This is a genomic window from Nocardioides iriomotensis, assembly GCF_004168035.1.
In the GTDB taxonomy this organism is placed as follows: Bacteria; Actinomycetota; Actinomycetes; order Propionibacteriales; family Nocardioidaceae; genus Nocardioides_B; species Nocardioides_B iriomotensis.
The window spans coordinates 1-224,861 of sequence record NZ_SDPU01000001.1 but is presented as its reverse complement, the minus strand read 5'-3'; the positions used below and the strand labels follow the sequence as shown (position 1 = coordinate 224,861).

Genomic DNA, 224,861 nt, shown 5'->3' with positions numbered 1-224,861 from the left:
ACATGGGCGTCGGCGAGGCCGCGCGCGACTCCAAGCTGATCGAGGGTGCGGTCAAGGACCTCACCGCGATCACCGGCCAGAAGCCGCAGGTCACCAAGGCCCGCAAGTCGATCGCGCAGTTCAAGCTGCGCGAGGGCATGCCGATCGGCGCGCACGTGACCCTGCGCGGCGACCGCATGTGGGAGTTCCTGGACCGCCTGCTGGCGCTGGCGCTGCCGCGCATCCGTGACTTCCGCGGTCTCTCCGCGAAGCAGTTCGACGGCCGGGGCAACTACACCTTCGGTCTGACCGAGCAGGTCATGTTCCACGAGATCGACCAGGACCGGGTCGACCGCTCGCGGGGCATGGACATCACGGTCGTGACCACGGCCACGAACGACGACGAGGGTCGCGCGCTGCTCAAGCAGCTCGGCTTCCCGTTCAAGGAGGACTGACCGATGGCGAAGACTGCGCTCAAGGTCAAGGCGGCCCGGACCCCGAAGTTCAAGGTCCGCGGCTACACCCGCTGCCAGCGCTGCGGCCGGCCGAAGGCGGTCTACCGCAAGTTCGGCCTGTGCCGCATTTGCCTGCGCGAGATGGCGCACCGGGGCGAGCTGCCCGGCGTCACCAAGAGCAGCTGGTAACAGCACTCCACCCCTGCACGACCCCCGCATTCGAGTTCAACCGACAACGCTGAAGGTCGCAGCGCCCGTCCAGCACGGGCTCGCGAAACCACGGTGAGAAAGGGCCTCACGGCCATGACGATGACTGACCCGATCGCAGACATGCTGACCCGTCTGCGCAACGCCAACCAGGCGTACCACGACTCGGTGACGATGCCGTACAGCAAGATCAAGGCCGGCGTCGCGGAGATCCTCCAGCAGGAGGGCTACATCACCTCCTGGAAGGTCGAGGACCCGGCTGAGGGCGAGGTGGGCAAGACCCTCCACGTGACCCTCAAGTTCGGCCAGAACCGCGAGCGCTCCATCGCGGGCGTCCGCCGGATCAGCAAGCCCGGCCTGCGCGTCTACGCGAAGCACACCGGGCTCCCGAAGGTGCTCGGCGGCCTCGGCGTCGCGATCATCTCGACGAGCCAGGGTCTGCTGACCGACCGCCAGGCGAACCAGAAGGGCGTGGGTGGGGAAGTCCTCGCCTACGTCTGGTAACCCGCGAGACCAGGGAAGGAAACACACAGCATGTCGCGCATTGGCAAGCTCCCCATCACGGTCCCGTCGGGTGTCGACGTCGCGATCGAGGAGCGTCTGGTGACGGTCAAGGGTCCGAAGGGCACCCTGAGCCACACCGTCGCCGCCCCGATCTCCGTCGGCAAGGGCGAGGACGGCAGCGTCGAGGTCTCGCGTCCGGACGACGAGCGCGAGTCGCGCTCGCTGCACGGCCTGACCCGCACCCTGATCAACAACATGGTGATCGGCGTGACCGACGGCTACGAGAAGAAGCTCGAGATCGTGGGCGTGGGCTACCGCGTCCTGTCGAAGGGCCCCACCCAGCTGGAGTTCCAGCTCGGCTACTCGCACTCGATCACGGTCAACGCCCCCGAGGGCATCACCTTCACGGTCGAGGGCCCCACCAAGCTCGGTGTCCAGGGCATCGACAAGCAGCTGGTCGGCGAGGTCGCCGCGAACATCCGCAAGCTCCGCAAGCCCGAGCCGTACAAGGGCAAGGGCGTCCGCTACGCGGGCGAGCAGATCCGCCGCAAGGTCGGAAAGGCTGGTAAGTGACCATGGCGATCTCCCTCAAGCACAAGAAGCACACGGCCGGCCGCACCGCCTCGCGCCTGCGTCGTCAGGTCCGTGGCCGCAAGACGATCTCCGGCACCGCCGAGCGTCCGCGTCTGGTGGTCACCCGCTCCTCGAAGCACATCAGCGTGCAGGTCGTGGACGACGTGATCGGCAAGACGCTCGCCTCCGCCAGCACCATGGAGGCCGACCTGCGCTCGTTCGACGGTGACAAGTCCGCCAAGGCCCGCAAGGTCGGCGAGCTCGTCGCCGAGCGCGCGAAGGCCGCGGGTGTGACCGCCGCGGTGTTCGACCGAGCCGGCAACCAGTACCACGGGCGGGTCGCCGCCCTGGCCGACGGCGCCCGCGAGGGCGGCCTCGCGTTCTGATCGCGACAACAAGTAGAGGAAGAGGTAGTTCGAAATGAGCGGATCCCAGCGCCGTAGCGGCGGTGGCGAGCGCCGTGGTGGCCGCGACGACCGTCGCGGTGGCCAGGTCGCCGACAAGACCGCCTACATCGAGCGTGTCGTCGCGATCAACCGTGTCGCCAAGGTCGTGAAGGGTGGTCGTCGCTTCAGCTTCACCGCCCTCGTGATCGTCGGTGACGGCGATGGCATGGTCGGCGTGGGCTACGGCAAGGCCAAGGAGGTGCCGGCCGCGATCGCCAAGGGCGTCGAGGAGGCCAAGAAGCACTTCTTCAAGGTCCCCCGTGTCCAGGGCACCATCCCGCACCCCATCCAGGGTGAGAAGGCGGCCGGCGTCGTGCTGCTCCGCCCGGCTGCTCCCGGTACCGGTGTGATCGCCGGTGGCCCGGTGCGCGCCGTGCTGGAGTGCGCCGGCATCCACGACGTCCTGAGCAAGTCGCTCGGCTCGTCGAACCAGATCAACATCGTGCACGCGACCGTCGAGGCGCTGCGCTCGCTCGAGGAGCCCGAGGCCGTCGCGGCCCGCCGTGGCCTCCCCGTCGAGGACGTCGCCCCGGCCGCGCTGCTGAAGGCCCGTGCGGAGGTGTCGTCCTGATGGCGCGTCTCAAGGTCCAGCAGCAGCGGTCCTCGATCGGCTGCAAGCAGAACCAGCGGGACACCCTCCGTTCGCTTGGCCTCAAGCGCATCGGCGACGTCGTCGTCAAGGAGGACCGTCCCGAGATCCGTGGCATGGTCCACACCGTCCGTCACATGGTGACGGTCGAGGAGGTCGACTGACATGACGCTCAAGCTGCACCACCTGCGTCCCGCCCCTGGTGCCAAGACCGCCAAGACCCGCGTGGGTCGCGGTGAGGGCTCGAAGGGCAAGACCGCCGGTCGCGGTACCAAGGGCACCAAGGCCCGCTACCAGGTTCCGGCCGCCTTCGAGGGTGGCCAGATGCCGATCCACATGCGGATGCCGAAGCTCAAGGGCTTCAAGAACCCGTTCAAGGTCGAGTTCCAGGTCGTCAACCTCGACCGGATCAACGACCTCTTCCCCGAGGGCGGCACCGTGGGTGTCGAGGACCTGGTGGCGAAGGGTGCCGTCCGCGACGGCAGCCCCGTCAAGGTGCTCGGCTCCGGTGACCTGTCCGTGGCCGTGCAGGTGAGCGCGCACGCGTTCTCCGCCTCGGCCAAGGAGAAGATCGCCGCCGCCGGCGGCACCGCGACCGAGGTCTGAGCCTCCGGCTCTCCCCGTTTCGCGAACCCAGCATGACCGTGCACAGGGGCTCGAGCCTCGGTCGGCAGGGAGTAATCCCTGACCGCGCCGGGTGCTCGGGCCCCTGTTAGGCTTCCGTGGTCCTGTCCGCAGCAGCGGGGGACCGTCTCCTCGGTGTGGGAGCCCTCAGGGTCCCAGGAATCCGCCGCCGGGGGATTGGACAGGTAGTGATGAAGAGGACGGTGTCACCCCAGTGCTAGGCGCTTTCGCGAACGCGTTCCGCACGCCGGACCTGCGACGCAAGTTGCTGTTCGTGATGTTGATCGTCGTCATCTTCCGGTTCGGGTCCCAGGTCCCCGCGCCCGGCGTCAACGTCGGCAACGTGCAGGCCTGTTTCGCGCAGATCGAGAACGACGGCCTCTACGGCCTGATCAACCTCTTCTCCGGCGGCGCGCTGCTCCAGCTGACCGTGTTCGCGCTCGGGATCATGCCGTACATCACGGCGAGCATCATCCTGCAGCTGCTCGTGGTCGTGATCCCGCGCCTCGAGGCCCTCAAGAAGGAGGGCCAGGCCGGCCAGACCAAGATCACGCAGTACACCCGGTACCTCACGTTGGCGCTGGCGGTGCTGCAGGCGACCGGCATCGTCGCGCTCGCGCGCAGCCGGCAGCTGCTCCAAGGCTGCCCCGACCCGCTCCTCTACAACGAGGACAGCCTGACGACCATGGTCGTCATGGTCATCACGATGACCGCCGGCACCGCCGTCATCATGTGGCTCGGCGAGCTGATCACCGACCGCGGCATCGGCAACGGCATGTCCATCCTGATCTTCACCCAGGTCGTCGCGACCTTCCCCTCGGCCCTGTGGCAGGTCAAGGTCTCGCGCGGCTGGTGGGTGTTCGCCCTGGTGATGGCGATCGGACTCGTGCTGGTGGCGGCCGTCATCTTCATGGAACAGGGGCAGCGCCGGATCCCGGTGCAGTACGCCCGTCGCATGGTGGGCCGCAAGATGTTCGGCGGCTCGTCGACGTACATCCCGCTCAAGGTCAACCAGGCCGGCATCATCCCGGTCATCTTCGCCTCGAGCCTGCTCTACCTGCCGGCGATGGCCGTCCAGTTCGCCGGCCAGAGCCGTTCCGCCTGGGCCGACTTCCTCAACACCTACCTGGTGTCAGGGGACCACCCCCTCTACATGGCGGTGTACTTCGGCCTGATCATCTTCTTCACCTACTTCTACGTCGCGATCACCTTCAACCCTCAGGAAGTCGCGGACAACATGAAGAAGTACGGCGGCTTCATCCCCGGGATCCGGGCGGGAAAGCCGACCGAGGAGTACCTCAACTACGTCCTGTCCCGCATCACGCTGCCGGGCTCGCTGTACCTCGGTCTGATCTCGCTGGTCCCGCTCGTCGCCCTCGTGCTGGTGAACGCGAACCAGAACTTCCCGTTCGGTGGTACCTCCATCCTGATCATGGTGGGTGTCGCGCTCGACACGGTGAAGCAGATCGAGAGCCAGCTCCAGCAGCGCAACTACGAAGGGTTCTTGCGCTGATGCGACTCATCCTGATGGGCCCCCCGGGTGCGGGGAAGGGAACGCAGGCGAAGGTGATCGCCGCCAAGCTGGGCGTGCCCGCCATCTCCACCGGTGACATCTTCCGGGCCAACGTCTCGCAGCAGACGCCGCTCGGCCTCGAGGCCAAGGGCTACATGGACGCGGGCGAGTACGTCCCGGACTCCGTCACCAACGCGATGGTGCGCGACCGGATCAACCAGGACGACGCCCGCGGCGGCTTCCTGCTCGACGGCTACCCGCGCACGGTGGCCCAGGTCGAGGAGCTCGACGCGATGCTGGCCGACCACAAGGCCGCGATCGACGCGGTCGTCGTGCTGACCGTCGACCAGGACGAGATCGTCGCGCGGCTGCTGCGCCGGGCCGAGACCGAGGGTCGCACCGACGACACCGAGGAGGTCATCCGGCGGCGGCAGGACGTCTACGCCGAGCAGACCGCCCCGCTGATCTCGGTGTACGCCGGTCACGGCGTCCTCACGGAGGTCGACGGCATGGGCACCGTCGACGAGGTGAGCGCCCGCGTCTTCCAGGCGCTCGGCGTCACCGGCGCCGCCGCCAGCTGACCGGTCCTGCTGGACGAGTGTCGATGGGCTTCCGTGACCGCGGCGTCGAGATCAAGACGCCCGAGCAGATCGCGCTGATGCGCGAGGCCGGGCTCGTGGTCGGCGAGACGCTCGACCTGGTCCGCCGTACCGTGAAGCCGGGCATGACGACCGGCGCCCTCGACGCGGTCGCGGAGGACCACATCCGCTCGCGCGGAGCCACGCCGTCGTTCCTCGGCTACCACGGGTTCCCGGGCACGCTGTGCGTGTCGGTCAACGACGAGGTCGTCCACGGCATCCCCGGCGACCGGGTGATCAACGACGGCGACGTCGTCAGCATCGACTGCGGCGCGATCGTCCAGGGCTGGCACGGGGACGCCGCGGTGACGGTGCCCGTGGGCGAGGTGCCCGACGAGGTGTGCGAGCTGATCCGGGTGACCGAGGAGGCGATGTGGCGCGGGATCGCCGCGGCTGCCCTCGGCGGCCGGGTCACCGACATCTCCCACGCCGTGGAGAGCTACGTCCGCAGCCAGGGGGACTACGGCATCCTCGAGGAGTACGTCGGGCACGGCATCGGGTCCGCGATGCACCAGCCGCCCAACGTTCCCAACTACGGCCGGCCTGGCCGCGGCCCCAAGCTGGTGCGCGGCCTGGCGCTCGCCGTGGAGCCGATGATCGTGCTCGGCTCGCCCGAGACGACCGTGCTCGACGACGACTGGACGGTCGTCACCGACGACGGCTCGTGGGCCGCCCACAGCGAGAACACCTTCACCCTGACGCCCGACGGGGCCTGGGTGCTGACGGCGCTCGACGGCGGCGAGGCCAAGCTCGCCGAGCTCGGCGTGCCGTTCGGCGGGCGCTGAGAGCCGCCGGGTGTCCGCGTCGTCGCTCGTCGTCGACGCCGCGAACGTGGTGGGCAGCCGCCCGGACGGCTGGTGGCGCGACCGCGCCGGTGCTGCCGCACGGCTCGTGGCGCAGCTGTCCGCGACCGCCGTACCGCACGACGAGGTCGTGGTCGTCCTCGAGGGCGCGGCCCGCGCGGGTGTGCCGGCCGTGGCGGACGGCGTCGTCGTGACGGTCCACGCCACCGGGTCCGGCGACGACACGATCGTGGCCGAGGCTGCCGCGCGCGTCGCCGACGGGCGCGAGATCGCCGTGGTCACCGCCGACCGTGGTCTGCAGGCGCGGGTCGAGGCCGTCGGTGCCTCCGTCGTCCGGCCGTCGTGGCTGCTGGACCGGCTGGCCACCTGACGCCGCGGCCCGGCCGTGCGGAACAACCGGGGCCTCGCCGGCGTTGTGCCGCCCGTGCCCTCGGAACCGCTGACCCTGTCCGTCCTCGACCTCGTCCCGGTCCGCACCGACCAGACGACCGGCGACGCCATCCGCGCGTCGCTGTCCCTGGCGCGCACCGCGGACGCGGCCGGCTACGAGCGCTACTGGGTGGCCGAGCACCACAACATGCCGGCCGTCGCGGCGACCAACCCGCCGGTGCTGATCGCGATGATCGCCGGCGCCACCGGGCGGATCCGGGTCGGTTCCGGCGGCGTCATGCTGCCCAACCACGCGCCGCTCGTGGTCGCCGAGCAGTTCGCGCTGCTCGAGGCCGCCCACCCCGGTCGCATCGACCTCGGCATCGGCCGCGCGCCCGGCACCGACCCGGTCACCCGCTACGTGCTGCGCAGCGGCGCGACCGACGAGGACGTGGTGAACCGGTTCGGCGACTACGTGCAGAACGTGGCCGCGCTGATGGCCCGGGAGGGAGCCGGCCTCGACCTGCGCGGCGAGACGTTCGAGCTGCGCGCCACCCCGCACGCCGTGAGCGTGCCGACGCTGTGGCTGCTCGGCTCGTCCGACTACTCCGCGCGGCTGGCCGCCGAGCTCGGCCTGCCGTACGTCTTCGCGCACCACTTCTCCGGTTCGGGTACGGCGGAGGCGCTCGCCCTCTACCGCGACAGCTTCCGGCCCTCGGCCGACCTGGACGCCCCGCGCACGTTCCTGACCGTCAACGCGGCGGTCGCCGAGACGGCCGAGGAGGCCGAGCGGCTCGCACTGCCGCAGCTCCAGGCGATGATCGCGCTGCGCACCGGGGGAGCGCTCCGCCCGCAGCGGTTGGTCGAGGAAGCCGAGGCCGACCCGGTCCCGGCCGTGCACCAGGGGCTGCAGGCGGCGATGCGCGAGCGCTGGGTGGTCGGTGACCCGAAGCAGGCGGCCGAGCAGCTGCGCGAGCTCGCGGCGGCGTACGGCGTGGGCGAGGTGATGGTGCACCCGGTGGCCGGTGCGCTCACCGGGACGGCGGCGGACGCCTCCCCGGCCCGGGAGGCCACGCTCCGGCTGCTGGGCGAGGCGATCTAGGACAGAACCGGACGAAACCGGCGCCCGGAGCCGTGTGATCGAGGGAGCATAGCGACGATTTCAGGATCGCTTGGTGTTTCCCGTAGACTGGTGCGTCGGCCCAACGTGGGCCTGTTTCGTGGCGCCCAGCGGCTGCCGCAAGCATCCAGGATCACCGGTCTTCCGGTGCCTGGATCGCGCGCGGGAATCGGGCGCCCCGGACGGCTTCACGAGGTCCACCCGCACGGCGCCGGCAGGCGTGGGGCGGGGCGGTTCCCGGGTCGAACGGTAGACAACGTCATCAAACGGAATGTGGAGGACATGCCGAAGAAAGAAGGCGTGATCGAGATCGAGGGCACCGTCGTCGAGGCTCTCCCGAACGCGATGTTCCGGGTCGAGCTGAGCAACGGGCACAAGGTACTCGCCCACATCAGCGGCAAGATGCGCCAGCACTACATCCGGATCCTCCCCGAGGACCGCGTGGTGGTGGAGCTCTCGCCGTACGACCTCACACGAGGTCGCATCGTCTACCGCTACAAGTAACGCCCAGCCGAACGAGAAAGGCCTCCCGTCGTGAAGGTCAACCCGAGCGTCAAGCCGATCTGTGACAAGTGCAAGGTGATCCGTCGCCACGGCCGCGTCATGGTCATCTGCGAGAACCCGCGCCACAAGCAGCGCCAAGGCTGATCGCAGCCCCCGGCCGGTCGAGCCTGTCGAGACCAGCCGGTCACAACTGAAAACCACCTCCGTGATCGCTCCCGGACCCTGTGAGGGGACCGGGTCACCCCCGGGTCGGAGGCCGGGGCCCGCTCGATGAGCACTTCACTCGAGGAGCGGGACGCGACACGACCGACACCTCCGAGAACACTGAAGGGAAACCGCCAGACAATGGCACGCCTCGTTGGTGTTGACCTTCCGCGCGACAAGCGTGTGGAGATCGCACTCACCTACATCTACGGCATCGGCCGTACCCGCGCCCAGCAGCTCCTGGCCTCGACCGGGGTCGACCCCAACATGCGGGTCCACCAGCTGGGCGACGAGGAGCTGGTCAAGCTCCGCGACGAGATCGAAGCGAACTTCAAGATCGAGGGTGACCTCCGTCGCGAGGTCCAGGCTGACATCCGCCGGAAGATCGAGATCGGCAGCTACCAGGGTCGCCGCCACCGCCAGGGCCTCCCGGTCCGCGGTCAGCGCACCAAGACGAACGCCCGTACCCGCAAGGGCCCGAAGCGCACCGTCGCCGGCAAGAAGAAGGCCAAGTGATTCCTGGCTCACGCCGGATCGCTGCCTCCACCGAACTCGACAGACCAGCTACCTCAGGAGACTGACCACCTATGCCTCCCAAGAGCCGTCAGGCTTCCGGCGCCAAGAAGGTGCGCCGCAAGGAGAAGAAGAACGTCGCTCAGGGCGAAGCCCACATCAAGAGCACGTTCAACAACACCATCGTCACGATCACCGACCCGACCGGTGCGGTGATCTCGTGGGCGTCCGCCGGCACCGTCGGCTTCAAGGGCTCCCGCAAGTCCACCCCGTTCGCCGCGCAGATGGCCGCTGAGGCTGCCGGGCGCCGCGCGATGGAGCACGGCATGAAGAAGATCGACGTCTTCGTCAAGGGTCCGGGTTCGGGCCGCGAGACGGCGATCCGGTCCCTGGGCGCGATCGGCCTCGAGGTCGGCACCATCCAGGACGTCACGCCCACGCCCCACAACGGCTGCCGCCCGCCCAAGCGTCGTCGCGTCTGACGCCGGCCACCCAGCGAACTAGGAGACTTGAGAAATGGCCCGCTACACCGGCCCCATGACCAAGAAGTCGCGCCGTCTCGGCGTCGACCTCGTTGGTGGCGACCAGGCGTACGAGCGTCGCCCTTACCCGCCCGGCCAGCACGGCCGCGCCCGGGTGAAGGAGAGCGAGTACCGCAACCAGCTCCAGGAGAAGCAGAAGGCCCGCTTCACCTATGGCGTGCTGGAGAAGCAGTTCCACCGCTACTACGTCGAGGCCGCCCGTCGTCCCGGCAAGACCGGTGACAACCTGCTGCAGCTCCTCGAGTGCCGTCTCGACAACGTGGTCTACCGCGCCGGGTTCGCCCGCACGCGCCGCCACGCCCGTCAGCTCGTCGTGCACGGTCACTTCAAGGTCAACGGCAAGAAGGTCGACATCCCGTCCTTCCAGGTGACCCAGCACGACGTGATCGACGTCCGCGAGAAGTCGCTGGAGATGACCCCGTTCATCGTGGCTCGTGAGACCCACGGCGAGCGCGTCGTCCCGGCATGGATGGAGGCGCTGCCCAACCGCATGCGCGTCCTGATCCACCAGGTCCCGGTGCGTCAGCAGATCGACATCCCGGTCCAGGAGCAGCTCATCGTCGAGTTCTACTCGAAGAAGTAACACCCCGTGACGGGGAGTCCAGGCCTCCGGGCCCGGCCTCCCCGGCACACTCCCTTCCTTTTCACTGCGTTCGAGTCCGTCATATAGCGGGTGGGCTCGGAAAGGAAACAAAGAAGTGCTTATCGCTCAGCGCCCGACCCTGTCGGAAGAGGCCGTCGACGAGTTCCGCTCGCGGTTCGTGATCGAGCCGCTGGAGCCCGGCTTCGGCTACACGCTCGGCAACTCCCTGCGTCGCACCCTGCTCTCCTCGATCCCCGGCGCGTCCGTGACCAGCATCAAGGTCGACGGCGTGCTGCACGAGTTCTCCACCATCGAGGGGGTCAAGGAGGACGTCACCGAGGTCATCCTGAACCTCAAGGACCTCGTCGTCTCCTCCGAGCACGACGAGCCGGTCACCATGTACCTGCGCAAGCAGGGCCCCGGTGCGGTCACCGCCGCCGACATCGCGCCCCCGGCCGGTGTCGAGGTGCACAACCCCGACCTGCACATCGCCACCCTGAACGACAAGGGCAAGCTCGAGATGGAGCTCGTCGTCGAGCGTGGCCGTGGCTACGTCTCCGCCGTGCAGAACAAGGGCGGCGACAACGAGATCGGCCGCATGCCGGTCGACTCGATCTACAGCCCGGTCCTCAAGGTCACCTACAAGGTCGAGGCCACCCGTGTCGAGCAGCGCACGGACTTCGACAAGCTGGTGATCGACGTCGAGACCAAGCCGTCGATCCGTCCCCGCGACGCGATCGCCTCGGCCGGCAAGACCCTCGTCGAGCTCTTCGGCCTGGCCCGTGAGCTCAACGTCGAGGCCGAGGGCATCGACATCGGCCCGTCCCCGGTCGACGAGCAGCTCGCCGCCGACCTGGCGCTGCCGGTCGAGGAGCTCAACCTCACGGTCCGCTCCTACAACTGCCTCAAGCGCGAGGGCATCCACACCGTGGGTGAGCTCATCAGCCGCTCGGAGCAGGACCTGCTCGACATCCGCAACTTCGGCGCCAAGTCGATCGACGAGGTCAAGGCGAAGCTGCACGAGATGGGTCTGTCCCTGAAGGACTCGGCGCCCGGCTTCGACCCGCAGGCCGCCCTCGCGGCGTACGGCGACGACGACGACGACAGCTTCGTCGAGGACGAGCAGTACTGAGTCACGCCGGGACCTGAGGGTCCCGACAGGCTCGACCAACCGAAGAACACCACTACCCGGGTACCTGGTACGGCCCGGGAGGAACGAGTAGACGAAGATGCCTACCCCCAAGAAGGGCGCCCGCCTCGGCGGCAGCCCGGCCCACCAGCGGCTGATCGTCTCGAACCTGGCCACCGCCCTGTTCGAGCACGGCCGGATCACCACCACCGAGGCCAAGGCGCGCGTGCTGCGTCCGGTCGCGGAGAAGCTGATCACCAAGGCCAAGAAGGGCGACCTGCACAACCGTCGCCAGGTGGTGTCGACGATCCGCGACAAGGGTGTCGTGCACACGCTGTTCGAGGACATCGCGCCGCGGTACGCCGAGCGTCCGGGTGGCTACACCCGGATCACCAAGATCGGCCCCCGCAAGGGCGACAACGCCCCGATGGCCGTCATCGAGCTGGTGACCGAGGACTACACGCCGAAGGCGAAGTCCGACAAGCCGGCCAGCAAGACCGCCGCCGCTCCGGCTGCTGCGGACACCGTCGAGGAGACCCCCGCCGCCGAGGCGGAGGAGACCCCGGCCGCCGAGGGCACCGAGACCGAGGTCGTCGAGGCCGAGGCCACCGACGAGGCTCCGGCCGACGAGGCTGCCGCTGACGAGGCTCCGGCCGAGGAGGCCGCGGCCGACGAGGACGAGAACAAGTCCGAGTGACGCCCGCTCGTTGAGTCGAGCACCCACGACCGCACGGCCCGTCCTCCCTCCGGGGAGGGCGGGCCGTCGGCGTTCCGGGTCAGGACCAGGCGCGCTCGACGAGCCGCTGCGTCTCGGGCAGCGTGAGCCCGTCGCGGCGCGCCGCCGCGACGAGTGCGGTGACGACCGTCGAGACCCCCGCACCGGCGGTCGCCCCCGACCGGACGAAGGTGCCGCGCCGGCCCTGGGTCTCGATGACGCCGTCGCCCTCGAGCTCCTTGTAGGCCCGGGCCACCGTGCCGGGCGCGAGGCCGAGGTGGTCGGCGAGGCCGCGGACGGTCGGCAGCTTCGTGCCCGCGGGCAGGGTGCCGTCGGCGGCCTGGCGGGCGAGCTGGGTGCGCAGCTGCTCGAACGGCGGTACGGCGCCGTCGGGGTCGATCCGCAGCTCCGGCGTCGACGCGGTCACAGCTCCGGTCCGGGCTCGAGCCACTGGTGCACCAGCGGCACCACGGACGCGCCCTCGCCGCTGGCCGCCGCGACCCGCTTCATCGAGCCCGCCCGGATGTCACCGGCGGCGAAGATGCCGGGCACGGTGGTGGCGAGGCTCTCGGGCGGCAGGCCGTCGAGCCACGACTCCTTGGGGACGTCGCGGCCGGTGAGCACGAAGCCGCGCTCGTCGCGGGCGATCCGGGGCGGTAGCCAGTCGCAGGTCGGCTCGGCCCCGAGGAGCAGGAACAGGCCGTAGGCGTCGTGCCGCTTCTCCTCGCCGGTCTCGGTGTTCCGGATCGTCAGCCACTCCAGGTGGCCGTCGCCGCCGCCGTCCACGACCTCGCAGCACGCCCGGACCCGGACGCGGGGGTTCCAGGTGATCTCGTCGACGAGGTACTGCGACATCGTCTCGGTGATCGTCGGGCGGCGGACCAGGATCGTGACCGAGGCGGCGAAGCGCGACAGGTGCACCGCGGCCTGGCCGGCGGAGTTGCCGCCGCCGACGACGTACACGTCCTGACCCTCCATCTCGCGGGCGGCGGTCATCGCGGCACCGTAGAAGACGCCCTGCCCGACGAGGTGCTCGAGCGGCTCGACGCGCAGCTTGCGGTAGGAGACCCCGGAGGAGACGACGACCGCGCGGGCCCGGATCCGGCCGCCGTCGGTGACGACCGCGTGCGGGAGGCCGTCGGAGCCCACCTCGAGGCCGGTGACCGGCCAGCCGGTGAAGAAGCGGGCGCCGAACCGGATCGCCTGGTTGCGGGCGCGCTGGGCCAGCCGCATGCCGGAGATGCCGCGGGGGAAGCCGAGGTAGTTGCGGATCATCGACGACGTGCCGGCCTGGCCGCCGACCGCCTCCGCCTCGACCACGACGGTGTCGAGCCCCTCGCTGGCGCCGTACACCGCGGCCGCGAGCCCGGCCGGGCCGCCGCCGACGATCGCGAGGTCGACCACGGTGTCGACGTCGATGTCGCTGGGCGCGCCGTAGATGTTCACGGCGACGTCGTGCACGGAGGTCGCCAGGATCGGGTCGCGACGCATCGACTCCACGACCGGGAAGGTGACCTCGGTGGGGTCGGGGAAGCGGGCGAGCACCTCGGAGCCGACCTGGCTGTCGGGGTGGTGCACGCGGGCCGGCATGCCCATCCGGTCGAGGAAGTCGCGGATCGACAGGGTCAGCCCGTCGAGCACGGGCGTGACGATCCGGACGGTGTCGACCTCGGGGTCGGCGACGGTCGAGCCCCAGTCGGAGAGCAGCTCGGTGACGGCGGTGTGGAACTCCTCGTCGCGCACGCCGCGCGGCATCAGCAGATAGGCGTCGAACTTGCCCTTGGCCATGCCCGCGCGCAGCCGCGGCGCGTCGGTGAGGAAGTTGTCCCAGTGCGCGACGACCAGCCGCCGGGCCGTCGGCACCACGGTGCGCCACAGGTGGAACGCCTCGAGCACGCTGGCGTCGGGCAGCGACGAGTCGGCCACGATCATCGGGACGGGTACGGCGTCCGTGCGGAGCTCGTCGAGCACCGCCTTCGCGTCGCCCATCGTCCGGACCGCCCGGAGCTGGTAGTCGCGGGTGTAGCGGCCGAACTCGTCGAGCAGGAACTCGCTGTGGTGCTCGGACACGACGAGGATCGCGGGCAGGACGCGCGGTTCGGTCACGCGTCGATCCTAGACACCTGTAACGCGGGGTTATGGACGCTCAACAAGGGGCATTCCGCGTGGGCAGCGTCCACGTCGCTGGGGAAGTTCCGATTTGGGAGGATGAGCGCCGTGCGCCTCCGACTCGACCTCGCCTACGACGGCACGGCCTTCCACGGCTGGGCCGCGCAGCCGGGTCTGCGCACCGTGCAGGGCGCCCTGGAGCAGGCGCTCGCCACCGTCCTGCGCGTCCCGGAGGTGCCGGTGACCTGCGCCGGCCGCACCGACACCGGCGTGCACGCGCGCGGCCAGGTGGTGCACCTCGACGTCGAGCCGGACGTGCTGGTCGCGTCCGCCGGCCGCAGCCAGGACCCGCCGGCCGCGGCGTTGGTCCGCCGGCTCAACGGCGTGCTGGACGACGACGTCCGCGTGCACCGGGCCCGCGAGGTGCCGGAGGCGTTCGACGCGCGGTTCGGCGCGGTGTGGCGGCGCTACGCGTACCGGGTCGCCGACACCCCCGCGCTCGTTGACCCGCTGACCCGCACCGCCGTCCTCGCGTGGCCACGGGCGCTCGACCTCGACGCGATGAACGACGCCGCGGCCCGCCTGCTCGGGGAGCACGACTTCGCGGCGTTCTGCAAGAAGCGCGAGGGCGCCACCACGATCCGCACGCTGCTCGACCTGCGCTGGGAGCGCGACCCCGCGGGGCTGGCTGTCGCGACGGTCCGCGCGGACGCGTTCTGCCACAGCATGGTGCGGGCGCTCGTCGGCTGCCTCGTCGCGGTCGGTGAGGGCCGCCGTACGGCGGAGTGGGCGGGCGACGTGCTCGCCGCCGCCGTCCGCGACCCGGGTGTCACCGTGATGCCGGCGCACGGGCTGACGCTCGAGGAGGTCGCCTACCCGGCCGACGGCGCGCTCGCCGCCCAGGCCACCGCCGCCCGCTCGGTGAGGACGCTGTCGTGAGCGCGCCGTCGCCCGAGGTGCTGGCGGCGTACGGCGTCGCCGGCGTCGACCCGGTGCCCCTGGAGGGCGGTCAGGGCGCGAGCTGGCGGGCCGCCGACACGGTGCTCAAGCCGGTCGACAACGCCGCCGGCCACGCGTGGATCTGCGACCTGCTGGACGGCTGGGCCGACGACGAGATCCGGGTCCCGGCGCCCCTGCGCACCGGCGACGGTGGGTGGGAGCACCGGGGGTGGGGCGCCACGCGCTGGCTGCCGGGCACGACCGCCCGGGCCGGTGACGACCCGGACCGGTTCCGCGCGGTGGTCGACGCGTTCCACGCCCGGACCGCACCCCTGCCGCGACCGGGCTTCCTCGACGAGCGCACCGACGCCTGGGCACGGGCCGAGCGCGTGGCGTGGGAGGGCGCCGAGCCGGTCGGCTCCGACGAGGTGGTCGCGCTGGCCCGTCGCGCGATGGCCGCGCTCCGCCCGGTCGACCTGCCGGAGCAGGTGGTCCACGGCGACCTCGGTGGCAACACCCTCTGGCACGACGCGCTGCCGCCGGCGGTCATCGACGTCTCGCCGTACTTCCGGCCGCCGGGCTGGTCGCTCGCCGTCGTCGCGATGGACGCGGTCTGCTGGGAGGGCGCCGACCCGGCACTGCTCGACCGCTGGAGCGACGTCGAGGAGTGGGACCAGCTGCTGCTGCGCGCGGTGGTGTTCCGGATCGCCACCCGCGGCGTCGGCGAGACGCTGGGTTGGCACGCTCCGGGCAGCGACGGCTACGTCGCCCACCGCGGCGCCAGCGTCGACCTGGTGCTCGACCGGATCGGAGCGGCGGCGTGACCGACGAGCACTACTTCTCCGCCGACCCGTCGGTGCCGTTCCGGCGGGTGCCGGTCACCGCGTCCGTCTGGGGCCGCGAGCTGACCCTGACGTCGGGGTCCGGCGTCTTCGCGCAGGGCCGGCTCGACGTGGGCACGGCGGTGCTGTTCCGCGAGACGGATCCGCCGACCCACGGAGCGACCTTCCTCGACCTCGGCTGCGGGTACGGCGTCATCGGGCTCAGCCTGGCGCTGGCGCGTCCGCAGGCGCGGGTGTGGGGCGTCGACGTCAACGAGCGGGCGGTGCTGCTCGCGGACGAGAACGCCCGGGCGCTCGGCGTGGAGGACCGGTTCACGGCGGCCACCCCGGACGCCGTACCGGCGGAGGTGACGTTCGACGAGATCTGGTCGAACCCGCCGATCCGGATCGGCAAGGAGACGCTGCACGCCCTGCTGCTGACGTGGCTGCCGCGGCTCGCGCCGGGTGGGCGGGCGGTGCTGGTGGTCGGCAAGAACCTCGGCGGCGACTCGCTGCAGCGCTGGCTGGGCGAGCAGGGCTGGCCGACCGGGCGCATCGGCAGCGCCAAGGGCTTCCGTGTGCTCGAGGTGCGGCGCGGGTAGGCAGGATGGAGCCATGCACCCGCACGAGCGCACGCCGCGCGTGAGCACGCTCTGGCCGCCGACCGAGGTGCGCACCGTGTGCGAGACCTACCTGTCGATGGTCGACGAGGAGCTACCCGGCCTCGTCGAGGGCCTGTACCTGCACGGTTCGATCGGCTTCGGCGAGTGGTACGCCGGGCGCAGCGACGTCGACTTCGTCGCGGTGACCCACGGGCGCCCGACGGCCCGCGAGGTGGCCCGCCTCGACGTCGTGCACGAGCGGCTGGGGTCGACGTTCCCGAGCCCGTCGTACGACGGCTTCTACGCCACCTGGGCCGACCTGGCCCGGCCGACCGACGACTGTCCGGACGTGCCGTGCATCCTGGCCGGCGAGTTCCAGGAGGCTGGGCGCTTCGACGTGAACCCGGTGACCTGGCACGAGCTGGCCTGGCACGGGCTCACGCTGCGCGGACCGGACCTCGCCGACGTCGACGTGCGGACCGACCTGCCGACGCTGCGCCGGTTCACCCACGACAACCTGTCGAGCTACTGGGAGCCGCACGTCCGCGAGCTGGCCCGGTTCCCCGACGAGGCGGGCCGTCCGGACCTGGTCGCGTGGTTCGCGCTGGGCATCCCGCGTCTGCACCACGTGCTCGCGACCGACCGGCTGACGTCGAAGGACGGGGCCGGCGAGCACGCGCTGGAGGTGTTCGGCGAGGAGTGGCGGATCCTGCTCGCCGAGGCGCTGTCCTACCGCGTGACCGGTGAGCGGATCGGCATGCTCGACGAGTCCGAGCTGTCGCGCCAGAACATCGCCTTCGCGGAGCTGGCCGTGGCGGCAGCCCTGGCGCTCCGGCCCTAGCCGACGTTGGCAGGATGGGCGGCATGACCTACGAAGCCGCCGCCGACCGCTACGACTCGATGGAGTACCGCTTCACCGGTGCCAGCGGGCTCAAGCTCCCCGCGATCAGCCTCGGGCTGTGGCAGAACTTCGGCGACGACCGGCCGGAGGAGACCCAGCGCGCCGTCATCCGGCGCGCCTTCGACCGGGGTGTCACGCACTTCGACCTCGCGAACAACTACGGCCCGCCCTACGGCCGGGCCGAGCTCAACTTCGGGAAGTACCTCGCCGACGACCTCAAGCCCTACCGTGACGAGATCATCGTGTCGACCAAGGCCGGCTACGACATGTGGCCGGGTCCCTACGGCCAGGGTGGCGGCTCGCGGAAGTACGTCCTCGCCTCGCTCGACCAGTCGCTGGAGCGGATGGGTCTCGACTACGTGGACATCTTCTACAGCCACCGGTTCGACCCCGAGACGCCGATCGCGGAGACGATGATGGCGCTCGACCACGCGGTGCGGTCGGGCAAGGCCTTGTACGCCGGGATCTCGTCCTACTCGCCGTCGAGGACCAAGGAGGCCGCGACGATCGCCCGCGAGCTGGGCACGCCGCTGCTCATCCACCAGCCGTCGTACAGCATGCTGAACCGCTGGATCGAGAAGGGCCTGCTCGACGAGTGCGAGGAGCAGGGGATGGGCGTCATCGTCTTCACCGCGCTCGCGCAGGGCCTGCTCACCGACCGCTACCTCGGCGGCGTCCCCGAGGACTCCCGCGCCGCCCGCAGTGACAGCACGCTGCCGCAGGACCACCTCGACGAGGCCACCCTGCGGCACGTCCGCCGGCTCGACGAGATCGCCCGGGAGCGCGGCCAGAAGCTCGCCCAGATGGCCCTGCAGTGGGCGCTGCGCGACAAGCGGGTCACGTCGGCCGTGATCGGGGCGTCCTCGGTCGAGCAGCTCGACACCAACCTCGATGCGCTCGGGGGCCCGCCCCTGACCGACGAGGAGCTGGCCGCGATCGACCAGGACGCGGTCGACGCGGGCATCAACCTCTGGGCGGGCGCGACCGAGGACTGACCCCCGGCTGGGCTCTGGCCCGGTCGGGACTCTTGGTCCATGATCGGGAAATGACGTACGTCTACGACTTCGCCGAGGGCAGCAAGGACCAGAAGGACCTGCTGGGGGGCAAGGGCGCCAACCTGGCCGAGATGACCAACCTGGGGCTGCCCGTCCCGCCCGGCTTCACGATCAGCACCGACGCGTGCCGTGCCTACCTCGCCGAGGGAGCCTCGCCCGCGGGGCTCGCCGACGAGGTGGGTCAGCACCTGGCCCGGCTCGAGGAGCGGATGGGTCGCCGGCTCGGCGACGCGGCCGACCCGTTGCTGGTCTCCGTGCGGTCGGGCGCGAAGTTCTCGATGCCCGGGATGATGGAGACGGTGCTCAACGTCGGACTGAACGACGAGAGCGTGCACGGCCTCGCGGCGGCGGCGGGCGACGAGCGGTTCGCCTTCGACTCCTACCGGCGGCTGCTGCAGATGTTCGGCGGCACCGTGCTGCACATCGACTCCGAGGCCTTCCGCGACGCGCTCGACGACCTCAAGGACGAGCGCGGCGTGAAGAACGACGTCGACCTCGGCGTCGACGACCTCCGCGGTCTGGTCGAGACGTTCAAGGGCATCGTCAGCTCGCACACCGGCCGCGACTTCCCGCAGGACCCGCGCGACCAGCTCGACCTCGCCATGCGCGCGGTGTTCGACTCCTGGAACACCGACCGCGCGGTGCTCTATCGCCGGCAGGAGCGGATCCCCGAGGACCTCGGCACCGCGGTCAACGTGCAGGCGATGGTCTTCGGCAACCGCGGCATGGACTCCGGCTCCGGCGTCGCGTTCACCCGTGACCCGGCGTCGGGCCACCAGGGGGAGTACGGCGACTACCTGCAGAACGCGCAGGGCGAGGACGTCGTGGCCGGCATCAGGAACACCGTCTCGCTGGCGGACTTCGCCGAGGTCGACAAGGCGGCGCACGACGAGCTCCTCGCGATCATGAAGAAGCTCGAGAGCCACTACCACGACATGTGCGACATCGAGTTCACCGTCGAGCACGGCAAGCTCTGGATGCTGCAGACCCGCGTCGGCAAGCGCACGCCCGAGGCGGCATTCCGGATCGCGGTGCACATGGCCGACGAGGGCCTGATCGACATGGACGAGGCACTCCGGCGCGTCACCGGCGACCAGCTCGCCCAGCTGATGTTCCCGCGCTTCGACGAGAACGCCGAGCGCACGCTGCTCGCGAAGGGCATGAACGCCTCGCCCGGCGCCGCGGTCGGCAAGGCGGTCTTCGACTGGGCCACCGCCGTCGAGTGGGTCGAGCGGGGCGAGGACGTGATCCTGGTCCGCAAGGAGACCAGTCCCGACGACCTGCACGGGATGATGGTCGCCAAGGGCATCCTGACCAGCCGCGGCGGCAAGACGTCGCACGCCGCCGTGGTGGCCCGCGGCATGGGCCGCACCTGCGTGTGCGGCGCCGAGGCGCTCGAGGTCGACGCCAAGGCGGGTGAGTTCACCGTGCGCGGTGGCAAGACCGTCCGCGAGGGCGACGTGATCTCGATCGACGGGTCGACCGGTGAGGTGTTCGACGGCGCCGTACCCGTCGCCGACTCGGCCGTCGTGCGCTGGTTCGAGGGCCAGGAGGTCGACGACCCGCTGGTCGAGGCCGTGGCCCGGTTGATGGGGCACGCCGACGGGCGCAGCCGGCTGATCGTCCGGACCAACGCCGACACCGGCGAGGACGCCGCACGGGCCCGTCGCTTCGGCGCCCAGGGCATCGGACTGTGCCGCACCGAGCACATGTTCCTCGGCGAGCGCCGCCAGCTCGTCGAGAACCTCATCGTGGCCGACGACGAGGCCGGCCAGGAGGCCGCGCTGGCCGAGCTGCTGCCGCTGCAGCGCAGCGACTTCATCGAGATCTTCGAGGCGATGGAGGGCCTGCCGGTGACGATCCGGCTGATCGACCCGCCGCTGCACGAGTTCCTCCCCGACCTCACCGAGCTGTCCGTCGCGATGGCCGTCGCCGACACGCGCGGGCACCGCAAGCGGCGGCAGCGCAAGCTGCTCGAGGCGGTCCACCGCCTGCACGAGGCCAACCCGATGCTCGGCCTTCGCGGCGTGCGGCTCGGCATCGTCATCCCCGGGCTGGTCGCGATGCAGGTCCGCGCCGTCCTGGAGGCGGCCGCCGCGCGGATCAAGGCCGGCGGCACGGCCCGGCCGGAGATCATGATCCCGCTGGTCGCGACGGTGCGCGAGCTGGAGCTGGTCAAGCGCACGGTGCGCGAGGTGGCCGCCGAGGTGCAGGCCGAGCTGGGCGTCGAGATCCCGCACCTCGTCGGCACGATGATCGAGCTGCCGCGCGCCGCCCTCACCGCCGGCCACATCGCGGAGTCGGCAGAGTTCTTCTCGTTCGGCACCAACGACCTCACGCAGATGACCTGGGGCTTCTCGCGCGACGACGTCGAGGCCTCGTTCTTCTCGACGTATCTCGAGAAGGGCGTTTTCGCTGTCTCGCCGTTCGAGTCGCTGGACATCGAGGGCGTCGGCACCCTCGTGCGTACGGCGGTCGAGGCGGGCCGGTCGACGCGGCCCGACATCAAGCTCGGCGTGTGCGGGGAGCACGGGGGCGACCCCGACTCCATCCACTTCTTCGACGAGGTGGGCCTCGACTACGTGTCCTGCTCGCCGTTCCGGGTGCCGGTGGCGCGGCTGGAGGCGGGCCGGTCGGCCGCCGCGGGAGGGATCAGCGACTCCGCCTGACGGTCGACGGCGGAGCGGCTCAGAGGAAGTCGAGCGGGTCGAACTCCTCGATGGGGATGATCCGCACGCGCGGAAGTGGGGTGGTGAACGCCTGCGCGTCGTACTCCAGGTCGAGCAGCTCCAGGCCGTCCTCCGCGAGCGGGCCGAAGCCGCTGTTGCGGAACTCGGTGAAGCCGACCACCGCCACGCGGCGCCGGTGGTCCATGAGCGCGGCGAGGTCCTCGACGAAGTCTCCGTCGTTGCTGACCAGCATCACGTCACCGGCACGCTCGCGGAGCGCCTGCATCGTCCGCTGGATCGCGATGTCGACGACCTTGTCGCCGGGCGCCCCCGAGAGCGGGACCGGCCGGTAGCCGATCGACAGCAGCGCCTGCACGAAGCTCATCGGGAGTTCGGCGTTCGCGGCGAGGAAGAACAGCCCGACCGGTTCCTGCCGCCAGCGGTCGCGGGCGAAGTCGAGCAGGCGGTCCCAGCGAGGGCGCTCCTCCGGGCGCGGCCGGCGACCGAGGATCGAGGCGCCGAGGGTCGCGTCGATGTTCTCGCCGTCGACCAGCAGGTACGTCGTCCGGGCTGCCCGCCCATCATCGGCCATGTCCGGACCCTACGCCCGCGCGCGAGAGGCCACCTTCCCACCGACACGCCCGGAGTGTTGGTGGGAAAGTGGCCTCTCGCGCCGTCAGACGCCGGTGAGGGCGGTGTACACCTGGTTGATCGCGAGGGCGACGAAGGCGAGGGCGACGACGAGCAGCGCGATGTTGCTGAACAGCTTGTTGCGCCACTCCTGGGGCGTGCGGTCGGTGTTGAGCAGCCACAACAGGGTCACGGCGAGGAACGGCATGAACAGCGCGCCGAGCACGCCGTAGGCGAGGATCAGGTAGACCGGCTCGCCGGCGAAGATCAGCGCGATCGGCGGCAGCGTGAGCCAGAGGATGTAGGCGCGGTACCACTTGCCGCCGGCCTGCGCGTCCGCGTGGTCCGCGTCCTTGCCCGTCACGTGCGCCATGAAGTCGGCGAACATCAGGCTCACGCCGTGCCACACACCCACGAGCGACGACATCGCGGCGGCCCAGAAGCCGATCAGGAACACGGTGCCGGCGAAGCCGCCGTAGCGGTTCTCGAGCACGTTGGCGAGGTCGAGCATCCCGTCGTCGCCGGTGGCGACCGCGATGTTCGCGGAGTAGAGCAGCTCGGCGCCGACGATTAGGGTGGCGACGACGAACAGGCCGGTGACGGCGTAGGCGACGGTGTTGTCGATCCGCATGACGCGCATGAACGGCGGGGTGTCCCAGCCCTTCTCGCGCAGCCAGTAGCCGTACGCCGCCAGCGTGATCGTGCCGCCGACGCCGCCGGCGAGGCTGAGCACGTAGAGCACGCCGCCGTCGGGCACGACCGGCACCAGGCCGGCGAGCAGGTCGGGCAGGTTGGGGAGCGTGAGCAGTGCGGCGCCGACCATCGAGACGAACATCAGCAGCACCATCAGGCTGAGCACCTTCTCGAACAGCCCGTAGCGCCCGCTCCACACGAGTGCGAGCCCGACGAGGCCGGAGATGATGCCCCACGCCTTCACGCCGAGGAACGGCATCAGCGCGTAGAGCGCCAGGCCGGTGCCGGCCATCGCGGCGGCGCCGTACACGAAGCCCCAGATCACGACGTACGGCCCGAAGTACCAGGTCGTCCAGCGGCCGAGGCTGCGCCAGCCCTCGAAGATCGTGCGGCCGCTGGCGAGGCTGTAGCGGCCGGCGCCCTCGACGAGCACGATCTTCATGACGCAGCCGAGGACGGCGCACCACAGCAGCGCGTAGCCGTAGGTCGAGCCGGCGACGAGGGTCGCGACGAGGTCCGCCGCGCCGACGCCCGTGGCGGCCACCACCAGACCCGGTCCGATCAACCGCCAGCGAGGAGTCCTGGTCTCCTGCTGCTGAGCTTGGGTCTGGCTGGACATGGCTGACCTCCATCGGTCCCCGAGAGCATGAACGTCCGGCACGTTACCGACTGGCGGACGGCGGTCTCGCATCGTGGCCGCGGTCAGGCGGCGGGCGGTAATCGGGGTGCGACGAGCGGTCGTGTCGGCGACACTTTCGGGCGTGGGACACGTGGACGTCGCCGGGGTGCGCTTCGAGCTGCCCGACGGGCGGGTGCTGCTCGACGACGTGTCCTTCCGCGTCGGCGAGGGGGCCAAGGTGGCCCTGGTCGGGGCCAACGGGGCCGGCAAGACGACCCTGCTGCGCATCGTCACCGGCGAGCTGGCGCCGCACGCCGGCGCGGTGACGCGGTCCGGCGGGCTCGGCGTGATGCGGCAGATGGTCACGCACGGCAACGAGGGCAGGACGGTGGCCGACCTGCTGCTGTCTGTGTCGCCGCCGCGGGTGCGTGAGGCCGCCGAGGCTGTCGACGCCTGCGAGCTCGCGCTGATGGAGACCGACGACGAGAAGACCCAGATGCGGTACGCCGCCGCGCTCGCCGAGTGGGCCGACGCGGGCGGCTACGACATCGAGGTGGTCTGGGACGTCTGCACGACGGCGGCGCTGGGCGTGCCCTACGACCGGGCGAAGTACCGCGAGCTCACCACGCTGTCCGGCGGCGAGCAGAAGCGGCTCGTGCTGGAGTTCCTGCTGCGCGGGCCCGACGAGGTGCTCCTGCTCGACGAGCCCGACAACTTCCTCGACGTGCCCGGCAAGACCTGGCTCGAGGACCGGATCAACGAGTCGCCGAAGACGATCCTCTACGTCAGCCACGACCGCGAGCTGCTGAACAACACCGCGACCCGCGTCGTCACCGTCGAGCTCGGGGCCGCCGGCAACACGGTCTGGACGCACCCGGGCGGGTTCGCGTCTTACCACGAGGCCCGGCGGGCCCGCTTCGAGCGCTTCGAGGAGCTCCGCCGCCGCTGGGACGAGGAGCACGCCAAGCTGCGCGCGCAGATGCTGATGTACAAGCAGAAGGCGGCCTACAACTCCGACATGGCCTCGCGCTACCAGGCCGCGCAGACGCGGCTCCGGAAGTTCGAGGAGGCCGGCCCGCCCACCGCACAGCCGCGGGAGCAGCAGGTGAAGATGCGGCTCAAGGGCGGCCGCACCGGCAAGCGCGCCGTGGTCTGCGAGCGGCTCGAGCTGACCGGGCTGATGAAGCCGTTCGACCTCGAGGTCTGGTACGGCGAGCGTGTGGCGGTGCTCGGCTCCAACGGGTCCGGCAAGTCGCACTTCCTGCGGCTGCTGGCCGCCGGTGGCTCCGACCCCGACGTCGAGCACCGGCCGGTGGGGGACGTCCCGGTCAAGCGCGTCGACCACGCCGGCAAGGCCCGGCTCGGCGCGCGCGTGCGCCCGGGCTGGTTCGTGCAGACCCACGAGCACCCCGAGCTGGTCGGCCGCACGCTGCTAGAGATCCTGCACCGCGGCGACGACCACCGGGACGGCATGCCGCGCGAGCAGGCCTCGCGGGCGCTGGACCGCTACGAGCTCGCGCACGCGGCCGAGCAACGGTTCGAGTCGCTGTCCGGCGGCCAGCAGGCGCGGTTCCAGATCCTGCTGCTCGAGCTCAGCGGCGCCACCCTGCTGCTGCTCGACGAGCCGACCGACAACCTCGACGTCGAGTCCGCCGAGGCGCTGGAGGAGGGGCTCGAGGCCTTCGAGGGCACGGTCCTGGCGGTCACCCACGACCGCTGGTTCGCGCGTGGGTTCGACCGGTTCCTCGTCTACGGCGCCGACGGCTCGGTCTACGAGTCCGACGGCCCGGTGTGGGACGAGGGACGGGTCCAGCGGGCCCGCTGAGCGGTCGGCACTCCCGGCGTGACGGAGCGCACCCGCTCGCAGCCGACCAGGACGTCCAGCGGGTCGACGGCGAGGCCGTAGTAGAGCACCCGGTCGCGTCCGGGCCCGCACAGCACGCTGTCGGCCACGCCGTCGGCGGCCAGCTTGACCAGGTCGTTGCCGGCGCCCGCGCGCACGGTGTCGACGCCACGCGTGATGCCGACGAGGTCGGCTCCGGCTCCGCCGACGAGCAGGTCGTCGTCCGCGGGGCCGGTGCTGTCGAACGAGGTCGGCACCCAGTCGGTCAGCGCGTCGGCGTCCCGGCCGCCACGGAGCACGTCGTCGCCTGCGCCGCCGTACGCCATGTCCTTGCCGGCACCGGCCACGACCCGGTCGTTCCCACCGCCGCCGGACACGAAGTCCTTCCCGGCGCGCGTGCGGACCACGTCGTCCCCGGCCCGGGCGAGCACCGTGTCGCCGCGCGCGGTGCCGACGATCTCGTCGGCGCCTGCGGTGCCCTCGAAGTCGTCGGCCCACACCGCCGGGACCGGTGCGAGCAGCACCGTGACGACCGCGGCGACCAGCGCGCGACTCCTGTGCACGGTCCCACCGTGCCGCACGGGCGACGGCGCCGACCAGGCCCGAAGGTCCCCAGGTCGCTGCAACGAACGACCGCGCCAGGCGTGCGGACCACGTAATTTGTTGCAGGTCTTGTCCCGTTGTTGCGGGATTCCCTACGGTGTCGCTCGTCACTCTCCACCTCGGCTCTGGAAGAGGCCCTCGTGCGACGTCCCGCCGTCCTCGTCACCGCTCTCGCCGCACTCGCGGCCCCGCTCGTCGTCACGGTGGGCGGAGCTCCGCCGGCTGCCGCCGACCACACCGACCCCGCCGGCACGGTGACGCTGGTCGGGAGCCTCCAGTCCGAGCTCGGCTGCGCGGGCGACTGGGCGCCGCCCTGCGAGGCCACCCGCCTCGCACCGGCCGGTGACGGCACCTGGAGCGGTGACTTCGAGGTGCCGGCCGGCACCTGGGAGTACAAGGTCGCGGTCGACGGCACCTGGGACGAGAGCCACGGCGGCGGCGCCGACGGCTCGGCGAACATCCCGCTGCACCTCGAGCACCCGGTCACGCTGCGCTTCTCCTACGACGAGCAGAGCCACCGCGTCGCGGTCGCCCCGGCCACGCTGCCGACCGACGAAGTCACTCCCGCCGACCGGGCTCGCGCGGCCGACTCGCTGCGCACCCCGCTGACCCGGGAGAACTTCTACTTCGTCATGGCCGACCGGTTCGCCAACGGCGACCCGAGCAACGACCGCGGCGGCATCACCGGCACGCGGCTGGAGCACGGCTTCGACCCGACCGACAAGGGCTTCTTCCACGGCGGCGACGTCGCCGGGCTGATGAAGAGGCTCGACTACGTCCAGGGCCTCGGCACCACGGCGATCTGGCTGACCCCGTCGTTCCAGAACCGCCCCGTGCAGGGCAGCGGCACCGACGCCTCGGCCGGCTACCACGGCTACTGGGTCACCGACTTCACCAGGATCGACCCGCACTTCGCCACCAACGCCGAGCTGGAGCAGCTCGTCGACGCCGCACACGCGCGCGGCATCAAGGTCTTCTTCGACATCATCACCAACCACACCGCCGACGTCCTCGACTACGGGGAGAAGCAGTACTCCTACGTCAGCAAGGAGACCCGCCCCTACCGCGACGCGAACGGCCAGGCCTTCGACGACGCCGACTACGCCGGCGGGGCCACCTTCCCCGAGCTCGACCCGGCGACGTCGTTCCCGTACACGCCGACGTTCCGCACCGAGGCCGACCGGACCATCAAGACCCCGGCCTGGCTCAACGACCCCACGCTGTACCACAACCGCGGCGACTCGACCTTCGCCGGCGAGTCCTCGACGTACGGCGACTTCGTCGGCCTCGACGACCTCTTCACCGAGCACCCGACGGTCGTCGACGGGATGACCGACATCTACAAGACCTGGGTCGACTTCGGCATCGACGGCTTCCGCATCGACACCGTCAAGCACGTCAACCTGGAGTTCTGGCAGCAGTTCGCGCCGGCCGTGCGCGACGAGGCCAGGCGGATCGGCAACGACGACTTCTTCGCCTTCGGCGAGGTCTACGACGCCGACCCGAGCGCCATGTCCCGCTTCACGACCGAGGGCCGCCTCGACGCCACCCTCGACTTCGGCTTCCAGCAGGCGGGCGTCGGGTTCGCCAAGGGCCGTCCGACGACGAGCCTGCGCGACTTCTACGCCGGCGACGACCACTACACGGACACCGACTCCAACGCCTACGCGTCGCCGACGTTCCTCGGCAACCACGACATGGGCCGGGTCGGGCACTTCCTCCGGCAGGAGGGGTACGGCGCCGACGAGCTGCTCGCCCGCGACGAGCTCGCGCACGCGCTGATGTACCTCACCCGCGGCCAGCCGGTCGTCTACTACGGCGACGAGCAGGGCTTCACCGGCAACGGCGGCGACAAGGACGCGCGGCAGGACATGTTCGCCAGCCAGGTCGCCGACTACAACGACGACGTGCTGGTCGGCACGGAGAAGACGACCGCGACCGACAGCTACGACACGAACCACCCGCTGTACAAGGAGATCCGCGACCTCGCCGCCCTGCGCAAGCGCTACCCGGCACTCGCGGACGGCGCCCAGCTGCACCGCTACGCCAGCGACAAGCGCGGCGTCTACGCGTTCTCCCGGGTCGACCGCACCGAGCGGCGCGAGTACGTCGTCGCCGTCAACAACGACACCAGAGCGCACACCGCGGCCTTCGAGACCCTGATGAAGCAGGGCACGTTCACGCCGGTGTGGCCGGCCTCGAAGCAGACCGCGCGCTCCGACGCCGAGCGCCGGCTCGAGGTGACCGTCCCCGCGCTGTCGGCCGTCGTGCTCCGCGCCAACGGCACGATCGCCGAGCGCGACGAGGCGCCGGCGGCGTACTTCCGCACCCCGTCGGCCGGCGGCACCGTCGGCGGCGACCAGGAGGTCGGCGTCGCGGTCCCGGAGGGCGGCTTCAACCAGGTCACGCTCGCGTACCGCCTCGCCGGTGCGGGGTCGTGGACCACCCTCGGCACCGACGACAACGCGCCGTACCGCGTCTTCCAGGACGTGTCCGGCCTCCCCAAGGGCACTCTGGTCGAGTACCGCGCCGTGCTGAAGGACAGCAGCGGCAACCTCTCCGCGACCGCCACCTACGCGACCGTCGGCGACCCCGCCCCGGGCGGCGGTGACACCGGCGACGGCGGCGGGCCGGTCACCCAGCCGGGCGCCGTGTCCATGCCCGGTTCGCACAACTCCGAGATCGGCTGCCCCGGCGACTGGCAGCCCGACTGCGACCAGGCCCAGATGGTGCTGACGTCCGGCGACCCCGTGTGGCGGCAGACCGTCAACCTGCCCGCGGGCTCCTACGAGTACAAGGCCGCGATCGACAAGTCGTGGGACGAGAACTACGGCGCCGGTGGCACGCCCGGCGGCGGCAACATCCCGCTCGACCTGGCTGCCGCCCGCGACGTGACGTTCTTCTACGACCACGGCAGCCACTACGTCACCACCGACGCGGAGGGCCCGATCGTCACCGCGGCCGGCTCGTTCCAGGACGAGCTCGGCTGCCCCGGCGACTGGTCGCCCGGCTGCATGGCCGCCTGGCTGAAGGATCCGGACGGGGACGGTACGTTCACGCACAGGACCACCGGCATCCCGGCCGGCAGCTACGAGGTCAAGGCCGCGCACGGGCTGAGCTGGGACGAGAACTACGGAGCGGGGGGCGCGCGCGATGGCGGCAACATCGGCTTCACCGTCCCGTCCGACGGCACCGCGGTGGTGTTCTCCTACGACCTCGCGACCCACGTGCTCACCGTGACCACCCGCGCCGCCGGCGCGACGCCGGACCTCACCAAGGCCAAGGCCCAGTGGCTGCGCGACGACCTGGTCGCCTGGGACGTGCCGACGCCGAAGCCCGGCAGCCGCCACCGCCTGTACTCCTCGCCCGACGGCACGCTCGAGGTCGACGCCGAGGCCGTCACCGGCGGCACCTCGGTCCCGCTCACCTACGACCCCGCGGGTCTGCCGGCAGACGTGCTCGCCGACTTCCCGCACCTCGCCGGCTACGAGGCCTTCCGGCTCTCGAGGGACGCCGTGCGGCGAGCGGGAGAGCTGCTCCGCGGCCAGCTGGCGGTCGCGTCGTACGACGACCTCGGCGGGCTCACCGACGCCACGGGTGTGCAGGTCCCCGGCGTGCTCGACGACCTGTACGGCGACGCGGCCGCCGGTCGTACGCTCGGCGCGAGCTGGTCGAAGGGCCGGCCGAGCCTCGCCGTCTGGGCGCCCACGGCGCAGCGCGTCGACCTGCTGCTGGAGCGGCCGGGCGTCGCCGAGCGGCGGGTGCCGATGCGACGGGGCGACGACGGCTCCTGGACCGTCACGGGCGAGCCGTCGTGGACCGGCGCCCGCTACACCTACGAGGTCCGCGTCTTCGCGCCGACCACCGGCAAGGTCGAGACCAACCGCGTCACCGACCCGTACTCCGTCGCGCTGACCACCAACTCGACCCGCTCGGTGCTCGCCGACCTCGACGACCCCGCGCTGACACCCGCCGGCTGGTCACAGGTGCAGGCGCCGACGATCGCACGGCCCGTCGACCGCAGTGTCTACGAGCTGCACGTGCGCGACTTCTCCATCGGCGACGCGACCGTGCCGGCCGCGGAGCGCGGCACCTTCGCGGCGTTCACCCACCGCGACTCCGCCGGCATGCGCCACCTGCGTGAGCTGGCCGGGGCCGGCCTCAACACCGTGCACCTGCTACCGGTCTTCGACATCGCGACCATCGAGGAGCGCCGCTCGGCGCAGAAGACCCCGGCGTGCGACCTGCCGTCGTTCGCCCCCGACTCCGACAAGCAGCAGGCCTGCGTCGACGCGGTCCGCGGTGAGGACGGGTTCAACTGGGGCTACGACCCGTACCACTACACGACGCCGGAGGGCTCCTACGCGACCGACCCCGAGGGCGCGGGCCGCACCAAGGAGCTCCGCTCGATGGTCGCGGCGCTCAACCGCGCGGGCCTCCAGGTCGTCATGGACGTCGTCTACAACCACACCGCCCAGTCCGGCCAGGGCGCCAGGTCGGTGCTCGACAGGATCGTGCCGGGCTACTACCACCGCCTCGACGCCACCGGCGGGGTCGAGCACTCCACGTGCTGCGAGAACACCGCGACCGAGCACCGCATGATGGAGAAGCTGATGATCGACTCCGTGCTCACCTGGGCGCGCGAGTACAAGGTCAACGGCTTCCGCTTCGACCTGATGGGCCACCACACTCGGGACAACATGGTGCGGCTGCGGCGGGCCCTCGACCGGCTCACGCTCGAGCGCGACGGCGTGGACGGCCGCGGCATCTACCTGTACGGCGAGGGCTGGAACTTCGGCGAGGTCGCCGACGACGCGCGTTTCGAGCAGGCCCGCCAGGGCAACCTCGGCGGCACCGGCATCGGGACCTTCTCCGACCGGCTGCGCGACGCCGTCCGGGGCGGCGGCCCGTTCGACGACAACCCGCGCGTGCAGGGCTTCGCGTCCGGCCTGTTCACCGACCCCAACGGCGACGCCGTCAACGGCACCGCTGCCGAGCAGCGCACGGAGCTGCTGCACGCGGAGGACCTGGTCAAGCTCGGCCTGGCCGGCAACCTCGCGGACTTCACGTTCACGAGCAGCCAGACCGGCGAGCCCGTGGCCGGAAAGGACGTCGACTACGACGGGCACCCGGCCGGGTACGCCGTCCAGCCCGACGAGACGATCACCTACGTCGACGCGCACGACAACGAGACGATCTTCGACACGCTGACGATGAAGCTGCCGACGGCCACGTCGATGGACGACCGGGTCCGGATGAACACCGTCGCGCTGGCGACCACGGCGTTCTCGCAGGGCGTGTCGTTCTGGCACGCCGGCGCCGACATCCTGCGGTCGAAGTCGCTGGACCGGAACTCCTACGACTCCGGCGACTGGTTCAACCGGGTCGACTGGACGCGGCGGGAGAGCACGTTCGGCTCCGGGCTGCCGCTCGAGGGTGACAACGGCAGCAAGTGGACCTTCATGAGGCCGCTGCTGGCCGACCCCGCGCTGCGACCGACGGCGGCCGCGATGGACGCCGCGCACGCGGCCGCCCTCGACCTGCTGCGGATCCGGTCGTCGTCACGGCTGTTCCGGCTCGGCGACGCCGCCGCGATCCAGCAGAAGGTGTCGTTCCCCGCGGCCGACCCCGGCGTGGTCGCGATGCTGCTCGACGACACCCAGGGCACCGCGGTCGACCCGGCCCGGGACGGCGTGCTCGTGGTCTTCAACGCGTCACCGGACGCGACCACGGTCGCCGACGTCGGCGCCGGGTGGCGGCTGCACGGGGTGCAGCAGCGCGGCGCCGACGCCGTCGTGCGTCAGTCGGAGGTAGCCGGCGACGAGGTGACCGTGCCCGGACGGACGGTCGCGGTCTTCGTGCGCTGAGCGGGGATCTTCGGGAGCGCGGTGACGACCGTGCCCTTGTCGACGGCGGCGGCCGCACGGCGGGCGGCGAGGAGGCGAGCGGCGCGGCGACGCCGGCGAAGCCGGTCGTGGCGCTGCGGCGACACCTGCATCGACACCCACGTCGCGAGCGGGTGGGGAGTGATCGGTGGCATGCGGGGGAGGAGCCGCCCGGCCGCGCGGTGATACCCGGCCTACGCCTGCTGGTCTGGTCAGTGCGGGCGTGACCAGCTGTAACGCGGGGTTATGGACGCTTCACAAGGCGCATGCGCCTAGGGAACCGTCCCTCCACCTGGGGAAGTGCCCCAGGGGGAGCTAGACGGGGAGGCCGCGGGCGCGCAGGTCGTCGCGCAGGTGGCCGGTGTCGGTGAACCGGATCGCGTCCATCCCGGCGTCGGCCGCGGCGGCCACGTTGTGCGGCCCGTCGTCGACGAAGACGCACTCCTCCAGCGGCCGGCCGACGCGCTCGCGCAGCACCTCGAAGATCGCCGGGTCGGGCTTCGCGACGCCCTCGGCCCCGGAGACGACGACGTCGTCGAACAGGGCGAGGAACTCGTAGCGCTCCCGGGCCAGGGGGAAGGTCTCGGCCGACCAGTTGGTGAGCGCGAAGACCGGGACGCCCGCCTCGTGCAGGTCGCGCAGGATCGCGACGGTGTCGTCGACCGTCCCGGTGAGGGAGTGCTCGAAGTGCGGCCGGTAGCCGCGGACGTGCTCGGCCCAGTGCGGGTGTGAGGCGGCGACCTCCTCCTCACCCTGCTCGAATGGGCGGCCGGCGTCCTGGGCGGCGTTCCAGGCGCCGAAGTCGAAGTCGTCGGCGGCCAGGATCCGGTCGGCCTCGTCGTCGCCGACCGCCGCGGCGAGCGCGGGCCGGGGGTCCCAGCGGATGAGCACGTTGCCGAGGTCGAAGACGACCGCGGAGGGCGCGCTCATCGGACGGTACGGACCTTCTCGCAGCCGATCACCTTCACGCCGCGGTGCGAGCCGTGGAACGTCAGCCGGTCTCGACCTTCGGCGCAGTGGATCTCCATGCCCGGCTTCGCCCGACGCACGATCACGTGGTCGCGGTTGCGGCCGGCGTCGATGAAGTCGTTGCCTCCGGCGTGCAGGACGTCGTTGCCCTCGTTGGCCGAGAGGTGGTCCCGGCCGCCGCCGCCGCGCAGGACGTCGTCGCCGGGCCCGCCGTACAGCGCGTCGCGTCCCGACCCGCCGTACAGGCGGTCGTGGCCGGGGAAGGCGTGCAGCAGGTCGTCACCGGCCTTGGCCCGCAGCACGTCGGCGGAGTCCTTGCCGTCGAGGTGGTCGTTGCCGGCGGTGCCCTCGACGACACGGGCCGCGGCCGGGCCCGCCGTCACCACCAGGGTGGCGACGACGAGACCCAGCACGCGGCCGGTGCGCCGACGGCGCGCGGCCGTCACTGCTTCCAGCGCTCGGCGGCCGGAACGAAGTCCAGCCCCCGGTCGCCGGTGTAGATCTGCTTCGGACGGGCGATCTTCTGCTCCTTGTCCTGCACGAGCTCCAGCCACTGCGCGAGCCAGCCGGGGGTGCGGCCGATCGCGAACAGGACGGTGAACATCTCGGGCGGGAACTGGAAGGCCTCGTAGATCAGGCCGCTGTAGAAGTCGACGTTGGGGTAGAGCTTGCGCTTGACGAAGTACTCGTCCTCCAGCGCGATCTTCTCCAGCTCCTTGGCGATCTCGAGGAGCGGGTTGACCCCGGTGACCTCGAAGACGTCGTCGCAGGCCTTCTTGATGATGGTGGCGCGCGGGTCGAAGTTCTTGTAGACCCGGTGGCCGAAGCCCATCAGCCGCTCGTTGCCGTTCTTCACGCCCTCGATGAAGGCGGGGATGTTCTCCTTGGAGCCGATCCGGCGGAGCATCCGCAGCACGGCCTCGTTGGCGCCGCCGTGCAGCGGGCCGTAGAGCGCCCCGATGCCGGCTGCGACCGCCGAGTAGGGGTCGACCTGCGAGGAGCCGACCGACCGGACCGCGTTGGTCGAGCAGTTCTGCTCGTGGTCGGCGTGCAGGATGAACAGCACGTCGAGGGCCTTGACCAGGCGCTCGTCGGCCTCGAACTTCTTCTCGCTCATCTTGAAGAGCATCGCGAGGAAGTTCTCGGTGTAGCTGAGCTCGTTGTCCGGGTAGACGTACGGCTTGCCCTGCGCGTTGCGGAACGCCCAGGCGCCCAGCGTCGGCATCTTCGCGATCATGCGGACGATCTGCATGTGCCGGTTGTCGGCGTCGGAGATGTTGCGCGACTCGGGGTAGAACGTCGACAGCGCGCCGACCGAGGCCATCAGGATGCCCATCGGGTGGGCGTCGTAGCGGAAGCCCTCCATGAAGCCCTTGACGTTCTCGTGCACGAACGTGTGGTACGTGATCTCGTGCTCCCACGCGTCGTACTCCGCCTTGGACGGCAGGTGACCGTGGACCAGGAGGTAGGCGACCTCCAGGAAGTTGGAGTGCTCGGCGAGCTGCTCGATCGGGTACCCGCGGTACTCCAGGATCCCCTTCTCGCCGTCGATGTAGGTCACCGACGACCGACAGGACGCCGTGTTGACGAACCCAGGGTCGTAGACGGCGAGGCCGGGGTTCTCCTCGTCGGTGCGGATCTTCCCGACGTCGGCGGCCTTGATGGTGCCGTCGACGATCGGTACGTCGTACTCCTGGCCGGTCCGGTTGTCCCGGATCGTGAGGCTCTGGCCGCCGGACGCGCCTTCGGCGGCACCGGTGTCGGTGCCGGAGGCTGTCGCCGTGGTGTCGGACACGAGGGCTCCTCGCTTCTTCGATGACCCGGCCGGTCCGCGCGTATCAGGGGTGCGTGCGCCTGCCGGGTGGCTGGTCGTCGATCGGGTCCCGATCGACGGGCGGTGGTCTGCGAATCACAGGGAACTTCGCTGCTAATTTATGCCCGCGTTCCCAGGAACGTGAAACGAGGGGTCCACGGGTTGGTGGCGTGCGTCACGTCCGGCCCGTCCCCGGCAGCCGCTCCGCTCGTGCCCGGGGGCCGTCACTTTGACCTGGGGCTCGGGCCGCCGGTATTCTCGACGGTCGCGGCTGCTCCCGTGTCCTTCCCTGGTGTCCACCGGGGTCCCGGCACGTGCGGGGCGCCCGCCGCAAGACCGACAAACCGATCTCGATCGATAGGCAATGACCGTGCGTACGTACAGCCCGAAGCCCGCGGACATCCAGCGCCAGTGGCACGTCATCGACGCCACCGACGTGGTGCTCGGACGCCTCGCCGTCCAGACCGCGACCCTGCTTCGCGGCAAGCACAAGCCGACGTTCGCCCCGCACGTCGACGGCGGCGACTTCGTCATCATCGTCAACGCCGACAAGGTCGCGCTGTCCGGTGACAAGAAGACCACCAAGCTGGCCTACCGCCACTCCGGCTACCCGGGCGGCCTGTCGGCCACCCCCTTCGGCGAGCTGCTCGACAAGGACCCGCGCCGGGCGATCGAGAAGGCGGTCTGGGGCATGCTCCCCAAGAACCGTCTCGGCCGGCAGATGCTGAAGAAGCTCAAGGTCTACGCGGGCCCCAACCACCCGCACCAGGCCCAGAAGGCCCAGCCGTTCGAGATCACCCAGGTCTCGCAGTAATCGCGCCCCGCGCAGCCCGAGAAACCCAGCGCAACACTGAGGACGAGAATCACCGTGACTGAAACCACCACCGAGGTCGAGGAGACCTACGAGGTCGACGAGCAGGGCGTGGCCTACAGCTCGGAGAGCGCTCCGAGCGAGGACGCCCCGGCGCGCCCGGCGACGATCGCCCCCGCGCAGGCCACCGGCCGCCGCAAGGAGGCCGTCGCCCGCGTCCGCCTCGTGCCCGGCACCGGCCAGTGGACCGTCAACGGCCGCGCGCTCGACTCCTACTTCCCGAACAAGCTGCACCAGCAGGTCGTCAACGAGCCGTTCGTGACGACCGACCTGGTCGGCCGGTTCGACGTCATCGCCCGCATCCACGGCGGCGGCATCACCGGCCAGGCCGGTGCGCTGCGCCTCGGTGTCGCCCGCGCGCTCAACGCCGTGGACGTCGAGGCCAACCGCCCGTCGCTGAAGAAGGCCGGCCTGCTGACCCGCGACCCGCGCGTCATCGAGCGCAAGAAGGCCGGTCTCAAGAAGGCCCGCAAGGCGCCGCAGTACAGCAAGCGCTGATCGCGCTCGCTGCCCGGCATCACGACATGGGTCGCATCTTCGGGACCGATGGTGTCCGTGGTGTCGCCAACGGCGAGCTGACCGCCGAGCTCACGCTCGACCTCTCGGTCGCCGCCGCGCACGTCCTCGCCGAGGCCGGTGCCTTCCGTCACGCGGACGGGCACCGGCCTCGTGCCGTGGTCGGCCGCGACACCCGGATCTCAGGTCAGTTCCTCGAGGCGGCGGTCGTCGCCGGCCTCGCCTCCGCCGGCGTGGACGTGCTGCTGCTCGGGGTCGTCCCGACCCCCGGCGTCGCCTACCTCACCGCCGCGCTCGACGCCGACCTCGGCGTGATGATCTCGGCCAGCCACAACCCGATGCCCGACAACGGCATCAAGTTCCTCGCCCGTGGTGGCGTGAAGCTCGACGACGCCATCGAGCTGGCCATCGAGGAGCGGCTCCGCGAGCCGTGGGACCGGCCGACCGGCGGGGCCGTCGGCCGAGTCGAGGAGTACGCCGCCGCGGTCGACGACTACGCCCGGCACCTCGTCTCCACGCTGACCCGTCCGCTCACGCGCACCGCCGACGGCCGCCCGATCCGGGTCGTGCTCGACTGCGCCCACGGGGCCGCCTCCCAGGCCGGACCGCTCGCGCTGAGCGACGCCGGCGCCGAGGTCATCGCGATCAACGACAGCCCCGACGGGCTCAACATCAACGACGGCTGCGGCTCGACCCACCTCGAGCGCGTGCAGGCGGCGGTGCTCGAGCACGGCGCCGACGTGGGCTTCGCCCTCGACGGGGACGCCGACCGCTGCCTCGCGGTCGACCACGCGGGCACCGTCGTCGACGGCGACCAGCTGCTCGCCGTGCTCGCCCTCGCGATGCGCGACGCCGGGACGCTGGCCAACAACACCGTCGTCGCGACGGTGATGAGCAACCTCGGCTTCGTCAACGCGATGAAGTCCCACGGCATCGGCGTCCGCCAGACCAAGGTCGGCGACCGCTACGTCCTCGAGGCGATGAACGCCGTCGGCTACACGCTCGGCGGCGAGCAGTCCGGGCACGTGATCATGCGGCACCACGCCACCACCGGCGACGGCCTGCTCACCGCTCTGCACGTCCTGGCCCGGATGGCCGAGACCGAGCGCGGGCTCGGCGAGCTCGCCGGCGTGATGACCCGGCTGCCGCAGGTCCTCGTCAACGTCGACGGCGTCGACAAGTCCCGCACCGACGAGGACCACCTCGTCGCGGCGGCGGTCGCCGAGGCCGAGGCCGAGCTGGGCGAGACCGGCCGGATCCTGCTGCGTCCCTCGGGCACCGAGCCGCTGGTGCGGGTGATGGTCGAGGCCGGCACCTCCGAGCAGGCCCGCACGGTCGCGGAGCGGCTCGCCGCCGTGGTCCGCGCCCGCCTCGCGCTCTGACCGGGCCGTCCCGGCTTCCGGGTCACGGTTTGGCCGAATTCGGGTGCGGTCACCCCGTCGCCCTCCTACCCTGAGCCGGTGGAGATCCGGGAGATCGACCGGTCCGACGAGGACCAGCTGCGGCAGTTCTGGCTCGTGGGCAAGCAGGCGGAGGACGCCTACCGCCCCTACGACTTCTACGCACCGTTCGAGAGCGCGCGGCCGGCGTACGTCGAGGGTGGCCGCCCCGGCTGGCGCAATCACATGCTCGGGGCGTTCGACGGTGACCGCATGGTCGGTCGCACCTACCTCAACCTCCCGACGCTGGACAACACGCACCTGTGCTTCATCGACCTCCAGGTGCACCCCGACCACCAGCGCAAGGGCATCGGCACCGCGCTTGTCGACGCGGCCCTCGGCGCGGCCAAGGCGGAGGGCCGCCGTACCGTGATCGCGGAAGCCTACGTCCCGTCCGGTTCCGACGGCCCCGCGCTGGCGTTCTCGCGCGCGACCGGCTTCACCGAGGCGATCGACGAGGGCATCAAGGTCGTGGACCTCGCCGAGACCGAACCGACGTGGGAGATGCTGGCCCACGAGGCGGCCGCGCGCAGCGACGGCTACACGCTCGTGGCCTGGGACGACGCGGTTCCCCCCGAGCTTCTCGCGGAGTTCTGCCGGCTCAACGAGGCGTTCAACGACGAGGCGCCCAGCGGCGAGCTCGAGCTCGAGGCGGAGGTCTGGGACGAGCAGCGCGTCCGCGACGGCGAGGCCCAGAACCGCCGGGTCGGCCGGCACGTGTTCGCGGTCGCCGCGCTGGCCCCGGACGGGACGATGGCCGGCCTCACCGAGGCGATGGTCAGCGACCACGCCCCGACCCGCGGCTTCCAGAGCGGCACCCTCGTGCTGCCCGAGCACCGCGGCCACGCGCTCGGGCTGGCCATGAAGGTCGCCAACCACCAGGCGATCCGCGCGGCGTTCCCGCAGTGCCAGATCCTGATGACCGGCAACGCGGGCGTGAACGCCGCGATGAACGCCGTCAACGAGCGGCTCGGCTACCGCGAGGTCGAGCGCTGCGTCGAGGTGCAGCGGGAGGTCTAGCCTTCGGGTCGGACCCAGCGCGCGGCGCCCCACAGCATCCCGCCGCACGGCTGCAGGAACCGGACCTCGACCAGGCGCAGGCCCTCGGCGTCGTACTCCGCGCGGTCGACGGCCAGGGTGGCGTCGTCGCTGGCGCAGCCGGTGTAGAACGCGCTGAGCTCCACCCCGGCCTCCAGCGGGTTGCGCTGGTTGGGCGAGCTGACGTCCTCGTAGAGCGCCGGCACGAACTGGTCGGTGCCGTCGGGGGTGACGGCGGTGAGCTCGTAGCGGCCGAGGTACTCGTCTGTCTCGAACATCATCTGAAAGGTGCGCGGCTCGGTGCTGGTGAGCGACGAGCGTGTGGCGGTCTGCGGCGTGACCAGCCGGGTCTCGCCGTGGGCGAGGCCGTTGTCGGCCTCGGTCTCGAAGTAGAGGTACGGGCCGGTGGCGGGTACGGCGCCCGCCGGCGGGTGCCACGCGAGGTCGGCGGGGTCGCCCGGCGGCGGAGGCTGCGAGGGGGCGTCGCGGTCCCAGCGCAGGTACACGTGCAGAGGCGGCGCGTCGGGCGTCTCGCAGCGCTGCTCGAGCCGGACCTCGAGGTAGGCGAGGTTGCCGGCGGCGTCGTAGTCGGCACGGTCGACGGCGAACCAGCCGTAGAGCCAGTTGCAGCCGCGGTTCTCGCCGTTGACGTCCATCGCCGGTACGAGAACGGGAACCGGGTCACGTCGCGCCACACGCCCGGCTCGATGCGTTCCGCGCCGGGGTCGGTCCACAGCGACACGTCGTAGCTGACGTCGCCGCGGGCGGTGATCGTGACCCAGTTCCAGACGTCGGTGTCGGGGTCCCCGGGCACGGGGAGCTTGGTGAACCCGGCGTTGCTGGAGTCGAACGTCAGGGTCTGCCCCTGCGTGACGTAGTCGCGCGGTGTGCCGGCGACGTGGAGCACCGAGCCGGGCCGGCTGCGCACCTCGGCGGGCGGCTGCCAGGTCGTGTCCCAGCTGCTCGCGTCGTCGTTGGGCAGGTAGATCTCACCGCGCGGGTCGGCGAGGGTGACCCAGGACTCGACGTCGAGGATCTCGACGTCCCAGCGCTCGTCGAACTCCTGGCGGGTGTCGCCGACGACGCTGACCGGGACCAGGACGCCCGGCGCTCCGCGGTTGATCGACACGATCGTCGGCGACGTCGGCGTCACGTCGGCGCCGCTCTCGTCGTCGGTGCGGTTGCCGCGTCCCCAGCTCCAGCGGAACGAGAGCCGCTGCGAGGCGTTCGGCACGTGCACGGCAGGGACGGTGACCGGCGCCGACCCCGTGTCGGGCTCGGTCAGCTGCAGGCTGCCGAAGGAGAGGCCCGGGACCGCGTCGCGGACCGTGACGCGTCCGGTGTCGTCCACGACGGTCGCAGGCCCGGACACCAGGGTGACCCGCAGGGTCGCGGACTCCTCGGCCTCCGTGGCTGCGTCCCCGCGCACCGTCGTCGGCACGTCCGTCACCTGCTGGCCGGCCCGGACGGTCGCCGTACCGGAGCCGAGCGTGAGGTCGGCGGGCCCGGCGCTGTCGGCCACGAGGTCCCAGCGGAGCCGGACGTCACCGGAGGCCGGCCGGTCCAGGACCACCGGGACCCGGACGGCGAGGGACGAGCCGTCGGCGGGCTCGGGCACGGCCAGGTCGGCGACGCTGACCTCGGACGTGCCGGTCGGCGGCGGGGCCGGTGCGGGCTTCCTCGGCCCCGCGGTGGCGGGGACGCCGAGGCCCCCGACGAGCCCGGTCGTCAGGACGACCAGGGCAGAGACGAGCAGGATGCGGACCCGAGCGCGCATGGTGACTCCCCCGATGATGGTGGACCGACCCTAGGCCCGCGGTGCCCGTGCGACAAGAGGCCGCCGGCGCCCGATAACCGGAGGCGTCCGCGGCCGGTGGCACCTACGCTTCCGCCGTGGAGATCACCCCGCTGGACCCGCACGACGACGCCGCCCTCGCGTCGTTCCACGCCGCCTACCTCGCCGCCGACACGTTCGAGCGTCCGCACGCGGCGCCGTGGCAGCTCGTCGAGATGCGGGCCGACCTCACCAAGCCGTGCACGGGCGAGTCGTTCCAACCGTGCGTCGGAACCGTGGACGGTGCGGTCGTCGCGGCCGGCATGCTCGTGCTGCCGCTGAAGGACAACAAGGACCTGTCGATCGTGCGGCTGTGGGTACCGCCGCAGCACCGCGGCAGGGGCTACGGCTCGACCATGCTGGACCACCTGGTCGCGGAGTCGGAGCGCGCGGGTCGGCACCAGCTCGTCGCCGAGGCGCACGTCCCGTACGACGCCCCGGAGGACGGCCGCGGTCACGCCGACACCGACTTCGCCTACGCACGTGGCTGGTCGTTCGACATGTGCGACATCGTGCGGGTGCTGCCGCTCCCGCTCGAGGACGGCCTGCTCGACCGGCTCGGTGCGGACGCGGCGCCGTACCACCGGGACTACGAGCTGCGGCAGTTCCAGGGGCGCGTGCCCGACGACCTCGTCGACGCGTTCGGCGAGCTGGTCGGCTCGCTCATGGTCGAGGCGCCGTCGGGGGAGGTGGCGCTCGAGCGGGAGGTGCTCGACGCCGAGCGGATTCGCGCCGACGAGGCGGTGATGGAGGCGGCCGGACGGGTGAAGTACACGACGGTCGCTCTCGACGGCGACGGGACACCGGTGGCGTACACCGAGCTCGTGGTGCCGCACAACGACCCGGGCGCGGTCTTCCAGTGGGGCACGCTCGTCGCGCCCGAGCACCGGGGCCACCGGCTCGGGATGGCCACCAAGGTGGTCAACCTGCGCTGGGTGCTCGCGGAGGCGCCGGAGCGCGACCGGGTCTACACCATGAACGCCGAGGTCAACGACGCCATGATCGGGATCAACGAGATGCTGGGCTTCCGGGCCGTCGAGCGGCACGTGAGCCTGCACCGGAAGCTCGGCTGAACCACGCCTCCAGCGCCTCCGGCAGGATCACGCTGCTGTCGTAGCGCACGTCCTCCGGGTGGGCGGCCACGAGACCGCCGTACGGCGCGAGCTCGAGGTCCGAGCCGGTCACGGAGTAGCGGCGGTCGTCGTCGAGCGGCTCACCGCCGACGAGGAGCTCCCCGTCGCGCTCGTCCACCCCGACCGTCTGCAGCCGGCCGAACGGCCGGAAGCGGAAGGTGCGCGGCGCGTGCGCGGCGTACTCCTCGCTCCAGCCGCGCCGCAGCATCGCGCGCAGCTCGGCCCCGGTCAGGGTGCCCGTCGCGGGGTTGCCCGGCGAGCTCGTCGTCGCCCAGACGTCCCGTCGCCGGACGGCGCCGCCCGGCAGCCCGTCGGTGCAGTGCGCCGCGATGAGGACGCCGACCTCGGCGGGGAACCGGTCGAGCAGCGCGGTCAGCACTACCTCCGCCGCGTGGCTGCGCCCGTCACCGTCGTGCGGCGCCTCCTCGTCGAGGTGCCCGAGCGGCTCGTCGAGCCACGCCTCGAGGTCGGCCTCAGCGCGCTCGGTCTCGGCCAGGACGGCGGGGTCGGCCGGGGCGTCCTCCGCGACCGGCTCGACGGTCATGTCGACGACCTGGACGGGCCGCTCGGCGGTCCGGTCGACCTCGAGCACGACCCGGCCGAGGTGCTCGCCGAAGCAGCCCGCCTGGGCGATCGGCACGCCCTCGTCGCGGTCCCCGTCGAGCAGCAGGTGGTGGGTGTGCCCGCCGACGATCAGGTCGATCGTGCCGCGCAGCGCCCAGCTGATCGCCCGGTCGGCGTGCACGCCGGTGTGGCTGAGCAGGACGACGACGTCGGCGCCCTCGGCGCGCAGCCGCAGCGCCTCCTCGCGTACGGCGGTCACCCGCCCGCGCTCGCGCAGGCCGAGGGTGTCGTACTGGAAGTAGTAGTCCGTGACGCCGACGACCCCGACCCGCACGTCGCCGGCGTCGAGCAGCCGGCCGCGCGCCGTGCCCTCGAGCACCCGGCCGTCGTCCGTCTCGACGTCGCACACCAGCGGCGGCGACCCGAGCGCGGCGGCGTAGCGGGGCAGCACGGCCGGCCCGTAGCGCAGCAGCCCGCCGTTGCCGACGACGGCCGCGTCGACGCCGGCGGCCTTGAGCAGCCGCCAGCCGGCCACGCCGTACGTCATCGCGGAGAGCCGGACCGAGGTGTCCTCGACGTCGCCGCCGTCGAGGAGCAGCACCGGGTGCGGCGCCGCGTCACGGACCTGCCGCGCCCGCGCGCTCAGCCGCGCCAGCGCCCCGAAGCGGGCGTGCACGTCGTTCCAGTGCAGGATCTCGACCCGAGCCACGACGGACAGCCTAGGCGGCTCAGAACGCGCCCGCGCGGGCGCCACGGTGGACCCGCGACCACACCGCCCGCTGCACCCACAGCGTGGCGGTGCCGGCGACGAGCATGCCGAGGACGTTGACGCCGAGCTGGACGGCCGCCCCGCCGACCTCGGACCACACCCCGGTGCCCAGGCAGAGCGCGATCGTGCCGACCGCCGGGACGGTGGTGACCGAGATGAAGACGCCGACGAGCGGACCCGACTTGGACGCGGTGAGCGACAGCACGCCGGCGATCCCGGCGAGCAGCGCGATGACGAACGACCACGCGTCGGGCTTGATGATGAACTCCGTGAGCTCGCCCGTGGCGGCGTCCTGGGCGCTCACCAGGCCGCTGACGTAGCCGATCCACCAGAGGGGCGTGGCGATCGCGATCGCGATCGCGAACCCGAGGACGAGCGTGCGCACCGCGGCGGGCAGGAGCGCGAGGCGGGGGCGCGCCAGCGCCAGGCAGATCGCCGCGACGGGGGAGAACTCCGGGCCGACGACCATCGCGCCGACGATCAGGATCGGCTGGTCGAGCAGCCGTCCCGCCCCGGCGATCAAGGTGGCCAGCACGAGGAACGACAGGTAGGACCAGGTGAGGCGGGAGTCCTTGCGGACGCGGTTCTCGACGATGTCCCAGACGATCCCGTCGTCGGGCTCGCCCGGGGCGGCCTCCTCGGCCGCCGCCGTGGCGTCGGAGAAGAGCGTGCCGGGCTCGGACAGCATGATCGAGCCGTCGTGGTGCAGGTCCAGCGCGCGCAGCGCCGCGACCACCGGGTTGGCGCCTTCGCGGGCGACGTCGGCCAGCACCAGCGCGCCCGGCGGCTTGCGGTAGCCGTCGGGGAAGACCGCGACGTTGGTGACCGTGTCGTCGCCGGTGAGCAGGGCGACGACGCGGTCGAGGCGGCCGTCCGGCACGCGCAGCTGGAGGTGCAGCACGCGGGCAGTCTGCTACAGCCGGCGCTTGAACGTCGGCACGACCGCCACGGGCGCGAACCCCAGCCGGTCGTTGATCGCCACCATCCAGGCGTTGACCTCGGCGTTGGTGGTGACGATGCGCTTGGAGGAGGGCTGCTCGCGCTGGAAGCTGCGGAGGTTGGCGACCTTGACCGCGGCGCCGAGCCGGTGCCCGCGGTGGTCGGGGTGCACGAGCGTGCCCCACTGGTGCGCCTCGTCGTCGCCCGCGGCGGTGCCGAGGTCGCTGTGCGCGACGACGACGCCGTCCTTGAGGGCGAGGGCGGAGTACCGCGTGCGTCCCATCGCCTCGATCACCTCGTCCTGCTCGCGGAGGGACTCCGGTGTCGACCGCCCGGCCTCCACGTCGATGTCGCCCATCGGCGCCTCCAGCATGAAGAGGTTGCCGAGGTCGGCGTAGGACTGGAGCAGCTCGTCGGGGAGGGGGCCGACGTAGGTGCGGACCTCGTAGCCCTCGGACTTCTCGCGCACCTCGCGGTCGATCTCGTCGAGCAGCTCCTCGGCGACCGGCAGCTCCAGGTTGCGCTGGATCTCGGTGTTGGCGACCGTGAAGCCGTGGGCGACGGCCCAGGCGACGATCGGCGACGAGTCGCGCTCCTCGAACGGGACGCCCGCGCCGCCGAGCAGCTGGGTGCGGCCCTCGGGTCCGGCCGCCGCGATGATGCCGTCCAGCACGAAAGCCCCGATGCTGCGACCGCGCCGCTCCGGCTCGACCGCGATGAACGTCCATGCGGTGTCGAGGTTGTCGAGGTCCGACAGCATCATGAAGCCGGCCCCGACCATCTCGTCGCCGTCGTGCGCCGCGACGGAGACCATGCGCCGCTCCTTGGACGGCTTGCGCACCATGGCCGCGAACTCGTCGTGGGTCCACATCGGGTTCCACGGGCGGCCGTCCTCCTTCTCGGCGCGCCACAGGATCTCGTGGAAGCGCCGGACGGCGGCGTCGTCGGACGGGTCGAGGGCTCGGATCTCCATGGCGCCATCCAACAAGGCGCCGCCCCGGCGCGCGACCGGTTTCCGGTCAGAGCTTGCGGAGGCGCACGAACCGCACGGAGTGGTCAGCCGCCTTGCGCAGCACGAGCGTCGCGCGGCTGCGGGTGGGCTGGACGTTCTGCTTGAGGTTGGGCCCGTTGATGGTGTCCCAGATGCGGTGCGCCTCGGCGACCGCCTCGTCGGTGGACAGACCGCCGTACTTCGCGAAGTAGGACGCCGGGTTGCGGAAGGCCGTCTCCCGCAGCCGCAGGAACCGCTCGACGTACCAGCGCCGGATGTCGTCGGTGGCGGCGTCGACGTACACCGAGAAGTCGAAGAAGTCGCTCAGCGCCAGGCCGGTGCGGCCGTCCTCGCGCACCCGCGCGGGCTGGAGCACGTTGAGGCCCTCGATGATGACGATGTCCGGGCGCTTGACCACGACCTTCTCGTCGGGGAGGACGTCGTAGACGAGGTGGGAGTACGTCGGCGCCTCCACCTCGTCCTTGCCGGACTTGATGTCCATCACGAACCGGAGCAGCGCCTTGCGGTCGTAGGACTCGGGGAAGCCCTTGCGGCCGAGCAAGCCGCGGCGCTCGAGCTCGGCGTTGGGGTAGAGGAAGCCGTCGGTGGTGACCAGCGCGACCGAGGGGTGCTCCGGCCAGTGCGCGAGCATCTGCTGCAGCACGCGGGCGGTGGTCGACTTGCCGACCGCGACCGATCCGGCGAGGCCGATGACGAACGGCGTGCGCGGCGGCTGCTCGCGGCCGAGGAACTCCTCCTGCGCCCGGTGCAGCGTGCCCGCGCTCTCGACGTACAGGCTGAGCAGCCGGGACAGCGGCAGGTAGACCTGCTGCACCTCGTCGAGGTCGAGCTCGTCGCCGAGCCCGCGGACCCGGTCGATCTCGTCGGCCGTGAGCGGACTGCCCCAGGTCTCGCGCGCCTTGCCGAGCTCGGCCCACGTCGCGCGGTCGACCTCGACGTACGGGCCGGACTCGCGCCCGCCCTCGGGCCCCGGTCCGGAAGACATGTCCGGCATTCTGCCGCCTCCCGCCACGGCCACCGCCCGGGGTCCCGGCCGGCCACGGCCCCCGTAGAATCGCGCCCATGTGCGGAATCGTCGGGTACGTCGGACCCAAGCAGGCCGAGAGCGTCGTCGTGGAGGGCCTGCGCAGGCTGGAGTACCGCGGCTACGACTCCGCCGGCGTGGCCCTCGTCGTCGACGGCACGATCGCCTCTGAGAAACGCGCCGGCAAGATCGCGAACCTCGACAAGGCACTGGCCGACACGCCCCTGCCCGAGGCCACCACCGGCATCGGGCACACCCGCTGGGCCACCCACGGCGCCCCCAACGACCAGAACGCCCACCCGCACCTCGGCCAGGACGGCCGGGTCGCGCTGGTGCACAACGGCATCATCGAGAACTTCGCCGCCCTGCGCGCCGAGCTCGAGGCGGCCGGCCACGAGCTGCGCTCCGAGACCGACACCGAGATCGCGGCCCACCTGCTCGAGGCGGCCGTGGCCGGCGGTGACGACCTGACCACCGCGATGCAGTCCGTGTGCCGCCGGCTGGAGGGGGCGTTCACCCTCGTCGCGGTCGACGCCCAGGACCCGGACCGCGTGGTCGCGGCCCGCCGCAACTCGCCGCTGGTCGTGGGCGTCGGTGAGGGCGAAAACTTCCTCGCCTCCGACGTGGCCGCGTTCATCGAGCACACCCGCGAGGCGCTCGAGCTCGGCCAGGACCAGGTCGTCACGATCACCCGCGAGGGCGTGGGCGTCACCGACTTCGACGGCAACGAGGCGCAGGCCACGCCGTACCACGTCGACTGGGACCTCTCGGCTGCCGAGAAGGACGGCTACGACTGGTTCATGCGCAAGGAGATCCACGAGCAGCCGCGGGCGATCGCCGACTCGATGCTCGGCCGCCACGACGAGGCGGGGCGACTCCAGCTCGACGAGATCCGGATCAGCGAGGACGAGCTCCGCGACGTCGACAAGATCATCATCGTCGCGTGCGGCACGGCGTTCTACGCCGGTCTGGTGGCGAAGTACGCCATCGAGCACTGGACCCGCATCCCGTGCGAGGTGGAGCTCGCCCACGAGTTCCGGTACCGCGACCCGATCCTCACCCGCGACACCCTGGTCGTCGCGATCAGCCAGTCCGGCGAGACCGCCGACACCCTGATGGCGATCCGGCACGCGCGCGAGCAGCGCTCCAAGGTGCTCGCGATCTGCAACACGAACGGGTCGACGATCCCGCGCGAGAGCGACGCGGTGATCTACACCCACGCCGGCCCCGAGATCGGCGTCGCGTCGACCAAGGGCTTCATGACCCAGCTCGTCGCGTGCTACCTGCTCGCGCTGTACCTCGCGCAGGTGCGCGGCACCCGTTACGGCGACGAGATCGCCTCGGTGGTCCACGAGCTCGAGAAGATGCCCGCGCACGTGCAGCGCATGCTCGACGAGGCGTCGGTCGTCAACGAGCTGGCCGCGGAGCTCTCCGAGGCCGGGTCGGTGCTCTTCCTGGGCCGGCACGCCGGCTTCCCCGTCGCGCTCGAGGGCGCGCTGAAGCTCAAGGAGCTCGCCTACATCCACGCCGAGGGCTTCGCCGCCGGCGAGCTCAAGCACGGCCCGATCGCGCTCGTCGAGGACCAGCTCCCGGTGATCTGCGTCGTGCCGCCCCGGGGCCGCGACTTCCTGCACGACAAGATGGTCAGCGGCATCCAGGAGGTCCGCGCGCGCGGCGCCCGCACGATCGTGCTCGCCGAGGAGGACGACGACGTGGTGGCGCCGTACGCCGACGTGCTGATCAAGCTGCCCAAGGTGCCGACGTTGCTGCAGCCGATGGTCGCGACGGTGCCGCTGCAGCTGTTCGCCTGCGAGCTCGCGACGGTCAAGGGCCACGACGTCGACCAGCCGCGCAACCTCGCCAAGTCCGTCACCGTCGAGTGAGCCGCGGGGCGGTCCGGTGATCATCGGCGTCGGCATCGACGTGGTCGACATCGACCGCTTCGCCGAGTCGCTCGAGCGCACCCCGGCGCTGCGCGAGCGGCTGTTCACGCCGACCGAGCGGGAGCGCTCGCCGGCCTCGCTCGCGGCGCGCTTCGCGGCCAAGGAGGCGCTGGCCAAGGCGCTCGGCGCGCCGACCGGCATGGCCTGGCTCGACGCCGAGATCGTCAACGAGTCGACCGGCCGCCCGCTGCTGGAGATCCGGGGCTCGGTGCGGGCACGGTTCGACGAGGTCGGGGCGCGCAGCATCCACGTGTCGCTCTCCCACGACGCCGGGATCGCCTCGGCCGTGGTGGTGCTGGAGTCGTAGCCGTCAGGACTCGTCGACGGGGCGGATCTCCACGACGGGGTGCGCGTTGACGAGCACCGCGGCGGCCTCCAGGAGCGCGTCGTAGTCGTCGCAGGTGACGATGAAGAAGCCGGACAGCTGCTCGACGCTCTCCGCGAAGGGACCGTCCGTGACCATCGCCTGCGACGTCGGTCCGCGCGTGATCGTCCGGGCCTTGCTGCTGTGCGCGAGGCCGGCGCCACCCGTCACGGCGCCGCCGCGTGCCGCCAGCAGCTTCGCGAACTCGTGGTCGATGTCGAACGTGGCCTGGTGGTCGGCCTCGGTGCCGGCCTCCCACTCCGCCTCGTTGTCGGCAGGGAACATGACGACGTACTCGGGCACAGCACTTCCTCTCGGTCGCGGTCTGACACCACGGTGACGGTCGGAGCCCTCGGACTTCGACATTTCTCGGCAAAGTCGACGCGCGTCGACCCGCCGGCGGCCCCACCGCGACGTGCCGCGCCGGGTTCTGTGGTGTGGTGGCGTCATGAGCAGGCAGGCGTGGCGGGACTTCCTCGCGGCAGGCGGGGTCGAGGACTGGGTGGTGCTGCACGGTGGGGCCACGGCGGCGTACGACGTGGGCTCGCTCGCCGAGGCGAGTGCCCTGGCGGCTGAGATCTCCGCAGTACCCGGGCTGGACGGTTCAGGTGCCCTGCTGACGCTTGCCGATCGCCGTCTGACCGTGCGGCTGACACGCGGCATCGGGTTCCTGGAGCCGCACCACGTCGAGATGGCGCAGGCAATCTCCGAGGTCGCTCGTCGCCGCGGGGCCGTCGCCGACCGTGGTGCCGTGCAGGAGGTCCAGCTGGCGGTGGCCGCCAGGCCCGGCGACCTGGACGTCGCCTTCTGGCGGGCCGTCCTGGGCTACGACACCTTGGCCGACGACAACGGCATCGACCCGCTCGGGCACGGGTCCACGGTCTGGATGCAGGACCTCGACCCGGCGAAACCGTTGCGGCACGCGATGCACGTCGACGTGTCGGTGGCTCGCGAGCACGCCGTTCGACGCCTCGAGGCTGCCCTCGCAGCCGGCGGCCGCGTGGTTGAGGACTCCGAGGCGCCGGCGTGGTGGGTCCTCTCCGACCGCGCCGGCAACCGGGTCTGCATCGCCTCCTGGCCGGACGGTGCGGAGAGCGTGTCGGGTGACCCCAGCGACTGAGGGCGCTCGATGACATCGGTATGGCGCAAACACAGTTCATGGTTCGAAACCATCGACAGCGAGGAGACCGCGAGAGCGCGCCGCTTCGCTGGCTCTCCGGCTTTCCTTGTGGACGGCGTTGATCTGTTCGAGGGCGGGACGACAGGTGGCTCTCTGGCTTGTCGGGTCTACCCGACACCAGAAGGTCCACGGAACGTGCCCGCGTTGCGAGACCTTCGAAAGGCTCTCAAGGAGCAGGCAGCCCGGGCGGCGAGTATCTGACCATGGATACGCCGCTCGCCATGGAATCTGGCCACCCCGACCCACCGCCGGGGCAGTGCTGGTGCTGTGGGTCGATCGACGACCCGGACCGGATGATCCATCTTGGCAACCATCCAGAGGTGGCGATGTGCCGCCCGTGTGCCCGCTGGGCGGCCAAGGAAGCATGGGAGATCGAGGACCGCGACAGGACCGGGGTTCTGGTTAGCCTGCGCGATCGGTTCCGCCGTCTCCGGAGGGGCGTGATCGACCGCAACTGGCACCGTCACCCGGTGTTCGGGCGGCCACTGCGCTGGCTTGGCAATCGCTTGCCGTAGCCCGTCACCGGTTGCTCGGCTCGAGGGTGAGCTGGGTCCGATGGAAGTCGTAGTGCTGGGTGCCGTAGTGGTACACGTCGGCCACGGTCATGCGGTCCGCGAAGAAAGGGTCCCACCGGACCGGAAAGTGCATCTGCCTCCCTAGGGATTCGTCGCTCTCGGCGTCGAGACGGCGATGAAGTTGGTTCACGGTTCGGTCGAGGAGCCGGGTCAGACGGGCACCCCTGAACACGAGAGCGCCGCCGCAACCGCCGAGGTAGTTGATCACGTGGAAGGGACGCGTACCGGCGTTCAGCGCCGCCGCGAACCGGCGGCTGTACGCATCGGGGAGCCTCCCGAACAGGCGAACGCCGGGCAGCAACCGCCGAACGATGAGGTAGCCGAAGACCATGTGCCACAACATCTGGCCGTTCGTCCATCGGGTCCCGTCGGTGGCGCGGCGTAGCCCCACGGCCGTCGCCTGCTCGATAAGTTGGTGGAGATCGAGTCGGACGCGCTCCAACTCTTCGTGAATCGGCTCCCGGTCGAACCTCTGCGACACCCGCACAGTGTCGCATCGGAGGCCGCTGGCTCCGTGGTCGAAACAACCGCTCAGGCCGAAGGTCGGATGGCGGCCCAGCGTCCGCTCATGCCGCAGATAGTGAAGCTCGGACTCTGCCGATGAGCGGATGTCACAGGGACGGGACGGCGGGCAATCCTCGGCTCACTCGCTCAACTTCGGGAACTGCCGATGACATGGATCAAACGAGGCGGAGCAGCTCCGTGACAAGTTCCTCCCGGAGGCTGTCGTGCTCCACCCCCAAAGCGGTGGCCGGGTCGGACCAACGGTCGGCGTCGTACTGCCCGACCGGCCCGTCCGCGAACTCGCCCTCCCAGGAGTAGCGCGGCCAGACGTGGGCGTGCAGGAACGCGTCATGGTTGCCCTGGATCTCCAGGTTGATGCGCCGGAAATCCGCGGCGCGCCGCCCGCAGACGTTCTCGACCGCCTCGGCGAGCCGTTCCGCGCCGGCCAGGAACGCGAGGCGCCGCTCCCGGGGAAGGTCGGTGAGCCGGTCCGCTCCCGGGTCGTCGCTGATGAACACGCAGTAGCCCGGCAGGAACTGCACGTCGCCGATCACCGCGAAGCCGGCGTCGAGCCGAGCCAGCACTGTGGGGTTCTCGCCGCGCAGCGCGGAGCCCACGCGGTCACGCTTCCAGTCCTCTGTCTCAGTCACGGGAGAGGATCCTGCCAGGGAGGCGTCGGGCCCCGACATCCGGCTTGAAGAGCGCCCGGAGCTCGTCGCAGCCACGAACGCTGACGGTCGGCACTGCGGCAGATCGCCTGGGCCGCTGGTTACCGGATCTGCCGCGTTCCGCGCGGTTCCTCAGGGCGGTGAGTCATGCTGCCAGCGCGGCTGGCCGGCGGACTGGTCCCCGGGACAGGTGGCGCAGCGTGGTGGCGATGCACGCGACCTGGAGCCAGCCGGTCGCCGACGTGGTGGTGTTCTCGAACGACTTCGCCAGGCGGCGGGAGCGTCCAAGGCGGCCGTGGGCCACCTCGACCCGCCAGGCGTGCCGGATGGGCCGGAACACCGGCTGCTTGTCGTCCCACCCGACTCGGCGGACCTCGAGGTCGTGGTCTCGGCCCAGTGCGCGAGCGGCGGCCGCGGTGACCCCACGATCCACCAAGACGAGCTCGAGCCGGTCAGTGACGCCCTGCCGGGTCAGGTGCTTCAACATCAACTCGCTGGCCCGGTTCTCGTGGGTCGATGCGGGCACGACCAGCGCGCCCACCGGGAGGCCGGTCACGTCGACTGCGACGACACGCTTGGCGCCCTTGGTGCGGCCGTAGGGACCACCTCGGTCGTGGAAGGTGAATCCGCCGTTGGAGCAGCGACGCAACTGTGACCAGACCCGAGTCCATGGTCCGAACGACTCCGGGAGGTAGCGCCACTGGCAACCGGTCTGGGCGATGTACAACATCGCGTCCACCACGGTGCGCAGGTCATCGGCGTGCTTGCGGCCACGCTTGCCCGGCGCGTTGAACACCGGCTCCATCAGGTCCCACTGGTCATCGGTCAGGTCACTTGCGTACGACATGCCTCGCACGGTGACCATCGGCTCCGTCCGTGCAACAGGGACACACGCAGGAAGGGGCGCGGTGATCAGGGGTCGGAGACGACGAGGAGATGGCCGGCGTGTCTGCCTGACGGTCGATCGGGAGGCGTCACGTCGATGGTGCCGGTGCGGTCCCGGAGGAATCCCAGTCCGTGCGGGCTGGTCCACAGGTAGCTGCCGCGCTCGAGCACCGTGTAGCGCCAGGCGGTGTGGGTCTTGAGCCGGTGGTGCCGGCGGCAGAGCCTCGCGATGTTGCACGAGCAGGTGGGTCCGCCCTCGGCATGCGGTACGACGTGGTCGCAGTCGGTGCCATGGTGGCCGCGGGCGGGGCGGGTGCACCACGGGAACACGCAGGTGCCGTCGACGTGGGTGGCCTGTTCGGCGAGCCGGTCGGGGGTCTCGTAGGCGGTGCTACTGATGTGCTCGTCGAGGTCGAGCACTGGCCGGACGGTGATGGTGGTGCCGGGGGTGCCGCACCAGGTGCGGACCTGGTCGGCGTCGACGAAGGAACGGGTGTTGTCCACCCGCGCGAGGTGAGTGCCGCCCTGCCCGTTGAGGGCGTCGGGGGTGACGTGCACATGCAGCACGACCTCGCGACCGGGGACCGGCAACTCCAGCGTCGGGTCGGTACCGCGGGCGAGCTCGCCGAGCGCGTGCGCGCGGCGGACGTCGAGCGAGTCCGTGCAGCCCAGGTCGGCCAGCCGAGCCGCGCCGTCGGTCAGGGCGGCGTCGAGGTCGAGCCCGTCGGCGAGGTCGAGGTCGCCCTCGACGTGCACGGTGCCGTCGTAGCCGACCTGGTCGGTGTGCACCGTGACGTGCCGACCGTCGGCCGCGGCGCGGCGGCGGGCGTCGGCGAGGTCGGGCTCGAACCGGACCAGCGCCTCCTCGACCAGCCGGTCCAGCTGGGCGAGCCCGACCCGGTGGGCGAACGGCGCGACGTGCCGGTCCACGAACGCCGCCCCCTCCCGGGACAGGACGATCGTCGCGCGGGCGACCCGCCGGGCCCGCCAGGCGGGCAGCTCACCGGCACGGACCCGTGACCACGTCTGCGGTAGCCGATGCGCGAGCTCGACCGCCTCGGCGAGCAACGACCGGCCGGCGTCGGTCGAGATCCGCAGGGCCGCTGCGAGCTCCGCGACGCAGAACTCGTCCACCTGAGGGGTCCCGGGTCCGGCCAGGAGAACTGGCCGGTCGATCGAGTGCATCGCCGCCCAGTCCACCGCCAGCGCCAGGATCCGTGCTTCCTCACGATCGGCGACCTCACGGGAGGCGCGGACCGCAGCCAGCACCGCGGCGGGGGAGTCCGCCTGCTCGGGTGCCGGGTGCGCTGCCATGACTCATTCGACCATCGAGAACCGACAGTTTTCGGACGCCGTTCTCCCTGTCCACAAGGGTTCAGCCGATGAGTTCGCGGCGGTCGACGGGTCGGTCCTGACGAGCGACCCATCCATCCGTTGGGTCCTGGGACAGAAGGAGTGGAGATGGCATCCGTACGCACGCATCTGTGGTTCGGGAACGACAAGGCGGTCGAGGCGGCGCACTTCTACGCCGAGCACATCCCCGACTCGTCCGTGACGCGAGTGACCACAGCCCGCACCGACCCCGACAACCCCGTCGCAGAGGTCGTGGAGTTCACCGTCGGGGGACACGAGGTCATCGGTCTCAGCGCGGGGCCGGATCTCCAGCTCGACGAGGCGTTCTCGTTCTACCTCCGGGTCGACGGGCAGGACGAGGTCGACCACTACTGGGCGACGCTCACCGCGGACGGCGGTGAGCCCGGCGCCTGCGGCTGGTGCAAGGACAAGTACGGCGTCTCGTGGCAGGTCATCCCGCGCGAGCTCGAGGAGCTGTCCGGCGACTACTCGACCGCGGCCAACCAGCGCGTGTGCCAGGCGATGCTGAAGATGGGCAAGATCGACGTCGGCGCGCTGCAGGCGGCGTACGACGGCGACTAGACGACGCCAGGAACCGACGCGACGAACGCCGTCATCGACTCGCCGGGGGAGACCCGCCGCACCTGCGGATCGGCGAACCCGGCCTCGCGCAGCTGCCCGGCCAGCTCCTCGGCCACCGGCAGCTGCATCGCGCCCTCCTGCGCCCGCAGGAGCAGGTCGAAGTGCCGGCTGAACGCGTTGTCCTCGAGCACGGTGGTCACCACGACGACGGTGCCGCCCGGCGCGAGCACGTCGTGGACCAGCCGAAGGAGCGCGGGTCGTTCGTCGACGGGCAGGTAGTAGACGACGTTCGCCAGGAGCGCGACGTCGAACCCGGACCGCCCCGCCAGCCGCTCGCGCGCCTCGCCGACGAGCACCTCCGAGCGTTGTGCCAGACCTTGGTCGGTGAGGTTCCGCTCGGCCAGGGCGGCCGCCGCGGGGTCGAGCTCGAGGCCGGTGCCGGTCGCGTCCGGGGCTGCGTGCAGCATCGTGGACAGCAGCATCCCGGCCCCGCAGCCCACGTCGAGCACCGAGCGTGTCGGCCGGGACTCCACCACGCCGCGCAGGAGCGACTCCACCAGCGGCTGCATGAACCGCGACAGGTCGGCGATCGCCGGTGCGCGCCGGGTCACGTCGTCGCGTGCGCTGCCGCCGCCGAGCTGTCCGCCGAGGTCGCGGTACAGCCCCGTGTGGAAGTCGCTGAAGGCGGAGTACGTCGCGCGCACCACCGGGTCGGAGCGCACGACCGTGCCGCGTCGGGTGAGGCGCAGACGGTCGCCGGACCGTGTCACAAGACCGCCGGCCTCCAGCGTGGCGACGAACGCGCGGGCCAGGTCGACGTCGACGAACCCGTGCCGCTCGCCGAGCTCCTCGACCGTCCGCGGGGTCTCCAGCGTGTCGAGCACGCCGAGGTCGACCGCGGCTGCGGTCATCGCGAGCCGGATCGCGGCCTGTCCATCGCGCAACGCCCGCACGCGGGTCCGGATGTCCCCCGCGCGGACGACCTTGGCCATCGCACGCACGTCCATGGCGACACGGTAGGGACGCTCTAGCCTGAGGTCCATGCGTGACGCGCACACGGTCGAGCAGGTGCGAGCGGCCGAGGCCGCCCTGATGGCCCGGCTGCCCGAGGGCGCGCTGATGCAGCAGGCCGCCACCGGCCTGTCGACGGCCGTCGCTGACCTCCTCGGCCGCGTGTACGGCGCCCGGGTGCTCCTGCTGGTCGGCTCGGGCGACAACGGCGGCGACGCGCTGTGGGCCGGCGCTCGCCTCGCGCGGCGGGGCGCCGCGGTCTCGGCCCGGCTGCTCAGCCCGGACAAGACGCACCCCGCCGGCCTCGCCGCGCTGCGGGCGGCCGGAGGTCGCGTGGTCGAGGACGACGTGGCCGCGCTGGCGACCCGGCCGGACCTCGCTGTCGACGGGATCGTCGGCATCGGAGGCCGCGGCGGCCTGCGCCCGGACGCCGCGGCGCTCGTGGCCGCGCTCGCCGACGCCGACGTACCGGTCGTGGCCGTCGACGTGCCGAGCGGCGTCGACGTCGACACCGGCCGGCTCGACGGGCCGCACGTCGAGGCGCTGGCGACCGTCACGTTCGGGACGCACAAGGTCGCGCACCTGGTCGACCCGGCCGCGCGCGCCGCCGGCACGGTGCACGTCGTCGACCTCGGACTCGACCTGCCCCGCGCGGACGTCACCGCGCTGCAGGCCGACGACGTGGCCGCGCTGCTACCCGTGCCCGAGCCGGCGGCGCACAAGTACACCCGCGGCCTCGTCGGCGTCCGCGCCGGCTCCGAGCAGTACCCCGGCGCCGCCGTGCTCTGCGTCGCCGGCGCCGGCACGGGCTTCGCCGGCATGGTGCGCTACGTCGGCGCCGCGGCCGACGAGGTCCGGGCGGCCCACCCCGAGGTCGTCGTCGGCGTGGGCCAGGTGCAGGCGTGGGTCGTCGGGTCCGGCGGGGGAGACGACGCCGCGGAGGCCGTGCGCGAGGCCGCGGCGGACGGCGTACCGCTGGTGCTGGACGCCGACGCCCTGCAGCACCTCGACGCCGCCGGGTCGGGGGAACGGCTGCTCACCCCGCACGCCGGCGAGCTCGCCCGCCTGCTCGGCGTCGAGCGCGAGGAGGTCGAGACCGACCAGCTCGGGTTCGCGCGACGGGCTGCCGAGGAGACCGGTGCGGTCGTGCTGCTCAAGGGGCGGCACACGCTGGTGGCCGCGCCCGACGGGCGGGTGCGGGCCACGACCGTGGGCCCGCCGTGGCTGGCGACGGCCGGGGCGGGCGACGTGCTCGCCGGGCTGTGCGGCTCGCTGCTGGCGGCCGGGCTGGACGCGTTCGACGCCGGTTCGGTGGGGTCGTGGCTGCATGGTGCCGCCGCCGCGCACGCGAGCGGAGGCGGACCGATCCGGGCGCGCGACGTGGCGGCCGCACTGCCCACGGTGTGTCGCGCCCTGCTCGGCTGAACGGCCGGGCTGAGACACTGGGACCGCCATGACCAGCCCCGAGCACCACGGTCGCGCCGAGGTCGTCGTCGACGTCGCCGCGATCCGGCACAACGTCGCGACGCTCAAGCGCGCCGTCGGTGAACCGCGGATGATGACCGTGGTCAAGGCCGACGGCTACGGGCACGGCATCGTCGAGTCCGCGCGGGCCGCCCGCGAGGGTGGCGCCGACTGGCTCGGTGTGGCCGTCATGGAGGAGGCGCTGGCGCTGCGCGCGGCGGGCGACACCGGACCGATCCTGACCTGGCTGACCGTCCCGGGCGAGCGCTACGAGGCCTGCCTGGAGGCCGGCGTCGACGTGACCGCCTACACCGTCGCCGAGCTCGACGCGATCGCGATGACCGCCCGCGACATCGGTGTCCCCGCGCGCGTCCAGCTCAAGGTCGACACCGGCCTCTCACGAGGCGGCTCGACGCTCGATCTGTGGCCCGGCCTGGTCGAGGCCGCAGCCGCCGCCGAGGAGTCCGGGGCGGTCCGGGTCACCGGCGTCTGGTCGCACTTCGCCTGCTCCGACGAGCCGAAGCACCCCGCCAACGACGAGCAGGAGCAGGCGTTCCTCGCCGCGCTGCAGACCGTCGAGGCCGTCGGCATCGAGCCCGAGGTGGTGCATCTCGCCAACTCGGCGGCGGCGCTGCTGCGCCCCTCGTCCCGCTTCGACCTCGTCCGCTGCGGCATCGCGTCGTACGGCCTCACCCCGGCGCCCGACGAGGCGAGCTCGGACGACCTCGGCCTGGTGCCCGCGATGACCGTGCGAGGACGGCTCGCGCTGGTCAAGCGCGTCCGCGCGGGCTCCGGCGTCTCGTACGGCCACACCTACGTCACCGCGCGCGACACCACCGTCGGCGTGGTGCCGATGGGGTACGGCGACGGCGTCCCGCGGCACGCCTCCTCCCGCGCCGAGGTGCTCGTGGCCGGCCTCCGCCGTCCCGTTCTCGGCCGGGTGTGCATGGACCAGATCGTCGTCGACCTCGGCGACGACGACGTCGCGACGGGCGACGAGGTGGTCCTCGTCGGCGACGGCCGCGACGGCGCACCCACCGCGCAGGACTGGGCCGACGCGTGCGGCACGATCAGCTACGAGATCGTCACGCGCATGGGCGCACGCCAGCCGGGAAGGATGCCCCGGGTGCACATCGACAGCGACCGCACCGACGACGACCGGGAGGACACCGCGTGAGGAAGCGACGCCTGCTGGGGCTCGCCGGAGCCGGCCTGGCCGCCGCCGCGGCCGCGGTGACCACCGGGGTCGTCGTCGAGCGACGTGTCGTGCGGGCCCGCAAGGCCGGCGCGACCGGCGCCGACGAGCTCGGCGGCCTGCGCGGCAACGTCCGCCGGATCGAGGTCGACGGCGACGTCGAGCTGTACGCCGAGGTCGACGAGATCGCGCCGTACGCCGACCAGGCCGCGGGCGGCACGCACCTGCCCGACGAGGCGACGCTGGTGTTCGTCCACGGCTACGCGCTGAACCTCGACTGCTGGCACTTCCAGCGCGCGGCGTTCCGGGGCAAGCGCCGCATGGTGTTCTACGACCAGCGCTCGCACGGCCGCTCCGACCGGTCGCACCGCGACGACGCCACGATCGACCAGCTCGGCCGCGACCTGCTCACCGTGCTCGACGAGCTCGTGCCCACGGGTCCCGTCGTGCTCGTCGGCCACTCGATGGGCGGCATGACGATCATGGCGCTCGCCGAGCAGCACCCCGAGATGTTCGGCGACCGCGTCGTCGGTACGGCGCTCATCTCGACGACCGCCGGCGGGCTGCGGCCGCACCGGATCATCAGCACCTACATCCCCGACTCCGTGGGCAGCCTGGTCGGGCCGCGGCTGATCGCCGGTCTCGCCCGGGCGCCCCAGCTCGTCGACAGGGCGCGCCGCAGCGGCTCCAACATCGGCTTCCTGGTGACCGACACCTTCGCCTTCGGCGACGACGTCCCCGCCTCCTACGTGGAGTTCGTCGACAACATGCTGGGCGGCACGCCGTTCGAGGTGCTGGCGGAGTTCTTCCCCAACTTCGAGAAGCTCGACAAGTACGCCGTGCTGACGCCGCTCGCGCGGATCCCGACGACGATCCTGTGCGGCACCAAGGACCTCCTCACGTCCGTCGGGCACAGCCGCAAGATGGCCAAGCAGGTCCCGAGTGCACGGCTCGTCGAGGCGACGGGCGCCGGTCACATGGTGATCCTCGAGCGCGCCGACAAGGTCAACGCCGCCCTCCAGGACCTCCTCGACGAGGCCGAGACACAGGCAGGACGCAAGGCATCGTGATGAATGTGCAGACCGTCGGCCCCGAGGCGGCCGACGACGTCGTCGCCGTGATCCACGCCGGGTTCGGCGCGCGCGAGGTGCTCGACCCGCCGTCGTCCGCACCCGACGAGACGGTCGAGTCGGTCGCGACCGCGCTCGCCGACCACGGTGGGCTGCTCGTCACCTCCGAGCTCGGACCGGTCGGCGCGCTGCTCTTCGACCCGCTCGACGACGAGCACCACCTGCTCGGCCTGCGCCGCGTCGCCGTCCACCCCGACGCGCAGGGCCGCGGGGTCGCCCGCGCCCTGGTGCGGCACGCCGAGCGGTTCGCCGCCGAGCACGGCTACGCCGCGACCCGCGTGCTCGCCCGCGCCGAGCTGCCGCGCACGCTGCGGTTCTGGCACCACCTCGGGTACGTCGAGGCCGAGCGCGACCACCCCCTGGTCACGCTGGTCAAGGTGCTGCCGGTGACCGTCGAGACCCGCTCGCCCGACGAGGCCCGCTGCCTCGGCGAGCGGCTTGCCGAGACGCTGCGGCCCGGCGACCTGGTGATCCTCAGCGGCGACCTCGGCGCCGGCAAGACGACGTTCACCCAGGGCGTCGGCGTCGGCCTCGGGGTGCGCGGCGACGTCACCTCGCCGACCTTTGTCATCTCCCGGGTGCACCCGTCGCTCGACGACGGGCCGCCTCTGGTGCACGTCGACGCATACCGCCTCGGCGGCCCTTCGACAGGCTCAGGAACCCGGCTCGACGAGCTCGACGACCTCGACCTCGACGCCTCGCTCGACGAGGCGGTCACGGTGGTCGAGTGGGGCGAGGGCGTCGCCGAAGGCCTGGCCGACACGCGCCTCGAGGTCCGGATCACCCGGGGCCGCGGCGACGACGTCGAGGACGCCCGCACCGTGACGTTCGTGCCGGTCGGCGCCCGCTGGGCCGGCGCCGGGCTCGCGCACCTCCTCACCGGCGCGCTCGCGTAACCTCGTCCGCGTGCTGCTCGCGTTCGACACCGCCACCCCCGCCGTCACGGTGGCCCTGCACGACGGCGAGCGTGTGGTCGCGTCGTCCACGACCGTCGACGCGATGCGCCACGGCGAGCTTCTCGCCCCCGCGATCCAGGCCGTCCTCGACGAGACCTGGGTGCCGCGCCAGGACGTGACGGCGATCGCCGTCGGCGTCGGGCCGGGGCCGTTCACCGGGCTGCGCGTCGGCCTGGTCACCGCGCGCACGCTGGCGGCCGTGCTCGACATCCCGGTGTACGGCGTCTGCACGCTCGACGTGCTCGCCGCCCAGGCGGTCGACCAGGGCACGGTCGACGGGCCGTTCCTGGTCGCGACCGACGCCCGCCGCAAGGAGGTCTACTGGGCGTCGTACGACGAGGAGGGGCGGCGCCTCGACGGGCCGCACGTCTCCCGCCCGGGCGACGTCGCGACCGACGGACCCGTGGTCGGACGGGGCGCACTGCTCTACCCCGACGCCTTCCCGCGGGCCGTCGCGCCGGAGCACCCCGACGCGCGCTGGCTCGCGCAGGTCGTCACCGACGAGCGCGCCGAGCTGCTCGATCCCGAGCCCTTGTACCTGCGCCGGCCCGACGCCGCGACCCCTGGGAAGCCCAAGAAGGTCTCGTGACCGCCCCGGCGCCGAGGCCCGCGACCGCCGACGACGTCGCCGCGGTCGCGGAGCTCGACCGGCACCTGTTCGGCCCGGACGGCTGGACCGACGGCCAGGTCGCCGAGGAGCTCACCGGCCCGCACCGGGCGGCGTGGGTCGTCGAGGCCGGGCCGGCCGTGGTCGGCTACGCCGTCACCCGGACCGTCGGCGACGTCAGCGACCTCCAGCGGATCGCCGTACGTCCCGACCACCGGCGTGCCGGCCTCGCCCACGCCCTCCTGGCTGTTGCTCTCTCGCGCGCTGCCGCCGACGGAGCGGGACGCGTGCTGCTCGAGGTCAGTGCCGACAACGACGGTGCCCTGGCCTTCTACGGGGCCGAGGGGTTCGCCGAGATCGACCGGCGTCGGCGCTACTACCGGGACGGCAGCGACGCGGTCGTGCTCGCGCGCGACACGGCGCCACCCTTGCTCGGCTGATCCCGCCGGCACGCGATAACCTGCGGACTCCTCTCCGTCGAGAGCACGGCGCGAGGCAGCACGTTCCAGGAAGAACCCACCCGTGCCTCCTGTCGACCCTCTTGCCCTCGAGCTTGCCCGGATGGTGGAGGAGCTGCTCGCGCACGAGCAGCCTGAGCCCGTCCTGCAGGACGTCGTCAACCGGGCCCGCACCCTCCTGAGCGGGGCTCACCACGTCAGCGTGATGGCGCACGACGGGCGGGGCAACGGCTTCGCCAGCCTCGCCGCGAGTGACGATCTGGCCGGCCGCTGCGACACGCTCATGGCGGACCTCGACGAGGGGCCCGGCGTGCTCGACCACGACCCGGAGCCGGTGCACCGCTCGGGCGACCTGGCCGCGGACGGCCGCTGGCCGCGCTGGTCGGCCGCCGCGCACGACCTCGGGATCCGGTCGGTGCTGAGCATCCGGCTCGTCGGTCAGGGCAAGCACCTCGGCAGCCTCAACCTGTACAGCGAGGACGCGTTCGCGTTCGGCGACGATGACGACATCGAGCTCGCGGTGCTCTTCGCCGGGCACGCCGCCGCCGCTCTCGGCGCCGTCACCGAGATCAGCGGGCTGCGGGCGGCCCTCGAGTCGCGCCACGTCATCGGCGTCGCCCAGGGCATCCTGATGGAGCGCTACCACCTCGGCGTCAACGGCGCCTTCGAGGTCCTCAAGCGCTTCTCGAGCGTGCACAACCTCAAGCTGCGCGACGTCGCCACGGAGCTCGTCGACACGGGCGCGATGCCTGGGGCCGACGAGCCGCCGCTGTCGATGACATAGCCCGTTCGGGCCATCCGAACCACCCGGACGGACCACTAACCAGACGGCGTCCGCCTCGTTGGTCCCGGTGGACGAGAACGGGAGGTCTCGACGTGAACGACGCGCTCGACGTGACGCTGCAGGACGACGAGCTGGTGGAGGAGATCGCACTGACGGCCGAGCTCATGGCCGCCGCGGTCGACGTGCCCGCGGAGCACCTGTGCCAGGACCGGATCGATGCGATCCTCCTGGGCGAGACACAATGACCGGGTGACCCCGCCGACCGAGCAGCCCCTGGTCCTCGGCATCGAGACGTCCTGCGACGAGACCGGTGTCGGCATCGTCCGCGGCCACACTCTCCTGGCCGACGCCGTCGCGTCCTCGGTGGACGAGCACGCCCGCTTCGGCGGGGTGGTGCCCGAGGTCGCCTCGCGGGCGCACCTCGAGGCGATGGTGCCGACGATCGAGCGGGCCTGCGAGACCGCGGGCATCGGCATGCACGACGTCGACGCGGTCGCCGTCACCAGCGGCCCCGGGCTCGCCGGCGCCCTGCTCGTCGGGGTCGCCGCGGCCAAGGCGCTGGCGATCGGCCTCGGCAAGCCGCTGTACGGCGTCAACCACCTCGCCGCGCACGTCGCCGTCGACCAGCTCGAGCACGGCCCGCTGCCTGAGCCGTGCATCGCGATGCTGGTCAGCGGCGGGCACTCGTCGCTGCTGCGCGTCAGCGACGTGACGACGGACGTCGTACCCATGGGGCAGACGATCGACGACGCCGCCGGTGAGGCCTTCGACAAGGTCGCCCGGCTGCTCGGCCTGCCCTTCCCCGGCGGGCCGCACATCGACCGCGAGGCGCGGTCGGGGTCCTCGGTGGCGATCGACTTCCCGCGCGGCCTGACCTCCCGGCGCGACCTGGAGCGGCACCGCTTCGACTTCTCCTTCTCCGGTCTCAAGACGGCCGTCGCGCGCTGGGTCGAGGCGCGCGAGGCGTCGGGGGAGCCGGTCCCGGTGGCCGACGTCGCGGCGTCCTTCCAGGAGGCGGTCTGCGACGTGCTGACCCGCAAGGCCATCGACGCGGCCGCCGCCGACGGGATCCAGGACATCCTCATCGGCGGCGGCGTGGCCGCCAACTCCCGGCTCCGGGGGATGGCCGAGGAGCGGGCGGCCGCTCGCGGGATCCGGGTGCGCGTGCCGCGGCCCGGGCTGTGCACCGACAACGGTGCGATGGTGGCGGCGCTGGGCTCGGAGCTGGTGAGCCGCGGGCGTCAGCCGTCGATGCTGGACCTGCCCGCGGACTCCTCCATGCCCGTCACGCTCGTCACGGCGTGACGACCGCCGACTACGGGGTGTACTGGAACCTCCACGGTGACGAGTCGTCGTAGCCCTCGCGCGAGGCGTCGAGCGCCTTCTCCACCGTGCCGTCCGGCCGCATCCGGACCAGGAACCAGGCGCCGTCCTGCATGACCGGCGCCAGCACCGTCGAGCGCGACTCCCAGATCGCGTCCTGCATGAACGCCCGGTCCTCCGTCTGGAACTCCGCGACCACCTCGCCGGTCTCCGCGTCGAGGATCGTGACGCCCTTGCCGCCGAGGCCGTCCGACTCCGGGTCGACGCCGAGGACGTACTTCCCGTCGGGACTGAACCGGCCGAGCCGGTAGTCGCAGGTGTCCCACACCACCGTGTCGGACACGGCCTTCACGACGGCGAAGCAGTACTCGTTCTTGCCGTAGTCGACCGTGGTCAACCCGGACACCACACCGGTCACGTCGTTGGCGCCGCGGACGTCCATGAGCGAGGTCAGCTCGCGCGGCTCGCTGGTCCAGTCCGTGACGTACGGCGTCTGGGTGGCGCCCTGGTTGGTGCTCACCGTGAGGTTGTAGGCGACCGTCTCGGGTCCCACGAAGCCGGCCAGCTGCATGTCGCCACGCATCGCGACGACGTTGCTGGTGTAGCCGTTCTCCGGGTTCGCCCCCGACCGGGGCCAGAGCGCGAGGTCGACTGCTCCGCCGGCGCCCACTGCGCTCACCCAGGTCGCCAGGCGCTCGCCGTCGCTCGAGATCGCCCCGCTCATGCCGGTGTACGGCCCCTGGTCGGTGAGGTTGCCCTCGCCGTCGATGAAGTCCGTGATGCCGTCGGGACCGTAGAAGCCCATCACGCCGTCGGCGTACGGCAGCAGGTAGGAGTACTGCTTCGGCAGCTCCACCTGCGGCCCGTCGGGCCGGTGCAGCGTGGTGCCGGTCGCGTAGAGGATCGCCGGGTCCTCGCCGCGTGGCGCCTTGGCCGCGTCGATCTCCACCGGCCCCTGGGGCGTGGGGGTGACCGGGCCGGTCGGCTCGGTGGTCGTCGTCGGCTGGTCGGCGGGCAGCGGGCGCTGGCCGTTGTCGACGCCGCCCAGGTTGATCCCCATCGGCACCGCCACGGCCAGCGCGACCGCGGCGACCGCGATGCCGCTCGCGGCGCGGCGCCGGCGCCGGATGCCGCGGGCGCGACCCTTGACGTCCTCGAACGCCACGTGGGTGCCGGTCATGTCCTCGGACCGCGCGCGCAGGGCGCGCGTCAGGTCGTCGGTCTGGTGGTTGCTCATCGCTCCTCCTCCCGGTCGGAGGCCGACCGGTCAGCAGGTGCCCGGTCCTGGGCGAGCACGGGGTTGTCGTGGACCCGCGACCGCATCGCGGCGAGGGCCCGGCTGGCCTGGGACTTCACCGTGCCGACGGAGATGCCGAGCGTCTCGGCGATCTCCGCCTCGGAGAGGTCCTCGTAGTAGCGCAGGACGATCACGGCACGCTGCTTGCGCGGCAGCGTCTGCACGAACTCCCACAGCGCGTCGCGCTGCCCGTCGTCGTGCCGGTCGGTGACCGTCTGGTGGTCCGGAAGGGTGTCGGTGGCCAGCTCGCGCTTCTTCCACGCGCGCCGCCACAGGGAGTTGTGCTCGTTGACGATGATCCGGCGGACGTAGCCGTCGATCATCTGCCGGTCGTGCACCTTGTCCCACGACAGGTACAGCTTGGCGAGGGCCGTCTGCACGAGGTCCTCGGCCGTGTGCCGGTCGCCGCTGATCAGGTACGCCGTCCGGAGCAGGCTCGGCTGCCGAGCGGCCATGTACGCCTCGAACTCGGCATCCTTCTCGTGCTGTGCCTGCGCCTTCACGCGCGCTCCGACCCCCGGCTCGACTGCGAGCTGCATCTGTTCACCATCCTTCCGTGCTTCTCGACACCAGGACGCGATTCCCGCCCAGGAGGTTGCATCCGCGTGTCGGGACGCCGTACGGCGGCTGGCTAGGGTGGCGGCGAGTCGTCCGCAGGTCGTTCCGCACCCGAGGAGGTCGCATGCAGCAGGTCCGTGGCGTGGTCGCGCGGGGCAAGGGTCAGCCGGTGTCGTTGGAGACCGTGCTGGTGCCGGACCCGGGGCCGGGGGAGGCCGTGGTGCAGGTGCAGGCCTGCGGGGTCTGCCACACCGACCTGCACTACCGCGAGGGCGGGATCAACGACGACTTCCCGTTCCTGCTCGGCCACGAGGCCGCCGGAGTCGTGGAGTCGGTCGGCGAGGGTGTCACCGACGTCGCGCCGGGTGACTTCGTGGTGCTCAACTGGCGCGCGGTGTGCGGCAGCTGTCGCGCCTGCCTGCGCGGCGAGCCGTGGTACTGCTTCGCGACCTTCAACGCGACCCAGAAGATGACCCTGGAGGACGGCACCGAGCTGTCCCCGGCCCTGGGCATCGGCGCGTTCATCGAGAAGACGCTCGTGCACGCCGGCCAGTGCACCAAGGTCGACGCGTCGGCCCGCGCGGCCGCGGTCGGGCTGCTCGGCTGTGGCGTGATGGCCGGCCTGGGTGCGGCGATCAACACCGGTGGCGTGGGTCGGGGCCAGTCGGTCGCGGTGATCGGCTGCGGCGGCGTCGGTGCGGCCGCGGTCGCGGGTGCCCGGCTGTCCGGTGCGGCGAGGATCATCGGTGTCGACATCGACGACCGCAAGCTCGAGACCGCGCGCAAGATGGGCGCCACCCACACCGTCAACAGCAAGGAGACCGATCCGGTCGCCGCGATCCAGGAGCTCACCGGCGGGCACGGAGCCGATGTGGTGATCGACGCGGTCGGCCGGCCCGAGACGTGGCGGCAGGCGTTCTACGCCCGCGACCTGGCCGGCACGGTGGTGCTGGTCGGCGTGCCCACCCCGGACATGAAGATCCCGGACATCCCGCTGCTCGACGTGTTCGGCCGGGGCGGGTCGCTGAAGTCCAGCTGGTACGGCGACTGCCTGCCCTCGCGCGACTTCCCGATGCTGGTGGACCTCTACCAGCAGGGCCGGCTCGACCTCGACGCGTTCGTCACCGAGGAGATCGGCATCGGCGACGTGGAGGCGGCGTTCGCGCGGATGCACCACGGCGACGTGCTGCGCTCGGTGGTGATCCTCTGATGACGGGCGGGCCGGCCCGCGTCGACCACGGTGTCACCAGCGGCACCTTCAGCCTGGACGGCGAGACCTTCGACGTCGACAACAACGTCTGGGTGGTCGGCGACGACGAGGAGTGCGTGGTCATCGACGCGCCGCACGACGTCGACGCGATCCTGGCCGTCGTCGGGAATCGCAAGGTCAAGGCGATCCTGCTGACCCACGCCCACGACGACCACGTCCGGGTGGCCCCGGGCCTGCGCGAGCGGGTGACCGCGCCGATCCTGCTGCACCCCGACGACCGGCCGCTGTGGGAGCTCACCCACACCGACGAGCTCTGGGACGTCGACCTGCACGACGGCTGGACGATCGAGGTCGCGGGCACCACCCTGCAGGCGATCCACACCCCCGGCCACGCCCCGGGCGCGGTGTGCTTCCTCGCGCCGGACCTCGGCTGCGTGTTCACCGGCGACACGCTGTTCAACGGCGGTCCGGGGGCGACCGGCCGCTCCTACTCCGACCGGCCCACCCTGGTGGCCAGCATCCGGTCGCGGCTGCTCGACCTGCCCGACGACACCGTCGTGCACACTGGCCACGGCGACGACACCACCATCGGCGCGGAGCGGGACGGTGTCCTCGCCGAGGAGGGCTGACGTCGGTGTGGCGCGGTCAGCGGGAGGGTAGGGATCACGAGTGACCGCGACGTACCGTCTCCAGCTCCACGCCGGCTTCACGTTCGCCGACGCCGAGCGCGTCGTGCCCTACGTGTCCCGGCTGGGCGTCACGCACCTCTACCTCTCGCCGGTGCTCCAGGCGACGGCCGGCTCGATGCACGGGTACGACGTGGTCGACCACGGCCGGGTCAACGAGGAGCTCGGCGGCCAGGCCGGCCTCGAGCGGCTCGCCGCGACCGCCCGCGAGCACGGTCTGGGCCTCGTCGTCGACGTGGTGCCCAACCACATGGCGCTCGCCGCGCCGCTGTACCTCAACGGCCCGCTCTGGCACGTCCTCGCCGAGGGCCCCGGCTCGCCGTACGCCACCTGGTTCGACGTCGACTGGGACGCTCTCGACGGGAAGCTCGGGCTGCCGCTGCTCTGGGACACGCTCGAGGCGACGTTCGAGGCGGGGCGGCTGGTGCTCGCCGAGCACGACGGCCGGCAGGTGCTGCGGCACGAGGACCACGTGTTCCCGGTGGCCGAGGGCACCGAGGGCGACGACGTCCGCGAGGTGCTCGCGCGGCAGCACTACGTCCTGGCGGGCTGGCGCGAGAAGGACCGCGTCCTCAACTACCGCCGCTTCTTCGACATCGAGGGCCTCGTCGGCGTGCGCGTCGAGGACCCCGACGTCTTCGAGGCCACCCACCGCGTGCTGCTCGACCTCAACCACCGCGGCGTGCTCGAGGGGTTCCGGATCGACCACCCCGACGGCCTGGCCGACCCGGAGGGCTACCTGCGCGCGCTCCGCCGGGCGTCGCGCGTCGGCACCGCGGTCTGGGTCGAGAAGATCCTGGAGCCCAGCGAGCACCTGCCCACGGGCTGGATGTGCGACGGCACCACCGGCTACGACGCGCTCCGCGCGATCACCGCGGCCCTCGTCGACCCGACCACGGCGTCCCTGCTGGAGGAGTCCTGGCGCGGCGTCGGCGGCGCGGCCGATTTCGAGGCCGTCGTCGAGGAGGCCAAGCGCGAGGTCGTCGGCAGCGTGCTGGTCCCCGAGCGCGACCGGCTGGTACGGCGCGCCGCGGAGTTCGCCGACGGCGTCGACACCGGCCGGCTCACCGACGCCGTCACCGAGCTGCTCGTCGCCGCCGACGTCTACCGCGCCTACGCCCGCCCCGGCCGTCCGGCCGAGGGGGAGGCCGTGGAGGTGCTCCGGCACGCCCGCGACCGCGCGGCCGCGGCCCGGCCCGACCTGTCTGACGTGCTCGACCGGCTGCTCGACGTGGCGGCCAAGCCGTCCCCGTCCGCTCCCGCGGAGTGCGACTTCGCGACCCGGCTGCAGCAGACCTGGGGACCGGTGATGGCGAAGTCTGTGGAGGACACCGCCTTCTACCGCTGGCACCTGCTCACCGCACTCAACGAGGTCGGCGGCGACCCGACCCTCGTCGGCACGGCTGGGCCCGAGCTGTTGCACCTGTGGGCCACGGAGCAGCAGTCCCGCTGGCCGCTCGGCATGACCACGCTCTCCACCCACGACACCAAGCGCAGCGAGGACGTCCGGGCCCGGCTGCTCGCGCTCGCCGGCGACGCTGAGTCGTGGGCGCTGTGCACCGAGGCCTTCGCCGAGGCGGCCGAGGAGCAGGGCGTCGACGCCGTCACCGCGCACCTGCTCTGGCAGACGCTCGCCGGGGTCGGTGACATCAGCGGCGACCGGCTCACGACGTACCTCACCAAGGCCGTGCGCGAGGCCAAGCAGCACACCGCCTGGATCGACGGCGACCCCGACTACGAGCAGCGCGTGCTCGCCCTCGGCGAGGAGGCCCGCACCCAGGGGCGGCTGCGGGCCCTCGTCGACACCGCGCTCGACCACAACCGCGGGGCGGTCCGCGCGCTCGTGCTCGGGCAGAAGCTGCTGCAGCTCACGGTCCCGGGCGTGCCCGACACCTACCAGGGCTGCGAGCTGGTGAACCTCGCGCTGGTCGACCCCGACAACCGGCACGCCGTCGACTACGACGCCCGCGAGCGCCGCCTCGACGCGCTCCGCGGCGAGGACGCGCGGCCCGCCGACCTCGATGACGAGAAGCTCCTGCTGACGCACCGCACCCTGCTGCTGCGCAAGGAGCTGCGGCACTGCTTCGGCGACACCGGGTCCTACCACCCGGTGGTGTCGTCGACCCGGCACGCCGTCGGGTTCACCCGCGGCGAGGAGGTCGCCGTCCTGGTCACCCGCGCCCCGGCGCGGCTGGAGGCCGGCGGTGGCTGGGGCGACCACGCCGTCACGCTGCCGGCCGGGCTGTGGCGCGACGAGCTCACCGAGACCCTCCACGAGGGCGGCGCCGTGCGCTGCGACGAGGCGTTCGCGACGATGCCGGTCGCGCTGCTGCGGCGCGTGCACATCTGATGGCCGCGCGCACCGTCCGGGTCTGGGCGCCCCGTGCCACGCGGGTCGACCTCGTCGCGGACAACGTCACGACGCCGATGAGCCGCGAGGGTGACGACTTCGTCGCGACCGTCGACGCGGCCGACGGCGACAGCTACGGCTTCTCGCTCGACGGCGGCGAGGTGCTGCCCGACCCCCGCGGCCTGCGGATGCCCGACGGCCACGACGGCCGCTCCGCGTTCTTCGACCCGGCTGCGTTCGCGTGGAGCGACGCCGACTGGCCCGGCTCGCCGCTCGAGGGCGCGGTCGTCTACGAGCTCCACGTCGGCACGTTCACCCCCGAGGGCACGCTCGACGCCGCCGCCGCGCGCCTCGACCACCTCGTCGACCTCGGCGTCACCGTCGTCGAGCTGCTCCCGCTCGCCCCGTTCCCGGGCGCCCACGGCTGGGGGTACGACGGGATCGCGCCGTACGCCGTGCACGAGCCGTACGGCGGTCCCGCCGCCCTGCAGCGGTTCGTCGACGCCGCCCACGCGCGCGGTCTCGGGGTGTGCCTCGACGTGGTCTACAACCACCTCGGCCCGGACGGGAACCGGCTGTCCGAGTTCGGCCCGTACCTCACCGACGCCCACGCCACGCCCTGGGGCGACGCGGTCAACCTCGACGCGCCGGGCTGCGACCCGGTGCGGCGCTGGGTGCTCGACAACGCGCGCCAGTGGTTCACGGACTTCCACGTCGACGGCCTGCGCCTCGACGCCGTGCACGAGCTGCACGACAGCAGCGCGCTGCACCTGCTGGAGGAGCTGGCCCGCGAGACCGACGAGCTGGCCGCCGCGCTCGGCCGGCCGCTCTGGCTGGTCGCCGAGTCCGACCGCAACGACCCCGGCACCGTCACCCCGCGCGGCCACGGCCAGCAGGTCGCGGGTCTCGGCGTGCACGGGCAGTGGTCCGACGACGTGCACCACGCGCTGCACGTCGCGCTCACCGGCGAGCACCAGGGCTACTACGCCGACTTCGCCGACCCCGCCGCGCTCGGGCAGGTGCTCGGCCGCAGCCCGTTCTTCCACGCCGGCACATGGTCGACGTTCCGCGGCCGGGTGCACGGGCGCCCCGTCGACCCCGCCGTACCCGGGTGGCGCTTCGTCGCCTCGCTGCAGACCCACGACCAGGTCGGCAACCGCGCCGTCGGCGACCGGCTCTCCGCCGCGCTCACGCCCGACCGGCTCGCCTGCGGTGCGGCGCTGCTGCTCACCGCGCCGTGGACGCCGATGCTGTTCATGGGCGAGGAGTGGGGCGCGGCGACGCCCTGGATGTTCTTCACCGACCACACCGACTCCGACATCGCCGAGGCGACCCGGCGTGGCCGCAAGGCCGAGTTCGGCTCGCACGGCTGGGACGAGGCCGACGTCCCCGACCCGCAGGACCCGGCGACGTTCGAACGGTCCCGCCTCGACTGGTCCGAGCCCGCCCGCGAGCCGCACGCGCGGCTGCTGCGCTGGTACCGCGACCTGATCGCGCTCCGCCGCGCCACCCCCGACCTGCACGCCGCCGACCTCGCCGCCGCCGACGTCGCCTGGGACCAGCGCACCGGCCGGCTCGCGTCGCGCCGCAGCGACCACGTCGTGCTGGTGAACCTCGGATCAGAGCCCTGGACGTACGACGGCGTCAGCGACGTCCTGCTCGCCTGGGAGCCGGGGCTCACGGTCGACGCCGGCGCGCTCGTCGTCCCGCCGCAGAGCGCCGTCGTCGCACGCGGTCTCACCTGACAGGGTGACGGACATGGACCCCGCACGCGCCGCCCGCGCGACCTCCTTCGGTGCCTGGGCGGACGAGTACCACCGCTGGCGGCCCACCTACTCCGACGCCGCCGTCGACTGGCTGCTGCCGCCGGGCGCCACGCGGGTCGCCGAGCTCGGTGCCGGCACCGGGAAGCTGACCGACCGTCTCGTCGAGCGGGGGCTCGACCTCGACGTGATCGAGCCGGACGGCCGGATGCTCGCGCTGGTCGCCGAGCGTCACCCGGAGGTGCGCGTGCACGAGGCGGACGCCGCGCGCCTGCCCCTCGAGGACGCGTCCGTCGACGCGGTCGTCGTGGCGGACGCGTGGCACTGGTTTCCCAAGACGGAGGCGATCGCCGAGGTGGCGCGCGTGCTGCGTCCCGGCGGCTGGCTGGGGGTCGTGTGGAACGTCCCGGCCCCGACCGAGGACTGGCACTGGCGCGCGCTCCGGCTCGACCCGGCGCTGCACGTGCCCGGCGACGGCGACCACGACCCGCTCGAGCGGCTGGACGTGCAGACGGGTCGTGCCGAGAAGCAGCACTTCCGATGGGACTGGCACCTCACCCCGGCCGAGTGGCGCGGGTTGGAGTCCACGATCTCGCACATCGCGCTGCTCCCCGAGGACGAGCTCGAGCCGGCGCTGGACGAGATCGAGCAGCTCGTCGCGGACGCCTGCCGGGCGGCCGGGACGGACGCCGTACCGCTGGCGCACGACGCGCTCTGCGTGCGCTGGTACCCGGAGGCGTAACCTCTCCCGCCAGACGGGCGGCACGGGGAGGCGACATGGCCCTCAAGCGCAGGATGGCGAGCACGGGGAACCGGATCGGCGCGTGGTTCTACCGCCGCTTCGACGGCCGCCTGTCGAGCGGCCCGGGCACGACGGTGCTCCTCATCACCTCGCCCGGGCGGCGCAGCGGCGTGCCTCGGTCGACCTGCGTGCGCTACCTCGACGTCCCCGGCGGCTACCTCGTCTGGGGTACGGGCGCCGGCGCGCCGCGCGACCCGGACTGGTTCCGCAACCTCCGGGCCAGCGAGGAGGCGGAGGTGCAGGTGCGCAGCCGGACCTTCCGCGTTCGCCGGCGCGAGCTCGTGGGCGAGGAGCGTGACCGGGCGTGGCAGGACGTGGTGCTGGCGCGGGTGCCGGGTGTCGCACGGTACGAGCGGAAGGCCGGCCGCACGATCCCGGTCGCGGTGCTCACCCCGACGGGGCAGGATGCGCCGACTCGGCGGGCTTGAGAGGGCAAGACGCGCCGACTCGCGGGCTAGGGGTGGACGAGGGCGGTGGTGCACTCCACGTGGCGCAGCCCGCAGGACTCGTAGGCAGCGACGGCGCCGGTGTTGGACGCCGGGGTCGCGACCTTGATCGCGCTCGCGCCGGCACGGGCCAGGGCGGCCATGACGCCGAGGTTCGCGCGGGTGCCGTAGCCCTGGCGGCGGTGGTCGGCGTGCGTGCCGACCGGTTCGAGGATCGCGCAGCGGCCCGGGCCGGCGAACCAGCCGGTGGCGGCGGCCGCGGCCTGACCGTCCGGGGTCCAGGTGACCATCTCGAAGCGGCCGTCGTACGTCGGGCCGGTCGTCATCCGGTGCCACAGCTCGGGCCGGAACGTCGAGCCGGGCGCGAAGGCCGACCGCTGCACCGCCACCCGGGCCTCGACCTCCGCCTCCCCGTCGACCGGCCTCGTGTCCGGGTCGACGCGGCCCGCGTCCTCGTCGGTGAGCTCGCGGTAGAGCAGCACCCACGGGTCGGGGTCGACGGTCCAGCCGCGGCCCAGCAGCAGCCGGCGTACGGCGGAGCCGCCGAGCGCGTCGACATACCGGAAGCCCTCGAAGAACACCGCCAGCGCCTCCGCGACCTCGTCGTCCCGGTCCAGGTCCGGGTCGACGGCCGTCCGCACGACCTCGCCCTCCGCCAAGCCCACGGCGACCGGCCGGCCGTCGCGCTCCCAGAGCACCAGGGTGTCGTCGACCCCGTCGTCGGCCAGCCGCAGGTGCCAGCCGATGTCGCCCGAGTGCAGCTGGTCGAGGAGCGGTGCCTGACCCGTCCAGGCGTCGAGCGGCTGCACGAGCTCCGGTGCGAGGGTGCGCCCGCCGCGGCGCAGCGTGATCGTCATGACAGCACACGCTAGGGACGGACTTCGCGAGTCCCAACCGATTTGTTCGGGTCGCACGCACACTGGCATCGTGCGGTCGATGCGTTCCCGGGGAGCACTGTCGGCGGCGGTGGCCGCCCTGCTCCTCCTGCCCGCGTGCACCCGCGCCGACGACGGCGACCAGGCGGTGCTCACCGCCGAGGCCCTCGCCGACCAGTCCGGTCCCCGGGCCTGGGCCGCCGCGCCCGCCGCCGGCGACCAGGACCGCGAGGAGCCGCTGCCGATCCGCACCGGCTGGGGGCCGACTGCCGACGAGATCGAGCGTGCCCGGGCCCTCGTCGCCGACCTGTCCCTGAAGGAGCGGGCCGGCCAGGTGATCGTGGCGCGCTACCGCGGCACCACCGCCCCGACCCGTCTGGTCAACGGCCTGCACCTGGGCGGCGTCGTCGTGTTCAGCGACAACATCAGCAGCAACGACCAGATCCGTGGCGAGAACCGCGCCCTCCAGCGGTCCGCGAAGGCCGCCGGCCGGCGCTTCCCGGTGACGATCTCCGTCGACCAGGAGGGCGGCCTCGTCGAGCGGGTCACCGGGGGCACCCGCTTCCCGGCGTTCATGACGGCCGGCGCGGCGGCCGACCCGGGCCTCACGCGGGCGGCCGCGGCGGCGTCTGGGGCGGAGCTCGCCGGCCTGGGCTTCACGACCGACTTCGCGCCCGACGCCGACGTCACGGTCGGCGCGGCCGACGCCGCGATCGGCAGCCGCTCGGCATCATCCCGGCCGCAGGTCGTCGCCGAGCACGTGGTCGCGTCCGCCCGCGGCTACACGTCGCGCGGCGTCGTACCGGTCCTCAAGCACTTCCCGGGCCACGGCGGCCTCACGACCGACAGCCACCTCGCGCTGCCGGTGCAGCGGCGGACGGCCGCCGAGCTCGAGCGCACCGACTACGTGCCGTTCCGCGCCGGCATCGACGCCGGCCTGCCCGCGGTGATGGTCGGCCATGTCGACGTCCGCTCGGTCGACCCCGGCATGCCCTCCTCGCTCTCCACGAAGGTCATCACCGGCCAGCTCCGCGACCGGCTGGGGTTCGAGGGGCTCGTCGTCACCGACGCGCTCGACATGAACGCCGTCGCCGACCGCTTCGGCTCCGCCCGGGCCGCCGTCCGCGCCCTCGCCGCCGGCGCCGACGTGCTGCTGATGCCGCCGTCGCCGCGCGAGGCCCGCGACGGCATCGTCCAGGCCGTGAGGTCCGGACGGCTGTCCTCGGAGCGGCTGGTCCAGGCCGCCACCCGCCAGGTCGCGCTGCTGCTGCACCAGAAGGCCCGGGGCACGAAGCCGAAGCCGCCCGGCTCCGGCCGCGCCGTCTCCGCCCGCTGGTCCGCCGCCGCCGTGACCTCGGTCGCCGGCCCGTGCAGCGGACGGCTCGTGGGCCGCACGGTCCGGCTGACGGGCGACCCGACCGACGTCGCCCGGCTGCGTCCCTACCTGACCGGTGCCGGCGTCACGATCGCGACGGCGAAGCCGAAGAAGAAGGCGAAGTGGCCCGCCACGGTCGTCCGCCTCCTCGGGTACGGCGACCCGGCCGGGCCGGGCGACGTGGTCGTGGCGCTCGACCGGCCGTACGTCCTGGGCGCCAGCAGGGCTCGGGTCAAGCTCGCGACCTACGGCACCACGCCGGGCGCGCTGTCCGCGCTGACCGGCGTGCTGCTCGGCAGGCAGCCCGCCCCGGGACACCTGCCCGTGCCGGTCGGCGGGGTCGGCCGAACCGGCTGCTGAGCTCAGAGGTCGTAGCGCAGCACCAGCTCGTAGCCGTCGTCGCTGTGCCCGGAGATCTCCAGCTCGCCCTCGCCGCGCAGCGACTCCAGGCCGCCGGTGCCCAGCCCGGGGACGACCTCCAGGTTGGCCCGCACCGAGCCGGCGTCCTGCCACCCGGTCGCCCGCAGCACGAACGACCCGTCGTGCCCGTCGACGCTCCCGGTGACGTGCTCGAACCCGACGAACGGCGCGCCCTCCGGCTTGTACGCGATGAACGACGTCGCCACCGACGTGCCCTCGATGTCGCCGGTGTAGGAGTAGCCGCAGCGGGCGTTGGTCCAGCCGCGGCGCGGGTAGTAGGCCTCGCCCGAGGTCGTCCCGGCCTCCTCGCCGTCGAGGTCGACGACGACGTCCTCGTCCCACGAGGCGACCGTGAAGCGGGCCTTGGCAGTGCGTGTGTAGGTCATGGCGTGGACGCTACGGATGCGCAGACGGCGCGGGCTTGAAGGAACGCGACATACCCTGCGGGCATGGCCAGCGTCGCCGTCCAGCCGTCGGACGAGCCGCCCGTCGGCAGGCCCGACGCGATCGTGCGGCCGACCGAGGCCGCCCGGCACGTCGACGTGCAGCGGGTCCCCGCCGGGGAGCGGTGGGCGGGGCTCGTGGACTACCACTGGTACGTCGGGTGGGACCTCGCCGCCCCGCACACGCAGCAGGTCGTGCCGCAGCCGCGCGTGCACGTCGCCGCCGAGCACGGCCGGCTGCTGGTGCACGGCCTCACCCGGCAGCCGTTCGAGCGCCGGCTGGTCGGCCGCGGGCACACCCTCGGCGCCGCCTTCCACCCCGGCGCGTTCCGCCCGCTGCTCCGCGGCCCGGTCAGCGCGCTCGCCGACCGCGTCGTACCGGCGGCGGAGGTGCTGGGCGTCGACGACCGTCCGGCGGCCGCAGTGGTCCTCGACACCGACGACGTGGCCGCGATGGTCGTCGCGCTGGAGGGCTACCTCGACGCGGTGGGCGTCGAGCCCGACCCCACGGTCGAGCGGGTCCGCGACCTGGTCGCGGAGGTCGAGCGCGACCGTGGCCTGACCCGCGCGGAGGACCTGGCCGGCCGGGCGGCGATGAGCCTGCGGTCGCTGCAGCGGCTGTTCGGGGAGTACGTCGGGATCGGCCCGAAGTGGGTGATCGCCCGCTGCAGGATCCTCGACGCGGCCGCCGTCGCGCACCGCGGCGAGCCGGTCGACTGGGCCGCGCTCGCCGTCGAGCTCGGCTTCGCCGACCAGGCTCACCTGACCCGCGCGTTCACCGCCGTGGTCGGCACGCCGCCCGAGACCTACCGCAAGGAGGCCTGAGCCGTGGACCACGACGACGTGCGGACGCTCGCGCTCGGCCTCGACGGCACGGAGGAGCGCGACCACCACGGCTTCCCGTCGTTCCGGACGACGCGGCGGATCTTCGCGACCCTGCCCGACGAGACGCACCTGCGCCTGATGCTGCCCGAGGCGGAGATCCGCGCTGCCGTCGCTGAGTGGCCGGGCTGGGCCGAGGAGCAGTGGTGGGGCACGCGCCTGGCCGCGGTCCGGGTCGACCTCACCGCGTGCGACGCGGACGTGGTCGCGGAGCTGCTCCAGGACGCCTGGCGGGAGAACCGCTAGCGATGGAGCGAGCCTTGGTCCTCGGTGGTGGTGGGTCCGCCGGCAACGCCTGGCTGATCGGTGTCCTCGCCGGTCTGCTCGATGCCGGGCTGGACGTCACCGACGCGGACCTGCTCGTCGGGACCTCCGCGGGGGCGACCGCCGCTGCCCAGGTCACCGCTGCGAGCCCGGCGGCGCTGTACGCCGAGGTGGTCACCGCCCCGGTGCCGCCACCGCGCCCGGGCCGGCCGTCCGTCGACCACCAGGAGCGGACCGCGCGCGTCATCGCCGCCTCCGAGGACCCGGCCGACATGCGGCGCAGGCTGGGCGCGGCGGCGCTCGCGCTGGACGCGGCCGGGGCGTGGTCGGCGCGCTGGCGCTCGATCGTCGCGGCCCGGCTCCCCAGCCAGGAGTGGCCGCAGCGCGACCTGCGGGTCACCGCGGTCGACGCCCGGACCGGCGATCCGGTCGTGCTCGACCGGCACAGCGGGGTCGCGCTCGTGGACGCGGTCGCCGCGAGCACGTCCAGCGGGGCGCCGTACGCCGTGGGGGAGGCGCGGTACCTCGACGGCGGATACCGGCGCAACGAGAACGCCGACCTGGCGACCGGGTGCGCGCGGGTGCTCGTGCTGTCCCCGCTCGGCGGGCGGACCCGCACCCCGCTGGCGTGGGGCCAGCACCTCGCCGCGCAGGTCGACGAGCTCCGGGCCGGCGGCAGCCGGGTCGAGACCGTCCTGCCGGACGACGACGCCCTCGCCGCGTTCGGCGACAACCTCATGGACCCGTCGACGCGGGCGCCCGCGGCTCGAGCCGGCCACGCCCAGGGACGTGCGCTGGCCGGACCGCTCGCCGAGCTCTGGCGCTGACGCGCTCGGTCAGAACGGCCGGACCAGCAGGGTCGTCCCCTCGCCGGCGACCCGGGTCATCACCAGCGTCGCCTCGTCGTCGCCGACCAGCGCGAGCCGCCTGCGCAGCTCCTCGGGGACGACGTCGACGCCGCGCTTCTTGATCGTGACCCGGCCGATGCCCCGCTCGCGCAGGGCGGCCTTGAGCTGCTTCTCCTTGAACGGCAGCTCGGCGAGCACCTCGTACGAACGTGCGAACGGCGTCGTGAACGCGTCGTCACTGGTGACGTAGGCGATGTGCGGGTCGACCAGCCCGCCCTTCACACCGGCGGCGACCGCGGTGACCAGGCCGGCCCGGATCACCGCGCCGTCGGGCTCGTAGAGGAACCGTCCGACCCCGCGCAGGCCCTGCTCGCCCGGGTCGTCCTCGTCGGTCAGCGTCGCCAGGCCGCTGGGCCGGATCACCGTCGCGCGACGGCGCACGGTCGCCAGCGCGGGCGACCACAGCGACGCCTCCTTGACGTCGCCCTCGTCGCTGACGAACTCCGCCTCCACGCCGTCCGGCACCAGGTCGTGGGGGATGCCCGGCGCAACCTTCACGCACGACGGCCGGTGCAGCAGCGCCTCGGCGAACGACCACGGGGGCGACCAGCCGTCGACGTCGAACACACGCCCTGCCGACGTACGGCGGGCCGGGTCGGCGAACACGACGCCGAAGCCGGAGGTGTCCAGACCCTCGGCGTCGGCGACCTGCACGGCGCCGCCGAGGCCGAGCGCGTCGAGGTTCGCCCGGGCCACCTCGACCCGCAGCTCGTCGCGGTCGATGCCGGCCGCCGTGAGACCGGCCCGCGCGAAGGCCACCAGGTCGCCGCCGATCCCGCAGCCGAGGTCGAGGACCGAGCCGGGGTCGGCGAGCGCCACCCGCGCGGCGCGGTGCTGGGCGACCCGGAGCCGGGTGGCCTGCTCGAGCCCGTCGGGCGTGAAGTACATCCGGGCCGCGTCCGCGCCGAGCTTGGCCGTGGCCCGCCGCCGCAGCTCGACCTGGGTGAGGGCCGCGGAGGCGACCGCCGCCTCGACGTCGGGCTCCTTGCGCAGGAGCGTGACGGTGCGCAGCGCGTCGCCCCCGGTCGCGTCGTACACCTCGGCCGCGCGCGCGAGGAGAGCCTCTCCCGCCGGCGTCAGCAGGGCACGGAACGCGGCGAGGTCCATGCGGGCCATCCTGCCAGTGCCCGGTGTCCACGAGTGGGGCTGGCACTCGACTTGACCGAGTGCTAACCGGGGCATAGATTCGCGTTAGCACTCTCCCTGTGAGGGTGCCAGATCTGGGCTCAGGTGCGACCCCCGCGACGGCGCTCGTGGGCCCTTCAACCAGCCTTCTGAGAGATCAAACGGGAAAGTGGAGGTCGACACCGTGTCGGTCAACATCAAGCCGCTCGAGGACCGGATCGTCGTGAAGCCCCTCGACGCCGAGCAGACCACGGCTTCCGGCCTGGTCATTCCGGACACCGCCAAGGAGAAGCCCCAGGAGGGCGAGGTCCTCGCGATCGGTCCGGGTCGCATCGACGACAACGGCAACCGCGTCCCGCTCGACGTGAACGTCGGCGACAAGGTCATCTACAGCAAGTACGGCGGCACCGAGGTCAAGTACTCCGGCGAGGAGTACCTCATCCTCTCCGCCCGCGACGTCCTCGCGGTCATCGCCTGATCCAGGCACCCGCACGTGAATCAGCCCCGGCTGGCCTGACAGATCGGGCCGGACGGGGCTGACTCGCTCTTCCGGGTGGTCGCGCCCGTCGAGACCACTCACGCACACGACAGAGAAGGAGCATCGACGAGATGCCGAAGATCCTGGAGTTCGACGAGGACGCCCGCCGTTCTCTCGAGCGCGGCGTGGACCACCTCGCCAACGCGGTCAAGGTGACGCTCGGCCCCAAGGGCCGCTACGTCGTCCTCGACAAGAAGTGGGGCGCCCCCACCATCACCAACGACGGCGTGACCGTCGCCCGTGAGGTGGAGCTCGACGACCCGTTCGAGAACCTCGGCGCGCAGCTCGCCAAGGAGGTCGCCACCAAGACCAACGACGTCGCCGGTGACGGTACGACGACCGCGACCGTGCTCGCGCAGGCGATGGTCCACCAGGGCCTGCGCGCCGTCGCGGCGGGCGCCAACCCGATGAGCCTCAAGCGCGGCATGGACAAGGCCGTCGAGGCGGTCGGCCAGGCGCTGCGCGACGCCGCCCGCGACGTCGACGACAAGGCCGACATGGCCGCGGTCGCCACGGTGTCCTCCCGCGACAGCCACATCGGCGAGCTGCTCGCCGAGGCGTTCGACAAGGTCGGCAAGGACGGTGTCATCACCGTCGAGGAGTCCAACACCATGGGCACCGAGCTCGACTTCACCGAGGGCATGCAGTTCGACAAGGGCTACATCTCGCCGTACTTCGTGACCGACGCGGAGAGCATGGAGGCCGTCCTCGACGACCCCTACATCCTCATCCACCAGGGCAAGATCGGCGCGATCGCCGACCTGCTCCCGCTGCTGGAGAAGGTCATCCAGGCCGGCAAGCCGCTGTTCATCCTGGCCGAGGACGTCGAGGGCGAGGCCCTGTCGACCCTGGTCGTGAACAAGATCCGCGGCACCTTCAACGCCGCCGCCGTCAAGGCGCCCGCGTTCGGTGACCGTCGCAAGGCCATGCTGCAGGACATCGCCACCCTCACCGGTGGCCAGGTCGTGTCCCCCGAGGTCGGCCTCAAGCTCGACCAGGTCGGTCTCGACGTGCTGGGCCAGGCCCGCCGCGTCGTGATCACCAAGGACAACACCACGATCGTCGAGGGCGCGGGCGACGCGACCGAGGTCGAGGGTCGCGTCAACCAGATCAAGGCGGAGATCGAGAACACCGACTCCGACTGGGACCGCGAGAAGCTCCAGGAGCGCCTCGCCAAGCTGGCCGGCGGCGTCTGCGTCGTCAAGGTCGGCGCGGCCACGGAGGTCGAGCTCAAGGAGAAGAAGCACCGCATCGAGGACGCCGTCTCCGCGACGCGCGCCGCGATCGAGGAGGGCATCATCGCCGGCGGTGGCTCGGCGCTGGTCCACGCGGTGTCGGTCCTGGCCGACGGCCTCGGTCTCGAGGGCGACGAGGCGACGGGCGTCAAGATCGTCGTCAAGGCCGCCGACGAGCCGCTGCGCTGGATCGCCGAGAACGGTGGCGAGAACGGCTACGTCGTCGTCGCCAAGGTCCGCGAGGGCAAGGTCGGCGAGGGCTACAACGCCGCCACCGGTGAGTACGGCGACCTGGTCGCCCAGGGCGTCCTCGACCCGGTCAAGGTGACCCGCTCCGCGCTGGTCAACGCGTCCTCCATCGCGGGCATGCTGCTGACGACCGAGACCCTGGTCGTCGACAAGCCCGAGGAGGAGGAGCCGGCCGCCGCGGCCGGTCACGGCCACGGTCACGGTCACTGACCGAGCGCGCTCCCACCTGAGCACCACCAGATACCGATATCGGTAGCCGAGGAGTGACCCATGGGTCACTCCCGAGCTACCGATATCGGTATTTCTGCGTCCGGGCCGATGAGTTGCGGGCGCCGCGCGGGTCAACACGAGGAAGCCCCCTGCACCCGCACCGCGAGGAGCCCCCGTGACGACGTCCGCGCCGCGCATGATGTTCGTGAACCTGCCCGTGTCCGACCTGGAGAGGTCCCGGGCCTACTTCGGTGAGCTCGGCTTCGCGTTCAACGACGTCTTCAGCGACAGCAACGCCGCCTCGCTGGTGATCAACGAGCAGGCGATCGTGATGCTGCTGGCCCGCCCGTTCTTCAGCACGTTCGTCAGCAAACCCGTCGCCGACGACTCCTGCGTCGAGGTCGCCGTGGCGCTCTCGGCGGACTCGCGCGACGAGGTGGACGCCCTGGTCGACAAGGCGCTCGCGCTCGGTGGGTCGCCGGTCCGCGAGCCGCAGGACGAGGGCTTCATGTACGGCCGCAGCTTCTACGACCTCGACGGCCACCTCTGGGAGCTGATCTGGATGGACCCGGCCGCGGTCGCCTGAGCACCACTGACCCGGGGCCAGAGTTCCGGCGCCAGAGTTTTCACGGGCGCAACACGGCCGCAGCACCCCCGGAACACCTCCTCGGCACGCTGGAGCTCCAGGATCGGCACCCGTCGGTCAGAGCACCTCGAGGAGGACCCCATGTTGTGGCGCGTCCGCACCACCCTGGCCGACCGACCCGGCTCGCTCGCCGTGCTGGCGCGCCGCTGCGGCGAGCAGTCGGTGAACATCCTCGGGCTGCAGATCTTCCCAGGCGTGGACGGCGTGACCGACGAGCTCGTGCTGCGGTCGCCCGACGGTTGGGCCCTCGAGGACGTGGCCGCGCTCGTCGAGTCCGCCGGCGGCGCGCACGTCTCCGTGGGCGCGTGCACCGAGCACGCCCTGGTCGACGGCCCCACCCGCTTCCTGCACGTGCTGCGCGACGTCGTGCGCGGAGGCCTGTCGCCCGACGCGGCGCTGGCCGGCCTGCTCGAAACGACCCCCTTGACCGCCACCGAGCACGCGCGTGCCGCGGCGTTCGCCGAGGTGGTCGACGAGCTCCGCGAGCGCGGCCTGGTCGTCCCGCCACAGGACGACGTGCCCGAAGCCGCGCCGGTCACCGGCGACGTGCTCGTCCGGAAGGCGTCGTACGCCGACACCGCCGGGCTGATGGCCATGCACGGCCGGTGCTCGCACGACACCGTGTTCCGCCACTACGGCGCCCCGCTGGCCCGGCTCGACCTGCGCCTCGCGCGCCGGATGCTGGTCGGCGAGGGCACCGCGCTGGTCGCGGTCGCGGGCGGCGACGTCGTCGGGTTCGCCACCGTCGCGCCGGTCGAGGACGGTCGAGCCGAGGTGTCCCTGCTCGTCGAGGACCGCTGGCAGCGCCGCGGCATCGGCACCCGGCTGCTCGGGGCGGCCACCCGGCAGGCCGCCGAGGACGGCGCCGAGGACGTCGTGATGCGCGGTCCCGCCGAGAGCCCGGCGGCGATCGCGCTGGTGTTCGGGTCGGGCCTCCGGGCCCGGGTCAAGCTCTCCGGCGACGAGCTCGTGGTGACGATCTCGACGCGCGGGCTGACCGCCGTACCCGAGGAGCGGGCTGTGAGCGGCGCCACGGTCATGCCGCTGCGTCCCACGCCCGCCTGAGCCGCCCTGGGGCGAGGGGACGGGCCACGTAGACTGGGCGCCTGCCGCCCCTCGTCCCCGGAAGGCCTCATGACCGCTTCGATCGAGCCCGGCACCGCGGCCGGCGTCCCCGACAAGTTCGCCGCCCTCGGTCTGACCTACGACGACGTCCTGCTGCTGCCCGGCGAGACCGACGTGGTGCCCAGCGAGGTCGACACGGCGACCCGGCTCACGCGTGAGCTGTCGCTGCGGATCCCGCTGGTCTCCAGCGCGATGGACACCGTCACCGAGTCGCGGATGGCGATCGCGATGGCCCGCCAGGGCGGCATCGGCGTGCTGCACCGCAACCTCTCGATCGAGGACCAGGCCTACCAGGTCGACCTGGTGAAGCGGACCCAGACCGGCATGATCTCCAACCCGGTCACGATCGGTCCCAAGGCGACGCTCGAGGAGCTCGACGAGATCTGCGGCGAGTACCGCGTGTCCGGCCTCCCCGTCATCGACGAGGACCGCACCCTCCTCGGCATCATCACCAACCGCGACCTGCGGTTCGTGCCGGTCGCCGAGTGGGGCAGCCGGCTCGTCGGCGACGTCATGACGCCGATGCCGCTGATCACCGGCCACGAGGGCATCCAGCGCGAGGAGGCCACCCAGCTTCTCCGCCAGCACAAGCGCGAGCGGCTGCCGATCGTCGACGACGCCGGCAAGCTCGTCGGCCTCATCACGGTCAAGGACTTCGTCAAGGGCGAGCAGTTCCCGCACGCGTCGTACGACGACCACGGGCGCCTGCTCGTCGCGGCCGCGATCGGCTACTTCGGCGACGCCTGGGAGCGCGCCACGACCCTGGTCGAGGCCGGCGTCGACGTGCTGGTGCCCGACGTCGCCAACGGCCACGCGCGGCTGATGCTCGACATGATCCGTCGGCTCAAGAGCGACCCCGCCACCAAGCACGTCCAGGTCATCGGCGGCAACGTCGCCACCCGGGCCGGCGCGCAGGCGCTCGTCGACGCGGGCGCCGACGCGGTCAAGGTCGGGGTCGGTCCCGGCTCGATCTGCACCACCCGCGTCGTCGCGGGCGTCGGTGTCCCGCAGATCACCGCGGTCTACGAAGCCTCGCTCGCCACCAAGCCGGCCGGCGTCCCGGTCATCGCCGACGGCGGCCTGCAGTACTCCGGCGACATCGCCAAGGCCCTCGTCGCCGGCGCCGACACGGTCATGCTCGGCTCGCTGCTCGCCGGCTGCGAGGAGAGCCCGGGCGACCTGATCTTCGTCAACGGCAAGCAGTTCAAGACCTACCGCGGCATGGGCTCGCTCGGCGCGATGGCCTCGCGCGGCAAGAAGTCGTTCTCCAAGGACCGCTACTTCCAGGCCGACGTGCAGAGCGACGACAAGATCGTCCCCGAGGGCATCGAGGGCCAGGTCGCCTACCGCGGCCCGCTGTCCGCGGTCGCCCACCAGCTGGTCGGCGGCCTGCACCAGTCGATGTTCTACGTCGGCGCGCGGACCATCCCCGAGCTGCAGGAGCGCGGCCGGTTCGTCCGGATCACGTCGGCGGGCCTGAAGGAGAGCCACCCGCACGACATCCAGATGACCGTCGAGGCGCCCAACTACAGCCCGGGCCGCTGAGGCTCGACGAGGGCGAGGCGCTCGCCGCTGCACGTGACCTCGCCGCCCGGCCGGGGCTCGCCCTGCTCGGCATCGCCGGGCAGCCGGGCGCGGGCAAGTCCACGCTCGCCGAGCGGGTGGTCGCCGCCGTGCCCGGGGCGGTGCTGGTCGGCATGGACGGCTTCCACCTGGCGCACGCGACGCTGACCGCGCTCGGCCGGGTGGACCGGAAGGGCGCGCCGGACACGTTCGACGCCTTAGGCTACGTCGCGCTGCTGCGCCGGATCCGTGGCCTCGACGGGCTCGACCACCCGGAGGTGGTCTGGGCGCCGCACTTCGACCGCGGCATCGAGGACGCGATCGCCGGCGCCGTCGCGGTGGCCGCCGACGTGCCGCTGGTCGTGACGGAGGGGAACTACCTGCTGGTCGACGAGCCGCCGTGGCGCGACGTGGTGGGGCTGCTCGACGCGTGCTGGTACGTCGACCTCGACGAGGACGTCCGCCGTACCCGCCTCCAGGCCCGGCACGAGCGCTACGGCCGCACCCGCGAGGAGGCCCGCGCGCGCACGTGGGGGAGCGACGAGCGCAACGCGGCCCTGGTCTCGGCGAGCCGGAGCCGCGCGACCGCGGTCATCGACGGCAAATAGACTGCCGCCCATGGTCGAGATCGAGATCGGTCGCGCGAAGCGCGGACGCCGCGCGTACTCCTTCGACGACGTCGCCATCGTGCCCTCCCGGCGCACGCGCGACCCCGAGGAGGTCTCGGTCGCCTGGCAGATCGACGCCTACCGCTTCGAGCTGCCGATCCTCGCGGCGCCGATGGACTCGGTGATGTCGCCCCAGACCGCGGTCGCGTTCGGCAAGGCCGGCGGCCTCGGCGTGCTCGACCTCGAAGGCCTCTGGACCCGGTACGACGACCCGTCCGAGCTGCTCGCGGAGGTCGCCGGGCTGCACGGCGCCCAGGCCACCCAGCGGCTCCAGGAGATCTACGCCGAGCCGATCAAGCCCGAGCTGATCACCGCCCGGCTGCGGGAGATGCGCGAGTCCGGCGTGACCGTCGCGGGCTCGCTGTCGCCGCAGCGCACCAAGGAGTACTTCAAGACCGTCGTCGACGCCGGCGTCGACATGTTCGTCATCCGCGGCACGACCGTCTCCGCCGAGCACGTGTCCGGCCAGGCCGAGCCGCTGAACCTCAAGGAGTTCATCTACGAGCTCGACGTGCCGGTGATCGTCGGCGGCTGCGCGACCTACCAGGCCGCGCTGCACCTGATGCGCACCGGCGCCGCGGGCGTGCTCGTCGGCTTCGGCGGCGGCGCCGCCCACACCACCCGCACGGTGCTCGGCGTCGCGGTGCCGATGGCCAGCGCCGTCGCCGACGTCGCGGCCGCGCGCCGCGACTACCTCGACGAGTCCGGCGGCCGCTACGTGCACGTGATCGCCGACGGCTCGATCGGCAAGTCCGGCGACGTCTCCAAGGCGGTCGCCTGCGGCGCCGACGCAGTGATGATCGGCTCGCCCCTCGCGCGGGCGTCCGAGGCGCCGGGCCGGGGCTACCACTGGGGCTCGGAGGCCTGGCACGCCGACCTCCCGCGCGGCGAGCGCATCGAGATCGGCACGGTCGGCTCGCTGGAGGAGATCCTGTTCGGCCCCTCCCGGGTCGCCGACGGCACGATGAACTTCGTCGGCGCGCTGCGCCGCGCGATGGCGACCACCGGCTACACGGAGCTCAAGGAGTTCCAGCGGGTCGAGGTCGTCGTCCAGTAGTCGTCGGCCTGCACGGTCGGGCGCCCCCGGCGCTCATCGCGTGCCGTACGCAGCCCGGCACAGCCCGAGCAGCGCGTCCAGGCCCGGCGGCGGCTCGTCCGCCCACCACACCACGCGCACCGTGATCGACGGCGCGTCGGACAGCGGCCGGAACTCCACACCGCGCCGCGGGTGCTGCGCCGCAGTCGCCTCGGACGAGACGCCGGCGCACCGCCCGGCGGCGATCAGCGTCAGCCACTCGTCGACGCTCGTCGTGTCGCGGAACCCCGGCGCCGCGTCGGCCGGCCACAGCGCGGCCGACGTCGTGCCGGTCGCCGCGTCGACCGCGATCGTCTCGCCGACCAGGTCGGCGAGCACCAGCGACCCCCGGTCGGCGAGCGCATGGTCGGAGGCCAGCGCGGCGACCCGGCCCTCGACCCCGACCTCGGCCGACGCGAGGCGCGGGTCGTCGACCGGCACGCGCACGATCGACACGTCGCAGCGGCCCTCGACCAGCCCGGCGGACGGCGTGTTGGCGTGCACCAGCTCGAGGTCGGCGCCGCGGTCCCGCGACCAGGCGCGCTGCACCCCGACGGTGTGCTCGCCGAGGGCGGCCCAGGCGTAGCCGACCACGAGCCGGCCGTCGTCGGCCTCGGCGGACTCGGCGAGCCGGTCGAGCGCGGCCAGCACCCGGCGGGCGTGCGCGAGGACGCGGTCCCCGGTCGGTGTCAGCGCGACGTGGCGGGTCGACCGGGCCAGCAGCCGGTGCCCGACCACGGCCTCCAGGCGCTGCACCGACCGAGACACCGAGGCCTGCGAGGTGCGCAACGCGATCGCCGCGTCGGTGAACGTGCCCTCGTCGACGACCGCGACCAGCGCGCGCAGGTGGCGGGTGTCGACATCCATACGCGAAGCGTATCGACGTCGCGACGACAGCATTTCTCCGCGACCACGGGCCGGTCCCACACTCGTCGGCATGGCCCTGACCGAGACCGCGACCGCACCGCTCGCGCCACCGGCTCCGCCCGTCGCGGCACCCGGCCGCCGCACGGTGCGCGGCCTGCTCACGCTCGTCGTCAGCGGGGCCAGCAACCAGGTGGGCGCGGCGATCGGGGCGCACGCGTTCCCGGCGATCGGCCCGCCCGGCGTCGTCGCGGTCCGTCAGCTCGTCGCGGCCGCCGTGCTGCTGCCGACCGTGCGGCCGCCGGTCCGGCGCTACACCTGGGCGCAGTGGTGGCCGGTGCTGCTGCTCGGGCTCGTGTACGGCGGGATGAACCTCGGCCTCTACACCGCCGTCGACCGGATCGGCCTCGGTCTCGCGGTCACGCTGGAGTTCCTCGGCCCGTTGGCCGTCGCGCTCGCCGGGTCCCGCCGGTGGGTCGACCTGCTGTGCGCCGTCGCCGCCGGCATCGGCGTTTACCTGCTGGTGCTGCCCGGCTCGTCGACCGACCTGCTCGGCGTGGGCGCCGGGTTGCTGGCCGCGTGCTGCTGGGCGTCGTACATCCTGCTGAACCGGACCGCCGGTCGCCGGCTCCCCGGGCTCCAGGCGACAGCGGTCGCGAGCGGCGTCGCCACGCTGACCTTCCTGCCGGTTCTCGGCTACCTCGCGGTGACCGGTGCGTTCACCCCGGCCGCCCTGGCGTTCGCGGCGTGCGCGGGGCTGATGAGCTCGGTCGTGCCCTACGCCCTCGACCTCACCGCCCTGCGCACGGTGCCGGCGCGGTTCTTCGGGGTCTTCATGTCGATCCACCCGGTGCTCGCCGCGCTGGCCGGGCTGCTCATCCTCGGCGAGGTGCTCGCCGTGCACGAGGTCGCCGGCATCGGCGTCGTGGTCGCCGCGAACGTGGTCGCGGTCGCGTCACTCCCGCGGCGGTAGCGCCCGCGGCCCTACGGTGAGCGGGTGCCCCGCGAGCTGCCGGTCCTCTACGAGGACGTGACCGACCGGACCGACGTACCCGACCCCGCCCACCTCGACGTGGTCGCCGGCTACCAGGCGATCGGCTACCGGCAGGTGGCGCGCATCCTCGGGTCGGCCCGGGGCGGGATCGACGCGTTCATCCGGGACTACTCCGACGAGCACCGGGACGCGCTGCGCGTCGGGCTCTCCCTTCCGTCCGTGCTCCTGCTGAGTGCGGATGACCTGGTGCTGGTCCAGGTCGCCTGGTTCTACGGCTTCCCGGCCGTCATCGCCTCGACCGGGATGGCCGACGGCAGCCTGGTCGAGACGCACCGTCGCTGGGACGACGTACCGCCGTGGCCCAAGCGGGCGGAGCGGGTACGGCGGAGGGCGCGGCTCGACGGTGAGATGCGCCGCCCCGAGTCGCGGGGCCGGAGCATCCACGTGGTCGAGGGCGACGACCCCGCTTCGCTCGACGCGGCGCACCGGGGCCACGTGTCCCGGGCGAGGTCGACCCCCGTGCCGTCGGTGTCGAGCCCGGCCGAGCTGGTCCGGGAGGTCGAGCACCGGTTCCGTGGGTCGGTGGTGAGCGCGGACCGGTTCGTGCTGGTGCAGAAGCTGGCCGGCGCGCTCGTCACGGCCGTGGGCGCGATCGTCCTGCTGGCGCTGCTGGCGACCCAGCCCTGGCCGGCTGTCGTCGCCGGCGCCGTCGTCGTCGCGCTGCTCACCGTGCTGCTGCTGCCGCGGATGTACTTCTGGATCCTCTACGCGCAGTGGTACCGGCCGCGGTACCGCGCCCGTTCGGGGTGAATCACACCGTCCTTCCCAGACGAGTCGCTGCTTCGGCGGGAAGACGAACAGCCGCCCGGCGGGGGCTTACCCCGCGGGCGGCTGCACGCTCGTGCTCACCGGCCCGTCAGCCGCCTCTCGGCGAGTGGCCGCTCGCAGCGGCAGATGGTGAGGCCCGGGGGCATGATCCGGACCGGCTGCGGTGCACAACCAGGGGTCCCGGGGAGTTATTCCGGGCCCCCGCCGGTGGCTCAGCGACGTCGCGGGACGTGCAGGTGGGTCGGTAGCGCGGACACCGCGAGGCCGACGGACGCGATCACGGCGGCGGCGACCGAGACCCCGTGCTGACCTGCGGCGACGCCTCCGGCGGCCGTCAGCGCGAGCGCGAGCGACAGCAGGGCCGGGACGGGTGCGGGCTTGCTCGTCGCGCGGATCCGGCCGCGCCGCTCCTCGTCGCCGAGCGCCACGAGAGCGAGCAGCACCTGAGGGATGATCGCTCCGGCCATCACGACGTACGGCCACACGTGGGTGTCCAACCCGGCACGGTGCGCCATCAGCGCAGCGACGGACACCACCACGGCGGCGGCGACCTGACGGGCGGCGTACTCCACGAGGACGGGGCGGGTGGGCCGCGTCGCGGCGCGGTCACGGACCGTTGGCGTCATGTGTTCCTCCCCTGAGGTGCCCGTCCATGGTCCGTCAGGCACCCGGCCCCGTGTGGCGGAACGGCGAGATCGGCCCGGGGATCACTCAGCAGGTGAGACGAAACCGCTCTCGTACGCCGCGATCACGGCCTGGGTCCGGTCCCGCGCCCCGACCTTGACCAGCACGCGGGAGAGGTGCGTCTTGACCGTCTCGGCGCTGAGGAACAGCCGCTCGGCGATCTCGGCGTTGGAGAGCCCGGCCGCGACGAGCCGGAGCACGTCGACCTCGCGGGCGGTGAGCTGGGGGAGCGCGGCCGCACCACGGGCGGCCGCCGCCGGCTGGTGGTCCGCGATGAGCCGGCGGGTCAGGTCGGGCAGCACCAGCGACGTGCCGGACGCGACGACGCGGACGCCGTGCACCAGCTCCTCCGGCTTGGCCCGTTTGAGCAGGAAGCCGCTGGCGCCCGCCCGGAGCGCCCGGTAGAGGTAGTCCTGGTCCTCGAACGTCGTCAGCACGAGCACCCGCGGCCGGCCGTCGGCACCCCCGGCCCCGTGAGCCCCGTCGGCCCCGTCGGTCTTGGCGTCGCGGTCGCCGACGAGACGGCCGGTCGCCTCGACGCCGTCCATGTCGGGCATCCGGACGTCCATGATCACCACGTCGGGGTCGGTCTCGGCCACCACGTCGAGCGCCTCGCGGCCGGTGCCTGCCTGGCCGACCACGGTGAGGTCCCGCTCGGCCTCGAAGATCAGGCTGAGCCCCGACCGGACCAGCACGTCGTCGTCGACCACCACGAGGCGGGTGGGCGCCTGCGTCGCGTCAGCCATCCAGCCCCCGCACCGGGATCGTCGCGCGCAGCTCGAAGCCGCCCTGCTCGGTCGGACCCGCGTCGACGCGCCCGCCGGCCGCGGCGACCCGTTCGCGCAGCCCGGTCACGCCCCGCCCCCCGCCCGGGCCGGGCCGCGGCTCGCTGCGCGTGGGTGGCCCGTTGCGCACCCGGACGACGGCGTCGCCGGCCTCGCGCCGTACGTCGACGACCGTGGGCGGCGTACCCGCGTGCCGCAGCACGTTGGTCGTCCCCTCCTGGATGACGCGGTAGGCGAGCCGGCTCACCGGCAGCGGTACGTCGGCGTGGCCGAGGTCGAGCGACACCGACAGCGGCAGGCCGCCGTCGCGCAGCCCGGCGACCAGACCGGTCACGTCGCGCAGGTCGGGGGCCGGCAGGTCGGCGACGGTCACGTCCACGCGCCGGTCGTCGAGCACGGCCAGCGCGCGGTCGAGCTCGGCCAGGGCGGCCCGCGTGTTGTCCTCGATGTGCTCGAGCGCCTGCCGCGCGAACGCCGGGTCGACCGGTGCGTCCGGCCGGTCCGGGTCGGGGGTCAGCGTGCGGCGGGCGGCACCGGCCTGGAGCAGGCTCGCGGTCAGGTTGTGGCCGATGGTGTCGTGCAGGTCGCGGGCCACGCTGTTGCGGCCGGCGAGCCGCTGCGAGGTCTGCCGCAGCTCCTCGATCCGCTCCTGCGGGGCGACGCCCAGCATCGTCGGCGCGACCGCGGTGACCACGAGCACCGCCACGTCGACGACCCGCACGGCGACGACCCAGACCACGACGGTGCCGAGCGCGAGCACGATCCCGTCGAGGACGGTCGAGGTGCTGGAGCCGAGCAGCGTCGCCGTCGCGAACGCGGTGCTGAACGCGGCGGCGAACACCGCGGCCGCCATCAGCAGCCGGACGCCCAGCCAGGCCAGCGTCCACCACGTGCTGGCCGACGACAGCAGCGTGCGCAGCCGGGTGACCACGCCGGGCAGGTGCCGCACTCGGAGCCCGTCCTGCACCTCGACGTGCAGCATCCGGCGGGTCAGCGCCCGCTCCGGGCCGCCCAGGGCGCGGGCCAGCATGATCACCGCGAGGAACAGCAGCAGGCCGACGCCCTGGACCGCCGTCACCATCGCGAGCACGAGCATCGCGAACAGCGCGGCGTACACGACACCCAGCGGAACGCTCACGGCGGCGTACAGCAGCCGCGTCCTCAGTCCCTCCCGCCTCGGCAGCGCGATGCCGCGCAGCGTGCGCAGGAACGACGTCGGCCGCTCCGGAGGCATCGCGAGGGTGGGCTGGTCCGGCACGCCACGATGATCGCAGGTGGCGGGCGTTCGGCGGGTCCCCCGCGAGGGTGGACCCGGACCCCTCGGTCGGGGGAGCAGGAGACCGCGCCCGGGTGACGCGCCGGCGCCGGCGCGCCCGCGAGGCTCGACGACATGGACCACACCAGCAGCGGGATCAGCGTCCGCGGACTCACCAAGAGGTACGGCGAGGTGCTCGCCGTCGACCACCTGACGTTCGACGTGGAGCCGGGCAAGGTCACCGGCTTCCTGGGTCCCAACGGGGCCGGCAAGTCCACCACGATGCGCATGATGCTCGGCCTCGACAAGCCCACGGAGGGGTCCGTGCTCGTCAACGGCCGTCGGTTCGCCGAGGTCGAGGAGCCGCTGCGACACGTCGGCGCGCTGCTCGACGCGACGTCGGCGCACCCCGGCCGCACCGGCCGCAACCACCTGCGGGTCGCCGCGCGTACCAACGGGATCCCGCTCGACCGGGTCGAGGAGGTCATCGACCAGGTGGGCCTCGGGGCGGCGGCGAAACGGCGGATCAAGGGGTACTCGCTCGGCATGCGGCAGCGGCTCGGGATCGCCGCGGCGCTGCTCGGAGACCCGGAGGTGCTGCTGTTCGACGAGCCCGTCAACGGGCTCGACCTCGACGGCGTCCGCTGGATCCGCGACCTGCTGCGCGGCCTCGCCGCCGAGGGCCGGACCGTGCTGGTGTCGAGCCACCTGATGAGCGAGATGCAGCAGACCGCCGACCGGCTCGTGATCATCGGCCGCGGCCGGCTCATCGCCGACGCGTCGGTCGACGAGGTGCTGCTCGGCCTCGGCCGGCGGCACGTCCGGGTGCGGGTGCCCGACCCCGACCTGCTGGCGCAGGCCCTCGGCGCACGCGGCGTCACCACGCACCGGGTCGGCGCCGACGAGCTGCAGGTCGACGGCTGCCCGGCCGAGTCCGTCGGCGAGGCCGCGCACCGGCTCGGCCTGCCCGTGCACCACCTCGCCGAGGTCGACCAGTCCCTCGAGCACGCCTACCTCGAGCTCACCGCCTCGGCCGTCCAGTACCACGGCCACACCCCCGAAGGAGCCCTCACATGAGCACCGCCGTCCTCACCCGGACCGTCCACGCGGAGTGGCTGCGGCTGCGGACCGTCCGCGCGTCGTGGTGGTTCCTCGCCGCCGGGGTGGTCAGCATGCTCGGCATCGCGACGATCGCCGGCCTCGAGGAGCGCGCGGAGTCCGGAGGTCCCGCCGCGTCCGCCTGGCTCGCCGCGGTGATCACCACGATGCCCGGCCAGTTCGCGTTCTACGGCCTGGTCCTGCTCGCCGTGACCGCCGACTACTCCAGCGGCGGCATCATCCCCACGCTGCAGTGGACACCCCGTCGGATGGTGCTGTTCGTCGCCCGCACCCTGGTGCCGGTCGTCGTCGCGACGGCGGCCGCGGTGCTGCTCGCCCTGGCCGCGACCACGCTCGTGTGGGCGATGGTCCCGGAGTTCACGATGCCGTGGGGCGAGGCCGACGTCCTCGGCACGGTGGCCCTGGTGGTCGGCTCCGGGTGCCTGCTGAGCGTCGGCCTCGGCTTCCTGTTCCGCAGCACCGCCGGCGGCCTGGTCACGGTCTTCCTGGTGATGCTCGTGCTGCCGCTGATCCTGCCGCAGTTCGGCTACGACTGGATGCTCGACATCGCGCAGGTGCTGCCCGGGTACGGCGCGGCGTACCTGCTGTTCGGCGAGGACATGGGGATCACGACGACCTGGGCGGTCACGGTGCTCGCGGCCTGGGGCGTGGGCGCGCTGGCGCTCGGCGCCGCGCGGCTGGTCACCCAGGACGCGGACAACTGAGATTCCGTCAGCCGGCGACGACCGGGTTGAGCAGCCCACCGATCCCGGGGATGCGGCACTCGGCCACGTCCCCGGGACGGATGTGGATCGCGCCGGGGGTGCCCGTCGAGATCACGTCGCCGGGGAACAGCGGCATCACCGCGCTGTGGAACGCGACCAGGAACGCCGGGCTGTAGCGCATGTGCGCGACGGTGTTGGTGCGGGTCTCGGAGCCGTTGACGACGGTCGACACCTCGACGTCGGCGAGGTCGCCGAACCGGTCGAGCACCTCGGCCATCGGGACGATCTCGGGGCCGAACGAGAAGAAGCCGGGGAAGTTCTTCGACCGGGTCAGGAAGCGCGGGTTGCGCTGGAGGATGTCCTCGGCGGTCTGGTCGAGGATCGTGGTCACGCCGAAGACGTGGTCGAGGGCGTCCTCCTCCGACACGTTGCGGCACTCGCGCCCGATCACCAGGCCGAGCTCGCCCTCGGCGGTGGTGCGCTTGCTCTGCGGCGGGATCGGGATCGCGTCGCCGGCGCCGATGATCGTGTGGTCGCCCTTGATGAACGACGCCGGCTCGTCGGGCACGCTCTCGCTCAGGTCGGCGGCGTGGTCGACGTAGTTGAGGCCGATGCCCCAGATCTTGCGCGGCCGCCGGTACGGCGCGGTGAACCGGATGTCCGCGGCGGGCGTGAACGCGGCGTCGTCGGCCTTCGCGGCCAGGGTGGCGAGCTCGTCGTACCGGCCGTCCTCGAGAAGCGCGAGCAGCGTCGGCGGGGCGTCGTCGGTGAGCGCGGCCAGCGGCACGACGCCGCGGTCGGGGTCGACGAGGACCGGGACGTCGCTGCCGTGGCGGTCGATGGTGGCGAGGTGCACGGGGTCTCCTGGGGGATCGGGGGAGCGGAGGTCAGTAGCCGGCGACGAGGCCGCCGTCGACGCGGACCTGCTCGCCGGTGACGAACGCGGCGGGCTCGCCGGCGAGGAACGCGACGACGGCGCCGAACTCCGCGGGCCGGCCGTAGCGGCCGGCCGGGATGGTGCCCTCCGACGACGTGCGCGCCTCCTCGCGGGTGCGTCCGGTGCGCTCGGCGGCGGCCTGGTCGAGCTGGGCGACGCGGTCGGTGTCGATCCGGCCGGGCAGCACCATGTTGACGGTGACCCCGTCCTTGGCGACGGCGCCCGCGAGCGTCTTGAGGTACGCCGCCAGCGCGGCGCGGCCGACGTTGGAGGCGGTGAGCGTCGGGATCGGCTGCTGCACGCCGCTCGAGCCGATCGCGACGATACGGCCCCAGTCGGCCTCGCGCATCGCGGGCAGCAGCTCCGTGACGAGGGCGACGTGCTGCTTCAGGAGCAGGTCGACCGCGGCCTGCGCGGTGTCGGCGTCGAACGCGTCGGCGGTGCCGGGCGGCGGCCCGCCGCCGTTGAGCACCAGCACGTCGACCCGGCCGAACGCCTCGCGCGCGGCCGCGGCGATGCGCTGCGGCGCGCCGGGCTCGGTGAGGTCGGCGACGACACCGGCCGCGGAGGGCAGCGCCGCGACGAGCTCGTCGACCATCTCCCGGCGGCGTCCGACGACGACCACGTGGGCGCCCTCGGCGGCGAGCGCCTCGGCGGACGCGCGGCCGAGGCCGGCGGTCGAGCCGAGGACGAGGGCGACCTTGCCGATCAGGCCGAGTTCCATGCGATCTCCTTGTCTGGCAGGGGAAGCCGGGCGAGGTGGGCGTCGAGCACGGGCAGCAGCGGCGGGGGCAGCGTCGCGGCCGGCGGCCGCACCAGTCCCGTCGCCAGCACACCACGGCGGCGCAGGATCTCCTTGCGCAGCGCCAGGCCGATCTGCAGCTGGCCCTCGAAGTTCGCCAGCGGGAGCCACGGCGCCCACGCCTCGGCGACGGCGTCGAACCCGCCGGCGTCGTACGCGTCGAGCGCGGCCCGGAGGCCCTCGGGGTGGCTCATCCCGGTCATCGCGCCGGCCGCGCCGCACGCGAGCTCGTCGACCAGCCCGACGCCACCGAGGCCGCCGAACACCGGCGCGCCGACGGCCGCGGTCAGGGCGGCGATCGACGGCGGGGTCGGCGCCGACTCGGCCTTGACCGCGGCGACGAACGGCGCGCAGCGGCGCGCCACGTCGACCAGCGCGTCGGTCGCGACGCGCACGTTGGACACGGCGGGGTAGTCCTGCAGGACGACCGGCAGCCCGGTGGCCTCGTGGACCGCGGTGAGGTGGTCGACGACGACGTCGGCGCGGGGACTGTTGACCTGCACCATCAGCGCGACGGGCGTCCGGGTCGCGGCGTCGAGGCAGTCCCGGGCCTGGTCGACCACCACCGCGGTGGTCCGCCCGGACATGCCGAGCACGACAGGTCCGTCGTACGACGAGGTGACGGTGCGGACCACGGCGCGCTGCTCCTCGCGGGAGAGCGCGTCGGCCTCGCCGAACACGCCCAGGGCCACGACACCCTGCGCGGAGACCGACCGGGCGAGCTCGAGCTGGCGCGCCAGCGAGGCGTGGTCGAGTGCGAGGTCGTCGTCGAACGGCGACGCGAGCACGACCCACAGGCCGCGAGACAGGTGTGTCACCTCGCGCCCGCTTCCGACGTGCGGCCGAGCATCGCGTCGACGAGGTGCTCGGCGATCGCGAGGCTGGACGTGGCAGCCGGGGAGGGCGCGTTGCGCAAGGCGGTGACGGCACCCTGCGTGCTGATCAGGAAGTCGTCGACCAGCGAGCCGTCGGGCTGCAGCGTCTGGGCGCGGATGCCGCTGGGACCGGCCACGACGTCCTCGGTGCGCAGCTCGGGCACGTAGCGCCGGGCGGCCGCGACGAACCGGCGCTTGCTCAGCGAGCCGGCCATCTCGGCCGCGCCGGTGCGCCAGTGCTGCCGGGCGAACCTCCGGAAGCCGGAGTAGGCCGCGATCTCGCGCAGGTCCCTGGCGGACACCGTGCCCCACGTGTAGCCCTCGCGGGCCAGCGCCAGCACGGCGTTGGGGCCGACCATCACCTCGCCGTCGACCCGCGGGGTCATGTGCACGCCCAGGAAGGGGTAGCGGGGGTCCGGCACCGGGTAGATGAGCCCGTTCACGAGATCGCGCCGGTCGGGACGGAGCAGGTAGTACTCGCCGCGGAACGGCACGACCTTCGGCTCCGGGTCGTCGCCGGCCTGGGCGGCGGTGTGGTCGGCGTGCAGGCCGGTGCACAGGACGACGCGGTCGAAGCGCTCCTCCCGCACGCCGCGGGCGGTGCGGCCGCGCAGCCAGACGCCGCCGGGTTCCTGGCGGATGCCGACGAGCTCGGTGCCGAGGTGCACGCTGCCGCCGTCGGCGACGACGAGGTCGGCGAGCCTGCGGGTGACGCCGGGGAAGTCGACGATCGCGGTGGTGGGGGAGTGCAGCCCCGCGACACCCTGCACGTGCGGCTCGATCTCGCGCAGCTCCGCACCGGTCAGCCGGCGCACGCCCGGCACGCCGTTGGCGCGGGCCTTCTCCTCGATCGCGCCGAGCCGGCTCTCCTCCACCTCGTCCAGCGCCACGAGCACCTTGCCGCACTCGTCGTACCGGATGCCGTGCCCCTGGCAGAACTCCTTCAGCATGCCGACGCCCTTGCGGCACAGAGTCGCCTTCAGTGAGCCGGGCTGGTAGTAGAGGCCGGCGTGCACGACGCCGCTGTTGCGGCCGGTCTGGTGCGCGGCGAGCCGGTCCTCCTTCTCCCACAGCGTCACGGTGCCGTCGGGGTCGACCTCCTGGAGGCGGCGCGCGACGGCGGCGCCGAGGATGCCGCCGCCGACCACGGCGTACGACGAGGTCATCGAGCCTCCTCCTGCTGGTCCAGCCACGGGGCCTCCCACCTCTGCCACTCCGCCGGTTCGTGCTCGCCGAGCAGCGGCGGTGGCACGGTCGACGCCGCGGTGGTGCCGTCGTAGCGCAGCGCCCCACCGGGGACGGCGACGTCTCCCAGTGTGGCGTGCGCGAGGTGGTGGACGAGACCGAGGTGGTGCACCTGCTCCCAGTCGTACACCTCGGGCATGGTCCGGATCCGGCCGGCGGGGATGCCCGCGTCGACGAGCTCGGCGATGACGTCGTCGGCCTTGCGGTCGGCGAGCAGCGCCTCGAGCTCGGCCTGCAGCTCCGCGACCCTGGCCACGCGCAGCGCGTTGGTCGCGACGTCGGGCCGGTCGTGCGGGATGCCGACGACCGCGGCGAACCGGCGCCACAGCGCCTCGGAGCCGACCGCGATGACGAGGCTGGAGTCGGCGCAGCGGAAGGTGCCGTACGGCGCGATCGAGGGGTGCCGGTTGCCGGTGCGGACGGGGTCGACGCCGGCGGTCAGCCAGCCCGCGCCCTGGAACGCGTGCACGGCCGTCACCGCGGCGAGCAGGCTGGTCTCGACGGCGCGGCCGGCGCCGGTGCGCTCGCGCTCGTGGAGCGCGGACATCACGCCGAAGGCGCCGAACATGCCGGCGAGGAGGTCGGCGATCGGCAGTCCGACGCGGGTGGGCTCGCCGTCGGCGGGGCCGGTCAGGCTCATCAGCCCAGCCTCGGCCTGCACGATCTGGTCGAAGCCCGGCCGGGCGCCGTCGGGACCGCCCGCGCCGAATCCGGTGATCGACAGCGTCACCAGCCGCGGGTTGGCGGCGCGGAGGTCCGCCGGGTCGAGACCGAGCCGGGCGAGCAGCCCGGGCCGGTAGTTCTCGACCAGCACGTCGGCGCTCGCGCAGAGGGCGCGGAGCCGGTCCGCGCCCTCCTGGCTCTTGAGGTCCAGCCGGACCGAGCGCTTGCCCCGGTTGGCCGAGAGGAAGTACGCCGACTCGCGCTGCTCGTCGTCCGGCGCCCCGGTGAACGGCAGCCAGCCGCGGCTGTCGTCGCCGGTCGGTGGCTCGACCTTGAGCACGTCGGCGCCGACGTCGGCGAGCATCATCGTCGCGTAGGGCCCGGCCAGCGCCCGGCTGAGGTCGACGACCCGCACCCCGGCGAGCGACTGGTGACTCATGCAGAACCCACCTTGTCGTGCTCGCGGTCCTCGCCGGCGTTCGCGTCGACGTCGGTGTCGTCGCGGCGCTTCCGGCCGACGCGGGCCATCGCGGTCGACGACGCCTTCTTGATGCCCTTGCCGGCCAACGGCAGGGCGAGCATCACGACCATCGCGGCGAGCAGCACCTGCGAGGTGCCGCGCTCGAGGAAGATGTCGAAGCTGCCGCCGGAGATGATCAGCGTCTGCCGCAGCGACTCCTCGGCCATCGGGCCGAGCACGAGGGCGATCACCAGGGCGGCCGGGTTGAGGCCGAAGCGGCGCATGAAGAAGCCCAGCACGCCGCAGGCGAGCATGATGCCGACCTCGATGATGCTGCCGTTGACGGTGAACGTGCCGAGCACGCAGACCACGATGATGACCGGCCCGAGCACCCGGAACGGCACGCGGGCGATGCTGGCGAACGCCGGGATGCAGAAGATGTTGACCAGCAGCAGCATCACGTTGCCGAGGTACATGCTGGCGATCAGGCCCCAGGCGAACTCCGGGTTCTGCTCCATCAGCAGGGGACCGGGCTGCAGGCCCCACATCATGAAGCCGCCGATGAGGACCGCGGTCGAGGCCGAGCCCGGGATGCCGAGGGTCAGCAGCGGCACCATCGCGCCGGACGACGCCGCGTTGTTGGCGGCCTCCGGACCGGCGAGCCCCGCCATCGCCCCCTTGCCGAACTTCTCGGGGGTCCTGGAGACCGACTTCTCGAGGTTGTACGACATCAGGGAGGCCACTGTCGCGCCGGCACCGGGGGTGGCGCCGACGAAGAAGCCGAGCAGCGAGCCGCGGGCGATCGGGCCGGCCGACTCCTTGTAGTCCTTCTTGTTCGGCCAGAAGCCGCGCGAGCGGGCGGAGACGTTGAAGTAGCCGAGCTTCTCCAGGTGGCCGCCGCGCCAGAGGGTGTGCAGGATCTCGCCGACGCCGAACAGGCCGATGGCGACCGGGATGAAGTCGATGCCGTTGATCAGCTCGACCGACCCGAAGGTGTAGCGCTGCTGGCCGGTGCCGATGTCGATGCCGACGGTGGCGATGGCGAAGCCGATCAGGGCGGAGAGCGCGCCGAGCAGGCGGTTGCCGCCGATGATGACGACCAGCGTGAGCAGGCCGAGCACGACCACGAGGAACAGCTCGGGCGGGCCGAACGTCGCGGCCACGGACGCGGTCACCGGGGCGGCGACGCTGATCAGGATCGCGCCGACGGTGCCGGCGACGAACGAGCCGACCGCGGCCATCACCAGCGCCGGCCCGGCCCGTCCGGCCTTCGCGAGCGGGTACCCGTCGAAGGTGCTCGCGACGGTGGCCGACTCGCCGGGGGTGTTGATCAGGACGGACGTGATCGTGCCGCCGTACATCGCGCCGTAGTAGACCGCTGCGAGCATCACCACCGCGCCGGTGGGGTCCATGGTGAAGGTCAGCGGCAGCAGGATCGCCAGGCCGGCGCTGGGGCCGAGGCCCGGCATCACGCCGACGATCATGCCGAGCATCACGCCGGCGAGGAGCAGCAGCATGTTCCCCGGCGTGAGCACGGCCATGATGCCGGCTGCCAGGTTGTCGAACACGTCCATGAGATCGGGTTCCCGTCGTCAGGGGTCGGGTCAGAACCGGGGCAGGACGCCCTCGGGGAGGCCCGCGTTGAGCAGGGTCTGGAAGAGCAGGTACAGCGCCAGCGGCAGCCCGAGTGCCACGGCGATGTTGAGGAGCAGGTGCTGCCGGTTGAGCAGGAAGAGCATCGCCAGCAGGAAGACCGCCGACGACACGATCGCGCCGAGGCTCACGAGCGTGACCAGGAAGACCAGCGACGCCAGGACCATCAGGGCGAGCAGCCTGGGGTGCTTGCCGAGGTCGGCGTCGCCCACCTCGTCCTCGAGTGCGACCACCTCGTCCTCGGCGGCCGGCGCCCGCACCGCGGCCACCAGCGACCACAGCGTGAGGGCCAGGCCGGTGATCCCGACGATGCGCGGGAAGAAGCCGGGGCCGATCCGGCCGGCCGCCGTACGCCACTCGAGGGCGAACGCCATCTCGGTGTAGACGGCCAGGACCACCAGCAGCGCGGTCAGGAAGACCGTCTTGGGGCGCACCCACCCGGGAGCCCGGCCCGTGGACCGGGCTCCCGTCGTGGCGTTGGCGTGCACTGCGGTCACAGCGCGCCCAGCTCGGTCAGCTGCTCCTCGAACGACGACTGGGTGTCGTCGAGGTAGGCCGTGAAGTCCTCGCCCCACTTCTCGTCCTTGAGCAGGTAGTTCTCGTCGAGGTAGTCCTGCCACTCGGGCGTGGTGACGACCTCCTTCATGGTGTCGATCCACCACTGCTGCGCCTCCTCGGGCGCGTCCGGCGGGAGGATGAGGCCCCGGGGCATCGACGGGATGTCGGAGATGCCCTCCTCCTCGGCGGTCGGCACGTCGGCGAGCGCGTCGAGCCGCTCGGGACCGGTGAAGAGCAGCGCGTTCATCTGGCCGCCCTCGATCTGGCCCATGATCGAGCCGGGGTTGGAGATCATCGCGTCGATCGCGCCGGAGAGGAGCGACGTCTGCATCTGGCCCTCCTCGTTGTAGGGCACGTAGTCGATCTTGTAGCCGTTGGCGTCGGCGACCATCTGCTGGACGATGTAGTCCACGTTGACGGTGCCGATGCCGCCGACCGCGACCGTGCCCTTCGACTTGGCGTACTCCACCCACTCGTCGTACGTCGACCACTCGCCGTCACCTGCGGTCATGAGCAGGGCGTAGTCGGCCGCCATGAGCCCGACCGGCGTGAAGTCGGTCGGCTCCCAGCCGGTGTCGGCCTGGAGCGGGGTGGTGATGAACGAGCCGGACGTGGTCGAGATGCCGTAGCCGGTGCCGGACTGGCCGAAGAGGTAGCCCCAGCCGGTCGCGCCCGAGCCGCCCTCCTTGTTCTCCACCACGATGTTCTCGGGGTAGAGGTCGTTCTTCTGCAGGATGTCGACCATGGTGCGGGCCATGATGTCGTTGCCGCCGCCGGGACCGAACGCGATCGTCCAGTCCATGTCCTCCGACGGGTAGTCACCTCCGGCGCTGGTCCCGTCGGCACCTCCGCCGCACGCGCTCAGCGTCAGCACCATGCCGGACACCGCCGCGGCGGCGGCCGTCCACTTGCGATTCATCGTGTTCCTCCTGGTTGGGTGGCGCGTCCGCAGGGGACGGGGGCGCCGGTCGGACTGGTCGATCGGGTGTCGCTGCTCATCCGGCGTCGAGCCGGTGCCACGAGCCAGTGCCGAGGGCGGTGAGCTTGCCGTCGGCGTCGGTCATGCGGGACTCGAGGTGGACGATCCGGCGGCCGGCCCGGACGAGGCGACCGGTGCACGTCGCGTCGCCGGTCAGCGGCCGGAAGAACCGCATCTGCATCTCGATGGTCACGGCGGCCGAGAGGTACTTCTTGCAGAGGTGACCCATCGAGATGTCGAGCGCCGTCGTGACGATTCCGCCGTGCACGGATCCCTGCGGGTTGCAGAGGTGCGCGCCGTAAGGAAGGACGACGGTGCAGGTCTGCTCCGCGTCGTCGTAGCTGATCCCCAGCTGCAGGAACCGGCTGAGGAAGAACGAGCCGAACTCCCACGCGGGGTCCGCCGCCGCGCTGCGCGCGAGGGCGGCCAGCGCGTCGGGGTCGACCCGGGCCGCCGGGCGGTCGAGCGCCGGCTGGTCGAGCTTGTCGAGACCACCCGTCGTCATGACCACGTGAACCTCGGCGAGCGCTTCTCCATGAAGGCGCGGACACCCTCGGCGAAGTCCTCGGTGTCGAACGACGAGTTGCGCAGGTCGGTGGTCGCGTCGTCGTCCACGACCTGGCCGGCCACGACCTTGTCGACCATCTGCTTGCCGGCGCGCACGCTGAGCTGCGCGCGGGTGCAGACGGTCTCGGCGAAGTCGTAGGTCAGCTTCTCGAGATCGTCCGGCTCGACGACCTCGTCGAACAGGCCGAGCTCGTAGGCCCGCGCGGCGGGGATCTGCAGACCGCTCATGAGCACCCACTTGGCGCGGGACGGGCCGACCAGGTCGACCATGCGCTTGGTGGACTCGAGGCTGTAGACCAGGCCGAGCTTGGCCGGGGTGATCGCGAACTTCGCGCGGGTGTCGGCGAAGCGGAGGTCGCAGGCGAGCGCGAGGCCGGCGCCGCCGCCGATGCAGTAGCCGTGGATCATCGCGATGGTCGGCTTGCGGACGCCCTCCAGCGCGTGCTCGGCCGCGGCGACCTTCTCGTTGTAGGCCTTGGCCTTCACCGCGTCGCTGCGCTCGGCCTCGAACTCGGTGATGTCGGCGCCGGAGGCGAACGACTTCTCGCCGGCGCCGCGCAGCACGACGACCTTGACGCCGCTGTCGTTGTCGAGGTCGCGGAGCACGTCGGGGAGGTCGCGGTACGTCGCCACGTTGAGCGCGTTGTGGCTCTCGGGACGGTTGAGGATCAGGGTCGCGACCTCGCCGCGACGCTCCACCACGAGGTGGTCGGACATGCTCAGCTCTCCTGCCGGTCGGGGTGGGCGTCGAAGACGACCTCGTCGGTGAACAGTGCCGCGATCTCGTCGTCGCCGAGGCCGGTCTCACGCAGCACCTCGGCGGTGTGCTGGCCGAGCCAGGGGGCCGGGCCACGGACGGCGAAGTCGAGCCCGCTGAACTTCGTCGGCGGGCCGATGGTCCGCATCTCGCCGATGATCGGGTGGTCGAGCTCGGCGACCATGTCCCGGGCGATGACGTGCGGGTCGCTCAGCGTCTCGTCGAACGTGAGGACCGGGCCGCAGGGGACGCCGGCCTCGTCGACGCGCTTGATCCACTCGTCGGTCGTGCGGGTGGTGGTGATCGCCTCGATCTCCCGCTCGAGCTCCTCGATGTTGGACATCCGGTCGGGGAGGGACGCGAACCGCGGGTCGGTCTCCCACTCCGGCCTCTCCAGCGCCGTGAGCAGCCGGAGCCAGAGCCGGTCGTTGGCGGCGCCGATCGTCACGTAGCCGTCGCTGGTGCGATAGGCCTGGTACGGCGTGGACCGGCGGTGCCGGGTGCCGGTCGGCTGCGGGACCTCGCCGGCGCCGAAGTACGCGCCGGACTCCCAGACCGCCCATGCCAGGCCGGCGTCGACGAGGGAGATGTCCATGTATTGGCCCTCGCCGGTGGCCCGGCGCTGCATCTCGGCGGCCATGATCGAGTAGATGGCGGTGGCGCCGGCGGCGATGTCGTTGATCGCGATGCCGACCTTGGCCGGGCGGCCGCCGGGCTCGCCGGTCATCCGCAGGAAGCCGACCATGCCCTGGGCCATGATGTCGAAGCCGGGGCGGTCCCGGTACGGGCCGGTCTGGCCGAAGCCGCTGATCGAGCAGTAGAGGATGTCCTCGCGGACCGCCGTGAGGTCGTCGTACCCGATGCCGAGGCGCTTCGCGACGCCCGGCCGGAAGTTCTCGATGACCAGGTCCGCGTCGGCGGCCATCCGCCGGAACACCGCGAGCCCCTGCTCGGTCTTGAGGTCGAGGGACACCGACCGCTTGCTGCGGTTGGGCATCGCGAAGGGGTAGCTCTCCCCGTCGATCTTCGGCGCCAGCCGCCGCGAGTCGTCGCCGGTGTGCGGCTGCTCGATCTTGATGACGTCGGCGCCGAGCTCGGCGAGAACCATCGTGCAGTAGGGCCCGGAGAGGAAGCGGGTGAGGTCGAGGACGCGGAAACCGGCGAGCGGGAGGGCTGGACTTCCGCTTCCTGCTTCCCGTATCGTGGGATTGCTTACCGTCATGCGGGAACTGTGTCAGACGACACAGAGGCGGTCAAGGGTTCGGATCCGGAAATTCACGACTGGTGCAGACTTCTCTGCGTGGCGAAGGGTGGAGCGGTGTCCCCAGCAACCGACGGGCGCGGCGGCGTGCAGTCGATCGACCGCGCGGTCGCGATACTGCGCTGCTTCGACGCCCACCACTCCTCGCTCGGGATCAGCGAGATCGCCCGGATGACCGGGCTGTCCACGAGCACGACGCACCGGCTGCTGGCGTCGATGACGAGCAACCGGCTGCTGGCCCAGTCGCCGGACCGGAGGTACCGACCGGGACCGCTGCTCGTGCAGCTCGGCCGGTCGGGTGCCGTGCCCTCGACGCTGCAGGGCGCGGCCCGGCCGTTCATGATCGCGCTGCGCGACGAGGTCGACGAGACGGTCGGGCTGCACGAGCTGCTCGCGACCGGCGAGCGCGCGGTGGTCGACCAGGTGGAGAGCCGCCAGGAGCTGCGCCGGCACTACACCGACATCGGCGTGCCCATCCAGCTCGTGCACGGCGCGCCCGGCAAAGCGATCCTGTCGACGCTGCCGTGGGCGCAGCAGGTGCGCGCCCTCGAGCAGGAGATCGCCGCCATCACCGACCGCACGGTGACCGACCCGGTCGTGCTCGCCGCGGAGCTGGCGGTGGCGCGGAAGCGAGGCTGGGCCGGCTCCGACGCCGAGCGCACGCCGGGCATCCGGGCCCTGGCCGCGCCGGTCTTCGACCACACCGGGAAGGCGGTGGGGGCGCTCGGCCTCTCGGTGCCGACCGTCCGGATGGACGATGCGCGCGCCGGCGAGCTCGGCGCACGGGCGCGCGACGTCGCCTGGGAGGTCTCCGAGGCGCTCGGTGCCACCCGCGAGGCCGTCGACCGCCAGCTCGCGCTCGCCGAACCGTCCGAGGAGGACGCACGATGAACGCTCCCGCTCGGCTGCGCGTCGCCGCTGGGCAGGCGACGTCCGTGCCGCGCGACGTCGCGGCCAACGTCGCCACCGCCTGCTCGCTCGTCACGACCGCCGCCGACCAGGGCGCGCGCGTCGTGGTGCTGCCCGAGCTGTTCCTCACCGGCTACGCGGCGGAGGAGTGGCGGCACGACGACTCCCTGGCCCTCGACGCTTCGACAGGCTCAGGAGGGCCCGACGAGCGGCTCCGGCCGCTGGCCGACCTCGCGCGGGAGCGCGGCGTGACGGTGGTGGCCAGCGCGGCCGTCCGCCGGGCGCTCGACGCATCCACCCTGTCGGCGGTCGTGCTCACCCCGGACGGGGAGGTGCGGGCGCCGTACGACAAGCAACACCTGTGCGGCCTCGAGGAGCAGGGCTTCTTCACCGCCGGCGACCACGGCGCGACCATCGTCGTCGACGGCTGGGAGCTCGGCCTCGGCATCTGCTACGACGGCTCGTTCCCCGAGCACGCGGCGTCCGCGGCAGCGGCCGGTGCGACGGCGTACCTCACGCCGGCCGCGTTCTTCACCGGCTCCGACCACCGCCGCGACCTCTACTACGCCGCCCGCGCCATCGACAACGGCATCTACGTGGTCTTCGCCGGGCTGACCGGCACCTGCGGCGCGTCGTCGTTCAGCGGCGGCAGCGCGGTCTACGACCCCGAGGGCCGGGCCGTCGCGCGCACCGGCGCGGACGACCCGGCGGTCGTCGTGGCGGACCTCGACATCGCCGAGGTCCGCCGCGTGCAGGACGAGGTCAACACGGTCGCGCGCGACCGCCGGGACAGCCTCGGCCACCGGGAGCGGCTCGAGGTCGGCCGGGCCGGCTAGGCAGCGGCCGGCTCGGAGACCCGCGCCGAGGCGGGCTGCAGCAGCGCCGCGACGCCGAACCACGCCGCGGCCCAGGCCACGGTGCCGACGCCGTCGCCGAGCGCGACCATGCCGACGGTCCCCGCGGCCAGGCAGAGACCGGCGAACCGCGGCGTCAGGCGCCGCCGCAGGTCGAGGACCGCGAGCACGAGGTAGCCGGCCAGCACCAGGAGCAGGCCGAGCATGAACACGGGTCCGAGCACGTCGTGCGCCGCGACCAGCGTGGCCGTCGCGGCGACAGCGACCAGCCCGCACCCCGCGGCCGGCACCCGCCAGGCGACCCGCCTGCCCCGTCCGGTGGCGGCCCGGGAGAGCAGCCAGAGGGCGAGCGCGGCGGACCAGAGCGCGGCGGCGAAGAGCGCCTCGAGGGCGTAGTCGAGCGGACCGGCGAACGGCTGGGCCTGGACGTGCGGGACGTCGATCGCGGCGGTGGCGGCGAACAGGGTGCCGGCGACGAGGGCCGCCGGACGAGCGGTGAGCTGCATGGTGACTCCATCGGTGGGGCCGGCGGTTCCGGCCGTCGACGGAAAGGTAGGCACCGGCAGCACCCCGGGTCGTCGGCCCGCGGCCCGAACCCGACGTACGACCGTGGTCCGACGCCACGGGCCCCCTGCGGCCCTAGGGTGGCGCCACCATGGACCGCAACCGCCTGCCGCAGCGCCTACCTCTGGGCCAGCTGCTCGACGCCGTCGTCGCCGCGGCGTTCTGCGTCGTGGGACTGGTCGAGGTCCTCGGCCAGCCGCTGGCCGAGGACGTCGTCGAGGGCCCCGTCGCCCTCAACGTCGTCACGGTGCTGCTCGGGACGCTGCCGCTGGCCGTCCGCCGCCGTGCGCCGTTGGGCGTCTCCCTCGTCCTGTACGGCGTGCTCGCCGGACGGGCGCTCGTGGCCGACCCGCTCGAGCTCTACGCCACCTACCTCGCGCTGCTCGTCGCGACGTACACGGTCGCCTCCTACGCGCCCCTGCGCGACGCGCTGCTGTCGGCGGCCGTCTCGGTGCTGGCCCTCGCCGTCGCCGTCGTGCAGGGGAGCGGGACCGACGCGGCCCCGGACCCGGTCGCGTCGCTCGTGCTGTTCGGCACCGTGTGGCTGGTCGGCCGCGTCGTCGGCGTCCGCAACGAGCGGGCGGCGGCGCTGCTGCACGCGCGTGACGAGCACGCGGCTGAGGCCGTGGCGGCCGAGCGCGCCCGCATCGCGCGCGAGATGCACGACGTCGTGTCGCACAGCCTGGCGGCGATCGTGATGCAGTCGAGCGGGGCGCGCAACGTCCTCGACCGCGACCCGGACCGGGTGCGCGACAGCCTCGGCGCGATCGAGCGCTCCGCCCGCCAGGGCCTCGAGGAGATGCGCCGGCTCCTCGGGCTGCTGGGCGAGGAGGACGACGGCTCGCTGCAGCCGCAGCCGGGACTGGCGCGGCTCGACGACCTGGTCGCCGACGTGCGCGCGACCGGCCCGGACGTCACCCTCCAGGTGCACGGCGAGCTGAGCGACCTGCCGCCGGCCGTCGACGTGTCCGCCTACCGTGTGCTCCAGGAGGCGCTCACCAACGTGATGAAGCACGCGCGCGCCGCGCACGTCCGCGTCGACGTCCGCCGGCTCGGCGACTGCCTCGAGCTCGAGGTCGTGGACGACGGCACCGCGGAGCCGGACGAGCTCGGGGCCCTGGCCGGGTCCGGGCGGGGGCTCGTCGGCATGCGCGAGCGCGTCCGGGTGCTGGGTGGCTCGGTCGAGACGGGTTCGCGGGAGCCGGGGCCCGGCTTCCGCGTCGCGGCGAGGATCCCGGTGTGACCGGGCCGGCTGAGTCGCCTGTGTCGGTCGTGCTCGTCGACGACCAGGACCTCGTCCGCGCCGGGCTGGACATGATGCTCGCCGGGCTCGACGACGTTGCCGTCGTCGGGCAGGCGGCCGACGGTCTCGAGGCCGTGCGTGTCGTGGAGGAGAAGCGGCCCGACGTCGTGCTCATGGACCTGCGGATGCCCGGTATCGACGGCATCGAGGCGACCCGGCGGATCCGGGCCGCGGCGGTGGACGAGCTGCCGCGGGTCGTGATCCTGACGACCTTCGACCTCGACGAGTACGTCTTCGCCGCGTTCAAGGCCGGGGCCAGCGGTTTCCTGCTCAAGGACGCGCCCCGCGAGCGCATCCTCGAGGCGGTCCGTCGGGCCGCCGACGGCGACGCGCTGGTCGCCCCGTCGGTCACGCGGCGGCTCATCGAGCACTTCGTGAGCCCGCAGCCGCCGCGCGCCGTACCCGTGCCGGGCCTGGACGAGCTCACGCCGCGCGAGGCCGAGGTGCTCGAGCTGATCGGGCGAGGGCTGTCCAACCGGGAGCTGGCCGACCGGCTCGTGGTGAGCGAGAAGACCGTGAAGACGCACGTCGGCCGGATCCTCGCCAAGCTCGGCCTGCGGGACCGCGTCCAGGCGGTGATCCTCGCCTACGAGGCCGGCATCGTCCGCCCCGGTGACGCAGCCGACGGCTAGCCTCGGCACATGAGCTCCCCGGTCGCGCTGAGCCCGTCCGCCCGCGACGCCGCGCTCGCGGCGATGGAGTCAGAGGAGCTCGACGTCCTCGTGGTCGGCGGCGGCGTGGTCGGCACCGGCACCGCGCTCGACGCGGTCACCCGCGGTCTGACGACCGGCCTGCTGGAGCAGCGCGACTTCGCCTCCGGCACCTCGTCACGGTCGAGCAAGCTGATCCACGGCGGGCTGCGCTACCTCGAGATGCTGGACTTCGGTCTGGTGCGGGAGGCCTTGCAGGAAAGGGGTCTGCTGCTCACCCGGCTCGCCCCGCACCTCGTCCGGCCGGTGCCGTTCCTCTACCCGCTCACCCACCGCGGCTGGGAGCGGCCCTACGTCGGCGCCGGTCTCACGCTCTACGACGGCATGGCGATCGTCGGCCGCTACGACAACGGGCTGCCCCGCCACCGGCACCTCACCCGCCGCGGGGTCGCCCGCGTGGCGCCCGACATCCGCACCGACGGGATCACGGGTGCGCTGCAGTACTGGGACGCCCAGGTCGACGACGCCCGGCTGGTCGTGACCATCGCCCGCACGGCCGCGACGTACGGCGCGCACGTGGCGAGCCGGGTCAAGGTGGTCGGCTTCCTGCGCGAGGGCGAGCGCGTCACCGGCGCCCGCGCCGTCGACCTCGAGACCGGTCGCGAGCTGTCCGTCCGCGCTCGCGTCGTCGTCAACGCCGCCGGTGTGTGGACGGACGAGATCCAGGAGCTCGTCGGAGGTCGTGGGGCGCTCAATGTCCAAGCCAGCAAGGGGATCCACCTCGTCGTGCCGCGCGACAGGATCCGCTCCGAGAGCGGAATCATCATGCGGACCGAGACGTCGGTGCTCTTCGTCATCCCGTGGGGCCGGCACTGGATCATCGGCACGACCGACACCCCGTGGGACCTCGACAAGGCGCACCCGGCCGCGTCCCGCACCGACATCGACTACCTGCTCGCCCAGGCCAACCGGCTGCTGAAGGAGCCGCTCGGCCACGAGGACGTCGAGGGCGTGTACGCCGGCCTCCGCCCGCTGCTGACCGGCGAGTCCGAGCCGACCAGCCGCATCTCGCGCGAGCACACCGTCGTGACACCGGTGCCCGGGCTGGTGATCATCGCCGGCGGCAAGCTGACGACGTACCGCGTCATGGGTGTCGACGCGGTCGACGCCGCCGCGCACTCGTTGGGCGGGACCGTGCCCGACTCGATCACCGACCGGGTGCCCCTGGTCGGTGCCGACGGCTGGGAGACGCGCACGAACCAACGTGCCCGGCTCGCCCGCGAGTCCGGCCTGCACCGGGCGCGGATCGACCACCTCCTCGGCTGCTACGGCGGGATGGTCGACGAGGTGCTCGCACTGGTCGCCGAGCGGCCGGAGCTCGCGGCGCCCCTCGACGGTGCCGAGGACCACTTGCGGGCCGAAGTCGTCTACGCCGTGACCCACGAGGGCGCGCGGCACCTCGACGACGTGCTCACCCGCCGCACGCGGATCTCCATCGAGACGTTCGACCGCGGCGTCAAGGCCGCGCGGCCGGCCGCGGTGCTGATGGCCGATGCGCTCGGCTGGGACGGCGCCCGGCTCGACGACGAGGTGGACCACTACCTCCGCAGGGTCGAGGCCGAGCGGCAGAGCCAGCGGACCGGCACCGACCGCGAGGCCGACGAGGCGCGGGTGAGCGCGCCCGACATCGTCTGAGGAACGAAATCCGTCCGGAAATCGGCCGGGTCACTTTCCGACGCGCCGCACCACCCGTTCGGGCCATGTCGCCCTCGGTGTCAATGGCACCACCGCCGTCATCTCGGCGGGATCCGTGGCCGGGTGACTTCCGGTGAACCTGAGGATTCCCAACAGATCGTGACAGTCACACGGGGGATGTCGCGTCGGGCCTCTCGTTGGTTCCATGAGCGCTCGGAGGACTGCTCCGACATGTCCGACGCGTGGCCGACACCGTCGGGGGATGAAGACGGACCGGATACGAGCGAGGGCGGGCGATCATGGGCGCGACGACGCGGCTGACCAGGCGGACGAGAGCAGGCGTGGCGGCGGTGGCCGCCCTGGTGACCGCGGCGGCGGGACTGGTGGTGACGGCTGCGCCGGTGACGGCGGCGGCACCGACCGTGGTCTCGCTGACCTTCAACGACGGGCTGAGCTCCCAGTACCGCAACGCAGCGCCCCTCCTCGAGCAGAACGGCCTGGACGGCACGTTCTACGTCGCGAGCAACTGGGTGAAGACGTTCGACTCCAACTACATGCGGTTCTACGAGCTCGACGAGCTCTACCGCCAGGGCAACGAGATCGGGGGCATGGGCAAGGACCACCAGGACCTCACCGCGACCTACGACACCGACGCGACCGCCGACCTCGCCTACAAGACCGACCAGGTGTGTGGTGACTTCCAGCAGCTCACGGCCTGGGGCTACCACCCCGCGAGCTTCAGCTACCCGTTCGGGGTGAGCAACGCCCAGGCGCAGCAGATCGTGCAGAGCTGCGGCTACCTGACCGGGCGCATGCCAGGTGGCCTGGCCGCCACCGGCCCCGACTATGCCGAGTCGGTGCCGCCGGCCCAGCCCATGGCCCTGCGCACGGCCAACCTGCCGGGCGGTGCGATCACGCTGCAGTCGCTGCAGGACGCCGTCACCGCGGCCGGGGCGAACGGCGGCGGCTGGCTGCCGTTCGCGTTCAACCGCGTGTGCAGCCAGGCCGAGTCCGGCTACAGCACCTGCATGGGGACCCCGCAGGCGATCGACCGGGACGTCTTCTCGTCCTTCCTGGTGTGGCTGAAGAGCCAGGAGGCGGAGGGCGTCACGGTGAGGACCGTCGGCGAGGTGATGGGTGCGCCGCACCCCACGCTGGAGCAGCGGCCGTTCGTCGTCAGCCTGACGTTCGACGACGGGCTGCGCTCGCAGTACAACCTGCGCCAGATCTTCGCCCGGCACAACGCGCACGGCACGTTCTACATCAACTCCGGCGCCGTCGACGCCGGCGAGCCCGGCGTCATGACGTGGCCGCAGATCCACGACCTGGCCAACGCCGGTCACGACATCGGCGGTCACACCAGCGAGCACGTCGACCTGCTGGCCTCGAACACGACCTTCGACTTCAAGTGGCACCAGACCTGTGACGACCGGGCTCGCCTGCTCGAGCAGGGCTTCAACGCGGTGAGCTTCGCGTTCCCCTTCGGTTCGATGAACGACGACACCTCCGCCCTGGCGCGAGCCTGCGGCTACCAGTCCGCCCGCAAGGCGGGCACGGTGACGTCCGACGGCCCGATCTTCTCCGAGACCATCCCGCCGACCGAGAACCCGTGGGCGATCCGCATCCTCGGCACCAACTACAACGGTGCCGTCACGCTCGAGGCACTGCAGCTCGCGGTCAACCAGGCGAGGGCGCACGGCGGCAGCTGGCTGCCCACGCTGTTCCACGAGATCTGCTACGCCGGGCAGCCCGGCTTCAGCAGCTGCATGGACGGCTACCGGCCGATCTCCGACACCACGATCGACCAGTTCCTCACCTGGCTGGAGACCTTGTCCGGACAGAACGTCAGCGTGAAGACGATCACCGACGTGATCGGCGGCGGCCAGACCGCGCCCCGCGTGGCGGTGAGCGGGCCGGCCGCCGGTGCGACCGTGAACGCGGCGCAGCCGGTCCTGAGCGGCACGGCCACCGGCAGCAGCTCGGTGTCGGTCTCGGTCTACGACGGGCCGTACTCGATGGGGACGCCGCTGGCCACCCTCACCGCCCCGGTCACCAACGGGTCGTGGTCGGTGCAGCCGGCTTCCCCGCTGCCCAGCGGCACCTACACGGTGCAGGTGGCGCAGAACTCCGGCACCGTCGGTACCAGCGTGCCGCGGACGTTCATCGTCAACGCGTCGGGCCCCGCCGACACCACGGCACCCGCGCCGACCGTGACGAGCCCGACCTCCGGCAGCACGGTGCGCACGCCCACGCCCACCCTCGCGGGCGCGGCCGGCACGGCCGCCGGCGACGACACCGCCGTGACGGTGCGCGTGTACTCCGGATCGACCGCTGCGGGCACGCCCGCGCAGACCACCACCGTCCCGGTGGGCGCCGGTGGGACGTGGTCCACGTCCGCCAACGCGCTGGCCGACGGTCCGTGGACCGTCACGGTGACCCAGGGTGATGCCGCAGGCAACCTCGCGACGAGCCCCGCCACGACGTTCAACATCGACACGACAGTGGTCGACAGCACTCCACCGGTGGTCGCGGTCACCGCGCCTGCCTCGGGTGCCACGGTGACCACCAGCACCCCGACCGTCTCCGGGACGGGTGGTACGGCGGCCGGTGACACGAACCAGGTCACCCTCCGCATCTCCCCCTCCAGCCCGGCCCAGGGCGAGGTGCAGAACCTCCAGGCCACGGTCGGCACCGACGGGTCGTGGACCGCGACTCCTGCCGCCCTCGCGGACGGCACGTGGACGGTGCAGGCCACCCAGGTCGACGCCGCCGGGAACATCGGGACGAGCACCGCCGTCACCTTCACGGTGAACACGCAACCGGCCGACACGACGGCGCCGGCGGTGACGATCACCAGCCCGGTCACGGGAAGCAGCATCTCGTCCACCTCGCTCACGGCCTCCGGCGCTGCCGGGACGCAGCAGGGGGACGCGGCGACCGTGACCCTGGACGTGTTCGCCGGGTCCGCCGCCACCGGCACGCCGGTGCGGACGACGACGGCGGCCGTCACCTCGGGCAGCTGGACGACGACGCTGACCGGCCTGGCCGCCGGCACCTACACGCTGCGGGCCCGGCAGTCCGACGCGGCCGGCAACGTCGGAACGAGCGGGCTGGTCACCGTCACGATGTCGGCACCGCCCCGGATCACCGGCGTGAACCCGGCCAACCTCGGCCAAGGGGCGAGCGCCGTCACCGTGCGGGTCAACGGCAGTGGCTTCCTCGCAGGGGCCACCGTCGCCATCGGTGGCACCGGGGTCACCTCGACCGTCACCGCGCGTACGGCGACCAGGGTCACCCTCTCGGTCTCGGTCGCAGGGGACGCGCCGACCGGGGCACGCAGCGTCACGGTGACGAACCCCAACGGCTCGACCGTCACCTGTGCCACGTGTCTGACGATCGTGGCGGGCCCGACACTCACGTCGGTCTCACCGGCCACGATCCGCCGCGGGCGCGACACGACGGTGACGCTCACGGGCACGGGGTTCACCAACCAGACCGACGTCACCGTCTCGGGCGCCGGTGTGACGGTCCGGAGCACCACCCGGCTCAGCGCCACGCGGATGACCGCCGTCCTGAGGGTCACCGCCGGGGCGGCGCTGACGACGCGATCGGTGACCGTGACGCAAGGCAACAACTTCGGCAGCTTCACCCTGGCCAACGGAGTGACCGTCGTGACCTGACGGCCACTCCCGGGAGCTCCGACCGTGAGCCGGGCCCGTGACCAGGACGCGCGAGCGTCCGGCGGTCACGGGCCCGGCCTAATGTTGCGAGAAATAGCGTCGCAAAATAGGTGTCAAGTCAGCCCGAATGAATTCTCGGGGAATACGGGGAATTCCTCTATGACGATAATTCCGTGGATGCGGTCACGGGCGACAAAACCGGCCAAGTCGGACGATCGCCGCGGGTGGTAAAGAGCCACCTACCCCATCCGGCGTAGGGGTTTGACGCCCAGCGGGTCATCGGTCGAATAAGGCGACTTCGTCATTTCCCAGACGCATTACTAATGGTGGGATGAAGCCTCCGAAAGAATTCATGCATCGGGTGCTGCCGGGCACGACTCCTCGCAGCATCCACACCTCCTGGGTGAGAGAGTGGATGGGGGAAACCTGTCGTGTCAGCTTCTGTGGGATTGCGCGTCGGAGTCGCCGGCTGCGGCTACTGGGGTTCGAAGCACGTACGAGCGCTCCGGGCGCTGGACTCGGTCGAGACGGTCACGGTGATCGACCCCAGCCCGGACCGCCACACGGCCCTGGAGCGGCACTTCCCGGGGCTCGGCCGGGCCGCCCAGCTCACGGAGGCGCTCCCCGACATCGACGCCCTGGTGATCGCCACCCCGCCGAGCACCCACGCGAGGCTCGCGCTCGAGGCGATCGCCGCCGGCAAGCACGTGCTCGTCGAGAAGCCCCTGGCGACCACGGCAGCGGACGCCCGGGCGATGGTCGACGCGGCCCAGGCGCAGGGCGTCGTCCTGATGGTCGGACACACCTTCGAGTACCACTCGGCCGTCTGGAGCCTCCGCGACATGGTGCGCAAGGGCGTGCTCGGCCGCCTGTACTACCTGCACACCGCCCGGCTCAACCTCGGTCTCTACCAGCACGACGTCAACGTCATCTTCGACCTCGCCCCGCACGACATCTCCATCCTCAACTACGTGCTGGGCGGCGAGCCGACGGCGGTCGAGTGCTGGGCGTCCCGGCACGCGCACAAGAGGCTCGAGGACGTCGCCTACCTCCGGCTCTACTACGAGGACCCCGACGTCGTCGCCAACGTGCACGTGAGCTGGCTCGACCCCTGCAAGGTCCGGCGGGTCACGATGGTCGGCAGCGAGAAGATGGTGGTGTTCGACGACCTGGCCGCCGACGAGCGCGTGCGCGTCCACGACAAGGGCGTCGCCCAGACCCAGACCGAGGGCGACCTGACACAGCCGCCCATGTCCTACCGCTACGGCGACGTCGTGGCGCCCTACCTGGTCGTCAACGAGCCCCTCTCCCTCGAGGACGAGCACTTCGTCGACTGCGCCCTGACCGGCATGCGGCCGACCACCGACGGGCAGAACGGCCTCGCCGTGGTCGAGGTGCTGGAGGCGGCGCAGCTGTCGTCCCAGCTCCGCCGGGCGGTGCAGCTCTCCGAGGTGCGCGAAGGCGCCCTGCCGCCGGCGGAGACCGCCATTCCGCGGCAGACGGTGCCCACCGCCATCGAGCGGGTCCGATGAGCCGGGCGGGGGCCGCGGCGTCGCTCGACGCCATCCCCTTCCTCGACCTGTCCGGGACCACGCAGGCCGTCCGGGACGAGGTGCTCGCGCGCTGGAACGGCCTGCTCGACGTCAACGCGTTCGTCGGCGGGGAGGCCGTGCAGCGCTTCGAGGACGCGTGGGCGGCGTACTGCGACCGGCGCTACGCCATCGGCATGGCCAACGGGACCGACGCGCTGCACCTGTCGATGCGGGCGCTCGGGATCGGTCCGGGCGACGAGGTCGTCGTCCCGGCCAACACGTTCGTCGCGACCGCGGAGGCGGTCGTCCTCGCCGGTGCCCAGCCGGCCTTTGCGGACGTCGACCCGGACACCCTCCTGCTCACCCCCGAGACCCTGGCCGCCGCGGTGACCCCCCGCACCCGAGCGGTCGCGGTGGTGCACCTCTACGGCCAGATGCCCGACATGGACGCGCTGTGCCGGACGGCCGACGAGCTCGACCTCCTCGTGATCGAGGACATGGCCCAGGCCCAGGGAGCCGCCTGGCGCGGCCGCCGGGCGGGTTCCTTCGGCGCGGCCGGGTGCACCAGCTTCTACCCCGGCAAGAACCTCGGTGCCTTCGGTGACGCCGGTGCCGTGGTGACCGACGACCCGGAGCTGGCCCAGACGCTGCGGGCACTGCGCGACCACGGCCGTGCCGGCGGCACGGCCCACCACGACCACGCCTACGTGGGCACGAACAGCCGCCTCGACGCCCTGCAGGCCGTCGTGCTCGAGGCGAAGCTGTCGCGGCTCGACGACTGGAACACCCGACGTCGCGATGTCGCGGCGGTCTACCACGAGCTCCTGGACCGCACGGTCGTCCGGCCCGTCTCCGAGCTGGAGGGCAGCCGCGGTGTCTATCACCTCGCCGTGGTCCGCGTCCACGACCGCGACCGGGTCAGGTCGGAGCTCGCCGAGCTCGGGATCGGGACCGGCATCCACTACGCGACGCCCTGCCACCTGATGTCGCCGTACCGCCACCTGACCGACCGGCCCCTCCCGACGGTCGAGGCCGACGCCGCGCAGCTGCTGTCGCTGCCGATGTCGCCGTTCCTGTCCGTCGAGGACGCCGAGCGGGTCGCCAAGACCGTCAACGAGGTCGCCGCGCGGGACCTGCGATGACCATCGGGATCGAGGTCGGCCCGGGCCTGAACGCCGACCAGGACGTGCTCATCGGCTACCACGTGGCGCGCGACGTCGACCAGCACCTGACCCTCGGCGGCGGTGCCAACCTGCGCAGCGGCACGGTGATCTACGTCGGCAGCGAGATCGGCGAGCGGTTCGAGACCGGGCACCACGTGATCGTCCGCGAGCAGTGCCGCATCGGTGACGACGTCTCGCTGTGGAGCAACACGGTGGTGGACTACGGCTGCCGGCTCGGGTCGCGGGTCAAGATCCACAGCAACTGCTACGTCGCGCAGCACACCGAGATCGACGACGACGCCTTCCTGGCCCCGGGCGTGACGCTGGCCAACGACCTGTACCCCGGTCAGGCCGACTCGGCGCGGCTGATGTCCGGGCCCCGCATCGGCGCCGGGGCGCAGCTCGGCGTCAACGTCACCGTGCTGCCGTTCGTCCGCATCGGCGAGGGCACCCTGGTCGGTGCGGGCTCCGTCGTCACGCGAGACCTGCCGGCGGGCGTGGTCGCCTACGGCAATCCCGCCACGATCCACGGCGAGGTCTCCCACCTCGCCGACGTCGCCGGACGGGTCCAGGAGGACGCGACGTCGTTCTCCCGGTACCGGTTCGTCAATGGTTCCCTGGGGAGGTCCGGATGAGCACGGACCAAGCCCGGGAGGTGGCAGCCCCCCGCCACCGAGGCCGCCTCCGTCCGTCCCCCCGTGGGCGTGAGGCGGCCGTCCGGGGGCTCGACCTCCTGATCGCCTGCGGCGTGCTGTTCCTCGCCGCGCCGCTGATCGTCGGCGTGTACCTCCTCGTGGTGCTCTCCAGCCGCGGAGGTGGCTGGTTCCGGCAGGTGCGCGTCGGGGCGCGGCGGCAGGAGTTCGTGATGTACAAGTTCCGGACGATGCGGCGCGACTCCGACCCGGCGATCCACGCGGAGTACGTGACCCGGTTGCTGCGCGGCGAGGTGGAGCCGGAGGGCGGGCTCTACAAGCTCTCCGACGACCCCCGCGTCACCCGGGTCGGCGCCTTCCTGCGGCGGACCAGCCTCGACGAGCTCCCGCAGCTCTTCAACGTGCTGAGGGGTGAGATGTCGATCGTCGGGCCGCGCCCCTGCCTGCCCGGCGAGATGGTCGAGTTCCCGCCCTGGGCGTCCCCCCGCTTCGACGTACGGCCCGGTCTGACCGGGCTGTGGCAGGTGAGCGGCCGCAACCGCCTGACCATGACCGAAGGGCTCCGGCTCGACGTGGACTACGTCGCGCATCGCACGTTGCTGCTGTACCTCGTGATCCTGCTCCGCACCCTCCCGGCGGTGCTCGAACGCGGAGCACGCTGATGACTGCCACGAGGGAGGAGTTCTCGGGCACTGCCCGCGACTCCCTCGTGGCCGGTGTGGGGACGGCGGTCAGCCGGCTCACCGGGGTGGCGCGGGTCGTGATGGTCGGCGGCGTGCTGGGCCCCACCACGTTCGGCGACACGTTCCAGCTGACCAACTCGCTGCCCAACCTCGTCTACTACGGGTTCCTCGCCGGGTCGCTGTTCGCCTCGCTGCTCGTGCCAGCCCTGGTCCGGCACGTCGACGCGGGAGACCCGGACCGGACGGCGCGGGTCAGCGGCGGCTTCCTCGGGTTCTCCTGGCTGGCGATGCTGGTCCTGGTCCCGGTCGTCGTCCTCGTGATCCCGACGGCCATCGGGCTGCTCGCGCCCGGCGGCGAGGCCGCGGTGGCCACGCAGACCGACCAGGCCCGGCTGCTGCTCCTGCTGATGTGCCCGCAGGTGTTCCTCTACGCGCTGTCCGGCGCCTCGGCATCCGTCCTCAACGCCCACCGTCGGTTCGCCCTGGCCGCACTCGCCCCCGCTGTCGAGAACGTCGGGATGATCGCGATGCTGGCGGCCACGTGGCTGGTCTACGGCTCGGTCGCCGAGCAGGGCGGCCAGCCCACCGGTGTGCTGGTGCTGCTCGGACTCGGCTCGACCACCGCGGTCGCGGCCAACGCCGCGCTGGCGTGGGCGGGAGCCCGTTCCTCGGGGGTGACGGTGCGGCCACGGGCCGGGTGGCGCGACCCCGAGGTGATGTCGGTCGTGCGACGCGCCGTCCGCGCCGTGGTGCAGGCAGGTCTTCTCGCCCTCCAGATGCTGGTCCTGCTGCTGCTCGCCGGACGTGCCGCGGGAGGCACCGTCGCGCTCCAGATGGTCTTCAACTTCTACTCCCTCCCCATCGAGCTCGTCGCCACGCCGGTGGGGCTCGCGCTCATCCCGCGGCTGTCCCGGATGCACCGGGCCCGGCAGGCGCGGGACTTCCGCGAGACCTACCTCGAGGGACTCGACCTCGCGCTGTTCCTGGCCGTCCCGGCCGCGATCGGCTACGTCCTGCTGGCGGGACCGGTCGCCCACTCGATCGCCGTCGGCGCGATGGCCTCGGCCGCCGGGGTCGGCATGATGGCCGGCGCGCTCGCGACGATCGCCCCGGGCATCGTCGGCCAGACCGCGTTCTACATCTCGATGCAGGCCGCCTACGCCCGGCAGGACACGCGCACCCCCCTGGTGTCCATGAGCATCCAGACCGCCGTGTGCCTCTCCCTGGCGCTGGCCACGCTCGCCGTACCGGGGGAGCAGGCGGTGCGCCTCCTGGGTGCGGCGTACGCCGCCGGAGCGCTCGTCGGCGGCCTGCACCTGACCCGCGCCATGATCCGCCGGAGCGAGCTGCCCGCGCGCCGGCTGGCGCCGCTCGCGCTGCGGCTGTCCGTGGGCGCGCTGGCGATGGCCCTCCCCGTGCTCGTCGTCGCGGAGGTGCTGGTCGCGAACGTGGGCGGCCGGGCCGGGTGGCTCCTGTCGCTGGTGCTCGGCACCCTCGTCGGCGCGGTCGTGTTCCTGGGGGTGCAGCTCGTGATGCGCTCACCGGAGCTGGCCGCCCTGCGCCACGGCGTCCGGGGCAAGGCCTCCCGGCAGGTGCTGACCGAGGAGGTCGTGCAGTGAGCGGCTATCTCGAGAGCAGGCGCGCACCGGTGACGCCGGCCGCCGCCCTCGTCGTCGTGACCGCGTTCGCAGCCGTCGCCCTGGGGGTGGTCGTCGCCCGGATCCCGGTGATGGCGGCCGGGGCGGTCGCCGCGGTGGCGCTCGGAGCCCTCATCTGGGTACGTCCCGCCACCGCCGCGCTCCTCGTCATCGGTGTCACCCCGCTCGTCGCCGGCATCGACCGCGACCGTCTGGTCCCCGGGCTCCGGCCGAACGAGGCCGTGGTGGTGTTCGTCGCCGGCGTCCTGGCGCTGCGCGCGGTGGCGATGATGCCGCTCGGACACCGCCTCACGCTGCGGCTGAGCAAGGTCGAGTGGACCTTGGTGGCGATGGCCGTGTGCGCGTCGTTCGTGCCCCTCGCCTTCATGTACGTCCGGGGTCGGCACCCGACGGGGGACGACTTCAGCCACGCGCTGGTGCTGTGGAAGTTCCTCGTCGGCTACGCCGTCGTCCGCGCGTCGGTCACCACCCAGTCCCAGGTCCGGTGGGCGCTCGTCACGTCCGTGGTGACGGCGGCGGTGGTCGCGGTCATCGGCATCCTCCAGGCGCTCGACCTCCTCGGCGTGCGCGAGCTGCTCCGGCCGCTGTACACGCCGTTCGGGTACGACGCCGCGCTCGAGCAGCCGCGCGGTGGCTCCACGATCGGCCTTCCGGCGGCGACGGCCGACCTGCTGGTGATGAACCTCGCGGTGGTCGCCGGCCTCTGGTGGAAGGCGCGTCGGCACCCGGTGCTGCTCCTCGGGGCCGGCGGTGTCTTCGTGCTCGGGACGTTCGCCGCCGCGGAGTTCTCCAGTGCACTCGGGCTCGTCGTCGGCGTCGTCTGCGTGGCGGCCGCCCTGCGCCGCCTCGACCTGTTGAAGTACGCGCCCGTCGGTGGGGCCATCGGCCTGCTGGCGGTCTGGCCCGTGGTCGAGCACCGGCTTGCCGGCTTCCAGACCGTGCACGGCCTGCCGGTGAGCTGGACGACGCGGCTCACGAACCTGCAGACCTACTTCTGGCCCGAGCTGCTGTCCGGGAACAACCTGCTGCTGGGCGTCCGGCCGGCGGCCCGGGTCGAGGTGGCGAGCGAGGGCCTCGGGTACGTCTGGATCGAGAGCGGTTACACGTGGCTCCTGTGGGGCGGTGGCCTGCCGCTGTTCGCGTCGTACGTCGTCTTCCTGGTCGTCAGCCTGCGCTGGCTGTGGCGCCGCATCGGTGGGCTCCCGTCGTGGAGCTCCGTGGCAGCGCTCGGCGCGTTCACCGGCATCGCCGTCGGTGCCGTGCTGATGAACTTCGACCCGCACCTGACCTACCGCGCTGCCGCGGACTGCCTGTTCTCCCTGCTGGCCCTCGCCGCGGTGGCGGGAGCAGCGAACGGGCCGTCGCCTCCCGACACCGGGGCCGAGCCGGCCCGCACCGACATCGCCAACCGTCGCACCACAGGGGAAAGACCATGAACGACACAGCAATGAACCGAAGTCCGGTCAGCGGCGTGCTTCGCACGTTCCTCTGGCCGATCCTGGCCGTGGCCGTGCTGACGAGCCTCACGGCCGGCTGGGTCCTCGCGTCCCAGCCGCCGGAGTACGTCTCGTCGGGCGCTGTCCTGGTCGGCCCCGACAACGCGGAGAGCGGTGCGCCGATCCTTCCGCAGATGGGGACCGAGCGGGAGGTCGCCCTGTCCGCCGAGGTGGCCGAGCGGGCCGCATCGTCGCTGAACATGTCGACGTCCGCGGCCAGTGCGGGCCTGGACATCACGGTCCCGGTGGACGCCCAGGTCCTCGACTTCGTCTACACCGCGTCGACGCCCGTCGCGGCCCGCGCGGGTGCGGAGGCGTTCGCGCAGGCCTACGTCGAGTACCGCAACCTCGACCTGAAGAACCCGGTGGCGCAGGTGATCACCGAGCCGGTCCTGCCCTCCGCGCCGTCGCCTCCCAACTACGCCGTCGTGGTGGTGCTCGCTCTCATGGTCGGTCTGGCCCTCGGCTTCGCGGCCGCCTTCCTCTGGGACATGCTCCGCGGTCACCTGCGCGGGCCTGCCGACACCGCCCGGGTCACGGGCGCCGAGGTCCTCCTGTCGGTCCCCGCGCGGGCGAAGGTCCAGGCGCCGCTCGAGCACGGACCAGGTGGGTTCGGCCACCTCGCGGCCCGGCTCAGCAACCTCATCGGTCAGCGGAGCAAGAACGTCACGCTCATGGTCACCTCGCCGCGACGCGGTGCCGGCGCGACCACCGTCGCGACCAACCTCGCGGTGGCGCTGGCCGACGTCGGACGGGACGTGGTGCTCGTGTCGGGCAACCAGCGACGGCCCGACCTGCACCGGGTCCTGGGCCTCGAGCGGGCTCCGGGCGTGGTCGAGGTGCTGCACGGCGAGAGCAGCCTGATCTCCGCGGTCCAGTTCACGTCCCACCCCAACCTGCGCGTGCTGGCGGCGGGAACCTCGTCGGGCATGTCCCGGGTGGACATCGACGACTACCTGGCGGTCGTCAAGCGGCTGGCCGCGAAGGCTGTCGTCGTCATCGACGCGGCACCGGTGCTCGAGCTGCCCGACACGATGCTGGTGGGCAACGCCTGCGACCTCACCGTCCTCGTCGTCGACGCCCGAGCAAGCAGCCGCAAGGACGCCGCGCTGGCCGCCGACACGTTGCGCGGCCTTCCCGGAAGCCTGGTCGGCGTCGTGGCCAACCGCCCGCGGCTGCCGCGCCGGCGGGCCGCGTCACGACCGGATGCCGGAGCCGGGCCTCCGGACTCCGACCCGTCGGTCGTGCCCGCCGAGCCGGTGGAGCCCGTGACGCCCACCGCCGAGCGGGGCGCCGCGCGGAATGCGTCCTGAGCTGAGGCGACCGGCCGGCCGCCCTCGTGGACGTCACGTCCGCGGGCGGACCGGCCGGAAGGTCGTGCTGGTACTGCTCACCGTCACCCTGCTGGCGGCGGCACCCCTGGGCCTGATGATCTCGGACGGCGACGAGGGCCCGGCTCCCGGGCACCGGCCGCCCCCCGAGGCGGGGTACTTCCAGCTCGTGCCGGCCGGGTCGTGGGCGCAGCTGCCCGACGACCCCACCTGCGAGGCCCGGGTGCACCGCTCGACGTGGGAGCCCCGTCCCGACAACAGTGCCCCGAACCGCACCGTGCCGGACCAGGACGCGGTCCGCGCGGCGTTGGCGAGCCGTCCGCGCAGCGGGGAGGCGGAGGGCTACGACCCGCGCTTCGACAGCTGGCTCCTGGCGCGGGTGACCGGGCGCCACACCGGCACCACCGACGAGAACATCCAGTGGGCGGCGTGCAAGTGGGGGCTACCGGACAACCTCCTCCGGGCGATCGCCGTACGGGAGTCGACGTGGTACCAGGGCGAGCAGTACCCCGCGGGCCGGTGCGTGCCCACCCTCGGCTGCGGGGACATGGTGGAGGACGCCGACGCCGCGACCCGGGTCTACTGCCGCGGCCTCAGCCGCTTCGGGCACGACTACCAGGCGGACCAGGGCGTGGGTGTCTGCCCCAAGACGTTCTCCATCACCGGGGTGATGGCGTGGCAGGACCCCCGCTGGGGGGTCATGGACGGCAACCAGAACGGCACGTTCCCGTTCAGCCGTGACTCGACGGCGTTCGCGCTCGACTACCTGGGCTCGTTCCTCCGCGGCTGCTACGAGGGCTGGGTCCCCTGGCTGGCCACCACGGGTGACGGCAGCTACGCGGCCGGGGACCTCGATGGCTGCGTCGGTGCCTGGTACGCCGGGGAGTGGCGCTCGCCACCGGCCCTCGAGTACCTCGGACTGGTCGAGCAGGCGGAGGAGGACCACACCTGGCTCAGCGTCGAGTTCGGGCTGCACGACCCGCCGTGCTCACCGACCTACGGGTGTCCCGTGGGGCCGGGCCGGGCTGACTGAGCCGTCGGCGGGACCCACCGCCCGGACGTACTCCGGGGACTGCCGCTCCCAGCTCAGCCAGTCGCGCACGCGCTCCCGGCCAGCCCGACCGAGCATCTCCCGTCGACCCGGGTCGTCCAGCAGGGCGACCAGGGCCCGCGCCAGGGCGACCTCGTCGCCCGCGGGGACCAGCGCGCCGGCCCCCTCGGTGATGGCTCGGGTCTCGGGCAGGTCGAACGACACCACGGGCAGGCCGCAACCCATGTACTCCATCGCCTTGACCGGGGAGACCTCTTCCTGGAGGGAGGTGTCGAGACCCAGGTCCGCGGTGACGAGGTGCGCGAACACCTCCTGCTCGGGCAGCCAGTCGGTGAAGTGCACCCAGCGGTCGAGCCCCAGCTCGGTGGCCTGCCGGCGGAGGTCGTCGAGGCACTCGCCGTCGCCGAGGATCGCGAACCCGCAGTCGGTGCGGCCCATCGCGTGCACGACGTGGTCGGCCACCCGCAGCACGAGATCGACCCGGTCCTGGGGCCCCATCTTCCCGGCCCAGCAGACCAGGTGCCGGTGGCCGCGACGCAGGGCGTCGTCGGGGACCGCCCGCTCGGCGCGGGCGTGCACGGGTCCGTTGCGGACGACCGAGACCTGGGACGGGTCGGCACCCGCCTCCACCAGACGCCTCCGGAGGTGCTCGTTGACGGTGACGGTGTGGTGGGCTACCCGCTGCGTACGGCGCTCCAGCCAGCGCAGCGCGGCGTCGAGGACGGCCGGAGGACGGCCGTCGTACCGCGAGGCGAGCAGCTCCGGCATCAGGTCGCGCTGGTCGACCACCACGCGCGCGCCTGCGAGGCGCAGCAGCCACGCCAGGGGGAAGTAGACGTCGGGCGGCTGGCAGAGCTGGAGCACGTCGATCCGCCCGCGGGCGCGAAGCCGGGCCAGGTGCACGGCCGCCCAGCCGAAGGAGACGAGGTACTCGACCGCGAACCCCGCCGCGCCGCGCGGTTCGGGCGGCTCCGGGTACTCCAGCAGGCGGATCTCCGCTCGTCCCCGGTAGCGGCTGTTGTCGGGGGACCGCCGGGTCACGACGGAGACCCGGAAGCCGGCCGTCGTGAGGTCGTCGATCTGCTTGCGCAGCCGGGTGTCGACGCCGGCGGCGACGTTCTCGACGACGACGGCGACGTGCCAGTCCCGCCGGCGCGCGGTGCGGCGACGTGCGGGACCGACGAGCCCGGCCACCTCAGCCCGCCCGGGTCCCGTGCGGTACGGCCGAGGAGGCCGGGTCGCCGAGCAGGCGGACGCCGGCACGACCGGCGGCCGGTCCCCGGACCGTCCAGCCGTCGCCGTCCCTCCGCACGTCCGAGGCGGCGCGCTCCCGCCACCAGCGGGCCGCGTCGCGCGCGAGCGGCTGCCACATGGTCGTGTCGCCGGCCACCTCCTCGAGCAGCGCACGCCACTCGCGCGCCATGTGGGGGTTGCGCGCGTAGTCGGGGTGCGCCAGCACCAGCGCCAGGCCGCCGCGCTCTCGCAGCGCCCCGACCTTCCGCCGCCAGGTGCCGGCGTCGGTCTCGCGGAGGATCTCGAAGAGGGTGTGGTCCTGCGGGACCGTGATGGGCAGCTCGACGAGGTCGTCGATGAAGAACGGCAGGTAGGTGCAGCAGCCACCCGGCTGCGGCTCGTAGGGGTCGGTGTCGGTGTACGACGCGTCGTACTCGAAGCCGAGGAGGGGCATCAGCGACCAGGCCCGCTGCGTCGCCGGCGACCGGAAGCCGACGGCTCCCCAGGCCGCCGCGTTGCGGCGGATCGCCGGGAGCCGGCGCATCAGGTGCCGGCGCGAGGCCAGGTCGCGGCCGTCGTGGCGGAGGCCGTGCACGCCCACCTCGCATCCGTCGGCCTCCGTCCGCTGCACGAGCGCGGCGTCCACGTCGTACCGCTCCGGGACGAAGTTCCACGAGGACCGGTAGCCCAGCCGACGCTCGTCTCCGCGCAGCAGCTCCATGTCGTCGACCCCCTGCTGGGTCTCCACGTCGTGGGTGAGCACGAGGGCCCACGAGCAGCCGTCCGGCCAGGTGTCGATCGCGGGCACCTGCTCGCCGGCGAGCCCGGCCAGCAGGTCGAAGAGCCAGTCGTACATCCGGTGCAGGCCGTCCTCGACGGGCCAGGCCGGGAACGCCGCGCCGTCCTGCTGCTGGTGCCGGGCCAGGGTGCGGCGCATCCGCAGCTGCAGCGACCGCGGCATCAGGGGGCGCGCGGCGTAGTAGCCCTTGAGCGCGACCTTGCGTGCCGCCCGCACAGCCTTGGCCCGCGTGCCCAGCGCCGTGTACCGCTCGGACCACAGGCAGCGCATCACCTCGCCGGGGTCGAAGGGCAGCCAGACGTTCCCGTCGCGGTCCTGCCACACCGATGCGACCGGCGCACCCGCGCGGTCGTGGAGGTGCTCGACGGGCCGCCACTCACCGGTGGGCATCACCGCACGCGGAGCCTGCTGCGCCACGTGACCCGCCAGGGTCGACCCGGCGACCCGGAACAGGCCCGCCCACGCGTGACGGTCCGGGGTCACCGGCCAGTACAGGCTCGGTCCGCCGGCCGTCGCGTGCAGCCGGCCCCAGCCGGGCGGCAGGGACGGCCCGGCCGCCGCGCCCACCGTGTACGGGACCCGGAAGTAGTCGAGGAGCGCGAACGGCGCGGATGACTCGAACACGGGGTCGACCTCCAGGCGGGACGCGGTCACAGCCCGCGTCGGACGGCGAGATAGGGGAGCAGGGCGATCTCGTAGAGCCCCGGCAGCGGGTCGCGCCACGAGAACACCGCCTCCGTGTCGGCCCGCCGCAGGGACCTCAGGTACGGCCGCACGCGCAGCTGCCCGGCCCGGGCGTCCCGGACGGCGTTGGGCAGGTCGGTGAGCAGCCGCACCCAGTGCACCCCCGGCCGGGCGTGCGCCCGCTCGACGGGCAGCCCGAGCTGCTCGCGGAACAGGAGGTACGGGAAGTCGACCCCCGCCGCCGCGCCGAGCGAGTGGTAGCCCCAGGTCCGGGCGTTGACGTCGAGCAGCTTGGGGACGCCGTCCCTCGGGTCGCGCTTGTACTCGAGCTCGACGAGCCCGTGGTAGCCGATGGCGCGGAGGAAGCGCACCGACGGCTCGCGCAGCTCCGGCAGGTCGACGGTCTCGACGAAGGTGCTCGCGCGCCCGAAGTCGGAGGGGTGCTGCCGGCGGCGTACGACGGTCATCTCGGCGACCGACTCGCCGCCGGTGAACAACGCGCAGTACGCCACCTGGCGGTCCCCGCCGCCGGGAACGAGCTCCTGGATGATGATCTCGCCCGGACCCGTGATCGCGGCGGCCCGACGGTAGGCGTCGAGGAGCTCCTGCCGGGTGTCCACGCGCCAGGCCTTCGCCCGGGTCTCGTAGAAGAAGTGCTCCTTGATGGCGGGCTTGAGCACGACCGGCGACGTCAGGTCCACCGCGTCGAGCTCGGCCTCCGAGGTCGGGAACCAGCAGCGCGGCACGGCGACGCCCAGCGACTCGGCGACCTGGTAGGTCTGTCGCTTGTCCCACGCGGCCTCCACCGACGCGAGCGGGGGCGTGGACACCGACAGCCGCGTCGCCAGCAGGTCGCGGTTCGCCGCCACCGCCGCGACGGTCTCCTCGCGGGTCGGGTAGAGCACCCAGCCGTCGAGCTTCAGGCGGGTGGTCACGTCGAGCAGCGCGTCGACCGTGCCGGTCTCGGTGCGCAGGTCCTTCACCCGCTCCACGCGGTTCACGTACCGCGACACCCGCGCGACGGAGCGCTCGTCGTCGACCACCACGACGGGGATGCCGCGCCTGCCCAGGCTGCGTGCGATCCCCAGACCCTGGTAGTCGCCCCCGACGACGAGCGCGCCCACGCCCGGCGGTCCGGTCCGCGCCGTCCCGCGTCCGCTGGTCTGGGTGGTGGTCACAGGTCGTCGGCGACCGGCGATGGCACGGTGAAGGTGCTCGCACCGGCGGCCGCTCGTCGGTCGACGATGCTGCGGGTCAGGGACGACGCGCCGTACCAGCCGCCGGCGACGAACCGCATGATCGGCCCGAAGCTCCAGGCTGCCGGGGCGCCCAGGAAGTGCAGCCCGGGCACGCTGGACTCCATGCCGCGGCGCAGCACGGGGTAGCCGTCGACGTGCTTGATCCGGCTCACCAGCTCCGGCGACAGGAACGGGTACTTCGAGACGTCGACCCGGTAGCCGGTGCCGAACAGCACGTGGTCGACCGTGCGGGACGTGCCGTCGTCGAGCCGGACCGTGACCTTGTCGCCGCTGCCGTCGGCGGCGGTGATCCTCCGGCCGAGGTGCAGCGGCACGTCGACGAGGCGGGGCTGCAGCCACGCCGCCCCGGCCGGGCGGATGGCGCGGTAGGCCATCGGCTTCTGCGCCGCGCGGGGGAACCGGCGGAACAGGTCCGGGACAGCGACGATCCGCGAGAGCCCCATCGGGCCGACATCGGTCGGGGCGTAGACGAAGGGGGTCAGCTTGGGACCCAGCATTCGGTGGTACTTGCCGCCGTGCAGCCAGTTGATGTGGTCGGCGCGCGCCACGACCTCGACGGAGACCCCGGCCTCGTGCATGAGGGCGGCCGACTCGAGCGCGCTCTGCCCGGCGCCGACGACGAGGACCTCCTGGTCCTTGAACCGGCTCAGGTCGTCGTGGTCGGCCGTGTGCGAGACCAGCTCGCGCGGGAGGTGGGCGGCCACCTCCGGACGGTTCGTGAACGGTGCGATGCCGGCGGCGACGGCCACGGTGCGGGCCGCCATCCGCTCGCCGTCGGCCAGCGTGATCGAGAACCCGGCACCGTTCTGGTCGATGCGGGTGATCCGCCTCCGGTCGACGTCGGGGGCCGCACGTCCCTGCACCCACATGCCGTAGTCGACGAAGGCGTCCAGCGGGACCGGCAGGTGCAGGTCCGTGCCCGTGCTCTCGCAATAGCTCGTGAGGGAGAGCGGGCCGTCGTGCTCGGCGATGCTGGTGGCGGTCCAGTTCGACCGGAGCAGCATCCCCTTCGGCATCGCTTTCCAGAAGTCCAAGGGCTCGCCGAACGTGTGGACCTCCGCGCCTGCCCGGGCGAGGTGGGCGGTTGCTGCGAGCCCGTGCGGGCCCGCTCCGATAACGGCGACCTGTGCTTCTTCCACGGTCTCCCCCTTTCACTCCGCGATAATCGCGATGTCGACGTCTGGGTCAGTATGTTCACGACTTTCCATCGTGGTCACCCGTCGCGCTGATAATGGTCCGGGAATTGACCTCATCGGATGGGCGTCCTGGCTCAAGTGAGCCAGAACCCCTTGCAATATTGACGATTCGTGCGATTCGATCAGGCCGTCGCGCGAGTGGTTCGGGGCAGATGTCCGTTTCCTCGGAAATCCTCGAAAGATATCCGACCAGGTTTTTTACCAATTCCGGGATTACACGCGATTACGCCGATTGGCGGATATGCACGGACCGCCCGTTCGGGTTAGACAAGTGCTTGAGGGGAGCCCCTGCCGGCGCTCGTCCAACACGTCCGCCATGGTGCAAGGGGTTGTAGATGGAGCACGACGACACTGAGGCCCTCCTCAAGCCGGCGCAGGTAGCAGCGCTGTTCGACGTCGATCCCAAGACGGTCTCGTCCTGGGGGGATGCGGGGAAGCTCACCGTGATCAGGACCCTGGGTGGTCACCGGAGGTTCCGGAAGGCGGAGGTCCTCGCGCTGCGCAACGGCATCGCCGTCGCCGAGCGGGAGGCTCAGGACCTGTAGGCGCCGAGCAGGCCCGCCGACGCGCGGGTCTCGATTCTGCGGGTTTGTGCAGTTGCACAAACTACGGGTGGCTCTGACCGGCGTGTCCGGGCGAGGCTGGAACCCGCTGGGCAGCTCGGGGCCCGGCACGCACCCGGGCCGACGTCCCTGCTGACAGGCTCGGACACGGGAAGCACATGACACGGGCGCCGCCCGCCGGAGTCGATCCGGCGGGCGGCGCCCGTCTGTGTCGTGTCGGTGCTGGGTCAGCGGCCGGCGCGGCTCGCGCGACCCCGCCCCCGCGCGGTCCGGCGGGCGGCGCGTGCGGCGGCCGGTGAGGCCAGGCCGCGGACGGCGCGCCGACGGTCGCGGATCTGGCTCGTCGCGAGGTCGAGCATGAGCAGGGGGGCCTGTCCGGAGGACATGACGGCGACTTCTTTCTTGCTGGTCAGAGGCGGATTCATGGTGTCTTTGCGACATTTCGAGTGTACCGGGTGCGTAATTGCCAATCGGCCGAAGTGGCGGTTACCTGGGGGTGATCTGCCCCACCCCGCGAGCAGCCCGGTCCGGACGGCTGGTTACCGGGGGGTAGCCAGCGAGACGGCGGTCACATACTCTCGGTATATGAGTGACCAGCACCTCGGGACCTCGGACCTGCGCGACCCGGACACCGACCCCACCGCGGCCTACGCCCTCGAGCCCGGCTACGTCCGGTCGCTCACCGACGGCGTGCTCGCCACGACGGGCCGCACCGAGCCGACGTACGCCCCCGTCAACGGCCAGCCGCTCGGCATGGTGCCGCAGAGCAGCACCGGCGACGTGGCCGAGGCGTTCGAGCGGGCCCGCCGCGCCCAACGGGCGTGGGCGCGCACGTCGCTCGCCGAGCGCAGCGCGATCCTGCTGCGGCTGCACGACCTCGTCCTGGACCGGCAGGCCGAGATCATGGACCTGATCTGCTGGGAGTCCGGCAAGGCCCGCAAGCACGCCTTCGACGAGCCGCTGCACATCGCGCTGACCGCCCGCTACTACGCCCGCACCGGGGAGGAGCACCTCGCGACCCAGCGTGTCCCGGGCCTGGTCCCGGGCCTCACCCGGGTCGACGTCAACCGGGTCCCCAAGGGCGTCGTCGGCATCATCTCGCCCTGGAACTATCCCTTCACGCTCGCGCTCTGCGACGGCATCCCCGCCCTGATGGCCGGCAACGCCGTCGTCGCGAAGCCCGACTCCCAGACCATGCTGACGGCGCTGCTCGGCAAGCGCCTGCTGGAGGACGCGGGGTTCCCGCGCGACCTCTGGCAGGTGGTGGCCGGCCCCGGCGGTGAGATCGGTACGGCGATCGTCGAACGCGCCGACTACGTCTGCTTCACCGGCTCCACGGCGACCGGCCGGATCATCGCGCAGAAGTGCGCCGACCGACTGATCGGCTGCTCGCTCGAGCTCGGCGGCAAGAACCCCATCCTGGTGCTGCGCGACGCCGACCTCGACCGGGCCGCCGAGGGCGCGGTCCGGGCCAGCTTCTCCAACGCCGGTCAGCTCTGCGTCTCGACCGAGCGGATGTTCGTCGCCGACCAGGTCTACGACCGGTTCGTGGAGAAGCTCGTCGCGCGCACGCAGGCGATGCGGCTCGAGCCCGGCATCGACTGGGGCAGCGACATGGGGTCGCTGACCAGCCGGCAGCAGCTCGAGACCGTCACCGCGCACGTCGAGGACGCCCGGGCCCAGGGCGCCCGCGTGCTCACCGGCGGGCGCGCCCGGCCGGACCTCGGGCCGTTCTACTACGAGCCCACGATCCTCGAGGGCGTCACGCCGGAGATGACCTGCTTCGGGACCGAGACGTTCGGACCGGTCGTCTCGCTCTACCGGTTCGGCGACGAGGCCGACGCGGTCGCCCGCGCCAACGCCGGCGACTACGGCCTCAACGCCTCGATCTACACGCGCGACACCGCCCGCGGCCGTGTCCTCGCCCGCGAGGTCAAGTGCGGCACGGTGAACATCAACGAGGCGTTCGGCGCCACGTTCGCCAGCATCGCCTCGCCGATGGGCGGCATGCGCGAGTCCGGTCTCGGCCGGCGGCAAGGCGCCGAGGGGATCCACCGCTACACCGAGGCGCAGTCGGTCGCGACGCAGCGGCTGGTGCGGCTCTCGCCGATGCTCGGGATGAGCGACGAGACGTTCGCCAAGGTGATGACCGCCAACCTGCGCCTGCTCAACAAGCTCGGCTGGAAGTGACCGCCCCGATGACGTCCACGACCGACGAGACCTTCGACTTCGACGTCCTGGTCGTCGGCTCCGGGTTCGGCGGCTCCGTCACCGCGCTGCGGCTCACCGAGAAGGGCTACCGCGTCGGCGTGCTCGAGGCCGGCGCCCGGTTCGACGACAAGGACTTCGCCGCGACGTCGTTCGACACCAGGAAGTTCCTCTTCCGGCCCGAGCTCGGCTGCTACGGCATCCAGCGCATCGACGCGCTCAGGGACTGCATGATCGTGTCCGGCGCGGGCGTCGGCGGCGGCTCGCTCGTCTACGCCAACACCCTCTACGAACCGCTCGACGCGTTCTACCGCGACCCGCAGTGGAGCCACATCACCGACTGGCGCGACGAGCTCGCCCCCTACTACGACCAGGCCAAGCGGATGCTCGGCGTCGTCGAGAACCCCCTCCGCACGCCCGCCGACGAGGTGATGGAGAAGGTCGCGACCGACATGGGCGTGGGCGACACGTTCCACCCGACCCCGGTCGGCGTGTTCTTCGGCGGACCCGGCCAGGACGACCCCGACCGGGCCCAACCCGACCCGTTCTTCGGTGGCGCCGGACCGGCGCGCAACCCCTGCCGCGCGTGCGGCGAGTGCATGACCGGCTGCCGGCACAACGCCAAGAACACCCTGGTGAAGAACTACCTCTACCTCGCCGAGGAGAACGGCGCCGTCGTCCTCCCGCTCACCACCGTCACCCGGGTCAGCCCCCGCTCGGGCGGCGGCTACGACGTGCAGGTCCGGTTCACCAAGGCCAAGCTGCGCCGCCGCGCGGCCGCCCGCACCCTGACCGCCGAGCACGTCGTGCTCTCGGCCAGCGCGCTCGGCACCCAGCGGCTGCTGCACCGGATGCGTGACGAGGGGCACCTGCCTGCGCTGTCGCCGCGCCTGGGCCACCTCTCGCGCACCAACTCGGAGTCGATCCTCGGCGCGATCGCGCCCGACACGTCGGTCGACTACAGCGAGGGCGTCGCGATCACTTCCAGCTTCCACCCGGACCCCGACACCCACATCGAGCCGGTCCGCTACGGCCGCGGCAGCAACCTCATGTCGCTGCTGCAGACCGTGCTCACCGACGGCGACGGCCCCGTCCCGCGCTGGCGCACGTGGCTCGCGGAGATGTGGAAGGAGAAGGCGAACGTCCTCGACCTCTACGACATGCGGCACTGGTCCGAGCGCACCGTCATCGCCCTGGTGATGCAGAGCCTCGACAACTCGATCACGACGTACACCCGGAAGGTGCCGTTCTCGAAGCGTCGCTACCTCACCTCGCGGCAGGGCCACGGCGTGCCCAACCCGACCTGGATCCCGGCGGGCAACGAGGCGGTACGGCGGATGGCGGCGATCGTCGGCGGCCGACCCGGCGGGTCGATCGGCGAGCCGTTCAACCGGCCGCTGACCGCCCACTTCCTCGGCGGCTGCACGATCGGCCTGGACGCCGAGTCCGGCGTGATCGACCCCTACCAGCGGGTGCACCACTACCCGGGGCTGCACGTCGTCGACGGCTCGGCGGTGAGCGCCAACCTCGGCGTGAACCCCTCCCTGACGATCACCGCCCAGGCCGAGCGCGCGATGGCGTTCTGGCCGAACAAGGGGGAGGCCGACCCGCGCCCCGGGCCCGGCTCGCCGTACCAGCGGCTCGCGCCGGTCCCGCCGGCCCACCCGGTCGTGCCCGCCGACGCGCCGGGCGCCCTGCGGCTCCCGATCGTCCAGGTCTCCTGAGCGCTGAGCGCCGAGCCGGCGCCGTCCCCGCACCCCCGAGCCGGGCGGGGACGGGCGCCGGAAGCAGTCAGGGCCCGACCGGGGAGGGAGGGTGGTCGGGCCCTGATAAGTCCGCAGCTGCACGGACATGGTGAGATCCGGCCTGGGAGGGAGCTGATGCCACCGGACCTCTGCACCTACCAACGACCCCGGTCCAGGGGGGTTACGGCGTCCGATGAAGAATTTTCCGGGCGATACGATCGGGGCTCCAGCCGCCGTCCGTACGGCCCCGCGAGGCCCAAGAAAGGCTGCCCGTGACCACCGACCACGACCTGGTCCTCGTCGTCGACTTCGGGGCGCAGTACGCCCAGCTCATCGCCCGCCGCGTGCGCGAGGCCCGGGTGTACTCCGAGATCGTCCCGCACACCATGCCGGTCGCCGAGATGCTCGCCCGCAACCCGAAGGCGATCGTCCTGTCCGGCGGCCCCTCGTCGGTCTACGAGCCCGGCGCGCCGAACGTCGACGCCGCCGTCTTCGAGGCCGGCGTGCCGGTGTTCGGGATGTGCTACGGCTTCCAGGCGATGGCGCTGAACCTCGGGGGAGAGGTACGCCGCACCGGCCGCTCGGAGTACGGACGCACGCCCGTCACGGTCTCCGCCCCGGGCACGCTGCTCGCCGAGGTCCCGGCCGAGCACAAGGTCTGGATGAGCCACGGCGACAGCGTCGTCGCGGCCCCGCCCGGCTGGGACGTGCTGGCCAGCACAGCCTCGACACCGGTCGCGGCGTTCGAGAACCTCGAGCTCAAGATGGCCGGCGTGCAGTGGCACCCCGAGGTCATGCACACGGAGCACGGCCAGGCCGTCCTCGAGCACTTCCTGCACCACATCGCCGGCTGCCGCCCGACCTGGACGATGGTCAACATCGTCGAGGAGCAGGTCGCGCGGATCCGCGACCAGATCGGCGACCGCCGCGCGATCTGCGGCCTCTCCGGCGGTGTCGACTCCGCGGTGGCCGCGGCGCTCGTGCAGCGCGCGATCGGTGACCGGCTCACCTGCGTCTTCGTCGACCACGGCCTGCTCCGCAAGGGCGAGGCCGAACAGGTCGAGCGCGACTTCGTCGCCGCCACCGGCGTCTCCCTGCACGTCGTCGACGCCCAGAAGCGGTTCCTCGACGCGCTCTCCGGGGTCAGCGACCCGGAGGCGAAGCGCAAGATCATCGGCCGCGAGTTCATCAGGGTCTTCGAGGCCGCCGAGGCCGAGATCGTCGGGGACGCCGCAGCGCACGGCGAGAAGGTCCAGTTCCTCGTCCAGGGCACGCTCTACCCCGACGTGGTCGAGTCCGGCGGCGGCGCGGGCACCTCCAACATCAAGTCGCACCACAATGTCGGCGGCCTGCCCGAGGACCTCGAGTTCGAGCTCGTCGAGCCGCTGCGCACGCTGTTCAAGGACGAGGTCCGCCTCGTCGGCGAGCAGCTCGGTCTCCCGGCCGAGATCGTCTGGCGCCACCCGTTCCCCGGCCCGGGCCTTGGCATCCGGATCATCGGCGAGGTCACCCACGACCGCCTGGAGATCCTGCGCGAGGCCGACGCCATCGCGCGCGAGGAGCTCACCCGCGCCGGCCTCGACCGCGACATCTGGCAGTTCCCGGTCGTGCTGCTCGCCGACGTACGCTCCGTCGGCGTGCAGGGCGACGGACGCACCTACGGCCACCCCGTCGTGCTGCGGCCGGTGACCTCCGAGGACGCCATGACCGCCGACTGGGCCCGGCTGCCCTACGACGTGCTCGAGACGATCTCCACCCGGATCACCAACGAGGTCCGTGAGGTCAACCGGGTGACCGTCGACATCACGAGCAAGCCCCCCGGCACCATCGAGTGGGAGTAGCCCACCCCGGAACCTCGCGAGTCGGCGCATCTTGCCCTCTCAAACCGGGCGAGTCAGCGCATCCTGGCCCATTCTGACCACTCCGAGATCGGGGCGCGACTAGCGGATCTGGTCCGAAAAGGTCATGTGTCGCGGACGGGACCGACCTAGGCTCGGTCGGGTCCCCAACCCCGAACCCCTGAGGAAATCGTGCGCGCTCTCCGTCCCCTCGACCTCGTGGTCGCGTGGGGGGTGCGTTCGCAGGACGGGTCGCGGCGCAACGCCCAGCGCGCCGCCATCGCCAACGCGAAGGCCCGCCGCGAACGAGAGACGGTCGACAGCTTCCTGGCCACGCTGGAACGGCCGCGGATCCCGACCCAGCGTCACCACCCGGCCCGTCCGTGACCGTGGGACGATGCCCGGCGTGGCCCGTCACGTCCGGTTCGTCCTCGTCCTCCTGATTGCCCCCCTTCTCGTCCCGTTCGCTCCCGCCTCGGGCGCGCCGGTGCTGTTCGACCCCGACGCCGACGTCGACTACCAGCTCTCCGGCGGGTACGACGTCGCCGCCGGCATCGTCGTGCGCGACCGCACCGACGAGCCGGCACCGGGCGCCTACAACCTCTGCTACGTCAACGCGTTCCAGACCCAGCCCGGCGCGCTGTCCTGGTGGCGGCGTGAGCATCCCGGCCTGCTGCTGCGCGAGCGCGGCCGCCTGGTCCGCGACCCGGGCTGGCCCGACGAGGCGCTGCTCGACACGCGGACGGCGGCGAAGCGGACCCGCATCGCCGCGGTGCTCGACCGCTGGGTCGCCGGCTGTGCGCGCGACGGCTTCGACGCGGTCGAGCCGGACAACCTCGACTCCTTCACGCGCTCGGAAGGCCTGCTGAGGCGCCGGCAGAACCTCGCGCTCGCCACGCTGGTCGTGCGTGCGGGCCACCGGCACGGCCTTGCCGTGGCGCAGAAGAACCTCGCCGAGCTGCCGGCGGCCACGGCCCGGGCGGTCGGCTTCGACCTGGCCGTCGCCGAGGACTGCCAGGTCTACGACGAGTGCGGCCGCTACCGAGCCGCCTACGGTCGCGCCGTCCTCGAGGTCGAGTACGCCGACGACGGCCGGGCCGCGTTCCGTGAGGCCTGCGCGCTGCGTGGCCCTGTCTGGCCGATCGTCCTTCGCGACCGCGACCTGCGGCTCCCCGACCAGAAGGGCTACCGCCGTGACGCCTGCTGACACCGCCGTCCGGAGCGCGCTGCCGGAGGGCTACGTCATCCGCGAGCTGCGCATCGACGACGCCGCCGCGCTCGCCGCGGCGTACGACCGCAACCGGGCGCACCTCGACCGCTGGGACCCGGTCCGCCCGCCGGAGTACTACACCACCGACGGTCAGCGGGAGGCACTCGCCCGCCAGCTCAGCCTCGTCGAGGGCGGGCTGCTGGCTGCCTGGGTGATCACGCACGGGGACGACGTCGTCGGCCGGGTCAACATCAACAACATCGTCCGCGGCGTGCTGCAGAGCGGGTCGGTCGGCTACTGGGTCGACCAGCAGCACACCCGCCGCGGCCTGGCGTCGGCGGCGGTCGAGCACGCCTGTGCCCAGGCGCTGGCGATGGGCCTGCACCGCGTCGACGCCGGCACGATGATCGCCAACGTCGCGTCGCAGAAGGTGTTGCTGGGCGCGGGCTTCGAGCAGTACGGCACCGCGCCGGGGTTCCTGTTCATCGCCGGCGACTGGCAGGACCACCACCTCTACCAGCGGCTCCTGCACGACGAACCTCTGCCGGCCCACGTGTGAAGCCGCCGCGGGCACCCGTGCTGCTCCAGGTGCCCGCGGCGGGGAGGTTACCCAAGGGGGTCTTCCACCGAGTGCCCGATTCCTGGCCGATCAGGCATCGTGACGCGGGCGGCGCTCACCGGGGGACGAGGTCGTTGACGTACTCCTCGACGTTCGTGTACCCGTCACCATCACGGTCGTCCGCGCTGTCGTCGGTGCCGGGGTCGAGGTCGTGCGCCGTCTCCCACGTGTCCGGCATGCCGTCGGAGTCCTCGTCGGCCGGCGGCTCCTCAGCGGGGAGGTCCGGCCAGCCGCCGACCTCGGACACGTCGTTGATCATCCCGCCACGCTCGTCGTGCACGTCGTCGATCATCTGCGCGTCGACCGGGTCGAGGTAGGGGACCCTGGCGCCGGCACCCATCAGGACGTCCTCGAGCGCCTGCTCCGCGTCTGTCGTGGAGACAGCGGGCAGGTCCAGCGGAGCGGCTTCCACGATGAGGCCGCGGTCCTCGGGCGAGACCAGGTCGGTCTGCGGGCCGTCGGCGCTTCCGTGCGGTCCGACGTTGCCCCTGAGGTGCAGGTGCCACTCGCCTGCCTCCTCGATCGGGTAGGCGTCGATCTCGTACCGGTCGGGGTCGCTGTCGGGGCCCGCCTTGAAGTAGTTGCCCACGATCTCCACCTGGGGCGGACCGTACGGGTTCGAGGTCTGGAGCGCGGAGTCGCCGTAGTTGAAGATCACGTTGTTGACGACCTGGATGCGTCCGGGGCTGGTCACCTGCGGGTTGCGGGCGGTGTTGTGGACGAACAGGTTGTGGTGGACGCTGATGTCCTCGGTCGCGTCACCGCTGACCAGCAGACCCTTGCTGTGCTCCCCGTCGGAGTGGGTGGACTCGCGCAGGCCCTGGGCGATGATGTTCCAGGAGAAGGTGATGTCGTGGGCGTTGTCCCAGATGCTCGCGTTCTCGTCCACCGCCCAGCTGAACGAGTTGTGGTCGATGATCACGTCGTGGCCGTCGTCCCGCCAGATGTTGATGCCGTCAAGGTTGTCGCCCTCGACGGAGGTCGGTGCCCCCGTGCGGAACCGCATGAAGCGGATGACCACGTCGTGGGTGCTGACGTCGACGAGCCCGCTGGCGTTGTCGTCGGCGGCCTTGAGGGTGATGCCGCCGCCGGGCGCGGTCTGGCCGGCCACGGTGAGGTACGGGTCGTCGATCACGATCTGCTCGCGGACGTCGATGGTGCCCGACACCGCGAACACCACGACCCGCTTGCCCGATGCCTCCAGGGCTTCGCGGAGGCTGCCTGGACCGGAGTCGTCGAGGTTCGTGACCGTGAGGACCTGACCGCCTCGTCCGCCCGGTGTCGCGCACCCGAACCCTTCGGCGCCGGGGAAGGCCGGCAGCCTCCCGCCACACGCCTTCGCGGGGGCCGCGGCGTCCGTGCCGCTGCCGGCGGTGTCCTCCCTGGCACCTCCGTCGGAGGTACAGCCCGCCAGGACGAGGGCCGCACAGGCCGACCCGGCCGCCGCGCGGATCAGCCGGTGGCTTCGGTCGTCCCCCAGTGCCATGGCCCCCCGCTCCCGCCGACCAATGAAGGGCCGACTCGTCGAGCCTACGAGGGCTCAGCCCGCGCGCATCGCCCGAAGAGCGTAGCGGCGCGGGCCCGTCGACGCTCGACAGCGCCGTCGGCCTCGCGACCACCCCGGTCGAGTGGTGACGACTGGTTCGGTCGGGGCAACCCGGGACAGACGCTGGTCAGAGCCCGAGCGAGCGTCCGATGATCTCCTTCTGGATCTCCGTCGTGCCGCCGTAGATCGTCTGGATCCGGCTGTCGACGAACGCGCGGGCGACCGGGTACTCGTTCATGTAGCCGTAGCCGCCGTGCAGCTGGACCGCCCGGTCGGCCAGCTTGTTCTGCAGCTCGGTCGTCCACCACTTCGCCATCGCGGCCATCGAGGGGTCGAGCTTGCCCTCGTTGTGCAGCCGCACGCAGTCGTCGACGAACACCCGGGCGATACGGGCCTCGGTCGCCATCTCGGCGACGAGGAACCGGTTGTGCTGGAACTTCCCGATCGGGCGGCCGAACGCCTCGCGCTCCTTGGCGTAGGAGAGGCACATGTCGAGGATCGCCTCGCAGGCCGCGGCCGCGATGCACGCGATCGAGAGCCGCTCCTGCGGCAGGTTCACCATCAGCGAGATGAAGCCGGAGCCCTCCTCGCCGAGGCGGTTCGCCTTGGGCACGACGACGTCGTCGAAGAACAGCTCGGCGGTGTCCTGCGCCTTGAGCCCCATCTTGTCGAGGTTGCGCCCGCGCTCGAACCCCTCCATGCCGCGCTCGACGACGAGCAGGCTGATGCCCTTGTGCCCCTCACGCGCGTCGGGGGAGTCGGTGCGCGCGACCACGATCACGAGGTCGGCCAGGATGCCGTTGCTGATGAAGGTCTTGGCGCCGTTGAGCACGTAGTGGTCGCCCTTGTCGACCGCGTTCGTCCGGATGCCCTGCAGGTCGCTGCCGGCGCCGGGCTCGGTCATCGCGATCGCGGTGACGGTCTCGCCGCTGACGCAGCCGGGGAGCCAGCGCTGCTTCTGCTCGTCGGTGCCGAGGCCGGTGAGGTACGGGACGATGATGTCGGTGTGGACGGGGAAGCCCGGTCCGTTGGCGCCGGCCTTGGTGAGCTCCTCGGCCATCACCATGTTGTAGCGGAAGTCGCGCACCCCCGGGCCGCCGTACTCCTCGGGGACGTCGAAGCAGAGCAGCCCCTGCGCACCGGCCTTCGTCCAGAGCTCGCGCGGCACGATGCCGTCCTGCTCCCACTGGGCGTGGTGGGGGAGCACCTCCTTCTCGACGAACGTGCGCACGGTCTGGCGGAACGCCTCGTGCTCCCCGGTCAGCAGCGGTCGCTCGAGACCACTCATCAGGACACCCACTCCTTCAGCTGTCGGATCGTCGCCGCCGGGTCGTCGGTCGCCGGCATCACCTGCAGGTTGGTCACGCCGGACTCGCGGAACGCCTCGATCCGCTCCTTGACGTAGCCCTCGGGCCCGACGAGGTTGCACATCTCCAGCAGCTCGAGCGGTACGACGGACTCCGCGTCGCGCTTGTTGCCACCGAGGTACAGCTCCTGGATCTCCTCGGCCTCCTTCTCGTAGCCGTACTGGCGGCACAGGGTGTTGTAGAAGTTCTTGCCCCGCGCGCCCATGCCCCCGATGTAGAGCGCGAACATCGGCCGGGCGAAGTCGAGCATCCCCTTCACGTCGTCGCCGATCGCGACCATGCCGCCGGCCACCACCTCCAGCGGCGCGAGGTCGTCGGGCCGCTTGGCGGTCCCGGTGCGCAGCGACGCGCCCCAGACCGACTCGGCCATCTCGGGGGCGTACATGAACGGCAGCCAGCCGTCGGCGTACTCCGCCGTCCCGGCGACGTTCTTCTCGCCCAGCGCCGCGACGTAGATCGGGATGGACGAGCGCTCCGGCTTCGTCAGCATCTTCAGCGGCTTGCCGAGCCCGAGCCCCTGGTCGCTCGGCAGTGGCAGGTCGAACACCTTGCCGTGGAAGTCGATCGTCTCGCGGCGGATCGCGCGGCGCACGATCTCGACGACCTCGCGGGTGCGGGTCAGCGGCTTGTCGTAGGGCAGCCCGTGCCAGCCCTCGATCACCTGCGGGCCGGACGCGCCGAGCCCGAGGATCGCGCGGCCGCCGCTGACGTTGTCGAGGCCGGCGGCGGTCTGCGCGAGGGCACCCGGCGTGCGCGAGTAGATGTTGAGGATCGCCGATCCGATCTCGACCGTCTCGGTCCGCGCGGCGAGGTAGCCCATGAGCGTCGGCGAGTCGAATCCGTAGGCTTCGGCCACCCACACGGTGTCCAGCCCGGCCTGCTCCCAGGAGGAGACCTGGTCGGCCGCCTCGCGGGGGTTGCCGGCGTACATCAGCATGGTCGAGAGCTTCATCACTGTCCTCTACTGGCCCTGGTAACCGTGACACCAACACTGTCATGATCGCGAACGAGCGGCCCGCCTGCAAGGACCGCCGAGGAGGAGTCCCGTGAGCACACCCCGCATCGCCGTCGTCGGCGGCACCGGCCCGCAGGGCAAGGGTCTGGCCTACCGCTTCGCCCGGCACGGGTACGGCGTAGTGCTCGGCTCCCGTGTGGCGGACCGCGCCGACGAGGCGGCCGCCGCGATCCGGGAGCGGCTGCCTGAGGCCGACGTGACCGGCGCGGCCAACGCAGACGCCGCGGCGCAGGCCGGGCTGGTGCTGCTCGCCGTGCCCTACGACGGGCACGACGAGCTGGTCGCCTCACTGGCCGACGCGCTGGCCGGCAAGGTCGTGGTGTCGTGCGTGAACCCGCTCGGCTTCGACAAGCAGGGGCCCTACGGTCTCCCGCTCGAGCGGTCGGCCGCCGAGTCCGCCGCCACGCTCGTGCCCACCGCACGGGTGGTGGGCGCGTTCCACCACGTCTCGGCGGTGACGCTGTGGGGCGAGGCGGACTACCTCGACCACGAGGACGTCCTGGTCTGCGGCGACGACGTCGACGCCAAGCAGCAGGTCATCGAGCTCGCTCGCACGGTCACCGGTCGCGACGGCGTGGACGCCGGGCGGCTGCGCCTGGCCCGTCAGCTCGAACCGCTGACGGCGGTGCTGATCTCGGTCAACAAGCGCTACAAGACCCGCTCGGGGGTCGCGATCTCCGGCCTCGACCACTGAGCACGCCACGGAGCGGATCGCCGGGCAGCGGGTGAACAACCCCCGGACGCGACGAACGGCCGCTGGCGTCTCGGGTCACCAGCGGCCGTTCATGTACAAGTGAACACGACGACTCAAGGGGCTGTCCCGGGAATGCGCGGAAAGTCCCCGAAGTCACCTCACGCGGGCCCTGCTGGTCCATACCGGTTGCGGCGGCCCAGGCCGCCGGCCGCGGGTCAGCTCGACGGGCAGCCGGCACTCGCGTCGAGCGTCGTGCCGTCCGCGCGAGACCGGCCGAGGTTCCAGGCGATCACGTCCCCGTCCTCGGTGCCCGGCACGAGCACGCAGTGCCGGACGTCGGCGGGCAGCTGCTCCAGCGCGGGTACGGCGTCCGCCGAGAGCGTGGCGAGGTAGTCCCAGTCGATCTTGCCGGTCTCGAGGTACCGCTCCACGTTGCGCTCGGCGACGTACCCGTCCGGGTTCAGCAGTGCCAGCCCGAGCAGCGCCGCCGCCCCGGTCAGCACCGCCGCGCGCGGCAGCCACCAGCCGTCGAGCCGGATGCCGGCCACCAGCACCAGCAGCACGACCAGGCCGAGCCAGCCCTCGAACACCGACACCAGCACCCGCAGCTCGGTGAAGCCGTAGGCCTCCTCGTAGACGTGCATCCGGTACAGCGCGGACGCCACGACCACCAGCGTCAGCAGCCCGAGCAGGCCGAGCGCGACCCGCAGCAACAGACGCTCGCGCGCCGTGCCGCGTGGCGCCTTGCGAGCGGCGGCAGCGGCGACGCCGAGCGTCAGCAGGGTGGCGACGGTGAGCTGGCCGAACCCCTGGTGGACGTACTCCGCATAGGTGAGGCCGGTCGTCTCCTGCAGGTAGGCGTGGCCGCCGAACATGGCCGCCGCCTGCGCCAGCACGAAGCCGACGTACAGCGCGACCACCAGCCCGACCGGCACCAGCCACTCGAACGTCCGGCCCACCGGCGTGGCCTCGCCGGGGTGCAGCCGCTCGACGCGCGGCGGGTTGAGCGCGACGTACGCCGCGGCCAGCGTGATGCCTCCGACCACCACCAGCAGGAACCCGCGCAGCACGAGGGTGTCGACGGTCAGGTCCGGCACCACCGCGTCCGCCCAGCGCGCGAAGACCGCGTCGGCCGAGGCGAAGAGCGCGCCGAACACTGTCACCGCGGCCACCGACAGCACGACGGTGCGCAGCACCGGCCACAGCGAGCCCAGCCGGCCGACGCCCTTGACCGTCCGGCCCAGCCACGGCATCCCGCGCACCGCGGCGAGCGGTGGCGCGAACGCCGACGCGAAGATCCCGGGCACCGAGCGCGCGTCGACCAGCGCGACGCAGCCGAGCGCCCCGGCGGCCAGCAGGCAGAGCACCGCGATCCAGGCGGCGTCGCGGACGGCGAACATCGACGCCAGCGGTACGGCGAGCGCGAACGACGCGACGAGGTACGGGCGGGTCGGCGCCGGCCCGAACGCCACGGTGCCCATCGCGAGCATCACGGCCACGAAGCCGATGCCCGGCTCGCGCTCCGGGATCACCAGCGCGGCCAGCAGCCCGACGGCGAGCGCGGCACCCACGACACCCGGGCGGGCCGGCACACCGGTGTCGGGCCAGAGGTCGCCGAACACGTCGACGGACGGGACGGTCGCGGCCGGCGGTTGACCCGGGGCGGGGACGGCAGGCGTGGCGGGAGTGCTCATGCTGTGACCTCCTGGGTCAGCGGGATGCGAGCGCGGATCAGGCAGCCGCGAGGCCGGTCGACGACCTCGATCGAGCCGCTGTGCAGGTCGGTGACCCACCGGGCGATGGCCAGCCCGAGGCCGGTCCCGCTCTCGGCGGAGGAGTCACCGGTCGTGAAGCGTTCGAAGACCTGCTCGCGCTCCTCGGGAGCGATCCCGGGGCCCTGGTCGGCGACCTCGAGGATCATGCCGCCGTTGCCGCGGTAGGCCCTCGCGCGAACGGTTCCGCCGACCGGCGAGTGCCGACCGGCGTTGTCGAGCAGGTTGGCGAGCAGCTGGTGCAGCCGGGCCCGGTCGGCCACGACGACCAGGTCGAACGGGTCGACCTCGACGGCGTACCGCACCGGGTGCTCGGCCAGCCGCGCCTCCTTCACCGCGTCCTGGAGGAACGGCCGCACCGCCAGCCGCGACGGGTTGAGCTGCGAGAGCCCGGCGTCGAGCCGGGACAGGTCGAGCAGGTCGGTGACGAGCCGGCCGAGCCGCTCGGTCTGGGTGAGTGCGACCTGCAGCCGCTCGGCGTCCGGGCGTACCACGCCGTCGACGAGGTTCTCCAGCAGCGCCCGCAGCGCCGACACGGGGGTGCGCAGCTCGTGGGAGACGTTGGCCACCAGGTCCCGGCGCTGCCGGTCGACCAGGGCGAGGTCGGCCGCCATCGCGTTGAACGTGCGGGCGAGCTCGCCGACCTCGTCCTGCGACGTCGCGGTGACCTGCTGGCTGTAGTCGCCGGTCGCCATCCGTCGCGCGGCCGCGGTCATCTCGCGCAACGGCGAGGTCATGCCACGCGCCAGCACCTGCGTGACGGCCAGGGCGACGACGACGGCCACCGGCACGGTGACCCACGGGCTGACGCCACGCTCGGTCGCGACCACCGACACCACCGCTGTCAGGGCCACGGTGACCGCGATCAGCAGGCCGAGCTTGGTGCGGATCGAGTGGAGCCGGTCGAGTGGTCTCATCGCGGGGTGCCTCCGTCGTGCGCGCCCTCGAGGGCGTATCCCACACCATGCACCGTCCGGACGCGGTCGGCACCGATCTTCGCGCGGAGGCTGCGGACGTGGCTGTCGACCGTCCGCGTCCCGCCCCGGGCGGCGGCCGGGTCGGCCCAGCCCCACACGTCGCGCAGCAGCTCCTCGCGCGACAGCACGGTGCCCGGCTGCACGGCCAGGCAGGTGAGCAGGTCGAACTCCGTCGGCGTCAGGTGTACGTCGTCCGCGCCCACGCGCACGCGCCGCCCGGACCGGTCGACCACCAGGTCGCCCACGGTCAGGTGGCCGTCGCCGTGGTCTCCCCGGGCGAGCTCGGCGGCACGCTCGACGCGGCGGAGCAGCACGCGCACCCGGGCGACGAGCTCGCGCATCGAGAACGGCTTGGTGAGGTAGTCGTCGGCGCCGACCCCGAGCCCGACCAGCACGTCGGTCTCGTCGTCGCGGGCGGTCAGCATGATCACCGGCACCGGCCGCTCGGCCTGCACGCGACGGCACACCTCGTGCCCGTCCAGGCCCGGCAGCATCACGTCGAGCACGACGAGGTCCGGCGACCAGCTGGCGGCCTCGGCGACCCCCGTGGTGCCGTCGTACGCCTGCCGCACGTCGAAACCCTCGGCTACCAGCCGGTCCGCGACCGCCTGGTTGATGACCTGCTCGTCCTCGACGACCAGCACCTTCGTTGTCCCCACACCAGGAGGTTAAGTGGCGCTACGACCGCAAAGCCCACGAACGCCGTGTGGAAAGTGTGAAGGTCCTGTCGAGAAGCCAACAGGTCTGGGGTGAGGAACGCGGGGCAGGGGCCAGCACGTTCCCCTCTAGGCCTGCCAGCTCTTCCACAGTGCTGCGTACGAGCCCTCGCGCTCCACGAGCTCGTCGTGCGACCCGAGCTCGGTGATCACGCCGTCCTCGACGACGGCCACCCGGTCGGCGTCGTGGGCGCTGAACAGCCGGTGGGCGATCGCGATCACCGTGCGGCCCTCCAGCACCGCGGCGAGCGAGCGCTCGAGGTGCCGGGCCGCCCGCGGGTCGATCAGCGAGGTCGCCTCGTCCAGCACGAGCGTGTGCGGGTCGGCGAGCACCAGGCGGGCGAGCGCGAGCTGCTGCGCCTGCGGCGGCGACAGTGCGCGTCCGCCCGAGCCCACGACCGTGTCGAGCCCCTCGGGCAGCTCCTCGACCCACTCACGCGCGTCGACGGCGTCGAGCGCACGCAGCAGCACCTCGTCGTCGATCTCGGCGTCCTCGGGCAGCGCCAGCGCCAGGTTGTCGCGCAGCGTGCCGACGAACACGTGGTGCTCCTGCGTCACCAGCGCGACATGACCGCGGAGGTCGGTGAGCGGCAGCTCGGTCAGGCCCACGCCGCCGACGGTCACCGACCCGGTGCGCGGTGGGTGGATGCCCGCAAGCAGCCGGCCGAGCGTCGACTTGCCGGCGCCGGAGGGGCCGACCATCGCGATCCGCTCGCCGACACCGACGTCGAGGTCGACGCCGTGCAGCACGTCGCGGCCGTCGACGTACGAGAACCGCACGTCCTCGGCGTCGATCCGCTCGTCCTGAGGCTCCCGGCCGGTCGCGACCCGGTCGTCCGGCACCTGCGCGACGCCGAGCAGGCGCGCGAGCGAGGCCGCGCCCACCTGCAGCTCGTCGAGGATGCTGACGATCCGGTCGACCGGGTCGATCAGCATCTGCACGTAGAGCGTCGCCGCGGTCACGTCACCCAGCGACACCGAGCCCTGCGTGTAGAGCCAGCCACCGAACAGCAGCGTCGCCACGGTCGGGATCAGGTAGGCGACCTCGACCGAGGGGAAGAACACCGTGCGCAGGAACAGGGTGTACCTCTCCGCGTGGTAGGACCCCGAGATGTCGCGGTCGATCCGCGCACGCCGCGCCGGCCCCAGCCCGAGCGCCTCGACCGTGCGGGCGCCCTCGACCGTCTCGGTGAGCGAGGCGTTCATGACGGAGTACGACGCGGACTCGCGGAGGTAGCCGTCTTTGGCGCGGGCGAGGTACCAGCGCAGACCCACCACCAGCGGTGGCACGCCCAGCAGGCAGGGGATCGCGACCCACCAGCCGACCAGCAGCGCGGCGGCGAACGTCAGCACGGCCGTGATCACCGCGATCAGCCACTCGGGCAGCGCCCAGCGCACCGACCAGCCGAGCTGCTCGACGTCGCGCGACGTGCGGGTCAGCAGGTCGCCCGACCCGGCGGACTCGACCGTGCCGACGGGCAGCGCGAGGGTGTTCTCGACGAAGTCTTCGCGCAGCTCGGCGAGCACCCGCTCGCCGGTCACGAACGACAGGTAGCGGGCGTAGCGGGTGAGCACGGTCTGCAGCAGCAGGAACCCGGCCAGCAGCAGCACGGTCCGGTCGACCGCGGCGACCGTGGTGCCCTTCTCGACCGACTCGACGAGGTCACCCAGCAGGCGGGGCGCGGCCAGTGCGGCCAGGGCAGCGGCGACGTGCAGCGCCGCCGAGCCCCAGACCATGCGTGGGTAGCGCTTCGCCAGCGAGACGACGTAGCGGCCGACGTGACGCCCCTCGGCGACGGGCAGGACCGTCTGGCTCATGCCTCGACCTCCTCGACGTCCTCGACCTCGCGGGTGACGACGGCGCGGTAGCCGGGCTCGTCACGGAGCAGGTCGCGGTGGGTGCCGACGGCGACGACGTGGCCGTCGACCAGGAACGCCACCTGGTCGACCCGGTCGAGCAGCAGCGGGCTCGTGGTCGTGACGACCGTGGTGCGGCCGGCGCGGTGGGCGACGAGACGGTCGGCGATCCGGGCCTCGGTGTGGGCGTCGACCGCCGACGTCGGCTCGACGAGCACGAGGATCTCGGGGTCGGCCGCGAGCACGCGGGCGAGCACCAGCCGCTGGCGCTGGCCGCCGGAGAACGACCGGCCGCGCTCGGCCACCGGGGTGTCGAGACCGTCGGTGACCGCGGCGAGCACGTCCTCGGCCGACGCGGTGCCGAGCGCGGCGAGCAGGTCGGCGTCGCTGCGCCCGCGCAGGTCGAGCGACTCGCGCAGCGAGCCGGAGAACAGGGTGCTGCCGGTGTCGGACACGACGATCCGGCGTCGGACGACGGCGCGCGGGAGCCCGCTGAGCGGCACGTCGCCCCAGCGCACCTCACCGGGGGCGTAGTGGCCGAGCCGGTCCGCGACCAGGGCGGTCTCGTCGGGCTTCTCCGAGACGAGCGCGGTGACGAGACCGTGCCGCACGTGCAGCCCGCTCTCGATGTCGACGAGGTCGGCGGTGGTCGACGGCTCGGGGTAGGCCTGGTCGGGCTCCCCGACCTCGGGCTCCAGGTCGAGCACGCGCACGACGCGACGCGCGGCGACGAACGCCCGGATCCACTTGTTGGCGAACTCGGTCGACGTGCGCAGCGGGATCATGAGGAAGGCGGCGTAGCCGTAGAACGCCACCAGCTCACCCGGCGAGATGCGCTGCTGCACCGCGAAGCGCGCGCCGATCCACACGACGATCACGACGAACACGCCGGGCAGCAGCACCTGGAGCGCGTCGAGCAACGACTGCAGCCGGCCGACCTGGACGCCGGCCTCGCGGACCTTCTGCGAGTCGCGGACGTAGCGCTCGTGGAACACCCGCTCGCCGCCGATGCCGCGCAGGATGCGCAGGCCGCTGACGATGTCGGTCGCGAGGTTGGAGAGCTGCCCCATCATCTCGCGCTGCGCCATGTTGCGGCGCTGCAGCGGCTTGAGCAGGGGACCGACGAGCAGCAGCAGGACGGGGACGCCGACCAGCACGACGAGCCCGAGCGTCACCGAGGTGTCGAGCAGGATCACGGCGACGACGAGGAACGACACGACGGCGCCGGCCGCGCGTGCGGTCACGTCCATCGCGTTGCCGAGGTGGGCCAGGTCGCTGGTGCCGATCGCGACGACCTCACCGGTGGCGACGCGCTTGGGCAGCGTCGCGCCGAGGTGGGTGGCGTGGCGCGCGACGAGCTGCACCGTGCGGTAGGCCGCCGTCAGCCAGTTGGTCACCGCGAACCGGTGCCGCATGATGCCCGAGGCCGCCTGCAGGATGCCGATGCCGAGCATGGCGGCGGTCCACTGCAGCAGCCCCGACGTGTCGCGCGCGGCGATGCCGTCGTCGATCGCGTGCCCGATCACCGCAGGCATCACGGCCTGGCAGACCATCCAGACGACGCCGAACACCATGCCCATCAGCAGGGTGCGCCACTGCCCCTTCATCAGCCAGAGCAGGAACTTCCCCGGGGACCGGTGGTCCGGGGTCCCGGGGTCGTCGAGAGGGAGGTGGCGCACCCCTCAAACGGTAGGCAGCGGCACCGACAGCCGCACCCGAATTATCCCCTGCGTCCCCAGCCCCCGCGGGCGACGTGGCGCGACTCACGGTCTCGCACTCTTCACCCTGCCGACGCCGGTACGTCGGGGCGCGGACACCGGCGACCGCGTTGATGGTGCGCATGTCACGACTCGGGAAGATCCTCACGCAGGGAGCCGTCCTCATGGCCGCCGTCCTGACCACCTCCACCGTCCTCGCGCCGGCCGGCAGCGCCGCGCCCGGCCACGCCTCCGGCACGCCCGGCGTCGCGCCGCGCATGACCGAGCCGCTGGTGATCGCGCACCGCGGCGCGTCCGGCTACCGTCCCGAGCACACGCTCGCGGCCTACCGGCTCGCCATCCAGATGGGCGCCGACTACATCGAGCCCGACCTCGTCTCCACCAAGGACGGCGTGCTCGTCGCGCGTCACGAGAACGAGATCGGCGGCACGACCGACGTCGCCGAGCACCCCGAGTTCGCCGACCGCCGCACGACGAAGACGATCGACGGTCGCCCGGTCACCGGCTGGTTCACCGAGGACTTCACCCTCGACGAGCTGCGCACCCTGCGCGCCAAGGAGCGGCTTCCGCAGGTGCGGCCGGGCAACACCCGCTACGACGGCCGGTTCCAGGTCCCGACCTTCGACGAGGTGCTGCGGCTCGCGAGGGAGGAGAGCAAGCGCCGCGGCACGACCATCGGCGTCTACCCGGAGACCAAGCACCCGACGTACTTCGACTCGATCGGCCTCTCCCTCGAGGAGCCCCTGCTCCGGTCGCTGCGCGCGGCCAACCTCGACAAGGCGAAGTCCCCGGTGATCATCCAGTCGTTCGAGACCGCGAACCTCAAGGACCTCGCCACCCGCACGAAGGTCACGCTCGCCCAGCTCGTCGACGTGAGCGGCGCGCCCTACGACACCGTCGCCGCCGGCGACCCGACGCCGTACTCCGAGCTCGTCACCGCCGAGGGGCTGCGCGAGATCGCGACGTACGCCGACGGCCTCGGCGCGCACAAGGACTGGGTCCTGCCGCGTGACGCCACCGGCGCGACGACCGGCCAAAGCGCCGTCGTCGACGACGCGCACGCCGCCGGCCTGGTCGTGCACGTGTGGACGATGCGCGACGAGAACCAGTTCATGGCGACCGACTTCCGCCGCGGCACGGACCCGAACGCGAAGGGCGACGCGCGCGCCGAGATCCACGCGTTCCTCGACGCCGGGGTGGACGGGGTGTTCTCGGACTTCGCCGACACCGCGGTCGACGCGCGCGACTTGTGGCTGGCCGAGCGGGCCGGACGGGCCGGCTGAGCCCGACTCCCCGGACGCGGCGGACCCCCGAGCCTCAGGGTGGCTCGGGGGTCCGTCGGTGTCCGCGGTGTCTGCAGGCTGCGGGTCACTCCTTGGGCATCAGCACCCAGGCGACGATGTACGCGACCACGAGGGTGCCGAAGCTGAACAGCGCTCCGATCGCGACGAGCAGCCTGATCAGGTTGGCGTCGACGCCGGTGTACTGCGCGATACCGCCGCACACGCCGCCCAGCCAGGCGTCGTCGTCGCTGCGGACGAGCCGCTTCGGGCTGTTGTAGGGCTGGTGGATCGGCTGGCTCATCGGTCGTTCTCCTTGTTCTCGTCCGAGGTGTCGATGGGGGTGGTGTCGGTGGCGATGACGGTGGTCTTCTCGGCCTCGTTCAGCTTCCGGTCGAGGTCGCTGGTGTAGTCGGGGCGCAGCGGCTCCTCGTACGGCGTCTCGACGTACTCGCTGCGGAGCTCCGGCTGCGGCCTGCGGCCGCGGACGCCCTTGGCCATCGCGGCGACCAGGCCGACGCCGCCGGCGACGACGAGTGCCATCGGGAACAGCCAGGTCATGTCCTCGGGGTCGATGAGGCCGGTCTGGTTGAGCGCCCAGGAGCCGGCGATCCCGAGGAACACCAGGCCCACGACCAGGTGGGTCACGCTGAGGGGATGGGTCTTGGTGCTCATGCCGCTGCCTCCTGGTGGACGTCGATGCGGCCGGCGGCCAGCTCGATGTCGATGGTCATGTCGGGGACGTCGACGCCCCCGTCGATCTGGTCGGTGAGTTGCGGGCTGTTGCCGTTGCGCTCGTTGTCGCCGACCGCGATGTCACCGCCGAGGCTGATGCTGCTGTCGACGTTCACGTCGACGCCGTCGGGGACGATCACGAGGATCTCGCCGAACCCGGCCTGGATGTCGAGGTCGCGGCCGTCGAGAGCCTGCAGGTTGTCGATCTCGGTGAGGTCGACCACCATGCTGCCGACGCTCATGCGGTACTCGCTCGGCAGGGCCGCGGCGCTCTGCGGCCGCTCGACGCGGTCGGTGCGCTGGTCCCAGCCGTACTCCTCGCCGGCGCTGCTCACCGCGAGGGCGAGGGCCGCGACGATGCCGAGGAAGATCAGGCCGCCGGGGCGTCCGACGAACGCGCCGACCAGGAGCATCGCGCCGACGATCGTCAGGGCGACGGCCGGGTAGGCCGAGTCGACGGGCGAGCCGCCGAGCGCGTCGTACAGGCCGAGCGCGCCGAGGCCGACAGCGACGAGGGCGAGGGTGATGCCGAACAGCTTGGGGCCGCGGTCCTTCCTGGACGGCTTCGCCTGGTACGGCGGGGGAGTGGGCGCCCACGAGCCGGTGCCGTACGGCGGGGCCGGCGGGACCTGGCCCGGGGTGCTCTCCTCGGCCGGGCGCTCGCTGGTCGTGTCACCGACCCAGCCGAGCGCGGTCGTGCCCGTGGTGCCGGGAGCGTCGTAGCTCGCCGCGTCGGGCTGGTCGGCCTGCGGCCAGCCGACGCCGGTGCTCGTCGGAGCCGCGGGTGTGGTGGCGCCCGGCGCGGCGGGCGTCTTGGGCCGGTCCTTGTTGATCAGGAACAGCACCACCACCAGCGCGATGATCGCGAGCGGCCACGGGAAGCCGAAGCCGCCCCAGGAGTCGCCGAGCACGAGCAGCACGCCGATGACGCCGGCGACGACCAGGGCGGTCGTGCGGGTGGACGGGCTGGTGCTGATCGCGGCCTCGTCGGAGCCGTCCTCCGGGACGAGCAACCAGGCGGCGCCGTACAGCAGGAGGCCGGCGCCACCGAAGAAGACCAGCACGACGAACAGCACGCGCAGGATGGTGGGGTCGATGTTGAGGTGGCGGCCCAGGCCGCCAGCGACACCGGCGATCTTGCGGTCGGTGGTGCTGCGGCGGAGCCGGTCGAAGTCGCGCAGGGCGTCCCGGTCGAACCCGGTCGAGCCGGGCTGGGTCTCCTGCTGCGGAGGGGTCTCGGTCATGGCATCAATGCTGGTCCTCCGCGCGGCCCGCCACCATCGGGGAAGGCCCTGAAAGAAGAGGGTCCAACGACTCGGGGGATCAGGGTCGGGTCAGGGTCGGCACTCATGGTTCCGGCCCGCGCGCTGTGTGACGATTGATCCACGATGAGCACCACTGCGTCCGCCTCCACCGATCCGAGCGGGTTCCCGCCGCCGTCGCCGCCCCCGTCCGCCGTTCCCGGCGACGAGCGGCTGACCCGGCCGACCCGGCGTGCTCGCAGGTCCCGGGACGACCGCATCCTGGCCGGCGTGGCCGGCGGGCTGGCGCAGCACCTCGGGCTCGACCCGATGCACGTGCGGATCGCGTTCGTGCTGGCCTGCGCCCTCGGCGGGCTCGGCCTCGTCTTCTACGCCGGCCTCTGGATGATCCTGCCGGCCGACCCGCACCTCGACGAGTCCGCGCCCGGGCTCGAGGCCGCCACCCGGCAGGGCAAGCGGCAGGGTCGCGCTTCCCGGCTGAGCGACGCCGGGCCCCTGGTGGCGATCGGCGTGTTCGGGCTCGGCATCGTGATCCTGGCCCAGGGGATGTTCGGCGGGTCGCTGCTGTTCTGGCCGGTCCTCCTCGGCGTCGTCGGGCTCGGCGTGCTGTGGTGGCAGGCCGACGAGGCCCAGCGCGAGCGCTGGATCGACAGCACCGGCCGGATCGACCTGTGGCGTGCCGTCGTCGGCTCGGGGGGTGCCGCCGCCTGGGTGCGGCTCGCCGTCGGTGTCGCGCTCCTCGTGTCGGCGCTCGTGCTGTTCGCCGTGCAGACGGGGCAGATGGGTGTCGCCCGCGACGTCGTGCTCGCCGGCGTGCTCGGCGTCGTCGGCCTCGCGCTGATGGTCGGGCCGTGGCTGTTCCGGCTCTCGGGCGACCTGTCCGAGGAGCGCTCGGCACGGGTGCGCTCGCAGGAGCGCGCGGACATGGCCGCGCACCTGCACGACTCCGTGCTGCAGACCCTCGCGCTGATCCAGAAGCACGCCGACGACGGGCGCACCGTCGCCAAGCTCGCCCGGGCCCAGGAGCGCGACCTGCGCAGCTGGCTGTACGGCGAGGACGCCCACCCCGAGACGTCCGTCGCCGCCGCGCTGCGGGCCGCCGCGGCCGAGGTGGAGGACGCGTTCGGCGTGCCGGTCGAGGTGGTCACCGTCGGTGACGTGGCCGTCGACGAGGCCCGCCGCCCGCTCGTGCTCGCCGCCCGCGAGGCGATGGTCAACGCCGCCAAGCACTCCGGCGCCGACAAGGTCGACGTGTTCGCCGAGTGCGACGAAAGCCGCCTCGAGGTGTTCGTCCGCGACCGCGGTCAGGGCTTCGACCCGGACGCCGTACCCCAGGACCGGATGGGCGTCCGCAACAGCATCCAGGACCGGATGGCCCGGCACGGCGGTACGGCGGTCCTCCGCACGGCCCCCGGCGAGGGCACCGAGGTCCGGCTCGCCATGACCCGCAAGCCCACCGCACCCCCCGAGCAGAAGCAGGAAGAGGACGCCCGATGACCGCCCACGCCGCACCCTCGTCGTCACCAGGCACCCGGCGCAGCGTCGTCGTGGTCGACGACCACGCGATGTTCCGCCGCGGCGTGCGCGCCGAGATCGAGGGCGCGGTGGACGTGCTCGCCGAGGCCGAGGACGTCGACCAAGCCGTCGACGCCGTGCTCCGGCTGAAGCCCGAGGTCGTCCTGCTCGACGTGCACCTGCCCGGCGGCGGCGGAGGCGAGGTGATGCGCCGGGTCGCCAACCGGGTCCCCGAGACGCGGTTCCTCGCGCTGTCGGTCTCCGACGCGGCCGAGGACGTGATCGGCACGATCCGCGCCGGCGCGCGCGGCTACGTCACGAAGACCATCACCGGCCCCGAGCTCGTCGCCGCGATCGGTCGGGTGGCCGAGGGCGACGCGGTGTTCTCGCCGCGGCTGGCCGGCTTCGTGCTCGACGCCTTCGCCGGCTCGATCGCGGTCGCCCAGGTCGACGAGGATCTCGACCGGCTCACCGACCGCGAGCGCGAGGTGATGCGGCTGATCGCGCGCGGCTACGCCTACAAGGAGGTCGCCTCCGAGCTGTTCATCTCGGTGAAGACCGTCGAGACCCACGTGTCGAGCGTGCTGCGCAAGCTGCAGCTCTCGTCGCGCCACGAGCTGACCCGCTGGGCCAGCGACCGCCGCCTGCTCTGACAGGATCACGGGGTGGACGAACGCGAACGGCGCATCGCGCTGCTGATCGACGCCGACAACGCCCCTGCCGCGAAGATCGACGTGATCCTCGCCGAGGTGGCCCGCCACGGCGCGGCCAACGTGCGGCGGGCCTACGGCAACTGGGCCAGCCCCGGCCTCAAGTCGTGGGAGGCCGTGCTCCACGAGTACGCCATCCGCCCCGTCCAGCAGTACGCCTACAGCAAGGGCAAGAACGCCTCCGACATGGCGATGGTCATCGACGGGATGGACCTGCTCTACGCCGGGAAGCTCGACGCCTTCGCGATCGTCTCGAGCGACGCCGACTTCACGCCTCTGGTGATGCGGATCCTCACTGAGGGGCTGAAGGTGTACGGCTACGGCGAGAAGAAGACACCGCAGCCCTTCGTCAACGCCTGCTCACAGTTCACCTACGTCGAAGGTCTCGGCGAGCAGCCCGAGACCACGGACTCGACCGCCGTCAGGACGCCCACCAAGAAGCTGCGTGGAGACGCGCGGCTCGTGCAGATGCTTCGGAACGCCGTGGAGGGGGCGGCCGGTGACGACGGCTGGGCGCACCTGAGCGCGGTGCGGAACCAGATCGGCAACCAGGCGTCGCTCGACCCGCGCAACTTCGGGTACCGCAAGCTCAGCGACCTGATCGAGGCGATCGACATGTTCGACGTACGCCGTCAGGACAAGGTCGTCCTGGTGCGGGACAAGCGCCGCGCCTGACCGCCCGCTACGGGATCGGGTCGACCTCGTCGTGGTCGCCGATGCACGAGGCCAGCGTGGACAGGTGGAACCGGCCGTCACCGAGCCAGTGCTCCAGCGCTGTGAGGTGGCTGGTGTAGTGGCCGACGGCGTACTCCGCCGTCATGCCGATCCCACCGTGCAGCTGGATCGCCTCCTGACCGATGTGCCGGCTCGCCTTGCTCACCTGCAGCGAGGCACGCGCGGCGGCGTCGGCGATCTCCTCAGGGCTGCCGGCGATCGACACGAGCGTCGCCCAGAGGGTGAGGCTGCGGGCGAGCTCGAGCGAGACGTACATGTCAGCCGCGCGGAACGTCAGCGCCTGGAACGTGTTGAGAGTGACGCCGAACTGCTTCCTGCTGGTGAGGTACGACGTCGTTGCGCCGAGCTGGAACGACATCGCGCCCAGCGCCTGGTGGCACGCGGCGATCCGCGTCCGGTCGAGCGCGGTGGCGATCGTCGCGGTCGCGTCGCCGCCGTCGCCCAGCGGCGTCGCGGCAGTGCCGGAGAAGGTGACCCGGGCCGCGCGCGAGCCGTCGTGCACGGCGTAGCCGGAGCGCTCGGTGCCGGCCGGGTCGACCAGGAACAGCCCGGTGCCTCCGGACGGCAGCGCGGCCGACACGACGAGCACGTCGGCGCGGGCACCGTGCGGCACCGGTTCCTTGACGCCGTCGAGCGCCCAGCCGTCGCCGGACGACGTGGCCGTCACGGCGGTCGCCGTGGGCGACCAGCGCCCGCCGGGCTCGAGGTGCGCGAACGCCACGACCGACTCGCCCTCGGCGAGCGGACCCAGGACGGCGGCCTTCTGCTCGTCGGAGCCGGCCGCCTCGACCAGACCGCCGGCCAGCACGACCGTCGCGAGGAACGGCTCGGGCGCGAGGACGCGGCCGACCTCCTCGGCGACGAGCGAGACCTCGACGGGTCCGGCGCCCATGCCGCCGCTCTCCTCGGCGAACGGCAGGCCCAGCACGCCCAGCTCGGCCAGTCGACGCCAGGTCGAATCGTCGAAGCCGGGGTCGGCGTCCACCGCCTTGCGCCGCTGCTCGAAGTCGCCGTAGGCCTTGCCCAGCAACGCCTTGACGCTGTCGCGCAGCGCCTCCTGCTCGTCGTCGTACTCGAAGTTCATGCGGTCCTCACAGTCCCAGGATCGTGCGGGCGATGATCTGACGCTGCACCTCGTTGGAGCCGCCGTAGATGGAGGCCTTGCGGAGGTTGAGGTACGCCGGCGTGGCCACCCGGGCCCAGTCGTCGACGTCGCTCTCGTCGGCGGTCGCGCCCGACGCCAGCGACGCCGGACCGGCGATGTCGACGACGAGCTCGCTGACCGCCTGCTGCAGCACCGTGCCCTTGAGCTTGAGCACCGACGAGGCCGGGTGCGGCTTGCCGTCGGCGGAGTGCGCGACGACGCGGAGCGCGGTGAGCTCGAGCGCGAGCAGGTCGTTCTCGAGGTCGGCGAACTGCGCCGCGACCAGCGGGTCGTCCAGCACGCCGCCCGCGCGCGCCCACTCCTTCGCCTGCGCCAGCACGCGCTTGGTCTGGCCGACCGGCGCGACGCCGACGCGCTCGTTGCCGAGCAGGAACTTCGCGTAGTCCCAGCCCTTGTTCTCCTCACCGACGAGGTTCGCGGCGGGGACGCGGACGTCCTCGAACCACACCTCGTTGACCTCGTGCCCGCCGTCGATCAGCTGGATCGGCCGGACGGTGACGCCGGGCGAGGTCATGTCGACGAGCAGGAACGAGATGCCCTGTTGCTTCTTCGGGGCGTCGGGGTCGGTGCGCACCAGGCAGAAGATCCAGTCGCCGTGCTGCCCGAGCGTGGTCCAGGTCTTCTGTCCGTTGACCACCCACTCGTCGCCCTGGCGGACGGCGGTGGTGCGCAGCGACGCGAGGTCGGAGCCGGCGTCCGGCTCGGAGAAGCCCTGCGACCACCAGATGTCGAGGTTGGCGGTCGGCGGCAGGAAGCGCTCCTTCTGCTCCTGCGACCCGAACGTCGCGATGACCGGACCGACCATGGAGGCGTTGAACGCCAGCGGGATCGGCACGCACGCCCGCTGCATCTCCTCGTGCCAGATGTGCCGCTGCAGCGGCGTCCAGTCGCGACCGCCCCACTCCACCGTCCAGCCCGGCACCGCGAGCCCGGCGGCGTTGAGGATCCGTTGGCTCCGGACGATGTCGTCCTTGGACAGCTCGCGCCGCGACGCGACCGCGTCCCGGATCTCCTGCGGCACCTGCGTGGTGAAGAACGTCCGCATCTCCTCGCGGAACGCGGCGTCCTCCGCGGACAGCTCCAGCCTCATCGGGCCTCCTGGTCGGTCGGGTCCTGGCCGAGTGTCGTCGATTGTATGGAACGTGTTCCAGTACGGCGAGGCGAGGCGGGTGAGCGGCCGGCGGCGCGCACCCTGACGCCGTTCGACGCGCGGGCGTACCGTCACCTACATGCGTGGCTCATACGGTGACGACATGGCTGACCCGCACGTGATCGTGCTGGTGGGAGCGACGGGGGACCTGGCCAAGCGCAAGCTCCTCCCCGGGCTGCTCCACCTCTTCAAGGCCGGGCTCGCCCGGGACACCCGCATCGTCGGCACGGCGCTCGACGACATCACCCAGGACGAGTTCCTCGAGATCGCGCGCAAGGCGTGCCAGGTCGACAACGACCCTTCGGCCGGCTCGGGGAAGCGGCCGAAGGTGACCGACGAGGAGTGGAGCGAGTTCGCGCGCCGGCTGAGCTACGTGCCGACGGGCAAGGGGCCGCAAGGACTCGCCGAGATGGTCGAGCGCGCCGTGAAGGAGCTGCGCGACGAGGTCGACGGCGAGATGGTCCGCTACCTGCACTACCTGAGCGTGCCGCCCAAGGCCGCGCTCGCCGCCGTACAGACCCTCGGGGAGGCGGGGCTCGTCGAGCGCGCCCGGATCGTCATGGAGAAGCCGTTCGGCACCGACTACGAGTCGGCGGTCGACCTGAACCGTCAGCTGCACGAGGTCTTCGCCGAGGAGCAGATCTTCAGGATCGACCACTTCCTCGGCAAGGAGGCGGCCCAGAACATCCTGGCGTTCCGGTTCGCCAACGGTCTCTTCGAGCCGATCTGGAACCGCAACCACATCGACCACGTGCAGGTCGACGTGCCCGAGACGCTCGGCCTCGAGGGGCGCGAGGCGTTCTACGAGCAGACCGGCGCCTACAAGGACATGGTCGTCACGCACCTGTTCCAGGTGATGGCGTTCATGGCGATGGAGCCGCCCACCTCGCTCGCGCCGGGCCCGATCGGCGAGGAGAAGAACAAGGTGTTCCGCTCGATGCGTCCGGTCGAGCCGCACAACGTCGTTCGCGGCCAGTTCGCCGGCTACCGCGACCGCGACCTCGTCTCCCGCGCTTCCGACACCGAGACGTTCATCGCGCTGAAGGCCGAGATCGACAACTGGCGCTGGGCGGGCGTGCCGTTCTTCCTGCGCACCGGCAAGAAGCTGGCCGAGGGCGCGCGCATCATCTCGATCGCGTTCAAGGAGCCGCCCCGCACGATGTTCCCGTCCGGATCGGGTGTCGGCGGGCAGGGGCCCGACCACCTCACCTTCGACCTCGCCGACTCGTCGAAGATGTCGCTGTCGTTCTACGGCAAGCGCCCCGGACCCGGCATGAAGCTCGACAAGCTCAGCATGCAGTTCGCGCTGCACGAGTCCGACTACGCCGGAGCGGGCCTGGAGGCCTACGAGCGCCTCATCCACGACGCCATGCGCGGCGACCACACGCTGTTCACCAAGGCCGAGGGCATCGAGTGCCTGTGGCAGATGTCCCGCCCCCTGCTCGCCGACCCACCGCCCGTGCGGATCTACCAGCCCGGCACGTGGGGGCCGAACTCCATCCACCAGCTCATCGCCCCCAACGCGTGGCGGCTGCCCTTCGAGCGGACGTGGCGCGACCCCAACGCGACGGGCGTCTGACGCCCGGCCGGGCACCGCATGTCGGGGGCACCGCCCTGCCCGATGTTTTCGATACCGGGTGACCGGGCAAACCCTGCGCATGTCCAGCAACGTCGAGACCTCGGCCGACCAACGCTCCTCAGGACCCAAGCTCGCCCGCAACATGACCGCGGGCCTTCTCTTCTTCTACGTCCTCGGGGACGTCCTCGGATCCGGCATCTACGCCCTGATCGGCGTCGTCGCCGGCCAGGTCGGCGGGGCGTTCTGGACGGCGTTCGCCCTCGGTGTCGGCGTCGCCCTGATCACCGGCCTGGCGTACGCCGAGCTGGTGACCCGCTACCCGGTGGCCGCCGGCGCCGCGCTCTACATCTCCAAGGCCTTCAAGAACGACTTCTTCACCTTCGTCGTGACGTTCTGCATGCTCGCCGCGATCGTGACGGCCTCCGGCGCCCTCGCGCTGACGTTCGGCGGTGAGTACTTCAAGGAGTTCCTCGACTGGCCGACGCTGCTGGTCGCGATCGGCTTCGTCGCGGTGCTGTCGCTGATCAACTACCGCGGCATCTCCGAGACCGCCAAGACCAACGCTGTCATGACGTTCATCGAGCTGACCGGTCTGCTGATCGTGATCGCCACCGGCATCGCGGTCATCTTCACCGGCGAGGCTCGCTACAGCCAGGTCGTCGACTTCAAGGGCGAGGGCAGCATCGTGCTCGCGATCCTCGGCGGTGCGGCGCTGTCGTTCTTCGCGATGACCGGGTTCGAGAATGCCGCCAACGTGGCCGAGGAGACCAAGAACGCCCCCAAGGTGTTCCCCAAGGCGCTGCTCGGCGGCATGGCGCTCGCCGGCCTGCTCTACGTCCTGGTCGCGATCTCCACCTCGCTGGTGGCGCCGTACGACAAGGTGGCCGGCTCCGAGGGAGCGCTGCTCGAGGTCGTGCGCGAGGGTCCGTTCCCGATCCCGCTGTGGTTCTTCGCCGCGATCGCGCTCATCGCCGTCACCAACACCTGCCTGGTCACGATGGTGACCCAGTCGCGGATCCTCTACGGCATGGCCCAGGAGGGCGCGGTGCCGGAGGTGTTCGCCAAGGTGCACCCCAAGCGGCACACGCCGTGGGTCGGCATCGCGTTCACGTTCGTGATGGTCGTCGGCGTGCTGCTCGCCGCCGGCGCCGAGGTGGAGACGCTCGCCGCCGCGTCGGTGGTGTTCCTGCTGTTCATCTACGGGCTGGTGATCATCGCCTGCCTCAAGCTGCGCCGCGACGAGAACTCCGAGAAGGCGTCGTTCCGGGCGCCCACCGCGCTGCTGTACGCCGGCATCGTCGGCAACGCCGGCCTGCTCGTCTACACGGTCCTGGACGACCCGAGCCTGCTGCTCTACTGCGGCGGACTCCTGGCTGTCGGCCTCGTGCTCTGGGCCGCCAACCACGTCCACGGGCGTCGCAAGGCGGCCAAGACCGCCGCCTGAGGCGCCTAGGCTCTGCGGTGTGACCTGCCTGGCCTGGCTGCTCGCCGTCCTGACGTTCAGCGTCCCGACGGCGAGCTGCCCGGTCCCGCAGGCCGACCCGCCGCACCTCACCGAGTGGCGGATCGGCGCGAAGACCCTGCCGACCCGGCCCGACGGGTTCGGCGTCGTACGGCGGACACCGCCCGAGCTGCGCACCCGGAGGATGGCGACGGTCGACGCGCTGCCGCCCCCGCCTGACGCCCGGTTCCGCTCGTCGGTCCAGCGGATCACTCCGGCCGTCCGGGACCGGATGGGCACGTCGTGGGAGCGCGGCTGCCCGGTGCCGCTGCGCGCCCTGCGCTACCTGCAGGTGGTGTTCCACGGGTTCGACGAGCGGCCGCACACCGGCGAGCTCATCGTCCGCAAGGGCCATGCCCGCAACGTCGCCGGGGTCTTCCGGCAGCTCTACCGGGCCCGCTTCCCGATCGAGCAGATGACGCTGCCGACGAGCTCGCGGCGCGACCCGACGCCCAGCGGCGACGGCAACGGCACCGGCGCGATGGTGTGCCGGGCCACGACCGGAGGCTCGTCGTACTCCGCCCACGCCTACGGCCTCGCGATCGACCTCAACCCGTTCCAGAACCCCTACGAGAAGGACGGCCTGGTCATCCCCGAGCGCGCCCGCTCCTACCTCGACCGCTCGTGGCACCGGCCCGGGATGATCCGCCGCGGGGGGCTCGTCGTGCGCGCGTTCGCCCGGATCGGTTGGTCGTGGGGCGGCGACTGGCGGACGCTCAAGGACTACCAGCACTTCAGCGCGACCGGACGCTGACGGGCCGCCCTTCCTGTCCGCGCCGCGACGTAGGGTGGCGTCCGAGATGAGTGCGCTGTTCCCGATCCCGCAGGCCCCGACGCCGGTCGACGAGTCCCGCGACCCCGACCGGCCCGACGAGCAGCCCGCCCGCCGCCGCGGACCGTCGCCCGAGGAGCTGCTCGCGGGGCTCAACGAGCCGCAGCGCGCCGCGGTCGTGCACGCCGGCCCGCCGCTGCTGGTCGTCGCCGGTGCCGGCTCCGGCAAGACCCGCGTGCTCACCCGTCGCATCGCCTGGCTGATCTCCGAACGCAAGGCGCACCCCGGCTCGATCCTCGCGATCACCTTCACCAACAAGGCCGCCGCCGAGATGCGCGAGCGGGTCGAGGACCTCGTCGGCCGGCGGGCACGGATCATGTGGGTCTCGACGTTCCACTCGGCTTGCGTGCGGATCCTGCGCAAGGAGATCGACAAGTTCGGCTACAAGTCGTCGTTCTCGATCTACGACGCCGCCGACTCCAAGCGACTCATGACGCTGGTGCTCAAGGAGCTCGACCTCGACCCCAAGCGCTACCAGCCCCGGGCGGTGCTCAACTGGGTCAGCAACCAGAAGAACGAGCTCGTCGACCACGAGGACGCCACCAAGGAGGCCCGCAACCACCTGGAGGAGACCTACGCCGCGGCGTACACGCTCTACCAGCAGAAGCTCCGCGCGGCCAACGCCCTCGACTTCGACGACCTGATCATGACGACGGTGCACCTGTTCCAGGCGTTCCCCGACGTCCGGGAGAACTACCGCCGCCGGTTCCGGCACGTGCTCGTCGACGAGTACCAGGACACCAACCACGCCCAGTACTCCCTCGTCCGCGAGCTGTGCGCGCACGACGTCGGCCGGCCGGTGGCGGCGGGTGGCGCCGACCCCGACGCGCCCGATGGCGACGGCGGCATCGAGCCGTCGGAGCTGATGGTCGTCGGCGACGCCGACCAGTCGATCTATGCCTTCCGCGGCGCGAGCATCCGCAACATCCTCCAGTTCGAGGAGGACTTCCCCGACGCGACGACGATCCTGCTGGAGCAGAACTACCGCTCCACCCAGACGATCCTCGAGGCGGCCAACGCCGTGATCAGCCGCAACAAGGGCCGCAAGGCCAAGAACCTCTGGTCCGACGCGGGCGAGGGCGAGCGGATCGTCGGGTACGTCGCCGACGACGAGCACGACGAGGCGCGGTTTGTCTCCGAGCAGATCGACAAGCTGGTCGACGACACCGCCGTGGAACCGATGGACGTCGCGGTCTTCTACCGCACCAACGCCCAGTCCCGTGTGTTCGAGGAGGTGTTCATCCGCACCGGCCAGCCCTACAAGGTCGTCGGCGGGGTGCGCTTCTACGAACGCCGCGAGGTGCGCGACGCGCTCGCCTACCTCCGGATGCTGGTCAACCCGGCCGACGAGATCTCGCTGCGCCGAGTGCTCAACACGCCCAAGCGCGGCATCGGTGAGCGGGCCGAGGCCTGCGTCGACGCGCTCGCGCAGCGCGACGGGCTGACCTTCTGGGAGGCGCTCCAGCGGGCCGAGGACGCGCCCGGCATCGCCACCCGCTCGCTGGGCGCGGTCCGCGGCTTCGTCGAGATGGTCCAGGAGCTGCAGTCGATGGTCGACGCGGGGGAGCGGGCCGACGTCGTCCTCGAGGCCGTGCTGACCCGCAGCGGGTACCTCGCCGAGCTCGAGGCCAGCGACGACCCGCAGGACGAGACCCGCGTCGAGAACCTCGCCGAGCTCGTCGCCGTCGCCCGCGAGTTCGCCGACGAGCCGGTGCTCGGCCCCTCCGCCGACCCCGCCGACGCGGCCGGGCCGGACGCACCGACCCCGGGGCTGGGCGACTTCCTCGAGCGGGTCGCTCTGGTCGCCGACAGCGACCAGATCCCCGACGCCGACGAGAGCGGCGGCGTGGTCACGCTGATGACGCTGCACACCGCCAAGGGCCTGGAGTTCCCGGTCGTCTTCCTCACCGGCATGGAGGACGGCGTCTTCCCGCACCAGCGCGCGCTCGGCGACCAGCCCGAGCTCGAGGAGGAGCGGCGTCTCGCGTACGTCGGGGTGACCCGCGCGCAGCAGCGGCTCTACGTCTCGCGCGCGGTCGTCCGGTCGGCCTGGGGCGCCCCGTCGCACAACCCGGCGTCGCGGTTCCTCGACGAGCTCCCGGTCGACCTCGTCGACTGGCAGCGCACCGAGGCCGCCCAGACGTCCTGGAACCGGCCCGTGGCGGCCTTCCCCGGTGCTGGTTCCCGGGGCACCCAGCCCGTGCGGCGCTTCGGCACCGCGGCCGCGAGGGCCGACGCCGACGCCCGCGGCAAGACCCGCGAGATTCCGAGCCTGGAGCCCGGCGACCGCGTCGTGCACGACAGCTTCGGGATGGGCACGGTCGTCACGATGGAGGGCGTCGGTGACAAGGCGGTCGCCTCGATCGACTTCGGTTCCCAGGGCGTCAAGCGGCTGCTGATGCGCTACGCCCCGGTCGAGAAGCTCTGACGCTCCTCGCGGCCTCCTGGCGCAGCGTCAGGGGGTGACGCCGTGCACGGCGAGCGTGCTCAGCGGGTCGACCGGGTCACCGCCGCCCGGCCGGACCTCGAGGTGGAGGTGCGGGCCGGTGGTGTTGCCGGTCGTGCCGATCGCGCCGATGGCCTGGCCCGGCTCGACGGTCTGGCCGACGGAGACGTTCATCGAGGACTGGTGGCAGTACCAGAGCTCGGTGCCGTCCTCGAGCGTGACGACCGTCTTGTTGCCGTAGGAGCCGTCGTAGCCGGCGGAGGTCACGGTGCCGGCCGCGATGTTGTAGATCGTCGTGCCGTAGGGCGCGGAGAAGTCCTCACCGGTGTGGCAGTTGGACCAGAGGTAGGAGCACTGCCCGTAGTTGTAGCTGACCCGGTAGCTGCCGGACGGCAGGGCGAACTGCCACGCGTTGCGGGCGATCACCTTGGCGTGCTTCTCGGCGCTCGCGGCGAGCGCGGCCAGGGCGGCGTCGCGCTCCTTGGCCTGGTCCTCGGCCGCGGCGAGCAGCTCGGCGTCGGCGGCGTCCTTCAGCGCCTCACGCTCGCTGTCGCGGCTGACCGCGCGCTTGCGACCGCTGACCGCGTCGCTGGACCCGATGCTGGTGGCGGCGTTGAGCACGCTGGCCTGCGAGGCGAACTTCTGGAACTCGTCGGGGGTGCTGGCGCTTTGTTGGCTCACCGTGGCACCGACGGCCGCGAAGGCGAGGGCGGCAGCGCCGACCAGCGTCGGGGCCGAGGGGAGCGCGGGGAACAGGCTCTTGCGCCCGCCGGTGTGGTTGCCGCGCGCAACGGGCTGCACCGTGGCCCGGGCGGACTCACGGGCGGCCTCACGGGCGGCCTGGGCCTCGGCCTTGCGGACAGCCTCGGCGCGCGCGGCCTCACGGGCGGCGCGCTGCTGCGCCTCGCGCTGCGCCGAACGCTCGGCGTCACGGGCGGCGGCGCGGTCGTGGCGCGTCGGCTTGGCCGCGCGGCGCTTGCCGGGGCCCGACGTGGCGGTCGCGGACTGGACAGGCGACGTGGCGGCCACGGGAGCCGCCACGTTTACGGAAGTAGCAGTCGTGGTACCCGAAGGTGCGTCGGTCGACCGCTCTGCAACCGAGATCGTCGAGGTCGTCGGGTTCGACTCCTCGGCCCGCGCCCCCGCGCGAGCTGTGTCGCTCCGGCGAGAGGGCGCACGCCTCTCAGCACGGTGATTCGCCACAGGTGAATCCTTGTCGTCGGGGGCACGCGAGCATGAACAATAACGGAACAGTCACGACATGTCCCACTAGGGTCCTACCTGTCTGTGGGCCGGCTCACTCGCCGCCGTCCGCGGCCCGCTCCAGATCCCCCGGAACCTCGTGGCAGACGTGCCCCATCTCACGGCGGGCGAAACAGGGCCGGCCTGGTGACGTCCGGCACGCCCGGACTAGGGTGCCGCACAGTCGGCTCCGAACCAAGGGCCGGCCCGTCGTCCAGGGAAGTGCAGGTGCAGGTCATGGTGGCTCCGATCCGGATCGTGGTGGCGAAGCCGGGCCTTGACGGGCACGACCGCGGCGCCAAGGTGATCGCCCGCGCCCTGCGCGACGCGGGCCACGAGGTCATCTACACGGGCCTCCACCAGACTCCCGAGCAGATCGTCGAGACCGCGATCCAGGAGGACGCCGACGTGATCGGCCTGTCCGTCCTGTCCGGTGCGCACATGACGCTGTTCAAGAAGCTCATCGAGCTGCTCGACGAGCGCGACGCCCGCGACATCGTCGTGATCGGCGGAGGGATCATCCCGGAGGCCGACATCCCGCTGCTCAAGGAGCTCGGTGTCGCCCAGGTGTTCACGCCGGGCGCGACGACGACCGAGATCGTCGCCTGGGTCCGCGACCACGTGCAGGACGGCTCCGCGGTCGAGGCCTGAGCCTGCCGCGGTACGACGCTCAGCCGGCCGCCGCGAACTGCGCGGCCACCCGCCGTACCTCCTCGGCGAGCGCCGGCGGCGACTCGACCTCGAACGGCGCACCGACGGCGGCCAGCACCATCACCGGCCACCCGAGGTCGTCGACGCTCATCCGGAGCCGCGAGGTGCCGTCGTCGAGCGGCTCGACCCGGCCCCAGCCGCGCACGACCTGGGCGACCGAGGAGGCGGAGGTGTGCACCAGCACCGCCACCTCGTGCTTCTGCGGGACCGACCGGATGCCGGCCTGCACGAACGACGCCGGGTCGCCGGTGTGCGGTGCCGGGAGGTCGCGCTGCCGGAACTTCACGCCGGTCGCCTCGGGGTCGCTCAGCCGGTCGACGCGGAACGACCGCCAGTCGTGCCGGGTGAGGTCGTAGGCGACGAGGTACCAGCGCCGCCCGAGCGAGACGAGCTTCTGCGGCTCGACGTGGCGCTGCATCCTCTCGCCCTCGCGCGGGGTGTAGTCGAACCGGACCCGCTCGTCGTCGCGGCAGGCCATCGCCAGCGTGGTCAGCACCCCGGCGTCGAACGACGGGCCGCCGGAGAACCCGACGGGCACGGTCGCGTCCTGCAGCGCGTCGACCCGGCGGCGCAGCCGCGGCGGCATCACCTGCACGAGCTTGCCGAGCGCGCGCACGGACGTCTCGGCGATGCCCTCGACCATGCCGCCCGCCGCGCCGCGCAGACCGACCGCGATCGCCACCGCCTCGTCGTCGTCGAGGAGCAGCGGCGGGAGGGCGGCGCCGGCCTGGAGCTGGTAGCCGCCCGCCGTACCGCGCACGGCGTCGACGGGGTAGCCGAGCTCGCGCAGCCGGTCGACGTCGCGGCGCAGCGTGCGCTCGCTGACCTCGAGCCGCTCCGCCAGCTCGCCGCCGGACCAGAAGCGGTGGGTCTGGAGCAGCGACAGCAGCTGGAGCATCCGGGCGCTGGAACCTGACATGCCCTCGAGAATAGGTCGCCTTCAGGACAGAAACTGACCTAAAGGCTCCGTAGCGTCCTGGGCATGACCGCACAGACGACGCAGCACATGATCGAGACCCACGGCCTGACCAAGGCCTTCACGGCCCGCAAGCGGACGGTCGAGGCCGTGCGCGGCCTCGACCTCACGGTCGCGCCGGGCGAGCTGGTCGCCCTGCTCGGGCCCAACGGCGCCGGCAAGTCGACGACCCTGCGGATGCTCACGACCCTCATCGCGCCGACCTCGGGCACCGCGCGCGTCGCCGGGTACGACGTCGCGACGCAGCCGCAGCAGGTGCGGCGCGCGATCGGCTACATCGGCCAGGGCAACGGCGCCGGGCACAACCAGCGCGGCCGCGACGAGCTGGTCAGCCACGGCCTCGCCTACGGCATGAGCAAGGCGTCCGCGCGCTCGCGGGCCGACGAGCTGGTCGACTCGCTCGACCTGACCCAGGTCGCCGACCGCAAGGTCTCCTCGTTGTCCGGCGGCCAGCGCCGCCGGCTCGACATCGCGATGGGCCTGATCCACGCGCCCGCCCTGCTGTTCCTCGACGAGCCGTCGACCGGGCTGGACCCGCAGAACCGGGCCAACCTCCAGGAGCACGTCGTGGCGCTCCGCGAGCGCTACGGCACGACGGTCGTGCTGACCACGCACTACCTCGACGAGGCCGACTCGCTCGCCGAGCGTGTCGTCGTGATCGACCACGGGCGGCTCGTCGCCGACGACACCCCGGCCCGGCTCAAGGCCGACCACGCCGGCGACCGGATCACGCTTGCCTTCGACGAGGTCGTCGACGCCGCCAACGCCGCCGCCCGGATCGTCCGCGGCCACGGCGACGCCGAGGTGGAGCACGCCGAGCGGGAGGTCGTCGTACGCGTCGCGTCCGGGGCTCGCCTCGCGCCCGCGATGCTCGTCGACCTGCAGGACGCGGGGCTTCCGGCCCGGTCCGTCGAGGTCGCGCGACCGACCCTCGACGACGTCTTCCTCAACCTCACCGGCCGCAGCCTCCGTGAGGGCCACACGGCCGACCAGCCCGCCACCGACCAGCTCGACCCGATCGGAGTCTCCGCATGAGCACCGCCACCCTGACCCCCACGCTCACCGCGCCGAGCAACCTCGCGCGCGACACCGCCATCGTGTTCGGCCGCGAGCTCCGCCCGGTGCTGCGCGACCCGTTCTCGGTCGTGTTCTCGATGATCCAGCCGCTGGTGTTCCTCGGCCTGTTCGCCCCGCTGCTCGGCAACGTGCCGGGCCTCTCCGGCGGCGCGCTGCAGTGGTTCGTGCCCGGCATCGTGGTGATGTCGTGCCTGTTCGGCGCCTCGATGACCGGCTCCAACCTGCTTTTCGAGATGCAGACCGGCTCCCACGAACGCACGCTCGTCACGCCGATGCGGCGGTCCGCGCTGCTGATGGGCCGGGCGCTGAAGGAGATCGTGCCGGTGCTGGTGCAGGCGGTCATCGTGATCGCGGTCGTCGTGCCGTTCTCGTTCGAGCTGCACGTCGCCGGGACGGTCGTCGGCCTGCTGATGCTGTCGGTGTTCTGCGTCGGGCTCGGATCGCTGTCCTACGCGCTGGCGCTCGCCGCGAAGGGCGCGGACTGGATCTTCTGGACGGTGCAGCAGACCTTCCTGTTCCCGATCCTGCTGCTCGCCGGGATGCTGCTGCCGGTCGACTCCGCACCGGGCTGGCTGCAGACCGCGTCGAGGCTCAACCCGCTGACGTACGTCGTCGACGCCGAGCGGGCGCTGTTCGCCGGCAGCTTCGACGGATCGACCGTCGCCGCCGGGTTCGTTGCCGCCGCCTTCGTCTGCGCGCTCGGGCTGCTGGTCGGCGGCCGGGCGATGCGCGCCGCCGACTGACCCCTGTCGGTTTCCCACCAGATGGTGGTAACCCGTCGCATCCGGGCCGAAGTTTCGGCCCGGATGCGCAAGTTTCCCACCGGATGGTGGGAAACCGACGCCGTCAGAACACCAGGTCGCCGGTGAGGGGGAGCCGCAGCACGCTCGGCTCCTCCTTGCTGGTGGTCACGGTCACCGGCTGCACCAGGGCGTTGTCGGCGTAGGCCCAGTCGCTCGCGGCGAGCACCACCTGGATCCGGTGGCCCTTCCGCACCCGGTGCACGATGCCCGGCAGCTCCACCCGGACCGGCTCCGTCACGTCGCCCACGCGCACCGGAGAGACGAGCCGGTTCTTCAGCGTCGGGGTGCCGTCGGGAGCGAGGTCGTACACCTTGGCGAAGAGGATCAGCTGACCGCCCGGCCCGCCAGCCTGGGACTGCGCGGCGACCGGGGCGTCGAGGTGCAGGGTGAGCCGCGGGCTGCCGACGATCGAGGCGCCCTTCGCGAGCGGGGCGCTGGTGAACGCCGCGAAGGTGCCGGGCGCGTCGGAGACCGGGTTGTTCACCTGGCCGCCCTCGAGGCCGGAGGTCTCCGAGTACGACGTCGGCGCGCCGGGCGCGTTGGCGTAGGACGCCGACCCGGCCTCGACGGCGTCGGCCGTAGGTGTCAGGCCGTCCTTGCCGGAGAGGTAGAGCGAGGCGGACATCGGCGTGCGGAACCGGCGCTTCTCGGCGTACGCCTTCTCGACCGCGGTACCGGCCGCAGCCGGGGAGGTGTCGTAGCGGACCCAGTCGCGGAAGTACGCGAACCGCGGGCCGACCGGGGCGTCCTCGTCGCCGCGGACGTGGTGGTCCATCCAGGCGAGGAACCGGCGGCCGAGGTAGGAGTCGCGCAGCGACGGCGCGTCGAAGTCGAGCTCGCCCGGCGCGGGGGTGCTGCCCGAGTGGCCCCACGACTGCCACACCATCCGCGCCTCGGTGCCCTGGCGGCGGAGACCCTTGAAGGTCGCGACCGCCTCCTGGAGGTTGAACAGGGTGTCCTTCTGTCCCTGCACGAGCAGGGTCGAGACGTTGATCCGGGACAGGTACGACGCCACGGAGGAGCGGGCCGCGATCGCGCTCATGTCGGCGTCGGGGTAGCCGAGCGTGTTCAGCTTCAGCGCCGTCGGGCAGACCTCGTCGGCGAAGTTGGGGCAGCCGACGTTGCGGCCCGGGTCGACCTGCGCGTCGTCGACGCCGTCGATGATCCCGCCGGCGAAGAAGAGGTCGACCCACTGCTTCTTGGCGACGCCCGGCGTGCGGGTGTCGACGCTGCGGCCGGTGGCGACCTGGTCGGCGTTGTTGGGTGCGAGGGAGTACTCCAGGTCGTTCCACGTGATGATCGGGATCAGCGCGTCGACGCGCGGGTCCTGCATCGCGACGGCGTACTGGATCTGTCCGCCGTAGGAGCCGCCGATCATGCCGACCTTCGGGTCGCCCTTCCGCTCGCGCGCGACGTAGTCGACGCGGCCGGCGGCGCCGGTGTCCTCGTCGGTGAACGAGCGCGCGCCGGCGAGCACGTCGAGGACCTGCGATCCGGCCTTGCCGTCCCAGGCCGGGTCGTCGAGCCGGATCTTGCACTCCGACCCGCCGAAGCCGAGGCCGGAGTAGGAGAGCACGACGTACCCCTCTTGGGCGAAGCCCTGGCCGATCGCGGTCTGGTTGCCGTCGTCCTTGCTGCCGCCGAAGCCGTGCGTGGTGAGGATCGCCGGCTTGCGGTGCCGCGCGCTCGCGCCGTCGGGCGTGTAGAGGTCGGCGGTCACCGCGCACGGCTGGTCGCCGTTCGGCCCGACCAGCGTGTCGACGGTGATGTGCCGGACGGAGTAGCCGGGGGTGTCGTCGGCGGTGGCGGGGGTGCCCGGCCCGAGCAGGGCGAGGCCGGCGGTGGCGGTCAGCCCGGCGGTGAGGGCGGCGGTACGGCGGCGGGTCATGCAGGGGACAACGAGCCGGTCCGCCGGAAGGCTACGCGCCGGTAGCTCCGGCGGTCCGATCCACGTGCCCGGCGACGAGGGCGGCGACCCGGTCCGGGTGGGTGCGCGCGACCCAGTGGCCGGCGTCGACCTCGACCACGCGGACGTCGGAGGCGATCCGGTCGAGGTCGTCGAGGAGCACGTCGGTGAGGTACGCGTCGCGGGTCGGCCGCACCACCTGCACCGGGACGTCGGTGCGCCAGTGCCGGACGTCGCGCCGCAGGCCCGCGGGGAAGTTGGCGCGGTAGAGCCGCACGCCGCGGGCGGCGTTCCGGCGCAGCTCGGCGCCCCAGTGGCCGCGGCCGAGTCCCTCCTTGGCCGCGATGACCCGGGCGAGCGGCCGGTGCCCCAGCCACCAGACCAGCTCGGGCAGCAGGGGCAGGAGGAAGAGGTAGACGTACCAGGAGTGCGCGAGCTGCCGGAGCAGCCGGAGCCGGCGGCCGCGCGGGTGCTGCGCGACCCAGGCGCTGTGCGCCAGCGACGGCCCGCTGATCGAGGTGAACGACGCCAGCCGGCCGCGCAGCCCGGGGTGCTCGTCCGCGACGCCGACCGCGTCCCACAGCTGTACCGAGCCCCAGTCGTGACCGACCAGGTGCACCGGCCGGCGGGCCGGTCCGGCCGGGCTCACCGCGTCGAGCACCGCGGCCAGGTCGTCGACGAGCCGGTCGGTGCGGTACTCGCGCAGCCCGTCGGGGGCGTCGCTGTCCCCGGCGCCCCGGACGTCGTACGTCACGACGTGGAGGCGGTCGGTCGGCAGGGCGGCGACCACGAGGTCCCACATGTCCTGCTGGTCGGGGTAGCCGTGCACGAGCACGACGGTGGGCCGGTCCGGCCCGGCGGCGGAGTGCTCGCGGACGGCGATCCGGACGCCTCCCGAGTCGACGATGCGCATCACGGCTGCCTCCTACCCAGGCCGCACCTCGCCGTACCGGGGGTACGACGTGTGTGACCAGGGTGACGTGGAGGTGACCGGCCTCACGGGTCTAGGGTCGGCAGAGGCGCCTCTGTCGTCTGACGGCCGTGCGCCCGGACAGCTCCGACATCGAGAAGGACGGGTAGATCCCTGTGGACCTGATGGAGTACCAGGCGAAGGAGCTCTTCGCCAAGCATGACGTGCCGGTGACGCTCGGCATCGTGGCGAACACGCCCGCCGAGGCGCGCGCGGCGGCCGAGCAGCTCGGCACCGTCGTGGTGAAGGCCCAGGTGAAGGCGGGTGGCCGCGGCAAGGCCGGCGGCGTCAAGCTCGCCAAGACGCCCGACGAGGCCGAGCAGCACGCGGCCGCGATCCTCGGCATGGAGATCAAGGGCCTCACCGTCAACCGGGTCCTCATCGCGCCCGCCGCGAGCATCGAGGAGGAGTACTACTTCTCGTTCCTGCTCGACCGTGCGCAGCGGCAGTACCTCTGCATCGCCAGCGTCGAGGGCGGCGTCGAGATCGAGGAGGTCGCCAAGACCAACCCCGACGCCGTGAAGAAGATCGACATCGACCCGGGCTCCGGCGTCGACGAGGAGAAGGCCCGCGCGATCGTCGCGGAGGCGAAGTTCCCCGAGGCGCTCGTGGAGCAGGCCGTGCAGACGGTGCTCGCGCTCTGGAAGGTCTTCGTCGAGGAGGACGCCACCCTCGTCGAGGTCAACCCGCTGGCCCGCCTGGCCGGTGACAAGCTCGAGGCGCTCGACGGCAAGGTCTCGCTCGACGAGAACGCCGACTTCCGCCACGAGGACCACGCCGCCTTCGTCATCCGTGACGAGGAGGACCCGCTGGAGTCGCAGGCCAAGGACAAGGGCCTCAACTACGTCAAGCTCGACGGCGAGGTCGGCATCATCGGCAACGGCGCGGGCCTGGTCATGTCCACGCTCGACGTCGTGGCCTACGCCGGCGAGAAGCACGGCGGCGTCAAGCCGGCCAACTTCCTCGACATCGGTGGCGGCGCCAACGCCCAGGTGATGGCCGACGGCCTGCACGTGATCCTCGGCGACGCCCAGGTCAAGAGCGTGTTCGTGAACGTCTTCGGTGGCATCACCGCGTGCGACGAGGTGGCCAACGGCATCAAGGGCGCGCTGGAGATCCTCGGCGACGAGGCCACCAAGCCGCTCGTCGTACGCCTCGACGGCAACAACGTGGCCGAGGGCCGCCGGATCCTGGACGAGCTGGCGCACCCGCTGGTCACCCAGGTCGACACCATGGACGGCGCGGCCGACAAGGCCGCCGAGCTCGCGAACGCGTAAGGGACAGGGACGAAGAGATGTCTATCTACCTCAACAAGGACTCCAAGATCATTGTCCAGGGCATGACGGGCGGGATGGGCTCCAAGCACACCACCCTCATGCTCGACGCGGGCTCCAACATCGTGGGCGGCGTCAACGCCCGCAAGGCCGGTACGTCGGTCGAGCTCGGCGGCAAGGAGCTGCCGGTGTTCGGCAGCGTCAAGGAGGCCATGTCCGAGACCGGCGCCGACGTGTCGGTCGTGTTCGTGCCGCCGGCGTTCACCAAGGACGCCTGCATCGAGGCCATCGACGCCGGCATCGGCCTGCTCGTGGTGATCACCGAGGGCGTGCCGGTGCAGGACACCGCCGAGGTGTGGTCCTACCTGCAGGGCAAGGACACCCGGATGATCGGCCCCAACTGCCCGGGCATCATCACCCCGGAGGAGTCGCTCGCCGGCATCACCCCGCACACCATCGCGGGCAAGGGCCCGGTCGGCCTGGTGTCGAAGTCCGGCACGCTGACCTACCAGATGATGTACGAGCTGCGGGACTACGGCTTCTCGACCGCGATCGGCATCGGCGGTGACCCGGTCATCGGCACCACCCACATCGACGCCCTCGCGGCGTTCGAGGCCGACCCGGAGACCAAGGCGATCGTGATGATCGGCGAGATCGGCGGCGACGCCGAGGAGCGCGCGGCGGCGTACATCAAGGACAACGTCACCAAGCCCGTCGTCGGGTACGTCGCCGGCTTCACCGCGCCGGAAGGCAAGACCATGGGCCACGCCGGCGCGATCGTGTCCGGCTCGTCCGGCACCGCGCAGGCCAAGAAGGAGGCCCTCGAGGCCGTCGGCGTGAAGGTCGGCAAGACGCCGTCCGAGACAGCCGCGCTGATGCGCGAGGTGCTGCAGAACCTCTAGTCCGGCTGGTCGAGCTTGTCGAGACCAGTGATCTCGACAAGCTCGATCACCCGACGGATGCGAGCGCGGTGGCGAAGTCGGTCGTGCCGGCGTGCAGCTTCACCGTCGCCAGGTCGTCGGCGCGGGTGGTGCCGCGGTTGACGATCACGACCGGGACACCGAGCTTCGCGGCGTGCCGGACGAACCGGAAGCCCGACATGACGGTCAGCGACGAGCCGAGCACGAGCAGGGCGCCGTCGCAGGCGGGGAGCGCGTCGACGGCGGCGTAGCAGCGCTCGACGCGGGGCTTGGGGACGTTCTCGCCGAAGAACACGACGTCCGGCTTGAGCACGCCGCCGCAGTCGTCGCAGCCGGGGACCACGAAGCCCGCCGTCTCCTCCAGGTCGACGTCGCCGTCGGGCCGGGAGGCGACGTCGGCGTGCGCGGCCGACCAGCCGGGGTTGAGCGCGTCGAGCCGGGCGGCCAGCGCGCGCCGCGAGCTGGTGGTGCGGCAGCCCAGGCAGATCACGTCGGCGACCCGGCCGTGCAGTGCGCACAGGTTGCGTGAGCCGGCGGACTCGTGCAGGCCGTCGACGTTCTGGGTGATCGTCAGGGTGAGCCGGCCGCGGGTCTCGAGCGCGGCGACGGCGTCGTGGCCGGCGTTGGGCGTCGCCCGGCCCATCCGGCTCCAGCCCAGGTGTGAGCGCGCCCAGTAGCGGCGCTGCGCGTCCGGACCGGCCGCGAACTCCTGGTAGGTCATCGGGGTCCTGCTGGGAGAGCCCGGTCCGCGGTAGTCGGGGATGCCCGAGTCGGTGCTCATGCCGGCGCCGGTGAGCACCAGCAGGGGCCGGTCGGCGAGCACGTCGAGCGCGGACGCGAACCGGTCGGCCGTCGCTTCCGGGGTGGCAGGGATCGCCGTGGTCACGCCCACCAGGGTACGGACCCGCCCCACTCGGGAATTTCGTCACGGATGTTGTGCGATTTTGCTCGAAAACGTGGTGCGGCCGCGCGCGTCCGCCTAGCGTTCCCCCATGCGCTGGGACTGGATCCCCCTGTCGGCGTCCGCCCTGGTCGTCGGGGTCATGGCGCTCGCCTTCGGCGCGCTCCTGAACCCGGTCCCCGCGGACGGTGACTCCGCCCAGACCGTCGCGACCGTGGCGATGGCCGGCGGCCGCTGGCTCGGCATGGCGGTGATGTACTTCCTCGCCTCGGTCACGCTGACCCTCGGTCTTCCGGCGGTCCTGTCGCTCTTCCACGTGCGCGCCCGCGCGCTCGGCGTGATCGCCGTGTCCGTGCTGTCGATCGGCTTCATCGGCACGTCCGGCTACGCCATGCTGCTGGTGTTCTTCCGCGCGCTCGTCCGCGAGCAGGCGATCCGCGCCGGCACCCTCGACACGGTCACCGAGGACGTCGGGCTCGGGATCTTCCTCTTCGGCTGGTTGGCGGCGTTCTACGCCGGCCTGACCCTGCTCGCGCTGGCGCTCTTCGTCGCCCGCCGTACGCCGGTGTGGGTACCGCTGCTGGTGCTGCTCTTCGTCGCTCTGTTCCCGGTGATCGACAAGCTGGGCCGGGTCGGTCAGGTCGCGCAGGTGGTGGCGCTGGCCTTCGCGTTCACCGGGATCGCCATGGCGGCGGTGCACGATGCTTCGGGCCGGGCACGGGCGGTCGAAGTGGCACGAAGCGGTAGCGCCCCAGTCTTCTGACCTCCACCCGGCGGTCCGGGCCGAGGGTGGCCACCGTCAGGCGCCCGGCGACGGGCACCACCAGCACGCCGTCGTCCGCGAGCTGGGCGACCAGCGCGTCGGGCAGCTCGCTCGCCTCGGCCGAGACCAGCACCCGGTCGTACGGCGCCCGCGCCGGCCAGCCGAGGGCGTCCGGGAGCGCCTGCTCGACCCGGACGTGGTCGGGGTCGAGGCCGAGCGGCTCGAGGTTCGCGCGGCCGAACGCCACCAGCTCGGGCACCACCTCCACGCCGGTGACGTCGCCGTCCGGGCCGACGAGGTGGGCCAGCAGTGCGGTCGTCCAGGCCGACCCGCAGCCGACGTCGAGCACCCGTTGACCCGGTCGTACGTCGAGGTGCTCCAGGCAGTGCCGGACCGTCGTCGGCTGGCTGTTGGTCTGGTCGTGCCCGATCGGCAGCGGCTGGTCGAGGCCGGCGAACGGCCGCTGCCCGGGCGGGAGGAACCACTCGCGACGCACGGTCGCGAGCGCCTCGGAGACCGGGTCAGGAGCCGTAGCGCAGCTCCGCGCGGGCGCGCGCCTTGGCCGCCTCGACCTCGCGGTCCTTGGGCGGTGCGCTGGTCACCAGCCGGTCGAGCAGCCGCCGCGTCGTCTCGGTCACCTCGCGGACGGCCTCGTCGAACGCTTCCTGGTTGGCCTGCGAGGGTCGGGTCGAGCCGCTCACCTTGCGGACGTACTGCAGCGCGGCCGCGTGCACCTCGTCCCGGGTCGCAGGAGGCTCGAAGTTGTGCAGGACGCGGATGTTTCGGCACATGCCGTCAACCTACGCCCGCGTCCTCCGGCGCCCCAGCATCAGCGCCCTCAGCCCAGCTCGAGCAGCCGCACCCGGTGGTCGCCGCGCCGCACCATCGCGACCCGGCCGTCACCGAGCGGCAGTGCCCGCAGGTCGCCGGCGCTCCAGCGGCCGGCTTCCCAGGAGCCGACCCGGCGCAGCGTGCCCGCGCGGCCGACGTGCAGCGCGACGAGACGGGTGCCGCCCCGGCCCCAGCTCTCGACGCCGGCCAGGACGAGCCGCTGGTCGGGGAGGTAGGTGAACGCCCGCGTCTCCCACGCTGCGGCGAACCGGTCGGAGAGCCCCAGCCGGACACTGCCGGCACGCCGGACCCGGGTCAGGTCGGACAGGTCGAACACCGCCGCCTGGCCGCCGAGGCTGCGGCCGCGCCGGTCCGCGTGCTCGCCGAGGCCGAGCAGGAGGCCGTCGCCGAGCGGGTGGAGGTACGACGAGAAGCCCGGGATCTTCAGCGCGCCGAGCCGGCGCGGGGCGGTGGGGTCGGCCAGGTCGAGCGTGTAGAGCGGGTCGACCTGGCGGAACGTCACGACGACGGCGAGGTCACCGAGCCAGCGCACGGACCGGATCTGCTCGCGCGGCCCGAGACCGTCGAGGCGGCCGGCGACCTCGAGCCGACCGTCCCGCTCGGCCAGGGTGAGCACGGCGTTCTCGCGCGGCAGCCAGCCGCGGCCCAGCGCGGTGGCCACGCGCAGCACCCCGTCGTGCTCGCTGAACGACCACCGGTCGCGCACCGTGCCGGGCACCCGGCCGCTGGCGACGTACCGGGTGCCGGTGCCGTCGAGCGCGAACGCGTGCACCTGCGTGGTGGGCGGGTCGTCGACCTCGCCGGCACCACCGCCGCGGAGCACGACGTCATCCCACCACTGCCCGTCGAGCGTGCCGACGTACAGCCGCTGCGCGGAGGAGTACGCCAGGTCGCCCTCGGCCAGGATGCCGGTGGCGGTGAGGCCGCGCGGGTCGCTCGCCGCGAAGGTCAGCACGCTGAGCGTGCCGAAGCCGGCCGACGCTCCGGGGTGCAGCACCGCCGCGCAGTCGAGCAGCGGGTGCCGGCCGCGGCCGTCGCCCTGCCGGAGACCCGGCAGCCAGGTCTCGACCGGCGTGGCACGCACGACCGCCCGGTTGTGCCGCAGGGCCTCGCGGGGCGTCCGGGTCCGGCTCGGCCGCACGAAGTCGAGCTCGGGCAGGCCGGTGGCGACCACGACGCGGGTCGTGCCGTCGCCGTACTCGCGGGCCTCGACCAGGCTGCCGTCCACGCGCTGGTGGCTGAGCACGACCGGGTGCGCCGGGTCGGTGACGTCCACCCGGGTGACGTGGGTGCGGTCGCCCACCTCGCCGACCTCGCCACCCTCGGTGGCCAGGGCGAGCACGGTCGAGCCGACGAGCAGCAGCTCGGGGTCGGTGGTCCCGTTGCCGGGCAGCCGGGTGCGCGACAGCTCGCGCGGCCGGGCGCCGCTCACGTCGACCACGACGAGCCGCCGGCCGAGCGTGCGCACCAGCAGCGAGCCGTCCGTCTTGGCGACGTCGGGCTCGTCGACCCCTGTCTCCTGCACGTTGGTGCCGGTGCCGCTGTTGCCCACGGCCTCGGCGGCCGCCGCGCCGCGCACCGCCGTGTCGTACGCGACGATCGGGACGTTCCAGCCCCACGGCCCGACCCGCGGCAGCGCCGCGGCGACGTACCACTGGCGCAACGCCATGCAGTCCGCGAACCCGCTCAGGCCGGGGGACTGCGCCACGGACCCGACCGGCGCGGTCGGTAACGAGAGGAGCGGGAGGGCGGTCAGCGCGAGGGCAACGCGGACGGGGAGGTTCACCCGGGTGGGACGCCCTCGGACCCGGTGCGGTTCCCCCATGGCCGGCTGGCAGAGTGTCGGCATGCCTCCGGAGGACCGCAGCGACCGCCCGTACGACCTGGTGCTGTTCGGCGCCACCGGCTTCACCGGCGGGCTGACCGCCGAGTACCTCGCCGGCCACGCTCCCGACGGTTGCCGCTGGGCGCTGGCCGGGCGCAACCAGGCCAAGCTCGAGGCGGTCCGCGATCGGCTGGCCGCGATCGACCCGAAGCTCGCCGAGCTGCCGCTGCTGCACGCCGACGCCGGCGACCCCGCGTCACTTGCGGACGTCGCCGGGCAGACCCGCGTGGTCGTCACCACCGTCGGCCCGTACGTCGAGCACGGCGCGGGCCTGGTCGCGGCCTGTGCCGAGGCGGGCACCGACTACGCCGACCTGACCGGCGAGCCGGAGTTCATCGACACGATGTACGTGCGCCACCACGCCCGCGCCGTCGAGACGGGTGCCCGGATCGTGCACGCTTGCGGGTTCGACTCGGTGCCGCACGACCTCGGCGCACTGTTCACCGTCAAGCAGCTGCCCGAGGGCGTCCCGGTGGCGATGAAGGGCATGCTGCGCACCAACGCGGCGATCTCGGGCGGCACCTTCGCCTCCGCCCTCGGTGCCTTCTCCCGGGCCGGCCAGATGAAGAAGGCGCTCGCCGAGCGGCGCAAGGTCGAGCCGCGCCCGCACGTGGACGCCGGGCGGCGGGTCCGCACCGTCGCGAAGCGACCGCACCACGACAAGGACACCGGCTACTGGCTGGTGCCGCTGCCGACCATCGACCCGTTCGTCGTCAAGCGGTCGGCCGCCGCCCTGGAGCGGTACGGCCCCGACTTCAGCTACGCCCACTACGCCGCGGCGAAGCGGCTGCCGACCGTGGTCGGCGGGATCGGCGCCGTGGGTCTGCTCGCCGCTGCCGCGCAGGTGCCGCCCCTGCGGCGCCAGCTCCTCAAGCGGGTCCCGCAGGGCACCGGGCCCAGCGAGGAGAAGCGTGCCCGTTCCTCGTTCACGATGCGGTTCGTCGCCGAGGGCGGTGGCAGCACGGTGCGGACGTCGGTGTCCGGCGGGGACCCGGGCTACACCGAGACCGCGAAGATGCTCGGCGAGTCCGCCCTGTGTCTCGCGTTCGACGACAACCCGCCGACCGCCGGGCAGGTCACCACCGCGGTCGCGATGGGGGAGCGGCTGACCGACCGCCTGGTGGCCGCGGGGCTGCGGTTCGAGGTGCTCTGACCGGTCGGGTTCCCCCGCGCCCTGGCCCGTCGAGGCCATGGCCCCGGTTCCATCCGGACCATTCCCGCTCTTTCCGGCCAATCCGGCCACGGCTGCCCCTAGCGTCGGTCAGGTCCTTCCGCGACCTGGGGAGAAGCGGCTCGTGCCGGCACAGCATCTGGACCTCGACCGACTACTGCAGGCAGCCAAGCTGCCGGCCGTGGCCGCGGTCGCGCTCACCCTCGCGCTGACCGCCTCGGCGTCCGCGAACGACGCCGCCGAGCAGGCCGCGGCCGAGTCGGCCGCGTCGGTCGTGGTGCAGCCGCACCGCGAGGTCCGCTTCGACCCGGTGCAGCCGCAGCCCGTCGAGCGGTCCACGATCCTGGTCGCCACCAAGGACCGGCACAAGAAGGTGCGGATCGACAGCCCGCGCGGAGGGCACGTGTTCACCGCGAGCCAGCTCGCCTCGCACGACCTGCCGCAGGCGGCTCTGTCGGCGTACCAGGACGCGGCGGCGACCCTGGCGAGCACCGACCCCGGCTGCCACCTGCCCTGGACACTCCTCGCGGGCATCGGCCGGGTCGAGTCTGACCACGGCCGGTACGGCGGGTCGGTGCTGGCCACCGACGGCGTCTCCCGCCCGGAGATCATCGGTGTCGCGCTGAACGGCAAGGGCCCGGTCGCCGCGATCCACGACACCGACGGCGGCCGGCTCGACGGCGACGACACCTGGGACCGCGCGGTCGGCCCCATGCAGTTCATCCCGAGCACGTGGGCCTGGGCCGGGCGCGACGGCGACGGCGACGGTCGGATGAACCCGCACGACCTCGACGACGCCGCGCTCGCCGCGGGCGACTACCTGTGCTCCGGCACGGACCTGCGCGACAGCGACGCCATGGACGCCGCGATCCTGCGCTACAACCCGTCGGACTACTACGTCGCGCTCGTCCGTGCCTTCGAGGCGGGCTACCGCACCGGCATCTTCGTCCTCCCGTCGCCCGACGCCCCTGCCGACCACGACAAGCCCCGGAAGAAGCACCACCACAAGGACCGGGACGGCGACGGCAAGGGTGGCACCCGGCCGAAGCGCGGTGACGGCCCGAAGAAGCAGGACGACCCGTCGCCGTCGCCGAAGCCGTCGCCCACGCCCACGCCGAAGCCCAAGCCCAAGGCGGACCCCGCGCCCGCCCCCAAGCCGGCTCCCGCGCCGCCGGGCCAGCCCGCGCCGCAGCCGGCTGCGCCCGCACCGCAGCCGTCCGAGCCCTCGCCGCCGCGGAGCGAGTCGCCCTCGCCGGACCCCTCGCCGACCCCTACGCCGACCGTCGAGACCTACAGCGGCACGCTCGCGAGCTGCGGCGCCACTGCCTGGTGCCTCGACGAGAGACGCCTCGACCTCGGGCCCGACTCCGCGCTCGGGCAGGACGCCGCGGCCGACTACGACGGCGACGGCACGCCCGAGACCCTCGACCAGGAGCTCACGGGGCTCGCCGGCGGATCGGTGGCCGTGCGCGCGCTCCTCAGCGACGGGGTGCTCGTCGTCCGCGAGCTGGCCGGGAAGACCTTCCCGCGCTGACGCCGGCCGCCATGTCCTAGCGTGGCGGTGATGTCCACGCGCACGCTCGGGACCGCGGTCTCCCTGCCGTTCCTGCCTGCCCTGGGCTTCGTGCTGGTCTGGTCGTCGGGCTACATCGCCGGGCCGTACGGCGTCACCGCGATGGAGCCGCTCGCGCTCGTCGGGTGGCGGTTCGTCCTCGCCACCGTCATCGTCGCGACCCTGGCCCGGCTGCTGCGCGGCCCGCTCCGGGTGGACCGCGGCACGGCCCTGCGGATCTCGGGCGTCGGCTTCGTGATGAACGGGCTGCAGTTCGGGGCCATGTACCTCGCCTTCGCCGCCGGGCTGGGCGCCACCATGGGTGCGCTGCTGCACTCGCTCAGCCCGGTGCTCACCGCTGCCATCGCCGCCGCCCTGATGGGCGAGCGGCTCACCCGCGTCCAGCTGCTCGGCTTCGTGGTCGGCGTCGCCGGCGTGCTGATCGTGCTCGGACCCGACGTCGACCAGGCCGGCGGCGCCGTCGGCCTGGGCTTCGCCGTGGTCGGCGTGCTCTCGCTGAGCCTCGGCACCATCGGGCAGCGGTGGATCGGCCACGGGCCGGACCCGCTGTGGTCGGCCGCGATCCAGTTCGCCGTGTCGGGCCCGCCGCTGCTGATCCTGGCCGCGGTGGTGGAGGGTGGCGACCCCGTCCACGACTGGTCCCGCGCGCTCGGCGTGCTGGCGTACCTGGCGGTCGTGAACTCGATCGTCGGCCTCGTCCTGCTCGGCGTGCTCGTGCGACATGGCGGCGCCGGCGCCGGGTCGAGCGTGTTCTTCCTGTCGCCTCCGGTCACCGCCGTGATGGCCTGGCTCGTGCTCGGCGAGACCCTGACGCCGCGCGAGGGGATCGGGCTCGTCGTGGCCGTGCTCGGGGTCGCCGCGGCCACGCGCGGAGCGGCCGCCGTACCGGAGGAACCGGCCACCTGACAAGCCAGAGCCCTGGTGCAAGATGACCGACATGTCCAGGCTCCGGGCGGGCACGCTCCTGCACAACGACGCGGGCACGCCGTACGTCGTGGAGCGGCTGCTCAGCGAGGGCGGCTTCGGGCAGACCTACTTCGGCCACCGGCTCACGCCGTCCGGCCGGCCGGGACGCGAGGTGGCCATCAAGGTCTGCCGCAGCCTCGACGACTGGCACGGCGAGGCGTACTTCGGTCGGCTGCTCGCCGGCGACGAGCGCGTCGTCGACCTGCTGGACGTCTTCGTCGACGCGACCGGCCGTGGCTCCCGGCAGCGCCGGAGGCACGTCCTGGTGTTCGAGTACATGGCGGACGGGACCGTCTGGGACGCGGTCGAGGACGGCGGCCTGGTCTGGTCGGAGGCCAAGGTGAGGCGGGAGATCCGCGCGCTGCTCTCCGTTCTGCAGCGGATGCACGCGGTGTGGCTGCTGCACCGCGACATCAAGCCGGACAACGTGTTCCTGCGCGACGGCCGGCTGGTGCTCGGCGACTTCGGCATCTCCAAGCTGGTGCTCGACACCAGCCCGTCACCCGTCTCGCGGCTGCAGGGCGACTTCGCGCCGGGCAACGTCACCGCCGGGTCGGTGTGGGGTCCGCACGACGACATCTACCAGGTCGGCCTGCTCGCGGGGACGCTGCTGTCCGGCGAGGTCTGGTGGAACCAGTCCGTGTCGATCGGCTCGATCGCCGCGCTCGAGTGCAGCGACGCGTTCAAGAGCTGGATCTGGCACGCCACCGGCGCGAAGTCCAAGCGCTACCTCGACGCGTTCGACGCCGTCCACGCCCTGTCGGCGCTGCGGCAGATCGACATGCGTCCCGGCCGGCCGCCGCGGTCGCTGCGCGGGCAGTGCATCGTGTTCAGCGGCCGGCTCGAGGACCTGCCGCGCACGGAGGCGACCGCCCGGGCCCGGAAGGCGGGCGCCCGGGTGCAGAGCCGCGTCACCGACTCCACCACCGTCGTCGTGACCGGGAGCATGCGCGCGGGCGGGGTCGGTGCCGCGGAGGGGATCAAGCTGTTCGGCGTGCGCGAGCGGATCCGCACCGGTCAGCCGATCGTGCTGATCGACCAGCAGCAGTTCGAGCGGCTGGCGCGGCGCCGTTGAGTGAGGAGTAACCGCGCGGGGAACCACTCGTTGAGCATCTCGACCGTTCCCGAACCGAAGGCGACCCGCCATGCCGCTCCCGCACCGCACCGTGTCCGGACTGCTCGCGGCCGTGGCGGCCACGGGTCTCGCGCTGCTCCCGGCCTCTCCGGCCGCAGCGCACGGCGAGGACGTCGGCGACCTACCGACCAACACGCGGGGGCTGCAGGTCGCGACGGACGGTGAGGGGGAGGCGATGAGGCACGTCGCCAACCTCCAGTACGACGACAGCGGCGAGGCGCAGAACGGCTCGGACATCGAGTTCGTCAAGGTCGGCCGCAAGGAGTACGCCCTCGCCGGCACCCTGCGCGGCGGCATGCAGATCGTCGACATCACGCGGCCCGAGCAGCCGCACGTCGCCGCGGTCTACGACTGCGCCGTCAGCCAGGGCGACATCCAGGTGTGGCGTCACGGCCGCCGGATCCTGGCCAGCTACACCGCGGACGGCACGTTCGGCGCCGAGGGAGCGGCGTCGCAGTGCGGTCGCGACCTCCACCTCGACCCGTCGGCGTCCGGCACGGTCATCGTCGACATCACGACCCCGACCCGGCCCCGGACCGTGTCCTACCTGTACGTGCCGCGCGGCTCGCACAACATGACGATCCACCCGAGCGGCGACTACCTCTACAACTCCAACTCGGACCTGCTCACCAGCACGCAGCCGACCATCACGATCTACGACGTCTCCCAGCCGGCCGAGCCGAAGAAGGTCCGCGACTTCGCGATCCCCTTCGTGCCGCTCTCGCTGGGCTCCGAGTCGCACGACATCACCTTCAACGAGTCCGGCACCCGCGCCTACTCCGCGGCGCTGTCCCAGACGCTCGTGCTCGACACCGAGGACCCGGCGAACCCGACGATCGTGTCCCAGATCCTCGACCCGGCGATCAACGTCGCTCACCAGGCCGACCCCGTCACCCTCGCCCGTGCGGACGGGACGGAGCGCGAGGTCCTCGTCGTCACCGACGAGCGGGCCGGCGCCGCGGCGAGCGCCGAGTGCCCGGGCGGCGGGCTGCACCTCTACGACATCACCGGTGCCAAGGAGGCGTCGCCCGAGAAGATCGGCACGTGGTTCATCCCCGCGGTCCAGCCGCAGGACGGCTCGACCTGCACGTCACACGTGCTGCGCATGTACCCGGACCAGAAGCTGCTCACGATCGCCTGGTACTCCCAGGGCGTCCGGGTCCTCGACCTGTCCGGTCTCGCGGACTTCGCGGGCTCGCCGGTGGCCGTCGGTCTCGGTGACGGGGTCGGGATCAGGGAGGTCGGTCACTACGTCCTCCCCGACTCCGACACCTGGTCGTTCAAGACCAACAAGATCGAGCGGGACGGCTCGTTCTACGGCTACGGCAACGACCTGGTGCGCGGGTTCGACGTCTACGAGTACACGGGCGAGACCGTCGGCGACGTGCCGCCGCTGCTCCCCGTCGACCTGCAGGTCGACGTCGAGCCGCTCAGGAGCATCGACATCATGGGAAGCCTCGCCGTCGCAGGTCCGGTCCTGCTGCTCGCCGGGTGGCTCCGTCGGCGGGCCCGCCCCTCGGCCGGCTGACCGTCAGGTCGCGTCGACGAGGTCGAGGCAGAACCGCGCGACGGCGGCGCGCTCGGCGGCCAGCGCCGCGAGCGCGTCGGGCACCTGACCGAGGTCGAGCTCCTCGAACGGCAGTGCGGAGACACCGTTGAACAGGTACGTCATCAGCGCGTGCCCGCGGCGCACCGTCGCCTCCCCGACGTCGCTGCCCTCGGCGCGCAGGCCCTCGACGTACGCCGGCACGATCGCCGCCTCCGTCTCGGCCAGCCGCGCGCTGGGCCGGCGGCCGATGACGACGTCGCCGACGAGCAGCTGGCCCAGGTCGAAGCCGACCGGCAGCGCGTTCCAGAGCCCGTAGTCGATCAGCACGAACCCGTCGGGGTCGAGCGGGGTGACCAGCAGGTTGTTGGGGCAGGCGTCGCCGTGGGTGGCCGCCGGGGGGAGCGCGTCGGCCTCGTCGGCCCACTCAGCGAGGTGGTCGAGCGAGGCGAGCACCCGCTCCCGAAGCTCCGGGTCCCAGGTCGCCGCGATCGCCGGGTGCTGCCACACGTCGGAGCGCAGTGCCGGGACCACCTGGTTCGCGAGCCGGCCCTCGACGTAGTCGCGCACCCGGAACGGGAAGTCGCCGACCAGCGCGAGCGGCGCGACGTCGCGGCTCGCGGCCATCCGGCCGAGCAGCCGGGCGGCCCGGCGGTAGCGGTCGAGGTCCCACGTCGCGGTGACGGCCGGCACCGCCTCGAGCCAGAGCGCGTAGGAGCGGTCGTCGATCTCGTGCACGTCGTACGCCGTCGGCATGCGGAGGCCCGGCGGCAGCCGGTCGGCCAGGTCGGAGCGGTAGGCGGCGCCCTCGGTGCGGAACGGGAAGCTGCTCGCGGCGAACTCGCGGAGCTCCTCGGGCACGTACTGGAAGACCGGTGAGCGCTCCCACGCCTGCACCGCCTTGACGAAGAACGCGAACGAGGCCTCTCCGTCCCCGGTGTCGGCGGTCCCGCGCACCCACCAGCGGCCGGCGGTCGTGATCGCCGGGATGTCGTAGGCGACCTCCTCGACGTCGCAGGTCAGCTCGCCGAGCCGTTCGGGGGAGGTGTCGAGCTGGTGGGCGACCATCGCGCGCAGGTGCTCGTCGCTGACGTCGGCGCCGCCCAGGAGGGACCGGTCGGCCATGGCTGCCTCGATTCGCCTGGTCCGCCGAGATCGGAAAGTTGCTTGACGACCAGATGACTGTAAAGTTGCTTTATGAGTTTCGTCAAGGGGATCGCCGAGGACGAGAAGCACGTCCTGATGCTCCTCGGCACCCTCATCGAGGAGGTACGCGACGCGTTCGCCGGCGAGGACTGGCAGGGGCTGCGGCAGTCACACTTCCGGGTGATCACCCTGGTTCCCGACGAGGGCATCAGCGTCACCGACCTCGCCGAGCGGGTCCGGATGACCAAGCAGGGTTGCGGCCAGTTCGTCACCCAGCTCGTCGAGTCCGGGCACCTGGTCACGGTGGCGGACCCTGCGGACCGGCGGCTCCGGGTCGTGCGACGTACCCCGCTCGGCACCCGCACGGTGCGCAAGGTCGCGCGGCGAGTGGCACGCGTGGAGGACCGGTGGCGGGCGGAGGTGGGGGAGCGTCGCTACCGGACGTTCCGCGCCGTGCTGGACGAGCTGGCCACCCGCGAGGCGTGACCGCCTGCGCGGGTCCGCCGCCGGGGTGGGCGAGGATGCGTCCGTGCTGATGCGTCGTACCGCCTCCGTCGCGGGGCTCGTGGCTGTCGCCGTGCTGGTCGGCGGGGTCTTCCAGGTGCTGCTGTGGCGCTGGGACCTCGGCGCGATCTCAGTGGTGGCGACGTCGCAGTTCACCTGGGTGCTGCTCGCGTTCGGGGCCGGCTGGGCCTGGGCGGGTGGCCACATCGGCCGGGGGGCCGCAGCCGGAGCGCTGACCGGACTGGTGCTGATCGTCAGCTACTACGGGATGCAGTGGCTGGTCGACGGGCGCCACGCGGCCGTTGCCCAGCTCTCGGACAGCGGCGGTCTCGCCTGGACCGTGGCTGCCGTCGGCGGCGGGGCCTTGATGGGACTGCTCGGCGGCCTGGCGAGTGCGGACGCCCGGGAACGATCGGGGCCCAAGGCGCTCGGGATCGTGACCGCGGCGCTGGTCGTCGGAGCCGGTCCGACCCTGTGGCTGCTGGTCACCGGTGGCGATCTCCCGGCGCGGGGTGTGCTTCCTGCCGCGGTGGTGTTCGCGGTCGTGGGCACGACGCTGCTCGTGCACGCGGTGCGCTCGTGCGGCGTCCGGGCGTGCCTGCGGGGCCTCGCGGGAGCGTTGGTTCTCGCCGGCGTCGCGCTGGGCGGCCTGTGGTGGCTGCAGGTGTCCGGGCTGCTCTACGTGACGTTCTGACCCGGCCGCAGCCACGCCGTCCACCGCTCGATCGCCACGAACCCCATCGACGCGTACAGCGGGCGCCCGTCGTCGCTGGCGACCAGCATCGCCGGCAGGTCCGGGTCGGCCGTCGTCGCGGCCCACGTGACGGCCGCGCCCGCACCGCGACCTCGCGCGGCGGGCAGCGCGGCGACGTACTCGACCAGCGTGGCGCGCGCGTGCAGGTGTGCGCAGGCGACCGCGGCCGGCGCGCCGTCGACGTACGCCACCCACACCCGCGTGCGGTGGGCGAGCAGCGGCTCGCCGAGCACCGAGCCGCGCACGAGGGGCTGGAGGTCGGGCATCGGGTAGCCCTCGACCAGCACGCGCTCCGCCACCGCGAGGCCGTCGGCGTCGGTGACCTCGCGCAGCTCGACGCCGGCCGGCAGCGGACGGTCGGACCGGTGGCTCGGCGCGGGGAAGCGCACCATCAGTGGCGGGTGCCCGATCAGCTCGAGCCCGTGCGGTCGGAGGTCGGGGGTGGGGAACGGGCTGACCAGGAAGTACGGCGCCGGCGGCGCGACCACCTCGTCGACCTCGGCGAGCAGGGCCCGGAGATCCTCGCGGGGCGGCTGGAGGAGCACGACCGGGTTGCTGAGCGCGCCCCGGTCGGCGATGCAGGCGGCCGCCCACCGCGGGGTGGTCCGGTGCGGGCGGCCGAGCGCCGCGCCCACGGTCACCGCCCAGGACGCGTGGACCAGGGCGGCCTGCCGGACCAGGGTGTCGTCGTCGGGAGTGTCGGGATCCCAGCCGTCGGTCAGGTGCTCCTCGGGATCCGGCAGGATCTCGCGTCCCGGGTCGGCCATCAGACCTCTCCCGCCATCAGACCTCTCCCTTCGCCCGCCGCCCGTGCCGCCCGGCCGTCAGGGGAGGACCTTCTTGCCCTTCCCGAGCACCGTCACGCCGCCGTCGCTCACCACGAAGCCGCGGCGCTTGTCCTCGCCGTGGTCGACGCCGATCAATGCCCCGTCGGGGACGACGACGTTCTTGTCGAGGATCGCGTTGCGGACGACCGCGCCGCGCCCGATCCGCACGCCGTCCAGCAGCACGCTGCGCTGCACGTAGGCGCCGTCGCCGACGAACACCTGCGTGCCGATCACGGAGGTCTCCACCGACGCCGCCGACACGATCGAGCCCGCGCACACGATCGAGTCGCGCACGCTCGCGCCCTGGCTGAACTTCGCGCCGGGCAGCTGGGAGTTGGACGTGAAGATCGGCCAACTGGTGTTGTACAGGTTGAAGATCGGCACCGTCGACACCAGGTCCAGGTGCGCGTCGTGGTAGCTGTCGAGCGTCCCGACGTCGCGCCAGTAGTCCCGGTCCCGCTCGGTCGCGCCGGGCACGGCGTTGCGCTTGAAGTCGTAGACCGCCGCGCGGCCCTGCTCGACCATCATCGGGATGATGTCGCCACCCATGTCGTGCCGGCTGGTGGGGTTGGCGGCGTCCTTCTCCAGCGCCTCGACGAGCGCGTCGGCGGTGAAGACGTAGTTGCCCATCGACGCGTAGGACTCCTCGGGCGAGTCGACCAGCCCCGGCGGGTCGGCCGGCTTCTCCAGGAACTCGTCGATCCCGATCCCGTCGTCGGCCGTCTTGATCACGCCGAACTGCCAGGCGTCCTTGCGCGGCACCCGGATGCCGGCCACCGTCGCGCCCGCCCCGGACGCGATGTGCGCGTCGACCATCTGGGAGGCGTCCATCCGGTACACGTGGTCGGCGCCGAACACCACGATGTACTCCGGCTTGGCGTCGATGATGAGGTTCATCGACTGGTAGATCGCGTCGGCGCTGCCGAGGTACCAGTTGGGGCCGCGGCGCTGCTGTGCCGGCACCGGCGCGACGTAGTTGCCGAGCAGGCTGCTCAGCCGCCAGGTCATCGAGATGTGCCGGTCGAGGGAGTGCGACTTGTACTGCGTCAGCACGGCGACGTTGAGGTAGCCGGCGTTGACGAGGTTCGACAGCGCGAAGTCGATCAGCCGGTAGGAGCCGCCGAACGGCACCGCCGGCTTCGCGCGGTCCTCGGTCAGCGGCATCAGCCGCTTCCCTTCCCCTCCGGCCAGGACGATTGCGAGGACGCGAGCCATGAACAGCACCCTAGGGGCTGAGCAGTCCCCTGTCCTCTGTCACTTTGATCGGGGCGGCTACGGCGGGGTGACCAGGTCCCGGAGCGCCCGGTCCACGCTGCGTGCGGAAGCCCACACCGGCCGAAAATCGGTCGCTGCCCGCGCGGACCCCACCTAGGCTTCTCCGTGCCATGCAAGACTTCCCGCCCCGCGTCCGCACCTTCGTCTCGGGCGACGGAAGTCCCGCCGAGGCCGATCCCGACACGCGCTCTCCCGGCGCCTTCCTGCGCTGGATGCTGGCGCGGCAGTGGAAGGTGATCGCCTGCTCCACGCTGTCGTCGCTGCTGTGGTTCCTGCCGATGACGCTCGGCCCGTGGATCTTCGGCAAGGCCGTCGACCAAGGCATCCTCGGCGGCTCCGAGCCGGCGCTGTGGGCCTGGGCCGGGCTGATGATGGCCGTGGTCGCGGTGGGCGGCGTGTTCGGCGTCGTGTTCCACACCTTCGTCGTCCGCACCTGGCTGATCGCGCTCTACGGCACCACCGAGATGGTCACCCGCAAGATCGCGCAGATGGGCCACGTCCTGCCGCGCCGGTCGCCGACCGGCGAGGTGCTGAGCGTGGCCTCCAGCGACGCCGACGAGTTCGGCGCGATGACCGAGATCGTCGCGCGGTGCCTCGCCCAGCTCGTGTCCTACCTGACCGTCGCCGCCATCGTGCTCTCCATCTCGCCCCTGCTCGGCGTCGTCGTGCTCGTCGCCGCGCCGGTGCTCGTCGGCGCCGCGCTGCCGCTGCTCCGCCCGCTGCACCGACGCCAGCAGGTGGAGCGCAGCCGCAACTCCGACCTGACCTCGATGGCCGCCGACATCGTGGCCGGCCTGCGCATCCTGCGCGGCATCGGCGGCGAGCGGACGTTCGGCCGCAACTACGCCCGGCAGTCGCAGCTCGCCCGCGAGGCCGGCACCTCCTCGGGGATCTGGCAGGCCGCGGTCGAGGCCGTCGGCGTGCTGTTCTCCGGCGTCTTCCTGGTCAGCCTGCTCTGGCTGGGCTCGCAGCAGGTGACCGCCGGCGAGCTCACGGTCGGCCAGCTGGTGAGCTTCCTCGGCTACGGCCTGTTCATGGTCGGCCCGATCCGCAGCTTCTTCGAGCTCGCCCAGAAGACCACCCGCGCGCTGGTCAGCGCCCGCCGGGCGATCTCGATCTTCGAGCAGCAGCCGCCCTGGCGCGAACGTGCCGCAGCACTGTCGCTCGACGGTACGTCGGAGCTCGTCGACGACGTCAGCGGCTTCGTCGCGCGGCCCGGTCTGCTGACCGTCGTGGTCAGCGCCGTGCCCGAGCAGAGCGCGGCGCTCGCCGACCGCTTGGGCCGTTACCTCGCCACCGACACCGACCCGGTCGCCGCCGACGACGAGGAGCACGCGAAGGGCCGCGCCGCCCGCCGCGCCCGCGCCGAGCGTGCCCGCCGCCGCGCGCTGATCGCCGCGCAGGACGAGGAGCTCGCCGGCCGCGACTGGGGCGTCCGGCTCGGCGGCGTCGACCTCGCCGACGCCCGCCTCGACGACGTGCGCCGCACGATCCTGGTCAGCGACACCGGCAGCCAGCTGTTCGCCGGCACTCTCCAGCAGGCCATCGACCCGCACGGGCGGCTCACCCGCGAGCAGGCCGAGCGCGCGCTGCGGGTGGCCAACGCCGAGGACGTGTACGACGCCCTCCCCGAAGGCTGGCAGGGGGAGCTGGAGGAGCGCGGACGCGGCCTGTCCGGCGGCCAGCGCCAGCGCGTCGTCCTCGCCCGCGCCCTCGCCGCCGAGGCCCCGGTGCTCGTGCTGGTCGAGCCGACCTCCGCCGTCGACGCGCACACCGAGGCCCGCATCGCCGAGCGGGTCAGCGAGCTGCGGCACGGCCGCACCACCGTGGTCACCACGGTGTCGCCGCTGTGGCTGCACCACGCCGACCACGTCGTGCTGCTGCACGACGGCACCGTCGTCGCCGAGGGTGCGCACGCCGACCTGCTCCACGACAACCCCGACTACCGCCACCTCGTCGCCCGCGGGCTCGACGAGGTCACCGTCGAGGAGGCGGGCCGATGACCACCGACCTGCTCGCCACCTCCGCCGACACCTGGCGCGACCACGGGGACGAGCCGCCGGCGATCCCGCCCGCGCTCGAGCCCCCGGTCGACGCCACCTGGCGGGAGCGCTGGCACGCGCTCTGGCAACGGCACGACCTGCGCCGGGTGCGCGCCGAGGAGAACTACACCGCCTCGCGCAGCGCCGCCCGCGGCTGGCCGGTCGCCGGCAACCGCGCCGTGCTCGCGTTCTTCCGCGAGCTGCTGCTCACCCGGCGCGGCCGGTTCGCCGCCCTGGTCGTGCTCAACGCGCTCGCGGCCGGCGCCGCCCTCGTCGTCCCGCGCCTGCTCGGCGACCTCGTCAACCGCACCGTCGACGCGAAGGGTGGCGTGCCCGACGGAGTCGGCACCGTCGCGCTCCTCGTGGTCGGCGTGGTGTGCGCCCACTCGCTGCTGACCTTCCTCGCCCAGCGCACCTCCACGCTGTTCGGCCAGGACCTGCTGGCCAGCGCCCGCGAGCACATCGTCCGCACGATCCTCGCGCTGCCGCTGGGACGCGTGGAGAGCGCCAGCACCGGCGACCTGGTCACCCGGGTCACCCGGGACGTCGGCACGATGAGCCGGTCCGTGCAGTACGGCCTGCCGATGGCGATCATCTCGCTGCTCACCGTCGTGCTGTCGATCCTCGCGATGCTGCTCAACTCCGTGGTGCTCGCGCTGCCCGCCCTCGCGACGTTCGCGACGGCTCTCTGGGCGGTCCGCGGCTACCTGCGGCGTGCGCCCAAGGGCTACATCAACGAGGGCGCGACGTACTCCCGCATCAACACCACCCTGACCGAGACCGTCGAGGGCGCCCGCACCTCCGAGTCGCTGCGCCTCTCCGACCGCCGCGTGGCCGCCGGCTCCGACGACATCGCCGTCTCGGCGCAGGCCGAGCGCTACGGCATGACGCTGCGCAACCTGCTGTTCGTGGTGCTGAACTTCGCCTTCCAGTCGCCGCGCGTCATCACCCTGCTCGTCGGTGCCTACGCCTACACCCAGGGCTGGGTGAACCTCGGCCAGATCACCACCGCCGTGCTGTACGTCGAGGCGCTCGGAGACCCGCTCGACCGGCTGATCGGCGAGGTCGACCGGCTCCAGGTCGGCGCCGCGTCCACCGCCCGGCTGCTCGGCATCGCCGAGGTGCCGCCGGACCGCGAGCCCGGCGACACCCGTCCCGACGGCGTCGAGCTCGTCGGCCGCGACCTGCGCTTCGCCTACCGCGCCGACCACGACGTGCTGCACGGTGTCGACCTGCACCTCGAGGTGGGGGAGCGGCTCGCGATCGTCGGCCCGAGCGGCTCGGGCAAGTCCACGCTCGGCCGGCTGCTGTCGGGCATCAACCGGCCGCGCACCGGCTCCGCCAGCGTCGGCGGCGTCGAGCTCGTCGACCTGCCGCTCGAGGTGCTGCGCACCGAGGTCGCGCTGGTCACCCAGGAGCACCACCTGTTCATCGGCACGATCCGCGACAACATCGTCCTCGCCCGCGAGGACTCCGACGACGCCGCCGTGCGGGCCGCCCTGCGCGCCGTCGGCTCGCTGGGCTGGGTCGAGCGCCTGCCCGACGGCCTGGACACGATGATCGGGTCCGGTCAGCAGAGCCTGACCCCAGCGCAGGCGCAGCAGATCGCGCTGGCCCGGCTGATCGTGGCCGACCCGCACACGCTCGTGCTCGACGAGGCGACCTCGCTGATCGACCCGCGCACCGCCCGCACGCTGGAGGGCTCGATGAACGCCCTGCTCGACGGCCGCACCGTCGTGGCCATCGCGCACCGGCTGCACACCGCCCACGACGCCGACCGGATCGCGGTCGTGATCGACGGCCGGATCGTCGAGCTCGGCAGCCATCACGAGCTCGTCGAGCGCGACGGGGAGTACGCCGCCCTCTGGCGGGCGTGGACGAGCTGAGCCCGGTCGACTCCCTCGCCGGAGGTGGCTAGCCTCCGAGCATGAAGGTGTCGGTGCTGACCCGCGAGTACCCCCCGGACGTCTACGGCGGCGCCGGCGTCCACGTCGACTTCCTCGTCCGCGAGCTCAAGCAGCTCGTCGACGTCGACGTGCAGTGCATGGGCGAGCCGCGCGAGGGCGCGACCGCGCACTCCGAAGACGACCCGCGGCTGGCGGGCGCCAACGCCGCGCTGCGGGTGCTCTCGACCGACCTCACCATGACCGCCGCGGTGTCGTCGGCCGACGTCGTGCACTCCCACACCTGGTACGCCGCCATGGCCGGCCACTGGGCCAAGCTGCTGTACGACGTCCCGCACGTCGTCACGGCGCACTCGCTCGAGCCGCAGCGGCCGTGGAAGGCCGAGCAGCTCGGCGGCGGCTACCGGCTCTCGTCGTGGGCCGAGCGCACCGCGATGGAGGGCGCCGACGCCGTGGTCGCGGTGAGCCGGGGCATGCGCGAGGACGTGCTCGCGTCGTACCCCGCCATAGACCCGGCCCGGGTGCACGTCATCTCCAACGGCATCGACGCCGACTTCTACCGGCCCGACCCGGGCACCGACGTGCTGGAGCGGATCGGGGTGGACCTCGGCCGGCCCTACGTCTCGTTCGTCGGCCGGATCACCCGGCAGAAGGGCGTGCCGCACCTGCTGCGCGCGGGCCTGCACCTCGACCCGGCCGTGCAGATGGTGCTGCTCGCGGGTGCCGCCGACACGCCGGAGCTCAAGGCCGAGACCGACGCCGCGATCGACGACCTGCGGGCCGACCGCGACGGCATCTTCGTGGTCTCGGACATGCTGCCGCGCGAGGAGGTCCGGCAGGTGCTGACCCACGCGCTCGCGTTCTGCTGCCCGTCGGTCTACGAGCCGCTCGGCATCGTCAACCTCGAGGCGATGGCCTGCGAGACCGCCGTCGTCGCGAGCGCGGTCGGCGGCATCCCCGAGGTCGTGGACGACGGCAGCACCGGCCTGCTCGTCGACTACACCCCCGACGACGCGTCCGGCTTCGAGCAGCGCTTCGCGGACGCGGTCAACCGGCTCGCCGCCGACCCCGACGAGGCCCGCCGGATGGGGCTCGCCGGACGCGCCCGCGCCGTCGAGCAGTTCGGCTGGGACGCCGTCGCGGCCCGGACGGTGGAGCTGTACCGCTCGCTCCGCTGAGCGCCAGGCCACACGCACTTCGGGGCATTTGTCCGATTCGGGGGTCAAGGCGGCGGCCCGCGACGTCGATACCCTCCCTGGTACAGGTCCACCCGCCTGCACCACCCGTGGCCAGGGAGGGCCTGTTCCATGCTGCACCGTTCGATCCGCCGAGCCGCGGTCCTGGCGACCGGCGCCGTCCTGCTGACGCTCGTCGGGGGCGCCGCCACCGCCGCGCTGCCGCACCACAAGCTCGGACGCGTCGCCACCGCCGCCGCCAAGCCGGCCACCACCCCGATCTCGCCGAAGCCGGTGCCCGGGGCCACCCAGCAGCTCGGCCTCGCGATGGAGGGCGCGCCCTGGGACCTGTCCGGCGTCGACGCCCTGGCCGGGCAGATCGGCCGCCGTCCCGACCTCGTGATGTGGTACGCCGCCTGGTCCGACCGCGCCGCGTTCCCGGCCGACCGGGCCGCTGCCGTGGCCGCGAGCGGAGCCACGCCGGTCGTCACCTGGGAGCCGTGGAACCCGGCCGACGGCGTCGACCAGCCGACGTACGCCCTCGACCGGATCACCGCGGGCCGGCACGACAGCTACATCACCTCCTGGGCCAGGCAGGTCAAGAGCTGGGGCAAGCCGCTCGTGCTCCGCTGGGGCCACGAGATGAACGGCAGCTGGTACCCGTGGTCGGCCCAGGCCAACGGCAACACCCCGGCCGACTACGTGGCCGCGTTCCGGCACGTGCGCGGCATCTTCGACAAGGTCGGCGCGACCAACGTCGCCTGGTCCTGGTCGCCCAACGTGCCCTACCCGGGCTCGGTGCCGCTGGACCAGGTGTTCCCCGGCAACGCCCACGTCGACCGGGTCGCGCTCGACGGCTACAACTGGTCGACGCTGCAGACCGGCACGTCGTGGCAGTCGTTCTGGCAGGTCTTCTCCGCGGGCGTCACCCAGGTGCAGGCGATCACCGGCAAGCCGATCTTCGTCGGCGAGACCGCGAGCACCGAGGTCGGCGGCGACAAGGCGGCCTGGATCCGTGACATGTTCGCCACGCTCGACGCGCACCCGGAGATCCGCGGCTTCACGTGGTTCCACTTCGACAAGGAGACCGACTGGCGCATCACCAGCAGCGCCGCGGCCCTCGACGCCTTCCGAGCGGGACTCGCCACGTACTGAGCCGGTCCGGGAATGCCCGGCTTGGTTGAATGACGCCATGCCCAGGCTCCGCGCCGGCCTGCTCGCCCTCGGGACCGCCCTCGGGACCGCCCTCGTGCTCACGCTCGCGTCGTGCAGTGCGTCCCCGGACGATGCGGCGGCCCCTTCCTCGGACCCGTCGACCGGAGGGACCACCTCGTCCGACGACGGCGGCGGCGGTGACGTCAGCACCTGCGAGGTGCGGCGACCGCTCGGTCCCGACTCCGGGGCCTGGCTGGGCGTCAGCCTCGACTGGGACCACGACACCCCCGCCAAGTACGCCGCCCGGCTCGGCGAGCACCCGGCCGCCGTGGTGTCCTCGGCGTCGATGCCGCTCACCGACGCCGACGTGGACAACGTCGACGGGGCGGCCCGGCTCGCCGCGGAGCAGGGCGCGGTCCTGCTGCTCACGCTCGAGCCCAACGACGGGCTGCGGGCCGTCGACTCCGCAGCGGTCGACGCCCTCGTGAAGGCGCTGCAGGACTGGAACGCCGCCGGGGCGCCGGTGGTCGTCCGGTTCGGCCCGGACATGAACGGCTCCTGGTACCCCTGGGGCCAGCAGCCGAAGCGGTTCAAGCGGGCCTTCCGCGCGGTCGCCGACGCGGTGCACGCCGACGTGCCGGGCAGCGCGACGATGTGGGCGCCCGCCTACGGCGGCGGCTACCCCTTCGTCGGTGGGCAGTACGAAGCCATCCCCGGCGGCCGGGCCGCGGTCAGCCTGGACCGCGACCTCGTCGGCGACCTCGGCCCCGAGGACGACCCCTACGCGCCGTACTACCCCGGCGACGAGGCCGTCGACTGGGTCGGGATGTCGTTGTTCCACTGGGGGACCGTCTACCCCTGGGGCGAGAACGAGCCGCCCGCGCGCGGCAAGCTCGTCGCGCAGCTGCGCGGCCGGTACGCCGCCGGCGGCGTCGACGAGCGCCGTACCCCGGACTTCTACCGGCTCTACGGCGAGCGCCGCGGCAAGCCGGTCGCGCTGGTGGAGACGGCCGCGCTCTACGCGCCCGGCAACGAGGGCGCCACCGAGACCCGGGTCAAGTCCGGGTGGATCCGGCAGGTGCTCGCGCCCGACCTGCTCGACCGGCTCCCGCAGCTCAAGCTCGTCGACTGGTTCGAGTGGAACCGGTACGAGCAGGAGATCGGCGGCCGCGTCGACTGGACGGCCACGCGGCGGCCCGCCGTGCGGCAGACCTACCGCGACGCGCTGCCCGGCTGGGCGGTGTTCGGCGACCCCGACGCCCCGCGCTGCTGACGCCGGGAGGTCGCGGGACCCGGCTCAGGCGTCGGCGCGGTGCGTCGACCGGTCGTCGCGCTGGCGGGGCACCGAACGGCGCGCGGCGCGCACCTCCTCCTGGTGCACGAAGATCTCCTCGAGCGGCGAGAACGACTCGGCGTACTCCTCGTCGTTCCACAGCGCGACCGGCCGCTCCCGGCGGACCTGCTCGGGGACCGGCGGCGGCTTGCGGAGCTCCTCCATCGGGGGAGCGGTCTCGGCGAGCGCCGGGTCGGTGGTGACCGTGATCGTCACCCGCGGCCACCAGCGGGACCGGTCCTCCCGGTCGGTCACCACGGGGTGGTCGAGGGCCTCCTGCGCGAACTGCCAGGCGGCATCGAACGTCGGACCGGTGATGCGCCAGGTCGGCGCATGGCCGGACATCTCTATGCGTCGTGGAATCGCCTCGAAGACGTCCACGATGCCTTGCCCGAGCGGCATGGGTGTTCTCCCTGCTGTTCAAGCCCCCGAAGGCGACCACCTTAGGTCATGACCGGGCGCGGTCGGCAGTCCCGGTTCCGCGTGTCAGGACCCGGCGAGCAGCAGCGGCGGCCGGCCGAACGTGCTGCCCGGCACCGGCGGCAGACCGAGCAGGCCGGTCACCGCGTTGGCCACCTCGCCGTTGCGCACCGGCTGGGTCCCGGCGTACGACGTGCGCGCCCGGCCGGGGTCGGCGCGCCGCCCGTCGTTGAGCGCGTAGAGGTCCGCGCCCCGGGCGACGCCGGCACCCCAGGCGACGAAGGGCACCCGGTAGTCGGCCCGCCTGGTCGGGTCGTCGTGGCCAGGCCCCTTGCCGCCGTGGTCGGCGGTCAGCAGCACGGTCGTCCTGGCCCGCAGCTCCGGGTCGCTGCGCACGGCGTCGAGGACGCGGCCGACCTGGCGGTCGGCCGCGGTCACCGCCGCGAGGTACGCCGGCGACATGAACCCGTCCTCGTGGCCCGCGGCGTCCGGCTCGGCGAGGTGCAGGAACGTGAACGCGTCCGGGCGGCGCTGCAGGCGCTTCACCAGACGGCCCACGTTGTCGGCCTCGTCGTCGACGACGTACCGGTCGATCTTGTCGCGACCGTCGTCCGCGCCGGTCTCGTCGGCGGCGCCGTGGGCGGCGTCCCAGGACCGGTCGAGGAAGTCGAACTTGTCCTTCGACGCATAGAACGCCGTGCCCAGGCCGTTGTCGTGCACGACGTCGAAGACGCCCGCGACGTAGCCCTCGGCGACGGCCGGCAGGATGCTGCCGTTGTCCTCGTTGAACGTGACGTGGTGCCCGTCGGGGCCGCCGACCGGCCGCCCGGTCAGCATCCCGGTGTGGTTCGGCAGCGTGCGCGTGATCTCCCGCTCGGTCCGGGCGTTGAGGGTGCCGGCGCCGCGGGCGAGCATGCGGTGGATCGCGGGCGTGCCCTCCGCCCCGAGGCGCGTGATCGCGGTGGGGTTCAGCCCGTCGACCGAGATCGCGACGACGATGGCGGCCGGCGTCGCGGCTCGCGCGCGAGGCGGGTCGGGCTCCGCGGACGCGCCGCACCCGGCGAGGGCGACGGCGCCGGCCAGCAGCAGCGGGGTCAGGCGCATCGCACCAGTCTCGCACCGCCGGGGCGGTAGGTTCGTCCGCCGTGACGACCACGCGCCCCGACCCGCCGATGACCGCCGACGAGCGGACGTCGTTGCGCGGCTGGCTCGACTACCACCGCGCCACGCTCGCCTGGAAGTGCGACGGGCTCGACGACGACGAACTGCGCCGCCGGTCGATGCCGCCGTCGACGCTGTCGCTGCTCGGACTGGTGCGGCACATGGCGGAGGTGGAGCGGCACTGGTTCCGCCGCGTGGTGGCGGGCGAGACGGTCCGGCACGTGTGGTCGGAGGAGTGGGACTTCCAGGCCGCGTACGACGCGAGCGGCGGCACCCGCGAGGAGGCCTTCGCGGCCTGGCGGACCGAGGTCGAGCAGGCGCGCCGGATCGAGGCCGCGGTGCCGTCGCTCGACACCACGTTCGCCGTACCGGCGTGGGAGGCGGATGCCTCGCTGCGCACGATCCTGCTGCACCTCGTGCACGAGTACGCGCGCCACAAGGGCACGCCGACCTGCTCCGCGAGGGCGTCGACGGGGTCGTCGGCGCCTGAGCTACTTCTGCTCCCGCTCGGTGGTCTTCTCGCGGACGACCGTGTGGGTCGGCTTGGTCGGGTCGTGCGGCTGCTCCTCGACCCGGGTCGTCTCCTCCTCGTGCACGCGGCCGCGCCGCGCGTGCACGATCACCGCGACACCGGCCAGCATGAGGATCACGCCGACGGTCTGGATGTCGATGCCGGGGAGCTCCTTGCGCATCGCGAACGCGAAGATCGCGCCGATGATCAGCAGTGCCACTCCAGGGCCCACGTCTCGCGCGCTTCCTGTGCCGGGTCCGAGCCGCCGCTCGCTGACGGTCACCACCGTGCCCACTGGGGCAGGTGTGAAACAACCCCTCACGCTCGCTTTACGAGTCGGAATTCTTTGCCGTCGCACCCGTTTGCAAGCCGTCGCCGGGTGGCAACCATGGTGCTACTCCCAGTCTCTGTCCGCCCGAGGTCGACCGATGAACGACATGCTCCTGATCGCGTTGATGCTCCTGCTCGTCGTCGCCGCCGTCCGGGTCGCGGTGCCCCGCCGTGAGGTGCACACGCCGCTCCCGCGCCTGGTCAACATGAGCGACGACTCCTTCCGCATCACCGACGGGCGGGGTCGGGTCGTCGCCGTCGTGCCGCCCTCGCCGTACCAGGCGGGCACCGACCACACGCCGGTCGGCGAGCACGTCGTCGTCCGCAAGCGCGTGTCCGGCGAGGCGGTGCCGGTCGAGGACATCCCCGTCGTGCCCGGCGTCAGCTACCTCGTCTCGGCGCCCGTCGCGCGCGCCGCCGGCCGGCCCGACTTCCTCACCGACGCCGACCACTTCTCCGCCTGACGCTCCGCACCAGGTTTTACCGAACGGCTGATGTGCGTCGTGTGACCCCGTCCGACGATGGGTAGGGATCAACGCACCGGGTCCGGTCACGGCGAGCGAGCGAGGTGCGCATGGGACAGTCCGGCACCGCTCGCGTCGGGGGAGTCGCCGCCGAGGTCGCCGTCGTCATGGGCGTGATCGTCGCCGCGGTCTGGTGCATCACCTACCTCCCCGGGTACGACGAGATCGCGCCGTCCTGGGCCACGGCCCCCGAGCGCACGGTCGTCGTCGCCAAGGAGGACACGCTCGCGGTCAGCGCCGCGCGCCCGATCGTGATGGACGAGATCGAGGAGGCCTGCGAGCACGTGCCGTTCTGGGTGCGACCGGTCGTGGCCAAGCCGGTGTCCGTCCTGGTGATCCTGACCCGCGCCGGAGTCCGCGAGACCGAGGCGCGGCTGTCGTGCGACACGGGCTACCTGCTGAGGATCCGCAGCATCGCGCCGGGCGCCGCCGTCGCGGCCTGACGCCGTCCGCTCAGGTCGCCGCGCCCGCGGTGACCCGCGCCGCCCAGTGCACGACGAGGTCGACCACGGCCGGGTCGAGCGGACGCCGTACCTCCTCCTTGTAGCGCTTCAGCGACGGCGTGCCGTCCTGGCGGCGCAGGGTGTGCGTCACGTCCGGCAGCAGGTGTGCCTCGGCGCGCGGACCGACGAGCTCGGCGATGCGGTGCACGTCCTCGGGCGGCGACTGCAGGTCCTTGGCCCCGGTCACCGCCAGGACCGGGACGTCGGTGCGGCGCAGGTCTGCGACCACGTCGTGGGAGAGGAACTCGCGGAACCACCGGGCGTTGAGCCGGGCGCCCCCGATCCGCGCGACGTCCGTGGTGGTGCGCTCGATCTTGTCGTGGTTCCTCGACACCTTCGCGGCGAGGTCGATGCGCAGGAGGCGCAGCAGCCCGCGGACGGGGGCAGGCAGGGTGGGCAGGATCGCCTGGGTCTGCCAGCGCAGCACGTCGCGCCCGGTCCGGGCGACGCCGGACAGCAGGCCGACCCCGGCGAGCGGGACGCCCCGGGCCGCGACCATGCCGGCCAGGATCGCGCCCTCGCTGTGCCCGACGACCAGCACGGCGTCGTCGCGCACCTCGGGCCGTGCCCGCAGCGTCTCGACCGCGGCGGCGACGTCGTCCGCGTTGTCCTCCAGGCCGGCCGTCCGCCAGTCGAGGTCGGTCTGCCCGACGCCGCGCTTGTCGAAGCGCAGTGAGGCGGCGCCGGCCGCCTGGAGCGCGGCCGCCAGCTGCCGGGAGACGCCGAACCGGATCCGCTTGTGGTCCGAGTCCCGGTCGAGCGGGCCCGACCCCGAGACGAGCACGACGCCGGGGAACGGGCCTGCGCCGTCGGGCAGCTCCAGCGTGGCGCCCAGTGGCCCGGCGGGGCCGGGAACCTCGAGGTCGACGGTGGTCATGCGGGGTGTCCGGTCCCGAGCCGGCCGGCCAGGTCGGCCGCGTCGTGCGTCCCGAGGACCAGGCGGTCGAACCGCTGCCCGGTGAGCTCGACGACGAGCGCCGGCTGGCCGCGGCGGACCGAGACCAGCGTGCGGCCGTGCCCGCGCCAGGTGCCGACGAGCCACCGGCCGGGCAGGCCGAGACCCGGGGCGCGGAGCCCCTGGACGGCGTGCAGCCCGACGTCCTCGACCCGCGCGGCCGTCACCGACCCGAGCGGGAAGGACCGGTCCCGGACGAGGCCCAGCACCTTCTCGGTGCGGGTGAACCGGACGGACAGGCGGTCCTCGTGGAGGGAGATCGTGGTCATGACAGCATTCTATTCTCATCACTGAGAACATTGTCAATTGAGATAACATCGCCCCATGGCGAGCGCCGACCTGCTGCTGCACCCCGTCCGGCTCCGGATCGTGCAGTGCCTCCTCGGGGACCGGTCGCGCACCACCGGCGAGCTGCGCGCGGACCTGCCGGACGTGGCTCCGGCCACGCTCTACCGGCACGTCGCGACCCTGCACGACGCTGGGCTGCTGCAGGTCGTCGACGAGCGCCGGGTGCGCGGCGCGACCGAGCGGACCTACCGGCTGCGGGACCCCGCGCGGGTGGTCGGGCCCGCGGAGGCGGCGTCGATGAGCGTCGACGAGCACCGGCAGGCGTTCACCGCGTTCGTCGCGGGCCTCCTGGGCGACTTCGACCGGTACCTCGACTCCGGTGACGTCGACCTCGCCCGGGACCTGGTCGGCTACCGCCAGGCCGCCCTCCACCTCAGTGACGACGAGATGCGACAGCTCCTCGACGACCTGGTCGCGGTGGTGCGGCCGCTGCTGGACAACCGGCCCTCGGAGCGGCGCACCCGGCGGATGTTCACGACGGTGCTGATGCCCGGCCGGTGACGCCGGGTCGATGGCGACTACGCGAGGGAGAGGAAGAGCTTCTCCATCTTCTTCGCGTCGACGCTGTCGATGCCGTCGCCGGAGGTGAGGCACTCGCGCAGCCCGGTGGCGACGATGGCGAAGCCGGCGCGGTCCAGGGCTCGCGAGACCGCGGCGAGCTGGGTGACGACGTCCTCGCAGTCGCGACCTTCCTCGAGCATGCGCAGCACGCCGGCCAGCTGCCCCTGGGCGCGCTTGATGCGGTTGATGACCGGGCCCAGGTCGGCCGGGTTGAGCTCCATGACTGGTCTCCAGGGGAGGTGGGTGGTGGGAAGGCGACGGTTGGAACTATACCCCCGGGGGTGTTACCGTCGCTCTAGTGCTGATACCCCCCTGGGTATCGCCTCGTCACCGGAGTCGGAGACCGCCATGCACCTGACCGTCATCCCGATCGAGACCCCGACGCTGGGCGACCGCAGCTACCTCGTCCACGACGGCGGGGTCGCGTTCGTCGTCGACCCGCAGCGCGACATCGACCGGGTCCTCGACCTGCTCGACCGCGACGGCGTACGGCTGACCCACGTCTTCGAGACGCACATCCACAACGACTACGTCACCGGCGGGCACGCACTCGCCCGGACCACCGGTGCCGCGTACCTGGTCAACGCCGCCGACGACGTCTCGTTCGACCGGACGCCCGTGCGCGACGGGGAGACGGTGCGCGTCGGTGACCGGATGGCCGTCACCGCCCTGGCGACACCGGGCCACACCTTCACCCACCTGTCCTATGCGCTGCGCGACACGGCGACCGGGCGCGACGTCGGTGTGTTCTCCGGCGGCAGCCTGCTGTTCGGCGCCACCGGGCGCCCGGACCTGCTCGGCGCCGCGCACACCCACGAGCTCGTGCACCTGCAGCACGCCTCCGCGCACCGCCTCGCCGGCACGCTGCCCGACGACGCCGCGGTGTACCCGACCCACGGCTTCGGGTCGTTCTGCTCGGCCACCCAGTCCGACGCCGACGCCTCGACGATCGGTCGCGAGAAGGAGAGCAACCCGGTCCTCACCCAGGACGAGGAGACGTACGTCAAGGAGCTGCTCGACGGGCTCGGCGCCTACCCCGCCTACTACGCCCACATGGCTCCGGCCAACGCCGCCGGACCGTCGGCACCCGACCTGTCCCCGCCGGTCACCGCCGACGCCACCGAGCTGCGCCGTCGCATCGAGGCCGGCGAGTGGGTCGTCGACCTGCGCAACCGGACCGCCTTCGCGGCCGGCCACGTGCCGGGGACGCTGAGCTTCGGGCTGGACGGCGGGTTCGCCACCTACCTGGGCTGGCTGATCGGCTGGGGCACCCCGCTGACCCTGCTGGGTGAGACCGCCGCCGACGTCGCCCGGGCGCAGCGCGAGCTGGTCCGCATCGGCATCGACCGACCGGCCGCCGCCGCGACCGGGGGGCCCGCCGACTGGTCCGACCGCGACCTCGCGTCGTTCCCCACGGCCACCTTCGCCGACCTCGCCGCCGTGCGTCGGCACAGGGCCGTCACCGTCCTCGACGTGCGTCGCACCGACGAGCACGAGTCCGCCCGCATCCAGGGCGCGCTCAACATCCCCGTCCACGAGCTGCCGCACCGTCTCGACGAGGTGCCGGGCACCGAGGTCTGGGTGCACTGCGCCGGCGGCTACCGCGCCTCCGTCGCCGCGTCCTTCCTGTCCGCGGCCGGGCACACGCTGGTCGCGATCGACGACACCTTCGACAACGCCCGCGAGGTCGACCTGCACCTCGTCGGTCCCGAGGCATGACCGTCGTCGTCGCGCTCGTGGCCGGCCTCGGCATCGGGCTCGCCCTCGGCGCGCTCGGGGGTGGCGGGTCGATCCTCGCCGTACCGGTGCTCGTCTACCTTCTCGGCCAGGACGCGGCCCAGGCCACCACCGGCTCCCTCGTCGTCGTCGGTACGACGTCCGCGGTCTCCGCCTACGCCGCCTGGCGCGCCGAGAGGGTGCTGCCCGCCCGGGGCGCCGTGCTCGGGATCGTCGCGACCGGAGGCGCGGCCGCCGGTGCCGTCGCCTCGTCGCGGGTGCCCGAGCCGGTGCTGCTGGCGTCGTTCGCGGCCGTGGTCGCGGTGGTCGCCACCGTCATGACCGTCCGCCAGGTGAGGCACGCTCGCCGCACCCGCGCCGGGCTCGGCGTCGCCAGCGGCAGCGGCCCGGACCGGCCGCGGTTCGACGACCCGATCGTCTCGTTCAGCCCGACGTTCATGTGCCGGTGCCCGCGCGCCGTGAAGGTGCTCGTCACCGCCACCGTCGTGGGCCTGCTCACCGGCTTCCTGGGTGTCGGCGGCGGCTTCCTCGTTGTGCCCGCCCTCGTTCTCGCGCTCGGGCTCCCGATCCGCTACGCCGCCGGGACGTCCCTGGTCGTCATCACGATCACCTCCGCGGCGGCCCTGGCCGTCCGCGCCGGCACCGGACCCGCGCCCGACTGGATCCTCGTCGCCCTGCTCACCGCGGCCGCCGTGGCCGGAGGCCGGCTCGGCAGCCGCGTCGCCGACGCCGTGCCGAGCGCCCGCCTGCAGACGGCGTTCACCCTGCTCCTGGTGGCGGTCGGTGCCGGCACGGCGTGGCAGGCGATCCCCGTCCTGACCTGATCACCATCACCATCACCATCACCCACCGAGGAGAACCCATGTGCCGACGCACCACCTGCAGGACCTGCGGCAGGACCACCTGGGCCGGCTGCGGCCAGCACGTCGACCAGGTGCTGGCCGGCGTCCCCGCTTCCGAGCGCTGCAGCGGTCACGACGCCGAGCGCGCCGACGGCGGCCCGCGCTGGCTCGACCGGCTGCTCGGGCGCGCGCGGGCCTGACTACGACGCGGGCAGCCGGAGCGCCACCACCACGCCCGCGGCGCAGGCGACGGCGGCCGCGACGGGTTGCAGCACGGACACCGTGAACCCCGCGACGAGGAACACCACCAGCGCCACGCCGTACGTCCAGCCGGCGAACCGGAGTGCGGGCGTGGTCCGCGCCAGCGCCCTGCCGAGGAGCAGCGCCCCGGAGACGAACGTCAGCGCGCCGAGGGCGAACGCCGTCAGCAAGGGGGCTCCGTAGACCTGGTCGTAGAGGCTCTCGGCGCCGGGCATCCCGTCGAGGAAGGCACGCCCGATCGCGGGCTGCGCGTAGGCAGCGGCCGCGAAGATGCTCGTGAACAGGACGTTGCCGACGATCGTCAGCGCCGTGGCGACGAGCGCCGTACCGGACGCGGGCCCGGGCAGCATGAGCACCAGCGCGCAGACCACGCCCACCAGGCCGAGCCCGGCCCCGAGGATGCTGAGGCCGACGTGGCTGACCACGAACACGTCCGTGGTCACGTAGCGCGACCAGGCCGCGAAGTCCTCGCTGTGGTCGGGCTCGTGGGTCAGCGTGCTGAGTGCGAGGCAGAAGGCGTACGCCGGCAGCAGCCACACGCCCGCGGTCGCCAGTCGCAGGTGTCGCTCGGTGGCTTGCAGCGTGGTCATCACCTCGACGGTATGACGCGGTGACGGCCGACGACATGCCCCGATGCGACCAGCCGTGGACACGCGTCGGGACCATCGGCCGCCCTCCGATAAAGTGACGCCCAGCGAAGGGGAGTAGCCCCCAACAGTGGAGTCGACACACTGACCGTTCCCGCCCGGAGTCCCGGGACGAGTCCGGTCCGGCTCCACCGGCCCACACCGGCGGTCGCGGAAGCGGTCGCACGTGGGCGGGCGAGACCTTCGACCGGCACGACGTGGACCCACACCATCACGTGCCCGGTCGAGGGCATGCTCCAGCGCCGCTCGGGACCGGGCGGAACAGGAGAACCCCCTCATGACCGCACTGCTGGTCTCCACCGGCGTCATCTTCCTCGCCGAGCTCGGCGACAAGTCCCAGCTGATGGCGATGACCTTCGCCACCCGCTTCCGGGCCCGCACCGTCCTGGCCGGGATCACGGTGGCGACGGCCATCGTCCACCTGGTCTCCGTCGCCCTGGGCTCGGTCATCGGCGACGCGGTCCCCACCGACGTGATCGCGATCGTCGCCGGCATCGCGTTCCTCGCCTTCGCTGCCTGGACCCTGCGCGGCGACGCCCTGACCGAGGACGAGCAGAAGAAGGCGGCGCGGGCGAGCGGATCCGCCCTCCTCGCCGTCGGCACCGCCTTCTTCCTGGCCGAGCTCGGTGACAAGACGATGCTCGCCACGATCACGCTGGCGACCGACTACGGCTGGTTCGGCACCTGGATCGGCAGCACCGTCGGCATGGTGCTCGCCGACGCCCTGGCGATCCTTGTCGGCCTGTGGCTCGGCCGGCAGCTGCCGGAGAGGCTGGTGAAGTACCTGGCCGCCGGCGCGTTCACGGTGTTCGGGGTGCTGCTCGTCGTGGAGGGGGCCACCAGCCTGCTCGGGTGACGTCAGTCGAGGATCTCCCCGAGCACCTGCGTGGCGCCACGCCGGTGCTCGGGGACGGTCCACAGGACGCGTCCCTCGGGCGTTGGCCCGCCCATGGACCACTGCGACACGTCGTCGCTGAGGCGCAGGAACCGGTCGGTCCTGAGGTCGTACACGTAGGTGCCGGCCCGTCCGCGTTGGTACGACGTGACGGTCACGACGCCGTCGGTGCCGGCCAGACCACCATCGATCCTGTCGTCCTGCACGGTGACGACCTGGTCGCCGTCGGTGCTGAGCACCTGCACGCGGTCGTCGCGGACGCCGTCGGCGTAGGTGCCGCAGTACTGCCCCATCACGATGCGTTCGTGGGTCGCGCCGAAGGAGAGCAGGTTGCACTTCTCGCCGGTCTGCGGGTCGAACGACCGGGTGTCCCCGGTGGCGAGGTCGCGCACGTGCACGTCCCCGGCGTCGCCGTTCGTGGAGTCGGTCCACACCATGCTCGTGTCCGTGAACGCCATGCTTCCGAGGGTGAGTCCCTCGTCCCGGACGTCGGCGGTGTCGGTGAGCGACACCGACCACAGGTCGTAGGTGTCGCCCGGCGCGTCGGCGTCGTCCGCCTCGCCGTCCGGCCCGGTCGGCCAGCCGCCCTCGGGTGGCCGGCCCTGTGTCGCGGGCACGCGGACGTAGAGGCGACCGTCCGGGCCGAGCGCCTGGGTGCCCGGCCGGTCGACATCGGGCAGGTCCGGCCACTCCAGCCTCGACCACGTCTGCGACTCGCGGTCGAGGACGAGTGCGAAGAGCCGCGCCCCGGCGAAGGGGTCGGCGCCGTCGCTGGCCTCCGCGAAGCGCAGCCCGGTGAGCACGAGCCGCTCCGCTCCGAGGTCGACCGGCCACAGCTGCTCGCCGCCGGGTGCGGGTGGGTCGGGCAGCCAGGTCTTTTCGCTTGTGGCCGGGTCCATCAGCGCGTACCGCGCCTGCGGCAGGTCCGCGCGCGGCCCGTCGCGGAACAGGATCTGCCCGTCGTCGGTGACGCCGTCGAGGTACTGGCCGTTGTCGGCCTCGAGGTCGTCGTTGGTGTGCGACGCCAGCACGCGGTAGTCCTCGCCGGCAACGGCGTCCGCCGCGTCGGCCAGGTGCAGGGTCGGTGCGTCCGGGGTGGGGACGCCGGCCGCGCCCAGGTCGGGGGGAGCGGGCCACACCAGCGTGGCGAGGCCGATGACGGCGGCGCTCGCCAGTGCGGCGCCCCCCACGGCCGAGAGGCGGCGGCGCCGTACCCGCCGGCGACCTGTCGCGAGGACCACGGAGAGGTCGACGGGGTCCTGCGGCGCGGACGCGACGTTGTCGCGGAGCAGCTCGCGCAGCTCGTTCACCATGACGACGCTCCTTCGGTCACGAGCCCGCCGAGGGGCGAGCCGTCGAACACGGACCGGAGCGAGGCCAGCGCGCGTGACGTCTGGCTCTTGACCGTGCCCTCGCTGCACCCGAGAGCCTCCGCCACCTGCGCGACGCTGAGGTCCTCGAAGTAGCGCAGCACCACGCACGCGCGCTGGCGTGGTGGCAGCGCGGTCAGCGCCGTCATCAGCGCGGCGCGCGCGGAGACGTCCTCGGCGACGTCCTGCTCGGACGACCGCTCGACCGTGACCTCGCTGACGACCTCCGTGCTCGACCGGCGCCGGGCGTGGTCGATCAGGGCGCTGACCACGGCCCGGCGGGCGTAGGCGTACTCGCCGCCTGACCGGGTCAGCCGCGGCCACGCGACGTACACCCGGATCAGACCCTCCTGCACGTGGTCCGAGGCCAGGTCCCAGTCGCCGCACATCAGGTACGCCGTCCGGCGCAACCGGGCACTCGCCGCTTGCGCGAACTCGACGAACGCCGCCTCGTCGCGCATCAGTCACCCCGCTCCATGCCCAGTCAACGAGTCGAGACGCGCAGGAGGTTGCATCTCGTCGGGGTCATCATGCCGCCCGGCGTGCTCGGTGGGGCCGGGCTCGGACCAGCCACGCACGGCTGCGCCGCAGGAGGTCACGGCATGACCCTCTAGGCTCACGCCGTGCGAGTGGCGGCGGAGACGGAGGCACCCTCTCGGTTCGACGAGCTCTTCGCGGAGGCGGCGCCGCTGATCACCAGGCAGCTGCACCGGTGCGAGGGACCGCTCCAGCCCGACGGCAGGTGGCCGGCCTCGTTCATCCTGTCGCCGCCGGAGCCAATCTCGGCACTGATGAGCGCATGGATGGGACAGGCCCTCGAGCACGCCGGCCCGGGTCACCTGCAGACGGGCGCCCGGGGGAGCGCGCACCTCACCGTGCGGGCACTCGAGCCACGGCAACCGGACCGCGCGCCGACCGACGACGTGGCGATCGGGTGGGGGCGGGTCCTGCGGGAGGTCTGCGCCCGGACCGCCCCGCTCCGCCTGCGCTTCACGGGTGTCACCCTCACCCCGGGCACGGTGATGGCGCAGGTCGAAGCCGAGGACGATGCCGCGTGGAGCTTCATGGAGGATCTCGCCGACTCCCTCGGCGACCTCGGCTGGTACGAGGCGCAGTGGCCACCGCGTGACATCTGGTACGTCAACCTGGTCCACTTCGCCGGCCCGATCGCACAGCCTGAGTCACTCGTGACCTGGGTGTCGGAGCACCGCCGCGTCGACCCCGTCCCCTTCGTCGTGAGGACCGTCGAGCTGGTCGGGTTCACGATGGCCGACCGAGGTCGCCGGGCGATCATCCCCACCACGTGGGCCACGGAGCACTTCACGGCGACGTGAGCGACAACGGCCGGGGTGACCGGGTTCGTGACCCTGACAGCCTGGAGAGCAACCGCGTGGAGCCGCGGTGCTGCGGCTCGAGCAGGAAGGTGAAGTGCGCGCCCAGGCTTCATCCCTCGGCGATGGTCCCGGGTCCATCGTCCGCAGGGCCGCCTAGGCTGGGCTCCCGATGAGACGACTGACGGCCACCGCGGCGGACGGCTTCCGGCTCTCCGTCCAAGTCAGCGGACTCGCGGCCGGTCCGACCCTGCTCCTGCTGGCAGGCCAGGCCAACTCGCACCGATGGTGGAGCTCGCTCCGCGAGGACTTCGAGGACGTCTTCCGCGTCGTGACCTTCGACCAGCGCGGCACCGGTGAGAGCAGAGGGGACGTCACCGACTGGTCGACCGAGCTCTTCGCCGACGACGCCCGCGACGTACTGACCGCCGTCGGCGCCGTGTCCGCAACGGTGTACGGCACGTCCATGGGAGGGCGTGTCGCCCAGGTCCTCGCGGCGGCGCATCCCGCGGTGGTCGACCGACTGGTGCTGGCGTGCACCTCACCCGGCGGGCCGCACGCCCAGGAACGCGACGCCCAGGTCCGCCGCTCCCTCGGCGACCCCGATCCCGGCCGCAGGCGTGCGGCTCTGCAACGGCTCTTCTACACCGACCAGTGGCCGCACCCGCCCGAGCACAGCCACCTCTTCGGAGACCCGACGATGAGCAAGCAGGAGCAACGCGCGCACCTCCGTGCCAGCTCGCGCCACGACGCCTGGGACAGGCTGGCCCAGATCGAGGCACCGACCCTCGTGCTCCACGGCACCGACGACCTGATGGCCCCGGTCGCCAACGCGCATCTGCTCGCGCAGCGCATCCGCTCTGCGCGCCTCCACCTCGTGGAGGGTGGCCGCCACGGCTTCTTCGAGGAGCACCGCTCCCAGGTGGTCCCGCTCATCCGCACGTTCCTGTCCTGAGGGGTTGACCATGAGGCGACCGACACTGTTCCTGACGGTGGGGCTTCCGAGCACCGGGAAGACCACTGCTGCGCGGCGCATCGAGGTCGAGCAGAGAGCACTTCGTCTGACGAAGGACGAGTGGGTGAAGGCGCTCTACGGGAACGAGAACCCACCCTCGGCCCAGGACGTGATCGAGGGGCGACTCATCCAGATCGGGCTTCGCGCCCTCGAGCTCGGCAACAACGTCGTGATCGACTACGGCCTGTGGAGTCGGGACGAGCGCTCCGCCCTCCGGCAGGCAGCGGCAGACCTCGGCGCGAGGGCGGAGCTCCGCTACTTCGAGCTCACCCCGGCCGAGCAGCGAAGACGACTCGATCAGCGCCAGGCCGAGGCGCCACACACGACGTGGCCCATCTCCGACGAGGAGCTCGCCGCTTGGTCTGACAGCATCGACGTCCCGACGCCAGATGAGCTCGACGGCAGCGAGCCCATCGACGAGCCACCGACGGGATTCGCGACCTGGGACGCGTGGCGCGAGCATCGCTGGCCGCCGTCGGTCTCCGCGGACCCGCAGATTGCGGAGGGCGGGACGTAGCCGATCCGCGTCCGTCAGGCGGCCGTCGAAGGGACCCGACCCCCCGGCACGTCCATGGAGGCACCGTGTCACATGCCGACAGCCCCGTCGGTCCTCTCGCGCAACAGGTCGAGATGACCGCAGTGCCGCGCCGTCTCCTGGATCATGTGGATCATCGCGTAGCGCAGCGTGAAGTCCATGCCCTCTCCGCGGGCGGCATCGTCGAGTCGCGCACCGGCCACCGCGCGTCGTGACCTCGCGCACTCCTCGACGTAGTCGGCCACGACCGTCGCGAGCGTGTCGCCGTGCTCGATCCGGAAGTTGCTGTGCAGGTCGTCGTCGGTCCACGGCCAGGGCACGTCGAGGTCCGCGAAGTCGATGCTGAACCAGAACCGCTCGGTCCCGGCGAGGTGCTTGACCACGGTGGCCGGTGTCAGCGTGGACGGCGAGACAGCCGCGGTGAACGCCTGAGCGTCGGTCAGACCGGCCACCTTGTTGACCACCGTTGCGCGGTAGAAGTCGAGCATGCTCTCCAGCATCGCTCTCTCGGAGCCGACCTGGATCGGTCGTGAACGCTCGATCGGCGGCACGTGGCTCATGGCGTCAGCCTAGGTTCCACCCGGGTCGGTTCAGGCGTCCTTCACGGCTCTGGTCAGGGCGTCACGTCGGGGAGCGGAAGCGTTCTCGAGACGGTGATGCTCTGCCGCGTGGTGACGTACCCGAGGTGCTCGTTGAGGCGCAGCATCTGCTCGTTGCGGACCTGTGTCCACGTGTAGATCTCTTCCAGTCCGTGGAGAGCAGCCCAGTGCAACGTGCGGCGCTTGAGATGTGACGCGATGCCGCGGCCGCGCCACGTGCGGCGGACCGCGGTCAGTGCGTTCTCGGCACGTTCCGGCCGGTCGGTGTCGCGGTTGAGGCCCGCGCAGCCGATCACCTCGCCGTCGTACGTCGCCAGGAACATGGGGTCGCCGTACCACGTCGTGCTCCACTGCTCCGCGCTGATCTGCAGCGGCGTGTACAGCGCGAAGTCGGCGAGCACCTCCTTGCCGAACGTCTCGTAGCTGGCGGCCCAGAGGCCGGGACGGCGGCTCGCCTCGATCACCTCGACGCCGGCCGGCAGGTCCGTCGGAGCCGGTTCGTCGCGCACCGTCCGCACCTGTTCGACCTCGCGGTCGACCTCGACGAACCCGTGACGCTCGGCGAAGGCCAGGGACCCCTCGTCGTCGACGCCGGCCACGATGGGGGAGAGGCCCAGGTCGCCGCAGTGCTCGGCCAGGGCTCGCAGCAGCGCCGACCCCACACCCGTGCGACGGTGCCCGGCCAGGACGCGCGGGGCGACGAACCCCGCCCCGGCGGTGTCGGACCGGTCCGCGATGCCGGAGCCCACCACGTCGCCGTCCTCGACCGCGAGCAGCAGGAGGCGCTCCGACGAGTCCTGCTGACGCATCTCCTCGACGGTGAGGCAGCGCTCCTCCGGCACGACAGCGAGTCGGACAGCCCGCCACGCTTCGTACTCCTCGTCGGTGACGCAGGGCAGCAGCTCCATGAGGCGCAATGTAGCGGGCCGGTCTCTGATCCCAGGGTGAGCCGGGACCGCGTGGGCTGCGTCGCGCTCGTGGTGGTGTGCAGCCGGAATCGGGAAGCGGGACGCTCCAGCCGTGCTCAGGTCGGAGCGGATCGCGACGGCTGGTCGCTCGTCGGTCTCGGCGCGGGGCGGTTGAGGGCGACCGCAACGCCCGGGAAGACCATCACCGAGAGGACGCCCGCGCCGACCAGGGCGGCGGCGTTCTCCGGCAGCATCTCGCCGCTCGCCAGTCCCACCTCGGACAGCGCCACCAGCAGGGGCAGCGACGTGGCCGTCAGCAGCGTCATCTGTGCTCGCTCACGAACATCGAGGTCGCGGCGGTACAGGACGAGCGATGGAAGCCCGCGCACTCCCAGCAGCAGGAGGAAGAACACGACCAGCCGCGCCGGCGCCTCCGCGATCGAGTCGAGGTCGAGGCCCATCCCGGAGGAGACGAAGAACACCGGGATGAAGAACCCGTAGCCAACTGCGTCGAGCTTGTCCTCGAGCGCCTCGACGTCACCCGGCGCCCACCGACGTAGCACCACACCTGCGAGGAACGCGCCGAGCACCACGTCGAGCCCGAAGTCGCTGGCGAACACCAGCAGCGCGAACAGCAGCATCACGGTCAGCCGCAGCGTGGTCTGCGACGTCGCGTGCTCGCGCTGCCGGGAGATCGCTCCGAGCCGGTCGAGCCGCGCAAGCCGCGGCAGCCACGCCAGGCCGAGCGCCAGCACGCACATCACGACGAGTGAGACAAGGCCGTACACGCGGCCCTTGGAGCCCAGGAAGACGGCGATCCCGATGATCGGGAAGAACTCACCGACGGCACCAGCGGGCATGAGGTGACGCCCGAGCGGCCCGTCCAGCATGTGGTTGTCACGCAAGATCGGGAGCAGCGTCCCGAGCGCCGTCGTGGTGAGGGCCAGCGCTACCGGGACGAACGCATGCACGAAGCCGGTGACCGCCAGTACGCCGGTGACCGCAACCGACACCACGGCGCTGATCAGCCACCCCACCGTCGCGAGCCGTCCACTCCGCTCGCGGAAGTGGTCGAGCTCGAGCTCGTAGCCGGCGAGCAGGAACAGGAACCCCAGCCCGACGTTGGCCACAAGCGCGATCGGGTCCCGCTCCGCGAACGCGAAGACCTCGGGGCCGATCAGCACCCCGCCGACGATGAGGACGACCACTTGAGGGATCCGAAACCTGGCCAGCAGGGCACACACGAACGGTGCGGCCGCCGAGACGATCGACACCACAAGCAGCGCCCGTAAGCCGGTCTCGAGATCCACACCACCACCCCAAAGCGACGCAGGGTTGAAGTCTCCATGCTGGCGTCTCCCTCGTCCTGCCGCCAGCCCGCGGACCACGCTGCTGGCGGCGGGCGCCGGGCCTGTCAGGCGTGCCCCTGGTTCAGCGCAGAGGAGCATTCGGACATTACCGACGAGCGGTCGTTCACTCGGCGCCATGCAGAGCTCCTCGACGGGTCGACCAGGCGGAGTCGACGCGCGGTAGCTGCCCGACGCTGGCGTCTGACGGGCGACACGGCCCGGAGGCCGGCTTGCCCGCTCGTCGGGTTGGTGCACGCGGCTGGACGCGTACAGTGGAGAAACCGAGAGTCTCAGCGCGTCGCCGCCGGTGACCCATTCCCGGCGATCGACGATCGGAGGCGGGTGCCCGGTGAGGCGCCGTCTCGGAAGCGGGTATCTCGTGGCAGTCGCCGTCGCACCTTCCACCGAGCCGGAGGCCCGGCCATGACCTCGTCGAGGAGCGTCTGGCTGTGACCGCCCAGCACGTGGAGCTCCAGTACGAGCTGGAATCGGTGAGACGGGCGCGGGCGCTCGTGACCACCGCGTGCGCGCACCTGCCCCGCGACGTCACGGACGTGGTCCGCCTGGTCGTGAGCGAGCTGGTCGCGAACGCCGTGATGCACGGCTTGCCCGAGATCGTGCTGCTCTACGAGATCGGGCCGGACCTGGTGCGAGTCGAGGTGACCGACGGACATCCACAACCACCACGACAGTTGCGGGCCTCGCTGTCGGCGCTCGACGGTCGGGGGCTGCTGATCGTGAACGCGCTGTCGCGCCGGTGGGGGGTCGTCCGTCTGGACGACGGCAAGACGGTGTGGTGCGACATCCCCGTTCGCGAGACGGCGGGCGTGATCTCGTGAGGTGTCCCCGCCGCTCCCGTCTCCTGTCCTGCGAGCCGTGATGGAACCTCGCCGAGGCCGACCGATCCCCCCGCTCGCACGCGCTGCCGGCGACCTGAGGGCCGCTCGTCTGGAACTAGATGCCGGCCATCACAAGCGCGAATCCGTCCTCGAGCATCGCGAGAGCGTGCTCGCGCTCCGCGAGGCGCTCCGCGTCTACATCAACGCCCTGGAGCGCGATCGCCTCCCTGTGGCCAGGAAGTTGCGGCAGGAGCTGCTGCTTCTGGGGCTGGTCGACGAAACCTCCAGGCCGTACGGCCGGAGCGTGCTCGGCGAGGAGACATGACGCTGGAGAAGCTGTGCCGACCCAGAGCCCCTTTACATGCCGCCAAGTTGTGACGGGAGCCCGGTCAACCTGCCGTCTGGCCTGCGGTTCTGTGTGGTGCCCCCGGCAGGATTCGAACCTGCGACGCACGGTTTAGGAAACCGACGCTCTATCCCCTGAGCTACGAGGGCGGAGTATGGCGGAAACCCTCGCTGAAACCCTCGCAGTTTGCAGGGAGCCCGTCCATGCCGCACGAGAAGGATAGTCAACCGCCCGCAGCCATCGAGCACAGGGACGCGAGGTTGCCCGGCAGGGGGAGGCTCCGCCCGCCCGACCACATGCGGTGCGCGAGCGAGAGCCAGCTGAGGGTGCAGGCCGGAACGCGGCGGAAAGACGCGTCTCGAACGCGCGCTCGTGGCAGACCCGGGTGCCGCAGCGGACGCCCCAACCGAGGCAAAGCCTGGGCGGTCTGCAGCCTGGAGCGGCGATCCGGTCCGGCCGTTCTCCCGTGAGTACGGACGGGGTCGCATCCTCTACGTCTCCTGGGACTCGAGGTGCATGTCGACGAAGCCGAGTGGACAGTCGTAGCGGGTCAGGGTGCCGGTGAGCATGATGGCGAGAAGGTTCGAGCCCGTGCTCGTCAGCAACGACGGGACCAAGCGTCCGGGGCGCCGAGCGGGTCTCGGGACCAAGGCGCCACCCTAGTCCTGACATTCCCCGCGGCAGCGGCGGCGCGGGGAAGGTTCCCCCGCTTGGCGCTGACACTCAGACCTTGGCCTCCAGGCGCAGTTCGCCCTCGCCGGGGTGCCGGGTCACTGCGAACAGGTGCCGGTCGGGGTCGATGCTCAGTACGAGAGCCAGTTGGCTTGACGAAGGTTGTTGGAATGCTTGCAGCGCTACGAGGAGGAGGTCTTTGTAGTCACTGGGGGTGACGAGCGCGTCTGGACGCCATACCGAGATAACCGACACCTCGCTGGGATACCCGGTCGCGCGTGAATCATGGTTCGGGTAGAGAGCGTGGCGGTGCTCGCGTCAGCAGACGTTCTGTCTTGGTGCAAGGCGCGAGCGCACTGCGTCGGGCGTCCTCCGCGCTCGCGGGGCCCCTAGAACGACCGTCCGGAGCGCATCGCAAAGGCGGCCCACAGCGTCTGGGCACCCTCGTCACTGCCGGCTCCCCACTCCAGGCTGACCAGACTGACGATCTCCAGCCCGCGTACGTCGGAGGGCATGGCCGCCGATGTGTCCCTCCCCCATGCGGAGTCGGCGTCGGAGTCGTTGCGCACGGTGAGGACCACCTTCTCACCCAGCGCAGCCAGGCTGATGGTGAACGCGGTCTGCGAGTGCACCAAGGCGTGGGTCGCGAGCTCACTGGCCACCAGTCGGACGGGATCGACAAGGTACAGCAGGCGGTGCTCGACCAGGTGATCGCAGACGAAGCGACGGGCTTCCGAGGCGCTGAGCGGCGAAGCCGCCAGAGTCGCCTGATGTGACCAGTCCGCGGTGCCCGCCATTCGATCCCCCGTTAGCGCAGTCAACTGTGCGTGAGTCCCAAACAAGGGTGCGGGCGACGTCGGGCTCCGATCACCAGGCTACGCCGGGCGACCGGGCCATGGGCACAGATTACGTCGACGCGGCCATCCCCGGCAGGACTCCCGAGACCATCCCGCCCCACACAGTCGGCACGCAGCCAAAGCTGCGCCCCCGACGCGGCGGATAGACGCACCGTCAGGGCAGGGTCACCCCGCTTGACCTTTTGGAACCGAGCCAGACTTGCTGGTGTGACGGATCAATATGGCGTCCCGGAATCCATGTTCGGGCCCGTTCCAGAGGAGTTCTACGGCCTCGTCGGGCGGGTCGTGATGGTGTCGACGCTCGTGGAGGATCGCACACTCATGCTCTTGTGGGCTTTGGATGACCAACCTCAACCCACTCATGCCGGCAAGCCCTTCTGGCAACTGCGGCAGTTGATCGAGCAGCGTCTCGACGACGTGGCTAGTGACCTCCGAGCCGAAATCGCCGCCGTGATGTCGAGGGTCTCGGAGGCCATGGATCGCCGGAATGGTCTTGTGCACAGTCTCTGGCCGAACCCCTCGCTCGAGGAGGCGCAGGGATGGCGCTCGAAGCGCGTGCCCAATGGCACGCCGGGCGGCTCGGAAATTGTTTGGACACCCACCTCCGAGCAAGCGATGGCTGGTGACCTCCTCGAGTTGGTTGAGCTCAACGACGAGATCGCACGCCTCGCCAACCTCGTTTGGGCGCAACGTTCCAACAATCGATCATCGCTGGGTAGCGGCGACTAGACACGCCACGCAGACCTCGCTCTGCGCCTTGGTGCCGCGCCGACCCGTGGCTCGCTCAGTTCTCTGCTGCCCGGTCGTGCGCTCCTCAACTGCCCGCGGCCGAGCGCTCACGTGCAACTGCATCAGCCGCAAGGAACCTTCCCTTGCAGTCTTGGTCGTTAACGAGAGGTCCGGCGAGCCGAGCCCCGGGTTCCGCGCCGGCAAGGCGCCTTGGCACACCGAGACCCGCCGGTTCTTCGACCGCTGGCAGCCCGCCTAACCTGTTGCTCGCGCGACCTTCGTTGATCGCGGCTCTCGGGATGGGATGTCCCGACTGCAGCGGAGCGATGCGCTCGACGAAGAAGCTGGAGCCTCGCGCCGACACGCATGCGCGCGGGTCCCGCCATGCGGCTAGTGCGAAGGCATGCCAGGCGCCGTGATCTTGGCCATCGGGGCCTCGTTAGGTCGCATGTCGAGCGGCGCGCCCTCGCGATCACAGACTCTGGATCCTGTCGCTGGGCTGCGCGTGAGCTTCAATGGTCTTGAGTAGCCGCAGTAGGTCGGGCGGGATGTGGTCAAGCCTTTGCACGGCCGCGCGAACCGACTCTTGACTAAAGTCAGCGTCAAGGGCGATCTTCAGCCAGGTCTTGAAGTCCTTGGGCGTCTTCTTGCTCGTCTCGCGAGAGACCCGGTGACGTTCTCGAAGTGCTCGCCAATCCGTGCCGCCTGGCACAAGAACCTCCACCGGCAAGTACTCGATGACATCGGCTGCAGTGAGCCCGAATGGAGTCAATCGTGCGGCTTGACCGTCCAGGACGACCTCAGTCAGTACCTTGCGCAGCTTCTTGCCCTCGTCGGTGTTCAGACTCGCCGCGCTGGACAGTGCCTCCTGAGCGGCATCGAGTTGACCGTCAGCAGTCAACTCGAGCACCCGGCCCCAAGCGTCAGACAACTCCGCGGTCATCACATTGTCGAGCAGGACGAAGACATGCGCCGGCGTGTATTCGAATAAGAACGCGATCTTCGCCGGTGAAAGTTCTGTAGTTCCGCGCATCGGCAACGGCTCAACCCGCTGACGCCGGAGTTCGTCTCCGAACAACTCGTCTAAGACGACTTCGTCGTGCAGCCCCTCCACCAGGATGAAGCCCCGTTGACGACGGAGCAGATCGCTGGGAAGCAATCCCAACTCATCCATGTCCTCCCGTGCAACAGATGTCAGCTGGGAGAGCCGCCGTCGACCGTTTCGCCGGGCGATCTCGTAGACACTAGCTGCGTTGAGGTCGAGCAACTCGGGAGAATGGGTGGCGAGCAATAGTTGCGTGGATCCGTCGGTCGCGAGCGTTGAGAGGTAGTCAGCCATCCGGGCCTCGGCCGATCTGTGTAGCGCTGCCTCTGGCTCATCCACGAGGATCAGCCGATCAGACGCAACGTCCGGACGCTCAATGTCATGTACGGCCATCTCAATGCTCCAGTGCGCCCAGCGTCGTTGCGCTGCGCTAAGTTCCGCGACCCGTCGTTCGCGCTCCCAAACCTCGATAGACACTTCGGTGGACTCGTCGTCGACCTCGAGGCCACCAGTGTCGTTCGCTACGAACCACTCCACCCGGTGACCGAAACCAATTGGATCGACGTGTAACCGGAGGGTCGGAGCGTCCTGAAGAACACCGGAGAAGTGGAAGTTCGCCCGGGTTTCGAGTTCTCGTACGCGAGCGACGAGCTGCGGCGACGGTGAGGGCGCGCTATTGACGCTGGTCACCGCGGGATTGATCCGCTCATGCAAGTGCGATTGTGTGCGCTCATCGACGTCCTGGGCGAGGTCGTGAAGCACCGGTGCGACGTCGAGCAGCCGGTCGTGCTGGGCCGCGGTGGCGGAGCGTTGAAACACGTCCAGCGCCGGCATGCCGAAGTGACTTGCGCAAGAGATCGTGCGTCCGTCCGCCATCTTGCCAAATGGGGTGAGGAACGGTTCGCCGACATGGTCGTCCCATGCGTTCTCTTCCGCGATCCGGTCATACAACTCGATCTCGGCGTTGATGGACGAGAACCCAGGTCCGGTCAAGAACGCAGGGGCCGACACCCACCGCCCGCGCCCCTGCGAGCCTTCAGCGGATACGAGAATCAATCGCTGGTTCAGCCAGGTCTTTATTAGCTCTGCACGGCGATTGACCGGGTCACTCTCCATCGCTATGGCGGGAAAGGTGACGTCATCAGCCTCGAGACACATGCGCAACCAGGCTACGAGAATTTCGTCCTCGTCAGCGCTCGAAAGGCGCGCTCGACGAGCCCAGTCGGGGTACCAGTCGCCGCGATCGGTCTCTCGGTTCCAGTCGATCAAGGTCGAGGACCATCCTGGCAACCGAATTAGGGCAAGGGAGTGGGTGTGAAGTCCTGCCCAGAATCGTCTGACGTCTTGAAGCGTTCTCGATTTGCCGGCTCCATTGAGTCCGTACAGGACACTGAGGCCGGGCTCAAGGGGTAACAGCTCGTCGAAGGACTCTGTCGGGCTGTCACGGATGAGGAATCCCACGACAGTGGCGATCGATTCGTTGGGACCGTTTGGCACAAGCACAGGTTACGAACTCGATCGTGTCTTCCGCGGTACCGGGCGCACCACGCGTGCATGGGCGCCGGTCAAGCCGCCGCGGGGTCGGCTGTCGGACTGGGGTTGGTACCAGGATTAGCCGGTCGTCAACACGTGGCTTGCCCACGCGGCGGTAAGACACTTTGGCGGCTGGCTGTGCGCTGACCGGGCTGCGGTCGCTTGCGTCATTGCAGGGTCGCGACTTTGGAGTCAAGACCGCGCTTGGAGGTGAGCGCAGCAGCGCGCTGGTCATCGATCACCTCGACGGACAGAAGCTGCGGACGCTTTGAGAGCAGGTCTGTTGCATCCTTCAAGGCTCGCCAAGCGTCTTCATCGTCCACGTTGAGAACCTGCCGGTGCCAGCGCCTGATTGGTCGTTCATGGCCGAGCCTGAGCGCCTGGGCGAACCGCAGCAAGGCGGCGCCCGCCGCCGACCGATCTCCGTGTGGCGCAGGTGTCTGCCCCCGGCGCGTTAGTCGAGGTCCGCTGGCGTCGTCGGGAGCTCAGGACGGGGGTCGGGGAGGCTACGGGCGCAGACGCTGTTACCGCAATCGGACTATGGCGTCCACTCGTCGGGGCTGCCTACCGTCGTGAAAAGTTCGTCGCCTTAGGGGAGGGCCGAGCTATGAACGTTCGGGGTCGGTCGAACGCACGGGTCCGTCGGCTCGTCGTGGCCGCGCTGCTCGCGGCGACACCTACCGCCGCCGGGTCAACAGTCGCGGCGGCCGCACCAGCCGACTCATCAGCGCAGCCGTCGGCAGGGCCTGCCGGCGCGGGCCAGCGGGCAGCGTTGCGGTGGGCGCCGTGCGGCATCGAGCACCCCGGCTACGAGTGCGCCACGTTCCGGGTGCCGCTGGACTACGACCGGCCGGACGCGGGGTCGATCCGTCTTGCGGTGAACCGGCTGCCGGCGACGAACCCGGCAGGCCGCATCGGCAGCGTGTTCGTGAACCCCGGTGGCCCGGGCGGGTCCGGGGTCGGCCTGGTGTTCTCGCGCTTCGGGAACTACCTCCGCACCCGGCTCGAGGGCCGGTTCGACGTGATCGGTTTCGACCCGCGCGGGGCGGGAGCCTCAGCCCCGATGCACTGCTTTGACAACAGGATGCAGCTCATCGGCGCCTTGTTAGGCCAACCCTTGTTCCCGTATGGCAGGGGGCAGTACCGCCCCTTCTTCGACGCGTTCGCCGCATTGGGCCCTGCCTGCCGCGACCGCGGCGACCCGGTGCTCGAGCACATGAACACCGCGGACGTGGCCCGTGACCTCGACGGGCTGCGCGAGGCGGTCGGCGACGCGGGCCTGACCTACCTCGGCTTCTCCTACGGGTCCTATCTGGGTAACACCTACGCCAACCTGTTCCCCGACAAGGTCCGGGCCCTGGTCGTCGACGGGGTGCTGGACCCGCAGCGGTGGACGAGCGGGAGGCAGATCGAGGACGACCGGCTCTCCACCCAGGAGGAGTTCAACGAGTTCCTGAGGCTGTGCGACGAGGCCGGCCCCGAGTGCGCGTTCTGGACCCCCGCCGGGTCGGCCGCACGGTGGGCGCAGCTGGCCGGCGCCCTGCGCCGGCAGCCACTCTTCCTTCCGGAGGGGCTCGCCTACACCTACGACTACCTGGTCGGCGACGCCGCCAGCGCGATGTACGCGCCCGAGGTGTGGGACGGCCCGAACGGAGCCGCGGCGCTGTTCGACTTCCTGGCCGACGCGGCCCTCGGCGACCAGGCCGGTGCGGCGGCCGACGCGGGCCGGCTGCACCAGGGGCTGCGGGCGCAGCTGAGGCCACCGGGCGGTGCGGCCAACTACCCGAACTGGCTGGACGCCTACTTCGGCAACCACTGCGCCGACAGCCACTACCCACGCGCGTACTCGAGGTGGCGCGACGTGGGCCGGTACGCCCGGGACGGCTCTCAGTTCGGGCCGCTGTGGTGGTGGCTCGACACGGGGTGTGCGCGCTGGGAGGTCAACGCGGACCGGTACACCGGGCCGTGGACCGCGACGACGGCGGCGCCGGTGCTGGTGGTGGGGAACTTCTTCGACGGGGTGACCAGCTACCGGGGTGCGACGGCCACCGCGGCGCTGCTGCCGAACAGCCGGCTGCTCAGCTACGCCGGCTGGGGGCACACCGCGTACAAGCGCAGCGCGTGTGTGACCGACTACGTGCATGCCTACCTGCTGACGGTGTCGTTGCCGCCCGAGGGTCAGGTGTGCCCAGCGAACCCGAACCCGTTCCAGGCCGGCTCCGGTCGCGAGAGCCGGCGGGAGCGGGTGCTGGTGGGACTGCCGCCGGCGGGGCTGATCCGGTAACGACCGAGGTGTTCGGGTGGCCGGTGGCTACGGGGCAGACGTGGGAGCCAGGACGGTGCGCCCGGTGTTGGAGTTCCGGGTGTGGGTCGCGGCCGAGAGGGTCCTGGGCGAGGAGCTCGTGTCCTCCCTCTTCGTCGGACCGGCCGACCTCGGCCTGTCGCTCGGTGTCGCCCCCGGCTCCGACGAGCTCGCCGCCCGGATCGACCACGTGCGCACGGTCAGCCAGGCCGCGGGCGTGCCGGTCGGCATCGCCGCGGGCAGTGGCGACGCCGCGCGCGGGCTGGTCGACACGGGGTTCGACTACGTGGTGGTCTCCAACGACACCACCCTGCTGGGCGGCGCGCTCCGCGACGCCGTCGTCGCAGCGCGCGCCTGACCACTGGCCCTGGCCGGTCGACCCTGGCCCGGCGGCCGGTTCGCGAGGCAGGATGGCCGGGACCGTCTCGACCGACCGACCCCGGGAGTCCCGATGACGAAGTCCCTGCGCCTGCGCGCCTCCACCGCACTGCTGACCCTGCCGCTCGCCGCGGGCGGCCTGCTCGCCCCCGCCGTCGCTGCACCCTCCGGCGCGGGAGACCGGATCGACCTGCCCACGGGCTGGCAGCCCGAGGGCGTCACGACCGACGGCACCGACCTGTACGTCGGGTCGCTGGCCACCGGCAAGATCCTGCGCGCCGACCTCCGCAACGGGCGCACGACCGTGCTGTCGAAGAGCGAGACCGGCAAGCCGGCGGTCGGCATCGACTACGACCGGTGGCGCGACGTCCTCTGGGTCGCCGGCGGCCCCCAGGGTGAGATCCGCGCCCAGTCCGCCAGCAACGGCCGGGTGCTCGCGACGTACCGGCTGCCGCACCGCAAGGGCCGGTTCGTCAACGACCTCGTCGTCACCCGCAAGGCGGTGTACGCCACCGACTCCATGAAGCAGCAGCTCGGTGTGGTGCGGATCGTCGACGGCCAGATCCCGCCGTCGGGCCGTGCCGAGAAGATGCGGCTGACCGGCGACCTGCAGTACGAGGACGGGTTCAACGCCAACGGGATCGCGCGGTCCGGACGCTGGCTGGTGCTCGTGCAGTCCAACACCGGCACGCTGTTCCGGGTCAACAAGAAGACCGGTCGCACGCGGGCCATCGACGCCGGCAGCCACGACTTCAGCAACGGCGACGGCCTCGAGCCGGACGGCAAGCGCGGGCTGCACGTCGTGCGCAACCAGGACAACCTCGTCGTCGACGTCCGGCTCTCACCGCGCCGGCTGAAGGCGACCGTCGTCGAGGAGCAGACGAGCAGCGACCTCGACGTCCCCACGACCGTCGCGGACGTCGGCACGAGCCTGTGGACGGTCAACGCGCGCTTCGGCAACACGACCCCGACGACCGCCGACTACTGGATCACCCGGCTGCCGGACCCGGAGGGCTGAGCCGGCACGCGGCTGCAAGCATGGATCGATGCGCCGCGCCGTCCTCACCCTTCTCGTCGCGCTGCCGTTCCTCGCCGCCTGCGGCGGTGACGGGCCGAACGACGCCGACAGCGAGCTCGCGGCATCGCTGATCGAGCAGCGAGCGGCCGGGATCGAGCTGGCCAACACGACGATCGGGCGCGACCGGCTCAGCCCGCGCATCGCCCAGCTGGCGGAGCAGATCCGCGTCGACGGGACCGCGGACATCGACGCGCTCGCGGCGCTCCTGAAGGAGTGGGGCGAGAAGGCGCCGCGCACGGGGTTCGGCACCGGTGACGGCCACACGCCGCACGAGGACGGCCACGGCGACCTGGAGAAGCTCGCCGCCGCGAGCGACGCGCGGTTCGAGCGCGCGTGGCTCGAGCGGATGATCGCCCACCACCAGGAGGCGCTCACGCTGGCCGCCGAGATCGAGGAGCGGGGAGAGAGCGAGGAGCTCGCAGGCGAGGTCGACGAGACGGTCGCCACGCTGGAGGCCGAGCTGGAGCGGATGCGCGGCTGGCTCGGCGAGACGTAGGTCACCCGACGATTTCGCCAGCGTCCGGGGGTTGGGCATCATGGGACCGGGAACCCTGGTGGGTGCTGCGTCGTCCTAACCATGGTCGCCCGCCGTTGCTGTCTACCCGCAGGACTCCATGTCACACGCCCCCCGCCATCGCGAAGAAGTGCGCAAGCACCGCGTCATCAGGGTCGCTCTCGTCACCCTGTCCGCGGTGCTCGTCGTCGCGCTCACGGCGGGGTTCTTCGTCTACCGGCACCTCGAGGGCAACATCGAGGCGCTCGACATCACCGACCAGCTCGGCGACGACCGCCCGCAGGAGATCATCCAGAAGGACGTCGAGCACAAGCCGCTGAACATCCTGCTGCTCGGCTCCGACACCCGCGAGGGCCAGTCTGGCCACATCGGCGGTGACACCCCGGGCCTGTCCGACACCACGATCCTGCTGCACCTCTCGGCCAAGCGCGACCGGGCGTACGGCGTGAGCATCCCGCGCGACCTGATGATCGAGCGCCCCGAGTGCGAGCGCAAGGACGGCTCCGGCGCCGACCCGGGCGGCCTCGACCAGTTCAACGCGGCGTACGCCATCGGCGGCCCCGCCTGCACGATCAAGACCGTCGAGGCGATGTCCGACGTCCGCATCAACCACTTCGTGGTCGTGGACTTCAACGGTTTCCGCTCCATGGTCGACGCCCTCGACGGCGTGCCGGTGTGCGTGCCCGAGGAGGTCAACGACGACATCGGCAAGATCTACCTGCCGGCCGGCTCCTACGAGGTGAAGGGCCAGCAGGCGCTCAGCTACGTGCGGCTGCGGCACGGCCTGTCGGAGAACGGCGACATCGGCCGGATGAAGCGGCAGCAGACGTTCCTGGCGTCGATGGCCAACAAGGCGATCTCCGCCGGCACGCTGGCCAACCCCGTGCGGCTCTACAACTTCCTCGACGCCGCGACGAAGTCGCTGACGACCGACCCCGGCCTCGCGAGCCTCAAGGATCTCGGCGGCCTCGCCAAGCAGCTCCAGGACATCGGCCTCGACAAGATCCAGTTCCTCAGCATCCCGTTCGAGACCTACGAGCCCGACCCCAACCGGCTCGCGCTCGCCCCGCAGGCCGATGCCATCTGGGACCGGCTGCGCCACGACGACGAGCTCAGCAAGCGCCAGTCGCTGGGCATCACCACCGCGGCGCAGGACCCGAGCTCGGTCGCCGAGGGCGACAAGGGCGGTCAGGGCGGCCAGGGCGGCCAGGGCGGCCAGGGCGGCACCGGCTCGGGTACGACCAAGCAGGACCAGCGCGACGAGGCGGCGCGGGCCGCCGCGGCCGAGGCGAACGGCCTCTGCGCCTGATTGCCCGCTTTGTCTGCCACCTGACCTGCAATGACCCGATGGACGGGACGGCGTAGGAGCGGCGGTTTCCCGCAAGTCGTCCGCTGAGCGGACGGCTGGACCGGAGATTTGACGGAGAAACCCGCGCCGGGACTTGCTGTTACCAAGCCGTTATCGGACACTGGCACGCGGAACGCCGGACATGACCGGCTCCTGGGTGCGGAGGGGACGTCGCGACGCCCGGGTGGTTCGAACGAACACGACAGACTGGATCGGCTGTGCCCCTGGGTGGGGGAGGTCCGACCGGCAGAGCAGGAAGGCCGCGTGTGAAGGTCGCCGTCACGGGTGCCACCGGAGTCATCGGCTCGTCCGCCGTCAGCGCGCTCGTCGCCGCGGGTCATGACGTCGTCGGACTCGCGCGCACGCCCGACAAGGCGGACGTCCTCGCCGGCCTCGGCGCCGCGCCGTACGTCGGCTCGCTCGCCGACCACGAGCTGCTCGTGGGCATGTTCACCGGCGTCGACGCCGTGGCCAACCTCGCCACGCACGTCCCCGTTGGCTTCGCCGGAGCCATCCCCGGCGCCTGGCGCACCAACGACCGGCTGCGCACCGAAGGCGTCCGCCGGGTCGTGGACGCCGCCCGCGAGGCCGGCGTGCGCCGGATCATCCAGGAGAGCGTCAGCCAGCTGTACGCCGACCAGGGCGACACCTGGGTGGCGGAGGGCTCGCCTCTCGGCATCACCCGCGCCACCGAGCCGGCCTCCGTCGCGGAGGCCCAGGTGCAGGACTACACCTGCGACTCGCGGATCGGCGTCGTGCTGCGTTTCGGCTTCATCGTCGGCGACGACGAGATGACCCGCTGGCAGCTCCGAGCAGCGCTCCAGGGGCGCTCCGTCGGCATCGGCGACCCGGAGGGGTGGCTGCACCCGGTCCACACCGATGACCTCGGCCCCGCCGTCGTGGCCGCCCTGTCCGCCCCGAGCGGCGTCTACAACGTCGGCAGCGAGCCGGTCCGGCGGGCCGACTACGTCCAGGCGTACGCCGACGCGGTCGGTCGCCCCGGTCTGAGCTTCCTGAGCCCGTTCATGACCCGGGTCGCGGGCACGCGCGCCGAACCGCTCGCCCGGTCCCTGCGGGTCTGCACGGACCACTTCACCGCGTCGACCGGATGGTCGCCGCAGCGGGCGTCGTTCGACGCCGCCTGGCTCGAGGCCAACGTGGCCCAGCTCGCGGCCCGATGACCGACACGCCGGACCGTCGGGACGCTCCCGACGCCGACGTCAGGGACACCGCCGCGCGCGCCGCCCGGGCTCGGCAGGAGGCGCGGGAGCGCGCACGGCGGCGGGCCCAGGTCTTCGGCGACGTGCTGCCCGAGACCACCCGCGACGACCGCGACGAGGCAGCACCGAGCCGGTCGCCGGACGAGTGGCTGCAGCGGCAGGTGCCGCCGCACCACGGCGACTAGATGTACCCGGCCATCACGTTGGTGCCAGGCGGCTGATTGGCGGGCGTCCTCCGAGTGCGCTGTGGCGTCGGTCAGTGTTGTAGTGCTCGAGCCA

224 protein-coding genes, 1 tRNA gene and 1 pseudogene (1 of these 226 running past the window's edge) are annotated in these 224,861 nt (G+C 72.3%); 137 read left to right on the top strand and 89 right to left on the bottom strand.

Annotated features, from left to right (window positions below):
• The 20 genes from rplE to rplQ form a co-directional block, all read left to right on the top strand.
• On the top strand, positions 1-434 hold the 3' portion of the coding sequence (gene rplE, locus ETU37_RS01115) for a 50S ribosomal protein L5 (protein ID WP_129985026.1). Its footprint begins 139 nt before the window's first position; the window shows 434 of its 573 coding nt (coding positions 140-573); its start codon lies beyond the left edge, outside the window; it ends in the stop codon at positions 432-434.
• 3 nt (positions 435-437) lie between these two features.
• A complete protein-coding gene (locus ETU37_RS01110) occupies positions 438-623 on the top strand; it encodes a type Z 30S ribosomal protein S14 (protein WP_129985025.1) in 186 nt (61 codons plus the stop codon).
• A 114-nt stretch (positions 624-737) separates the two neighbouring features.
• The gene (gene rpsH, locus ETU37_RS01105; RefSeq protein WP_129985024.1) at positions 738-1,145 is read left to right on the top strand and encodes a 30S ribosomal protein S8; all 408 of its coding nucleotides are present in this window, start codon (positions 738-740) and stop codon (positions 1,143-1,145) included.
• A gap of 30 nt (positions 1,146-1,175) precedes the next feature.
• Positions 1,176-1,718, top strand: coding sequence for a 50S ribosomal protein L6 (rplF, locus tag ETU37_RS01100; protein WP_129985023.1), 543 nt, complete (start codon positions 1,176-1,178; stop codon positions 1,716-1,718).
• Between the two features lie 2 nt (positions 1,719-1,720).
• On the top strand, positions 1,721-2,104 hold the full coding sequence (rplR, locus tag ETU37_RS01095; RefSeq protein WP_129985022.1) for a 50S ribosomal protein L18: 384 nt from the start codon (positions 1,721-1,723) through the stop codon (positions 2,102-2,104).
• Between the two features lie 34 nt (positions 2,105-2,138).
• Entirely contained in the window at positions 2,139-2,735 is a 597-nt protein-coding gene (gene rpsE / locus ETU37_RS01090) for a 30S ribosomal protein S5 (RefSeq protein WP_129985021.1), read from the top strand.
• The gene (gene rpmD / locus ETU37_RS01085) at positions 2,735-2,917 is read left to right on the top strand and encodes a 50S ribosomal protein L30 (RefSeq protein ID WP_129985020.1); all 183 of its coding nucleotides are present in this window, start codon (positions 2,735-2,737) and stop codon (positions 2,915-2,917) included. Before rpsE ends, rpmD begins: the two co-directional genes overlap by 1 nt.
• A gap of 1 nt (position 2,918) precedes the next feature.
• A complete protein-coding gene (rplO, locus tag ETU37_RS01080; RefSeq protein WP_129985019.1) occupies positions 2,919-3,359 on the top strand; it encodes a 50S ribosomal protein L15 in 441 nt (146 codons plus the stop codon).
• Positions 3,360-3,591: 232 nt separating this feature from the next.
• Entirely contained in the window at positions 3,592-4,890 is a 1,299-nt protein-coding gene (gene secY, locus ETU37_RS01075; RefSeq protein WP_129985018.1) for a preprotein translocase subunit SecY, read from the top strand.
• Complete coding sequence (locus tag ETU37_RS01070) at positions 4,890-5,471, top strand: adenylate kinase (RefSeq protein ID WP_129985017.1); 582 nt, start codon at positions 4,890-4,892, stop codon at positions 5,469-5,471. Before secY ends, ETU37_RS01070 begins: the two co-directional genes overlap by 1 nt.
• Positions 5,472-5,494: 23 nt before the next feature.
• Positions 5,495-6,313: a type I methionyl aminopeptidase gene (gene map, locus ETU37_RS01065; RefSeq protein WP_129985016.1), complete on the top strand. Its 819-nt coding sequence runs from the start codon at positions 5,495-5,497 to the stop codon at positions 6,311-6,313.
• Between the two features lie 10 nt (positions 6,314-6,323).
• On the top strand, positions 6,324-6,701 hold the full coding sequence (locus ETU37_RS01060) for a hypothetical protein (RefSeq protein ID WP_129985015.1): 378 nt from the start codon (positions 6,324-6,326) through the stop codon (positions 6,699-6,701).
• Positions 6,702-6,755: 54 nt separating this feature from the next.
• The gene (locus ETU37_RS01055) at positions 6,756-7,802 is read left to right on the top strand and encodes an LLM class flavin-dependent oxidoreductase (protein WP_240755461.1); all 1,047 of its coding nucleotides are present in this window, start codon (positions 6,756-6,758) and stop codon (positions 7,800-7,802) included.
• Between the two features lie 300 nt (positions 7,803-8,102).
• Positions 8,103-8,324 carry a translation initiation factor IF-1 gene (gene infA / locus ETU37_RS01050; protein WP_011757309.1) on the top strand — a complete coding sequence of 74 codons (222 nt, stop codon included), beginning with the start codon at positions 8,103-8,105 and terminating at the stop codon, positions 8,322-8,324.
• Positions 8,325-8,354: 30 nt separating this feature from the next.
• Positions 8,355-8,468: a 50S ribosomal protein L36 gene (gene rpmJ, locus ETU37_RS01045; protein WP_004008316.1), complete on the top strand. Its 114-nt coding sequence runs from the start codon at positions 8,355-8,357 to the stop codon at positions 8,466-8,468.
• 201 nt (positions 8,469-8,669) lie between these two features.
• Complete coding sequence (gene rpsM, locus ETU37_RS01040) at positions 8,670-9,044, top strand: 30S ribosomal protein S13 (RefSeq protein WP_129985014.1); 375 nt, start codon at positions 8,670-8,672, stop codon at positions 9,042-9,044.
• A gap of 71 nt (positions 9,045-9,115) precedes the next feature.
• The gene (rpsK, locus tag ETU37_RS01035) at positions 9,116-9,523 is read left to right on the top strand and encodes a 30S ribosomal protein S11 (protein ID WP_129985013.1); all 408 of its coding nucleotides are present in this window, start codon (positions 9,116-9,118) and stop codon (positions 9,521-9,523) included.
• Positions 9,524-9,557: 34 nt separating this feature from the next.
• Entirely contained in the window at positions 9,558-10,166 is a 609-nt protein-coding gene (rpsD, locus tag ETU37_RS01030) for a 30S ribosomal protein S4 (RefSeq protein ID WP_129985012.1), read from the top strand.
• A 115-nt stretch (positions 10,167-10,281) separates the two neighbouring features.
• Entirely contained in the window at positions 10,282-11,298 is a 1,017-nt protein-coding gene (locus ETU37_RS01025; protein WP_129985011.1) for a DNA-directed RNA polymerase subunit alpha, read from the top strand.
• A gap of 97 nt (positions 11,299-11,395) precedes the next feature.
• Positions 11,396-11,992 carry a 50S ribosomal protein L17 gene (rplQ, locus tag ETU37_RS01020; RefSeq protein WP_129985010.1) on the top strand — a complete coding sequence of 199 codons (597 nt, stop codon included), beginning with the start codon at positions 11,396-11,398 and terminating at the stop codon, positions 11,990-11,992.
• 79 nt (positions 11,993-12,071) lie between these two features.
• Here the strand turns inward: rplQ and ETU37_RS01015 are convergent, their stop codons facing one another.
• Positions 12,072-12,437, bottom strand: a complete 366-nt coding sequence (locus tag ETU37_RS01015; RefSeq protein WP_129985009.1) for a GntR family transcriptional regulator — start codon at positions 12,435-12,437, stop codon at positions 12,072-12,074.
• Entirely contained in the window at positions 12,434-14,116 is a 1,683-nt protein-coding gene (locus ETU37_RS01010; RefSeq protein ID WP_129985008.1) for an NAD(P)/FAD-dependent oxidoreductase, read from the bottom strand. Before ETU37_RS01010 ends, ETU37_RS01015 begins: the two co-directional genes overlap by 4 nt.
• A 111-nt stretch (positions 14,117-14,227) precedes the next feature.
• Between ETU37_RS01010 and truA the strand changes: the two genes are divergently transcribed.
• From truA to ppdK, 6 genes are read left to right on the top strand one after another with little or no spacing between them, the layout of a single operon-like run.
• A complete protein-coding gene (gene truA / locus ETU37_RS01005) occupies positions 14,228-15,058 on the top strand; it encodes a tRNA pseudouridine(38-40) synthase TruA (protein WP_129985007.1) in 831 nt (276 codons plus the stop codon).
• Positions 15,055-15,882 (top strand): TIGR02569 family protein, encoded by an 828-nt coding sequence (locus tag ETU37_RS01000; protein WP_129985006.1) that lies wholly within the window; start codon positions 15,055-15,057, stop codon positions 15,880-15,882. Before truA ends, ETU37_RS01000 begins: the two co-directional genes overlap by 4 nt.
• Positions 15,879-16,481 carry a class I SAM-dependent methyltransferase gene (locus ETU37_RS00995; protein WP_129985005.1) on the top strand — a complete coding sequence of 201 codons (603 nt, stop codon included), beginning with the start codon at positions 15,879-15,881 and terminating at the stop codon, positions 16,479-16,481. The genes ETU37_RS01000 and ETU37_RS00995 overlap by 4 nt, the downstream gene beginning before the upstream one ends.
• 13 nt (positions 16,482-16,494) lie before the next feature.
• Positions 16,495-17,322 (top strand): hypothetical protein, encoded by an 828-nt coding sequence (locus tag ETU37_RS00990; protein WP_129985004.1) that lies wholly within the window; start codon positions 16,495-16,497, stop codon positions 17,320-17,322.
• 14 nt (positions 17,323-17,336) lie between these two features.
• Complete coding sequence (mgrA, locus tag ETU37_RS00985) at positions 17,337-18,377, top strand: L-glyceraldehyde 3-phosphate reductase (protein ID WP_276319661.1); 1,041 nt, start codon at positions 17,337-17,339, stop codon at positions 18,375-18,377.
• 50 nt (positions 18,378-18,427) lie between these two features.
• On the top strand, positions 18,428-21,106 hold the full coding sequence (gene ppdK, locus ETU37_RS00980; protein ID WP_129985002.1) for a pyruvate, phosphate dikinase: 2,679 nt from the start codon (positions 18,428-18,430) through the stop codon (positions 21,104-21,106).
• Positions 21,107-21,125: 19 nt separating this feature from the next.
• Here the strand turns inward: ppdK and ETU37_RS00975 are convergent, their stop codons facing one another.
• Positions 21,126-21,698: an NYN domain-containing protein gene (locus ETU37_RS00975; RefSeq protein ID WP_129985001.1), complete on the bottom strand. Its 573-nt coding sequence runs from the start codon at positions 21,696-21,698 to the stop codon at positions 21,126-21,128.
• 84 nt (positions 21,699-21,782) lie between these two features.
• The gene (locus tag ETU37_RS00970; protein WP_129985000.1) at positions 21,783-23,048 is read right to left on the bottom strand and encodes an Nramp family divalent metal transporter; all 1,266 of its coding nucleotides are present in this window, start codon (positions 23,046-23,048) and stop codon (positions 21,783-21,785) included.
• Positions 23,049-23,190: 142 nt separating this feature from the next.
• On the opposite strand from ETU37_RS00970, the gene ETU37_RS00965 reads away from it, so the two are divergent.
• A complete protein-coding gene (locus ETU37_RS00965) occupies positions 23,191-24,873 on the top strand; it encodes an ABC-F family ATP-binding cassette domain-containing protein (RefSeq protein ID WP_129984999.1) in 1,683 nt (560 codons plus the stop codon).
• On the opposite strand, the gene ETU37_RS00960 is transcribed toward ETU37_RS00965, so the two are convergent.
• A complete protein-coding gene (locus tag ETU37_RS00960; protein ID WP_129984998.1) occupies positions 24,819-25,454 on the bottom strand; it encodes a calcium-binding protein in 636 nt (211 codons plus the stop codon). The genes ETU37_RS00965 and ETU37_RS00960 overlap by 55 nt on opposite strands.
• Before the next feature lie 180 nt (positions 25,455-25,634).
• Here ETU37_RS00960 and pulA point away from each other — a divergent pair, with 180 nt between their 5' ends.
• Positions 25,635-31,361: a pullulanase-type alpha-1,6-glucosidase gene (pulA, locus tag ETU37_RS00955; RefSeq protein WP_129984997.1), complete on the top strand. Its 5,727-nt coding sequence runs from the start codon at positions 25,635-25,637 to the stop codon at positions 31,359-31,361.
• On the opposite strand, the gene ETU37_RS00950 is transcribed toward pulA, so the two are convergent.
• The 4 genes from ETU37_RS00950 to ETU37_RS00935 form a co-directional block, all read right to left on the bottom strand.
• On the bottom strand, positions 31,295-31,534 hold the full coding sequence (locus tag ETU37_RS00950; protein ID WP_129984996.1) for a hypothetical protein: 240 nt from the start codon (positions 31,532-31,534) through the stop codon (positions 31,295-31,297). The two genes, pulA and ETU37_RS00950, sit on opposite strands and share 67 nt — an antisense overlap.
• Positions 31,535-31,694: 160 nt before the next feature.
• Positions 31,695-32,309: an HAD family hydrolase gene (locus ETU37_RS00945; protein WP_129984995.1), complete on the bottom strand. Its 615-nt coding sequence runs from the start codon at positions 32,307-32,309 to the stop codon at positions 31,695-31,697.
• Positions 32,306-32,794, bottom strand: coding sequence for a calcium-binding protein (locus ETU37_RS00940; protein WP_165372342.1), 489 nt, complete (start codon positions 32,792-32,794; stop codon positions 32,306-32,308). The genes ETU37_RS00945 and ETU37_RS00940 overlap by 4 nt, the downstream gene beginning before the upstream one ends.
• On the bottom strand, positions 32,791-34,065 hold the full coding sequence (locus tag ETU37_RS00935; protein WP_129985077.1) for a citrate synthase: 1,275 nt from the start codon (positions 34,063-34,065) through the stop codon (positions 32,791-32,793). Before ETU37_RS00935 ends, ETU37_RS00940 begins: the two co-directional genes overlap by 4 nt.
• A gap of 466 nt (positions 34,066-34,531) precedes the next feature.
• On the opposite strand from ETU37_RS00935, the gene rplM reads away from it, so the two are divergent.
• The 4 genes from rplM to ETU37_RS00915 all read left to right on the top strand — a co-directional run bounded on the left by rplM (position 34,532) and on the right by ETU37_RS00915 (position 38,007).
• Positions 34,532-34,975 carry a 50S ribosomal protein L13 gene (gene rplM, locus ETU37_RS00930; RefSeq protein ID WP_129984994.1) on the top strand — a complete coding sequence of 148 codons (444 nt, stop codon included), beginning with the start codon at positions 34,532-34,534 and terminating at the stop codon, positions 34,973-34,975.
• 108 nt (positions 34,976-35,083) lie between these two features.
• Positions 35,084-35,530, top strand: coding sequence for a 30S ribosomal protein S9 (gene rpsI, locus ETU37_RS00925; RefSeq protein WP_420819089.1), 447 nt, complete (start codon positions 35,084-35,086; stop codon positions 35,528-35,530).
• A gap of 26 nt (positions 35,531-35,556) precedes the next feature.
• A complete protein-coding gene (glmM, locus tag ETU37_RS00920) occupies positions 35,557-36,930 on the top strand; it encodes a phosphoglucosamine mutase (protein ID WP_129984992.1) in 1,374 nt (457 codons plus the stop codon).
• Between the two features lie 78 nt (positions 36,931-37,008).
• Complete coding sequence (locus ETU37_RS00915; RefSeq protein ID WP_129984991.1) at positions 37,009-38,007, top strand: GNAT family N-acetyltransferase; 999 nt, start codon at positions 37,009-37,011, stop codon at positions 38,005-38,007.
• Here ETU37_RS00915 and ETU37_RS00910 read toward each other — a convergent pair.
• Positions 38,004-38,303 (bottom strand): hypothetical protein, encoded by a 300-nt coding sequence (locus ETU37_RS00910; protein WP_129984990.1) that lies wholly within the window; start codon positions 38,301-38,303, stop codon positions 38,004-38,006. The genes ETU37_RS00915 and ETU37_RS00910 overlap by 4 nt on opposite strands.
• Positions 38,303-39,802 carry a hypothetical protein gene (locus tag ETU37_RS00905; protein ID WP_129984989.1) on the bottom strand — a complete coding sequence of 500 codons (1,500 nt, stop codon included), beginning with the start codon at positions 39,800-39,802 and terminating at the stop codon, positions 38,303-38,305. The genes ETU37_RS00910 and ETU37_RS00905 overlap by 1 nt, the downstream gene beginning before the upstream one ends.
• Positions 39,803-39,918: 116 nt before the next feature.
• On the opposite strand from ETU37_RS00905, the gene ETU37_RS00900 reads away from it, so the two are divergent.
• A complete protein-coding gene (locus ETU37_RS00900) occupies positions 39,919-40,932 on the top strand; it encodes a GNAT family N-acetyltransferase (RefSeq protein ID WP_129984988.1) in 1,014 nt (337 codons plus the stop codon).
• Here ETU37_RS00900 and ETU37_RS00895 read toward each other — a convergent pair.
• Genes ETU37_RS00895 through coaA form a run of 4 tightly spaced genes read right to left on the bottom strand, consistent with a single transcriptional unit; the run spans position 40,868 to position 45,261 of the window.
• Positions 40,868-42,265: a bifunctional metallophosphatase/5'-nucleotidase gene (locus tag ETU37_RS00895; protein ID WP_165372341.1), complete on the bottom strand. Its 1,398-nt coding sequence runs from the start codon at positions 42,263-42,265 to the stop codon at positions 40,868-40,870. The two genes, ETU37_RS00900 and ETU37_RS00895, sit on opposite strands and share 65 nt — an antisense overlap.
• A 19-nt stretch (positions 42,266-42,284) precedes the next feature.
• Positions 42,285-43,226 (bottom strand): DUF389 domain-containing protein, encoded by a 942-nt coding sequence (locus ETU37_RS00890; protein WP_129984986.1) that lies wholly within the window; start codon positions 43,224-43,226, stop codon positions 42,285-42,287.
• A 12-nt stretch (positions 43,227-43,238) separates the two neighbouring features.
• Positions 43,239-44,324, bottom strand: coding sequence for a GNAT family N-acetyltransferase (locus ETU37_RS00885; protein WP_338068597.1), 1,086 nt, complete (start codon positions 44,322-44,324; stop codon positions 43,239-43,241).
• Complete coding sequence (gene coaA / locus ETU37_RS00880; protein ID WP_165372340.1) at positions 44,284-45,261, bottom strand: type I pantothenate kinase; 978 nt, start codon at positions 45,259-45,261, stop codon at positions 44,284-44,286. Before coaA ends, ETU37_RS00885 begins: the two co-directional genes overlap by 41 nt.
• 77 nt (positions 45,262-45,338) lie before the next feature.
• On the opposite strand from coaA, the gene glmS reads away from it, so the two are divergent.
• Positions 45,339-47,183: a glutamine--fructose-6-phosphate transaminase (isomerizing) gene (glmS, locus tag ETU37_RS00875; RefSeq protein ID WP_129984983.1), complete on the top strand. Its 1,845-nt coding sequence runs from the start codon at positions 45,339-45,341 to the stop codon at positions 47,181-47,183.
• Positions 47,184-47,199: 16 nt separating this feature from the next.
• Positions 47,200-47,550, top strand: coding sequence for a holo-ACP synthase (locus ETU37_RS00870; protein WP_129984982.1), 351 nt, complete (start codon positions 47,200-47,202; stop codon positions 47,548-47,550).
• Between the two features lie 3 nt (positions 47,551-47,553).
• On the opposite strand, the gene ETU37_RS00865 is transcribed toward ETU37_RS00870, so the two are convergent.
• Positions 47,554-47,910 carry a YciI family protein gene (locus ETU37_RS00865; RefSeq protein ID WP_165372339.1) on the bottom strand — a complete coding sequence of 119 codons (357 nt, stop codon included), beginning with the start codon at positions 47,908-47,910 and terminating at the stop codon, positions 47,554-47,556.
• A gap of 145 nt (positions 47,911-48,055) precedes the next feature.
• On the opposite strand from ETU37_RS00865, the gene ETU37_RS00860 reads away from it, so the two are divergent.
• Positions 48,056-48,727, top strand: coding sequence for a VOC family protein (locus tag ETU37_RS00860; RefSeq protein WP_129984980.1), 672 nt, complete (start codon positions 48,056-48,058; stop codon positions 48,725-48,727).
• 263 nt (positions 48,728-48,990) lie between these two features.
• On the top strand, positions 48,991-49,302 hold the full coding sequence (locus tag ETU37_RS00855; RefSeq protein ID WP_129984979.1) for a hypothetical protein: 312 nt from the start codon (positions 48,991-48,993) through the stop codon (positions 49,300-49,302).
• A 4-nt stretch (positions 49,303-49,306) separates the two neighbouring features.
• Here ETU37_RS00855 and ETU37_RS00850 read toward each other — a convergent pair whose 3' ends face one another.
• The 4 genes from ETU37_RS00850 to ETU37_RS00835 form a co-directional block, all read right to left on the bottom strand.
• The gene (locus ETU37_RS00850) at positions 49,307-49,843 is read right to left on the bottom strand and encodes a DinB family protein (protein ID WP_240755460.1); all 537 of its coding nucleotides are present in this window, start codon (positions 49,841-49,843) and stop codon (positions 49,307-49,309) included.
• A gap of 199 nt (positions 49,844-50,042) precedes the next feature.
• A complete protein-coding gene (locus tag ETU37_RS00845) occupies positions 50,043-50,516 on the bottom strand; it encodes an HIT family protein (protein ID WP_240755459.1) in 474 nt (157 codons plus the stop codon).
• A gap of 163 nt (positions 50,517-50,679) precedes the next feature.
• Positions 50,680-51,381 (bottom strand): transposase, encoded by a 702-nt coding sequence (locus tag ETU37_RS00840; protein ID WP_165372338.1) that lies wholly within the window; start codon positions 51,379-51,381, stop codon positions 50,680-50,682.
• A 65-nt stretch (positions 51,382-51,446) separates the two neighbouring features.
• On the bottom strand, positions 51,447-52,733 hold the full coding sequence (locus ETU37_RS00835) for an HNH endonuclease signature motif containing protein (RefSeq protein WP_129984977.1): 1,287 nt from the start codon (positions 52,731-52,733) through the stop codon (positions 51,447-51,449).
• Between the two features lie 147 nt (positions 52,734-52,880).
• On the opposite strand from ETU37_RS00835, the gene ETU37_RS00830 reads away from it, so the two are divergent.
• Positions 52,881-53,354 (top strand): VOC family protein, encoded by a 474-nt coding sequence (locus tag ETU37_RS00830; protein WP_129984976.1) that lies wholly within the window; start codon positions 52,881-52,883, stop codon positions 53,352-53,354.
• On the opposite strand, the gene ETU37_RS00825 is transcribed toward ETU37_RS00830, so the two are convergent.
• Positions 53,351-54,361 carry an SAM-dependent methyltransferase gene (locus ETU37_RS00825; protein WP_129984975.1) on the bottom strand — a complete coding sequence of 337 codons (1,011 nt, stop codon included), beginning with the start codon at positions 54,359-54,361 and terminating at the stop codon, positions 53,351-53,353. The genes ETU37_RS00830 and ETU37_RS00825 overlap by 4 nt on opposite strands.
• 34 nt (positions 54,362-54,395) lie before the next feature.
• Here ETU37_RS00825 and ETU37_RS00820 point away from each other — a divergent pair, with 34 nt between their 5' ends.
• From ETU37_RS00820 to tsaD, 9 genes are all read left to right on the top strand, one after another.
• Positions 54,396-55,790, top strand: a complete 1,395-nt coding sequence (locus ETU37_RS00820; RefSeq protein ID WP_129984974.1) for an NAD(P)H-hydrate dehydratase — start codon at positions 54,396-54,398, stop codon at positions 55,788-55,790.
• 28 nt (positions 55,791-55,818) lie between these two features.
• Positions 55,819-57,006 carry an alanine racemase gene (gene alr, locus ETU37_RS00815; protein WP_129984973.1) on the top strand — a complete coding sequence of 396 codons (1,188 nt, stop codon included), beginning with the start codon at positions 55,819-55,821 and terminating at the stop codon, positions 57,004-57,006.
• Positions 57,003-58,094, top strand: coding sequence for an alpha/beta fold hydrolase (locus ETU37_RS00810; RefSeq protein ID WP_240755458.1), 1,092 nt, complete (start codon positions 57,003-57,005; stop codon positions 58,092-58,094). Before alr ends, ETU37_RS00810 begins: the two co-directional genes overlap by 4 nt.
• Entirely contained in the window at positions 58,094-59,050 is a 957-nt protein-coding gene (tsaE, locus tag ETU37_RS00805) for a tRNA (adenosine(37)-N6)-threonylcarbamoyltransferase complex ATPase subunit type 1 TsaE (RefSeq protein ID WP_129984972.1), read from the top strand. The genes ETU37_RS00810 and tsaE overlap by 1 nt, the downstream gene beginning before the upstream one ends.
• Before the next feature lie 10 nt (positions 59,051-59,060).
• Positions 59,061-59,699 (top strand): tRNA (adenosine(37)-N6)-threonylcarbamoyltransferase complex dimerization subunit type 1 TsaB, encoded by a 639-nt coding sequence (tsaB, locus tag ETU37_RS00800; RefSeq protein ID WP_129984971.1) that lies wholly within the window; start codon positions 59,061-59,063, stop codon positions 59,697-59,699.
• Positions 59,696-60,157 carry a ribosomal protein S18-alanine N-acetyltransferase gene (rimI, locus tag ETU37_RS00795; RefSeq protein ID WP_129984970.1) on the top strand — a complete coding sequence of 154 codons (462 nt, stop codon included), beginning with the start codon at positions 59,696-59,698 and terminating at the stop codon, positions 60,155-60,157. Before tsaB ends, rimI begins: the two co-directional genes overlap by 4 nt.
• Before the next feature lie 82 nt (positions 60,158-60,239).
• Positions 60,240-60,959 carry a GAF and ANTAR domain-containing protein gene (locus ETU37_RS00790; protein ID WP_129984969.1) on the top strand — a complete coding sequence of 240 codons (720 nt, stop codon included), beginning with the start codon at positions 60,240-60,242 and terminating at the stop codon, positions 60,957-60,959.
• 92 nt (positions 60,960-61,051) lie between these two features.
• Positions 61,052-61,204 (top strand): hypothetical protein, encoded by a 153-nt coding sequence (locus ETU37_RS22985; protein WP_165372337.1) that lies wholly within the window; start codon positions 61,052-61,054, stop codon positions 61,202-61,204.
• Positions 61,205-61,208: 4 nt separating this feature from the next.
• A complete protein-coding gene (gene tsaD / locus ETU37_RS00785) occupies positions 61,209-62,264 on the top strand; it encodes a tRNA (adenosine(37)-N6)-threonylcarbamoyltransferase complex transferase subunit TsaD (RefSeq protein WP_240755457.1) in 1,056 nt (351 codons plus the stop codon).
• Positions 62,265-62,274: 10 nt separating this feature from the next.
• On the opposite strand, the gene ETU37_RS00780 is transcribed toward tsaD, so the two are convergent.
• Positions 62,275-63,519 (bottom strand): hypothetical protein, encoded by a 1,245-nt coding sequence (locus ETU37_RS00780; RefSeq protein ID WP_129984967.1) that lies wholly within the window; start codon positions 63,517-63,519, stop codon positions 62,275-62,277.
• A complete protein-coding gene (locus tag ETU37_RS00775; protein ID WP_129984966.1) occupies positions 63,516-64,118 on the bottom strand; it encodes a SigE family RNA polymerase sigma factor in 603 nt (200 codons plus the stop codon). The genes ETU37_RS00780 and ETU37_RS00775 overlap by 4 nt, the downstream gene beginning before the upstream one ends.
• 143 nt (positions 64,119-64,261) lie before the next feature.
• Here ETU37_RS00775 and ETU37_RS00770 point away from each other — a divergent pair, with 143 nt between their 5' ends.
• From ETU37_RS00770 to ETU37_RS00745, 6 genes are read left to right on the top strand one after another with little or no spacing between them, the layout of a single operon-like run.
• Positions 64,262-65,347, top strand: coding sequence for an S-(hydroxymethyl)mycothiol dehydrogenase (locus tag ETU37_RS00770; RefSeq protein ID WP_129984965.1), 1,086 nt, complete (start codon positions 64,262-64,264; stop codon positions 65,345-65,347).
• On the top strand, positions 65,347-65,976 hold the full coding sequence (locus ETU37_RS00765; RefSeq protein ID WP_129984964.1) for an MBL fold metallo-hydrolase: 630 nt from the start codon (positions 65,347-65,349) through the stop codon (positions 65,974-65,976). Before ETU37_RS00770 ends, ETU37_RS00765 begins: the two co-directional genes overlap by 1 nt.
• 40 nt (positions 65,977-66,016) lie before the next feature.
• Positions 66,017-68,383, top strand: a complete 2,367-nt coding sequence (gene treY, locus ETU37_RS00760; RefSeq protein WP_129984963.1) for a malto-oligosyltrehalose synthase — start codon at positions 66,017-66,019, stop codon at positions 68,381-68,383.
• Complete coding sequence (treZ, locus tag ETU37_RS00755) at positions 68,383-70,128, top strand: malto-oligosyltrehalose trehalohydrolase (RefSeq protein ID WP_129984962.1); 1,746 nt, start codon at positions 68,383-68,385, stop codon at positions 70,126-70,128. The genes treY and treZ overlap by 1 nt, the downstream gene beginning before the upstream one ends.
• Positions 70,129-70,141: 13 nt before the next feature.
• On the top strand, positions 70,142-70,888 hold the full coding sequence (locus ETU37_RS00750) for a class I SAM-dependent methyltransferase (protein ID WP_129984961.1): 747 nt from the start codon (positions 70,142-70,144) through the stop codon (positions 70,886-70,888).
• A 35-nt stretch (positions 70,889-70,923) separates the two neighbouring features.
• Positions 70,924-71,376 (top strand): nitroreductase/quinone reductase family protein, encoded by a 453-nt coding sequence (locus ETU37_RS00745; protein ID WP_165372336.1) that lies wholly within the window; start codon positions 70,924-70,926, stop codon positions 71,374-71,376.
• Positions 71,377-71,402: 26 nt separating this feature from the next.
• On the opposite strand, the gene ETU37_RS00740 is transcribed toward ETU37_RS00745, so the two are convergent.
• Positions 71,403-72,251 carry a GNAT family N-acetyltransferase gene (locus tag ETU37_RS00740; protein WP_206053614.1) on the bottom strand — a complete coding sequence of 283 codons (849 nt, stop codon included), beginning with the start codon at positions 72,249-72,251 and terminating at the stop codon, positions 71,403-71,405.
• 79 nt (positions 72,252-72,330) lie between these two features.
• On the opposite strand from ETU37_RS00740, the gene ETU37_RS00735 reads away from it, so the two are divergent.
• Positions 72,331-74,004 carry a glycoside hydrolase family 3 N-terminal domain-containing protein gene (locus ETU37_RS00735; protein WP_165372335.1) on the top strand — a complete coding sequence of 558 codons (1,674 nt, stop codon included), beginning with the start codon at positions 72,331-72,333 and terminating at the stop codon, positions 74,002-74,004.
• 2 nt (positions 74,005-74,006) lie between these two features.
• Here the strand turns inward: ETU37_RS00735 and ETU37_RS00730 are convergent, their stop codons facing one another.
• A complete protein-coding gene (locus ETU37_RS00730; protein ID WP_129984958.1) occupies positions 74,007-74,450 on the bottom strand; it encodes a DUF3224 domain-containing protein in 444 nt (147 codons plus the stop codon).
• A gap of 63 nt (positions 74,451-74,513) precedes the next feature.
• Here ETU37_RS00730 and ETU37_RS00725 point away from each other — a divergent pair, with 63 nt between their 5' ends.
• Genes ETU37_RS00725 through ETU37_RS00715 form a run of 3 tightly spaced genes read left to right on the top strand, consistent with a single transcriptional unit; the run spans position 74,514 to position 76,480 of the window.
• Positions 74,514-75,332, top strand: a complete 819-nt coding sequence (locus ETU37_RS00725; RefSeq protein ID WP_129984957.1) for a helix-turn-helix domain-containing protein — start codon at positions 74,514-74,516, stop codon at positions 75,330-75,332.
• Between the two features lie 3 nt (positions 75,333-75,335).
• Positions 75,336-75,635: an MmcQ/YjbR family DNA-binding protein gene (locus tag ETU37_RS00720; RefSeq protein WP_129984956.1), complete on the top strand. Its 300-nt coding sequence runs from the start codon at positions 75,336-75,338 to the stop codon at positions 75,633-75,635.
• Between the two features lie 2 nt (positions 75,636-75,637).
• Entirely contained in the window at positions 75,638-76,480 is an 843-nt protein-coding gene (locus ETU37_RS00715; protein WP_129984955.1) for a patatin-like phospholipase family protein, read from the top strand.
• A gap of 9 nt (positions 76,481-76,489) precedes the next feature.
• On the opposite strand, the gene ETU37_RS00710 is transcribed toward ETU37_RS00715, so the two are convergent.
• Positions 76,490-77,668 (bottom strand): class I SAM-dependent methyltransferase, encoded by a 1,179-nt coding sequence (locus tag ETU37_RS00710; protein WP_129984954.1) that lies wholly within the window; start codon positions 77,666-77,668, stop codon positions 76,490-76,492.
• Positions 77,669-77,870: 202 nt separating this feature from the next.
• Between ETU37_RS00710 and groES the strand changes: the two genes are divergently transcribed.
• From groES to ETU37_RS00675, 7 genes are all read left to right on the top strand, one after another.
• The gene (gene groES, locus ETU37_RS00705) at positions 77,871-78,164 is read left to right on the top strand and encodes a co-chaperone GroES (RefSeq protein ID WP_129984953.1); all 294 of its coding nucleotides are present in this window, start codon (positions 77,871-77,873) and stop codon (positions 78,162-78,164) included.
• A 131-nt stretch (positions 78,165-78,295) separates the two neighbouring features.
• On the top strand, positions 78,296-79,918 hold the full coding sequence (gene groL, locus ETU37_RS00700) for a chaperonin GroEL (RefSeq protein WP_129984952.1): 1,623 nt from the start codon (positions 78,296-78,298) through the stop codon (positions 79,916-79,918).
• A gap of 175 nt (positions 79,919-80,093) precedes the next feature.
• Positions 80,094-80,504 (top strand): VOC family protein, encoded by a 411-nt coding sequence (locus ETU37_RS00695; RefSeq protein ID WP_240755455.1) that lies wholly within the window; start codon positions 80,094-80,096, stop codon positions 80,502-80,504.
• Positions 80,505-80,645: 141 nt separating this feature from the next.
• A complete protein-coding gene (locus ETU37_RS00690; RefSeq protein ID WP_129984951.1) occupies positions 80,646-81,629 on the top strand; it encodes a GNAT family N-acetyltransferase in 984 nt (327 codons plus the stop codon).
• A gap of 69 nt (positions 81,630-81,698) precedes the next feature.
• Positions 81,699-83,234: an IMP dehydrogenase gene (gene guaB / locus ETU37_RS00685; RefSeq protein WP_129984950.1), complete on the top strand. Its 1,536-nt coding sequence runs from the start codon at positions 81,699-81,701 to the stop codon at positions 83,232-83,234.
• Positions 83,231-83,860: a nucleoside/nucleotide kinase family protein gene (locus tag ETU37_RS00680; protein ID WP_129985071.1), complete on the top strand. Its 630-nt coding sequence runs from the start codon at positions 83,231-83,233 to the stop codon at positions 83,858-83,860. The genes guaB and ETU37_RS00680 overlap by 4 nt, the downstream gene beginning before the upstream one ends.
• Before the next feature lie 10 nt (positions 83,861-83,870).
• A complete protein-coding gene (locus ETU37_RS00675; protein ID WP_129984949.1) occupies positions 83,871-84,977 on the top strand; it encodes a GuaB3 family IMP dehydrogenase-related protein in 1,107 nt (368 codons plus the stop codon).
• Positions 84,978-85,010: 33 nt separating this feature from the next.
• Here the strand turns inward: ETU37_RS00675 and ETU37_RS00670 are convergent, their stop codons facing one another.
• Positions 85,011-85,862: a LysR family transcriptional regulator gene (locus tag ETU37_RS00670; RefSeq protein ID WP_129984948.1), complete on the bottom strand. Its 852-nt coding sequence runs from the start codon at positions 85,860-85,862 to the stop codon at positions 85,011-85,013.
• A gap of 70 nt (positions 85,863-85,932) precedes the next feature.
• Here ETU37_RS00670 and ETU37_RS00665 point away from each other — a divergent pair, with 70 nt between their 5' ends.
• Together ETU37_RS00665 and ETU37_RS00660 are read left to right on the top strand one after the other, a co-directional pair.
• A complete protein-coding gene (locus ETU37_RS00665; RefSeq protein ID WP_129984947.1) occupies positions 85,933-86,832 on the top strand; it encodes an EamA family transporter in 900 nt (299 codons plus the stop codon).
• Positions 86,833-86,856: 24 nt separating this feature from the next.
• Positions 86,857-87,663 (top strand): hypothetical protein, encoded by an 807-nt coding sequence (locus tag ETU37_RS00660; protein WP_129984946.1) that lies wholly within the window; start codon positions 86,857-86,859, stop codon positions 87,661-87,663.
• Between the two features lie 230 nt (positions 87,664-87,893).
• On the opposite strand, the gene ETU37_RS00655 is transcribed toward ETU37_RS00660, so the two are convergent.
• The 3 genes from ETU37_RS00655 to ETU37_RS00645 all read right to left on the bottom strand — a co-directional run bounded on the left by ETU37_RS00655 (position 87,894) and on the right by ETU37_RS00645 (position 90,408).
• A complete protein-coding gene (locus tag ETU37_RS00655; protein ID WP_129984945.1) occupies positions 87,894-88,307 on the bottom strand; it encodes a hypothetical protein in 414 nt (137 codons plus the stop codon).
• Between the two features lie 81 nt (positions 88,308-88,388).
• Entirely contained in the window at positions 88,389-89,111 is a 723-nt protein-coding gene (locus ETU37_RS00650; RefSeq protein WP_129984944.1) for a response regulator, read from the bottom strand.
• Positions 89,104-90,408 carry a sensor histidine kinase gene (locus ETU37_RS00645; RefSeq protein WP_129984943.1) on the bottom strand — a complete coding sequence of 435 codons (1,305 nt, stop codon included), beginning with the start codon at positions 90,406-90,408 and terminating at the stop codon, positions 89,104-89,106. Before ETU37_RS00645 ends, ETU37_RS00650 begins: the two co-directional genes overlap by 8 nt.
• Before the next feature lie 132 nt (positions 90,409-90,540).
• Here ETU37_RS00645 and ETU37_RS00640 point away from each other — a divergent pair, with 132 nt between their 5' ends.
• Both ETU37_RS00640 and ETU37_RS00635 read left to right on the top strand, forming a co-directional pair.
• Entirely contained in the window at positions 90,541-91,482 is a 942-nt protein-coding gene (locus tag ETU37_RS00640; RefSeq protein ID WP_129984942.1) for an ABC transporter ATP-binding protein, read from the top strand.
• Positions 91,479-92,228: a hypothetical protein gene (locus ETU37_RS00635; RefSeq protein ID WP_129984941.1), complete on the top strand. Its 750-nt coding sequence runs from the start codon at positions 91,479-91,481 to the stop codon at positions 92,226-92,228. The genes ETU37_RS00640 and ETU37_RS00635 overlap by 4 nt, the downstream gene beginning before the upstream one ends.
• Positions 92,229-92,235: 7 nt before the next feature.
• Here the strand turns inward: ETU37_RS00635 and ETU37_RS00630 are convergent, their stop codons facing one another.
• From ETU37_RS00630 to ETU37_RS00580, 11 genes are all read right to left on the bottom strand, one after another.
• On the bottom strand, positions 92,236-93,084 hold the full coding sequence (locus tag ETU37_RS00630) for a fumarylacetoacetate hydrolase family protein (protein WP_129984940.1): 849 nt from the start codon (positions 93,082-93,084) through the stop codon (positions 92,236-92,238).
• Between the two features lie 31 nt (positions 93,085-93,115).
• On the bottom strand, positions 93,116-93,889 hold the full coding sequence (locus tag ETU37_RS00625) for an SDR family oxidoreductase (protein ID WP_129984939.1): 774 nt from the start codon (positions 93,887-93,889) through the stop codon (positions 93,116-93,118).
• Positions 93,874-94,785 carry a dihydrodipicolinate synthase family protein gene (locus ETU37_RS00620; RefSeq protein WP_206053613.1) on the bottom strand — a complete coding sequence of 304 codons (912 nt, stop codon included), beginning with the start codon at positions 94,783-94,785 and terminating at the stop codon, positions 93,874-93,876. The genes ETU37_RS00625 and ETU37_RS00620 overlap by 16 nt, the downstream gene beginning before the upstream one ends.
• Complete coding sequence (gene lhgO, locus ETU37_RS00615; protein WP_129984938.1) at positions 94,782-96,008, bottom strand: L-2-hydroxyglutarate oxidase; 1,227 nt, start codon at positions 96,006-96,008, stop codon at positions 94,782-94,784. Before lhgO ends, ETU37_RS00620 begins: the two co-directional genes overlap by 4 nt.
• Positions 96,005-97,189 carry a CaiB/BaiF CoA transferase family protein gene (locus tag ETU37_RS00610; protein ID WP_129984937.1) on the bottom strand — a complete coding sequence of 395 codons (1,185 nt, stop codon included), beginning with the start codon at positions 97,187-97,189 and terminating at the stop codon, positions 96,005-96,007. The genes lhgO and ETU37_RS00610 overlap by 4 nt, the downstream gene beginning before the upstream one ends.
• Positions 97,186-98,784, bottom strand: a complete 1,599-nt coding sequence (locus ETU37_RS00605; RefSeq protein ID WP_129984936.1) for a tripartite tricarboxylate transporter permease — start codon at positions 98,782-98,784, stop codon at positions 97,186-97,188. The genes ETU37_RS00610 and ETU37_RS00605 overlap by 4 nt, the downstream gene beginning before the upstream one ends.
• 30 nt (positions 98,785-98,814) lie before the next feature.
• Positions 98,815-99,360 carry a tripartite tricarboxylate transporter TctB family protein gene (locus ETU37_RS00600; protein ID WP_129984935.1) on the bottom strand — a complete coding sequence of 182 codons (546 nt, stop codon included), beginning with the start codon at positions 99,358-99,360 and terminating at the stop codon, positions 98,815-98,817.
• Complete coding sequence (locus ETU37_RS00595) at positions 99,357-100,340, bottom strand: Bug family tripartite tricarboxylate transporter substrate binding protein (protein ID WP_129984934.1); 984 nt, start codon at positions 100,338-100,340, stop codon at positions 99,357-99,359. The genes ETU37_RS00600 and ETU37_RS00595 overlap by 4 nt, the downstream gene beginning before the upstream one ends.
• A 76-nt stretch (positions 100,341-100,416) precedes the next feature.
• Positions 100,417-100,905, bottom strand: a complete 489-nt coding sequence (locus ETU37_RS00590; protein ID WP_129984933.1) for a PaaI family thioesterase — start codon at positions 100,903-100,905, stop codon at positions 100,417-100,419.
• Positions 100,902-101,684 (bottom strand): enoyl-CoA hydratase-related protein, encoded by a 783-nt coding sequence (locus ETU37_RS00585; RefSeq protein WP_129984932.1) that lies wholly within the window; start codon positions 101,682-101,684, stop codon positions 100,902-100,904. The genes ETU37_RS00590 and ETU37_RS00585 overlap by 4 nt, the downstream gene beginning before the upstream one ends.
• Positions 101,685-101,686: 2 nt before the next feature.
• On the bottom strand, positions 101,687-102,946 hold the full coding sequence (locus tag ETU37_RS00580) for a CaiB/BaiF CoA transferase family protein (protein WP_129984931.1): 1,260 nt from the start codon (positions 102,944-102,946) through the stop codon (positions 101,687-101,689).
• A 96-nt stretch (positions 102,947-103,042) separates the two neighbouring features.
• Between ETU37_RS00580 and ETU37_RS00575 the strand changes: the two genes are divergently transcribed.
• Both ETU37_RS00575 and ETU37_RS00570 read left to right on the top strand, forming a co-directional pair.
• A complete protein-coding gene (locus tag ETU37_RS00575) occupies positions 103,043-103,876 on the top strand; it encodes an IclR family transcriptional regulator (protein ID WP_129984930.1) in 834 nt (277 codons plus the stop codon).
• Positions 103,873-104,730, top strand: a complete 858-nt coding sequence (locus tag ETU37_RS00570) for a carbon-nitrogen hydrolase family protein (protein ID WP_129984929.1) — start codon at positions 103,873-103,875, stop codon at positions 104,728-104,730. Before ETU37_RS00575 ends, ETU37_RS00570 begins: the two co-directional genes overlap by 4 nt.
• Here ETU37_RS00570 and ETU37_RS00565 read toward each other — a convergent pair.
• Positions 104,727-105,254: a hypothetical protein gene (locus ETU37_RS00565; RefSeq protein ID WP_129984928.1), complete on the bottom strand. Its 528-nt coding sequence runs from the start codon at positions 105,252-105,254 to the stop codon at positions 104,727-104,729. The genes ETU37_RS00570 and ETU37_RS00565 overlap by 4 nt on opposite strands.
• Before the next feature lie 149 nt (positions 105,255-105,403).
• Between ETU37_RS00565 and ETU37_RS00560 the strand changes: the two genes are divergently transcribed.
• From ETU37_RS00560 to ETU37_RS00505, 12 genes are all read left to right on the top strand, one after another.
• Positions 105,404-106,555 carry a sensor histidine kinase gene (locus tag ETU37_RS00560; RefSeq protein ID WP_129984927.1) on the top strand — a complete coding sequence of 384 codons (1,152 nt, stop codon included), beginning with the start codon at positions 105,404-105,406 and terminating at the stop codon, positions 106,553-106,555.
• On the top strand, positions 106,552-107,247 hold the full coding sequence (locus ETU37_RS00555) for a response regulator (RefSeq protein ID WP_276319659.1): 696 nt from the start codon (positions 106,552-106,554) through the stop codon (positions 107,245-107,247). Before ETU37_RS00560 ends, ETU37_RS00555 begins: the two co-directional genes overlap by 4 nt.
• A 9-nt stretch (positions 107,248-107,256) precedes the next feature.
• Positions 107,257-108,960, top strand: coding sequence for a glycerol-3-phosphate dehydrogenase/oxidase (locus ETU37_RS00550; RefSeq protein WP_129984926.1), 1,704 nt, complete (start codon positions 107,257-107,259; stop codon positions 108,958-108,960).
• Between the two features lie 299 nt (positions 108,961-109,259).
• Positions 109,260-112,640, top strand: coding sequence for a polysaccharide deacetylase family protein (locus ETU37_RS00545; RefSeq protein ID WP_129984925.1), 3,381 nt, complete (start codon positions 109,260-109,262; stop codon positions 112,638-112,640).
• Positions 112,641-113,071: 431 nt separating this feature from the next.
• Entirely contained in the window at positions 113,072-114,172 is a 1,101-nt protein-coding gene (locus ETU37_RS00540; protein WP_129984924.1) for a Gfo/Idh/MocA family protein, read from the top strand.
• Positions 114,169-115,314 (top strand): DegT/DnrJ/EryC1/StrS family aminotransferase, encoded by a 1,146-nt coding sequence (locus ETU37_RS00535; RefSeq protein ID WP_129984923.1) that lies wholly within the window; start codon positions 114,169-114,171, stop codon positions 115,312-115,314. Before ETU37_RS00540 ends, ETU37_RS00535 begins: the two co-directional genes overlap by 4 nt.
• A complete protein-coding gene (locus tag ETU37_RS00530) occupies positions 115,311-115,970 on the top strand; it encodes an acyltransferase (protein ID WP_129984922.1) in 660 nt (219 codons plus the stop codon). The genes ETU37_RS00535 and ETU37_RS00530 overlap by 4 nt, the downstream gene beginning before the upstream one ends.
• A complete protein-coding gene (locus tag ETU37_RS00525) occupies positions 115,967-116,650 on the top strand; it encodes a sugar transferase (RefSeq protein ID WP_129984921.1) in 684 nt (227 codons plus the stop codon). Before ETU37_RS00530 ends, ETU37_RS00525 begins: the two co-directional genes overlap by 4 nt.
• Positions 116,650-118,290, top strand: coding sequence for a murein biosynthesis integral membrane protein MurJ (gene murJ, locus ETU37_RS00520; protein WP_129984920.1), 1,641 nt, complete (start codon positions 116,650-116,652; stop codon positions 118,288-118,290). Before ETU37_RS00525 ends, murJ begins: the two co-directional genes overlap by 1 nt.
• Positions 118,287-119,765, top strand: a complete 1,479-nt coding sequence (locus tag ETU37_RS00515) for a hypothetical protein (protein ID WP_129984919.1) — start codon at positions 118,287-118,289, stop codon at positions 119,763-119,765. Before murJ ends, ETU37_RS00515 begins: the two co-directional genes overlap by 4 nt.
• Positions 119,762-121,138: a tyrosine-protein kinase domain-containing protein gene (locus tag ETU37_RS00510; RefSeq protein ID WP_129984918.1), complete on the top strand. Its 1,377-nt coding sequence runs from the start codon at positions 119,762-119,764 to the stop codon at positions 121,136-121,138. Before ETU37_RS00515 ends, ETU37_RS00510 begins: the two co-directional genes overlap by 4 nt.
• A gap of 64 nt (positions 121,139-121,202) precedes the next feature.
• Complete coding sequence (locus tag ETU37_RS00505) at positions 121,203-122,189, top strand: hypothetical protein (RefSeq protein ID WP_129984917.1); 987 nt, start codon at positions 121,203-121,205, stop codon at positions 122,187-122,189.
• Here ETU37_RS00505 and ETU37_RS00500 read toward each other — a convergent pair.
• The 4 genes from ETU37_RS00500 to ETU37_RS00485 are packed head-to-tail and all read right to left on the bottom strand — an operon-like array spanning position 122,145 to position 127,321.
• Positions 122,145-123,401: a glycosyltransferase family 4 protein gene (locus tag ETU37_RS00500; RefSeq protein ID WP_165372334.1), complete on the bottom strand. Its 1,257-nt coding sequence runs from the start codon at positions 123,399-123,401 to the stop codon at positions 122,145-122,147. The two genes, ETU37_RS00505 and ETU37_RS00500, sit on opposite strands and share 45 nt — an antisense overlap.
• 1 nt (position 123,402) lies before the next feature.
• Positions 123,403-124,863 (bottom strand): polysaccharide deacetylase family protein, encoded by a 1,461-nt coding sequence (locus ETU37_RS00495; protein WP_129984915.1) that lies wholly within the window; start codon positions 124,861-124,863, stop codon positions 123,403-123,405.
• A 26-nt stretch (positions 124,864-124,889) separates the two neighbouring features.
• Entirely contained in the window at positions 124,890-126,101 is a 1,212-nt protein-coding gene (locus ETU37_RS00490; RefSeq protein WP_129984914.1) for a carboxylate--amine ligase, read from the bottom strand.
• Entirely contained in the window at positions 126,098-127,321 is a 1,224-nt protein-coding gene (locus ETU37_RS00485) for an FAD-dependent oxidoreductase (RefSeq protein ID WP_129984913.1), read from the bottom strand. The genes ETU37_RS00490 and ETU37_RS00485 overlap by 4 nt, the downstream gene beginning before the upstream one ends.
• Positions 127,322-127,713: 392 nt before the next feature.
• Between ETU37_RS00485 and ETU37_RS00480 the strand changes: the two genes are divergently transcribed.
• Complete coding sequence (locus tag ETU37_RS00480; protein WP_129984912.1) at positions 127,714-127,923, top strand: BldC family transcriptional regulator; 210 nt, start codon at positions 127,714-127,716, stop codon at positions 127,921-127,923.
• Between the two features lie 245 nt (positions 127,924-128,168).
• On the opposite strand, the gene ETU37_RS22980 is transcribed toward ETU37_RS00480, so the two are convergent.
• Entirely contained in the window at positions 128,169-128,327 is a 159-nt protein-coding gene (locus ETU37_RS22980) for a hypothetical protein (protein WP_165372333.1), read from the bottom strand.
• A gap of 199 nt (positions 128,328-128,526) precedes the next feature.
• Here ETU37_RS22980 and ETU37_RS00475 point away from each other — a divergent pair, with 199 nt between their 5' ends.
• The 6 genes from ETU37_RS00475 (at position 128,527) to ETU37_RS00450 (ending at position 135,501) form a co-directional block, all read left to right on the top strand.
• Positions 128,527-130,131, top strand: coding sequence for a succinic semialdehyde dehydrogenase (locus tag ETU37_RS00475; protein WP_129984911.1), 1,605 nt, complete (start codon positions 128,527-128,529; stop codon positions 130,129-130,131).
• 8 nt (positions 130,132-130,139) lie between these two features.
• Positions 130,140-131,873, top strand: a complete 1,734-nt coding sequence (locus ETU37_RS00470) for a GMC family oxidoreductase N-terminal domain-containing protein (RefSeq protein ID WP_129984910.1) — start codon at positions 130,140-130,142, stop codon at positions 131,871-131,873.
• A gap of 293 nt (positions 131,874-132,166) precedes the next feature.
• Positions 132,167-133,735, top strand: coding sequence for a glutamine-hydrolyzing GMP synthase (gene guaA / locus ETU37_RS00465; RefSeq protein ID WP_206053609.1), 1,569 nt, complete (start codon positions 132,167-132,169; stop codon positions 133,733-133,735).
• 189 nt (positions 133,736-133,924) lie between these two features.
• Positions 133,925-134,119: a hypothetical protein gene (locus tag ETU37_RS00460; protein WP_129984909.1), complete on the top strand. Its 195-nt coding sequence runs from the start codon at positions 133,925-133,927 to the stop codon at positions 134,117-134,119.
• A 19-nt stretch (positions 134,120-134,138) separates the two neighbouring features.
• On the top strand, positions 134,139-134,939 hold the full coding sequence (locus ETU37_RS00455) for an endo alpha-1,4 polygalactosaminidase (RefSeq protein ID WP_206053603.1): 801 nt from the start codon (positions 134,139-134,141) through the stop codon (positions 134,937-134,939).
• Positions 134,926-135,501 (top strand): GNAT family N-acetyltransferase, encoded by a 576-nt coding sequence (locus ETU37_RS00450; RefSeq protein ID WP_129984907.1) that lies wholly within the window; start codon positions 134,926-134,928, stop codon positions 135,499-135,501. The genes ETU37_RS00455 and ETU37_RS00450 overlap by 14 nt, the downstream gene beginning before the upstream one ends.
• 115 nt (positions 135,502-135,616) lie before the next feature.
• Here ETU37_RS00450 and ETU37_RS00445 read toward each other — a convergent pair whose 3' ends face one another.
• From ETU37_RS00445 to ETU37_RS00430, 3 genes are all read right to left on the bottom strand, one after another.
• Positions 135,617-137,047: a pectate lyase family protein gene (locus ETU37_RS00445; RefSeq protein WP_165372332.1), complete on the bottom strand. Its 1,431-nt coding sequence runs from the start codon at positions 137,045-137,047 to the stop codon at positions 135,617-135,619.
• A gap of 187 nt (positions 137,048-137,234) precedes the next feature.
• Entirely contained in the window at positions 137,235-138,395 is a 1,161-nt protein-coding gene (locus ETU37_RS00435) for an acyl-CoA dehydrogenase family protein (RefSeq protein WP_129984904.1), read from the bottom strand.
• Positions 138,395-139,426: an LLM class F420-dependent oxidoreductase gene (locus tag ETU37_RS00430; RefSeq protein WP_129984903.1), complete on the bottom strand. Its 1,032-nt coding sequence runs from the start codon at positions 139,424-139,426 to the stop codon at positions 138,395-138,397. The genes ETU37_RS00435 and ETU37_RS00430 overlap by 1 nt, the downstream gene beginning before the upstream one ends.
• A gap of 67 nt (positions 139,427-139,493) precedes the next feature.
• On the opposite strand from ETU37_RS00430, the gene npdG reads away from it, so the two are divergent.
• Positions 139,494-140,183, top strand: coding sequence for an NADPH-dependent F420 reductase (gene npdG / locus ETU37_RS00425; protein ID WP_420819088.1), 690 nt, complete (start codon positions 139,494-139,496; stop codon positions 140,181-140,183).
• 215 nt (positions 140,184-140,398) lie between these two features.
• Here npdG and ETU37_RS00420 read toward each other — a convergent pair whose 3' ends face one another.
• The 5 genes from ETU37_RS00420 to ETU37_RS00400 all read right to left on the bottom strand — a co-directional run bounded on the left by ETU37_RS00420 (position 140,399) and on the right by ETU37_RS00400 (position 147,184).
• Entirely contained in the window at positions 140,399-141,877 is a 1,479-nt protein-coding gene (locus ETU37_RS00420) for a DUF4153 domain-containing protein (RefSeq protein WP_129984901.1), read from the bottom strand.
• The gene (locus tag ETU37_RS00415; protein WP_129984900.1) at positions 141,874-142,872 is read right to left on the bottom strand and encodes a HAMP domain-containing sensor histidine kinase; all 999 of its coding nucleotides are present in this window, start codon (positions 142,870-142,872) and stop codon (positions 141,874-141,876) included. Before ETU37_RS00415 ends, ETU37_RS00420 begins: the two co-directional genes overlap by 4 nt.
• Complete coding sequence (locus ETU37_RS00410; protein ID WP_129984899.1) at positions 142,869-143,591, bottom strand: response regulator transcription factor; 723 nt, start codon at positions 143,589-143,591, stop codon at positions 142,869-142,871. Before ETU37_RS00410 ends, ETU37_RS00415 begins: the two co-directional genes overlap by 4 nt.
• A gap of 126 nt (positions 143,592-143,717) precedes the next feature.
• Complete coding sequence (locus tag ETU37_RS00405) at positions 143,718-145,466, bottom strand: ABC transporter ATP-binding protein (protein WP_129984898.1); 1,749 nt, start codon at positions 145,464-145,466, stop codon at positions 143,718-143,720.
• Positions 145,463-147,184 (bottom strand): ABC transporter ATP-binding protein, encoded by a 1,722-nt coding sequence (locus ETU37_RS00400; RefSeq protein WP_206053601.1) that lies wholly within the window; start codon positions 147,182-147,184, stop codon positions 145,463-145,465. Before ETU37_RS00400 ends, ETU37_RS00405 begins: the two co-directional genes overlap by 4 nt.
• 161 nt (positions 147,185-147,345) lie before the next feature.
• Between ETU37_RS00400 and ETU37_RS00395 the strand changes: the two genes are divergently transcribed.
• Positions 147,346-148,506 carry a glycerophosphodiester phosphodiesterase gene (locus tag ETU37_RS00395; protein ID WP_240755451.1) on the top strand — a complete coding sequence of 387 codons (1,161 nt, stop codon included), beginning with the start codon at positions 147,346-147,348 and terminating at the stop codon, positions 148,504-148,506.
• Between the two features lie 85 nt (positions 148,507-148,591).
• Here the strand turns inward: ETU37_RS00395 and ETU37_RS00390 are convergent, their stop codons facing one another.
• From ETU37_RS00390 to ETU37_RS00380, 3 genes are read right to left on the bottom strand one after another with little or no spacing between them, the layout of a single operon-like run.
• Entirely contained in the window at positions 148,592-148,807 is a 216-nt protein-coding gene (locus ETU37_RS00390) for a PspC domain-containing protein (RefSeq protein WP_129984897.1), read from the bottom strand.
• Positions 148,804-149,178, bottom strand: a complete 375-nt coding sequence (locus ETU37_RS00385; RefSeq protein WP_129984896.1) for a hypothetical protein — start codon at positions 149,176-149,178, stop codon at positions 148,804-148,806. The genes ETU37_RS00390 and ETU37_RS00385 overlap by 4 nt, the downstream gene beginning before the upstream one ends.
• The gene (locus tag ETU37_RS00380) at positions 149,175-150,482 is read right to left on the bottom strand and encodes a PspC domain-containing protein (protein ID WP_129984895.1); all 1,308 of its coding nucleotides are present in this window, start codon (positions 150,480-150,482) and stop codon (positions 149,175-149,177) included. Before ETU37_RS00380 ends, ETU37_RS00385 begins: the two co-directional genes overlap by 4 nt.
• A 144-nt stretch (positions 150,483-150,626) precedes the next feature.
• On the opposite strand from ETU37_RS00380, the gene ETU37_RS00375 reads away from it, so the two are divergent.
• The 3 genes from ETU37_RS00375 to ETU37_RS00365 are packed head-to-tail and all read left to right on the top strand — an operon-like array spanning position 150,627 to position 153,400.
• A complete protein-coding gene (locus ETU37_RS00375) occupies positions 150,627-151,997 on the top strand; it encodes an ATP-binding protein (protein ID WP_129984894.1) in 1,371 nt (456 codons plus the stop codon).
• Positions 151,994-152,668, top strand: coding sequence for a LuxR C-terminal-related transcriptional regulator (locus tag ETU37_RS00370; protein WP_129984893.1), 675 nt, complete (start codon positions 151,994-151,996; stop codon positions 152,666-152,668). The genes ETU37_RS00375 and ETU37_RS00370 overlap by 4 nt, the downstream gene beginning before the upstream one ends.
• A 12-nt stretch (positions 152,669-152,680) precedes the next feature.
• The gene (locus ETU37_RS00365; protein ID WP_129984892.1) at positions 152,681-153,400 is read left to right on the top strand and encodes an NYN domain-containing protein; all 720 of its coding nucleotides are present in this window, start codon (positions 152,681-152,683) and stop codon (positions 153,398-153,400) included.
• 7 nt (positions 153,401-153,407) lie between these two features.
• On the opposite strand, the gene ETU37_RS00360 is transcribed toward ETU37_RS00365, so the two are convergent.
• Complete coding sequence (locus ETU37_RS00360) at positions 153,408-154,544, bottom strand: acyl-CoA dehydrogenase family protein (RefSeq protein ID WP_129984891.1); 1,137 nt, start codon at positions 154,542-154,544, stop codon at positions 153,408-153,410.
• 7 nt (positions 154,545-154,551) lie between these two features.
• Positions 154,552-155,715, bottom strand: a complete 1,164-nt coding sequence (locus ETU37_RS00355; protein ID WP_129984890.1) for an acyl-CoA dehydrogenase family protein — start codon at positions 155,713-155,715, stop codon at positions 154,552-154,554.
• A gap of 163 nt (positions 155,716-155,878) precedes the next feature.
• Here ETU37_RS00355 and zwf point away from each other — a divergent pair, with 163 nt between their 5' ends.
• The 4 genes from zwf to pcrA all read left to right on the top strand — a co-directional run bounded on the left by zwf (position 155,879) and on the right by pcrA (position 162,115).
• Positions 155,879-157,354 carry a glucose-6-phosphate dehydrogenase gene (gene zwf, locus ETU37_RS00350; protein WP_129984889.1) on the top strand — a complete coding sequence of 492 codons (1,476 nt, stop codon included), beginning with the start codon at positions 155,879-155,881 and terminating at the stop codon, positions 157,352-157,354.
• Between the two features lie 79 nt (positions 157,355-157,433).
• Entirely contained in the window at positions 157,434-158,798 is a 1,365-nt protein-coding gene (locus ETU37_RS00345) for an APC family permease (protein ID WP_129984888.1), read from the top strand.
• Positions 158,799-158,817: 19 nt separating this feature from the next.
• Positions 158,818-159,609 (top strand): M15 family metallopeptidase, encoded by a 792-nt coding sequence (locus ETU37_RS00340; protein ID WP_129984887.1) that lies wholly within the window; start codon positions 158,818-158,820, stop codon positions 159,607-159,609.
• Between the two features lie 46 nt (positions 159,610-159,655).
• Positions 159,656-162,115, top strand: coding sequence for a DNA helicase PcrA (gene pcrA / locus ETU37_RS00335; RefSeq protein WP_129984886.1), 2,460 nt, complete (start codon positions 159,656-159,658; stop codon positions 162,113-162,115).
• A gap of 27 nt (positions 162,116-162,142) precedes the next feature.
• Here the strand turns inward: pcrA and ETU37_RS00330 are convergent, their stop codons facing one another.
• A complete protein-coding gene (locus ETU37_RS00330; protein WP_129984885.1) occupies positions 162,143-163,174 on the bottom strand; it encodes a M23 family metallopeptidase in 1,032 nt (343 codons plus the stop codon).
• Positions 163,175-163,612: 438 nt separating this feature from the next.
• Here ETU37_RS00330 and ETU37_RS00325 point away from each other — a divergent pair, with 438 nt between their 5' ends.
• Positions 163,613-164,026, top strand: a complete 414-nt coding sequence (locus ETU37_RS00325; RefSeq protein WP_129984884.1) for a coenzyme B12-dependent isobutyryl CoA mutase small subunit — start codon at positions 163,613-163,615, stop codon at positions 164,024-164,026.
• Positions 164,027-164,045: 19 nt separating this feature from the next.
• On the opposite strand, the gene ETU37_RS00320 is transcribed toward ETU37_RS00325, so the two are convergent.
• Complete coding sequence (locus ETU37_RS00320) at positions 164,046-165,005, bottom strand: helix-turn-helix transcriptional regulator (RefSeq protein ID WP_129984883.1); 960 nt, start codon at positions 165,003-165,005, stop codon at positions 164,046-164,048.
• Between the two features lie 63 nt (positions 165,006-165,068).
• Here ETU37_RS00320 and ETU37_RS00315 point away from each other — a divergent pair, with 63 nt between their 5' ends.
• Both ETU37_RS00315 and ETU37_RS00310 read left to right on the top strand, forming a co-directional pair.
• Entirely contained in the window at positions 165,069-166,097 is a 1,029-nt protein-coding gene (locus ETU37_RS00315) for an ABC transporter ATP-binding protein (RefSeq protein WP_240755449.1), read from the top strand.
• Complete coding sequence (locus ETU37_RS00310; RefSeq protein WP_129984882.1) at positions 166,094-166,882, top strand: ABC transporter permease; 789 nt, start codon at positions 166,094-166,096, stop codon at positions 166,880-166,882. The genes ETU37_RS00315 and ETU37_RS00310 overlap by 4 nt, the downstream gene beginning before the upstream one ends.
• A gap of 103 nt (positions 166,883-166,985) precedes the next feature.
• Here the strand turns inward: ETU37_RS00310 and ETU37_RS00305 are convergent, their stop codons facing one another.
• Both ETU37_RS00305 and ETU37_RS00300 read right to left on the bottom strand, forming a co-directional pair.
• On the bottom strand, positions 166,986-168,830 hold the full coding sequence (locus ETU37_RS00305) for an alpha/beta fold hydrolase (RefSeq protein ID WP_129984881.1): 1,845 nt from the start codon (positions 168,828-168,830) through the stop codon (positions 166,986-166,988).
• Between the two features lie 31 nt (positions 168,831-168,861).
• The gene (locus tag ETU37_RS00300) at positions 168,862-169,761 is read right to left on the bottom strand and encodes an alpha/beta fold hydrolase (protein WP_129985064.1); all 900 of its coding nucleotides are present in this window, start codon (positions 169,759-169,761) and stop codon (positions 168,862-168,864) included.
• A gap of 173 nt (positions 169,762-169,934) precedes the next feature.
• On the opposite strand from ETU37_RS00300, the gene sucC reads away from it, so the two are divergent.
• Positions 169,935-171,095 (top strand): ADP-forming succinate--CoA ligase subunit beta, encoded by a 1,161-nt coding sequence (sucC, locus tag ETU37_RS00295; protein ID WP_129984880.1) that lies wholly within the window; start codon positions 169,935-169,937, stop codon positions 171,093-171,095.
• 17 nt (positions 171,096-171,112) lie between these two features.
• A complete protein-coding gene (gene sucD / locus ETU37_RS00290) occupies positions 171,113-171,994 on the top strand; it encodes a succinate--CoA ligase subunit alpha (protein WP_129984879.1) in 882 nt (293 codons plus the stop codon).
• Positions 171,995-172,040: 46 nt separating this feature from the next.
• On the opposite strand, the gene ETU37_RS00285 is transcribed toward sucD, so the two are convergent.
• The gene (locus tag ETU37_RS00285; RefSeq protein ID WP_129984878.1) at positions 172,041-172,898 is read right to left on the bottom strand and encodes an NAD-dependent protein deacetylase; all 858 of its coding nucleotides are present in this window, start codon (positions 172,896-172,898) and stop codon (positions 172,041-172,043) included.
• Between the two features lie 106 nt (positions 172,899-173,004).
• Here ETU37_RS00285 and ETU37_RS00280 point away from each other — a divergent pair, with 106 nt between their 5' ends.
• Positions 173,005-173,676 (top strand): hypothetical protein, encoded by a 672-nt coding sequence (locus ETU37_RS00280; protein ID WP_129984877.1) that lies wholly within the window; start codon positions 173,005-173,007, stop codon positions 173,674-173,676.
• Here ETU37_RS00280 and ETU37_RS00275 read toward each other — a convergent pair.
• From ETU37_RS00275 to ETU37_RS00265, 3 genes are read right to left on the bottom strand one after another with little or no spacing between them, the layout of a single operon-like run.
• A complete protein-coding gene (locus tag ETU37_RS00275) occupies positions 173,585-174,172 on the bottom strand; it encodes a protein-L-isoaspartate O-methyltransferase family protein (protein WP_129984876.1) in 588 nt (195 codons plus the stop codon). The genes ETU37_RS00280 and ETU37_RS00275 overlap by 92 nt on opposite strands.
• A gap of 25 nt (positions 174,173-174,197) precedes the next feature.
• Positions 174,198-174,467 carry a DUF2277 domain-containing protein gene (locus ETU37_RS00270; RefSeq protein ID WP_129984875.1) on the bottom strand — a complete coding sequence of 90 codons (270 nt, stop codon included), beginning with the start codon at positions 174,465-174,467 and terminating at the stop codon, positions 174,198-174,200.
• Positions 174,468-174,514: 47 nt separating this feature from the next.
• A complete protein-coding gene (locus ETU37_RS00265) occupies positions 174,515-176,314 on the bottom strand; it encodes a beta-propeller domain-containing protein (protein WP_129984874.1) in 1,800 nt (599 codons plus the stop codon).
• Positions 176,315-176,375: 61 nt separating this feature from the next.
• Here ETU37_RS00265 and ETU37_RS00260 point away from each other — a divergent pair, with 61 nt between their 5' ends.
• The 5 genes from ETU37_RS00260 to ETU37_RS00240 all read left to right on the top strand — a co-directional run bounded on the left by ETU37_RS00260 (position 176,376) and on the right by ETU37_RS00240 (position 182,786).
• Positions 176,376-177,566, top strand: a complete 1,191-nt coding sequence (locus tag ETU37_RS00260; protein ID WP_129984873.1) for a saccharopine dehydrogenase family protein — start codon at positions 176,376-176,378, stop codon at positions 177,564-177,566.
• A 142-nt stretch (positions 177,567-177,708) separates the two neighbouring features.
• Positions 177,709-179,118 carry a lytic transglycosylase domain-containing protein gene (locus ETU37_RS00255; RefSeq protein ID WP_129984872.1) on the top strand — a complete coding sequence of 470 codons (1,410 nt, stop codon included), beginning with the start codon at positions 177,709-177,711 and terminating at the stop codon, positions 179,116-179,118.
• 30 nt (positions 179,119-179,148) lie between these two features.
• Complete coding sequence (locus tag ETU37_RS00250) at positions 179,149-180,063, top strand: DMT family transporter (protein WP_129984871.1); 915 nt, start codon at positions 179,149-179,151, stop codon at positions 180,061-180,063.
• Between the two features lie 31 nt (positions 180,064-180,094).
• Positions 180,095-181,198: a serine/threonine protein kinase gene (locus ETU37_RS00245; protein ID WP_129984870.1), complete on the top strand. Its 1,104-nt coding sequence runs from the start codon at positions 180,095-180,097 to the stop codon at positions 181,196-181,198.
• Between the two features lie 70 nt (positions 181,199-181,268).
• The gene (locus ETU37_RS00240; RefSeq protein ID WP_129984869.1) at positions 181,269-182,786 is read left to right on the top strand and encodes an LVIVD repeat-containing protein; all 1,518 of its coding nucleotides are present in this window, start codon (positions 181,269-181,271) and stop codon (positions 182,784-182,786) included.
• Positions 182,787-182,789: 3 nt separating this feature from the next.
• Here ETU37_RS00240 and ETU37_RS00235 read toward each other — a convergent pair whose 3' ends face one another.
• On the bottom strand, positions 182,790-183,929 hold the full coding sequence (locus ETU37_RS00235; protein WP_129984868.1) for a phosphotransferase: 1,140 nt from the start codon (positions 183,927-183,929) through the stop codon (positions 182,790-182,792).
• 72 nt (positions 183,930-184,001) lie between these two features.
• Between ETU37_RS00235 and ETU37_RS00230 the strand changes: the two genes are divergently transcribed.
• Positions 184,002-184,436, top strand: a complete 435-nt coding sequence (locus tag ETU37_RS00230) for a MarR family winged helix-turn-helix transcriptional regulator (protein WP_129984867.1) — start codon at positions 184,002-184,004, stop codon at positions 184,434-184,436.
• A 43-nt stretch (positions 184,437-184,479) separates the two neighbouring features.
• Positions 184,480-185,148 (top strand): hypothetical protein, encoded by a 669-nt coding sequence (locus ETU37_RS00225; protein WP_129984866.1) that lies wholly within the window; start codon positions 184,480-184,482, stop codon positions 185,146-185,148.
• On the opposite strand, the gene ETU37_RS00220 is transcribed toward ETU37_RS00225, so the two are convergent.
• Positions 185,133-185,975 (bottom strand): N-acetyltransferase, encoded by an 843-nt coding sequence (locus ETU37_RS00220; RefSeq protein ID WP_129984865.1) that lies wholly within the window; start codon positions 185,973-185,975, stop codon positions 185,133-185,135. The two genes, ETU37_RS00225 and ETU37_RS00220, sit on opposite strands and share 16 nt — an antisense overlap.
• Before the next feature lie 57 nt (positions 185,976-186,032).
• Positions 186,033-187,250 carry a glucose-1-phosphate adenylyltransferase gene (glgC, locus tag ETU37_RS00215; protein ID WP_129984864.1) on the bottom strand — a complete coding sequence of 406 codons (1,218 nt, stop codon included), beginning with the start codon at positions 187,248-187,250 and terminating at the stop codon, positions 186,033-186,035.
• 170 nt (positions 187,251-187,420) lie between these two features.
• Here glgC and ETU37_RS00210 point away from each other — a divergent pair, with 170 nt between their 5' ends.
• The 5 genes from ETU37_RS00210 to ETU37_RS00190 all read left to right on the top strand — a co-directional run bounded on the left by ETU37_RS00210 (position 187,421) and on the right by ETU37_RS00190 (position 194,859).
• Positions 187,421-189,313, top strand: a complete 1,893-nt coding sequence (locus ETU37_RS00210) for an ABC transporter ATP-binding protein (RefSeq protein WP_129984863.1) — start codon at positions 187,421-187,423, stop codon at positions 189,311-189,313.
• Entirely contained in the window at positions 189,310-191,238 is a 1,929-nt protein-coding gene (locus ETU37_RS00205; protein ID WP_129984862.1) for an ABC transporter ATP-binding protein, read from the top strand. Before ETU37_RS00210 ends, ETU37_RS00205 begins: the two co-directional genes overlap by 4 nt.
• Positions 191,239-191,279: 41 nt before the next feature.
• Positions 191,280-192,434, top strand: coding sequence for a glycogen synthase (gene glgA, locus ETU37_RS00200; RefSeq protein WP_129984861.1), 1,155 nt, complete (start codon positions 191,280-191,282; stop codon positions 192,432-192,434).
• A 129-nt stretch (positions 192,435-192,563) separates the two neighbouring features.
• The gene (locus ETU37_RS00195) at positions 192,564-193,586 is read left to right on the top strand and encodes a glycoside hydrolase family 26 protein (protein WP_129984860.1); all 1,023 of its coding nucleotides are present in this window, start codon (positions 192,564-192,566) and stop codon (positions 193,584-193,586) included.
• A gap of 37 nt (positions 193,587-193,623) precedes the next feature.
• Entirely contained in the window at positions 193,624-194,859 is a 1,236-nt protein-coding gene (locus tag ETU37_RS00190) for a glycoside hydrolase family 26 protein (RefSeq protein WP_129984859.1), read from the top strand.
• A gap of 24 nt (positions 194,860-194,883) precedes the next feature.
• Here the strand turns inward: ETU37_RS00190 and ETU37_RS00185 are convergent, their stop codons facing one another.
• Both ETU37_RS00185 and ETU37_RS00180 read right to left on the bottom strand, forming a co-directional pair.
• Positions 194,884-195,321, bottom strand: a complete 438-nt coding sequence (locus ETU37_RS00185) for a hypothetical protein (protein WP_129984858.1) — start codon at positions 195,319-195,321, stop codon at positions 194,884-194,886.
• Between the two features lie 84 nt (positions 195,322-195,405).
• Complete coding sequence (locus tag ETU37_RS00180) at positions 195,406-196,443, bottom strand: alkaline phosphatase family protein (RefSeq protein ID WP_129984857.1); 1,038 nt, start codon at positions 196,441-196,443, stop codon at positions 195,406-195,408.
• A 68-nt stretch (positions 196,444-196,511) separates the two neighbouring features.
• On the opposite strand from ETU37_RS00180, the pseudogene ETU37_RS00175 reads away from it, so the two are divergent.
• Positions 196,512-196,883 (top strand): annotated as a pseudogene (locus ETU37_RS00175) (mycothiol transferase); the annotation flags it as partial.
• A 108-nt stretch (positions 196,884-196,991) separates the two neighbouring features.
• On the opposite strand, the gene ETU37_RS00170 reads toward ETU37_RS00175, so the two are convergent.
• Complete coding sequence (locus ETU37_RS00170) at positions 196,992-197,231, bottom strand: DUF6479 family protein (protein ID WP_165372324.1); 240 nt, start codon at positions 197,229-197,231, stop codon at positions 196,992-196,994.
• Positions 197,232-197,439: 208 nt separating this feature from the next.
• On the opposite strand from ETU37_RS00170, the gene ETU37_RS00165 reads away from it, so the two are divergent.
• Both ETU37_RS00165 and ETU37_RS00160 read left to right on the top strand, forming a co-directional pair.
• A complete protein-coding gene (locus ETU37_RS00165; RefSeq protein ID WP_129984855.1) occupies positions 197,440-197,805 on the top strand; it encodes a hypothetical protein in 366 nt (121 codons plus the stop codon).
• 110 nt (positions 197,806-197,915) lie between these two features.
• Positions 197,916-198,308, top strand: coding sequence for a hypothetical protein (locus ETU37_RS00160; protein WP_129984854.1), 393 nt, complete (start codon positions 197,916-197,918; stop codon positions 198,306-198,308).
• Between the two features lie 10 nt (positions 198,309-198,318).
• Here the strand turns inward: ETU37_RS00160 and ETU37_RS00155 are convergent, their stop codons facing one another.
• Positions 198,319-199,245 carry an alpha/beta hydrolase family protein gene (locus tag ETU37_RS00155; RefSeq protein WP_129984853.1) on the bottom strand — a complete coding sequence of 309 codons (927 nt, stop codon included), beginning with the start codon at positions 199,243-199,245 and terminating at the stop codon, positions 198,319-198,321.
• Positions 199,242-199,592 carry a hypothetical protein gene (locus ETU37_RS00150; RefSeq protein ID WP_129984852.1) on the bottom strand — a complete coding sequence of 117 codons (351 nt, stop codon included), beginning with the start codon at positions 199,590-199,592 and terminating at the stop codon, positions 199,242-199,244. The genes ETU37_RS00155 and ETU37_RS00150 overlap by 4 nt, the downstream gene beginning before the upstream one ends.
• 55 nt (positions 199,593-199,647) lie before the next feature.
• Between ETU37_RS00150 and ETU37_RS00145 the strand changes: the two genes are divergently transcribed.
• Positions 199,648-200,172, top strand: coding sequence for a helix-turn-helix domain-containing protein (locus tag ETU37_RS00145; RefSeq protein ID WP_129984851.1), 525 nt, complete (start codon positions 199,648-199,650; stop codon positions 200,170-200,172).
• A 17-nt stretch (positions 200,173-200,189) separates the two neighbouring features.
• On the opposite strand, the gene ETU37_RS00140 is transcribed toward ETU37_RS00145, so the two are convergent.
• Complete coding sequence (locus ETU37_RS00140; protein WP_129984850.1) at positions 200,190-200,453, bottom strand: metal-sensitive transcriptional regulator; 264 nt, start codon at positions 200,451-200,453, stop codon at positions 200,190-200,192.
• 127 nt (positions 200,454-200,580) lie between these two features.
• Between ETU37_RS00140 and ETU37_RS00135 the strand changes: the two genes are divergently transcribed.
• From ETU37_RS00135 to ETU37_RS00125, 3 genes are read left to right on the top strand one after another with little or no spacing between them, the layout of a single operon-like run.
• Positions 200,581-201,951, top strand: a complete 1,371-nt coding sequence (locus ETU37_RS00135; RefSeq protein ID WP_129984849.1) for an MBL fold metallo-hydrolase — start codon at positions 200,581-200,583, stop codon at positions 201,949-201,951.
• On the top strand, positions 201,948-202,793 hold the full coding sequence (locus ETU37_RS00130) for a sulfite exporter TauE/SafE family protein (RefSeq protein WP_129984848.1): 846 nt from the start codon (positions 201,948-201,950) through the stop codon (positions 202,791-202,793). The genes ETU37_RS00135 and ETU37_RS00130 overlap by 4 nt, the downstream gene beginning before the upstream one ends.
• A gap of 38 nt (positions 202,794-202,831) precedes the next feature.
• On the top strand, positions 202,832-203,011 hold the full coding sequence (locus ETU37_RS00125) for a hypothetical protein (RefSeq protein ID WP_129984847.1): 180 nt from the start codon (positions 202,832-202,834) through the stop codon (positions 203,009-203,011).
• Here ETU37_RS00125 and ETU37_RS00120 read toward each other — a convergent pair whose 3' ends face one another.
• Positions 203,012-203,662, bottom strand: coding sequence for a hypothetical protein (locus ETU37_RS00120; protein WP_129984846.1), 651 nt, complete (start codon positions 203,660-203,662; stop codon positions 203,012-203,014).
• 334 nt (positions 203,663-203,996) lie between these two features.
• Between ETU37_RS00120 and ETU37_RS00115 the strand changes: the two genes are divergently transcribed.
• The gene (locus ETU37_RS00115; protein ID WP_129984845.1) at positions 203,997-204,575 is read left to right on the top strand and encodes a TMEM165/GDT1 family protein; all 579 of its coding nucleotides are present in this window, start codon (positions 203,997-203,999) and stop codon (positions 204,573-204,575) included.
• Between the two features lie 2 nt (positions 204,576-204,577).
• Here ETU37_RS00115 and ETU37_RS00110 read toward each other — a convergent pair whose 3' ends face one another.
• Positions 204,578-205,927, bottom strand: a complete 1,350-nt coding sequence (locus ETU37_RS00110) for a hypothetical protein (protein WP_129984844.1) — start codon at positions 205,925-205,927, stop codon at positions 204,578-204,580.
• Entirely contained in the window at positions 205,921-206,445 is a 525-nt protein-coding gene (locus ETU37_RS00105) for a SigE family RNA polymerase sigma factor (protein WP_129984843.1), read from the bottom strand. The genes ETU37_RS00110 and ETU37_RS00105 overlap by 7 nt, the downstream gene beginning before the upstream one ends.
• A gap of 162 nt (positions 206,446-206,607) precedes the next feature.
• Here ETU37_RS00105 and ETU37_RS00100 point away from each other — a divergent pair, with 162 nt between their 5' ends.
• The 3 genes from ETU37_RS00100 to ETU37_RS00090 all read left to right on the top strand — a co-directional run bounded on the left by ETU37_RS00100 (position 206,608) and on the right by ETU37_RS00090 (position 208,847).
• Positions 206,608-207,318 (top strand): hypothetical protein, encoded by a 711-nt coding sequence (locus tag ETU37_RS00100; protein ID WP_129984842.1) that lies wholly within the window; start codon positions 206,608-206,610, stop codon positions 207,316-207,318.
• A gap of 169 nt (positions 207,319-207,487) precedes the next feature.
• Positions 207,488-208,270, top strand: a complete 783-nt coding sequence (locus ETU37_RS00095) for an alpha/beta fold hydrolase (protein ID WP_129984841.1) — start codon at positions 207,488-207,490, stop codon at positions 208,268-208,270.
• Positions 208,271-208,280: 10 nt separating this feature from the next.
• Complete coding sequence (locus ETU37_RS00090; protein ID WP_129984840.1) at positions 208,281-208,847, top strand: P-loop nucleotide/nucleoside kinase family protein; 567 nt, start codon at positions 208,281-208,283, stop codon at positions 208,845-208,847.
• A gap of 68 nt (positions 208,848-208,915) precedes the next feature.
• Here the strand turns inward: ETU37_RS00090 and ETU37_RS00085 are convergent, their stop codons facing one another.
• The 3 genes from ETU37_RS00085 to ETU37_RS00075 all read right to left on the bottom strand — a co-directional run bounded on the left by ETU37_RS00085 (position 208,916) and on the right by ETU37_RS00075 (position 211,820).
• A complete protein-coding gene (locus ETU37_RS00085) occupies positions 208,916-209,425 on the bottom strand; it encodes a DinB family protein (protein ID WP_129984839.1) in 510 nt (169 codons plus the stop codon).
• A gap of 53 nt (positions 209,426-209,478) precedes the next feature.
• Positions 209,479-210,372 (bottom strand): GNAT family N-acetyltransferase, encoded by an 894-nt coding sequence (locus tag ETU37_RS00080; RefSeq protein WP_129984838.1) that lies wholly within the window; start codon positions 210,370-210,372, stop codon positions 209,479-209,481.
• A 116-nt stretch (positions 210,373-210,488) separates the two neighbouring features.
• Positions 210,489-211,820 carry a cation:proton antiporter gene (locus tag ETU37_RS00075; RefSeq protein WP_129985063.1) on the bottom strand — a complete coding sequence of 444 codons (1,332 nt, stop codon included), beginning with the start codon at positions 211,818-211,820 and terminating at the stop codon, positions 210,489-210,491.
• 350 nt (positions 211,821-212,170) lie between these two features.
• Here ETU37_RS00075 and ETU37_RS00070 point away from each other — a divergent pair, with 350 nt between their 5' ends.
• Together ETU37_RS00070 and ETU37_RS22975 are read left to right on the top strand one after the other, a co-directional pair.
• Positions 212,171-212,560 (top strand): ATP-binding protein, encoded by a 390-nt coding sequence (locus tag ETU37_RS00070; RefSeq protein ID WP_165372331.1) that lies wholly within the window; start codon positions 212,171-212,173, stop codon positions 212,558-212,560.
• Positions 212,561-212,726: 166 nt separating this feature from the next.
• Positions 212,727-212,885 carry a hypothetical protein gene (locus ETU37_RS22975; RefSeq protein ID WP_165372330.1) on the top strand — a complete coding sequence of 53 codons (159 nt, stop codon included), beginning with the start codon at positions 212,727-212,729 and terminating at the stop codon, positions 212,883-212,885.
• Between the two features lie 94 nt (positions 212,886-212,979).
• On the opposite strand, the gene ETU37_RS00065 is transcribed toward ETU37_RS22975, so the two are convergent.
• The 3 genes from ETU37_RS00065 to ETU37_RS00055 all read right to left on the bottom strand — a co-directional run bounded on the left by ETU37_RS00065 (position 212,980) and on the right by ETU37_RS00055 (position 214,375).
• Positions 212,980-213,055: transfer RNA gene (locus ETU37_RS00065), tRNA-Arg, on the bottom strand.
• Positions 213,056-213,629: 574 nt separating this feature from the next.
• Positions 213,630-213,833, bottom strand: a complete 204-nt coding sequence (locus ETU37_RS00060; protein WP_129984836.1) for a hypothetical protein — start codon at positions 213,831-213,833, stop codon at positions 213,630-213,632.
• A 134-nt stretch (positions 213,834-213,967) separates the two neighbouring features.
• On the bottom strand, positions 213,968-214,375 hold the full coding sequence (locus ETU37_RS00055; RefSeq protein ID WP_129984835.1) for an ATP-binding protein: 408 nt from the start codon (positions 214,373-214,375) through the stop codon (positions 213,968-213,970).
• A gap of 267 nt (positions 214,376-214,642) precedes the next feature.
• On the opposite strand from ETU37_RS00055, the gene ETU37_RS00050 reads away from it, so the two are divergent.
• Positions 214,643-215,164, top strand: a complete 522-nt coding sequence (locus tag ETU37_RS00050) for a DcrB/PsbP domain-containing protein (protein ID WP_129984834.1) — start codon at positions 214,643-214,645, stop codon at positions 215,162-215,164.
• A gap of 472 nt (positions 215,165-215,636) precedes the next feature.
• Here ETU37_RS00050 and ETU37_RS00045 read toward each other — a convergent pair whose 3' ends face one another.
• A complete protein-coding gene (locus ETU37_RS00045) occupies positions 215,637-217,478 on the bottom strand; it encodes an ATP-dependent nuclease (protein ID WP_129984833.1) in 1,842 nt (613 codons plus the stop codon).
• Between the two features lie 431 nt (positions 217,479-217,909).
• Positions 217,910-218,065, bottom strand: coding sequence for a hypothetical protein (locus tag ETU37_RS22970; protein ID WP_165372329.1), 156 nt, complete (start codon positions 218,063-218,065; stop codon positions 217,910-217,912).
• Positions 218,066-218,514: 449 nt separating this feature from the next.
• Between ETU37_RS22970 and ETU37_RS00040 the strand changes: the two genes are divergently transcribed.
• From ETU37_RS00040 to ETU37_RS00010, 7 genes are all read left to right on the top strand, one after another.
• The gene (locus tag ETU37_RS00040; protein ID WP_165372328.1) at positions 218,515-220,026 is read left to right on the top strand and encodes an alpha/beta hydrolase; all 1,512 of its coding nucleotides are present in this window, start codon (positions 218,515-218,517) and stop codon (positions 220,024-220,026) included.
• A 64-nt stretch (positions 220,027-220,090) separates the two neighbouring features.
• On the top strand, positions 220,091-220,402 hold the full coding sequence (locus ETU37_RS00035) for an HpcH/HpaI aldolase family protein (protein ID WP_129984831.1): 312 nt from the start codon (positions 220,091-220,093) through the stop codon (positions 220,400-220,402).
• Positions 220,403-220,495: 93 nt separating this feature from the next.
• On the top strand, positions 220,496-221,440 hold the full coding sequence (locus tag ETU37_RS00030; protein WP_129984830.1) for an SMP-30/gluconolactonase/LRE family protein: 945 nt from the start codon (positions 220,496-220,498) through the stop codon (positions 221,438-221,440).
• A gap of 28 nt (positions 221,441-221,468) precedes the next feature.
• On the top strand, positions 221,469-221,996 hold the full coding sequence (locus ETU37_RS00025; protein WP_129984829.1) for a DUF305 domain-containing protein: 528 nt from the start codon (positions 221,469-221,471) through the stop codon (positions 221,994-221,996).
• Between the two features lie 148 nt (positions 221,997-222,144).
• Positions 222,145-223,323: an LCP family protein gene (locus ETU37_RS00020; RefSeq protein ID WP_165372326.1), complete on the top strand. Its 1,179-nt coding sequence runs from the start codon at positions 222,145-222,147 to the stop codon at positions 223,321-223,323.
• 305 nt (positions 223,324-223,628) lie between these two features.
• A complete protein-coding gene (locus ETU37_RS00015) occupies positions 223,629-224,543 on the top strand; it encodes an NAD-dependent epimerase/dehydratase family protein (RefSeq protein ID WP_165372325.1) in 915 nt (304 codons plus the stop codon).
• Positions 224,540-224,767 carry a hypothetical protein gene (locus tag ETU37_RS00010; protein WP_129984826.1) on the top strand — a complete coding sequence of 76 codons (228 nt, stop codon included), beginning with the start codon at positions 224,540-224,542 and terminating at the stop codon, positions 224,765-224,767. The genes ETU37_RS00015 and ETU37_RS00010 overlap by 4 nt, the downstream gene beginning before the upstream one ends.
• Positions 224,768-224,780: 13 nt before the next feature.
• On the opposite strand, the gene ETU37_RS00005 is transcribed toward ETU37_RS00010, so the two are convergent.
• Positions 224,781-224,861: integrase core domain-containing protein (locus ETU37_RS00005; RefSeq protein WP_129985062.1), on the bottom strand; the 81-nt coding region annotated here is incomplete at its 5' end.

Coding starts and splice junctions, on each gene's coding strand:
- ETU37_RS01110 (WP_129985025.1), top strand. CDS start 438: ATGGCGAAGACTGCGCTCAAGGTCAAGGCGGCCCGGACCCCGAAGTTC.
- rpsH (WP_129985024.1), top strand. CDS start 738: ATGACGATGACTGACCCGATCGCAGACATGCTGACCCGTCTGCGCAAC.
- rplF (WP_129985023.1), top strand. CDS start 1,176: ATGTCGCGCATTGGCAAGCTCCCCATCACGGTCCCGTCGGGTGTCGAC.
- rplR (WP_129985022.1), top strand. CDS start 1,721: ATGGCGATCTCCCTCAAGCACAAGAAGCACACGGCCGGCCGCACCGCC.
- rpsE (WP_129985021.1), top strand. CDS start 2,139: ATGAGCGGATCCCAGCGCCGTAGCGGCGGTGGCGAGCGCCGTGGTGGC.
- rpmD (WP_129985020.1), top strand. CDS start 2,735: ATGGCGCGTCTCAAGGTCCAGCAGCAGCGGTCCTCGATCGGCTGCAAG.
- rplO (WP_129985019.1), top strand. CDS start 2,919: ATGACGCTCAAGCTGCACCACCTGCGTCCCGCCCCTGGTGCCAAGACC.
- ETU37_RS01070 (WP_129985017.1), top strand. CDS start 4,890: ATGCGACTCATCCTGATGGGCCCCCCGGGTGCGGGGAAGGGAACGCAG.
- map (WP_129985016.1), top strand. CDS start 5,495: ATGGGCTTCCGTGACCGCGGCGTCGAGATCAAGACGCCCGAGCAGATC.
- infA (WP_011757309.1), top strand. CDS start 8,103: ATGCCGAAGAAAGAAGGCGTGATCGAGATCGAGGGCACCGTCGTCGAG.
- rpsM (WP_129985014.1), top strand. CDS start 8,670: ATGGCACGCCTCGTTGGTGTTGACCTTCCGCGCGACAAGCGTGTGGAG.
- rpsK (WP_129985013.1), top strand. CDS start 9,116: ATGCCTCCCAAGAGCCGTCAGGCTTCCGGCGCCAAGAAGGTGCGCCGC.
- rpsD (WP_129985012.1), top strand. CDS start 9,558: ATGGCCCGCTACACCGGCCCCATGACCAAGAAGTCGCGCCGTCTCGGC.
- rplQ (WP_129985010.1), top strand. CDS start 11,396: ATGCCTACCCCCAAGAAGGGCGCCCGCCTCGGCGGCAGCCCGGCCCAC.
- ETU37_RS00990 (WP_129985004.1), top strand. CDS start 16,495: ATGCACCCGCACGAGCGCACGCCGCGCGTGAGCACGCTCTGGCCGCCG.
- mgrA (WP_276319661.1), top strand. CDS start 17,337: ATGGGCGGCATGACCTACGAAGCCGCCGCCGACCGCTACGACTCGATG.
- ppdK (WP_129985002.1), top strand. CDS start 18,428: ATGACGTACGTCTACGACTTCGCCGAGGGCAGCAAGGACCAGAAGGAC.
- ETU37_RS00975 (WP_129985001.1), bottom strand. CDS start 21,698: ATGGCCGATGATGGGCGGGCAGCCCGGACGACGTACCTGCTGGTCGAC.
- ETU37_RS00970 (WP_129985000.1), bottom strand. CDS start 23,048: ATGTCCAGCCAGACCCAAGCTCAGCAGCAGGAGACCAGGACTCCTCGC.
- ETU37_RS00950 (WP_129984996.1), bottom strand. CDS start 31,534: ATGCCACCGATCACTCCCCACCCGCTCGCGACGTGGGTGTCGATGCAG.
- ETU37_RS00945 (WP_129984995.1), bottom strand. CDS start 32,309: ATGAGCGCGCCCTCCGCGGTCGTCTTCGACCTCGGCAACGTGCTCATC.
- glmM (WP_129984992.1), top strand. CDS start 35,557: ATGGGTCGCATCTTCGGGACCGATGGTGTCCGTGGTGTCGCCAACGGC.
- ETU37_RS00910 (WP_129984990.1), bottom strand. CDS start 38,303: ATGTTCGAGACAGACGAGTACCTCGGCCGCTACGAGCTCACCGCCGTC.
- ETU37_RS00905 (WP_129984989.1), bottom strand. CDS start 39,802: ATGCGCGCTCGGGTCCGCATCCTGCTCGTCTCTGCCCTGGTCGTCCTG.
- coaA (WP_165372340.1), bottom strand. CDS start 45,261: ATGTCTTCCGGACCGGGGCCCGAGGGCGGGCGCGAGTCCGGCCCGTAC.
- glmS (WP_129984983.1), top strand. CDS start 45,339: ATGTGCGGAATCGTCGGGTACGTCGGACCCAAGCAGGCCGAGAGCGTC.
- ETU37_RS00860 (WP_129984980.1), top strand. CDS start 48,056: ATGAGCAGGCAGGCGTGGCGGGACTTCCTCGCGGCAGGCGGGGTCGAG.
- ETU37_RS00855 (WP_129984979.1), top strand. CDS start 48,991: ATGGATACGCCGCTCGCCATGGAATCTGGCCACCCCGACCCACCGCCG.
- ETU37_RS00840 (WP_165372338.1), bottom strand. CDS start 51,381: ATGTCGTACGCAAGTGACCTGACCGATGACCAGTGGGACCTGATGGAG.
- ETU37_RS00835 (WP_129984977.1), bottom strand. CDS start 52,733: ATGGCAGCGCACCCGGCACCCGAGCAGGCGGACTCCCCCGCCGCGGTG.
- ETU37_RS00830 (WP_129984976.1), top strand. CDS start 52,881: ATGGCATCCGTACGCACGCATCTGTGGTTCGGGAACGACAAGGCGGTC.
- ETU37_RS00825 (WP_129984975.1), bottom strand. CDS start 54,361: ATGGACGTGCGTGCGATGGCCAAGGTCGTCCGCGCGGGGGACATCCGG.
- ETU37_RS00820 (WP_129984974.1), top strand. CDS start 54,396: ATGCGTGACGCGCACACGGTCGAGCAGGTGCGAGCGGCCGAGGCCGCC.
- alr (WP_129984973.1), top strand. CDS start 55,819: ATGACCAGCCCCGAGCACCACGGTCGCGCCGAGGTCGTCGTCGACGTC.
- tsaE (WP_129984972.1), top strand. CDS start 58,094: ATGAATGTGCAGACCGTCGGCCCCGAGGCGGCCGACGACGTCGTCGCC.
- ETU37_RS00780 (WP_129984967.1), bottom strand. CDS start 63,519: ATGAGCAACCACCAGACCGACGACCTGACGCGCGCCCTGCGCGCGCGG.
- ETU37_RS00775 (WP_129984966.1), bottom strand. CDS start 64,118: ATGCAGCTCGCAGTCGAGCCGGGGGTCGGAGCGCGCGTGAAGGCGCAG.
- ETU37_RS00770 (WP_129984965.1), top strand. CDS start 64,262: ATGCAGCAGGTCCGTGGCGTGGTCGCGCGGGGCAAGGGTCAGCCGGTG.
- ETU37_RS00765 (WP_129984964.1), top strand. CDS start 65,347: ATGACGGGCGGGCCGGCCCGCGTCGACCACGGTGTCACCAGCGGCACC.
- treZ (WP_129984962.1), top strand. CDS start 68,383: ATGGCCGCGCGCACCGTCCGGGTCTGGGCGCCCCGTGCCACGCGGGTC.
- ETU37_RS00750 (WP_129984961.1), top strand. CDS start 70,142: ATGGACCCCGCACGCGCCGCCCGCGCGACCTCCTTCGGTGCCTGGGCG.
- ETU37_RS00745 (WP_165372336.1), top strand. CDS start 70,924: ATGGCCCTCAAGCGCAGGATGGCGAGCACGGGGAACCGGATCGGCGCG.
- ETU37_RS00740 (WP_206053614.1), bottom strand. CDS start 72,251: ATGACGATCACGCTGCGCCGCGGCGGGCGCACCCTCGCACCGGAGCTC.
- ETU37_RS00735 (WP_165372335.1), top strand. CDS start 72,331: ATGCGTTCCCGGGGAGCACTGTCGGCGGCGGTGGCCGCCCTGCTCCTC.
- ETU37_RS00730 (WP_129984958.1), bottom strand. CDS start 74,450: ATGACCTACACACGCACTGCCAAGGCCCGCTTCACGGTCGCCTCGTGG.
- ETU37_RS00725 (WP_129984957.1), top strand. CDS start 74,514: ATGGCCAGCGTCGCCGTCCAGCCGTCGGACGAGCCGCCCGTCGGCAGG.
- ETU37_RS00715 (WP_129984955.1), top strand. CDS start 75,638: ATGGAGCGAGCCTTGGTCCTCGGTGGTGGTGGGTCCGCCGGCAACGCC.
- ETU37_RS00710 (WP_129984954.1), bottom strand. CDS start 77,668: ATGGACCTCGCCGCGTTCCGTGCCCTGCTGACGCCGGCGGGAGAGGCT.
- groL (WP_129984952.1), top strand. CDS start 78,296: ATGCCGAAGATCCTGGAGTTCGACGAGGACGCCCGCCGTTCTCTCGAG.
- ETU37_RS00690 (WP_129984951.1), top strand. CDS start 80,646: ATGTTGTGGCGCGTCCGCACCACCCTGGCCGACCGACCCGGCTCGCTC.
- guaB (WP_129984950.1), top strand. CDS start 81,699: ATGACCGCTTCGATCGAGCCCGGCACCGCGGCCGGCGTCCCCGACAAG.
- ETU37_RS00675 (WP_129984949.1), top strand. CDS start 83,871: ATGGTCGAGATCGAGATCGGTCGCGCGAAGCGCGGACGCCGCGCGTAC.
- ETU37_RS00670 (WP_129984948.1), bottom strand. CDS start 85,862: ATGGATGTCGACACCCGCCACCTGCGCGCGCTGGTCGCGGTCGTCGAC.
- ETU37_RS00665 (WP_129984947.1), top strand. CDS start 85,933: ATGGCCCTGACCGAGACCGCGACCGCACCGCTCGCGCCACCGGCTCCG.
- ETU37_RS00655 (WP_129984945.1), bottom strand. CDS start 88,307: ATGACGCCAACGGTCCGTGACCGCGCCGCGACGCGGCCCACCCGCCCC.
- ETU37_RS00650 (WP_129984944.1), bottom strand. CDS start 89,111: ATGGCTGACGCGACGCAGGCGCCCACCCGCCTCGTGGTGGTCGACGAC.
- ETU37_RS00640 (WP_129984942.1), top strand. CDS start 90,541: ATGGACCACACCAGCAGCGGGATCAGCGTCCGCGGACTCACCAAGAGG.
- ETU37_RS00635 (WP_129984941.1), top strand. CDS start 91,479: ATGAGCACCGCCGTCCTCACCCGGACCGTCCACGCGGAGTGGCTGCGG.
- ETU37_RS00625 (WP_129984939.1), bottom strand. CDS start 93,889: ATGGAACTCGGCCTGATCGGCAAGGTCGCCCTCGTCCTCGGCTCGACC.
- lhgO (WP_129984938.1), bottom strand. CDS start 96,008: ATGACCTCGTCGTACGCCGTGGTCGGCGGCGGCATCCTCGGCGCCGCC.
- ETU37_RS00610 (WP_129984937.1), bottom strand. CDS start 97,189: ATGAGTCACCAGTCGCTCGCCGGGGTGCGGGTCGTCGACCTCAGCCGG.
- ETU37_RS00605 (WP_129984936.1), bottom strand. CDS start 98,784: ATGGACGTGTTCGACAACCTGGCAGCCGGCATCATGGCCGTGCTCACG.
- ETU37_RS00595 (WP_129984934.1), bottom strand. CDS start 100,340: ATGAATCGCAAGTGGACGGCCGCCGCCGCGGCGGTGTCCGGCATGGTG.
- ETU37_RS00590 (WP_129984933.1), bottom strand. CDS start 100,905: ATGACGACGGGTGGTCTCGACAAGCTCGACCAGCCGGCGCTCGACCGC.
- ETU37_RS00585 (WP_129984932.1), bottom strand. CDS start 101,684: ATGTCCGACCACCTCGTGGTGGAGCGTCGCGGCGAGGTCGCGACCCTG.
- ETU37_RS00580 (WP_129984931.1), bottom strand. CDS start 102,946: ATGACGGTAAGCAATCCCACGATACGGGAAGCAGGAAGCGGAAGTCCA.
- ETU37_RS00570 (WP_129984929.1), top strand. CDS start 103,873: ATGAACGCTCCCGCTCGGCTGCGCGTCGCCGCTGGGCAGGCGACGTCC.
- ETU37_RS00565 (WP_129984928.1), bottom strand. CDS start 105,254: ATGCAGCTCACCGCTCGTCCGGCGGCCCTCGTCGCCGGCACCCTGTTC.
- ETU37_RS00560 (WP_129984927.1), top strand. CDS start 105,404: ATGGACCGCAACCGCCTGCCGCAGCGCCTACCTCTGGGCCAGCTGCTC.
- ETU37_RS00550 (WP_129984926.1), top strand. CDS start 107,257: ATGAGCTCCCCGGTCGCGCTGAGCCCGTCCGCCCGCGACGCCGCGCTC.
- ETU37_RS00545 (WP_129984925.1), top strand. CDS start 109,260: ATGGGCGCGACGACGCGGCTGACCAGGCGGACGAGAGCAGGCGTGGCG.
- ETU37_RS00535 (WP_129984923.1), top strand. CDS start 114,169: ATGAGCCGGGCGGGGGCCGCGGCGTCGCTCGACGCCATCCCCTTCCTC.
- ETU37_RS00530 (WP_129984922.1), top strand. CDS start 115,311: ATGACCATCGGGATCGAGGTCGGCCCGGGCCTGAACGCCGACCAGGAC.
- ETU37_RS00525 (WP_129984921.1), top strand. CDS start 115,967: ATGAGCACGGACCAAGCCCGGGAGGTGGCAGCCCCCCGCCACCGAGGC.
- murJ (WP_129984920.1), top strand. CDS start 116,650: ATGACTGCCACGAGGGAGGAGTTCTCGGGCACTGCCCGCGACTCCCTC.
- ETU37_RS00510 (WP_129984918.1), top strand. CDS start 119,762: ATGAACGACACAGCAATGAACCGAAGTCCGGTCAGCGGCGTGCTTCGC.
- ETU37_RS00480 (WP_129984912.1), top strand. CDS start 127,714: ATGGAGCACGACGACACTGAGGCCCTCCTCAAGCCGGCGCAGGTAGCA.
- ETU37_RS22980 (WP_165372333.1), bottom strand. CDS start 128,327: ATGTCCTCCGGACAGGCCCCCCTGCTCATGCTCGACCTCGCGACGAGC.
- ETU37_RS00475 (WP_129984911.1), top strand. CDS start 128,527: ATGAGTGACCAGCACCTCGGGACCTCGGACCTGCGCGACCCGGACACC.
- ETU37_RS00470 (WP_129984910.1), top strand. CDS start 130,140: ATGACGTCCACGACCGACGAGACCTTCGACTTCGACGTCCTGGTCGTC.
- ETU37_RS00445 (WP_165372332.1), bottom strand. CDS start 137,047: ATGGCACTGGGGGACGACCGAAGCCACCGGCTGATCCGCGCGGCGGCC.
- ETU37_RS00435 (WP_129984904.1), bottom strand. CDS start 138,395: ATGAGTGGTCTCGAGCGACCGCTGCTGACCGGGGAGCACGAGGCGTTC.
- ETU37_RS00430 (WP_129984903.1), bottom strand. CDS start 139,426: ATGAAGCTCTCGACCATGCTGATGTACGCCGGCAACCCCCGCGAGGCG.
- ETU37_RS00420 (WP_129984901.1), bottom strand. CDS start 141,877: ATGAGCACTCCCGCCACGCCTGCCGTCCCCGCCCCGGGTCAACCGCCG.
- ETU37_RS00415 (WP_129984900.1), bottom strand. CDS start 142,872: ATGAGACCACTCGACCGGCTCCACTCGATCCGCACCAAGCTCGGCCTG.
- ETU37_RS00405 (WP_129984898.1), bottom strand. CDS start 145,466: ATGAGCCAGACGGTCCTGCCCGTCGCCGAGGGGCGTCACGTCGGCCGC.
- ETU37_RS00395 (WP_240755451.1), top strand. CDS start 147,346: ATGTCACGACTCGGGAAGATCCTCACGCAGGGAGCCGTCCTCATGGCC.
- ETU37_RS00390 (WP_129984897.1), bottom strand. CDS start 148,807: ATGAGCCAGCCGATCCACCAGCCCTACAACAGCCCGAAGCGGCTCGTC.
- ETU37_RS00385 (WP_129984896.1), bottom strand. CDS start 149,178: ATGAGCACCAAGACCCATCCCCTCAGCGTGACCCACCTGGTCGTGGGC.
- ETU37_RS00380 (WP_129984895.1), bottom strand. CDS start 150,482: ATGACCGAGACCCCTCCGCAGCAGGAGACCCAGCCCGGCTCGACCGGG.
- ETU37_RS00375 (WP_129984894.1), top strand. CDS start 150,627: ATGAGCACCACTGCGTCCGCCTCCACCGATCCGAGCGGGTTCCCGCCG.
- ETU37_RS00370 (WP_129984893.1), top strand. CDS start 151,994: ATGACCGCCCACGCCGCACCCTCGTCGTCACCAGGCACCCGGCGCAGC.
- ETU37_RS00360 (WP_129984891.1), bottom strand. CDS start 154,544: ATGAACTTCGAGTACGACGACGAGCAGGAGGCGCTGCGCGACAGCGTC.
- ETU37_RS00355 (WP_129984890.1), bottom strand. CDS start 155,715: ATGAGGCTGGAGCTGTCCGCGGAGGACGCCGCGTTCCGCGAGGAGATG.
- zwf (WP_129984889.1), top strand. CDS start 155,879: ATGGCTGACCCGCACGTGATCGTGCTGGTGGGAGCGACGGGGGACCTG.
- ETU37_RS00345 (WP_129984888.1), top strand. CDS start 157,434: ATGTCCAGCAACGTCGAGACCTCGGCCGACCAACGCTCCTCAGGACCC.
- pcrA (WP_129984886.1), top strand. CDS start 159,656: ATGAGTGCGCTGTTCCCGATCCCGCAGGCCCCGACGCCGGTCGACGAG.
- ETU37_RS00325 (WP_129984884.1), top strand. CDS start 163,613: ATGGTGGCTCCGATCCGGATCGTGGTGGCGAAGCCGGGCCTTGACGGG.
- ETU37_RS00320 (WP_129984883.1), bottom strand. CDS start 165,005: ATGTCAGGTTCCAGCGCCCGGATGCTCCAGCTGCTGTCGCTGCTCCAG.
- ETU37_RS00315 (WP_240755449.1), top strand. CDS start 165,069: ATGACCGCACAGACGACGCAGCACATGATCGAGACCCACGGCCTGACC.
- ETU37_RS00310 (WP_129984882.1), top strand. CDS start 166,094: ATGAGCACCGCCACCCTGACCCCCACGCTCACCGCGCCGAGCAACCTC.
- ETU37_RS00305 (WP_129984881.1), bottom strand. CDS start 168,830: ATGACCCGCCGCCGTACCGCCGCCCTCACCGCCGGGCTGACCGCCACC.
- ETU37_RS00300 (WP_129985064.1), bottom strand. CDS start 169,761: ATGCGCATCGTCGACTCGGGAGGCGTCCGGATCGCCGTCCGCGAGCAC.
- sucD (WP_129984879.1), top strand. CDS start 171,113: ATGTCTATCTACCTCAACAAGGACTCCAAGATCATTGTCCAGGGCATG.
- ETU37_RS00280 (WP_129984877.1), top strand. CDS start 173,005: ATGCGCTGGGACTGGATCCCCCTGTCGGCGTCCGCCCTGGTCGTCGGG.
- ETU37_RS00270 (WP_129984875.1), bottom strand. CDS start 174,467: ATGTGCCGAAACATCCGCGTCCTGCACAACTTCGAGCCTCCTGCGACC.
- ETU37_RS00260 (WP_129984873.1), top strand. CDS start 176,376: ATGCCTCCGGAGGACCGCAGCGACCGCCCGTACGACCTGGTGCTGTTC.
- ETU37_RS00250 (WP_129984871.1), top strand. CDS start 179,149: ATGTCCACGCGCACGCTCGGGACCGCGGTCTCCCTGCCGTTCCTGCCT.
- ETU37_RS00245 (WP_129984870.1), top strand. CDS start 180,095: ATGTCCAGGCTCCGGGCGGGCACGCTCCTGCACAACGACGCGGGCACG.
- ETU37_RS00240 (WP_129984869.1), top strand. CDS start 181,269: ATGCCGCTCCCGCACCGCACCGTGTCCGGACTGCTCGCGGCCGTGGCG.
- ETU37_RS00235 (WP_129984868.1), bottom strand. CDS start 183,929: ATGGCCGACCGGTCCCTCCTGGGCGGCGCCGACGTCAGCGACGAGCAC.
- ETU37_RS00230 (WP_129984867.1), top strand. CDS start 184,002: ATGAGTTTCGTCAAGGGGATCGCCGAGGACGAGAAGCACGTCCTGATG.
- ETU37_RS00220 (WP_129984865.1), bottom strand. CDS start 185,975: ATGGCCGACCCGGGACGCGAGATCCTGCCGGATCCCGAGGAGCACCTG.
- glgC (WP_129984864.1), bottom strand. CDS start 187,250: ATGGCTCGCGTCCTCGCAATCGTCCTGGCCGGAGGGGAAGGGAAGCGG.
- ETU37_RS00210 (WP_129984863.1), top strand. CDS start 187,421: ATGCAAGACTTCCCGCCCCGCGTCCGCACCTTCGTCTCGGGCGACGGA.
- ETU37_RS00205 (WP_129984862.1), top strand. CDS start 189,310: ATGACCACCGACCTGCTCGCCACCTCCGCCGACACCTGGCGCGACCAC.
- glgA (WP_129984861.1), top strand. CDS start 191,280: ATGAAGGTGTCGGTGCTGACCCGCGAGTACCCCCCGGACGTCTACGGC.
- ETU37_RS00195 (WP_129984860.1), top strand. CDS start 192,564: ATGCTGCACCGTTCGATCCGCCGAGCCGCGGTCCTGGCGACCGGCGCC.
- ETU37_RS00190 (WP_129984859.1), top strand. CDS start 193,624: ATGCCCAGGCTCCGCGCCGGCCTGCTCGCCCTCGGGACCGCCCTCGGG.
- ETU37_RS00185 (WP_129984858.1), bottom strand. CDS start 195,321: ATGCCGCTCGGGCAAGGCATCGTGGACGTCTTCGAGGCGATTCCACGA.
- ETU37_RS00180 (WP_129984857.1), bottom strand. CDS start 196,443: ATGCGCCTGACCCCGCTGCTGCTGGCCGGCGCCGTCGCCCTCGCCGGG.
- ETU37_RS00165 (WP_129984855.1), top strand. CDS start 197,440: ATGAACGACATGCTCCTGATCGCGTTGATGCTCCTGCTCGTCGTCGCC.
- ETU37_RS00160 (WP_129984854.1), top strand. CDS start 197,916: ATGGGACAGTCCGGCACCGCTCGCGTCGGGGGAGTCGCCGCCGAGGTC.
- ETU37_RS00155 (WP_129984853.1), bottom strand. CDS start 199,245: ATGACCACCGTCGACCTCGAGGTTCCCGGCCCCGCCGGGCCACTGGGC.
- ETU37_RS00150 (WP_129984852.1), bottom strand. CDS start 199,592: ATGACCACGATCTCCCTCCACGAGGACCGCCTGTCCGTCCGGTTCACC.
- ETU37_RS00145 (WP_129984851.1), top strand. CDS start 199,648: ATGGCGAGCGCCGACCTGCTGCTGCACCCCGTCCGGCTCCGGATCGTG.
- ETU37_RS00140 (WP_129984850.1), bottom strand. CDS start 200,453: ATGGAGCTCAACCCGGCCGACCTGGGCCCGGTCATCAACCGCATCAAG.
- ETU37_RS00135 (WP_129984849.1), top strand. CDS start 200,581: ATGCACCTGACCGTCATCCCGATCGAGACCCCGACGCTGGGCGACCGC.
- ETU37_RS00130 (WP_129984848.1), top strand. CDS start 201,948: ATGACCGTCGTCGTCGCGCTCGTGGCCGGCCTCGGCATCGGGCTCGCC.
- ETU37_RS00125 (WP_129984847.1), top strand. CDS start 202,832: ATGTGCCGACGCACCACCTGCAGGACCTGCGGCAGGACCACCTGGGCC.
- ETU37_RS00120 (WP_129984846.1), bottom strand. CDS start 203,662: ATGACCACGCTGCAAGCCACCGAGCGACACCTGCGACTGGCGACCGCG.
- ETU37_RS00115 (WP_129984845.1), top strand. CDS start 203,997: ATGACCGCACTGCTGGTCTCCACCGGCGTCATCTTCCTCGCCGAGCTC.
- ETU37_RS00110 (WP_129984844.1), bottom strand. CDS start 205,927: ATGGTGAACGAGCTGCGCGAGCTGCTCCGCGACAACGTCGCGTCCGCG.
- ETU37_RS00105 (WP_129984843.1), bottom strand. CDS start 206,445: ATGCGCGACGAGGCGGCGTTCGTCGAGTTCGCGCAAGCGGCGAGTGCC.
- ETU37_RS00095 (WP_129984841.1), top strand. CDS start 207,488: ATGAGACGACTGACGGCCACCGCGGCGGACGGCTTCCGGCTCTCCGTC.
- ETU37_RS00090 (WP_129984840.1), top strand. CDS start 208,281: ATGAGGCGACCGACACTGTTCCTGACGGTGGGGCTTCCGAGCACCGGG.
- ETU37_RS00085 (WP_129984839.1), bottom strand. CDS start 209,425: ATGAGCCACGTGCCGCCGATCGAGCGTTCACGACCGATCCAGGTCGGC.
- ETU37_RS00080 (WP_129984838.1), bottom strand. CDS start 210,372: ATGGAGCTGCTGCCCTGCGTCACCGACGAGGAGTACGAAGCGTGGCGG.
- ETU37_RS00075 (WP_129985063.1), bottom strand. CDS start 211,820: ATGCTCCTCTGCGCTGAACCAGGGGCACGCCTGACAGGCCCGGCGCCC.
- ETU37_RS00055 (WP_129984835.1), bottom strand. CDS start 214,375: ATGGCGGGCACCGCGGACTGGTCACATCAGGCGACTCTGGCGGCTTCG.
- ETU37_RS00030 (WP_129984830.1), top strand. CDS start 220,496: ATGACGAAGTCCCTGCGCCTGCGCGCCTCCACCGCACTGCTGACCCTG.
- ETU37_RS00025 (WP_129984829.1), top strand. CDS start 221,469: ATGCGCCGCGCCGTCCTCACCCTTCTCGTCGCGCTGCCGTTCCTCGCC.
- ETU37_RS00010 (WP_129984826.1), top strand. CDS start 224,540: ATGACCGACACGCCGGACCGTCGGGACGCTCCCGACGCCGACGTCAGG.